The sequence below is a fragment of the Chryseobacterium artocarpi genome, from assembly GCF_001684975.1.
Lineage (GTDB): Bacteria > Bacteroidota > Bacteroidia > Flavobacteriales > Weeksellaceae > Chryseobacterium > Chryseobacterium artocarpi.
Window position 1 is genome coordinate 115343 of sequence record NZ_MAYH01000023.1, and the last position, 230686, is coordinate 346028.

A 230686-nucleotide genomic window follows, 5' to 3' on the forward strand; every position below is an offset into this window, starting at 1 on the left:
CCGGATGCGGTATATGGATATTCATTAACCATATCATTTTTTATCGTAGTATTACTGTCGCCGTTTTTATCCTCATTAGCTGATACCATTGGTAATAAAAAATCCTTTTTACAGTTTTTCTGCTATTTGGGAGCTACATCATGTATGGGGTTAGCAATGTTCACAGGAATGCATAATGTATTTCTCGGGCTTTTATTCAGTATTACGGCGAGTGTCGGATTCTGGGGAAGCTTGGTTTTTTATAATTCCTTTCTTCCGGATATTGCAACACCGGACAGACAGGATGCTCTTTCCGCAAGAGGATATGTCTATGGATATCTGGGGTCTGTAGTATTGGTAGTCATTTGTCTGATCCTTATTCAGGTTTTTGCAAAAGGAGCAGCGCAACAATTATTATTTACAAGAATCAGCTTCCTTTTAACAGGAGCATGGTGGTTCGGTTTTTCACAATATACTTTCAAACACCTTCCTCAGTTTGGAGATGTTAAAGATAAACTTCCTAAAGATCTAGTATTATTAAATTACAAGAACATCTTTAAAAAGCATGAAGAGCAGGGAGGATTCTTTGAAGTGTTAAAAGACAACATGAGCTTTTACAAAGACATTGCTAAAGAAAGCTTCCATGAGCTTTTTAAAGTGGGAGGAGAGCTTTTCAAGGATAGAAATCTGAAATTCTTTCTGTCGAGTTTCTTCTTTTATAGTGTCGGGATGCAGACAATCTTCCTTATGGCAACATTGTTTGGAAAAAGTGAGATTAATTTAGCTCAGGATAAACTAATCGGAACCCTTTTGGTCATCCAGATTGAAGCAATTATCGGAGCTGTAATCTTCTCAAGGCTATCAAAAAGAATAGGAAACAGAAACGTAATTTCTATTGCTATTTTCCTATGGATTGTGGCATGTATCTGGGCTTATTTCTTAAACAAAGAAAACCCTACTGTAGAATATCAGTTCTATGGAGTAGCAGCAGTAGTAGGATTAGTAATGGGAGGTCTTCAGGCAATGTCAAGGTCTACCTACTCGAAATTACTTCCGGAAAATTCAATGGAAAATACTACTTATTTCAGCTTCTATGATGTATTGGAGAAAATTGCCATCATCATTGGTACATTTATCTTTGCAACATTAATTGAGCATTTTAATAATATGCGTATTGCAGCTTTGTCCATGACATTATTCTTTGGCGCAGGGTTGGTTCTAATCCGATTCCTGAAAGTTAAAATGAGAAAGGACAGAGAAACATTATAAAGATTAAAAGACGTTATTTTTAACGTCTTTTTTTATTTTTTAACTTAATATTAATTCTTGCTCTTAAATACGGCTCATGGTAATTTAACATTGAAATTTTCGGAATTTGGCACTTTTATCGTATTTTTATATAGTAATTGAGTGAAGTAAAACCAAAAAACTGATAATTCGGTCCGGGTTTTGCTTATATTCAGCGGAATAATTTTTAACTTTGCAAAAAGATTTATTGTCAATATGACCAACCCTTTATTTTATGCAAAAATAATCCTGTTTGGAGAATATGGAATGATTGAGGATTCCCAGGGGCTTGTAGTACCTTACAGCTTCTATAAAGGAACTTTAAAATTCTCAGATCTGAGTTCTGAATTTGAACTTAATTCCAACAGGCATCTGCAGAAATATTCAGACTTTCTTACAACGCTTGATCTTTCTGATGATTTTACTTTAGATATTGAAAGCTTCAAGAGTGATATTTCAAACGGACTTTTCTTCGATTCTAATATTCCCCAAGGATATGGAGTAGGAAGTTCGGGAGCATTAGTAGCTGCTATTTTTGAAAAATATTCGATCAGCAAATTGAATCCTGAAAATATTTCCAAAGAAAATCTTAAAAAATTAAAGGCAGTTTTCGGTGAAATGGAAAGCTATTTTCATGGAAAAAGTTCAGGTATGGATCCATTGATCTGCTACATGAACCTTCCGATTCTTATTGAAAATAAAGAAAATCTTGACAGAGTATCAATTCCTGACGGAGAAGAAGGTAAAGGAGCTATTTTCCTGATTGATTCCGGAATTACAGGTGAAACAGGTCCAATGATTCAGATTTTCTTTGAAAAAATGAAGACAGAAGGTTTTCGTAAAACATTGAAAGAAGAATTTATCCGTTACAATAACGCATGTATAGAAGCTTTCCTGAAAAAAGACATGAATCCTTTCTTCAGAAATCTTAAAAAGCTTTCTCATTGGGCATATGAACACTTCCGTCCTATGATTCCAGAAAGTATTTTCAATATCTGGAAAAAAGGATTGGATTCCAATGCATATTACCTGAAACTCTGCGGAAGCGGTGGTGGAGGCTATATTTTAGGCTTTACCCAAGACTATGAAAAAGCAGAAAAAATGCTTGATGGCTTCCAAAAAGAAGTGATTTACAGATTTTAAATAGATTGGAATGAATTCTGAAAAAGAAACTTTCCAATCTAAAAATTATATTTCAAAATCTTTATTCTATAGATTTTCTCAATTCGTGGGCTTTTTACTTGGAGCACGTTTTTTTGTCGCTGCCTTATTAACATTTGCCCTTTACGTTTCTACTTTTTTTCTGTTTAATCAGGAAGAATCTTTTAGAAATTTCGTCTTTGATTTTAAAGTACACGGTATTATTTTTTGTACCGTTCTTACCATTTTAGCAGGCGGAATAATCAATCAATTCTACGATCTCGAAAAAGATCATGTGGTAAAACCATTCAGAACCAGAATTCAAAGCTTTATTAAGCAGAAATATTTTTTATATGCTTACCTTGGGCTTAGTGCTATTTCTTTGAGTGTAGCTTGGATGATTTCCCACAATGTATTTATTTTTTTTGTTGTATATCAGTTTTTTATGTGGTTTTACAGCCACAAATTAAGCAGGGTATTAATACTGAATAATCTCACATTCGTAAGTCTTACCCTGTATCCGTTTTTCGGGATGATGGTATATTATGAAACCTTTTCCAAGAAAGTTTTCCTTATGGCTGTTTTTCTTTTCCTTATTCTTTTATGTATTGATATTGTAAAAGATATGCTTACAAGAAGTGTAGATAAAGCATTCGGTTATACTACGATTCCAAACTATTTTAAAAGTAGAAATACAAAAATTATTCTTATATCCTTACTTTTGGTAACCATGGCTGTTTCCATGAAGATTATTACAAAAACAGGTGTGACGGGCTTTATGGCTTATTACTTTGCTGGTGGGTTATTTATTATGATTCTTTGTATTTATCTTTTTTTAAATTCCAGCCGGAAAAGTAGCTTTCTCACATTGAACATATTACGTTTTTGGGTTTTCGTGGGAATTATTGCAATGCTTTTAAACGGAATTGAACATAAATTATAAAAAAATTCTTTAAATAAACTAAGGTTATTATTACCTTTGCGTAATTAAATTTAATAAATAGGAATGCCCATTTTTAATGATACTAAAGTTGCATTTGCAGACAAGTCTGATGCACAATTGAGAAAGGCTTACTGGATGTTTAAAATGATTGAACAGCCTGCACTTACAAGCCTTGGAACATCCGTTCTTAATTTTACAGTACACAACAACTTTCCATTCGTTACCGGAATTGTAAAAAACACCCTGTTTGAACAGTTTTGTGGCGGTGAAACACGTGAAGAAAGTATGAAGGTTGTAAAACAGCTTTTCAAAAGAGGAGTTGGAAGTATTTTCGATTATTCTATTGAAGGAAAAGAAGACGAAGAAACTTTTGATGCAGTTTGTAAGGAAATTAAAGATATTGTAAGATTCTCAGTAGGAAATCCGGCAATTCCATTTATTGTATTTAAGCCTACGGCATTCGGAAGAATTGATCTTTATGAAGCCGTTGGAAAAGGAGCAGAGCTTACTACAAGTCAGAAAGAAGAATGGGAGAGAGTAGTAAGAAGATTTGATGAGGTGTGTGCTCTTTGTCATGAAAATGATAAAAAAGTGATGGTGGATGCTGAAGAAACGTGGATGCAGGATTCAGCAGATCAGCTTTGCGAAGAAATGATGGAGAAATATAACCAGGAAAAGCCGATTGTTTGGAATACAATCCAAATGTACAGAACGGGAAGACTGGAATATATGGAAGCGCACCTTCAGAGAGCAAGAGAGAAAAATTATTTCATTGGATATAAGATCGTACGTGGAGCTTATATGGAGAAAGAAAGAGCGAGAGCAGCAGAAAAAGGATATGCAGATCCAATTCAGCCAAGTAAAGAAGCTTCAGATAAGAATTATAATGCAGGAATTGATTTTGTAATGAATCATCTGGATAAAGTATCAGCATTCTTTGGAACACACAATGAAATTTCTTCCGAATTGATTATGGATAAAATGAAATCCAAATCATTGGAAAGCGGAAATCCTCACGTTTATTTTGGGCAGCTTTACGGGATGAGTGATAATATAACCTTCTATTTATCCGACAAAGGTTATAATGTGGCTAAATACCTTCCATATGGACCTGTAAAAGATGTTGTGCCATATCTTACGAGAAGAGCTCAGGAAAATACCTCTGTAGCCGGACAAACGGGAAGAGAACTTGGATTGATCAAAAAGGAACTTGAAAGAAGAAAAAGCAGCAGATAAGCTTTTGAATATATAAAAAAGACCCGCAAATTTTGCGGGTCTTTTTATTTAAGTTAATTAAATGGGTATATAGTATTATTTTTTTTATTTAAATTCATGATAATTAATGTATTTAACTATAGTATTAATTATTTGTTAAAATATTTAAATATTTATTGTTAATTTTATTTAAAATTTTTATATTTGATATAATTATTAAAATAGATAAAAATCGTATTTATATAAAATTTCCGGATACTATTATGGGGGGTCTTTAAAGAGGCTAAAATGTATCGGAAAAATTCATATTTAAATTTAAAAAACAATAAAGCAAATAGCTTTAGTTTTCTTCTTCAAATATTTTTTAGCCTGACTATTTTCTTTAGTCAGGTTTTTTATGGCTCAAAACTTTCGAATTTTCCGTTTTCGTAGAACAAAACAATACGTTTTATTTTATTTGTTTGATTTCCAATAGCTTGACTTATTATTTCTTCGGGAGAAATTTCTAATCGCTGAGAATCGGATATTTTTTCTGCGGCTTTACCGGAGGATGGTATAAAGGATTCTCCAGCACTTGTTTGAGGAAGCTCTATTTCCGCCTCAACAGCTCCAAATTCCTCGTCATTGTTCATCATGGTGAAAAGGTCGGGGAGAGGAGTTGTTCTTACCGTATCTCCTTCAGTTTGCTCTTCAGAAATTTCAGGAACAGGCAATTCAGATTTCAGCATTTCACCTTCTCCGGTAACTAACCAATCCCAAAGAAGATCCGGGAATCGGGATTTAATTTTTATGATAAATTCCAGAGAAGGTTTATTTCTTCCGGACATAATATGTGAAATCGAAGAACGTTGTACATCGATTTCATCTGCAAACTCAGATGGAGTAAGATTGGAATACTCTATAACTTTTGAAATTCTTTCGTTTAAACTCATAAAAATAAGCCTTTAATTATGTTACAAATGTAAAACATATAATTTACAAAAGCAAATTACAGATGTAAATAAAATAATTATTTATAAATATACAATTGTAAATAGTTTATAATACACTATAAAACAATAGTTTATATAATATTTACATTTGTTTTTTAATATTGTAATCTATAAATTTAAAAGTACACTTGTGCTAGATTACTTTTATTTTTGATCAATAAATAGAGTTTAATACCTAAATTTTGGATATATAAAAACTTATTAGACATCATTTTTTCTAAATAAATTACTTTACAATGTTAATCCACGGATAATAGAGATAAATAAGCTTCAAATTTATAAATACCTTTATTTATTTCATAAAATCAGTGCTTTACAGGTTAAAACAAATGTAAATTACTTATGTAAACAGCCTAATAAATGTCTTTTTTACAATTGTTTGAAGGTAAATTTCTTTTATAGTTCAAATTAATTTTTTAATTAAATCTTTTTGTCTTCACGAATCTAAATTTGAACTAAAAATTGATGTTGATTTTAATTTTTTTCAATATTTACATTTGTATATCTAAACGAATAAACAACTTTCCCACATTTTGTTTGTTTAAAAAAAATATGCATAATTGGCTTAAAATAGGGAATAATAGACTTCAAGTATAGTTATAATTAATATTTAGATAAATTTCATAACTAATTGATTTTGTATTGCTTAAATATATTGTTTTGAATTATTCGCAATCCACAATTTTATCCACAGACAAAGTGTCTGTATGGCTTGTTTAACAATGTTACATATGTTATAATGTTATAGAATACTAAAATACCTTATGATAACTTTTGTAAATTACATTTCTAAATCGTAAAAAGTGAGCAAAAATTAATTTTCAGACCCGTTTACATATGTTAATTTAGTTTTTATGCATTAAAATGGTTAATTTTGATTCTTGTAAACTATACTTCGAACAATGAACTTTGAACATATTTATTCTCCAAGCCCTGATTTCCCAAATCGCTATATTTCCCCTGAAAAATTATTTTCATACTTACAGACAAATCTCAGCGATTATGTTCAGGAGATCGGAAAATCGTTTTTAGATAAACCTATTTATCAGTTAAGCATCGGAACCGGAAATATTCATGTACTCGCTTGGTCGCAAATGCATGGTAATGAATCTAACGCTACTCATGCTATGTTAGATCTTTTGACGAGTCTTGATAAAGCTCCTGAAATGAAAGAAGATTTATTCAGTAAGATCAGATTAGATTTTATCTTTATGTTAAATCCTGACGGTTCTGAAAGATGGACGAGACTGAATGCTGCAGATATTGATCTAAACCGTGATTTTCATAATGAGGCTAGTACAGAGATTAAATTTCTAAAAAAAGCAGCTGCTTCCAAGAAGTATGATTATGCACTAAACCTTCATGAGCAAAGAACTATTTTTACGACTGACGGTATTCACCCGGCAACTCTTTCTTTTCTGGCTCCTTCTGAAAATGTAGAACGTACAGTAACAGAGAACAGGAAAAAATGTATGGCAGTAATTGGTAGTGTTTATAATCATTTAAAAGAAATGATTCCTAATCAGATTGGGAGATATTCTGATGAATTCTATCCAACTTCGACCGGAGATAACTTTATAAAAGCAGGAATGCCTACCATATTATTTGAAGGAGGTCATTTCGTAGATGACTATACAAGAAAAGGTACCCGAAAATATTATACTATCGCTTTATATTATGCATTAAAGGCAATCAGTGAACTTAATTCTGATACTACAGGTTGGGAAACTTATCTTGAAATTCCGGAAAATCAGGAAACACATTATGATATTATATATAGGAATGTAAAACTGAATACAGATCATGAATGTATTTTAGACATTGCTGTTCAGTATAGAGAGATGAAGGAAGAAGGGCAGGAGGATATTTCCTTTGTTCCTTTTGTAATGGAAGCCGGAGATGTGAAGAAGAGAAAAGGCTGGTTGGAAATAGATTGTACAGGAAAGAAATTTGTTTCAACTAATAAATATCCAAAGCTGGATGCAGTAGTGGATTTTAAAATAGAAGATTAAAAGTTTCGGCAATCCAAAGGATTGCCGAACTTGTTATTAAAATAGAGATATGAACATGTAAAGAGACTAGGAATTCTCTCTATGATATTTTATGTTTAGATTGTTCAAAGTACACGTCTATTTTAGATAAAGGATCTTCGTAATTTATTTTGAGTAGCAAATAGGCTTTATCCCGTTCGTTTCATAAAAATTTCATTCAATGATTTTAGCTAAAACTTATAAAAATAAACCTCTGGAAAAGCTCCGGAGGTTTTATGATAATAATATGTTTAGATTCTTTCAGAATGACAAAATGAACATTTGTTTTCAGATAAAGTATCTACATAATTAGTAAAATCAACAAAAGATAAGGGCATGAAATTTTAGTTCACCACTTTAATTCCGCTTGCAAGGAATCTGATCTCTTCTTTCGGCTGTGTAATAGCATCAATTTCAGATTGAGGTTTCTTAGCATCTTCTGCATAATGTTTTTGCTCATCCACAGAAATTACTTTTCTTTCTGCATTTCCTTCCAATACTACATTTTTACCTTTTAAAGCAGTTGGAACGAAGAAAGCATAATCCTTCATCTTTACGAAAAACTGCGAATTATCTTCAGTTTGGATTGTTAACCAGCAACCTTTTTTCTCACAAACATCAGTTACTTTCCCTTTGATTGCTACATTTTCCAGCTTTTTATTTTCTTTTTTAAGCTTCTTTCCTAATTTTTCTACAGAAATTGCTTTAGATTCAGTATTGGAAGCAACTCCTGCTCCGTAAGCATCCCCTACAAGGGCATTTCCTACCGGTGGACCTACTTTTTTTTGAGATGTTTCCTGTGCAAAAGCAAGAGTAGAAGCACTTACAGCCGCCGCAAATAATATCGCTTTGAATTTCATTGTTAATATTTTTCCCAAAAATAGTAATTAAAATCGAATCATAAACTGATAAATATTGATAAAAAATAGGATGATCAGTAAAATTTTAATAAAATTCAAAATGAATGAGAGTTTTGTTTATATTTGACGCCTATACTTGACTATGCAAAAAAAACTGAAACTATGGGATGCCATTATGCTTGTAATGGGGTCTATGATCGGAAGCGGAATCTTTATCGTAAGTGCCGATATGATGCGGAATATGGGCTCCGGCTTCTGGATGATTGTTGTATGGATCATAACAGGTGTAATGACGGTAGCCGCGGCAATAAGTTACGGTGAACTGTCTGCACTGTTCCCAAAAGCAGGCGGACAATATACTTATCTGAAAGAGATTTTTGGAAAAAGAATGGGCTTTTTGTATGGCTGGGGATTATTTACAGTGATACAAACTGGAACAATTGCTGCTGTAGCAATGGCTTTTGGTAAATTTACGGCGTATCTTATTCCTTCTCTTAATGATGCTACACCTATCATTCAAAGTGGTGAGTTTAAAATTACATGGATACAAATTTTAGCAATTGCAGTAATACTTGTACTTACCTATATCAATACACGAGGAGTACAAAGTGGTAAAATACTTCAGAATATATTTACAGGATCAAAAATCATAGCATTAATAGGGCTTATTGCATTAGGCTTTATATTGGTTGATTTTTCTCATTTAGCTGAAAATTTCAGCTGGGGAACAGATGCTTTTAGCAATCTTAAAAAAGATATCAGTGGAAATTTCTTAAAAGAAGGTTGGGAGCCTATTGGGGGAATGACTTTATTGGGAGGTATCGCGGCGGCTATGGTTGGGTCTGTTTTTAGTTCTGTGGCATGGGAAAGTGTAACATTTGTGTCTGGGGAAATAGAAAACCCTAAGAAAACTGTAGTAAAATCAATGATTTATGGTACTTCAGCTGTAATGATTCTTTATATCGCGGTAAATTTTGTCTACTTAAATGCATTGGATAGGGATTTGATTGCATTTGCAGCTAATGACAGAGTAGCAGTAGCAGCATCACAAAATATTTTTGGAAGTGCAGGAACTATTATTATTGCCTTGTTGGTTATGATTTCTACTTTTGGATGTGATAATGGATTGATCTTAGCCGGTGCCAGGGTTTTCCAGACTATGGCAAAAGATGGAATGTTCTTTCAGTCGGCGGTGAAGAATAATAAAAATGAAGTGCCGGAAAATGCATTATGGATGCAGGGTGTCTGGGCTTCTCTATTATGTTTGAGCGGGCAGTACGGAAACTTACTGGATATGATTTCCTTTGTGATCGTTCTGTTTTATATGATTACGGTCTTTGGGGTGATTTATCTGAGAATAAAGCAGCCAGCATTGGAAAGACCTTACAAAACATGGTTATATCCGGTTACTCCAATCATTTATTTGATAATAGGAACCTGTTTTTGTATTCTTCTTTTAATATATAAACAACAATATACATGGCCAGGGTTTCTATTAGTTCTTCTTGGGCTTCCGGTGTATTATTTTATTAATCGGAAAAAGGCAAATAGCTAAGTAAAATAATGAATATAATATAGATAATAGATTCAGGGCTTTCAATTCAGTTTGAAGGTCCTTCTTTTTGAATAATATTTTAATTTATTATGGCAATTATTTAGTGAAAATGTGTATTTTGGTATTTCGTTTTTAAGGAAACGGAACCATGAAGTAAAAACAATAAGTTATGGATACACCAAATTACAGAATGCCCTTCGTACCGTCTACACTAATGACAGAAGGAGGCAGTATCGATACCTGCGATATGGGAGAAAGTATAGCCCATAATATTATGCTGCTGATCACTACTAAAAAAGGAGAGAACAGATACGATGAAAACTATGGAAATGATGTTTGGAACCTGGAGTTTGATAACGGAGTGACAAGCGCCATTTGGGAAAGCGTTTTTATCAAAAGCCTTAGAAGGCAGATCCAGGAATATGAACCGAGGATTGTACAGCCGCAGATAGATGCCAATATACAATTTGTAGAACACAGCTACGATACTAAAGAACACACCGAAATCAAAAAGAAAGTAAGAATTGCCATCAATGCCAAGATGGAGGAAACAGGAGAACGTTTCAGTTTTTCAACGGAACTTTTCCTAAGCCCGATGTCTATTGATTAACATTTCTAACAGCGAAAAAAAATTATGAATTTAGATCAGAATATTTATTCTAAAGAATCAGTAAAAGCAAGAATGCTTCAGAATGCAACTAAAGTTTGGGGACTGAAAAGCCCGCAGTCTTTAGATCCGTTTGTCAAATTATTAATTGACGCATTCAGTACAGAAGTTTTCAAAGCAAATAACGAAATACAGACAGTAAATGCCCGAATTTTCGAAAAACTGGCAAAACTGTTGACTCCTTCTATTTATACACATCCTATTCCGGCACATTCCGTGGCTTTTACACAACCTTATGAATCTTCTGAGGTATTGCTGGAACATACGGAATTTTTCTTCCGTAAGCAGATGACTTCTACAATTAAATCGGAGTCTGATAAGCAATTGAATATTCCTTTTACACCTGTAGGAAATGTAAGAATCAATAAGGTGCATACTTCCATTATGTTTGTAGGAAATACCTGTTATAGTATTGATGACCGTTTCAATAAAATTCCTATTGCAAGATTTCAGGGAAAGCCTGAAGATTATAGAAAAGTGACTGTAGGAGTGGATGTAAGCAAATATGTAAGTGAGAATTTTCCTAAATATTTAAGTATATTTTGCTCCAATCCTGCATTTGAACATCTGGATTTTGTGTATAAGTTATTGCCTTATATTACAGTGTCAAGTAATGGAAATCCCTTATTTGTAAGAGAAGGGTTAAGTTATCTTACAGAAAACCAGCCCGATGGATATGAGCAAATGTTTAAAGAACAATCCATCCGAAATAAAGTGATCGAAGATATAAAAAGTATTTATCGTCATAAGTTCATTGAGATTACCGGAATTTCCAATAGTCTTTTCTCAGAACCGGGGCAGCTTCCGCAGAATCTTGAATTCCTTGCTTCAAAAGAAGAAGTAACAAAATATATTGATAATAAGCGTTATCTATGGCTTACTTTTGAATTCCCGCCACAATTCTCTGCAGAAATTCTGGATAACTTCTCATTCGTGCTAAATGCTTTCCCAATCTACAACAGAGGCTGGAAGAAAACAGAATACAGTCTTGATATTATGGGAAATAATATTCCTTTGGTAACAGATGAAGGAGAACATTTCTTATATGTAGATGAGGTTCAGGATGGAGACGGAAGAAAATATACCGAGATCCCTTTTACCCCGGCTGATGATCTTAAAAAAGGATTATACACGGTAAGAAAAGGAGGAATGGAACGTTTCACCAGCAGAAATGCCGTAGATATGATCGCAAACGTTCTTGAGCTTACAAGAGATGAAATTGCTGCATTTTCACTTTTAAACAGAGATAATGTAAAAGGCGTTCTGAGTGAAATGTCTGACAAGATGAAATCTATGGTACAGAAAGTAAATAATGCCAAAAGAAATATCAGACAAGAACTGAACTATGTGATCATGGAACCTGTTGAAAAAACAGACCACACTTATGCTTCTTTTTGGGTTACCCATTGTACTTTTGCTAATCATATGCGTCCTGGAACAGAACTTTCCAACCAGTTGAAATCTCAGACCGTAGTATTGCTTTCCGAAACATTGGGTGGTGCTGAAGAACAAAAAGGAACAGATAGCATTCAGGCTTATAAATATGCACTGACTACAAGAGATAAGATTATTTCCCTTGAAGACGTGAAAAACTACTGCCGAATGATTCTGAAAGATGAATTAAGGGAAGTAAGAGTAAGAAGAGGAACCATGATTAGCAATAAACCTAAAGAAGGTTTTGTAAGAACTGTTGAAGTAGAAATTGTTCCGCAGAATTACTCTTTCTATGGAAGAGCATATTGGGAAAATATGGCAAATATTCTTAGAAATCAGATTATTGCCAAAGCAATAGATGGTATAGAATACCTTGTGAAAGTAACTAACGAAGACGTTGAGTTTCAGGATATGTAAAATTTAAATCATCATATAAAATGTCGTAGAAATACGGCATTTTTTTATCACAAATATCTTATAATTAAAATTCAAAGATCTGTAAGTAACAATCAGAATAAAATAAATTCAATAGAAACGGGCTTCAGCCCGTTTTTTTATAGACACATATCCACCGGCTTTAGCCAAAACTTATTGCATCATCTCACATTATAATCTTCTTAAATATTTCCCAAATCCTTACAATTCGGAAAGAAATCCAAACCTGCCATAAAAGAATTTATAAACAAATTTATGCTCCTGATAATAAAAAAAATTCCATAAAATTCCGTAATTTTGCACGTTGTGATTTTCAGGCAAAGTCACTCCAAATTATGAGCAAATCAACAGAATATATAGAAGTTTACGGAGCACGTGAACACAACCTGAAAAATATTAATGTTAAAATTCCGCGCAATGAGCTGGTAGTAATTACCGGGCTTTCAGGAAGTGGAAAATCGTCCCTTGCCTTTGATACTATTTTTGCAGAAGGTCAGCGTCGTTATATAGAAACATTCTCTGCTTATGCACGTCAGTTTTTGGGCGGGCTGGAACGTCCTGATGTAGATAAAATTGAAGGACTTTCACCAGTTATTGCCATCGAGCAGAAAACAACTAATAAAAACCCTCGTTCCACAGTAGGAACTGTTACAGAACTCTATGACTTTTTACGTCTTCTGTATGCAAGAGTTTCAGATGCTTACTCTTTGTCTACAGGGCAGAAGCTGGTGAGCTATACAGAAGATCAGATTCTGGATACCATTAAAGAAAACTACAAAGGAGAGAAGATCATGTTATTGGCTCCTGTTGTACGTTCCAGAAAAGGACATTACCACGAGCTTTTCGTACAGATGGCAAAAAAAGGATATGGACAGGCAAGAATTGATGGTGAATTGCAGGATATTGAATATGATTTAAAGCTTGACCGTTACAAAACCCACGATATTGATATTGTCATCGATCGTTGGATAATCGGAGAAAGCGCTTCAGAAGGCAGAATGGAAAAATCTCTCCGTACAGCAATGGACATGGGAGAAGGAATTATCGGAATCCAGAAGCTGGGAAGTACAGATATTGAATATTTCTCCAAAAATCTGATGGATGCCGAAACAGGACATTCATTGGCATTACCGGAGCCAAATACATTTTCATTCAACTCTCCAAAAGGAAGCTGCCCGGACTGTAAAGGTTTGGGAACAATTAAAAAGATCAATACAGATTATTTTGTAGATAATCCTAAGCTATCCATCAACCAAGGCGGATTATTACCGCTGGAAGACATTAAGTCTAATAAATGGATTCTTGCACAGATCAAAAACATCCTTGAGATCTTCGGGCTGGGAATGACAACTCCGTTACAGGATATTCCTGAAGAAGCTTTGGACTATATTTACAATGGATGTCACAAGGAATTCAATAAAGACCTGAAATATGCAGGAATTACCAAGAAAATAAAGATCAGTTTCGATGGTTTGATTGCTTTCATGGAAGAAATGATTGATGAAAAAGAATCCTATGAAGCGGTTTTACTGGAAAGACACTTTACAACTGAAGAAACCTGCCCGGAATGTCATGGAACACGTCTTCAGCCATCAAGTTTAAGTTTTAAAATCGACGGTAAAAATATTGCTGAGGTTAATGGTTTAAGTTTATCAGACTTAAAAGAATGGTTAGCTGACGTTAAAGATAAATTTTCAGAAAAAAATAAAATAATTGCTCATGAGATCTTAAAGGAAATCGAAACAAGACTTCAGTTCTTACTGGATGTAGGTTTAGATTATTTAAGCTTGAGCAGAAGTTCTAAAACCCTTTCAGGAGGAGAATCTCAAAGAATTCGTCTTGCCACACAGATCGGGTCTCAGCTTGTGAATGTATTGTACATCTTGGATGAGCCAAGTATCGGACTTCACCAAAGAGATAATGAAAGACTGATTCATTCCCTGAAAAACCTTAGAGACATTGGTAACTCTGTTTTAGTGGTAGAGCATGATAAAGATATGATTCTGGAAGCTGATGAGGTTCTGGATATCGGTCCAAGAGCCGGAAAGTTCGGTGGAGAAATTCTTTGGCAGGGAAAACCAAAAGATCTTTTAAAAGCAGATACCATTACCGCACAATATATCAACGGGAAAAGAAAAATTGAAGTTCCGGCAGAAAGAAGAGCAGGAAGCGGTAAAAATATTCTGTTAAAAGGAGCTACAGGAAATAATCTGAAAAACGTAACGCTTGATATCCCATTAGGAAAACTGGTTGTGGTAACCGGAATTTCAGGAAGCGGAAAATCTTCACTGATTAACGGAACACTTTACCCAATCCTTAACAAGCATTTTTATAGAGCAGTTCAGGAGCCTTTACCCTATAAAAAGATTGAAGGACTTGATAATATTGATAAAATTGTAGACGTTGACCAGACACCGATCGGAAGAACACCGCGTTCAAATCCTGCAACATATACCGGAATGTTTACAGATATCAGAAACCTTTTTGCAGAATTGCCGGAAAGTAAAATCCGTGGTTACAAGCCGGGAAGATTTTCTTTCAACGTAAAAGGCGGAAGATGTGAAACCTGTCAGGGTGGAGGATTGAAAGTTATTGAAATGAATTTCCTTCCTGATGTATACGTTCACTGCGAAACATGTAACGGAAAACGTTTCAACAGAGAAACACTGGAGGTTCGCTACAAAGGAAAATCTATCTCCGACGTATTGGATATGACCATTGATGAAGCAGTAGAGTTCTTCCAGCCGATTCCTAAGATTTTTGCAAAAGTAAAAACATTACAGGACGTAGGGTTGGGATATATTACACTCGGGCAACAGTCAACTACTCTTTCAGGAGGTGAAGCACAACGTATCAAACTGGCAACAGAACTGGCAAAAAGACAAACCGGGAATACCTTATATATTCTGGACGAGCCTACCACCGGATTACACTTTGAAGATGTTAAAATTCTGATGGATGCAATTAATAAATTGGTAGAACTTGGAAATTCGTTCATCATTATTGAACATAATATGGATGTAATTAAACTTGCAGACCACATCATAGACGTAGGACCAGAAGGAGGAAAACATGGTGGACAGATTGTAGCTCAGGGAACTCCCGAAGAAATTGTGAAATCTAAGAAGAGCTTGACAGGGAAATTCCTGAAGAGAGAATTAGAATAAAATAGATTAATCTAAGTATACAAAAGAATTTGCGAAAGCAGATTCTTTTTTTATTTTTACCACTACCAAATCTAAATGTTAATCATGAGAAAATATACAATTCTGGCGCTGTTTCCGCTTCTTTTATCATGTAAAAAAGAAAAACCAGTATCTACAACACCTGTTGAAGCAAAAACTCAGAAAACAGATAGTATTAAAGTTAATGAAGTAGAATATCAATTAGATAAAAATACAGTATTTGGAGTGTATCAATTGACGGATAAAGATATCGCTATCTGTATGCCGGTTCAGTTTGGCTATGTTGATCTGCCGTTATCCAAAAAATATGAAAATTTCCTTGCTAAAGACTCTCTTCCGTGGATATATGGTAAAGATATGAAGGATTATAAATACTACGATACTTTGTCTGTAGATCGATTAATTTATAATAAAAGGTTTGAGGATGTCTTTAAAAAAGAAATGAAAGAAAGCTATTTCGTCTATGGAACACAATCTTTTCAGGAGTGTAAAATTAAAAAGGTAGTTTTTCAGTCTACAGAATGTGGTAATGATTATATAGCCTATATTCTCAATGTTGATAAAAATCAAATTGGACATCCGCTAATTGCTTCAGAAAAAGAAATTCCCTTGAAATATGATAATGATTATAAAGAAATCAATAAAACTATAAAAAAATCTGCCGCTAAAGAAAGTACAGAAAATAATTACGGATTTGGAAACTATACTCCTTTGGTTTACGGAAATTATAAAAACCTTTATTTCACCTATTACGACGATTTTAAATGGTATAATAAAAAATCCGGATCCAATTGCCAATTTCCTGAAAGAGCAATCTTTGAATTAGATTCCAAAGGAAAAGCAAAGATGTTGTGGAGTTCTGAAATGGATCTTCTTGGGTTGCCTTGTCTTTAGTCTGTAAAACCTTTGATGATGAGTTTTTTGGACAAATAATCATCAAGAAACGTTAAGAATAGCTTATCTAGCTTAAAATGTTTAAGTTGCGTGTTTTAAATGTGTTTTTATTTTGTATTATAGATTAAAATTCTATAAAAAATATAGGTAAAACTGTAATAATTTAATAACAAATTCATGTTAGTTTTGTCAAACCATAAAATTAAAACTATATGAAAAATTTAAAGAAACTGACTAAAGTAGATTTGAAGTCAGTGTACGGAGGGCAGCCAAAACAATATTGTACGTATTGCGAATGGGCGGACAAAGTATTTTGCAGCGAAATTCCAATCGTTCAGTGTCCATAAAAAATTAAGACCGCTTTTATAAGCGGTCTTTCTATTGATGGGTACTTTGTATAAAGCTTTTCATTTCAGTTTTAAGATCTCTGGAACTTTTAATAGAATCAAAAATGATATTGTCAATTTTCCATTTTTTATCCATATTAATCAGTTCTATTTTATCCTTCCATATTACCTTTGGATTTGCCATATCATATTCAAATTGAACAAGAGCCTCTGCAGTCTTTCCTTTAACAGTAATAGATTCTATTTTATAATTGGTATAACCCTCGTATAAACTTGAAAAAATGGCGCCTTCAAATATCAAAGGCTTTTCATCAGGATGATCACTGTTCTTTACTTTTTCGATATCCGTTTTTGAGGCATTTATTGCACCTTCCAAAATGCTTTTTAAGTCTTTAGAAAATAAATCCTCAGAAATAGGCTCGTTATAAATGGCTTCATTAGACTTGCCATACTTTTTATAAAGTTCATCTACCTGCATTCCGATGGCTGTATTATCGGAGGTAGCTGATGAGGTAGTATTTTTTTTGCATGAGATAAAAAAGATTAGAATGCTTATGTATAGAAATAATTGCTTCTTCATGAAAAATATTTTAAGGAAATGTTCAAATCCTGTACCAATAAAACATGAAGTTGTTGAAAATGGAGAATTTAATGAAGATTAAAAGAGATAAGCTGAAGCAATCATAAAAATCAATACATTTGATTAGATAAAAAAATGATGGATCCTATACTTAACGTTGTTTTTCGTTCCCTTTGCGTTTATCTTTTTATGGTAATTGCAATTCGTTTGTTTGGTAAGAATCAACTTTCCCAGCTGAATGCAGGAGATGTGGTTTTGCTATTATTAATTTCCAATGCGGTACAGAACGCTATGGTAGGTTCTAATACTTCGCTTGAAGGAGGTATAGTTGCGGCATTGGTTTTGTTTGTTGCTAATTTTATTCTTAAAAGATTTATGTTTTCCAGTCGTTCCTTTGAAACATTGATGGAAGATGATCCTGTAGTTCTGATCAAAGACGGTATTGCGGACCAGGCAGCACTGAACAGGGTGAAGATTACACAAAGCGAATTGGAAGAGGCAATCAGAGAGCATGGTATAGAAAATATTAAAAATGTTAAGCTATCCGTTTTGGAAGTTGATGGAAATATCAGTGTGGTTTCAGAAGATGAAAAAAGTAAGCAGACCCATTATTCAAGAATTAAAAGAAAATATAAAAGAAAATATCACTAATCATAATGAATTACGAATTAAGAGAAATGCTTCCCAATGACGAAGCGAGAGTCTTGGAAATCTTTAAGCAGGGAGTAGATGGCGGAATCGCTACTTTAGAAACAGAAGTACCTACCGTTGAAGCTTGGAATATGCAGTATTTCAACGATTGTCGTTGGGTATTGGAAAATGAAAATAACGAAGTGGTGGGATGGTGTGCCTTAAAACCCGTGAGTAAAAGAGAGTGCTTTAAAGGAGTTGCAGAAGTAAGCATTTATTTTGATAACGAATATCAAGGTAGGGGATTGGGTTCAGTATTGCTTAAAAAGCTGATTTTGGATAGCGAAGACCACGGATTCTGGACATTGCAGACCAATATCTTCTCCGAAAATGAAATGGCAATAAAGTCTCATCAGAAAAATGGCTTCAGAGTGGTAGGCGTTCGTAAGAAAATAGGAAAACTCAACGGAGTGTGGAAAGACTTGATCATGATGGAAAAAAGAAGTGAAATCATACAATAAAATAACTCTAACCTTTAAACCTTTAATCTCAAAGCATGAATTCTAGTATTGGCACCAACCTTGATATATTTATAATCAATTCTGAAAAGTGAAATAATGAAAAATATATTTAAAATTACAGGTGCTCTTATAGTAGCAGTGATGTTAACCTCTTGTGTTGTTCATGATAACGGTCATAGAGTAAAAAAAGTACCACCGGGACAAGCTAAAAAAATATATGGCGGAAGTGCAAAAGATTATGCTCCGGGACAAGTGAAAAAAAGAAACGGGTATTAAAAAAATATAAAAAATAGAAATTCATTAATTAATTTTTTCATTGAAGCTATTTTGGTATTAACCTTGATATATTTCGCTACTAAGTTTGAAAAAGTGAAAATAATGAAAAGTATGTTTAAGATTATGGGAGCAGGTGTAGTAGTGTTCATGCTGGCATCTTGTGTAGTACATGAACCTCACGGAAGAAGAATGCCTCCCGGTCATGCGAAAAGAGTATATGGTGGTAGCGCAAGATATTATGCGCCTGGTCATACTAAAACGGTTTATATTTATGAAGATCGTGGTCATCACCACAGAGGGCGTGGTCATAGACACCACAGATAATAAAAAAGCACTGAATATTTCAGTGCTTTTACTTTTTTTGTCATTATAGCCTTGACTTTTTCGGATTTAGCAGGGTATCAAAAATCAATACTTCCTGTCCGAATTTATTTTCAATATGCTCTGCAATATTTTTCAGCTCACTTTCAAGAAAATCATTTCTTAGATCATCATTATCAAATATTAGGAGAAGGTTATAATTCTTTCCTTCATCAATATAATCACTATGAACTTCCGAAAGGATATATTGGTTTACATCCATCAGATTTTCGGTCATTAAAACCAATGTTTCGTCAATATAATTTTCCCATTCTTCCAGATTATTTTTTGTGCAGTGGAAAGTTATACTTAATACGCTCATATTTTAAGAATTTTTAAGATTTTGTGGATAAATTCTAGGGCAAAAATCGGCATTTTTTTCGTAAATTAGCCCGTTAATAAAAATTCAAAATAAATAATTTTCAGACTTCCAGCTAAGGGTCTGACTATCATTATAATAAAATTTGTTTATGCAAAAAGAAGGAGAAAGACTGATTCCTATCAACATTGTTGATGAAATGAAGTCGTCTTATATCGATTATTCGATGTCGGTTATCGTTTCAAGAGCGCTACCAGACGTAAGAGACGGCTTGAAACCCGTTCATAGAAGAGTACTTTACGGTATGTATGGACTAGGGGTTTTTTCGAATAGAAAATATTTAAAATCTGCGAGAATTGTTGGGGACGTTTTGGGTAAATATCACCCGCACGGAGACTCTTCTGTATACGATGCGATGGTGAGAATGGCTCAGGACTGGAGCTTACGTTACCCTCAGGTAGACGGACAGGGTAACTTTGGTTCTATGGATGGTGACCCGCCTGCAGCAATGCGTTATACCGAAGCAAGACTGAAAAAGATCTCTGATGAGGTTCTTTCTGACCTTGACAAAGAAACGGTTGACTTCCAGAATAACTTCGACGACAGTTTGCAGGAGCCAACAGTAATGCCAACGAAAATCCCTAACCTTTTGGTAAACGGTGCTTCAGGTATTGCGGTAGGTATGGCAACGAATATGGCGCCACATAACCTATCAGAATCAGTAGATGCAATTTGTGCTTATATTGATAATAAAGATGTTACCATTGATGAATTAATGCAGCACATCATTGCTCCGGATTTCCCTACAGGAGGTATTATCTACGGATATGACGGAGTGAGAGACGCTTTCCACACAGGAAGAGGAAGAGTAGTGCTTAGAGCAAAAGTTAACTTTGAAGAAATCGGAAACAGAAATGCAATTATTGTAACAGAAGTTCCTTATCAGGTTAACAAAGCTGAAATGATCGCCAGAACAGCAGAGCTTGTTAAAGACGAGAAAATTCCAGGTATCCACGAGATCAGAGATGAATCAGACAGAAAAGGACTTCGTGTTGTTTACGAATTGAAAAACGATGCTATTCCAAATGTTGTACTGAACCTATTATATAAATATACAGCACTTCAGACTTCTTTCAGCGTTAATAATATTGCGTTGGTACACGGAAGACCTGAACAGCTGAACCTAAAAGATATCATTCATCACTTTGTAGAGCACAGACATGAGGTAATCGTAAGAAGAACTCAGTTTGAGCTTAAAAAAGCAAAAGAAAGAGCGCATATCCTTGAAGGTTTCATGAAAGTAATCGGAACTCAGGATTCATTAGATAAAGCTATTTCAATTATCCGTCACAGTGCGAACCCTCAGGCTGCTAAAGAAGGCTTGATCGAAGCATTCGAACTTTCAGAAATTCAGGCTCAGGCGATTCTTGATCTAAGATTAGCTCGTTTAACAGGAATGGAACTTGATAAGATCCGTGACGAGTACGATGCAATCATGAAAGAAATTGCTAATTTGGAAGATATTCTTGCGAACGAGCCAAGAAGATTCCAGATCATCAAAGATGAATTGATCGAAGTTAAAGAAAAATATGGTGACGAAAGAAGAACTGAAATTGATTATTCAGGAGGAGAAATGTCTATTGAAGATATTATTCCGAATGAATCTGTAGTTCTTACAATTTCTCACGCAGGATATATTAAGAGAACTTCACTTTCAGAATACAAAATCCAAAGTAGAGGTGGTGTAGGTAATAAAGCTGCAACTACAAGAGATTCAGACTTCCTTGAATATATTGTATCAGCAACAAACCACCAGTACATGTTGTTCTTTACAGAAAAAGGAAGATGTTATTGGCTAAGAGTATTTGAAATTCCAGAAGGCTCAAAAACAGCAAAAGGAAGAGCAGTACAAAATCTTATCAACATTGAACCGGACGATAAAATCAAAGCATATATCAGAACCAACAACCTTAAGGATTCTGAGTATGTGAACCAGATGAGTGTAGTAATGGTAACTAAAAACGGTACCATCAAGAAAACATCATTGGAAGCCTATTCAAGACCAAGAGTAAATGGGGTAAATGCTATTGAGATCAGAGATAATGACCAGTTATTGGGTGCTTACCTTACTAATGGTACTTCTCAGATCATGATCGCTACTAAAAATGGTAAGTGTATCCGTTTCCCTGAGGAAAAAGTAAGAGAAGTAGGTAGAGGCTCTATCGGAGTACGTGGTATTGCAATGGAAGACAATGATGAGGCTATTGGTATGATTGTTGTGAATGATGTAGAGAACGAAACAGTACTTGTAGTATCTGAAAAAGGATACGGTAAGAGAACTGCAGTAGAAGATTACAGAATTACGAACAGAGGAGGAAAAGGAGTTATCACCCTAAACATTACCGAGAAAACAGGAAATCTGATTGCTATTCAAAACGTAACAGACGAAGATGGATTGATGATTATCAATAAATCTGGTGTTGCTATCAGAATGGGAATGGATGAAATGAGAGTGATGGGTAGAAATACACAAGGGGTAAAACTAATCAATCTTAAGAAAAATGACGAAATTGCAGCCATTGCAAAAGTAGAAATGGATAAAGATGTAGAAGAAGATTCTGAAGAGATGGAAGGTCTTGAAGGGGCTGAAGAAACTGAAGGAGAAGTTCAGGAAGGAATGGAATCACTGTTTGATAACCTTGAAAATGATGATACGACACCTCAGACTGAGGGAAATGAGAATTCTGATTCTGAAGAATAAATTGTACAATTAATATAAAATAGTTATTATGAAGAAACTAATTTTAGGTATAGCTATCGTAGCATCTGCTTTTGTTTTCGGACAGAAAGATGCAAATGCTTTGAATGCTCAACTTCAAGCTGCTAACAAGGCTGCTATGGATGCATATAATGCAAAAAATTATGCCGTTGCAGCTCCTAAGTTTGTAGAAGTTTACGACTTATTGAAAACTGCTGGACAAGACAATAAAATATATATGTATTATGCAGGATTGAGCCACGCGTTAGCTAATAACAGTGACGAATCTATTAAAATATATACAGACCTTGTTAATTCAGGATTCACAGGAGTAGAAACTACCTATACTGCAAAAGAGAAAAAAAGCGGACAAGTGGTGAACCTGGATAAGGCTACGTGGGAATTGATGAAGAAAAACCCTGATTATTCAGACTTCAAAACTGAGCAGTCTAAAAGTGTAGAACCAGATTTATATGAAACATTAACTTCATTACTTCTTAACGCGAAAAAAGGAAATGAAGCTCTTGTAATCATTGAAAAAGGATTAGCTAAATTCCCTAACAATGCTAAGCTTAAAGAAGCTCAGACAAATGCTTTTCTTCAATCAGGAAATACAGATAAATTCGTTAATGGTTTAAAAGAGCAGTTAGCAAAAAATCCTAACGATGCTACAAACTGGTATAACCTTGGAGTAATGCAGTCTAAAACTCCTGCTACTGTTGCAGAGGCTTTAGAATCATTCAAGAAAGCAGTAGAGCTTAAACCTGATTTTGCAGATGCTTATCAGAACTTAGTATATACTACTATCGGTGATGATGCTAAAATTGTAGCAGAAATCAATGCTTTGAGAAAAGACAAGCCGGATGATGCTTCTAAACTAATCGATGCAAGAAGAGAAAGATTCAACAAAGCTTTGCCATTTGCAGAAAGCTGGTATAAAGTAGCACCAAAAAATATCGATGCAGTTACTACATTAAAAGAAATTTATATCGTAACTAAAAACATGGATAAAGTTAAAGAAATGAAAGCTAAAGAAGCTGAGCTAAGCGCAGCAGCACCAGCAAAATAATCATTTTATAACTCAATAATAAAAAGCCGAAACATTTCTGTTTCGGCTTTTGTTTTAGAAAAAATATATTGTTTTTTACAACTTATTCCTAAAGATTTTCTTTTTAAGACTCATCATTAAAAATATCTCTTATTTCTAGAAATGAACCCTAAATTTCACCCTTAAAAATTCTCTGTAATTCCGTATCTTTGAGAAAAATTTTAACAAAATGATCGAGTGGAAAACCGTTAAGGAATACGATGATATTACCTATAAAAAATGTAATGGTGTAGCAAGAATCGCCTTCAACAGACCGGAAGTACGTAATGCTTTCAGACCTAAAACAACCTCAGAATTATATGATGCTTTTTATGACGCCTCTGAAGACCCTTCAATAGGTGTTGTTTTACTTTCAGGAGAAGGACCAAGCCCAAAAGACGGAGGCTGGGCTTTCTGTAGTGGAGGAGATCAAAAAGCCAGAGGTCACCAAGGATATGTAGGTGAAGACGGAAGACACCGTTTAAACATTTTGGAAGTACAACGTTTAATTCGTTTTATGCCAAAAGTGGTAATTGCGGTAGTTCCTGGATGGGCTGTAGGTGGCGGACACTCTCTTCATGTAGTATGTGACCTTACTTTAGCAAGTGAAGAACACGCAATTTTCAAGCAGACAGATGCCGATGTTACCAGCTTTGACGGTGGTTACGGATCTGCTTACCTGGCAAAAATGGTAGGGCAGAAAAAAGCACGTGAAATCTTCTTTTTAGGTAGAAACTATTCCGCTAAGGAAGCTTTCGAAATGGGAATGGTAAACAAAGTAGTTCCACATGCAGAATTAGAAGATACTGCGTATGAGTGGGCACAGGAAATCCTTGGGAAATCACCAATGTCTATCAGAATGTTGAAATTTGCAATGAACCTTACAGACGACGGAATGGTTGGTCAGCAGGTATTTGCAGGAGAAGCAACCCGTCTTGCTTATATGACAGAAGAAGCTCAGGAAGGAAGAAATGCATTCTTAGAAAAGAGAAAACCAAACTTCGGAGACGATAAATGGATATCATAACGTTTGCGATGAGTAATAAATAATGAGCAAGATTTTTCATTACTTATTACCCATTTCTTATTACTTATAAATTTATGACAGATTGGATAAAAGCCGCGAGGCTCAGAACTTTACCGCTTTCCTTAAGCGGAATTATTATGGGAGCTTTCATTGCAAAATGGAGACTTTACAGAGAAGGAGGAATCTGGGATTGGAAAATTTTTGCTCTGGCACTTTTGGTAACGCTTTTATATCAGATTCTATCAAATTATGCCAACGATTATGGTGATGGAGTAAAAGGAACCGATGCAAAGAGAATCAATGAAGCTGAGGCAAGAGCTGTTGCATCAGGTAAAATTACAGCAAAACAAATGAAAAATGCTGTGATTCTGTTTTCGGCATTATCTTTCATTGCTACCGTTGCTTTATTGTATGTTGCTTTCATTCCTGAATATATGAACGAGTTTTATATTTTCATCGGATTGGGAGTAGCAAGTATTTTAGCAGCAATCGGATATACAGTAGGGAAGAAGCCTTATGGATATATGGGATTGGGAGATATTTTTGTATTCATTTTCTTTGGATTGGTTTCCGTATGTGGAAGTTATTTCCTGTTTACAAAAACATTCAGTTGGGATATGTTATTGCCGGGAACTGCAGTAGGGATGATGAGTATGGCGGTTTTGAACCTGAACAATATGAGAGATATTGAAAGTGATAAACTATCAGGAAAAAACAGTTTTGCATTAAGAATCGGATTCAAAAATGCAATGATCTACGAAATGATCCTTTTACAGCTTCCATTAGTATTGATCCTTATCTTTTTAGGAGTAAATGGTTTTATACAGCAGCAAAATTACTATGTTTTTCTGGTGATGATTCTGTTGTTCCCATTATCAAAATTGAGAAGAAATATCATGTCGGTTAAAGAACCGAAAGAATTAGACCAATATTTGAAGCAGGTTGGGATTATGACGTTTGTAATGGCTATTCTTACAGCAGCCGGACTTAATTTATTTAACTAAATCTAAAATAATATATCATGAGTTCCAATATCTACGTTGAAGCGCAAATGCTTATCAGAAAACCGATTGAAGATGTTTTTGAAGCATTCATCAATCCTGAAGTAACTACTAATTTCTGGTTTACAAAATCTACCGGAAAATTAGAAGAAGGTAAAACGGTAACCTGGGAATGGGAGATGTATGGCGTGAAAAACGTAGTGAACGTTCATCAGATTATCCCGAACCAGCTGATTAAAACAGAATGGGGAGAACCTTCAGTAAACGTAGACTACGAGTTTAAAACCATGGAAAATGGAACTCTTGTTGTCATTAAGAGCTATGGGTTCACTCAAACAGGTGAAGAGCTGCTTAGAGAGGTTAATGATAATACAGGCGGTTTTACAACCGTTTTAGACGGTTGCAAGGCTTATCTTGAACATGGGATTAATCTGAGACTTATTGAAGATAAATTTCCATCAAAATAGTTAAAGTAAATAAACAACGCTTTGCGTTTTAAAAAACACAGATGGCACGAATGCTTTCACGAATATTACTAACCTTATGGTGTTATTTGTGAAATTATTTGAGTCATTTGTGTTTAATAATAATTGAAATTAAATTTACAATGAAAATACAATTCTTAGGGCAAAATTGTTTCCTGTTCACGTACAAGGACAAAACAATTTTAAGTGACCCTTTCTACAACTACAAAAAAGCGGAATCAGGTTTTGATATTACCGCGCAAAAAATCGATTACATCCTGCTGACCCATGCTCATGGAGATCATATTGCAGATGTAGCGGAAGTTTTACAGCATTATCCGGAAGCTACCGTGATTGGAGTGCCGGAAGTATGCGGATACTTTACACAGGCTAAAAATACAGACGATGTGAACTTAGGAGGATCGGCAAAAATCGATGATCTTAAAATTTCAATGGTTCCGGCTCACCACACAAGCTCTTTCCCGGATGGAAGCTATGGAGGCGTTCCTGTAGGATATATTTTCAGACTTCCTGAAGGTAAAAACGTTTATTTAGCTGGAGATACAGGAGTAATGGCAGATATGGAATTATTTCCAAGATTATACGGAAATATTGATCTTTCTATCCTTCCAATCGGAAGCCACTACACAATGTGCCCAAGAAAAGCATCTTTCGCAGCAGCAGAATTATTAAAAACTCCAAAAGTAATCGGATGTCACTTTGATACTTTCCCTGCCATTGAAATCAATCATGAAAGTGCATTAAAGCATTTCGCAGATAAAAATGTAGAACTTGTTTTACCAAAATTGGGAGAGACGTTCGAATTTTAATCAATAATAAGAAAGAGGGAAACTGAAAATTAGAAAAATGAAAATGATGCTTAAGGTATTAAAAACAAAAAAAGATAATTATCAAATTACCTCTCTTCTCACTTTAAACCAAAAAAAAATGGCAAGCTACCTAAATCACACCGCTACGACCGATTACCTTTGCTGCGTTCCCACCCTGGAGGATTCTCAGGAGCTGGTTGTTTAGGACTTGCCGTTGCAAAGGTAGGAAATATTTGTAAACTTCAAAACTTTATTAAAGGAAATTTGTCGAAAAAATGCAGTCGTAGAGCTAAACAGCTGACATTTAGGGGAATAATTTTTCAACTTTTTTCTAAAAAATTTAACATGACGAAAAGTCCATCAACACTAGGAATTATACTTTTTATCGCTACAATGATCGTTTTCTTTGTAGTGTACACTTTTTTTTCAGGAATCAATTATTTTGATATTTCACTGAAAGCCAATGCTTTTGTGCTTCCGATCTTATATGCGGGCGCCGCATTCTGGTCAGTAAAATCATATTGGAACAACCATAGAGTGGTAACTTTTAAAGAAGCATTCAAAAGAGCATTCGTTCCAATGTTCATCGGAGGAATTCTTTCGATTTTCAGTATTTATTCATTTTTAAACTTTGTAGATACAGATGCTAAAAAGCTTTTGAACTATCAATATGTTCAGAGACAGAAGTCAGAATTGGATACAGAATATACTTCGGCAAGAAAAATTTTGAAGCATCAAAAAGACATTGATGAGCTGGATCAGAAGTATAACGAAAGGATTCAGAGCTTTACTCCGGAGGCTGTAAAAGGAAAAGATATGCTTACTGCGAGTCATTTTTCAGGATATTTTGCAGCAATTCTTATATTTTACGTAGTTTTGTCGGTGTTTTTCGGAGCGTTCTTCAGAACAAGAAGTATCTATCAACCCGAAGAAACAAACGAAGCCTAATTTTTATTAAAATTAAATGAATTTATCTATAGTTATTCCGTTACTGAATGAAGAAGACTCTCTGGAAGAGCTTTTTTCAAGAATTGATAAAGTCTGCCAAACCAGCAACTTATCTTATGAAATCTGGTTTGTAGACGATGGAAGTACGGATTTGTCGTGGAGTATTATTGAGAACTTAAAAGTACAGTATCCTCAGATCCACGCTATTAAATTTTCCCGAAATTATGGGAAATCTCAGGCACTTCACGCTGCTTTTGCAAGAACAAACGGAGATGTTGTTATTACAATGGATGCCGATTTACAGGACTTCCCGGAAGAAATTCCTGAACTGTACAATATGGTAATCCATGACAATTACGATATCGTTTCCGGATGGAAAAAGAAGCGTTTTGATAATGTAATGACGAAAAATATTCCGTCAAAACTATTCAATGCAGCAGCTAGAAAAGTTTCAGGGGTTTATCTTCATGACTTCAATTGCGGTCTTAAAGCATACAAAAAGCAGGTAGTAAAATCTGTAGATGTATACGGAGATATGCACAGATATATTCCGGTGTTAGCTGCCAACGCAGGTTTCAGAAGAATTACTGAGAAAGAAGTACAGCATCAGGCAAGACCTTACGGTACATCAAAATTCGGAACAGAAAGATTTGTAAGAGGTTTCTTAGACTTGGTAACACTTTGGTTTGTAAGTCGTTTTGGAGGAAGACCAATGCATTTCTTCGGAGCGGTAGGGACCTTAATGTTTATCTTTGGTTTCCTTTCTGCACTTTGGCTGGGAATTTCAAAACTGATTGATGTAGCAAGAGGAATCTATGGTCATCTGATCACTAATAATCCTTGGTTTTATATTGCTTTAACGATGATGATCATGGGAACATTATTATTTGTAGCAGGATTCCTGGGAGAAATGATTATCAGAACAAATCGTGAACATAAGAACTATAATATTGATGAAGTAATATAATTAATCTTTTATCAATTTAAAATCAACAATAGAATCCCTTGGAAAGTAAATGCTTTTCGAGGGATTTTTTTATGAATAAAACTTAGTAAAAAAGAATAAAAGAGAAAAACAAAGTCATATCTGATAAGCAAAAAATTGAAAATTATCAGGTATTTTATTGTCAAAAGACAAAGATTTTTAGAAATTTTAATCCTATTTTTGTTAAAAGATATTATTGAAAGCCCTGAAAACTTTCAGTAATGCGGATCATAATGATCATCAATAGAATATTTGAAATTAAATATGAAAAAAGTACTATACACATTAATGTTGGTTGCAGTAGTTTCCTGTGGAAAAGTTTCTCCAAAAGGAAATATTGAAAAGAAAGATGTGGATGTTTCAGAATTTGTAAACCTGGATCTGAACGGTAAATTCCGTGTATTTTATGCCAGAGGACCAAAGAATTTTGTGGAAATAGAAACGTATCCAAACGTAGCCAATAACCTTGATGTAGATGTAAAGGATAAAACACTTTCCATCAAAGAGAAAAGAGGTACAAAAGGAGTAGACTTCTATAATATAACGATTTATTCAAAATATAATCTTGAAAAGGTAGCGGTTTCGGATTCTGTGGAAGTCAATATTTCAAGCGAAATCAAAACGGATAATTTCAGATTGAATATGAAAAATAATGCAAGTTTCATGGGATCTGTCAATACAAGAAGGGCAGAAGTGGAAATGCATAACAGAAGCCGTGCTAACTTTTTAGGATTAACGAAAGATGCAGTGATCAAAATTTCAGATACAGCAAGTTTAATTGCTCCATACTGGAAAATTACCAATCTGAATATTGATTCCAAAAACGGAAATTATGCAGAAGTAAATGTGAAAGACTCCTTAAAAGGAAATATTCAGAATACTGCAAAATTTATCTATTATAATGATCCAATAAGAGCCTTTAAAGTAGAAAAAACAACGAAGGTAGAAAACAAAAAACTGGAATAGAATGTTAGAAGATGAGAGTTGGAAGCTGGAAGTTATTCTATTTTACCAAACTTCATTTTCTCTTTTAAATTAAAGAAAGAGGCATATTAAAGCAGTACAATTTAAACTAGGAACTTTACAAACTATAAAAAAGAACAACATACAAATATGAATACATTAGAAAAAGCGAAACTTTGGTTAAGTGATACATTCGATGCAGAAACGAGAAATGCTGTACAGGCGTTAATCGACAGTAATTCTCCTGATTTAGAGGATTCTTTCTACAGAGAACTGGAATTCGGAACAGGAGGAATGCGTGGGATTATGGGAGTAGGAACGAACCGCTTAAATAAATATACTTTAGGACAGGCTACTCAGGGATTGGCTAATTATATGCTGGAGCAGTTCAAAGGAGAGGAGATCAAAGTGGCAATCGCTTATGATGTTCGTCACAATTCTAAAGAATTTGGAAAACTCGTAGCAGATGTTTTAACAGCAAACGGAATCAAAGTATTGCTTTTTAAAGATCACAGACCAACACCTGAACTTTCTTTCACAGTTCGTGATAAAAAATGTAATGGAGGAATCGTATTAACTGCTTCTCACAACCCACCGGAGTACAATGGTTACAAAGTATATTGGAACGATGGAGCACAAATTGTACCTCCAAATGATGAAGCCATCATCAAAGAAGTATATTCTGTAAAATTTGACGAAATTAAATTCAACGGAAATGATGATCTGATCGAATGGATCGGAGAAGAGCAGGATGATGTGTATATCGATGCTTGTATTGAAAACTCTACGTATCAGAACGTTGGAAAAGAAAACTTAAATATTGTTTTCACATCTATTCACGGAACTACATATACTACTATTCCAAAAGCTTTAGCAAAAGCAGGATTTAAAAAAGTAGATCTTGTAAAAGAACAAATGATCCCTAGCGGAAACTTCCCTACAGTAGAATCTCCAAACCCGGAAGAGCCTGCTGCACTGGAAATGGCAATGGATCTTGCAAAAATTACGAATGCAGACATCGTTATCGGAACAGACCCGGATGGTGACAGACTTGGAATTGCCGTAAGAAATCTTGAAGGTGAAATTCAATTATTAAACGGAAACCAAACCAATACAATCCTTACTTATTACATTCTGAATGAATGGAGAAAACAGGGAAGAATTACAGGGAAAGAATTCATTGGCTCTACGATTGTAACTTCTGATATTTTCTATGACATTGCACAGAAATTCGGTGTAGAATGCAAAGTAGGTCTTACAGGATTCAAATGGATTGGAAAAATGATCCGTGAAGCTGAAGGAACTCAGAAATTTGTGTGTGGTGGTGAAGAAAGTTTCGGTTTCATGACCGGAGATTTCGTTCGTGATAAAGATTCTTGTGGAAGTATCCTTGTTGCATGTGAAATTGCTGCATGGTGTAAAGCAAACGGAAAAACAATGTATCAGTACATGATAGAGATCTATAAAGACCTTGGAATGTATTATGAAGGATTGGTAAACGTTGTAAGAAAAGGAAAAGAAGGAGCTGAAGAAATTCAGAATATGATGAAAAACTTCCGTGAGAACCCTCCAAAAGAATTGGCAGGTTCATTAGTGGAAGAAGTAAAAGACTTTAAAGAACAGACAAGCCTTACAGTTTCTACAGGTGAGAAAAAAGTAATGAACGATATTCCTAAGTCTAACGTATTGATTTATTATACGCAGGACGGAACTAAAGTTTGTGTAAGACCTTCAGGAACAGAACCAAAAATTAAATTCTATGTTTCAGTAAAAGAAGTAATCAATTCTGAAGCAGATTTTAAAGATAAATTGAAATCATTGGAAGCAAAAATCGGAGCTGTTAAAACAGACTTAAAGTTGGATTAATCTTTGATAAAGCTTACATGATAAAAAAAATTGTAGCAGTTTGCCTACTGTCTGTAGCTGTAGTTTCCTGTAAAAAGGAAACTGCCGTTTCAGATATAAAGTCGGGAAGTGATTCAATTGCTAAAAACGATACCAGGGAAAATGAGTACAAACCTATTGATACAGCATGTACCAAAGACCATCAGCCTGCGGATTATATTGCTGCTCTTCAATGGTACCGTACTAAAATAGACAAAGAGATTGCGGAAAACAGCCCGGAACAGAACAATAAAGTGTATGAAGATTATGTGAAAATCAGAGAAAAATACACTGATTGTTTTAATGTTTCACAAAGTGAGATCTTAGACCAATATGTAGAGTATCATACCGGGGAACCAGATACTTATAATTTGCCGGATAATGTAAAGAAAATGGCTGCCGAATTGAGCAAAGTAGGACTAGAATTCCGTGTGATGGGTGAAGGGCTTACCGAAATTCATTCATTACCCGGATATTATGAATCCGTTTTTAAAAATAAGGTAACTCCAGATTATGATGCCTATATCTCGCAGATGGCAAAAGATAATAAGGAAAATTATGCCGTAAATGGAGGGCTTTTGATTACCTGGGAAGAACTGGGAGACCGATTGATTGAATGGGAGAATTTTATAAATAAATATCCTAAAAGCCCATTGATTAAAACAGCAAAAGAAAATTATCGCAATTATCTGCTGGATTATCTCTTGGGAATGGATAGCAGCCGGATTTATGACAGTGAAGAAGGAAAAATATATGATGATATAAAGGAAGAATACAACCGAATCATCAAAAAGTATCCGAATTCTCAAACCGCAAAAAAAACTAAAGAACTAATAGCCGCTTATGATTCCCATGTACCCGTGGATCAAATAGGTGAGAAAATCAATTTAAGAAGATAATATATTAGTAAATTTTAAATAAGAATAAAGTGAAAGTTTCAAAATTAGCAGCGAACCTGATCGGTTCTGAAATTGTAAAAATTGGTAACGAAGTAAATGATCTAAAAGCAAAAGGAGCAGAAATTGCCAATCTTACTATTGGTGACCTGAATTCTAATATCTATCCTATACCAGCATTGCTGAAGGAAGAAATTCAGAAAGCCTATCAGAATAATCTGACAAACTATCCACCTGCCAACGGACTTTTATCTTTAAGAAAAGAAGTTTCCAAAGATTTAAAAACAAGATGGAACCTTGATTATTCACCAAACGATATCCTGATTACTGCAGGTTCAAGACCCTTGATCTATGCAGTGTACAAAACTATTGTAGATGAAGGGGATAAAATTGTATATCCTACACCATCTTGGAATAACAACCACTATGCTTATCTTACTTCTGCTAATGCTGTAGAGGTAAAAACCAAGCCTGAAACAAACTTCCTTCCAACAGCAGACGATTTAAGACCTCATTTGGACGGAGCCGTTCTATTAGCGCTTTGTTCACCATTGAACCCAACAGGAACAATGTTTACTAGAGAGCAGCTTTCAGAAATCTGTGAATTGGTAATCGCAGAAAATAAGAAAAGAGGAGCAGACGAAAAACCGTTATACTTAATGTATGACCAAATCTATTCTAACCTTACTTTTGGTGCAGAACACGTAGATCCGGTTTCTCTTTTCCCTGAAATGAAAGAATACACCGTGTATATCGATGGTATTTCAAAATGCCTTGCTGCTACAGGAGTACGTGTAGGATGGGGATTCGGTCCTGCTCACATCATTGATAAAATGAAAGCTCTTCTTACCCACGTAGGCGCTTGGGCACCAAAACCAGAACAGGAAGCAACTGCAAAATTCTATGAGAACCCTGAAAATGTAAACGTATTCGTAGAAGACTTCAAAGGAAAACTTGAAGAAAGCTTAAAAGTACTTCACGGCGGAGTTCAGGATTTAAAAGTAAAAGGTCTTTCCGTAGATAGCATTGAGCCGATGGGAGCGCTTTATCTTACCATCAAACTTGATTATATCGGGAAAACAAAACCAGATGGAGCTGTTATTGAAAACTCTTCAGACTTAGTATTCTACTTAATCAATGAAGCGGGCGTGGCTTTAGTACCATTCTCAGCATTTGGTGAGGATAAGTCTGAACCTTGGTTCCGTGCTTCAGTAGGAGGATTAGCTGTTGATGAAATCAAAGTAATGCTTCCGAAGCTTGAAAACGCTTTAAACAATCTGAAGTAATCAACTTCATTAATTTATAAATATACCAGTGTACCAAATTCTCCAATGTTTTAAGTTGGTTAATATTGTGACACTGGTATATTGTTTTCATGATTAATTATATAAGTTAAATTCAGTTTAATATTTAAAAAAATTAAATAAATATTAAAATCAAATAAACACTTTGTAGAAAAGTCAGCGAGAGATTATCTTTGAACCCTTATAAATAAAGAATAAACAGGGCTGAAAATATAATAATGAGAAAACTGAGATTTCTGTTGCTGCCAATATCTGTATTGGTATATTCACAAGAAGCTGATACATTGAAAATAAAAGAGTTCTCAAATCAGTCTGAGTCAATTAAGGTACAAACTTATACCTTAAAAGACGGGTCCGTAAGAACTTACCCAAAGCCCAAACTTTTAGACTTTGTTACCAAACTACCACGCAACTTTATTAATAGCAATAAAGATTTCGTTGCAAAAGATCATGCTTATTACTTAGGTGGTGCTGTTGCTTCTACTTTGATTCTCTTACCTTTTGATCAAAAATTAATTGATAACTCCAGAGAACTTGGCGAAAGATGGGGAATGGATAAAGATAACAATTATACCAAAGTAGGAGGCGTATTTAAAATTCCAAAAGATATCGGATCTACCTTATATCTCATCGGAAACGGTTCTACTTTAGTATTACTTGGAATTGGTTTCGGAACTTATGGTTTAATTAAAAATGATTACAGAGCACAGGCTACTGCAAGCGGATTAATGGAAAGTTTAATTCTTTCCGGAGTTTTTACTCAAACTATCAAGAGAATTACAGGAAGAGAAAGCCCGTTCATCGCGGAAGAATACGGACATAAAGGAGGAGCATGGAATCCTTTTCCAAGTTTTTCAGCATTTGGCAAGAATACATCCAATTACGATGCAATGCCGTCTGGGCATTTAACAACCTTCGTGGCTGGGCTTACCGTTATTGCCGACAATTATCCCGATGCAGTTTGGATAAAACCAGTGGGATATACCTTAGCCGGAGCTTTATGTTTTCAAATGATGCAAAGTAAAGTCCATTGGGCTTCAGACTATCCTTTAGCTCTATTAATGGGATATTTCATTGGAAAAACAATCTCAAAAAGCAGATATACTTCCTCCGAAGGCATTATCGGAAAGACAAAATACAAATTTGATCTTATGGCATCCCGCCAATGGGAATATAATATGATAGGAGTAAAACTATCTTTTTAAATCGACTCATTTATTTTTAAAAATCTATACCCAATTTCCACTTTTTCATTGAAAATGTGGGAATTTTTCTTTTTGGAAGATTAAAAATGATAGCATTTGCCACAAGAGTTGAGAATAATACCACAATTTATGGAACAAACTAAAATAGTTTTCACTACTTTTGATCTGAATATAGACTGTTATTCCCTTATTTTACGATAAAAGAATAGCAGACTTGGAATTAAAAAGACTTAATTAATATTTTTATTAAATGAAAATAATCGCTGTCATCCCTGCGCGCTATCAGGCAAGCCGTTTTCCCGGGAAACTTATGCAGATTTTAGGAGAAAAAACAGTTATTACCACTACTTATCAGAATGTATTGGAAACCAATTTGTTTGATGAAGTTTTTGTGGCTACAGACTCTGAAATTATCTTTGATGAGATTGTAAATAACGGTGGTAAAGCCGTTATGACAGGGCAGCACGAAACAGGAAGTGACCGTATTGCAGAAGCCGTACAGAATATCGATTGTGATATCGTGATCAATGTTCAGGGGGATGAACCTTTCCTTAAACTGGAACCTTTACAACAGTTAATTGAAGTCTTTAAGAATGATGATCAACAGGAGATTTCATTAGCTTCTTTAAAAATAAAATTATCTGAAAAAGAAGAAATAGAAAACCCAAATAATGTAAAAGTAATCACGGATAATAACAGTTTTGCATTATATTTCAGCCGTTCTGCAATTCCTTTTCATAGAGAGATTTCTTATAATGTAGACTATTTTAAACATATCGGAGTATATGCATTCAGAAAAGAAGCGTTACTCCAGTTCTCAAAACTGGAAATGAAACCCCTTGAAATCTCTGAAAAAATAGAATGTATCCGTTATCTGGAGTACGGAATGAAGATCAAAATGATAGAAACCAATTTCGTGGGAGTAGGAATTGATACCCCGGCAGATCTGGAAAAAGCAAGAACATTGATTTAATTGAGATCGTGCGAATTTGCAATTTTAACCTTTTGCCTTCGGTTCGCTTTCTCTGCCTTTTTGCATTTTATCCCAAATCCCCTTATATTTGAATTTATAAATAAAATTAATGAAGAAGTTACTGTTAGTATTTGGACTGGTATTTTCACACTTAACATTTGCCCAGACCGCAAAGGAAATCATAGACAAAAACATTGAATTATCCGGAGGGTTAACGAACTGGAAGCTTTTAAACTCAGTGTTGTTACAGGGAAAAGTAGTGTTGGGAATCAAAGATGAATACCCTATAAAAATTTATCAGCAGCGTCCAAACCTTACCAAAACAATCATTACAACCGGAGGAAAAGAAACAGCCATTGAAGGTTTTGACGGAAACAAAGGGTACGCAATGAACTATGCAGCCAATAAACTTCAGGAATACCCTGAATATGTACCGGAAAGTTTTGATAACGACTTCATCGATTGGGAAAACAAAGGTTTTGAAGCCAAATACCTTGGAAAAGAAAAAGTAGGTGAAATCTACTGTCATAAAGTAGAACTTACCAAAAATGTAAATAAGAATATGTACTATTTTGATACAAAATCTTTTATGCTTTTAAAAGAAGTGAAAAAAGATGAGACAGTAATATATTCTGATTATAAGAAAGTAGGAAACCTTATTATGCCATTCAGAATAGAATCTTCAAGTTCTAAGAAAGATGGAGATTATGTAATGCTGTTCAATAAAATTGATGTTAATAAAGTTTTCCCTTCCAATATTTTTAAGTTTTAAATCAATAGCAGTCTGACTGCATAAATTTATAAGAAATGAAAAATATTTTTTTAATGCTGTTTGCATTTGTTGCTATTTTGCAAAGCTGCACCAATCAAAAAAGTGAAATTTCTAAAGCTAAAACCAAAGAACTTATGGGAAAAACAATATACGATTTCAAAGTAGAAAGCCTTGATGGTAAGGAGATCAACTTTGCAGATTTTAAAGGAAAGAAAATCCTTATTGTAAATACTGCATCAGAGTGCGGATTTACCCCTCAGTATGCAGATCTGGAGAAATTATATGAAGAATATAAAGATAAATTGGTGATCGTAGGTTTCCCAGCAAACAACTTTGGAGGACAGGAACCGGGAACCAATGCTGAAATCGGAACTTTCTGCCAGAAAAATTATGGAGTAACATTCCCGATGGCGGCAAAAGTTTCGGTAAAAGGAGATGATACTGCACCAATCTTTAAATATCTAACAGAAAAAGACCTGAATGGTGTAAAAAACTCAACCATCCTATGGAATTTCACCAAATTCCTTATCGATGAAAATGGAAAGCTTATTGATTCATATGTAAGTACTACAAAACCAACAAGTGAGTCGATTACGAAACATTTAAAGTAAATAACAGAAAATTTTATAGAAGCGGATGAATTGTCATCCGCTTTTTTTATGGTTTTAGATTAAAAAATACTGAATCAGTCCCGAAAATTGGGGATAATATTGTTTGTATTTATGGAATTTAGGTTAAAAAATTAAGCATCAATTACCTTTTCCGCAAAGCAGAAAATATTTCCCAGCTTGATACTCGAATAGCCATTGCTTTTAATTTTAGATGAATTGATCATTGCTTTTGCTAAAATATCTGTAGGTAAAGGTTTTTGACTTTCCAACAATCCAAATTTATTGGCAAACTTAATAATTCTGCTGCCTAAAACTTCACCTGTTCTTTCAGAGTCTTTCCGTTCAAGCATTCCTGGTTTGAAAATGGTAATTTTGTTGAAATGTAACTGTTTTACAGCTTCTTCCAATTCACCTTTCATTTTAGAATAGAAAATTTTGGAGGTAGGATTTGCTCCGTAGGCAGAAACCAAAACATAATCTTCCACATCATTTTCCCTTGCAGCTTTGGCAAAATCATACTGATAATCAAAATCTACCTTTTTTTGTGCTTCCTTACTTCCCGCATCCTTTAAAGTAGTTCCCAAACAGGAAAAAGCAACATCTCCTTTCACCATTTGCTTCCATTCTTCAGGTTTTTCGAAATTAACCACATGAACCTTAAGTTTTTCATTATGAATATCTACAGGTTTTCTTACAAAAATATCTACTTCCTCAAAATCTTTATCATTGAGCAATTGATTGACTAAATCTTTCCCTGTAGCGCCTGTAGCACCGATTACTAAAGCTTTCATAATAATGTAGTTTGATGTGATGATATTTCTTTCTTAAATTTACTAAATTTGATTCAAAGTTTAGCATTTTATGGGATTAAAACAACCACATAAAATCCGGGTTTCTTTTAATGATATTGAAGACGGAGAAACAGCAGAAGAAAAATTTTTTTATAATGGGGAACATTTTAATGGTTATCTTGTGTTTGATTATCATTCCGACGGAACTGTTATGTATGAAGAAGAAATCAGGGATGGTGTTGTCATGGGATGGGTGAATGAATACTATAATAACGGAAATATAAAAAGAGAGACAATCTGCATGTATAGCATACAGAATACCATTATGTTTAGAACATATGACGAAGATGGCAAAGAAACAAACTTTGGTCTGTTGATCTCATTGCAAACTTATGAACAATATCTTTCAGAATACCATCTCTTAGATTAAAGGTAACAATTGTATTACTAATTACCCATTATTTATAAACTTATGGATGCCAACGAAATATTAGAATATTGTCTTGCTAAAAAAGCAGTTACGGAAAGTTTTCCTTTTGATAACGAAACGCTTGTATTAAAAGTAGATACTAAAATGTTTCTGCTAATGAGGCTTGAAAGACAACCTTTGTCCATCAATGTAAAAACAGATCCGGAATGGAGTGCTGAGCTTCGGGAACAATATCCACAGATTACAGGAGCTTATCACATGAATAAAACCCATTGGAATTCCGTATCTGTAGATGGTTTGAAAAGAGAACTTATCTTTAAATTGATTGATCATTCTTATGATTTGGTATTTAAATCTTTAACCAAAAAAGTTCAGAATACAATCAATAATTCTTAAGGTATTGGTTTTATGTGCTGAATGTAATTAATTTAAGGTACGAATTTTGTTATCAAATATCTGTGAAATATTAAATTGATATTAATTAAAATAAGAACAAATGAGAAATCACCTTTTATTATTCATGGCAGCTGGAGCGTTGACGTTATCAAGCTGTAATAAACAGGAAAAAAAAGATCAGCCAACCACACCTGAAACTACTGAAAATGTAAAATCTGAAAACATCAAAATAGAATTTACAGGAACAGAGACTTTTACAATTAAAAATCCAAAGCTTAAAGTAAGTTTATATGGAGTGAGCGAAGGTTTACAGGATACACCTGCAACATTAATTACAGAAAAAGAAGTTGAAGGAAAAGCAATTCCTTTTACGATTGAACTTCCGGTACCTGCTGATGCAGAAAGCAAAATTACTCCTAAACCTACAAATGGCGTTAAGTATTATATCGCTACAGAATGGGATTCTGATGGAAACGGGAAAGCCAATGAAAAAGGAGATATCTTTATTGATCACGATAAGGAATTCCCTAATGTGAAAATAAATGGTGAAACACCACAGAAAATTTATGTAAAAACATTGAAATAAATAAAAAATAAACGGCTATTCAATAATGAATAGCCGTTTCTATCTTAGAAAACAAATTCTTCTGTTAGTCTTTTATCTTCATCAAGTCTTTCAATAAGCTTTTCCAGCCCTTCAAACTTGATTTCATCATGAAGAAAATCTCTGAACTTTACGGTTATTCTTTGATCGTAAATATCATCATTAAAATTAAGAATATATACTTCAACCGTCAATTTTTCTCCATTTACTGTAGGGTTTGTTCCTATACTCAGCATTCCTTTATATTGCTGTCCTTTTACTTCAACTTCTACAATATAAGCCCCTTTTTTAGGTAAAAGCTTAATAGATTCCGTATCAATATTAGCCGTTGGGTAACCAATTGTTCTTCCTATCTTCTTGCCATGAACTACCGTCCCGGAAACAGGGTAGGAGTATCCCAGCATCTCATTGGCTTCTTTAATATTCCCTGTTAAAAGTGCATTACGAACCTTTGTAGAACTGATATTGTTTTCATGAATATTAATCGCTTCCATTTGTTCTACCTCAAAATCAAGCTCTTTGGACAATTTTTGAAGAAGTTCAAAGTTTCCGCTTTTATTTTTCCCGAAAGAATGATCATATCCTATAATAAGGTATTTCACATTAAGTTTGTCAATTAAAATCTGACGTACAAATTCTTCTCCGGTTAAATTCCTGAATTCTTCATCAAATTCTTTTAGGAATAAATTATCAATACCATATTTATCAATCAATTGTTGCTTTTCTTCTATGGTATTCAGAAGCTTTAAATCCTCATTAGGATTGAAAACAAATCTTGGATGTGGCCAAAAAGTAAGCATAGCAGTTTCCAGATTGTTAGCTGCTCCTACATTAATAAGTTCATCAATAATACTTTTATGACCCAGATGTACTCCGTCAAACATACCTAAAGACAATGCTAGAGGCTTTTGAGAGGAATAATCTTTAAAATTTTTAAAAACTTTCAAAACGGAAAAATTTTGACTGCAAATATAGATATAATGTAACAATCTATCAATATAACAACGGATCAATATTTTTTACTGTTAAATACTGTTGTGAGATTGGTAAATGACAGCTTTTGCAAATTTATAAAAAGTATGATAAAAATCTTTTTTTTACCAATTGCGGGTTTATGAAGAATCACTATATTTGCACCAAGAAAAAATTTAGCAATGGCAAACCAAATTAAAGGTAAAATTTCTCAAATTATTGGTCCGGTAATCGACGTTGTCTTCACAGATGTGGAAGCAGTTCCTGCAATCTATGACGCGTTAGAAATTACAAAAGAAAACGGTGAAAAAGTAGTTTTAGAGGTAGAACAACATATTGGCGAAGATACAGTAAGATGTATTGCAATGGACGCTACTGACGGTCTTAAGAGAGGTCAAGATGTAATCGGGTACGGAAATCCTATTACTATGCCAATCGGTGAGGCTGTAAACGGAAGACTATTCAACGTAGTTGGTGATGCTATCGACGGACTTCAAGATATTTCTAAGGAAGGTGGTGTTCCAATTCACAGACCAGCTCCAAAATTTGATCAATTATCAACTTCAGCAGAAGTTTTATTTACAGGTATTAAAGTAATCGACTTAGTTGAGCCTTACGCAAAAGGAGGTAAAATTGGATTGTTCGGTGGTGCCGGTGTAGGTAAAACAGTATTGATCCAGGAGTTGATTAACAATATTGCAAAAGGACACGGAGGTCTTTCTGTATTCGCCGGAGTAGGTGAAAGAACGAGAGAAGGAAATGACCTTTTGAGAGAGATGCTTGAATCAGGAATTATCAAGTATGGTGATGATTTCATGCACTCTATGGAAAACGGAGGTTGGGATCTTTCTAAAGTAGACTTAGAAGCTATGAAAGATTCTAAAGCAGCATTCGTATTCGGACAGATGAACGAGCCGCCAGGTGCAAGAGCAAGAGTAGCACTTTCTGGTCTTACTTTAGCTGAGTACTATAGAGATGGTGGAGAAAGCGGACAAGGTAGAGACGTACTTTTCTTCGTAGATAACATCTTCCGTTTTACACAGGCTGGTTCTGAGGTATCTGCACTTCTTGGTCGTATGCCATCAGCGGTAGGTTACCAACCAACACTAGCTTCTGAAATGGGTGCGATGCAGGAAAGAATTACTTCAACTAAAAACGGTTCAATTACTTCAGTACAAGCGGTATACGTACCTGCGGATGACTTAACTGACCCGGCTCCTGCAACTACGTTTGCTCACTTAGATGCAACTACAGTACTAGACAGAAAGATTGCTTCATTAGGTATTTACCCAGCGGTAGATCCATTGGCTTCTACTTCAAGAATCCTTTCTCCAGAAGTTATCGGTCACGATCACTATAACTGTGCTCAAAGAGTAAAAGAAATTCTTCAAAGATATAAATCACTTCAGGATATCATCGCGATTCTTGGTATGGAAGAACTTTCTGAAGAAGATAAATCAGTTGTTTACCGTGCAAGAAAAGTTCAGAGATTCTTATCTCAGCCTTTCCACGTAGCAGAACAGTTTACAGGTATTCCAGGATCATTAGTAGATATCAAAGATACTATCAAAGGATTCAACATGATTATGGATGGTGAATTAGATCACTTACCAGAAGCTGCTTTCAACTTGAAAGGAACAATCGAGGAAGCTATCGAAGCAGGACAAAAAATGTTAGCTGAAAACGCTTAATAAATTAGACATAAGATTCTTAGACGTGAGATGAGAGACAATAATGTTTGTCAAAATCTTTTAATCTTTCAATCTTTTAATCTTTTAATCTAAATTAAAATGAATATAAAAATTTTAACACCAGAATACGTAGTTTTTGAAGGGGAGGTTAACTCTGTATTATTGCCTGGAAAAAATGGTGAATTTCACATCATGAAAAACCACGCAGGAATCGTTTCTTCATTAATCGGTGGTAAGGTAAAATTATTTACTAATTCAGTAGATGAAGCTTATGCTAAAAACCTTACTAAAGAAAATGATAAAGACTCTGTTTTTTCTTATTCTATCAAAAGCGGTGTTGTAGAATTTAATCATAACAAAGGAATTATCCTTTGCGAATAATTAAATGAAAAGCTAAATATATTTTCAAAAAAGTGTAACTTTGGTTACACTTTTTTTATTTCATTTTGTGTAAAAATCTGATTCTATGAAGAAAAGTATAATCATATTCTTTACAATGCTGGGAATTGCACTCTTCAATGCCCAGAATTTTAAGACCAAAAGAGGAATTATTAATTTAGACGGAATTCCGGTTGCGAAAATTTCAAATAAGTCCAATGAATATACTTTTATGGACTTAAAGGAAACACCTCTGTATACAATCAAATTTGTTGATAAAAGCGTAGTGGATTCCGTTAGGGACAGCTATATTCAGATCAATAGAGTTTATAACAGGGATAAAACCATTGAAGTAGATTATATCTCACCATCTGCTTTTTCCGGGGAAGAAAAATCAGCAGTTTATACATCCATAAAAGGATTTAAAATCATTGATAATATGGGAATCAATGTGAAAAATCTTGATGACCTATTTTTAAATGTACCTAAAAGAAAGCTTGATAATAAGACAAAAGATGCTTATACTGTCAGAAAAAAGATAGATAAGCTCAATCTTGAGGTGAATAAAGTTGGAGAAATCCTTAGTAATGGTGTTCCCGTTGGATATTTTACCAATTTACCAGTCAGTTTTGGCTCCGATGATAAAATCATGGAAAAAAGCTTTATAGATATTGAGATCTATGATGCCAAAAGTAAATATATAGGAAGATATATTACAACTACAAAACAACTGAAAACGGCTGGTGGAAAATCATTTACGCTCTATAAAGAAATGTCAGGAAGGGCATCTATTCTAAAATATCCAACCTATAAGGCAATTGCAGAAAGGATAGCAATTATGGATCCGAATTTCATTAAAATACAGGAAAAAGTATCTGTGGGACCTGTTTCACAAGATAAACCTAATTGAATCTGCTAAAAATATATTAAATAAAACCTCGAAATTACTTTTCGAGGTTTTTATTTTATCCACTTAATTTTTTATAATCAAACCTTATTTTATTCGTGCATTCGTGGCTGATCATTTTTGCAATGAATACACGAATTTTTCTTTGTTTGCTATATTAAAATATTATATAATTATTTATGCAATTTTAATTTAGATTTCATTGGAGTTATTTTATCTTAAAATTCTATCAATTTGAAAATCCCTGAGAAAAAACGGATTAATTTTATAAACTCAAAATTACTCCATTTTCCTTCAATTGTTGCATAGGTTTTGAGAACCAAAACAATTCAAAATCTTCAAAATTTTCCTCAAACTGAACTTTAAGTTGTTGAGCCGTAGGCTTTTTCTGGCTTTCTATAGAGTTTTCCTCTAATATATTCATTAGCCATTCTGCTTTATCTTGTTCCATTTCAACCTTTACAATATTGGTTTTTAAGTGGAATGTAAGAAGCGTGTATGTACCAGAATATTTCTTTTTATTTTTTATGCGATTCTCAGCGATTACGTTTTTCGTTAAAAAGACAACTTTGGAGTTTCCTTTAAATTTAAAATCTTCATCTTCCAGTAGACTGTCGTGAATATAGTCGGGATGAATTGTTGTTCTTGGAATTTTAAAATCAAACCACTCTTGAAGGGGAAGTTCAAAATTAATTCCGTGCATATAATTGAATAAAGATTTTTTTAGACCTGAACTAAATTTATCATGATTGATCCCAGTTTTGTCTGTAAAGTCAATATCATTATTAGCAAATAAAATTTCCTGCTTGATTGGAGTAACTCCAAATTCTTCCGGGTTCAACCCAACAGGTGAGTGGGCAGTCATAGCAAACTGATGCCAAAACCCACTTTGTAAAATTCCCATTTCAAATAATTGACGAATCATTTCCATAGAATCAATCGTTTCCTGAATGGTTTGTGTTGGATAGCCATACATCAGATAAGCATGGATCATAATTCCGGCTTCTGTAAAATTTCTCGTTACTTTTGCAACTTGTTCCACAGAAATTCCTTTATCAATTAATTTTAATAAACGATCACTTGCTACTTCCAATCCACCGGAAACTGCGACACAACCTGAAAGTTTTAATAAATAACATAAATCACGGGTGAAGCTTTTTTCAAAACGGATATTGGTCCACCAGGTAACCACAAGTTTTCTTCGAAGAATTTCAAGAGCAACTTCCCTCATTAAAGCAGGTGGTGCAGCTTCATCTACAAAATGAAAACCGGTTTCCCCAGTAGTTTGAATAAGTTCTTCCATTCTGTCTACCAGAATTTTGGCAGAGATAGGTTCGTAGATTTTAATGTAATCTAAAGAAATATCACAGAACGTACATTTTCCCCAATAGCATCCATGAGCCATCGTTAGTTTATTCCATCTTCCGTCACTCCATAAGCTGTGCATAGGATTGGCAATTTCAATTACTGAAATATATTGGTCCAGTTTTAAATCTGTATAGTCTGGAGTTCCTATATCTGCCTGCTTAAAATCGTGTCTTTTTGAATTGTTATTATAAACAACTTTTTGATTTTCAAGTAAAAAAGTTCTTTTGTACTGAGGTTCTTCGTTTGGTTCAGGATGAAGAATATTCTCACATAAAAGTTCAAGAGGAAGTTCGCCATCATCTAATGTTATAAAGTCAAAAAACTCAAATACTCTTTGATCTTTGATTTCTCTTAATTCTGTATTTGGAAAACCTCCACCCATTGCAATTTTAATGTTTGGGAAATTTTTCTTTATAAACTGCGCACTTCTGAAAGCAGAATATAAGTTTCCAGGAAATGGTATTGAAAAACAAACCAATTTAGGTTGTACAACCTCTAGTTTTTCACGAAGGATATTTAAGGTAAAATCATCAATAAATGTTTGCTGATCGGATAACTTTAAATATAGCTCATCAAAGGAATTCGCACTTTTTCCTAAACGTTCTGCATATCTGCTGAAACCAAAATCAGTATCAATATTTTCAACAATATAATCTGAAATGTCCTCCAGATATAAGGTCGCCAAATGTTTTGCTTTATCCTGCAAACCCATATTTCCAAAAGCAAATTCCATATCATCCAATTGGTTGAAACGGGAAGCTTCAGGAAGGAAGTTCATACTGCAGATCTGTCTTGCCAGCGTTGGAGTTTTCCCTTGTAAAAAAGGAATAACCTGATCAATGGTTTTTAAATACTCTTCTCTTAATGCATAAATTCTCTGAGAATTTTCAGAAGCATTCTGAATATCAATTTCTTTACTGAAAACCTTTTGTAGCCCACTTTTTGAAAATAATTCCAAAATAACATCTATTCCCAAATCCATCTGATAGCAGGAAATATTTTTAGTATTTAAAAATCCTTTAATATAAGCAGTTGCCGGATAAGGAGTGTTAAGTTGGGTAAAAGGCGGGGTAATAAGAAGGAGGTCTTTCAACAGAAATTTTTTGCAAAGTTATTCCAAAGTTTTTTTAGAAAAAAATTTTTTACTCTGATTATAGACAGGTCTGAATGTTGTTATCTTCACTTACTTTTTTTCTTGTATAATTTTTCCCGCGGATCTCACGGATTTCGCAGATAAAATGCAGTCAATTTATCGTGAAAGATTTAGAATGATAGAAGAGATTTTTTTAGATGCAAAATTTTTAATAAGAGATAGCTATATTTTTAAGGGGGTAAAGATGGAATCAATTTCATTTATTCTTTTTAAGCGAATGTATTATGCATATAGCTTCTTCAGCGATAAAGTCGTTCTTCTTTGCTTTCTAAATAAAGCGTTATAATCATTACTTTGTGTTCAAAATTATTTAAATACCAGATCAGTAGGGTTATTATTGATGAAATTAAGAAAAGAGCTTTCCTCAAAATAGCCATTCTCATCTAGAATTTCAGGGTTTAAAACTTCGGCTTCATTGGTTCCATCCAAAGTTATATTTTCAATCATTCTTCCTGCTTTTGCTTCTATTGTATTATGAAGGCTTATTAAGTATTTTGAATGAATACTACTTTCGGTAACAGTATAATGTCCATTCTCAGCAATAAGTGATGTTGTAATACTTCCATTAATATAAGTTTGATGATCATTACCTGATGCACCAAACAGAACTTCACAAGTCAGATTTCCTGAACAGTACAATGAACCATTAACAATAATATTTTTTGCTTCTATATTTCCAATAATAATAAGTACAAGATATTCATCAATAAAGAGATTTCCAGAGAGAGCAATATCTTTATTTATTAGGATAATTTTATATCCTTCACCATCTTCAGTTACTAAATTAAGCGAGGTTGAGTCTTCATTTTCTATAAGAATAATAACGGGAACTTCATCTTCATCCGTAGTCAAAGATGCTGCTTTTATTTTTTCTACAGTTTCCAGATCCAGCATTTTAAGAAACTCTGAAAGATCTTCTTCGTCTAAAGAATGATCAGCAAACAAAGTTCCTTCCAATGTCTCATAAACAGTAGAGTAAAAATTTTCTGATTGATTTATAAGGTGTTGATATAATTGCTCTTTAGTAATTTGTTGTATCTCTTTCATGAAAATTATACTGTTTTTTCGAATTTCACTTATACATTACAATATATGAAGATAAATCCTGTTATACGCAATAGTGAATAACTGAAGAAATGGAAAATAAAAAATCCCCTGAAAATCTACATTCTTCGGGGGACTATTTTTTTACTTATTGTAAAGTACTTAAGCATGTGTGATGTTTTTTCTGTCTGAAATTACATTTAGAGTTACTCCTAGTAAAATAAGAGTTATTCCTATTAGTAAATTGGTAGTGAATTGTTCATGAAACATTAATACACTTACCATGACAGCAACTACAGGTTCCAGAGCTCCTAAAATAGCGACCGGAGTAGAACCGATATACTTAATGGCATATACCAGGCACAAACTGGAAATTACCGTAGTAAGAAATGCAAAAATAAGAAAGTTAACAAAGATGGTTGTTGAAGGGATAGCAAATGATTGATGTCCTATAACAGATTTGGTCATAAAAAACAAAGAGGTAAAAAGCATAGAGTAAAAGGTAAGCTTAAATCCTGAAACTTTTAAATTCGATTTATTGACGATCACAATATATAGCGCATAGAACAGTGAACTTAGCATTACAATTCCCAATCCTTTAAAATTGATTTCAAAACCATTTCCCTTAAGACATAAAACAATTACCCCTGCAAAAGCAAGAAATAGTGAAACGACAGATAGTTTAGTAAGCCTCTCTTTATAAAAGAAAAACATGATCAAAGCTACAATCACCGGATAGATGAACAGAACTGTAGAAGCAATTCCTGGGGTAAGAAAATCATAGCCTATAAACAGAAACTCTGAGGAAAGGGCATAGCACACTCCAAGAATAGCAAGAATTAAAGCTTCTTTTTTATTAATTCTAAATTTTTGCTTAGAATAGATGAGATATCCACCCACCATTAAAGCAGAAAAGAAAAACCTGTAAAACAGTGTAATATCCATTGAAAAATGAGCCTGCTTGATTGGCAGAATAAAAATAGGAATCAACCCGTATGAAACTGCTGACAAAACGCCCAATAAATAACCCTTAAGTTTCATTTGCTCTTTATAGTTTATAGTTTTTAAAATAAAAAACCACTGAATCAATCAGTGGTTTTTTTATGTTGTTTAAAGATTAGATCGGTTTAAAACTTAATCCCTGTTCCTGCAGTAATATTTGTTCCTGCTCTTTATAGTAACCACTTACTAATTTATCGTGAATCGCTTCAAATGCGGCAAGAGTTTCATTAATCTCTGCATCAGTATGAGACGCGGTTGGAATTAATCTTAAAAGAATCATTCCCTTCGGAATTACCGGATATACTACAACTGAAGTAAAGATTCCATAATTTTCTCTAAGGTCTTTTACTAAAAGAGTAGCTTCTACAGGAGTTCCCTGCATCATTACAGGAGTTACACAAGTGTTGGTGTCTCCAATATTGAATCCTCTTTCTTTTAATCCGTTCTGTAGTTTACCTACATTTTCCCAAAGTTTAGCTTTAATCTCAGGTCTTGATCTCAATAGCTCTAATCTTTTCAATCCTCCGATTACCATTGGCATCGTAAGAGATTTTGCAAAGATTTGTGATCTTAAGTTAAATTTCAGGTATCTGATAATTTCTTTGTCACCCGCAAGGAATGCCCCGAAACCAGCCATTGACTTAGCGAAAGTAGAAAAGTATACATCAATCTGATCATTACAATCCTGCTCTTCACCAACTCCAGCACCTGTTTTACCCAGTGTTCCGAAGCCGTGAGCATCATCTACTAAAAGTCTGAACTGATATTTTGATTTAAGTTCGCAAATCTCCTTGATCTTCCCTTGTTGTCCTCTCATTCCGAAAACCCCTTCGGTAATTACAAGAATACCACCTCCTGTTTCTTCAGCTACTTTCGTTGCTCTCTGAAGGTTTTTTTCAAGACTCGCCATATCGTTGTGCTTGTAGGTAAATCTTTTACCTGAATGAAGTCTTACTCCATCCACGATGCAGGCATGAGAATCCATATCATAAACAATTACATCATTTCTGCTTACCAAAGCATCAATGGTAGAAACCATTCCCTGGTAACCGAAGTTCAATAAATATGCTGATTCTTTTTGTACGAAGTCTGCCAATTCTCTTTCCAACTGAAGGTGCTGATCTGTTTCTCCAGACATTGCTCTTGCTCCCATTGGATAGAACATTCCGTATTCTGCAGCCGCCTTTGCATCTGCTTCTATTACTTCAGGATGATTGCATAATCCTAAATAATCATTGGCACTCCAGAAAATTACTTCTCTACCCTGAAATTGCATCCTCGGACCGATAGGTCCTTCTAGTCTTGGGAAAATAAAATAACCTTCTCCATAATCTGCAAATTGTCCAAGAGGTCCTGGATTTTCTTTTATTCTTTCAAAAATATCCAACATTGTATCGTAATTTTTAAGTAAAAAAGCCTTTTTTGTAGAACACGCAAAAGGCTTTATTTATATCGTGATTTTATTTATTCTTATTTAATAAACTCTGTTTTGAAAACTTCGTCATAGTTGTGAACACAGTTGTTAACAAAACCTTGTTCAGCCATCCACTTGTCACTGTACACTTTGGTGATGTACCTGGAACCGTGATCCGGGTATATTAAAACAACCACATCATTTTCTGTTAATTCATGAGATTGTACGTATTGCATTAATCCCTGAGTTACAGCTCCTGTCGTATAACCTCCCATAATAGCTTCTTTTAAAGCGATCTCACGGGTTCTGTAGGCAGCCATTTCATCATTTACCCTTACAAATTCATCCACCTTGTCGAAAAGCAGGGCAGAAGGAATTAAATTTTTCCCCATTCCTTCAATCTGATAAGGATGTACATCTTCTTTGTGTATCTCACCTGTCTCGTGATAGCTTTTTAATATAGATCCGTCTGCATCCACCCCGATAATCTTAATATCCGGGTTCTTCTCCTTCAAAAACTTTGCTGAACCAGACAATGTTCCTCCTGTTCCGGTGCACGCAAAAAGGTGAGTGATCTTACCTTCTGTCTGTTCCCAGATTTCAGGACCTGTAGTCTGATAGTGGGCATCAATATTCAGTTCATTAAAGTACTGATTGATGTAAATAGAATTGGGAGTTTCCAAAGCGATTCTTTTCGCTACTTCATAATAAGATCTTGGATCATCCGCCGGTACATTGGCAGGACATATATAAACAGTAGCTCCTAATGCTTTAAGATAAGCAATTTTCTCAGGTTTTGTCTTGTCGCTTACTGCGAGAATACATTTATATCCCTTAATGATACATACCATTGCAATAGAAAACCCAGTGTTTCCGGAAGTTGTTTCTACAACCACGGAATCTTCTTTCAATAAGCCTTTTTTCTCTGCGTTCTCTATAATATGAAGTGCGATTCGGTCTTTGGTGGAATGTCCAGGATTATATGATTCTAACTTGGCATAAACGGTTGCTGGAATATCTTTTGTCACAGTATTTAGCTTCACCATAGGAGTATGTCCTATTAGGCCAAGAATATTATCGTAAACATTACTCATTATTTGTTATTTTCAATAAAAATCTGACTGCAAAAATACAAAAAAATAAATAATTACTAAACTTTTGTTTGATTTCTAGGGCATCGTTTCGTAAAAAAATATTTTTCTGTTTACAGTTTTAGCACGAGTATAATCGCAAATTTTGCGCCAAGTTTTTAAAATTTGTTAAAAACAATATAAAATAATATAAAAGCCTTATTTTCGCATAATTGATTTAATACTATGAAAAATTGGACTTTTAGGCAATGGAACACCGTTTTAGGATGGGTGATTTTCGTCATTGCGTTTTTCACGTACTTGTCCACAATAGAACCCAATTTCAGTTTTTGGGATTGTGGTGAGTACATTTCTTCTGCAGTAAAACTTGAAGTAACGCACGCTCCCGGAGCGGCTTTATTCCAGATAGTGGGTGCCGTGGCAGCCATTTTTGCATTAGGGAAAGGCGAAAATTACTCCATCGTAATCAACGCGATGTCTGCATTGTTCAGTGCGCTGACTATTTTATTTTTGTTTTGGACGATTACTCATTTCGTGAGAAGGATGCTAAACAAAGATTTTGATGAAATTACGAAACATCAGGAAATTTCTATTTTATTTGCCGGAGCGGTGGGAGCACTTTGCTTCACTTTCTCAGATACATTCTGGTTCTCGGCTGTAGAAGGAGAGGTTTACTCTATGGCTTCTATGTTTATCGCGCTTTTGGTCTGGTTGATCACAAAGTGGGAAAATGAGTATAAAGCGGCAGACAATGAAAGATGGATTATCCTTATTTTCTTCATTTTAGGACTTTCTGTTGGGGTACACATGATGTGTATGCTGGCGATTCCTGCAGTATGTCTTGTATATTATGCAAGAAATTATAAGTTTACCTGGAAAAACTTTATCTGGGCAAACCTTACTACTCTTGGGATTTTGATTATTGTTTTCAAAATTATTTTCCCTCTTATTATGACAATGTTCGGAAGATTGGAAATTTTCTTCGTGAACGGTCTTGATCTTCCATTCCATTCAGGAACAATTGCAGCATTTATTTTAATGGTTGCGATCTGCTATTTCCTGCTTAAATATGCGAGAAAAGCAAAAAGAAACATTTATCAGACGGTTGCTTTATCGGTAGTTTTCATGATGATCGGATTCTCTTGCTGGATGGTTATTCCAATCAGAGCAAATGCTAATCCGCCAATGAACCTTAATGATCCTGATACTGCAATTGGAATGCTGGATTATTATAACAGAGAGCAATATGGTGACTGGCCAACGATGTATGGACAGAACTATACAGCTTTCCTTGATGCAAACGGAATTGAAAAAAATGAAGACGGAAGTTTTAAAACAAAAAAGACTGGTGAAATCTATGAAAAAGATGAAAAAACCGGAACTTACAGAAAGACAGGTGACCGTTTCAATTATGTATTCAATAAGTCTCAGGTAAGCCTTATGCCTAGAATGTTTAATGAGGATAAAGATGTAATGGCAAACTATATTTCCATGTACGGAGCTCCTGATTTTACATTCAATTATGCGAATGAAGATGTGGCAGATAATCCTCAGGCTAAGCAGATTTTCGATGAATTAAGGACAAAATATGAAGATAAATCGATTACTGCAGCAGATTATTTAAAGGTAAAACCTTACAACCTTATTAATGTTCAGAAGCCTTCATTACTTCAGAATATGGATTATTTTATTTCTTTCCAGAATGGTTATTACTTTGTAAGATACCTGATGTGGAACTTCGTAGGACGACAGAATGATCTTGAAGGAAACATGGAGATTACTAAAGGAAACTGGATTTCCGGAATTCCTTTTATTGATAGTGTAAATGTAGGAAATCAGGATAAGATGCCTGCGAAATTTAAAAATGAAAGTACAGTTGCATTCTTCTTCTTACCTTTAATCTTAGGGTTAATCGGATTCTTTTTCCAATTAAACAGAGACTTTGGAAGATTCTATGCACTATTATCATTATTCATTTTAACAAGTGTCGGAATTATTTTCTATACAGGAGTAAAACCTTTTGAACCAAGAGAAAGAGATTATGCAATGGTAGGTTCATTCTATGCCTTTGCAATCTGGATCGGATTGGGAGCGGGAGCTATTTTATGGTTCTTCCAATCTAAAATCAAATCTAACGGTGCCAATGTTGCACTTGGAGCAGTTTTATTAGGAGTTCCTTTTATGATGGGCTTCCAGAACTATAATGTTCACGACAGAAGTGAGAGATATACTGCATACGATTACGCATATTCAGTATTAAAATCATTACCGAAAAACGATATCTTATTCGTGTACGGTGATAACGATACTTATCCGGTTTGGGCTATCCAGGAAACGGAAAGGTTCAGAGATGATGTGAAAGTAGTCAACTTTACTCTTGCTTCAACACCTTGGAACCTTGATCAGATCAAAAGAAAAACATATAATGCAGCAGGAATCCCAAGTCAGTTGACTCATGAAGATTATAGAGATGGTGTAAATGATCAGATCTACATGATGAAGAAAGAAGACTGGGAAGGAGTTTTCTCTATGTTGAAAGAACAGGGAGTTCCGGATACAGAGTTCCAGGCTTTCAGAAAGTATCTTACACAGGATTCTTTAACATTGAAACAGGCAATCGAATTTATTAAATTCAAATCTCCTGAAAAAGATCAGTTATTGAAAATGTACTTCGGAGAAGAGAAATACGAGAAGTACAACATCCTTCCGGTAAACAAATTCATTCTTCCAGTAAACAAGGAAAATGCATTAAAAGCAGGAATCATTAACCAGGCAGATCTTCCAAACGTAGCAAATCAGATCATGATTACTTACAAAGGAAATACACTTTATAAAAACAACCTGATCTTGATGGATCTATTGGCAAACTTCGATTGGAAGCGTCCGATTAACTTCTCATCAGGAGGAATTTATGACAGTGAAAATATTTTCTTCCTTAATGATTATCTTCAGTTTGACGGATTCAGTTATAGATTAATCCCAATTCAGACACCACCATCAGAAGACGGAGATATGGGTAGAGTAGATCCAAATGCACTTTACAATGTAGTGAAAAACTTCAGATGGGGGAACTTCAAGAATCTGAACACTCATTTTGATGAAACGGCTACTTCTAATATCATCAGCTACAGAATGTCAGCAAGCAGAGCAGCATCAGCACTTGCACTAAGCGGACAGAAAGCGAAAGCATTAGAAATTCTGGATCTTGCCGCAAAAGAAATTCCAGCTGAGAAATATAACGATCCACGTTCATTAAGCTCAATTGTAACAGGATATATTATCGCAGGACAGGAGCAGAAAGGATTACAATTGGCAGAAGTACTTAAGAAAGGAATCTTTGACGAATATGATTATTATATGAGTCTTTCAAAATCTGATCAAAGCTATTTGAGAAGACAAATGAGAACAAAACCAATGGAATATTCTTTAGTAGTAGCAGCGGTTACGGATGCCTACAATAAGATCGGACAAAAAGAAAAAGGGTATGCTTACCTTGTGAAATCCATTGAGCCGATTGATAAAAAATTCAATGCTTTTATAAAAGAACTTCAGTTGATGGGAAGAGAAAAAGCAATGAAGGAATCTGATGATGTACAAAAGATCACACCATTCTATCAATATTTATTTGACGTAATGGAGCCTTATGATTCTACTTATTCGAAAGAAAAAGAAAATCAGATCACTTCAGCAATGATGAAGGCAACACAATAAAATACTTTAAAAAACGGAACTTCGGTTCCGTTTTTTTTGTTATTGGGAATCCTGAATTTTAAGATTATATTTGTGAAACTAAAAATGCATAATGGCTGAAACACAAAATAGCAAGCTTCCTATCTATGCCGTAATTGTTACGGTTGTTTTTAAACTTCTTTTTTTATTGACGCATTATATTCAGGAGGATGCTTTCATTACCTGGAGAGTTGCTCAGAATCTATTAGATTATGGAGTAATCGGTTTCAATGGAGATACCAAAATTTCAGCATCTACTACTCATTTGTACGTTTTTGTGTCTTATATTTTCAATTTGATTTTCGGAAAGGAATACTTTATTGAACCCCTTCTGATCTTCAATTCTATTCTTTTTACGATAGGAACTTTATTTTTATCTCATTTACTTCTTAAAAATCCTTGGCAAAAAGTCATTTTTATATTCTTAATCGGTATTGTACCGCCGGCAATTAAGATTTCAATTCTTGGAATGGAATACGGAATCCTGTTTTTTCTGGAGATGTCTCTATTATATTACGGATTCAATAAAGGGAAAAAATGGGTCTTGACACTTCTTCCGATCCTGATCATGTTCACAAGAATCGATACTGTTATATTCCTTGGAATTGTATTTCTTGTTGATGTGTTTTGGAATAAAAAAATCAGATGGAATTATGTTTTTGGTGGAATTTTAGGAGTATTATCTACTGTTGCCTTTAACTGGTTTTACTTTGGTGAGATTGTTAATAATACCATTACAGCAAAAAAACTTCTTTATGAACAGCAATCTACTTTTGCCCAAAATGTAGATTATTTTCTGGTAAGTTTTGGTAACTTCTGGGGAATGCTGAAAGTACCCGGAAACTTCAATCCGATTACAATTATTGTCCTTATTTTTGAATTACTTTGTTTTATTTACCTGATCAGACAACGAGAAAAAAGAAACTATTTCCTTTGGATGATTTTCATTTTCGGATGGACAAAACAAATTATTTTTCTTTCTCAAAAAAGTTTATTTGATTGGTATTATTGGGTTCCGCAGCTCTTACTTTTCGTTCCCGTTCTTATTTTTGTATTGGAGCAAAAAGAAAAAAGAAATCTGTGGCTTTCATTACTTGTCGTATTCTATATTGCTCCTATGTTGGCTTTCCAGACCATTCATGCTATTGCTACCGGAAATGGAGAATGGAACTACCGAAGAACCATCGGAATATTTTTAAATCAGTATGAAAAAGATAAAAAACAATGGATTTTACTGGAACCTGCAGGCTATGTTCCTTATTTTTCAGGACTAAAAACCATTGATGAAGTTGGATTGGTTGACAAGCAGATTCAGGAGGAAATTAAAAAGGATAAAACCAATTACTGGATCAATACTGTAAAAGACAGGAAGCCAAAATATCTGCTTTCTTACCAGAATTTATATGAAAGCAAAAATGCAGACTATTATCAAACCCATTATAAATTATTAAAAGAATTCAGAGTAAAAGATCACCTGAAAAGTGATAATAAAATACTTGAAAAAATCTATAATCTAAAACCTTCCGGAACAGACTATAACTTATACATCAGAGTAGATTAAAAATATAACTTTGAAATGTAGACTCCTGCAACCCACTATCTAAAACCTAAAACCTAACTTATGAAATATTGTGCTTTTCTCCGCGGTGTCAATGTAAAAGGAACTAATATGAAAATGGCAGATGTTTGTCAGGTTTTCAAAGATAGCGGAATGAAAGATGTGGTTTCCATACTTGCCTCTGGAAATATAGTATTTTCATCTGATAAAAATGCCGATGAATTAAAAATAATTCTGGAAAAAGCTATGTCAGAACACTTTTCTTACGAAGCTTTTTTATTCATAAAATCTCAATTAGAAACAGAAAAGTTCTGGAATAGTATTCCATTTGAAAAGAATGATGATCTTCATATTTATGGTTTTGTTGGAATGGCTGGTGTAGAAAATGTTTTAATGGAGGAGTTTGAAAAAGCTGCCCAAACTGAAAATGAAAAAGCTGAAATCATTAATGATATGTTTTACTGGCAGGTCCCGAAAGGCAACACATTAGATTCTACCTTTGGAAAAGTCTTAGGCAAGAAGAGTCTTAAAGATCAGATGACCAGCAGGAATGTCAATACATTTGAAAAGATTTTGAAAAAGATGACGTAGATCCTAGTTACAACACATACAGAATTTGAGAAACCTGTATTATTAACAGAATAAAAGATATCATGTAATTCAATAGGAACGGGCTTTAGCCCGTTCTTTTTTATTAAAAATCCATTGGCTTTAGCCAAAATTTTGAACAATTGTTATCTTAATAGAGGAAATAAAATGAACCGCTCTCATGTCTAATATAATATTGCTTTGTTGGAAGCAAAGATTTTCAGGCAAGTATTATGCTCAGATTTTTAAGCCACAAATGATTTATTCGTGCATTAGTGGCTAATCTAAAAACAGTGTTCAATTTTATCATAGATAAAATCCTTACGTCTTAAAGCTGCTAATGTTTAATATAAATTGCTCCTTTGCGATACCCAATAGACACAGAAAAAACTCAGCAAAGTTGAAAATGTAATCAAATCTTCATCAAAAATAATAATTAAATCAAAATGGCATCATTATGTTTCTTAAACCCTAAACTAGAAACCAAATAATTTCCATTTCTAAAACTTTCTCAGTATTTTTACTGAACTTTTTAATTACAACAAAATGATTCAGTATTTAGATAATATTCAGCACAAAGATTCAAAGAACTTTTTCCTTATTGCAGGACCTTGTATTATTGAAGGAGAAGATATGGCATTGAGAATTGCTGAGAAAGTGATTAACATTACAGATAAGTATAATATTCCATATATTTTCAAAGGAAGTTTCAAAAAGGCAAATAGAAGCCGTGTAGATTCTTTTACAACAATTGGAGAAGAGAAATCTCTTGAGATCCTTAAAAAAGTAGGAGAGACGTTCAACATTCCTACCACTACAGATATTCATGAAAATGAGCACGCGGCTTTGGCTGCTCAATATGTTGATGTTCTACAGATTCCTGCGTTTCTTGTACGTCAGACAGACTTATTGGTAGCTGCGGCAAAAACAGGAAAATGTGTGACTTTGAAAAAAGGACAGTTCCTTTCTCCGGAAGCTATGAAGTTTGCTGTTCAGAAAGTTACGGATTCTGATAATCAGAAAGTGGCAATCATTGAAAGAGGAAATTCTTTCGGATATACAGATTTGATCGTAGATTACAGAGGAATTCCTACCATGAGAGAATATGCTCCGGTAATTTTAGATGTTACCCATTCTTTACAGCAGCCTAACCAAAGTTCAGGAGTTACAGGTGGAAGACCAGACCTTATTGAAACTGTGGCTAAAGCAGGTATCGCTGTAGGAGCAGACGGAATTTTCATTGAAACACATCCAACTCCGGAAACAGCTCTATCTGATGGAGCTAATATGTTAAGGCTGGATTTATTAGAAGATTTATTACAAAAATTAACAAGAATTAGAGAATCGATTTTGTAATTGTTAAAAAAACATTAATTTTAGAAATTCTAAAATATTTCTTTTGAAAAAACTAGTTTTACCGCTAAGCCTTATGGTCCCGATGCTTATTTTCTCTCAACAAAGAAAAAAAGATACGGCGACCACTAAAGTGAACGATATAGAGGAAATTGTATTCCAGAAAAAAACAACAGGAAGAACCAATGACCTTACCAATATAAAAATTTCTGCAAAAGAAGCTAAAGCTGTAGCTTCTATCAGTGGAGGAATCGAAGGATTACTTAAAACATTACCTTCCGTAAACTCCAATACGGAGCTTTCTTCCCAATATATGGTTCGTGGTGGAAACTATGACGAAAACCTTATCTACATCAATGATATAGAGATTTACAGACCTTTCCTGATCAGAAATTCTCAGCAGGAAGGGATGAGTATCATTAATCCGGATATGGTTTCAACTGTTAATTTCTCAGCAGGAGGATTTGAAGCTAAATATGGTGATAAAATGTCTTCTGCTCTAAATATTTATTATAGAGAACCGGAAAAATTCGAAGTCTCAGGAGAAGCAAGTTTGATTGGTGGTAGATTAACAACTGGATTGGCATCAAAAAATAAAAAATTCACGGCTTTATTCTCAGGAAGGTACAGAAATACGAATCTTGTTCTTAATACCTTGAAGGAAGACACCAATTTTAATCCTAGCTATTGGGATTTTCAGTCGTACCTGAACTATCATGTGAATGATAAGCTTTCCATGTCGTTCATTGGATATTATTCCAAGAATGATTATGAAATGATTCCTAAAGAAAAAAAGGTTGAGTTCGGAAGTCAGTTGCAGCCAATGTCTGTTGATATAAACTATTGGGGAAAGGAGAATGACCAATATAAAAATATGATGGGAACTTTCTCTTTGAACTATAAACCTTCAGATCAATGGAAGTTTACAATGGATGCTTTTGCCTATCAGAATAGAGAGAGAGAATATTATACAATTCAATCTGCCTATCAATTACAGGTAATTGATCCTATTACTCAACAGCCGGTTTCATCCTACGATGGAGGCAGCCAGATAGATCATGCAAGAAATGATTTATTTGTAAGAACTTACGGAACACAGTTCAGAGCGAAGTTTTCTCCTAGTGTGAACAGTGACATTGAAGTTGGATTTAAATATGAAAAAGAAAATCTAAAGGATCTTACCAATGAATGGAGAGTGGTAGACTCTGCAGGATACAGTCTTCCAAGACCTGAAGTTATTGATCCAAGAACAAATCCTACATCAGGAAACCTTCGTTTATTCTATTATATTGCAGGGAAAAACAATATTGAACCTACAAGATTATCAGCTTATGCACAATATTCCCATAAGTTCTATTGGGGAGCAAGCAAAATGTTTGTTAATGCAGGGGTAAGAGTTTCAAACTGGAGTTTCAATAAAGAAACAATTTTCTCACCAAGATTCCAGGTGGCGCTAAAACCGGATTGGGATTCCGATATGTTGTTCAAACTTTCCGGTGGAATTTACTATCAGGCACCATTCTATAAAGAAATTAAGGACCTGAATGGAGATTTCAATTCCAATATAAAATCACAGCGTTCCATGCAGTTAATTCTTGCTAACGACTATGAATTTTATATGTATGACAGACCATTCAAGCTTACAACAGAGCTTTATTACAAAAAAATGGATAATCTGATTCCATACTACATGGATAATGTAAGGGTTCGTTACTCAGGGCAAAACAATGCTAAAGGATATGCTTACGGGATTGATACAAGATTATTTGGAGAATTTGTTCCGGGAGTAGATTCTTGGTTGTCTGCAAGTTATGCAAGAGTGTATGAAAATATTGACGGCAAAGGAAACATTCCAAGATCTACGGATCAAAGATTGAGAGTTGCTATGTTCTATCAGGATTATATGCCACAATTTCCTTCTATGAGAGTAAACCTTACGTTAACTTATGCTATGGGATTACCAACAGGTTCACCAGTGTTATTCAATGACAATGGACAGCCTGACTTTAATGCAGCATACAATTATCAAAAAACACTTACCTCCTATAAAAGGGTAGATATAGGATTATCAAAAGTATTTATAGACCCAAAGGATAAGAATAAAAGATCCGGTTTCTGGGGAAATTTTCAGGAGCTGACTTTAGGTGTTCAGGTTTTCAATGCATTTAACATTAATAATGCAGTGGCAAACCAATGGATTACAGATTATAATTCAAACAATATTTATCCTGTTCCGGTATATCTTACAGGGCGTTTCTTTAACGTTAAGTTAGAATTTAAACTATAGAGACAGAAGTTCCAAGTTAAATTTTTCTGACAGTATTTTTAAATCTATTGAATCAGTAAAAATTAATCCAAGAATAAAGATCAAAGCTTTCGGATTTTTCCGGAAGCTTTTTTATTTTCCTGAATTTTATAACAACATTACAAAATTTTATAACAATGGTATCCCGGATATTTTTAACTTTGTCCTATCAATGAAAAAGATTCTTGCCATATTATTCTCTATTTTCTACTTCGGATTCTCTTCCGGAGCAGCATTTAGCGTTCATTATTGTATGCAGGAATTTGTTTCTGTAAGTCAGAAAGTTGATGATATTTGTGGTAAATGTGGCGTTAAAGATAAAAAAGGATGCTGCAAAACAGAGATTAAACTTGTAAAAGTAGATGATTCCCAAAAGTCTGATTTGCTTAAAATCGATTTTTTAAGTCAGATTTCAGAAATTCCGGTGAAACATCAGTTTGTTTTTACAGATAAATCATTCTCTGCAACAAAGTTTACTCAGATTCAGATCAACGGACCTCCGGATTACAAACCGGTACCTATCTATATCAATCATTGTAATTTTAGAATTTAGAATCCGTCCGTCGTTTCCGGTGTTAAACAACATTGTGAAAGATGACATGCCTTGACGCATTACCTGTGCGTTACATTATTCTTTATTAAAAAATTAATTCTAAAATTTAAAACAATGAAAAAGTATATCATTACAGCAGCACTATCTTTATTTTCAATTGCTTCACTTTCAGCACAATCTAAAAAAGATGCTCAGGTTTCAAAGCTATATCAGAACTATATTGCAATCAAATCAGCTTTAGCCTCTGATGATGCAGACAAAACTTCAAAAGCTGCTACAGAATTTATTAAAACAGCTTCTACAATTGATTATAAGCTAGTTTCAGAAGGAAATCTTAATATTCTTAGAAAAGATGCTTCCGTTATTTCTGAAGCAAGAACTGTTGCTGCTCAAAGAGAGACATTCCTCAATCTTTCAGACAATATGATTGCTCTTACAAAAGAGTTCAAACTTTCTGAAAAACCGGTATATGTACAATATTGCCCGATGGCTGACGGTAGTTGGTTAAGTGATGAAAAACAGATCATGAATCCATACTACGGAAAATCTATGCTTTCATGCGGAAGTGTAAAGTCAGAAATTAAGTAATATATTGTATTAATCATTAAAACAATAAGTTGCGCGATTTACTTTATATTTGAATTTAAGTCGCGTAGCTTTTTAAAAGTTCGAAATATTATGAAAAAACTAATAATGTTTCTGGTGCTTTTATTCTCTGTTTTTACTTTCGCACAAACTACAAAATCCTATTATACATGTCCTATGCACCCTGAGGTCTTATCTTCAAAACCTGGAGACTGCCCGAAATGCAAGATGACATTGGTAAAGAAAACTGTTGTTGCAAGACCGGCTGTAAAGCCCGTACCTAAAATAGAACCAAAAGCAAAACCGGTAGAAACTAAAGTCAATAAAGCTAAAATTGAGGAAGTTAAGAAACCAATTTCAGTTAAAAGAGCTGAGAAAGCTCAGAGTGATAAACCAGCTTTAAAATCTGAAAATAAATCTCAATCTCAGATCTCCTATACTTGTCCCATGCATCCGGAAGTTGTTTCTGATAAACCAGGAAAGTGCCCAAAATGTGGAATGGAGCTGGTTGAAAAAGAAGATCATAAACACGCCATCGTTGAGAATCCAAAAGAGGAAAAATCAGTTTTAAAAAGAAATTCAGAAAACGGGAAGGTTACTTTTGGAGGGAAAACCGTTCGTTATGACCTATACGTAAAAGATACTATCGTCAATTTTACAGGAAAAAATAGGAGAGCACTTGCTATCAACGGTAAACTTCAGGCTCCGACCTTATATTTTACAGAAGGAGATACGGCAGAAATTTATCTGCATAATATGTTAAAGGAAAATACTGGGCTTCACTGGCATGGAGTAATTTTACCTAATGAACATGACGGAGTTCCATATCTTACAACAAAACCCGTAAAACCAGGAGAAACACATTTATATAAGTTTAAAATCTCTCAAAACGGAACCTACTGGTACCATTCACATGAAGCATTGCAGGAACAGATAGGAATGAACGGAATTTTGGTATTTAAAAAGAGAGATGGAGAACCCAAAACCGAATATAATGCAGAAATTCCTGTATTATTAGGAGACTGGAGTGATGATGATCCAATGCAGATTGCACGTAGGCTTCACATGGCAAATACAGATTGGTACGCCGTGAAGAAAAATGCGGTTCAGAGTTATTGGGAAGCTATTAAGTCCGGAAATTTCGGAACAAAAGCTTTAAACGAATGGAAAAGGATGGAAGCTATGGATGTAAGTGACGTATATTATGATAAATTTTTAATCAACGGAGTTCCAAGTTCTGACTATTCCAATTTGAAAGCTGGTGATAAAGTAAGATTAAGAGTTGCCAATGGAGGTTCATCCACTTATTTCTGGCTGAATTATGGTGGCGGCAAAATAAAAGTTGTGGGAAATGACGGAAATGATGTAGTTCCTGTAGAAGTAGACCGCCTGATTGTAGGAGTTTCGGAAACCTATGATATTGAAGTAACCATTCCTGAGAATAAGAGTTTTGAATTCCGTGCTACCTCGGAAGACAGGATAGGGCACGCTTCACTTTGGCTGGGTTCCGGTGAGAAAATAGAGGCTCCCAATTTACCAAGATTAATGCTTTTTGAAGGAATGAAAATGATGAACGGAATGATGGAAATGAGCGGAAATATGAAGCCAATGACGATGACAATGGGAAATCAGATGATGGACATGAATGAAGTAATGTATCCGGAAATTCCTGAAAGTCAAAGAAAAACGACTGCAAAGCATATCAAGGAGATGATGGGCGTGAAAACGAAAGAAGAGAAAGAAGATCATTCTCAACATACAGGAATGGATATGAAGGAAGAAAAAACCATCAAAAGACTGTCTTACAATATTTTAAAATCTCCCGAAAAAACAATTCTTCCAACAGATAGCGTTCGAAATATGAAGTTTACATTGGAAGGAAATATGAATCATTATCTGTGGACACTGGACAATAAAACGGTCACAGAAACAGATAAGATTTTGATTAAAAAAGGAGAAATTTTAAGAATCAAATTGTATAATAACTCTATGATGCGTCACCCGATGCACCTTCATGGACATGATTTCAGATTGATTAATTCAAAAGGAGAGTATTCACCACTGAAAAATGTAGTAGATATTATGCCGATGGAGACTGTTACGATTGAATTTGCTGCGAATCAGGATGGAGATTGGTTTTTCCATTGTCATATTCTGTATCACATGATGGCGGGAATGGGTAGAATCTTCAGTTATGAAAATTCAAAACCGAATCCACAGCTTCCCAACAGAAAATTAGCTTGGAAGAACTTTTTGAAAGACAATAAGATGGTAAGTTCAATGGCAATGTTGGATGTGGCAAGCAATAAGATCCATGCAGAAACTATGACGATGTTCGGACCAAGATGGGCAAACTTAAATGAATTTCATACCAATTGGAACTTTGACCATTTTGAAGGAAGTGTAAAAGCAGGACGATTTTTAGGTAAATTCCAATGGGCACTTCCATACGCGGGATTCAGATTCCAGAAAAATCATGAGATCATGGAAAGACAGATGGCTGAAGATATGGGAATGGATTTTCATGGTAAGAAAACATGGTTTGGACAGCAAAAAGCTTCCAAAAGCAAGTATTCATTCATTATTGGTATGCAATACGTATTGCCAATGTTAATTACCGCAGATGCCAGTGTAGACCATAACGGGAAAGTATTGTTGGAGCTGAGCAGAGAAGATATCCCGATTTCCAGAAGATGGAGAGGAAACTTCAGTGTTAATTCTGACGGTGAATTTTCTACAGGCTTGAGATATATCGTTCAGAAATGGTTGTCTCTTTCCGGAAACTATGATAATGAAATGGGCTGGGGAGCCGGTGTTACCTTGACCTATTAATTTATAACTCTATTATTTTATAAAATCAGTCAGAAACAATGAAAAATATAATAACCGTACTATTAGTTGGAGCTACATTATATTCATGTACTAAACCCGAAAATAAAGTCTCTGAAAGGAAGACAACGGAACCGGAAATTAAAAACGTAGACAAAACCGAGCCCGCCGTTGCTTCAAATCAAAGTCAAGAAGTAAAAGAACGTTCAGAAGAAAATAAACAGGAAACCGTTGAACTCTCAGCCTTTCCGATACAGCAAGTAATCAAAGGCTATCTTCCTTTGAAAAATGCTTTGACTCAGGATGATGCTGAAAAAGCGTCCAATGCCGCTAAGACTTTGTTTTCTATATTAAAGAGAATAGATGTTAGCAAGATCAATGTAAAAAACACTTCCGAAGTACGTGATATTTTGGAAAGCGCAACAGAAAATGCAGAACATATTGGGGATAATGCTAATGATATAGAACATCAGAGAGAGCATTTACTTTCTTTGAGTAATGATATTACAGATTTAATAGGAGAAGTAGGAACCGGTGGATTAAAATTATATCAGGATTTCTGTCCTATGTACAATAATGGAAAAGGAGGAACTTGGATTAGTGAGACAAAAGAAATTGTCAATCCTTATGAAGGATCAAAAATGCTCAACTGTGGATCTGTAAAAAAAGTTTTGTAGACAGATGAGCATCCTTATTAAAAGAATACTGTTCATCTTCTTCCTTATTTTTTTAATAATTCAGGTGATTCAGCCTGTTCGTAATATTGATTATGGGCAGGTATCTTCATCTGACCTTTCAAAGGTTTATAAGGTTCCTAAAAATGTAGAATCTATTTTGAAAACCTCATGCTACGATTGCCATAGTAACTCAACTGAGTATCCTGTTTATGCCTATATCCAACCATTAAGTTTTTTTCTTGAGAATCATATCAAAGAAGGAAAAAAAGAATTGAACTTTAGTGAATGGGGGCTTTACAGCAAGAGGAAACAGTCTAATAAATTAGAAGCTGTTGAAAATCAGATAAAGCAAGGTAAAATGCCATTTTCTTCATACCTTTATCTTCATCACGATGCAAAACTGTCTGATGAAAAGATTAAAGAAGTTGTGAATTGGATAGAATCAACCAGAGCGGAAAGCAAAAAATAAACAAATAAAGACAGTCAGTCTATAGCCGGAAATTATTTCCGGCTATTTTTTATAGTTCAAGTTCAATAATTTTCCTTGCCATTTTTTGATTGATACTTTCAGGAATTAAACTCATCATAAAATTACGGAAGGAATTCCCATGTTCCCATTGTGAAATCTTTCCAATAGTACGGCTTGTATTAACAATATAATCTACCTTTTTTCTCCTGATTTTCTGAAATTCCTTGAATACTGCATTAAAATCTTTATTTCTTTCTAATAAACGACCAATGATATAAGCGTCTTCAATAGCCTGGCATGCACCTTGTCCCATATTGGGTGTAGTTGCATGAGCTGCATCACCAATCAGACAAAGATTTTCAGAATACCATTGAGGAATAGGAGTAAGGTCAGAAATATCATTACAGATAATATTTTCTTTTTCGGTTGCTTCTATAAGATTTAAAGCCAAAGAATCAAAATCTTTAAAAATTTCATTAATTTCCAAATATCTATCGAAGCTTTTCTCATTAATACAGGCATACCAATATACTTTTTTCTCAGAAATCTTTACAAATCCAAAGCGCTTTCCTTTTCCCCAAAGCTCAAAAGCCTCATGATGATACTTTTCCGGTAGTTCAAAATCCACGAGACCACGCCAACACTTTTGCCCGGAACTTCGTATGCTTCCTGTTTTTAAAATCTGATTTCGCACTTGAGATTTAATGCCATCAGCTCCAAAGACTATTTTACTTTCCAGCTGAGCCCCATTTTCAAAATTGAGAATATAGTTTTCCTTTTTTTCTATTTTCTTTAAAGAATGATTGAGTTCAATGGATTTCGAATGCAGATTTTCAGCAAGAATTCGTTGTAATTCTGCTCTGTGAATAGCGACATTACAGGATTTATATTTGTTTTCCAACTCAAGGATTTCCGTTTTTGAAAATGCTTTTAAAGATTCGTTGGATAGAGTGATTTTGTGAATTTTATTTCCTGAATTCTCAATTTTCTTCTTTAAACCCAGTTTGTCAAAAACCTGCATAGCATTCACAGCCATCATGATTCCAGCGCCTACGGGTTTTATTTCTGAAGCAGATTCATAGATGGTAAAATCATATTCATTTTGCTGAAGCACATTTCCCAGGGTGAGTCCGCCAATTCCGGCTCCGATGATTGATATTGCTTTCATTGTTTAGTTTGTAAAGTGATTTTCAGGAAAAATTTTTTGCCACGAATTCACGAATAAAATTTCCGCACGTTATAGTAACTTTATAGTTTAATTTATTTTCGTAGAAATTTCGATGTTCTTATGTGATGAAATCATTTTTTAACAACATAGGAACATAGGGTTTGTGGTAAATAAAAATTATTCGCGCATTAGTGGCAATTTATAGATCCAGAATCTTTGTAATTTTCCAGCCTTAAGATTATAAAGTCAAAATATAACTTTCCGATACTTTTTTGAAGCCATATCTATTAAAAAACTGATGCGCTCCATGATTATTCACTCCGCTTTCCAGGAGAATAAAGCTTATATTCCAGTTTTTAGATTCCTCAATCGCTTTCTCTAAAAGTTTACTTCCCAGAGACTGTCCTCTCACAGATTGATCTAAGAGCATGTCTTCCAAAATTGCATATTTTTTAAAAGGACTGTTAATCACATTAAAAACCATCATACCTACAATTTCACTGTTTTCATTTTCAGCAATTAGAATATTAAGTTTAGAACTTCCATCAGAATTGAAATCGGTCAGTAATTGTTCTGTTAAAATAACATTCAGGTCAGGATTCCAATGGTGTGTATCCAGCGCTCTGCCAGACATCATTTCACCATGAGAAATATAGGAATCTGTTTTATGGGTAATAAAAAAATCTACGAGCTCTTTAACTCGGGCTTTATCCGTGAGCCACTTTGTAGTATATTTCATGATTGTTTTGGGTTTATTTTAATTTCTTTAATTCTTCCAGTAATTGATTCTGTTTGTTGATAAACTGATCCAGGCTATCTGTTTTTAAAGGATGTCCCTTTTGATATTTTTCAATTTCAGGAAGTGTTTTTCTGATTTTAAAGGCTGTATATAAGCTATTCATATCAGCATTGTTTTGATTTATCCGAGCAATAAGCATATTTACACTCGAGATTTTTACACTGTATTGGTCTTTACTGAACTGAACATCCTTCTCAATTTGCTTTTTGGTCAAAGAGTCTGTGATTGATCTTGCAGCATTTTCTGCTTCCCGGTAAAAAGATTCAGACTTATTGATTATTTCTTCATACGTATTTATAACTTTTCTTGATTCTTTTTGAGTATTGAAAATTTTTTCATCAAGTACTTTCAGTTTTTTATCATTCTTAATCAGTTCAGAATAGGTTTTATCAATAAGGTTATCTCCGCGATAGCTTTCAAATGAGCCTGAAACTGAAGATTCTGCATTATCAATAGCATTTTCTACTATGGGTTTATTTTGTTGTCTTATATCTCCACAGGAAAATATTGATACAATAAACACAGAGGCAAAAAATATTTTTTTCATGATAATTGTCGTTTTAATTGATTACAAATTTCGATCAACGGAAGGCAAATCAAAATCCTTATTTTCAAAATTTAAAGTAAAGTTAACGTCGAAAGTATTTCTGGTTGCTTTTATTTCTAGTATATTTTGTTGAATAGAAAAATACGATAATTTATATTTATCCTGAGCACCAGGAAAAATTTCAGAGCTTTGGCTTAAGTGCATGATAGGTTTGTTATGAGGCAGGATGAAAATTTCCTGATCTAAAAAGATAATGTCTGCTGTATTGAAGGCATAGCCACCTGTGTTACGTCGTGGAATATCCTTGAATCTGATGTCTACATTTTTTATCAGCTGATAATTTCTTTTCTTTATATGTTGAAAGAAAGCTTTACGCATATGATTGACATAGGTAATACATCCAATATAAATCAAGATGGTTAATATAAAAGCTCCGACAAAAAGAGAAGACATGTCATCCATAGATACAAAAATAAAAAAACGGAGCCTGAAAACAGACTCCGCCTATAAAATTGTTTGTGCTAAAATTATTTACCTAAATAAGACTTAAGGATCTTACTTCTGGTATTGTGTTTTAGTCTCTTAATTGCTTTTTCTTTGATCTGACGAACTCTCTCTCTTGTAAGATCGAAAGTTTCACCGATTTCTTCTAAAGTCATTGGGTGTTTTCCGTTCAATCCGAAGTATAATCTTACCAAATCAGCCTCTCTTGGAGTTAAAGTATTTAATGCTCTTTCGATTTCAATTTGAAGAGATTCAAGCATTAAGTCTTTATCTGGACTTGGAGATTCTCCTGAACGTAATACATCATAAAGATTAGAATCTTCACCTTCTACTAAAGGTGCATCCATAGACAGGTGTCTACCGGAGTTTTTCATTGATTCTTTAATATCTTCCTCACTCATGTCAAGAACTTCAGCCAATTCTTCCGGAGAAGGTGGTCTTTCGTTTTCCTGCTCAAGGTGAGCATATGCTTTATTAATTTTATTGATGGAACCAATTTTGTTCAACGGAAGTCTTACAATTCTTGATTGCTCAGCTAGCGCCTGTAAAATTGATTGACGGATCCACCATACTGCATAAGAGATAAATTTGAAACCTCTAGTTTCATCGTACCTTTTTGCCGCCTTCATTAATCCTAAGTTACCTTCATTGATCAAATCGGGTAAGGAAAGACCTTGGTTTTGGTATTGCTTAGATACAGAAACTACGAAACGAAGGTTGGCTTTGATTAATTTCTCAAGTGCAGCTCTGTCGCCAGCACGTATTCTTTGTGCCAATTCTACTTCTTCGTCCGCAGTGATCAGTTCCACTTTACCAATTTCCTGCAAATACTTGTCTAATGAAGCAGTTTCCCTGTTGGTAACCTGCTTAGTGATTTTTAATTGTCTCATTTATTTTATCCTCAAAAAAGAGTTACTATATAGTATACGTATGGAAACATAAAAAGGTTACACAAGTTTTACTTTTTTATTAAATATTTGATTCAAAGGTTAATTTAATCAATCGATGATCCTATAATCTTCAAACAAAAAAACGGAACCAAAGTCCCGTTTTTATTTATATCTATTAAGATTTTATTTTTAATTAGAATAGCTCGTTCAATAGCTTAGCCAATCTCAATCCTCCGTACAATAACTGTCTTTCAAGAGTGTCATTGAACTTATATTGATAGTCGTAAGATAATTTTGAATCGTTTGGAGTCTGAGCATAGATTTTATTTGCGATTTTGTGAGAATCATACAACCAGTCTTCTAAAGTCCCGGACTGAATCTGTGCCACTTCTTCTTTAGATTTAATATCCAAAAGTTTAGAATATTCTGTGTAGCTGTATTTTTGAGAATCAACCAATTTTCCATCCCAAACAGAGTGTAAATTTGTTTTATCTCCAAAATAGGTAACATTAATTTTGTTTCCACCTAAATCTTCAGCTCTTCCTACGTGCAATGGCTGTGCAAGATCTCCCATAATATGGATTAAGAAGATCAAAGCAATTTTTCTGTCTTTTTCAGAAGTATTCTTATCCTTGATCTGGCTGGATAATGTGTTTACCTGGGTATAAAGACTTGGTCCCGCCTGCAATTTTAAATTTTGTTCAAAATTTTTAAAATCTGTCTGTGGGTCAATGTTTACATAGTGCCATGATGACGCCTGCTTCCATACTCCTGTTGTATCAGATTTGATAAAGTCTGGCCAGTTTGCCCAATAAGCAAGACGTTCTTTGCCCATTATTTTTTTGATCTCCCTTTTTGCCTTTCTGGAAAGGTGGTTTTCTGCGATGTCTGCAATTACTCTGTGCCCCGTCAATCCCCACGCATAAGAATAAAGTGAAGAGGAAATGAATGCTAAAATCAGAATTTTAGAATAAATACTTTTCATTTTAAATAACAATTTTCAGTCAGCAAAGATACGCTCACTTTCTGAATGAACATGAAATATCTTGAATTTATTCTTCAGAATATGTTAATAAAATTTAATCTAAATAAAGTAGAGAATTATATTATTTTGTAAAATAGATTGTAACGATAGCTAAGATATAAGGCACACTGTATGTTATTCGTTATTTGTTTTAGTATTGATTTTAGTTATTATATTAAATTTATTATTTTAATTAATAAAATTTGTAAAACATTGATTTTTAATACATAAATTTAATTTTTAAACTTGAGTGTTTGGATCGTTTTACCGTATTTTTACGGAATTTACTTGAAACTATTCCTTTTAATGTCAATTAATTAGTATTTTTCGGATAAAATTATTGGGAAAATATTTTTTCAAACTTGCGAGATATATTATCTTTACAAGTCATAATCACAGGAAACACTATGTATGAGAATAATATTGTAGACATGCATTACAATAAGCTGCAGACAGATTTTAAAGCTGAAGCTGTGGCTGTTAACCTTTTAAAATATCACCGGGCTGTAAGCAATATTTTTATTGAGAGAGTCGGGGTAAATGATCGTGCTTATTTAAAGGATATTAAAAGCATTTCGAGTAGCTATTTAGGCTTTGACGAGGAAGTATTCACTATAGAAAGCTATAGAGAAGGTATTTATGATTACCTTCCGGAGGGATTATTCCATCCGCCATCACTTGGAGCTTCCAGAAAAAACGTAGATACAGTTGTCCGGGAAATCCGAAAACAGAAAAGAGTAGAGGATGATGCAAGAAAGTTTTTCCGTCCCTTTGAATTAGAAGTTTTTTTTACGGAAATCAGCGCTTTACTTAAGGAATGCGAATTTGATATTACGAGCAATACGGATGTGTTGCTGGAAACTGTAAGTGAACTCTGGCCACTCATCAATATGCTTGACAGACAGAATGCATATATTTTTATGCATATTTTGCCTTTCTTTCATCAGATCAGAGGGGATAAGAAATGGTTTGAAAGATGTATGACCGCTTTTTTACAAGTGCCTGTGAAGGTAACTTTTTCTCCTAATGTCATTGATGAAATTGAGAAAAACGATGATTCAATGTTATTAGGGAATTCAAGGTTAGGAGTTACATATATTCCGAGTGGAAGACATATGGATGGGCAAAGGAACTGGGTTGTCAATATTGGTCCTATTCCTTATCATGATATGAAAAAGTACATTCCGGGAAGCCCGTTCAGGCAGGTTCTTCAGACGTTGTATGATTATTTTCTTCCGGTAACAGTAGATGTGGAAGAAAATTTTGTAACAGAAAAAGTGGAGTACTCATTCAGCCTTGAGGATGATGAAAGAAATGCCAGCCGCCTGGGATATTCTACCTTCCTCTAAATTATTTTATTATATTTACAACTACCAACAAAGTATAAATTCGAAAAGAAACAAATGGAAATTTCTTCAGTAAAAGGTATTTTTTTAAGGTATATCTTAATGCCTTTAATCGCAATTATTATGATGTTTATCCTGGGAATTATCAGGAGAAATAAACCTGCGATAAAAATTAAAGTAATTATTGTATACGTACTTCTGTGCAGTTTATGTCTGGCTCTTCCTGGTTTTTTTGGATTTGCCGGAAATCTTTTTAATCCGTATTGGTATCTGATTGCGCAGATTGTTTACCTTATCTTCGGAATTATTCATGTTAACTTATTACACAAATATTTCAGAAAGCATATTGAGTCTGTAGGAATGAGTATTTTATTTGAATCTATACTTTCTTTGACATGTATAGCTTTGGGTGGATTCCTGTTTACACTATTGTTTAACTGGATGAGTAACGGAACAGGGTATGCTGCAATGGCAGCTACAAGTATGCTGATCTTTGTTGTACCAATGGTATTTTACTATTGCTATATTCAGTTTATCAGTATTCCGTTTGATATTTATAAAACATGGAGATATTCTCCTGAGCAGAAACTTCCTGATTTCGAAGGAGCAGATTTTGACAGATTAATGGTTTTAAACGTTGAATTGAGTAAAAATCTTGAGGATTCAAACCGTTTCAGAATCAAAGCAAAAACTCTTCCTACTGGTGTAACTTTCGGAGATTGGTTCTATAGAGTGGTAGATGATTATAACCATAAAAATCCTGGATCTATTATTCATCTTTCAGATGCAGAAAAGGAACCTTACTATTGGATTTTCTACACTAAAAAATCGTTTTTCAGCTTTAGAAAATATATAGATTTCGATCAGGACATTATTACAAACAATATTTCTGAAAATGAAGTGGTTGTCTGTAAAAGAGTCATTCAACATGAAGAGGAGGGAGTCGCAAGAAATTCATAAACAAACACAAAAAATTAAAAAGTATTAAACATGATACAACCTATTAAACATTTTGCAATCAACTGGGTGGATGGGATGAAGGTTTCCCAGAGGCATCTTAATGATCAGGATAATTTCTTAATCGATACTATCAGAGATTCCAATTCACTTGGAATTACTACATATAACTACGGGCTTTTGCCGATTTCTACTGAATTTACAGACCGTACCATTTTTGATGTTCATAATACAGCAACTAATGATGTACAGCTTGTGATCAAAAGATGCAGCGCTGTTACTATGGCTGGGTATCGTATCGAATTGATTGACAGAAGAATCAGTGTGAAGTCTTTAGCTAAATCAATGAATGAGGAGCAGGCAGATGGAGAATATTATATTCTAATCTCTGTAAATCCTTTTGATAAAGTTCCTTTTGGAGATATTGACCCGGAAGAAATCCCTCCGCGCCACCCAAATGCACAGCCCAATCACCATATTGAATTACTTCCTGTAACTTCTTTAAACAGCAGCTACTCAGGAGGAAATTATTTAATTATCGGAAAAGTAGATTTAAAGGCTAATATTGCACAGGTAGACTCTAATTTTATTCCGCCTTGTACTTCTGTTCAGAGCCATCCCGCTTTGGTAGATTATTACAGCAGCTATGCAAAATCTATCGGAAACCTACAGCAATATGCTTTCAAGATCATTCAGAAAGCATCTCATAAAAACCAAAATACAGCTTTAGCACAGAACGTTAAATTTTTGTGTAGTACAATGGTGAATACTTTTGGAGATATGTATTTCCAATTCAGAAATATTACGCCTTATCAACCACCTGTATTTTTAATTGAGTCTTTTGCAAGACTGGCACTTCATTTATACAATTCTACGCAGCTTCTTGTTCCTGCAGAATTAGAGGAAATGTTGAACTATAGCTTAGAATGGAGTGAAATTGCTCCACACACTTTACTCAACCAACTTTCCATTGTTGCTGAAACGAACTATGATCATCACAATTGTGGAGAACCATTACTTTACATCCAGCAAATGCTAAGAAGCTTAGAAATGATATTCTCTAAACTAAGTGAACTGGATTACATTGGTCAGAGAAAAGAAAATATCATTGTTAACGAACAGGAAGTTTCTACCAATACAAACCCTAAGAGAGGCTGGAGTGTATTAGATTAATTCAACCTCTATTAAAATATAAATCCCGAATGAAAATTCGGGATTTTTTTATTGAGATATTATAAAATTATTTTTTATTCAAAAGTTCTAAGGTATGTTCTACGTGTCCGCCACCTTTCCATTCGTCATGTCCCGGAATGATTAAGGTTGCCTGAGAGTATTTGGATTTTAGGGCATTCATGGTTTGTGGCCATTGTTCCACGTTTGCTTCCTTGATATATCCTAAATCTGTTGCAGAAGTACTTTTTACAAGACAGCCACCATCCAGTACTTTATATTTTGGAAACCATACCACTACATTATCTACCGTATGTCCTTCTCCAAGAAAATCAACCACAAATTCTTCACCGCCTATACGATAAGTCTTTCCTGTTTTTATAATATTGTTGGATACGGCTTTACCGTCTTTTTTCAATAATTCATTGGTTTTTGCTGTTGCATAGGTTTTAATCCCTTTTTTGTTAAAGAAGCTTAAATCTCCGGCTCTGTCATCATGAGAATGGGTAGCGAATACTGCAACAACAGGTAAGTTATGACGTTTTTGTATCGTGTCCATGAGACTTTGATATTGAACTTTTTCCCAAGGAACATCAAACAGGACCACTCCTTTCTTTGTGACAAGATAAACAGAGTTGGCAGAATATTCTTTTCCTCCGAATACTCCAAAAGTTTTATAAATATGTAAATTCTTGCTGATGGGTGGTTCTATTACAAAATCTTTTACCTGAGCATTAAACATTGGGGTAAGCATCATCGAAACCATAAAGAACTGAATTCTTTTTTTCATAATTTTTAAAGGTAATAGTTAAAGTTTAGGACTTATAGGAGATGTGATACCTCCACAGAATATTTTGCAAACCTAATCATTTTAAAGCAACACAATCTTTTTAAGACAGAATTTAACCGTTTTTTAACGAATTAAGTTAGCGTTGTAGTGATAATCATAATAATAGATCCAAAGGAATATCAAGTCCTGATTTTACCGTATTCATAGTAACTAAGGTTCTAAAATGCTTAATATTTTCATTACTGTAAAATATTCTGCGGGTCAGAATTTCGTATTCTTTCATAGAGGGAACAAAAATGATCAAAACAAAATCGGATTCACCGGTTACGTAGTAACATTGCTGTACTTCGGGAGCAGAAGTGAATAATGCCTGAGCTTCATCAATAAGATGTATTTTATCTCTTTCCAAAAAGACTTCTACAATAAGGGTCACCGAATGACTAAGCTTTTCTGTATCAATAACAGATACATCGGCTTTTATAACTTCCGTTTCACGCATTCTTTTGATACGTCTCTGAACAGCAGCAGCAGATAAACCAATAGAGTCTCCAATATCACGTTGTGGAGTAAGATTATTTTTCTGTAGTATCTTGAGGATTGAAATATCAAAATGATCCAGTTCATTCATTTTTTTGAAAATTAATAGATTTATGAAACAAAATTGCAAATAATTACTCAAATTTCATTAAAAAGCAAAAGGTATTTGATGCAATTTTGCATTTTAAATACTGTTTGAACTTATGAATATTGTAAAAGGATTTTGTTTAGCTGTTTTGGCAGCGTTATTTTGGGGAATCTCCGGAACCTTTGCCCAGTTTCTCTTTCAGCAACGAGGGATTAATATTGAATGGATGATTACAATGAGGCTGCTTATCTCAGGTTTTTTTCTGCTTTTTTTTGCAAAATTTGGTGAAAAATCAGATCTTTTTGAGATCTGGAAAAATAAAAAGGATGCTGTACAGCTTATTATTTTCAGCATAACAGGGATGTTGGCTGTTCAGTATACTTATTTTGCAGCCATAAAGCATTCCAATGCTGCAACTGCTACAGTTTTGCAGTATGCAGGACCTGTAATTATTGCCATATATCTTGCTTTTAAAAATAAAAGAGTTCCTGTTTTATTGGAAATAATAGCTATTGTTCTGGCGGTATTGGGAACAGTATTACTTGTCACTCATGGAGATATTTCAAGTTTATCAATTTCCGGAGCTGCTTTGTTTTTTGGTTTGGCATCTGCCGTATCTTTGGCTATTTATACACTACAGCCAGTAAAGCTTCTTTCAAAATATAAATCTTCTTTGGTAATTGGATGGGGAATGTTATGTGGTGGTATTGTGTTCAGCTTTGTAAAAGCTCCTTGGCAGGTAGAAGGTACGTGGGATTTACAGGCATTGGGATATACAGCTTTTATTGTTATTTTGGGTACCTTAGTTGCATTTTATGCTTATTTATCAGCGGTGAAGATTATTGGTGGGCAGAAAACAAGCCTTCTTGCTTCCATGGAACCTCTTTCAGCAACCATCTTAGCTGTGTTGTGGCTTAATGTTTCTTATTCTCCTGTAGATTGGGTGGGGAGCCTTTTTATTATATCAACTGTTTTTTTACTGAGTATAAAAACAAAAAAGGTAAAACCTATAGAAGAGCATTGAAATTAATATATAAAGAAATAAAAAACAGTGAAAATCACTGTTTTTTATTTCTTTACCAGTATTTTTTCAGTGGCTTTTTTACTTAGAATTTCCTTTTCCCCACCAATCTCTATAGTCATTGATTTGTCAAAACTTTCAATTTTAGTAATCTTTACTTTGGTATTAAGAAGAAGTTTTCTTTCATTCAAATAACTTAAAAAAGCATCGTCAGAAAGAGTAACAGAAGCAAAAACAACGGTTTCTCCCACTTCGCAGCTACTTAATTTCTGTAAATCCTGAGCAATAATATTTCCATCCTTATCAGGAATAGGCTCTCCGTGAGGATCAAATTTAGGATAATCAAGAATTTCGTCCATTTTATCAAAGAAAACCTGAGAATGAACGTGCTCAAGCTGTTCCGCAATTTCATGAACATTTTCCCAGCCGAAATTCATTTTTTTAACCAGAAACATTTCGGTAAGTCTATGTTTACGAACAACTAATGCCGCTTCGCGTCTTCCGTTTTCTGTGACAATCAGCGGTTTATAAGTCTCATAGATGACCCATTTTTTTTCCGCGAATTTTTTCATCATATTATTAACGCTAGGCATTTTTACATTTAAAAATTTGCTGAGTTCGTTAATCGTAACCTTTCCTTCATTGTCAACTAAGTGAAACAAAGCTTTCAGGTAATTTTCTTCTGTTAGGGTTGTTTTCAAAATGTTAGATGATTTTCTATACAAATCTAACAAAATAATATGGAAAGTTTACTCTTGTTATTTTAACTTTTTTTAATTTTACTCTATGAAATTTTCATTCAAAAACGACTATTCTGAGGGTTGTCACCCGAATATTTTACAAGCACTTTTACAATATAATCTTGATCAGCAGGCTGGCTATGGAGATGACGAGTATTCTTTAAAAGCTAAAGAGCTAATAAAGGCAAGAATCAATAAGAAAGATTCTGATGTTTATCTTGTTTCCGGAGGCACACAGGCAAATCTAATTGTGATTTCTTCTATTCTAAAACCTTATCAATGTGCTATTTCAGCATCCACAGGACATATTCTGAATAATGAAACAGGAGCGATTGAAGCAACCGGACATAAGATTTTAAGTATTGAAACCGAAGATGGAAAATTAAAACCATCAGACATTATTCCTGTATTGGAAAGTCATAAAAATGTACCACATCAGGTAATGCCGAAGTTGGTTTATATTTCTAATTCTACAGAATTGGGAACGATTTATAAAGCAAAAGAGCTGGAAGAACTTTCAGAATTCTGTAAACAAAACCGTCTGTATCTATTTATGGATGGGGCAAGGTTGGGGCATGGGCTTACTTCTGAAATCAGTGATCTTACATTGGAAAGGATAGCAGAGCTTACCGATGTATTTTATCTTGGAGGTACGAAAAACGGGGCTTTGATAGGAGAGGCAGTTGTTATTAATAATCCTGATCTTCAGGAAGATTTTGGATTCAATATCAAACAGAAAGGAGCTTTATTGGCAAAAGGAAGATTGCTGGGAATTCAGTTTATGGAATTGATGAAAAATGATCTGTATTTTGATTTGGCAAAACATGCGAATCAGCAGGCAATGAAGATTAAAAATACTTTGAAGGAAAAGGGAGTCAAATTTCTTTCAGATACTTACACCAACCAGATTTTCCCGATTCTAAGCAATGAGCTTATTCAAGTTTTATCAGAAAGTTTTGAATTTTATGTTTGGAAAAAAATAGATGAAGAATTTTCTGCCATTCGTCTTATTACTTCCTGGAGTACTGGAGATGAAGCTGTAGATCGTTTTAGTGAAATTATTAGAAAAAAATTATAAAATAATATGAAATATATTTTTCCCGCAATTTATTCAACGCTTTGTCCTACTGCTTTATCTATACTTATTGCTGAAAAATATGGGCTGAAAAATGTTCAATGTAAGCTTTTAGTGAGAGGAGTGGGCGATACTTATAGAATAGAGTCGGAAGAGAGAAATTTTATATTTCGTATTTATCGTTCTTCTCATCGAAGTTTTGGTCATATTAAAGAGGAAGTAAGGCTATTATTGGCATTAAAAGAAGCTAATGTCTCTGTGTCATATCCAATTGCAGATTTATCAGGAGATATTATTCTAGAATTGGAAGCAATCGAAGGAATAAGGCACGGTGTCTTGTTTTCTTTTGCTGAAGGTCGTGTTGCCAAATTCATGAATGATAAACAACTTCATGCTTTGGGAAATGAAATGGCTCGCTTTCATAATGTTTCTTCTCATTTTAAAGTAGAATATGAACGGTGGAATTTTGATTTTCAAACCACTGTTTTTAAGCCTTTGGAAAGATTAAAGTCGGTCTTTACAGAAAATCCGGAAGATTACGAATGGCTACAAAATATTGCTGTTGAGATAGAGCAAAAGTTAGCAAAATTTGAAACGTCAGCTTTTTCAAAAGGGTATTGTCATTTTGATTTTCTACCTAAGAATTTTCATTTTGACAATGATTCTGTTACTCTTTTCGATTTTGATTTTATGGGATATGGCTGGCTGGTGAATGATATTATGACTTTTTGGATCTATTTAACATTGGATGTATATGCAGGAAGAATGACTTATGAAGAGTTTCAGAAAGCTTATCAAATTTTTCTGAATGGATATCTTGAATATCGTTCTGTGAGTTCGCAGGAACTTGCTTCTATACCTTATCTTTCAATTGGATTTTGGCTTTTCTATATGAATTTTCATACTACTCATGATCAGTTTCAGGTTTTCAGCCAGCTTCCACACGTGAAATCATTTGTTGGCATTATGCGAAATATTGTAGAAAAATATTGGGAGAAAGAAATTGTTTAATTGAGCTTCAAATTTTTATCTGATGAAATAAATTTCTTGCAGATTAAACAGATTTTGCGAATGTTTAAGCTTTTAATTTTGAAACTTTATAAAAACAAAATGCTGTTCCCAAATATTGAGAACAGCATTTTTATTTAAATAATATACTGATTTATTTTACGGCTTTTGCTACAACTTTACAGTCGGCAGTACTTAATTTTGCCCCATCTTTATAACTGATTTTCTTTTCATCAGCATACTTAGATTGTCCGTCTTCTTCTTTGTGATCTCCAATTCCTTCCGTTAAAGCATTGTCTTTCTGTAGGAAATAAATATCTCTTTTACTTTTCTTGCCTTCAGAAGTGAATTCATAAGTCAGTTTTAAAGTATCCCCGGACTTGAAGCCTGTAATATCACCTTTTGAGCTGTCTTTTTCACTGTTTTTATATATTAATTTTCCTGTAACTGTTCCAAGGTTATCATCAATAGAAGCAAAAACACTGTCTTTTCCTGTAACTCCTACATAACAGTATGATTTTGGACCTAATGTATCTATCACAGGTTCTTCTACCGTAATGGTATCAGCTTCAACTTTAGTAGCAGGAGCTTCCGTCTTTTTATTACAATTGATCAGAAAAGCTGAAACAGTACCTAATAATATTAATTTTTTCATATACTTAATTATTATAACTAAATTTTATACTGCTAAATTAACAATAGTATTTATATATTAAAGTCTTGAACCCTCAGAAAAATGTAAATATGGATAAAATTCCCCATGATCCCTGATCCAAGGTATGCTTATGATAAAGAAAAACAATATGATATTCACAGGCAGATCTGAGAAGATGTAAGCATGACTTATAGAAAGCCTTATCCGCAGTCTCATGAAATCGGATTGCCGCCTGCCTGGTATGGAATCCCAAATATGATAAGTGTGAAGAAGAGAAGAACCCCACAAATCCATGGATGCCGGAACTTTTTGCTATAAAGGAAAGGATTGAGAAAGAGTTTGGTTATCAGTTTAATGGAGTTTTATTAAATCTTTACAGGAATCATAATGATTCCGTAGCATGGATCATACAACAGCATGCTACGGGAAAAAAGAATATTAATACATTTTTTACAAATTTTGATATTTTTTTAATCAATTACTCTGACGATTATCTCTCCTAAGTTCTCGTTCGACCTCATCAATTTCCGGTAATGGAAGCAGGAAACTATCATTTATATATTTTAAAATATTTTTATCTGTTTTATCATTTAGTTTTCTAATAAATAGATTATTGGAAGATTTTAGAATTTCGATGAAATTATCAACATATTGCTCTTTATTAAAGAAAGTTTTTTCGATGACTGCTCTTTTGTCATCATTCACAATAATGTCATTAAAGTCTGTATTGAGTAGAACTGTCTGGAAAAAAGATTCGGACGGTAAAAGAGTATGTAAATAATAATCTTCAAAATCCATTACCCTCTTATTATTCGTAAGGAAAACACAGGTTTCTCTTGTAAAAATAAACCATTTTCCACCAATATGAGGGATAACGCCCTTCATAAACTCTCTTCTATATATTAATGAAGAGATTTTGTGGGTCAGCTCTGTAAAGTGATTTTGTATTCTTTGAAGTGTATCTGGTCTGTAAAACTTCTGATCATAATAAAAAATATAATTTCTTCCATTATTAACAGTTAGAAATTTACGTATAGTATTTTGTGATTTGAGGGGGGAATCTTCACCACTTAGATTGATAAAATACTCCCAGTCATTACTAACATTCAAAAGATATTCCATTGCATTAAGTTCAGCCTGAATCATACTAAAGCCCTCGGCTATAATATTCATGCTTTCCAAAATATATACATTGGGAAAGTGTATTAAATATAATTGTATTTCTTCCGTAAATTCTGCTTTTGCATTTCGGTCAATATGGATGAGATAAAATTGATCCCTGGTATAAATTTTCTGAAACATTTCTTTAAATACATCAGGTTTATGATGAATCATAATAAAATAAGCAATCCTTACCTGCGAAGCAGAATGCAGATCTAAAGTTTGAGAATAAGTTCGAGGTGTAGGAAGTGAAGTTTGCATGGGAGTGAAATTTAAAATCATCCGCACAGGCAAACAATTCAGTTTATTTGCGTAAGCTACGAATATATTTTTGATAATCAATTGATTAAATTAGCTGTGGTCCAGTTATTTTATTGTACATTTGCAAAGCATTTATAAAACAGGTTTCTGCCTTTGCTATTCTGTAATAGTTTAAACTCACAATTTTTTCTTTTAGTCTTTGCTTTTTCAGCCGCCCAATTATCGATCGGGTTTCTAATATGAAATGCTATATGAATTTTTTCATCTTAGAATGATATGTTATTGCTGGCTTATCAATAATAATTATTTGATTTATATTAAGTTAAGCAAGTGAAAGTAATGAGGGAAGAAGTTCTTTACTTGTCCTACCGTACAACAATTCAAATTCTGAAAAGTGAATTTGCTTACAAAATATCGGGAAATCTGAAAATTATGATGAGTTTTAAAAGTTTAAATTTAATTAATCCAATTATCCGTGCTGTTACAGAATCGGGATATTCCAAACCAACTGAAATACAGTATTCGGCTATACCACATATTCTTGCCGGGAAAGATATTATAGGATGTGCTCAGACAGGGACTGGTAAAACGGCAGCCTTTGTAATGCCTATCCTGCAGCTGTTAAAAAAATATACTCCTGAACATAAAGAAATAAGAACATTAATACTTACGCCGACTCGTGAGGCAGCAATACGGATTGAAGAGAATTTTGATGTTTACAGCAAATACTTACCTTTATCACAGCTTTCTATTTATGGAGGAGTTTTAGCAGGAGGTCAGCTTGCCGCCCTTAGAAAAAGAGTAGATATTCTTGTGGCTACACCTGACAGATTGCTGGATTTGGACAATACAAGACATATTGATCTTTCTAAAATAGAAATACTTGTTTTTGATGAAGCAGACAGAATATTGAATATGAGATTTGTCAATGATGTCAAAAAAATTTTAAAACTAATTCCTCAGAAAAGACAGACATTGTTTTTTTCTGCTACATTGCCTAAAAGTGTGAAGAAATTTGCAGAATCAATTCTGAATAACCCTATAGAGATTACTATCACTTCTTTATCTTCAACGTTACAAACGATGAAAGAACCCGTTTATTTTGAGAAAAATAGAGATAAGACAGGTTTACTAATTGATTTATTACAAAATGAAAATATAAGGCGTTCACTAATTTTTAGCCGTACTAAACATACTGCCAATAACTTTGTACAGGAATTGTAAGGGTAGGAATTTTTACCGTATCAATTCATTAATACAAATCTTACACGGCAAGACAGTATGAAATTCATGCTCTTCCTCATGCAGTAAACTAAGAGTTTCCTAATATTCCGGAAATTTTTATGTCCACCGGATCAGTAGGACAGCAATGAAAGGTATTGCTATTTCATTTTGTGATACAGATGAAAGGTCAGATCATTTTATAAATAAAATCTGTAGCGTTTACAGAAAAATAATAAATAATTTTTTTTAATAATAATTACAATGCAACAAGGCACAGTAAAATTTTTCAATGAAGCGAAAGGCTTCGGATTTATTTCTCCTATAGATGGGAGTAAGGATATATTTGTACATTCATCAGGATTAAGCACAAGCGCAATCCGTGAAAATGATAAAGTCGTTTTTGATGTACAAAAGAGTGATAAAGGGTTAAATGCGGTGAATGTAAAATTGGCGTAATTAATCTCTAATTATCTGTTTGAAATAGATATTATTTTCAATTTCAGTATTATATTTTTTATTTTTTTACAATTCAAAGTCCAGTAACCTTTGGAGTTTGAGTATATTGTTTGAAAGAACATTAGTGTAAGTTTAATTACTTTTTATTTTCATAATGTTCATTTACCTCTCACATACTGTGAGAGGTTTTTCAAGAAATGATTCTCATCAGCTTACATACTAAGACATTCAATCATGATTATTATTAACAATTTTATTGAATATCCGTATTTAGAAGAAAGAAACTGGTGGCTTAGAAATTGACCTATATGACGAATAAGAATGGAAAGGTATAAGAAGGAAGTTCGATAAGAATATAGGAAAGTTTGAATTTTTTTCTAAGAATGTGTGGAAGGAGAAGCAGAGTATGAAGAGAGGGAGGGGATTTGAAGGTAGATTATAAATACGCTTACTATCATAGTCTATCGATTTTAATTGAAATAAAAATACCCTAAATCTATTATTTTGAGAGGGTGGAAGTTTGTGTTGATAAGATTACAAATGTATCTTTGCAAAAATTAAGAAAACACATCTCTATGTCCCAACCGTAATACTGTAATCCTTGATTATAACTACTATATTTTTTATTACAATAAAGAAAATTTCTGGCATAAATCTCAAAATTTTATTAGAAAAGCAAATATATCAGGGAAAATTTAATTAGTCAAATGACATTTATTTTGTTTTTTATCATTATTTAGATAATTATTTATGAACTTTTACTTTTACCCCAATAGAATATTTTCTTTTTTCTTTTTGATATTCTTTTCATATTCATTTGCACAAGTAGGGAATAAAATAAGTTTTATTGACAGTATGCAGTTAAAAGAATATGCAAGATTGCAGGATATTGGGGACTATAAAAGTATTATTTTAAATGAACAAAAGCTCATTAAAGAATCAGAAGAACTGGATTATACTAAGGGAATAATTACAGGCTACTTAAATATAGTAAATTCATTATTTGTACTCAACAACAATAAGGAAAGTTTGCATTTTCTTGATATTGCAAAGCAAAAATTAGAAAAAGATCAAGATCCGGTATTGAATGCAAGATTATATTTTTTCTATGCTAGAAATTATTCAGTATTAGGTTTATATGAGCAATCAAATAAAAATCTTAATAAAGCACTGCAGTTTTCTGCTAATATGTCTAATATAGAGGAAAGAAAAAAACGAGAGTATCTTATTTATACCTGGAAAAGAAAGAATTTTATGCAATTGCAATTAACAGATTCTGTTTTTAAAATGGAACGTAAAAGCCTTGCGTTAGGTGCTGAAATTGAACTGTATGTAGCAATTGCAGAGAGAAATTTAGATAGTAAAAAAATAGATTCAACAGAGTATTACCTTAATAAAGCATTACAATTATATAAAAAAAGTACAGCAAGACAACAAGCCGTTGTTTTAAGAACTTTTGGGAAAATGTATGTAGAAAGAAAGGATAATAAAAAGGCATTGGATTATTTTTTTCGGTCATTAGAACTTTCTCAGAAATTAGGTTTGAAAAAAGTATCGTTAGAAACCTATAAAGAAATATATGAGACTTATAAGTCTATGGACGAAGTAGATCATGAAAAGGAGTTTCTTGAGAAATATACTGTTTTAAATGATAGTCTAAATAAAGCCGAAAAAAGTATTTTAAATAGTACGATAGAAAAATGTCTAAAGGAGAAGGAAAAAGATGAAAAGAAGAAATTTCACTATATAACGATCGCTATTATTTTAATTGTTATTACAATAGGTATTATATTATTTAGTATTTATAAAAAAAATAACAGATACAAAGACATTTTAATTGATAAAAAAAATAAAGATATCGATGTTCTTGAAAAAAAATTAGATACGAGTTACGAAGAAGTTATACAGCTTGCAATAAATGGAGATAATCTATTCATGGTAAAATTTAAAGAAATTTATCCTGATTTTTATAATAGCCTAATTAAATGTTATCCAGATCTTAATGCTGGTGATTTAAAGTTCTGTGCTTTAGTGAGACTGAATTTTTCCAATAAAGAGATCGCCCAATATGGTAATATGTCTGTACGTACTGTTGAATCAAAGAAATATAGACTGCGAAAAAAAATAGGTCTTCCTGCAAACACTGACTTCAATAAATGGATAAGTGATCAATAGTTTTATTAAGATACACTTTAGAATAATTTAGTAAAAGACAAATTATACTATGAAGTGTATTAGTCAGAATATTGGGGCTTGGGTTTATAATCTAAGCCCTTATTCATAATAAAATAAAAGCAAATTTAAGCTTTCGTATTCTATATTTTTTATTCTTAACAGCGCGGTGATTTCTGAAACACCTCCAAGTCAAATATTACTGTAATTTGTCTTACTACACAGTTTTTCCAAAATAATAAGCTTCTTTTATCCCACATCTCTTGTGGTAATCTTCTATTACCAGATTTCTTTTTTTTCATTTTCCAAATTAGAATTATGCTCAACCTTGAGAATATTTCCTTTCGATTTCCTAAGCAACTCTTTTAAAAATGAAGGTAAAATTATATTATTTTAATAATTTCAAAAGTCATAGTATTGTCATTTTTTTTATTGATTATAATAGGTGAAAATCAAAATGAGTTTTTACATTATATTGTTAATAAGAGAAAATCGATATTTTTTTTGCACTGCATTTACACTTTAGGCGGTTTGTATGTTTTTGATTTTCAGTGTTTTTTAATTTTGCAGTGTAAGTGCAGTGTGTATATTTTTAGATGAAGATATTACCTTTGTGCCAAGATTTAAAATGTTCATTTTCTTTAAACTTTATAAAGAATTCAGACAATGCAAAGCTTATTTAAAATTCACTAAAATGGAAAAAAAACTCTTTCTTAAAGAGCTTCACCGGGAGCTCTTCAAGTATGCCACTGCTTACTTTACCGATTTTATAAAGATTAGAATATTAGTTCCAGCTTCTTTACCTTCTATGAAATAGATAAGTTAATATCTGATTTAGTTCCTACCCTAAATTATTCCATAGTTTATTATCTTATTTAAAATGGTTGTTAGATATATTCTTGCACATTTCAAATAAAAATACCAGAACCCATCTGACAGAAAGCGAGTTTTTTCTTCTCGACCTTTTAAAAACAACGAAGACCTTAAGTAGAGTGTTTCTGGTACGAAAAAAAACTTACTGTAATTCTAAACACTGTTTTACGAAGATTCTAATTACACAAATGATTCAAGATGAATTGCAGTATACACACTATATGTAGTGTAAAACATCAATACATTAATAATAAATATACTCACTAATGAAGAAAAGTTTAATTATGACGATTACTGTATTTACAACAGTAGCTGTAAAGTCACAGGTAGCAATTGGGAAACAGGCTGTTTCTAACAGCTCAGTATCGATAGAGTTTGCCAGTGATGAGAACAGGGGATTGATCTTACCCTACGTAGAAAATAAAAGCAATATCCTTCAGGAAGGTACTATTATTTACGATACAACAGATTATAAAGTAAAATATCTGAAAAATAGCGGACAATGGGTGAATCTTAGTGAAGATGACGGAACAATAGCTACCATTGGTACTGTAAGCTTATCTGTTCAAGGGACCGATAAAACAGAAAATACAACGGCTAAAACAACCATTGGAACACCTGGTGCTACAAATGGGATTTTTGTATTGGAAGCTTTAGATAAAGCTATGATTCTTCCAAAAGTCACAAGCCCGCATCTTAATATTATAGATCCGGCTCCCGGGATGATGGTATATGATACTGTAAAAAAACAGCTTGCTGTTTATAACGGAAAAATGTGGTCTTTCTGGAAACCATAAATACTGAATAATCTCAAAATTTTATAATAAAAACGATGAAAAATAAGAATTTATTTCTTTTTATATTACTCACCTGGGGTAATATAATGATTTTTGCCCAAGACTGTAGTATCAATGCTGGAGGAAATGCAACGATTTGTGGTACCTCATATACATTACAGGGGAGTGTTGAAGGGAGCGGAAATAGTACTCCTACCTGGACGTTGATATCAAAACCAGCAGGAGCACCCAATCCTGTAATCAATGGAGCGAATACCTACACACCCAACGTGACTGGGATGACTTCGCCGGGAAACTATGTTTTTGAAATTTCTCAATCTTGTACAACAGGAACAGTAACATCACAAGTAACTATAACTGCTCCGGGAGAGGTATCTACTTTTACGGCAGGACCAGATATCACAAATGTATCGGCTTTAACGGGTACTGCCACTTTAGCAGGAGTTATCCCACCCGGCTACACCGCATCCTGGACCTATTATAGTATTATTAATTATGAAAATTATGGCATTATTACAACGCGGAATGCTACAATGTCAAATAATACAACAGCAAATCCTTCCCTTATTTTAACAAAGAAGGCAAATCATGATACTGATCCTGCTTATCGTGCCGTATTAAGGATTACTTCGATCAATAATCCAAACTGTTGGTACGAAGATGATGCTGTTGTCAGATTCATTCCAAATCCACAAATAAGTATTCCAGTGATGAATGATTTTTGCTATCAGTCAGCAAGCAATGATCGTTATATATATTTAGAGGGCACTTCGCCAGTATTTTCAACGACATCACCAGGCTCTTCAGGTAATCCTGCATTTGGAACTACTGTAAGTTTAAATGTAATCAGTCAGCCTGCGGGAGGTAATATTTCTTTTTCATCATTACTTGAAGGAGCAATATATTTCAATGGGGTAAATGCGATAGGAACTTATATATTTACAGTAACAGTCACCAATGCGAATGGAACTTATACAACCCCTCAGATTTCGTATACATATAATGGTATATCACCTAAAAATGTAGATTTCCTTGATTCTTCGTACCCAGAACAGATGGCGGTGTACAGTTCAGGGGGAAGTGCCGGTGCTGTATACTGCAATTATGTAGGAAAAACAACGCCTATCAACGTCTATTTTAAGATTGATCCTGCAGATCCTGCATCTGTTATAACAAATATTAGCAATATAAGGACTACACCACCGGGAGGAGCCCCTATTCTAACTTTAAATGGAGCAGGGACAATGAATAGGAATATAGTAGCAACCCCGCCTGCTGGAGGATGGCAGGTAGGAACGTATGTAATTAGTATAAATACCCAAAATGGGACTTGTAATACAACACAAGCCTATTATATTCATATTTCTGACGGTAATCGCTCAGATGTATCAGTACCCAATACGACAACATGTTATCCTGGATCAGGTGTAGTAACAGCAACAATACCACTGCCAGAGGTATACAAAGGGGTCGTTAACAGTAGTTATTTTCAGGATTTTAATGGTCGATATGATTTCACCCTTGTTTCTAAGCCTGCCGGAGCGGCAAACCCTACGTACGAAGCTGGTAATTTAAGAACACTTACCAATACCTCAACTGTAATAAGTAATCTGGATACGCAGGGGGAATACATTTTTAAAATAAAAGCAGTACCAGGTCCAGGAACCGATCCTCGTTTCTTAGAAAAAGAATATGAATGCTCAGGAGCAGCTCTTGAAAGTACATTTTCCATATTTGTGTCAAAACAGATTAATTCTAATGCCGGAAGTGATAAAGCTGTTTCTTGTAACACCACAGTGTCATTGGCGGGTAATGATCCGGGAGTAACAAGCACTGGACAGTGGGAACTTATATCAAAACCTGCTGGGGCCACAGATCCGATTATTGTAAATCCATCATTGTATAATACTGCTGTAACGGGCTTGTCTGTATTTGGAGCTTATAAATTTTCTTGGAAAGTTACTACCGGAACATGTACAAGCATGGACGAAGTAGTTATTACTTTTAACCAATGTACAGCCTGTTATAAACCAGGTGCTATGGCTACAACAGGAAACCCTGCCTTAAATACGAACTTTGGTATTACATCATTAGGAAGAGCGGGTGCTGGTCATGCTGATAATTGGCCAATGATTAGAAAAGGGGGATGGATAGCTCTTGAATCCAAGACCAAAGGATTTGTTCCCAATAGGGTCGATTTTAATACTTCTGGAAATCCGGTAGGAATACCTGTTGCTAATTTTATTGAGGGAATGTTGGTATATGATATGACCAATAAATGTATGAAGATGTACACGCTTAAGGAAGGAGATACCTCTATGGCTTGGCACTGTATTTCTACACAAGCTTGTCCGGACTAAGGAATATATTAACCCAACGCAATTAGTAATAGGCTTTCAGTAGGAAACTTATATTTACTGTCTTCTCATTACTGACTTCTATATAGATAATATAAAATGGAAAATTTAAAAGAGATCCATATTGGAGATTTGTTGTATAAAAGAGTAAAAGAAGAAAACATAGAGATAAATCGGATATGTAAATTTCTTAAGGCAACAGAAAAAGAGATTCTAGAAATGTATACAGCGAAAACATTAGACACAGATATTCTTTTAAGATGGTGTAAGTTGCTTGAATATGATTTTTTTAGGCTCTATTCCAGCCATTTGATTTTGTATGCTCCGGTGGCGAGGGTAAATAATAAAAATGATAAAAAGCAGATGCCTCAGTTTAGAAAAAGCTTATATACAAAGGAGATTATTAATTATATAGTAGAACTTATAGATACTGAGAAGAAAACCACTTTAGAAATCATAAATGAATATAGAATTCCTAAAACTACTTTAAGCAAATGGATCATAAAATACAAAAAGTAGTCTGCCAACCCGACTATAAAAGAATTTATAGTGATTTTATAGCAGTAAAATGCCCGGAAAAGAAGGAAATTGTAGCATGTTTTTTATCTAAAGATATCCTTTCGTTATCTGATATTCTAAAAATTAACAATTTGTTATTTGATAAGAATTCTGCTGAAAATCAAAAGCATAAGTCCTATGATGAAAAAGCAATTTTGGAGATGCTGGAATATCAACAAAAACACAGATTAAATAATACCCAATTAGCAAATCATTTTAAATTAAGCAGAAATTCCGTAGCAAAATGGAAGCGTATGTTTTTAAAATAAAATAATTTGCATTTTACAGTAAAAAGTAGTTCTGTTATTACTTTTTTCTAAGTTTTTAGAGAGTATATTCAAATTTTGAATATACTCTTTTTGGTTGAATACCTTGATGAGATAATGCTCTGGATATACTTACAAACAATTGTTCAGGGATTGGTTTTGATTATAAAAATTTAAGGAACTAAAGAGGTCGGTGTAATCCCGAATTGCTTTTTGAAAGCAAATGAAAAATGGGAGAGGTTTTCAAATCCTACTTCATAGCAAACATCCAATGGTCTTTTTTTCTTTTCAGTAATCTGATAATAGGCAAGTTCCAAGCGTTTATGAGTCAACCACCTTTGTGGAGTCATGGTGAAAGCCTTTTTGAAATCCCGCTTAAAGGTGGTAAGGCTTCTGCCCGTGAGGTAACCAAATTTTTCCAGCGGGAGATTGAACATAAAATTCTTTTCCATATAGTCGACAAGATTGATTTTTCCGGGTTCTTCAAAATTAGCAAGCACATGATCGATTTCCTGGTTCAGGGTTCTCAGAATACTGATAGCTTCGGTAATTTTAATGGAAGCAATATCCACAGGGATATCCTTCATGTCAAAATAGGGAATAAGCGATGCCAGACAACTTTCCAGCAGAGGGTGATTATTGAAACAAAAAATTTTAGGTGAATTTTTGGGTTGAGGATTTATATCCTTGTCTGCATAAAAATTCCTTAATGTTTCCAACGATAAATGCATGACCACAGTTTTGTGGGGTTCACCGTCTTTAGGATAATTAATAATAGTAGCCAGCTGATTTCTGGGAATCAGAAAAATATCCCCCTTTCCAAATATATAGGTAGCATCTGCCTGTACAATCTTGGTTTCTCCTGAAAGAAACCAGACCAGCATATGCTCATCAAACATAATGTCCGACTTGAAAAACTTGTCTTCGTAGCTTGAAAGCTTTATATCGTCGGTAATGTATCGGGCTTGGTATTCCATGATTTTTGCTTTTTTAAGAAGGAAATCAATAACGTAAAGATAAGAAATAGCATCATTTACTTTGTTTAAAAGTTCATAGGTAATGGAAGAGAAGCAAAATAGCTATCTTGCCTCTCTTTTATGATTGTCATTAGTTCTAAATAGATTGTCCGCCATCCACCAGAAAATTGGCTCCGGTTAGAAAACCTGCATTTTCATTTGTTAAATAATGGATCATATCAGCCACTTCTTCTGCTTTTCCCATTCTTCCCATCGGAATGCTTTGTATCAGATGATTTTCCAATTCTTCATTTAAACCGATTTTATCCATGATTTCTGTCGCTATGGGACCTGGACTTACAGCGTTAATGCGTATTTTTCTCGAAGCCAGTTCAAGTGCCGCTATTTTTACGACTGCATTGATGGCAGCTTTACTGGCGGCATATATAGAAGCACTTTGTGGCGAAATGGTTGCAGAAGTAGAAGAAAGCATAATGACAGAAGCACCATCATTAAGTAACGGAATAAAGCGACTCAATGTAAAAAAGGCTCCTTTAAAATTCACATTCATGATTTCATCAAATAAACTTTCCGTTGTCTGCTCAATGGTGGAAAATTTTGTAATACCGGCGTTGATAAGCAAGATATCAACCTTTCCAAATTGTTGTTTTACCTGACTGACCAGATTTTCTATATCATTTAATTTCGACTGGTCAGCCATCATTGCTGTTGCATTCAATTCATCAGTAGCTTTCTCAATAGCTTCTTTCCGTCTTCCGGTGATGATAATGTGGGCACCGTTTTCTTTTAGTTTCTTGGCTGTGGCATAGCCAATACCGCTGTTGCCACCGGTAATAACGGCTATTTTACCTTTTAAATTTTTCATTTTTTTGCTTTTTAGGACTGAGTTAGATAAAACATTCGGAGAATAATCAGTATTTACGGATTGAAGCGGATATCCGTCATCTCTTCGGTCAGCTTCCATAGTTTCTTGGCATTGTTTTCATCCAGTGAATAGGGATTTACTCCTTTCTGGTTGGTACTATCTAATGAAAGTACTGCGATATCCCCATCCTCACAGTAGACTCCACCAATTTGTTCAAGTAAAGAACTGGTAGCGCACCAAACTGTTGTAGCAGCTCCTTGTGGGACGGTTTTTAAGGATGCCGCTATTTCAGGTAACATATTGCCATCAGCATCCACGAAACCCATTTTTTGAAATAGTTCCAGTGGAGCTTCCCTGCCTAATTCTGTTCCGCCAATAGAACCGGGATGTACCGCATAGCTTCTGATATGGGAAGATTGTCCTCGCACATCCAGTTCCATCGAAAAAAGATTGACAGCTGTCTTGGATTGTCCATAACCCTGTAAAGTTTCATATTCTCTATGCAGGAAATTAGGATCATCAAAATTAAAAGACGCAAAATGATGACCGTGGGAAGAAACATTAATAACCCGTGCTCCATTGGCTTTTTTTAATGCAGTCCATAATCTGGCTGTGAGTTGAAACAGGGCCAAATAGTTGGTCGCCAGCTGGGATTCTATACCCCGTTCATCTCTGCGGAGGGGTACCCACATAATGCCTGCATTGTTGATCAATAAATGTAAAGGTCTTTCTGATGCTATAAAATTTTCTGCAAAAGCATCAATAGAGGCGGGAGACATTAAATCCATTTCAGCAATTTCAACATTGGCAATTCCTCCCAGATTTTTCTTTGCCTTTTCAATATCACGTGCGGGTACGATTACTGTAGCTCCTGCTGCGGCGAGAACTTTTGTGGTTTCCAGTCCAATTCCAGTATTGCCACCTGTGACAATAGCTACTTTTCCGGTAAGATCAATGTTTTGAATGACATCATGAGTTGTTGATTTTGCATTAAAGCCTGAACCGATTGGTTGTTGTTGAGCTCCCTGATAATTATTCTTTTCCATTTTGAATACGTTTAATTGTTATTACTGAGACAAAATTAGGGAAGCTTAACCTGCTCTGCTTTGTTCAAAAGGTCTAATTAACTTTGTTCAAAAGGGCAGGTGATTTTATAATAATTATTGCAAATGTCTAAAAATCGAACAGTTTAAAACTAAACATGCATATTTAGATTTAAATCATAAGATGAACAAAACAGTTTCTGAATACCAGCAGTTCATTTTTCTTTGTTTTGGTTAGATAATCCTCATTCCGGCAACGTAAGTATATCTGTTTAGAAGCAACTTTGCATTCATAGTAATACAAGTAAAAAATGGAAAATAGACAGAAAGAAAAAGTTTGTTTCATTATAGGATCTTCAAGAGGATTTGGAAAAATATGGACAGAAGTCGCCTTGAAACGATGAGACAAAGTGTTTGCTACAGCACATAATATCAATAGTATTGCAGTCTTAAAAGAAAGGTACTGCGATCAGGTTTTGGTTCTTGAAGCGGATGTAACCAACGCCTTACAAGTGCAAAACGCTATGAATAAGGGCAATGAATATTTTGGAAGATTGGATGTCGTGTTTAATAATGCCGGATATTCTTTGGTAGGAACAATCCAGGGCAGCACCGATGAGGTAAAAACCATGTACGAAACCAAGGCTTATAATACTGAATTTAGCAGTACCGAATCGCTAAAAATAGCTTATTTCGCTATAGTTTCTTTTGTTACCGCACGATTTAATGTTGTATGCTAGGTAATAAAAAAACTCACATTTTGCGAGTTTTTTTATATACGTGGGGCTAATCTTTCATTAAGATACAAAAAAACAATAGTTATGAAAGGAACATTAACAGCTGCATACATTAAGCGCCCAAAGAAGCATACTGGGTGTGATATTCTTTATTTTCATAATACCAATTAATTCTTTTAAAACACATGCTTTAGCTAAATTCATTTGAAATAATCATGTATATATGTTTATTGTAAAATTTACTGTAATCAAATACAAATAATTTCGTATTTTGGTTTGCTTGTTAAAATAATAATTTAAAGTACTTAAAATTATTTAAAATATTAGCTTTAATGCTTTGATTGTCATTTTTTAATAATCAAAAATGAAAAGTCTCTAATTGTTGATATAGTATATGAAAAAGTATCCAATTCCTGTGAATGAAGAAGAGAGAATTAAGAAACTGGAGTATTTTGATCTTTTAAATCTTGAAAAAGATCCCCAGTTAGACATCTTTGCAGAAACAGCATGCTTGGTGACAGACTGTCCTGCATCGCTTATTGCTATGATGGAAAGCGAAACCCAGACCATCCAAAGCTGTGTGGGACTTGCCCTTGATTTTGTAGACAGAAAAAGCACAGTATGCCAATATTCTATTGCAAGTGGGGATATTCTAATTATCAATGATACGCTATTAGATGAAAGATCATCTGATAATCCACTTATTCTGGCTGGTGGGATCCGGTTTTATGCAGGAATACCTCTTATTGATGATGAAGGATTCGTATTAGGAACCATCTGTGTTATCGATTATAAACCTAAAACAATCACAGACGAGCAGATTTCAACCCTAAAAAAAATAGGAGAGGCAATCACAAAAGTCCTGATGGGAAAAAGGAAAAATATTGAGGCTGAGTATTTTCAACAAACTTTTACCATCTCCAATAACCTGATCTGTGTTCTGGATAAAAATTTTTTACTGAAAGAAATTAATCCGGCTTTTGAAAATGCCTTTCAAATGGAAAAGGGTAAGATTCTTAACCAGAATTTTATGGATCTGATAGGAAATCATAATTCTCAACTCCAATTACTGTCCAAAAACCTTTCCAATACGGATGAAGAAGTAACATTTACTACATCAACAAACATAGATAATACCCAAACTATCATTATTGAATGGTATTTAAAACTCAATCAAAATCATTCAGAGATCTTTTGTTTCGGAATTAATATCACCCATCGCATTGAAGAAAAACTTAAACTGGAAAGTTCTGAACGTCGCTTCAGAAGCTTTTTCGAAAATGCCATAGGTTTGATGAGTATGCATGATATGAGAGGAAATATCATTGCAGTCAACGAAAAAGGTAGGGAAACCTTGCAATATTCTGCTGAAGAGGTAGAAAGATTGAACCTAAAGGACCTTGTTCCTCAAAAAAATTGGACTCTCCTTGAGCAATATCTCGAAAGAATCAACAAAAATCAGGAAGATTTCGGAACCATGATCCTGAAAACAAAAGGAGGTGAAGAAATGATCTGGATGTATCACAATCTTGTGGAGATCAATAAAGAAGGGAACCCTTATGTTGTGAGTACTGCACTGAATGTTACTGAAAGAATAACTTTGGAAAAAGATCTTGTTCATACAAAAAAGATGCTGGAGCAAACAAGTGCTGTTGCCCAGGTGGGAGGATGGGAGGTCAACCTGAAAAACAACACCGTTTTTTGGTCACAGTCTACCAGGGAAATTCATAAAATAGATAGAAATTTCCAGCCTGATTTTGAAAATGCACTGGGTTTTTACAGTGAAAAAAGCCGTGAAAAGCTGGAAGGTTTATTTGAAAAGGCTGTAAAAGAAGGTGTTCCTTACGATGAAGAATTACAGCTTATACAAAATGACGGCGTGATGATTTGGGTAAGGGTAAAAGGCATACCGGAATTTGAAGACGGCGTATGCACAAGGGTTTACGGAATTATTCAGAATATTGATACCTTCAAAAAAATCTATCTGGAACTGGCCAAAAAAGAGGCTATGCTGCAGTCTTTTGTAAAATATGTACCTTCTACGGTAGCCATGTTTGATAAAGATCTTAATTATCTTTCTGTAAGCAGAAGCTGGAAAGATGAGTTTCAGATGAACGACATCAGGCTTATTGGTGAAAATATATTTAAGATTTCACCTAATGTACCGGATGAAAGAATAAAAATATATCAGGATGCACTGGCAGGAAAGGCCTACAAAAATGAAGACATGGCCATCGAAGTTCCGGGTAAAGGAATTATTCAGCATTACAGCGTAGAGGTTACACCATGGTATCTTTCCAGTAATATCATAGGCGGGATTATTGTTTCTGCACAGAATATTACAGCCTCTGTGAAAATCAATAAAGAACTGAAAAATGCCAAGAAAATGGCAGATATTGCGAGCAAGGCAAAATCTGAATTCTTAGCCAATATGAGCCATGAAATTCGGACTCCTCTAAATGGTGTTATCGGTTTCTCTGATCTTCTTTTGAAAACTCCATTGAATGATATACAGACTCAATACCTCAATTATATCAATGAATCAGGAGAGAATTTATTGAATATCATCAACGATATCCTTGATTTTTCTAAGGTAGAATCTGGAAAAATGGATCTTCTCATTGAGAAATCTAATATTTATGACATGGTAAGTCAGGTGATCAATGTCATCCTTTACCAGTCGCAGAAAAAAAATATAGAATTACTGTTGAATATAGAACAGGGGCTTCCTGAAACCATTTGGCTGGATGAATCAAGGTTGAAACAGATTTTAATAAACCTCCTTGGAAATGCAGTGAAATTTACAGAACAGGGAGAAATAGAACTTAAAGTAGAACAACTGAATCTGGACGGTAAGAATATCAAATTAAGATTTTCCGTAAGAGATACGGGAATTGGTATTCCAAAGGAAAAACAACAGCATATTTTCAATGCCTTTACCCAGGAAAACAGTTCTATTAGCAAACGATATGGAGGAACAGGTCTCGGATTGACCATTTCCAATAATATCCTGAAATATATGGGAAGCAGCCTGTCATTGACGAGCGAACTACAGAAAGGATCTGTTTTCTATTTTGACATAGAGGTTCCTTATGAAACTTCTGAGAACCATAAGGATGAAGACCTGAAAATAAATAACGTCCTTATTGTAGATGATAATGAAGCGAACAGGATTATTATTCAGCACATGCTTGCCTATAAAAATATAGACTCAAAGCTTGCCGCCAATGGAATGGAAGCGCTACAGATACTGCTTGCAGGAGAACGTTTTGATGTCATTCTGATGGATTATCATATGCCTGTTATTTCCGGGCTGGAAACGATAGAAAAAATCAAAGAGCTGTTCAACAAACAAAATGAATCTTCTCCTCTGATTATTCTTCACACGTCTTCTGAGGAACACGATGTTATTAATTCTTTCCGCCAGGAAAACGATTCATATTTCCTGCTGAAGCCTATCAAGTCTGAAGAACTCTATAAAACATTAAGAAGAACGGTAAAAAATACTGACAAGGAGATAACCGCTATCACACAACCGGAAAAGGAAACTTCCATGCTGATGCAGGCACCGAAGGTTTTACTCGTAGATGATAATCCGGTCAATATGGTTCTTAATCATAAAATGCTGCGTTCACTGGTTCCGGATGCACAGCTTACAGAAGCTACGGATGGACTTCAGGCGGTTTTGCAGTGTAAAGAAAAAACATTCAATATCATTTTAATGGATGTTCAGATGCCGGTAATGGATGGTCTTGAAGCTACCAAACAAATCCGCTTACTCCCGGAATATTCCAATGTTCCGATTATTGGGGTAACGGCAGGTAATGTTCTGGGCGAGAAAGAAAAGTGTCTGGATTCCGGGATGAATGACTTCCTGCCTAAACCTTTAAGACAGGCAGATCTGCTGGAGATGCTTAAAAAGTATATCATTAACGAAAACAATAACGCAGCTGAAGATTCTGCCCATAAGGAAAATTATCTTGATATAAATCTACTGAATGAACAAATAGGTGATGACGATGAGGATTTCAGAAAAATATTTTTGAACCTTGTAATAGATCAACTTACTCAGGCGGAAGAAAATATCAGAAAAAGCACAGCAGAAAAAGAAAGTGCTGATCTGAAATTGATTCTTCACAAGCTCAAAGGAACGGCAGGAACAGCAGGATTGGTGAAGCTTTCGGAATGTACTGCCAACTGGGAAAATAAAGCAGATCCTGACATGGATTTTGTTTCCATGGAAGAAGAAATTATCCACGAGATAACAACAGGATTACAATTAATTAAAAATCTAATACAATAAAAAACTAAAATTATGCTGATTCTAATCGCCGAAGACGACGAACTGATTCTAAAAACGATTGAACATAAATTATTAAAAGAAGGACACGAGGTGATCCTGACCCGAAACGGGAAAGACGCTATCGAAACCCTTAAAACCAAAGAGGTAGACCTGGCCATCACAGATATTATGATGCCGTTTGCCTCAGGAATTGAAATACTTTCAGCCATTCAAAGCATGGGTAAGCAGATACCGGTAATCATGCTTTCCAGTATGGGGCAGGAAGAAGTAGTACTGAATGCTTTTGACCTCGGAGCAGCCGATTTTATTGTGAAGCCATTCAGCCCCAATGAATTGATATTAAGAATAAAAAGATTTTCTTCAAAATAAACTAAAGCCATGTTTCTCACCACTTCTGTACATTTTCTTTTTCTAGTTTTCCTGGGAATGCTATCCTTAGTACTGTTACTGATTATCGGTGTACTTATTTATGGCTTTTATCAGTACAGAGAATCTGTTCAGATCTTCAGATGGTCTGAAGTGATCAATAAAAAAATCTCGGAAGTGATTGTGTACGATGAGGAAGAAATGTCTGCGGATACTAGCTTTTCAGCGGCTTCCGGCAATCCTTTATTCAGAAACCTATTCCTTCAGAAACTGGCAGAATCTGAGAAAAAATTTTCCGGGGCAGCACAAAATAAACTTAAAGACCTATTTCAGGAGTATGGTCTTCAGGAAGAAGCATTGAAAAAACTCAATCAAAAGAAAGAACACATCATTGCAGGAGGAATACAGGAGCTTACAGCGATGCAAGTGGAAGAAGCATTGCCAAAAATTTCTACATTTTTAGCCCATCCTTCAGCTCAGGTGTATCAGGAGGCACAGTATGCGATGGTAAATTTTAAAGGATTCGAAGGTCTTCATTTCCTGAACAGTATTTCCTCCAGAATATCAGAATGGCAGCAGCTTCGTCTGCTTATTTCGATCACCCGCATTCCTGAGAACTCAGAGGACAGTATTAAAAGTTGGATGGAAAGTTCTAATGATTCCGTAGTCATTTTTACCCTTAAACTTTTAAGAAAATTCCAGATATTATCTCTGTATCCTGTAGTAACTGATTTATTGGATCATCCTGCTGTTGACGTAAGAGTACAAGCAGTACAAACTTTATTATCATTGGAAAATTCTTCCACCATTGAACATCTTATGGGAATATATTCAGATCAACCGGTTGAAGTGCAGAAAGAGATGCTGAAAGTCATGAAAAAGTCAAAAGACCAATGCAGTACAGATTTTCTGAAAAATCAATTATTGAACAATGGTGATTCAGGGATAAAAGTTCATGCTGCAGAAGCTTTGTGTGCTTTGAACCAACAAAAATACCTGACAGAAGTATCTCAAAAAGAAACCTCTTCTGAAGAACTCATTCAAATTATTAAATACGCATTACAGGAAAAAGTATGTTAGAATTCTCACACATCATCTATGAAGTTGTTATCTGGCTGTTTTTGGTTTACGGAACAGCAGTAACTCTTATCTATGGCTGGATAGGAATTTATGCGCTTGGTGCTGTATTGCGTTATAAAAAAGAAAATACATTTACAGATTACAGCATCATTGCGGCAAATCCCAATGCGCCGGTATTCAGCGTTATTGCTCCGGCATATAATGAAGGAATGACCATTGTGGAAAATGTACGCTCCCTCTTATCCCTTTACTATCATAACCTGGAAATTATCATTGTGAATGACGGAAGTAAGGATGATTCTATTCAGAAGCTGATCGAAGCATACGAACTTGAGTCTGTAGCTTATTTTATTCAGGGAAAAATAGAAACCAATGCGGTAAGAGGAGTTTATAAAAGTAAAAATCCGGCGTTTAAAAAACTGATTGTTGTTGATAAAGAAAATGGAGGAAAGGCAGATGCTTTAAATGTCGGTGTCAATATTTCTTCCGGTGAATATCTGGTCTGCATTGATGTTGACTGTATTCTTGAGCAGGATTCGATTTTAAAACTAGCAAAACCAATGCTGGAACAAACCGACAAAAAGTTCATTGCATGCGGTGGAGTCATTCGTCTGGCTAACAATTGTGTCATCGAAAATGGAAAAATTGTAAGTGTCAATATGCCGAAAACTCTTTTGGGAAGAACACAGGCATTGGAGTATATAAGAGCTTTTGTATTGGGGCGTATGGCATGGTCCAGAGCTTCAGGATTGATTCTCATCTCCGGTGCTTTCGGAGTATTTGACAGAAAAATTGTACTGGCATGCGGCGGTTATGATAAAAACACAGTGGGAGAGGACATGGAGCTGGTGGTAAGAATGAGAAAGTATATGGAGGAAAAAAATGAACCTTATGAAGTACTCACCATTCCGGATCCTCTATGCTGGACTGAAGTTCCCGAATCCAAAGATATTCTCAGAAAACAAAGAAACAGATGGATGCGCGGTACCATGGAAACCCTATGGAAACACCGCAAAATGATGTTCAATCCGAAGTATAAAAAACTGGGAATGATCAGTCTTCCCTATTGGTTCTTTTTCGAATTTCTGGGTCCGCTTATCGAATTTTCAGGATATATTATCTTTATCATCTTTTTAGTTCTGGGAATTATCAACTGGCCGTTCTTTATGGTACTGTTTGCCCTCGTTATTTCAATGGGATTCCTCTATTCTATTTACGCAATACTGGTGGATCTGGTAAGTCATCAGGTGTATACCAAAAGAAAAGACTTTCTTAAATTAATTTTTACAGCTTTTTCCGAGCCTTTTTATTTTCATCCAATTGTGGTAAAAGCAGGGGTTAATGGGTTTATAGATTATTTCAAAAAATCCCACGGCTGGGGCGAAATGACAAGACAGGGTTTTAATCAAAGCACACAACATTTGCCTCTGAAAGAAAGAATATACGCTATACTTCAGGCAGGGCTCAAAAAGTGGGGAATGTTGGCGTTGGTGTTCTTTGCCTTATTTTTAATAGGAGTCATCGCAGAATCATTACGGTATCAATATACCTTTCCTAAATTTGAAACATCAGCCATTATTGGTCATCTTTTCTTTGAAAATATTGTATTTGCACTTCAACTGACATTCTGGGTTGGAATTTTATATCTGATCATTAATTTTATCAAAGAAGGCTGGGCAAGAATCCTGGGAATGCTAACCCTGGTGATTGTAGCAGTTACTCAATATATTTTATTCCTTTATTTTTCTGAAAGCCGTAACGTACTTGGGGCGGACATTTTATACTACAGTAAAGAGGAGATGAAGCAGATTTTGCAGGCAAGTGGAATGCTTAATTTTAAAAACTTTGCTTTACTGGGGATTTTAATAACAGGTTCACTTGTTCCGTTATGGATTGCAGGTAAAACAGCTTTAAAATCAATCTATCCGGCAATAGTACTATTCATTTTTGGTTTGGCAGCATTCTTTATTCCTTCCAATATAATAGGAGGGAAAGCTCTGAGTTCTGAGAGTGAATTTAAGCAAAATGCTTCAAAAAGTAAATGGGCTTATTTCTTTAAATCCAATGAAGACAATTTCATAAGTGATCACCCGGAACTGAATGACCTGCTGAGTGGGAACGATGATTTTACTGCCAATGCAGAAATGATCGATAAAAACTTTCCGTTCTGGAGAAAAGAAAATACCTCGGATTTCCTGGGATCTTATATGAATACATCAGAAAAGGTTCCTAATCTTGTTTTTCTTGTGATGGAAGGTTTCGGACATGCCTACACATCTCCGAAAGGATATATCGGTAATTTTACCCCTTATCTTGATTCTTTATCCAATAAAGGGTTGTATTGGGAAAACAGTTTAAGCTCAGCAGGAAGAACATTTGGAGCATTGCCATCATTAACAGGATCACTTCCTTTCGGAAAGAACGGCTTCCTTGAAATAGAAAAAACACCGGAGAATTTCAACCTTTATAATATTCTGAAGGCGAATGGTTTTGAAACAGGATTTTATTACGGAGGTCATGTATCATTTGACCGCTATCGTGAGTTTCTGAAATATAGTGGGGTAGATCATATTGTAGATGAAGCTTCCTTCAGTAGTCCTTACCGTAAGCTTCCAGCCAACAACGGAGAAAGCTGGGGATATGAAGATCAGGCTGTTTTCAGTAAAATGCTGCAGCAGCAAAAACCACAGAATCAGCCGTATTTCAATATGATACTTACGCTTTCAACACACAATCCTTTTTTAATAAACAATAAGGATTATTATGAAAAGCTGTACAACCAAAGACTTAACTCCGGGATTTTAACTCCGGAACAGAAAAAATGGGCAATTGCTCAAAAAGATCAACTCATCTCGGTATTGAATGCTGATGATGCTATAAAAGGATTTTTTGAAAATTACAGCAAACGTCCGGATTTCAAAAATACCATTTTCGTTATTACAGGAGATCACAGTATGCCTGAAATTACCTTAGAATCTAAAATTGACAGGTTCCATGTGCCCTTATTAATTTATTCACCCTTATTAAAAGAATCAAAACGTTTTCACAAAACAGTAAGTCATTTTGATATTGCGCCTTCTATTTTAGCGTACTACAGAAATAATTATAAAATTACTACCCCTTCTACGGTAACATGGGTTGGGAGAGGTTTCTTAGCAGATTCTGAAATCAGTAATGCGGGAATCCCTATGATGCAAAGTAAAAACCAGCTTATTGATTTTGTCTCTGAGAAGTATTATATTCATGACGGACAGCTTTTCACGCTTAAAGACATGCAGGAAGATGCTTCTAATGATGCTTCAGCCATGAGTAAAATCAACGGCAGGTTCAATCAGTATAAAAGCATGAATGCTCAGTTTTATTCCACGAAAAAACTAATGCCGGATTCAGTAATGATCAATTTTAAGAAAAAAACAAAGTCAAAGTTTTAAAACTTTCGGGTATAGCCTAAAGTAACATCAAACTGATTTCCTTTCTCACCCGGACGGAATTCCTGATTGTAATACATTGTTCCCACGGAAAAAAGATTGACGGAACGATAAGAAAAATTATACTCAGCACCTACTTTAAAGGTTTTAAGCTTGAAAGTTTCATTTCCCAGAAGGTTATTTCGGAATTCTTCCGGGCTTATCCCGGTTCCGATCTGAAAAGCAAAATAGTCCTGAGCTCCTTTAGTATAATAACGAACCGTTCCTGTATAAGAATGGGAAATGTTTTTGCTGTCAGGCGTTATATAAGTACGAAGATTGAACCAGAAATTTTTATAATACTTTCCTACAGCAGCAGTATACATCCAGATATTATTGCTGAAGTGAAGCTGACGGTAGCCTAATTCTGCCTCAAAACTGTGAGGAAGATTGGCATTCAGGGAAACTCCGGTGCGGTATTTCGGAAACAGACCTACATCATCAGAATACCCTCCACCTACATATAGATAGAACATTTTGGAAAGTCTTGGATACGCTTCCAGCTCAATCTGTGTACCGCTTTGTGCAAACTTGTTCGCATAGTTACCACGAAGAATTACAGAACCAATAGGAGTAATCCTTTTGTAGCTTACCCCTACGATATGCCAGTCATTATCAAACTGTTTGTCAAAATGGGAATAATTGTAAATAATTCCAACAGCATTTTTAGAAGACAAATCCTTGATCCTTACTGCAAGAGCCCTTGCTTCTGTGTTTTTGGGATGAATAGATAAAAGAGTTGTTACTGCTTTGTCAGCTTCCTCATAGCTATCCATTCCAAAATATACTTTTGCCTTTAGCAGTAGCAAAGCCTCCGATTTAGAATGATAGGAAAGCCCTTTATCTATAATTTCGATAGCCTTTTTATTCTGATCATTCCAGTATTCCAATGAAGCATACGCCAGAAAATAATCTTCATCCTGAACATCTCTTTTTGCGAGTTCTTCAAACACGGTTCTTGCTGCAGGCAGATCCTTATTCCAGGTATATAGCCTTCCGAGAAAAACTGATATATCGGTATAATTGGGAGCTTTTTCCAATGCCTCTTTTGCCAGTGCAATAGATGTAATATAATCTTTCTGCTCGAAAGCCGTGGTACGGGCTTTAACAAACAATTCATCAGCAGTAAGATTCTGCTGGCTATACATAGTAAGTGGAAAAAGTAATACTAATAAAAAGGTAGGATATCTTTTCATCGAGGTTTATTATTAATGAACTGCATCTAGCATCACAAATATATTGAACTTTTACCTCACTACCCAGAGATTATTCATTAAAAAATATCTTTTTAAGATTATTATTATATAAAAAATAGATAAGAGGTATTTATAATGAAATTTTTTGATAAAAAGTTAGAAATCTATGTTAAAGTAGTTCTTGATCCGCGAATATATTCGCTTTGTAAGCCTAAATACCATTACTAAATCACTGCCTTGATTTTACAATACCTTATAAACCTTTATTTAATAATTTTTTTTAGAGTAAGCCCTGGTTTTATATTATATATAAAACCAGGCATTTTTAATATGGCTCTAGAATAAAATAAATTTAAGGTTATTAATATACTTCTTTTAATATATTAACGATTCTTATGACCTGTCTGTAGAAAGACGGATTTTTTATTTTTCTTATTGTAAATGAACGGATTAAAAATTTAATTAATTCTTGGATATAAAATAAAGTAAATCAAAAGTATATTTATAAACTTTAATAAGTATATTTGTATACTAATTTGATTGATGTGAATTTTGATCTTCTAAAATCAATGGTTGACCTCGTTCAGCAATTTATAGAGCAGAATGAAGGAAAATGTATATATAGCAACGATCTGCAGGGGTTTACAGAATGGCTAAATGTTTCACATAAGAATGATTCTATAGAAGAACCTGATTGGTTCGGAAAAGAATTAGGAAGAAGCTCTGATAGTATCATCAATACTTTATTGATAAGAATGGGGAGGTATGCAAAAATCTACTCCCGGTCAATTGGTAATTCCGTTTTTTCAAGCCAAGATGATTTTATTTATCTGATAAGCCTGAAAACCATGGGAGCTATGACAAAAATGGAGCTCATAAGACATAATGTAACTGAGAAGTCTTCAGGTATGTTGATTATTAACCGTTTAATCCGTAATGGCTGGGCTGAGCAGACTATTTGTTTAAAAGATAAAAGAAAGAAATATATTCAGATAACTGAGAACGGGCTAATTGTACTGGAGCAGCACAGAGAGGAGATCCGTAAAGCTTCAAGAGTGGTAGTGGGAAATCTGAACCCCTCTGAACAAATGCTGCTCATCGCTATACTCTCTAAACTGGATGAATTTCATGATTCTTTTTATCGGTTGCATATGAATTCTAATGATTTGTTGGATGTTGTGTTTAAAAAATTGAATTAATGACACAGATAAAACTATCTGATAAACTATTAAATAAATAACAATGAATACTGGAAACGTAAGAAAGAAAATTGCTGTCATCGGTTCTGGATTTTCCGGGCTTTCTGCTGCTGCATATGCTGCAAAATCTGGAAATGAAGTACATGTATTTGAGAAGCATCAGCAGCCAGGAGGGCGGGCACGACAATTTAAGACAAAAGAAGGATATGTGTTCGATATGGGACCCAGCTGGTACTGGATGCCTGATATTATCGAAAGCTTTTTCAGTGATTTTGGCTATAAAGTGTCTGATTTCTTTAATCTTGTTTCTTTAGACCCTCAGTTTGAAATGGTTTTTTCAGAAGAAAAAATTTCAATTCCTGAAAAAAATGAAGGTATCCGTAAACTATTTGAAAAAATTGAACCCGGAGCAGCTAAAAAATATGACCAATTTATGCGTTCTGCTCAATTCAAGTATGAGGTGGGCATGAAAGACTTTGTAACAAAACCTTGTTATAACTGGCTGGAATTTGCTTCTTTAAAAATAGCTGGAAGTGCACTGAAACTTGATCTTTTAAGTAATTTCAGAAAATACGTTTCAGGTTATTTTACTGATCCCAAACTAAAATCTCTGATGGAATTTCCGGTTATATTTCTTGGTGCTTCCCCGCAACGTATTCCGGCTCTTTACAGTTTGATGAATTACGGAGGTTATGTTTTGGGAACAAAATATCCTATGGGAGGTTTTTATCAGCTTGTTCTTGCAATGAAGGAAGTGGCACAAAGACAAGGGGTAACCTTTCATTTTAATCACGAAGTACAGGGAATCAATACAAAAAATGGAACGATATCTTCCATAACAGTAAATGATGAAACGTATGAATTTGATGCAGTAATCGCCTCATCAGATTATTATCATACGGAAACATTACTCCCAAAATCTCTTAGAAACTACAACAAAGTATATTGGAAAACCAGAACCTTTGCTCCCTCTTGTCTTATTTATTATCTGGGGATCAGGGGAAAAATTGCTCATTTAAAACATCATACCCTGTTCTTTGAAAATAATCTGGACAATCATATAGATTGTATTTATAAAAATAAGAAATGGCCTGCCAAACCTCTTTTTTATACCTGTAGCCCTTCTAAAACAGATCCGGAGGTAGCTCCAGAAGGTTGTGAGAATCTGTTTTTGTTATTACCTCTTGCAACTGGAATACATGATGAGGAATCCATCAGAGAAAAATATTTGATGGAAATGCTTGAAAGAATTGAAAAGCATACCGGTGAAACTGATCTTATTTCCAGAATTGAATATAAAAGAAGCTATTGTGTAAGCGATTTTATTTCCGATTATAATGCTTATGAGGGTAATGCCTACGGATTATCCAATACTTTATCACAGACAGCAGTTTTAAAGCCTAAGATCAAAAACAGAAAGCTCAGGAATCTTTTTTATACTGGGCAGTTAACGGTTCCGGGACCTGGTGTTCCCCCGTCAATAATTTCCGGAAAAATTGTAGCGGGTGAAGTGAGTAAACTAAAAATAAAATAATATGAAAAAACTGTTTGATGAATTGTCTTACGAAGTCAGTAAGTACACTACGCAAAAATACAGTACCAGTTTTTCATTAGGAATACTGGCGTTGAAGCCTTCCATCAGACCTGCAGTTTATGCTGTTTACGGGTATGTTCGTCTGGCGGATGAAATTGTAGATAGCTTTCATGGGTATGATAAAGAAAAGCTTCTGAAGAGATTAAAGACTGAAACTTATGAGGCATTAGAAGATGGCATATCACTCAATCCTATTTTGCATTCATTTCAGGAAATAGTTCGGCAGTATGAGATTGACAGACATCTGATTGATAAGTTTCTGCACAGCATGGAAATGGATCTTCATAAAATTGATTATAATTCCGAATTGTATAAAGAATATATCTATGGATCTGCGGAAGTGGTGGGACTGATGTGCCTGCAGATATTTACAGAAGGCAATAAACAGCAATATGAGAAGCTTAAACCGTTCGCGATGAAGTTGGGATCTGCTTTTCAAAAAGTTAATTTCTTACGGGATCTGAAGGATGATTATCAGATTTTAGGAAGGACCTACTTTCCATCTCTGAATATGTCAGTCTTTGATAATACAGTGAAAACCCGGATTGAAAAGGAGATTGATGAAGAATTCAAAGAAGCATTGCAGGGGATTAAAAAACTGCCGGGCTCATCCATTTTCGGAGTCTATCTTGCTTACAGGTATTACCTTTCCCTTTTTGAAAAAATAAAGAAAACAAGTTCACAAAATATGCTTCAGCAAAGAATAAGAATTGCCAATTCGCAAAAGCTGCTGGTTGCATTCAAAAGCTATATCCGTTACAAATCTGCTTATTTCTAACAGTAAATTCCGGGTTAAAAATGATTTTGTGTAATGTTTAACGATCAATAAAAATAAATGATGTACAGATTATACAGAGAGCAACAATTGAATTGCAGTATTGAAACAGCATGGGATTTTTTTTCATCTCCTCATAATTTATCGGAAATAACTCCTGAGAGTATGGGGTTTATAGTACTTTCCGATGTAAAGAATAAGCCTATTTTTAAAGGAATGGAAATAGATTACACAGTCTCTCCTTTGCTTGGAATTCCGTTGAAATGGAAGACCATTATAAGCCAGGTAAAAGATTATGAAAGTTTTACGGACCTTCAGAAAGAAGGTCCATACAAGTATTGGAATCATTTTCATGAATTTATTCCTAATGAAAATGGAGTACTCATGAAAGATACGGTAGACTATGAACTTCCGCTAGGGATTTTAGGAAAAATAGCCCATCAGCTGTTTGTAAAAGAAAAGCTTAAAAGCATTTTTGATTTCAGATACAGGGTTTTAAATAATCTTTTTAATAATAAGCATAATTAAAATGAATGTTTTGATCGTTTTAGGTGTATTTATTTCCATGGAAGGGGCTACGTGGCTGATCCACCGGTATATTATGCACGGCTTTCTGTGGATTCTGCACCGGGACCATCATGATCATAGCCACAACGGGAAACTTGAAAGAAATGATTGGTTCTTTTTCATTTTTGCAACTCCGGCTATTGCTTTATTATATCTGGGAGTACAACAGAATTTTAGTTATTGGTTTTTTACCGGTCTTGGAATAAGCCTTTACGGAATGTCCTATTTTTTTGTACACGATATTTTTATCCATCAGAGGGTAAAGATTTTTACCCAAACAAAGAATCCGTATTTACTTGCCATCAGACGTGCTCATAAACAACATCACAAACATCTGGGCAAAGAAGATGGGGAATGTTTTGGTTTTTTGTGGGTTCCTGTTAAATATTTTAAAATGTATTTTAATAAAAAATGATGCCTTATACTTACATATTGATTAACTTTTTTACTGTAATCATCTGCTTTTTGGCTTCTTTCGACGGAAGAATACAGTTTAATAGACTTTTTGGGAAATTTCTGCTCTCATCCACTATTGTCGCAATTCCTTTTATTGCCTGGGATATTTGGTTCACGGCTAAAGGAGTCTGGTGGTTTGATCTAAAGTATACCTTAGGATTTAAAATAGCGGGGCTTCCCATAGAGGAGTGGCTGTTTTTTTACTGTATTCCTTTCGCCTGTGTTTTTACTTATTATTGCCTGGAAAAATATTTTACTCTTAGATGGACTGATGGTTTAAACAATCTCATTGTATTTACGTCTTTCATTGTTCTTGGAGTTGTAGGGCTTCTGTACAATGAAAGAATATATACTTTGTTGACGGTAATGGTAACGATAGTTACACTTGGCTACCTGCATTTTATCGCTCAAAAAGAATGGATAGGGAAAGCCAGTTTTGTGTATCTGGTTCTGATGCCCGGCTTTTTTGCAGTGAATGGAATCTTGACGGGCTCTTTAATTCCATCGCCGGTTGTTAATTATAATCCTGGTGACTTTTTAGGAATTAGAATGGGAACAATCCCTTTAGAAGATGCTGTTTATGGCTATAGCCAGTTTTTACTCAATATTTATTTCTTTAAAAAAATAACTGAAAATGAAAAATAGAATAATTCTTACAGTATTATTAAGCTTTTTATTGCTGAACAGTATAATATCCTGTTCCACTATGCCTGAAAAAGCACAGCCTGTCGGACAGTTTGATGTCAATCGGTATTTAGGAACATGGTATGAAATCGCAAGATTCGATTATCGCTTTGAGAAAGACCTTGATAATGCAATGGCTGAGTATAGCCTTAACGCAGATGGAAGTGTAAAGGTAGTCAATAGCGGATATAATTTTAAAAAGAATAAATGGGTTTCTGTCAATGGTACAGCTAAATTCAGAGGAGAGAAAGATATTGCAGCCTTGAAGGTGAGTTTTTTCGGACCTTTCTATGCCGGATATAATGTAGTTGCTCTGAATGATTACAAATATGCACTGGTTGCAGGTAAAAACTTAGATTATCTCTGGATTCTTTCCCGTGAAAAGACTATTCCGGAGAATATAAAACAGGCTTTTATCACCAAAGCCCAGGAAATCGGTTATGATACATCAAAATTAATATGGGTAAAACAGGACAAAAAAAGTCCGTTCGATCAATAATGATATAACTTTAAAAAAGAAAAAATGCTCAAAATACAAGCAGAATCAAAAATACCTACAGATTACGGCATCTTCACGGTATATGCATTTTCAGAAAGAGAAGAAGACTGGAGTCCTCATTTGGTTTGGATTGCAGAGAATACAGATTTTACCAAACCAGTAAATGTACGTTTCCATTCAGAGTGTATTACAGGGGAAGTTTTTCATTCCAAAAAATGTGAATGCGGGCAACAACTGGATGCTGCTATGAAATACATGTCTGAAAAAGGAGGGGTGATTGTTTACCTCCGTCAGGAAGGAAGAAATATTGGAATTATCAACAAACTTAGGGCTTACGGACTTCAGGAAAAAGGATTGGATACCGTTGAAGCCAATTTGAAGCTCGGACTCCTGGCAGATGGAAGAAACTTTGATATAGCTATTGAGATGCTCGATATTTTAAAGATAAAAGAGATAAATTTATTAACTAATAACCCCGACAAGATCAAATCTGTTGAGAACAGTAATATCATTCTCAACAGCAGAATTCCTCTGGAAATTGACTCTAATGAAATGAATCAAAATTATCTCATGAAGAAAAAAGATTATTTTGGTCACCTTTTGGAGAAGATATAAAGTCTTATACATTTGGTATGGATTTGAATATGAGGTGAATAGGTTGATGTACAATAAATAGCTAAATGGTAATTTGATATTTTAAGACAATTTAACATTTTAAATATTCTTTTAGGCATAAACATTGTTTATTTATATACCAATTATTAAAATATTATATTATGAACAATTCAGATTACAACAAAGCGGAAAATGCAGTTAATGAAACAGAAAATTCTTTAAAAAATGCAGCTGATAATGCAAAATGGAAAATCAGTGAATTAGCGGACAAAGCGAAAGATTATATTAATGAAAAAAGAGATAATGATCAGGAAGCTACTCAGGAAGACTGGTTAGATCGAGTGAAATCAAATGTTTCAGATGCATGGGAAGATATTAAAGACAAAGCGGACGATGCATGGGAAAAAACAAAAGATGCCGCTGAAGATGTAAAAGCAGAATGGAGAAAGAAAACCAATTAATGCATTAAGTTAGTTTAATAGTCAATGACCGTTGCCGTAAGGTTCCGGTCATTGTTTGTATTTTTAATGGTTTATTTATATTCTATTTTTCGTTAGTCAGTAGGTTTTCAATACAAGGTAGTAGATGAAAAAATCAAATTTTAGTATAAAATTTTGCGACCTTCCAGTTTTACAATTTCCTGATTAACCATTTTTTTAATCGTTCTGATCACTGTTTCAACCCGTAATCCGGTAAGGTCAGCAATTTGCTGGCGAGTAAGTTCTATAGGAAAACACTGTTGGCAGTCTCCATCATGATAACTTTTCAGATAATCCAATAAGCCTCTAAGACGCTGTATAGGATCTGCTGACGCCATATCACGTACCATTAGACTGTTATAATATAATCTTTGAGATAAGCACATATTCATTTCCAGGGAAAGATCCGGGTGGGCTTTAATCATTTCTATGAAACTATTTTTAGGGATCCTCACCAATTCTGTGGTCTGTAAACTTACGGCATTGGTGGGGTAAGCTTTTTCGATAAAAAGTAGCGGGTCTCCAAAACTTTGATTTTTGCCCAGGATATTATGAATAAATTCTTTCCCGCTTTCAGTATAGGTATTCAGCTTTACTTTCCCGCTGATAATCTGGAAATAGTACTGCGAATTTTCACCTTCTTTGAAAATGAAATCCTTAGGTTTATACATTACGGTTTCACCTCCGAATGAATAAAGAATCTGCAGATCAATATTCATGCAGCTTATTGTTTTTTTCATAGTCTGTTTTTTGAAATTAGAGCCGTTTTTCTTAAAATACTATAACAGTTTCAATCCTTGTGCCATTGATTTTTTTTCATGTAAAATGTGGTATGGAATTATTAAGGATTATCCTTTAAAAATTACTGTTTTTCGAAATATTGTGAGTATTTTTGAAGCTAAAGTATCCGTAACTAATTATTGATTTTAACTTCTATGATTTTAATTGTTGATGACAACCAAAGTAACCTTTATTCACTCCAGAAATTACTTGAATCTAAGGACTTTCAGGTCGAAACGGCCAGTTCCGGTGAAGAGGCTCTTGGTAAAGCGCTGAAAAATGAATATGCCTTAATCATTTTAGATGTTCAGATGCCCGATATGGACGGCTTTGAAGTTGCAGAAACCCTTTCAGATTACAGCAAAACGAAAGATGTACCCATTATATTTTTATCAGCAGTCAATACAGATAAAAAATTTATCACGCAAGGTTATGCTTCCGGTGCTAAAGATTACGTTACCAAACCAGTAGATCCCGAAATACTTTTACTTAAAGTAAAAACGTTCTATAATCTTCAGGAGCAGAACCTTGCGATGAAAAAAACACAGCAGAATCTCGAACTTGAAGTGAAAGGACGACGGGAATCTCAGGTTACCATGAAATCTCAGCTGGATCATTTTCATCTCATGTTAGAATCTCTTCCTCAAATTGCATTTACCCTTAATGAAGACGGAATTGTGGATTTTGTGAATGGTAAATGGCACCAATATTCTGGCAATGAACAAAGTTTCCCTGAAACACATCCTGATGATCGTGATATAAAGGAAGAATTAGAAAGGTGCAGAAAGAAAGGAAAAGCTCTGGAATTAGAAATCAGAATTAAAAATATTGTCTCAGGTAAATACCGTTACCATTTGCTGAGAATAACTCCGGTATACGATGAAAATCATATTAAAAACTGGGTAGGAACATTTACTGATATTGATGATCAGAAAAAAGTAGAAAAGGAAAAAGACGAATTTTTAAGTATTGCAAGCCATGAATTGAAAACTCCTTTAACCAGTATTAAAGCATATGTTCAGCTCTTGGAAAGAAAGCTGAAACTAGATAAAGAAAGTCCGGAAGCAGGATTTGTTACTAAAGTTCAGGGGCAAATTGAAAAACTCAATACCCTAATTACTGATCTATTGGATGTGTCAAAAATTGAAAATGGCAAACTCAAAATTAACAAAAAGCCCGTTAACCTGGAAAGCGTTATCAGTAATGCGGTGGAAACGATATTACAGACCCATGACGAGCAACAGGTTAGAATAGAGCGCCACGGAACAAAACCAGATATTTTAATTCCATTGGATGAGATTCGCATTGAGCAGGTGCTCATTAATTTTCTGACAAATGCTATTAAATATTCCCCTGACAATAATCAGGTAATTGTAACAACATTTGTAGATAAAGAAGCTCAGGAAGTAAGAGTAAATGTAACAGACTTTGGTATTGGAATCCCTGATTTTAAACAGGATGCTGTATTTAAAAAATTCTATAGAGTAGAAGAATCATCATTGCAGTTCCAGGGAATGGGAATCGGATTGTTTATATGTGCTGAGATTATCAAGCAGCATCATGGGAGTGTGGGGGTTTCCAGTATCGTAAACGAAGGCTCTACCTTTTATTTTACTCTACCTTTAAATTAATTTTCATGCCTAAAAAAATTATACGAAATCTTCAGGTTGGGATAGGTCTTTCTCTTCTGATTTTAATAACAAGTTCAGTAGCTTCATACTGGAGTATCCAGAATCAGATGAACCACCGTGAAAGTCTTTCCAAAAGCAGACGTTCAGTGACAGCCGTGAAAGATGTGCTGGTGGCGCTGTTGGATGCAGAAACAGGAAACAGAGGGTATCAGCTTACCGGAAGAGAAGATTTTCTGGAGCCTTATAAGCGCGGTGTAAGAGAATATTCTAAAGCTTTGGTGTTGGCAGAATCATTGGGATTACAGGATAAAAACCAGCAGGAAAGACTGACCGGATTAAAACTCGCAGTCAGTCAGGTGATGGATAATCTGAAAAATCTGGTAGAGAACAGACGAAGAGGGAATGTGATGACTCAGCAGCAGATTACTAGAGGTAAAGCCTATATGGATGAATGTCGCAAAATTGTAAAAGATTTTGTACAATATGAGGAGAATCAGGTTGAAATTAAAAATAAAGATTTAACACGTTCATCAGAAACAACAGTGATTTTTATTGTTTTTTCTGCACTGGCGGCAGTAGTTGTAACTGCATTTTTCTATTTTAAAATGCGCGCGGATCTCATCAGAAGAGATGAGCTTGAGAAGATGCTGAGAGATAAAGATCAGGAAATGACGCGTCGTGTAAGTGCCATTCAAAAAATTGCGAACAGAGTAGCCAATGGTGATTACAGTGAGAAAGCAGTGGATAATTCGGAAGATGATCTTGGGGACCTTGTAGAATCTCTGAATCACATGACTGAATCCCTTAAAATATCTTTTGATAAGATTAATAAGAGCGACTGGCGTCAGAAAGGTCTTGCTTTACTGAATGAATCCCTGGTTGGAAATAAATCAGTACAGGAAGTTTCTGGTAAGGCTTTACATCAGTTGATTGAATATGGAAATTGTATCAACGGTTCATTATATCTTTTTGATGAGGGTATGCTAAAGCTTAATAAAGCATTTGGACTAGAAACCAACATGAAGAAAACTTTTGATCCGGGTGAAGGAATGGTAGGACAGGCTTTTCTGAACGCTAAAACACAGGTATATAACAATCTTCATGAAGACGATTTTGTCGTAACTTTTGCCAGTAGCACTATTAAGATCTACGGAATAATTCTGATACCTATTTTTGCAGATGGGCATGCAATAGGAGTTCTTGAAATGGGATCTACCTCCAATTTTGATGAAGACAGAATCAGCTATTTTGAGGAGTGTTGTGTGAATATAGGAATAGCACTGAATGCTGCCAAGGGAAGAGAAAAAGAGCAGCAGCTTCTGGAAGAGACTCAGGCTCAGTCTGAAGAATTACAGGTACAGCACTCAGAGCTTGAAAATCTCAATACTGAATTGGAAGCCCAGACACAAAAACTTCAGGCATCAGAAGAAGAGTTAAAAGTACAGCAGGAAGAATTAATGCAGGCAAATGCTGAGTTGGAAGAGCGATCACGATTACTGGAAGAAAAAAATCATTTAATTGCAGAACGAAATAATGAAATTCAGAAAAAGGTAGAGGAGCTGGCACTCAGCACAAAATATAAGTCTGAATTCTTAGCCAATATGTCCCACGAATTGAGAACTCCCCTTAATTCAATTCTTCTTTTATCAAGGCTAATGGCAGAAAATCCGGATAAAAACCTTAATGAAGACCAGGTGGAGTCTGCAAGAGTCATTCAAAGTTCAGGAACAAGTTTATTGACCTTAATAGATGAAATTCTTGACCTGGCAAAAATAGAATCCGGTAAAATGACACTGGAATACCAGGAAGTGGTAATTGAAGACGTTGTTAAAGATCTGAAAAGTCTTTTCAGTCCTGTATTTCAAGAGAAAGCACTTCCGTTCAATATTCAGATTGATTCAGACGTACAGAAACTGATAGAAACTGATCGTTTCAAAGTTGACCAGGTCCTAAGAAACCTGTTGTCTAATGCTTTAAAATTCACAACAGAAGGAAGCATTGATTTGCATATCAAAAAACACTCTCAAAAGCCTAAATTTATTGTGTTCTCGGTAAAAGATACCGGCATAGGAATCGCGACAGATAAACAGAAAATTATTTTTGAAGCATTCCAGCAGGCTGATGGATCTACAAAAAGAAAATTTGGAGGTACCGGTCTGGGACTTTCAATAAGCCGTGAAATTGCAAAACTTTTAGGAGGAGAATTAGCACTGAAAAGTGAAATCAATAAAGGCAGTGAATTCAGTTTTACTATTCCTGTATATCCCGTCACTGAAATTACTCATTCTGAAACTGAACAGGATCTGGTCGAGATTATTCGTGAAGATGTTGAAGAAATTCAAAGTATTCTTGATGAAGGGGAAGTTGGTCAGGTCAATACCTTAAAAATACCTGATGATGTGGAGGACGATAGGGATAATATCCAGCAAGGTGATAAAATAATCCTTATTATTGAAGATGATACTAATTTTGCAAAAGCATTACTGAAATACGCTCATTTACAAGATTATAAAGGAATTGTGGTAGTAAGAGGTGATTACGCTCTTTCTGCTGCTCAGCAGTATCATCCTCATGCAATCTTACTGGATGTTCAACTTCCTGTAAAAGATGGATGGGAAGTGATGGATGAACTGAAGTCGAACTCTGAGGTGAAACATATTCCTGTACATATGATGTCTGCCCTTCATGTAAAAAAAGAAAGCCTTATGAAAGGTGCTGTTGATTTTATTAATAAACCGATAGCTCTTGATAAAATGACTGATGTATTCATGAAAATTGAAGAAGCACTACAAAAAGGACCTCAAAAGGTTTTGATTGTTGAGGAAAACGCCAAGCATGCCAATGCATTATCTTATTTTCTAAGTAATTTTAATATTTCCTTATCAGTAGAAGATAATGTAGAAGATAGTGTAAAAGCACTTACTTCAAATCTTGTTGATTGTGTAATCCTCGATGTTGGAGCTGCAAAAGATAATGATTACCATATTATTGAATCTATCAAAAGCTATGAGGGACTTGAAAATCTTCCTATCATTATTTTTACTGAACACCATTTATCAAAAGAAGAAGAACTTAAAATAAAACAGTACGCAGATTCTATTGTGGTAAAAACAGCCCATTCCTATCAGAGAGTTTTAGATGAAGTTGGTCTATTTTTACATCTGGTAGAAGAAAAAAATGAGTCTGCGGAAAATAACAGAGGTAGAATGTTGGGATCTTTAACGGAGGTTCTGAGTGGCAAGAAAATATTGATTACTGATGATGATGTTCGCAATATTTTTTCTTTAACCAAAGCACTGGAAAAATATAAAGTTGAAGTCATTGTGGCTATGGATGGTAAACATGCTCTTGAACAACTTGATAATAATCCTGATATAGACGTTATCCTGATGGATATGATGATGCCGGAAATGGATGGTTATGAAACCATTAAGGTGATAAGAAAAATGCCGGCATTTAAAAAGCTGCCTATTATAGCGATTACTGCCAAATCGATGATTGGAGAGCGTGAAAAATGTATTACCGCAGGAGCTTCTGACTATATCTCAAAACCGGTAGATATTGATCAGTTACTATCGCTCCTTCGCGTTTGGTTGTATGAAAGTTAAACAGATAAAATTCTGATGGATAAGAAAATCTTAATTGTGGATGATGACCCACGCAATATATTTGCATTGAAATTAACCCTTAAAGCAAGGGGATATGCGGTTGAATCCTGTACTATGGCTCAGGATGCTTTAGAAATCCTGAAATCGGGTTCCTCTTATATTGTTCTGATGGACATGATGATGCCCGGAATAGATGGTTACGAGGCTGTAAAAATGATAAGAAATACTCCTGAAATCAAACATGTTCCTGTAATTGCAGTAACTGCGCAGGCAATGCCTGAAGATCGCCAGAAATGCCTGGAAGCAGGAGCCGATGATTACGTATCAAAACCAATTGATGTTGATCTTTTAATAGTAGCAATAGAAAAAATTTCATAGATGCTGGAACCAAGTATCATAAAAGATGAAGAAATAGAATATCTTATCCGGGATGTTTATGATTTGTATGGTTATGACTTTTCTGGTTATAGCAGGGCTTCTTTTAAAAGAAGAGTAAATCGAATATGTCTTTTAGACAGATTTACAAGTTTTGCAGAGCTCAGATATACCATTATCAAGGATGCTGAATATCTGAAACGCTTTGTAGAAGAAGTGACAGTGAATGTTACCGAAATGTTCAGAGACCCCTCTTTTTTTAAAATATTAAGGGAGAAAATACTCCCTCAGTTAGGTACTTATCCCCTGATCAGGATCTGGATCGCAGGCTGCTCAACAGGTGAAGAAGCTTATTCTATAGCAATTCTACTGAAAGAAGCCGGTCTTTACAGTAAGTCTCTGATTTATGGGACTGACCTAAACCCCGCGGTTCTTGAAACTGCAAGAGCAGGTGTTTTTCCTCTACAGCAGATGAAAGTTTATTCGGAAAATTATATGCTTTCTGGTGGGATCAGAGATTTTTCTGATTATTATACTGCCAATTATGACAGCGTAAGATTTGATAAAAGTTTACAGGAAAAACTGATTTTATCAACGCACAATCTTGTATCGGATAGTTCCTTTAATAGCTTTCAACTGATTGTCTGTAGAAATGTACTTATTTACTTTGACAGGGAACTTCAGGAAAGAGTATTCAAACTTTTTGATAACAGCTTAGAGAATTTAGGTTTTCTTGCATTAGGTGCAAAAGAAACACTACGATTTTCTGCTATTGACAAACATTATCATCAGATTGAAGATCAGAAAATCTGGAAAAAAATTGACCATCACTAATATCTTATACTATGAAATCACCAATCAGTACGAGATTAATTTTGATTGGAGGATCAGCGGGAAGCCTTCAGGTAATTATTGAAATGATTAAAAACCTGGATGATAATATTCATATTCCCATTTTGCTGGTCATCCATCGCAAAGCACAGTCCGGAGATATTCTTAGGACGTTACTGCAACAGTTTACCAGAATATCTGTTGTAGAGGTTGAGGATAAAACACAGCTTGAAGACAATACGATATATATTGTTCCTGCCGATTATCACTTATTGTTTGAGAATAATAAAATTATGTCTTTAGACAGTTCTGAGAAAATGAATTATTCGCGTCCTTCCATAGATGTGACATTCAGGTCTGCAGCAGAGATTTACGGTGAAGATGTAATTGGTGTTCTGCTGTCGGGAGCTAATGCTGATGGAGTAGAAGGGTTAAATTATATCAAAAAACATAATGGAAAAGTATGGATTCAGGATCCTGAATCCGCAGAAGTGGAATACATGCCCAGGCATGCTATGGAAGAAATTGATTATGATCTGATTATTAGACCTGATACTTTAGCGAATTATATAAAACAATTATAATATTTAAGAATATAAATAATCATAAACAATATGAGTAAAAAGAAAATTTTAATATTTGATGATGATACGGCGATATTAGAAGTTATTACCATCATATTTGAAGAAAATGGATATGAAGTTAAAATCTCAGAAACATCACATGATATTATTGAGAAAGTAGCAGATTATCAGCCCGATGTTATTCTCATGGATAACTGGATCCCGAAAATAGGAGGTGTAGAAGCTACAAAACTTCTTAAGAGCACGGAAGAATTTAAACATATTCCGGTAATTTATGTCACGGCTAATAATGATATCGTTGCCTTAGCATCAGAAGCACGGGCAGATGACTATGTTTCGAAACCATTTAATTTAGATGATCTTGAAAGAATGGTAGAAAAACATATAAAAGAACAGGTCTGACATCAGTCAGATAGCGATAAAATCTCTCAGATTATGAGAGATTTTTTACTTTTCATAAAGGAAATTTATAATCTGTGTCTTCGTTAATGTGCGCATGTTAACTCCTTGAATTAAAGAAGATAATAGTAAATAAAGATCAGGGTTTTCCAAAATAATGCTTGAAAAAGTCTTGACGAGGATTAATTTTTGTGATACAATATTATGGGCAGCAACATATTCATCGCTAACATTTATTTCGATATTCAAATCTTTCTTTATAACTAAGTTGAAGAATTCAGTGATGAGCTTTTGATCTTTCAATATATCTAATTGTTCGGTTTCCAACGAGTCCATAACACTTATTTTATACTCTTTAAAATCTTTCAAACTTTATGCCGTACACTTATAAAGTTTATTAATGTTCTTTGTTTTATTATTATTGGTATATTTGTATTATAATATAGGGAGAATTTTTTTAAGAATTAAATTATGAATAAAGTGAATATTTTTTGGTTCCGGAGAGATCTCAGGCTGGAAGACAATACAGGGCTTTATCATGCACTTAATACAGGGTTAAAGGTTGTTCCTGTCTTTATTTTCGATACTGATATTTTAAACAGTCTTCAGAATAAAAATGACAGAAGGGTTGACTATATCCATCAGGCGTTACAATACATTCATAAAGAACTTAAGAGGTATGATAGCGGACTTTATGTTTATTATGGGACTCCAATGGAAGCCTTTCAAAAAATAATTAAGGATTTTAACGTAGATAGTGTTTTTTGTAATAGAGATTATGAACCGCAGGCTATAAAAAGGGATTTGTATATAGCTGAGCTTCTTCGGAATCATCATATCAAGATGAAGGATTTTAAAGATCAGGTCATATTTGAAAAAGAAAATATTCTGAAAAATGATCTTTCTCCATATACTGTTTTTACCCCATACTCTAAGAAATGGAAAGAAAATCTGAAAAATATAAAAACGCTTGTCACAAACCGGGATCAGTTTGCTGATTATAATGGTTCTTCGGATATCATTTCGTTAAAAGAAATTGGATTTAAAAAGTCGAATTTTGAATTCGTGAAGCCTGAACTCAATAGCGATATAATAGATTCTTACGGAGATTACCGCGATTTCCCAGCAATGGATCATACCACCCATCTTGGTGCAGCATTGCGCTTTGGAACCATTTCCATTCGAAAATGTGTTCAATATGCTGTTAAACATAATGATACCTGGCTTAATGAACTTATCTGGAGAGAATTTTTTATGCAGATTCTTTATCATTTTCCAAGTGTTGTTCATCATTGTTTTAAAACAAAATATGAGAATATTGACTGGAGAAATAACGAAAAGGAATTTAAGGCATGGTGTGAGGGAAGAACAGGATATCCCATTGTAGATGCTGGAATGAGACAACTTAATGAAACAGGCTTTATGCACAATAGAGTAAGAATGATCACAGCCAGTTTTCTTACTAAACATCTGCTTATTGACTGGCGATGGGGTGAAGCCTATTTTGCTGAAAAATTATTAGACTATGACCTTGCTTCCAATAACGGAAACTGGCAGTGGGCGGCAGGTTGTGGTTGTGATGCAGCACCATATTTCAGGATTTTCAATCCTTACGAACAGACAAAAAAGTTTGATAAGGATCATTATTACATTAGAAAATGGCTTCCCGAAGATTACAATGTAGAACCTATTGTAGAACATTCAAAGGCAAGGGAGAGAGCATTAAAGATCTATAAGGAAGCACTCGCAGAATATTAGTATAACCATTCATTTATAAAATAAATAACATTGACTAAAAAAGGAATTTTATTAATCAATCTTGGATCACCGAGGTCAACTGCTGTAAAAGATGTAAAGGAATATCTGGATGAATTTCTGATGGATGAAAAAGTAATTGATTATCGTTGGATTTTCCGGGCGCTTCTTGTTCAGGGAATAATACTTAAAACTAGACCTGCTAAATCTGCAGAAGCTTATAAAACCGTATGGACAGAAGAAGGCTCTCCACTTATTGTCATCACAAAAAAGGTACAGCAAAAATTGCAGAATCTGGTGGATATCCCTGTTGAAATAGGCATGAGATATGCAGAACCAAGTATTGAAATGGGTATCAGTAATCTTGTTGAAAAAGGTGTCAAACAAATTGTACTTTTTCCTCTTTATCCACATTATGCAATGAGTACCACTGAAACAGTGATTGAAAAAGCAGAAGAAATTAGAAAGCAGAAATTCCCAGATGTAAGAATAAACTATGTACAGCCTTTTTATAACCGAGATTTTTATATAGATTGTCTGGCGGAAAGTATAAGGGAGAAACTTCCCGAAAATTTTGATGCCTTATTATTTTCTTATCATGGTGTTCCCGAGCGACATATTTATAAAACAGACCCTACAAAAACATGTAATATGAATGATTGCTGCTATAAAGATCATCATCCAAGCCATGCATTTTGCTATCGCCACCAGTGTTTTAGTACCACTGAGCAGGTCATCAGAAAATTAGGATTATCAAAAGATAAGGTTATTGTTTCTTTTCAATCCAGATTGGGAAAAGACAAATGGATAGAGCCCTATACAGACCATACGTTAGAAACTATTCCAGGAAAGGGCATTAAAAAAATAGCAGTGGTCTGCCCGGCGTTTGTTTCAGACTGCCTGGAAACTCTTGAGGAAATTTCGGTTGAAGGACAAGCGCAGTTTTTGGATGCTGGGGGTAAAGATTTCAATTACATCCCTTGCCTGAATGATGATGATCGCTGGATTGAAGTGATCCGAACCCTGTGCGAAGAGCAGCTTGAACAATTTTATTTCCTCTAGTTTTGAGTATATTATTACAATATTCTTTAGAAAATTAGGTATTTTTGTAAACTATTTAACGGATATGAATTATACACTTATTAAAGATTATATAGACTTGTTGCAGAAGTTCGAAAATGAAACCCTTGCTTATCCTGAGTTGTATCCGGGAACAGTTGAAGGCTTTAAAGCTTGGATTTCTGATAATGAAAATTCAACCCGAAAAAGTCATTCTGAGGAGCCTTATTGGGAAGGGAAGGAGAATGGAAGAACACCTGAAAGTGCTATAAGTACATTGCTTGTTCATCTAAACCGATATGCTAAGACTTATTCAAAATCTGCCATTCTGGATTCTGAATTTTCTACTCAGGAAGACTTTATTTATCTCATTAATTTAAAAGCGTTTGGTGAAATGACGAAGATGGCTCTTATCAAAAAAAATATTCATGATAAGCCTGTAGGAATGCTCATTATCACCAGACTTTTGCGTCAGGGACTTATTGAACAAACAGATTCTGACCTTGATAAAAGAAGCAAGCTGGTCCGTATTACTGAAAGAGGACAGCAGATCCTGGAAAACCAAATGGAAAAGATTCGACAGGCTACTAATATTGTTGCAGGAAATCTTACTCACACAGAAAAAATGGACCTTATACGTATCCTTAATAAGCTGGATCGTTTTCATTATCCTATTTTTTCACGCAACATTAATTCAGAACAACTTATTAGTACTGTGTATGATGAGTATACTTTTAAAATTTCGTAGAATATTAAAGTTCTAATGAATAAACAGGCTTTTAGCTTAATTAGGAAACACCGATTAGATTGGAAACCAGCATATATCTATGATATTATGTTTATAATAGGACGGATGGATTTTATTTAAAATATTCTATTTAATACTTGAATAATATGAAAAAAACAATTAGATCAAAGATTTTTTATGCCCAGCTGATTCTATGTTTATTTTTTTCCTGTGTAAAAGCAAACGATAGAAAATTTCTAGGGTATTGGATCATGGTGGGAGACCAATATTCTGAAGTAATTGAAATAAAGGAAGTGGGTTCTGTATTATATGTTAAAAATCAAGATGTTGAATTTCCTGCAGAATTGGATAAAGCAAGGGCTACTATAAGTTCAAAGCTCCGTATTGGACCCGACAATATTCCAATCTTAATACAACTGTCAGAAGATCCATACAAAATGACTCTGCATACGGAGCAATATGCTTTAAACTGGGTCAAGATCAGTAGGAACGAAGCGACAAAACAAATGAAAAAAGTCAACCAATATTGTAATCCTGATTTTTTTATAGGGCATTGGCAACGAGTTGATATGGAAGGTAGCCATCAAATTAAAAAAGAAGGTGGTACTTACTATTATGTTACCAATCAATATACCAAGAAAATGACGTATAATGCATTCAATCATATCCTTTACTGTGACCTTGGTGTTGGTATTTTAACATTTCAACGGAGTGGAAATAACGAGATCAAAGCTTTTGGCAGGAATATTTACCGCCGAGTTTCTCCCTAATGATAACGTATAGTTTTTAGACGAGAAATAATTTATTTAGTCAGATAATAATAACAAATTGACTTTAAAATATTTTTTAAGCAGACACCTTTAAAAGTGTCTGCTTAAATTTTTTAATTGCGGGAAGGGAGAACCTTACGATACCACATCTTTTTTAAAAAAATGATCTGGTTAGAGATAGAATAGCTCAAAGTATTTTTAAATTATTAAAAACTATTATCAACAATGCTATAAATTTTTTTTTATACTAAAGAGTTATGATGACAGTTCTTTGAAATCAAGTGAAATGTACACCATTACTAAATCATTACCTTGATTTTTACAAAACCTTGTAAACCTTTATTCAATAACGTTTCTATAAAGTAGGATTAATCATAAAAAATACAAAAGTTTTTCATTTTTAACACTCTCAAACATTCAAACTCCCACGGAATCCTCTCGCAGCATAATAAGAATCTGCGCCATTATGATATAGAAATACAGTATTGTAACGTCTGTCACAGAAAATAGCTCCACCAAGTTCTCGTATGGAAGCAGGTGTTTGTACCCAACTGGACGTTTTTTGATCAAACTTGCCGAGCTGTTGAAGATGGCGATATTGTTCTTCTGTTAAAAGTTCAATGCCCATTTCATTGGCTTTATCCACTGCATTACTTTCCGGTTTATTGGTCTTTCGGGATTCCCATGCAGGGTAATCATAGCATAAGCTGCGGCGTTTTGGACTTTCAGCAGAGCAGTCAAAGAAGAAATATTTGTCTGTCTTTTTATCATAATCTACTACGTCGGGTTCGCCTTCCGATTCTTCCATTTCGTTTAAAGACCACAACTTTTCAGGATTTTCTTGCAATTTTGTTTGAATTTTTTCCCATTTTAGGTCTTTATGACGATTCATATTTTTTTCAAAACGAGCTTTAAGTACTTCCAGGAGGTTCTTGGTTTGTTCAGATGTTAATTGTTTCTTTTTCATATCAAATTTTTGAAGCGGTTGATTAAAAGTATAAAATTATTGAGGATTGATAATTATTTTTCTGTTGGCAGGTCTAAAGTACCAGGAGATTATAACAAGAACAAATAATAGCACCGCAGGTAAGGTTCTTCCGGCAGTATCACCTACAATTAGATGAGAAATAACTGCGCCGGACATCACGAAGAAAAATCCTGCATACGCCCATTCTTTCAATAATAAACGTTTTGGCATCAGTATAGCAATTACGCCAAGAATTTTCCATACTCCAATGATGAACATAAGATATGCCGGATATCCAAGGTTGGTAAAGTTGGTAAGTTCATCTTTATTTTTCATTAGTTGAACGATGGCTGTAGAAACCATGCCTAATGACATCCAAAGTGTAAAGATCCAATAAATGATTCTTTTTCTTTTTTCAGATTGATTTGAAGTTTCCATATTGATTAAGTTTTGTGATTAGTCATTAAGTCCTTTTCCATCAAGAATTTGAGGAATGCATTTTTCAATTCTTGATTCTCTGGTTTTAGATTGTTTTGCGGAAGAAAAATAGAGTAGGTAAGCGCGTTGTCTCCCTTGAGTTAAGCTTTCGAAGGCTTTTTTCAGTTCAAAATTTTCGTTTAATTTTTGTTGAAATTCTTCTGATATTTCGAAATCTTTGGTTTTCTTCATTTTCACTTTTACACCTGATTCTTCAATTTCTACTGCTTCAAACATATAAGCTTTAAGCTCTTTTTCTAAGTCAATAATCTGTTGTACATCCGTAAAGCGAACCTGTCTTGCCGCCTGCACATTTTTACTTTGCTGGATTAAAATATGATCCGGATCTTTCATTAATGCTCCTTTAAAAAACAAAAGGGCACAATATTCTTTAAATCCGTGAATTAAGAATATATTCTTTCCTTCAAAAGTATAGCAGGGGCATCCCCATTTTAAATCTTCTACAAGTTCAGTACTTAAGGCAATTATTCTTAATTTTTCAAATTCTTCTTTCCATTGTGTGGTATTCTCGAAGAAAAAATTAACTTTTGGATTCATGTGTGTTGGTTTTAGGGGTTCGGGATACGAGATGCGGGTTATTGAGTTTTGTGATACAAAGCATAAGATGGTTAAGCAATAAAAATTTTAAGATTTACTATCTAAACCCGAAACACGTACTCCATTAAACATTTCCTGTAAACGATTATGCGCCATATTAATTCCCTGAGCGAATGGCATTTTCAGGTGCTGATCTCTGAAATCTACAGATTTGTAAATGGTTTGAATGGTGATTTTGCTGGTAGTATCCGTTAGCTTTTCAAATTCTAAAAACTCGATCTGTACCGGAAAAGGAGTGTTTTCCATTTGGAAAGTCCTTATAATTCTTTCATTATGAACAATATCGTGAATGGTTCCATTGGCACTGAACATCACTTCTCCCTGAGGATTGGAAGTCTCGAAACGATAGCTTCCGTGTTGTTTGTTTTCAAACTTAGTCACTTTGGTGCCCATCCATTGTTCGAAAAGTTCTGCTTCTGTATAGGCTTTGAAGAGCAATTCTACAGGAAGATCAAATTCTCTGATGATGAAGATTTCCTGTTTTCCATCTTCTGCTTGAATTTTTGTTTTAAGTTCCATATTTTGAGTTTGAGGGTTTTGGTGTTTGGGTGTATGAGAGTGTGTGGCAATCGCTATTATTTAAAGTCTATTATCTATCATCTTTTATCTCTTATTACTCTTTTTTCAAGTTCTGGTACGCTTTCATCACTTCTTCAAGTTTATTGAATTTCTCATCCCACATTTGGCGGAACGGCTCTATAAAATTGGCTATTTCTTTCATTTTATTGGGATTAAGGTGGTAAATAATTTCACGTCCGTTTTGTTCAGATCTCAACAGTTCGCATTCTGTAAGGATCTGAAGATGCTTGGAAACGGTAGGTCTTGCGGTATCGAAATTGGAAGCAATGGCTCCTGCAGTCATGGATTGTGCTGCTACCAACATCAGTATAGATCTTCTGGTAGGGTCTGCGATTGCCTGAAAAACATCTCTTCTTAAATTCATTGTGTAGTTATTTGACTACAAATATATATGTAGTTATTTAGCTACGCAAATTTTTTGAGAAATATTTTTAATAATTATACTAAAAGAGAAAAATCTGCGGAATCTGTGTGATCTGCGGGATAAATTCGTATAAAGCTTGAAAGTTATCTTAATAAATACGAAAAAGAGTAGTCATGAAATTACCTTATCTTTGTAAATCCAATGTTTTCTTTGCATTAATCAATAACTATCATAGATGAAATTTTTACTAGATCTCTTATTTCGTGTTTTACAGCTTTTTACAGAACCTTATTTTTTACTATTTCTTGCGGTAATTATTATTGCTCTGCTGAAAAGAAAAAATAAAGGTAAAAATCTGAGAATAGGAATTTTCACATCGGTAGTTTTAGTGATTATCCTTATAGGAAACGGATTTCTGGGTAAATTGATCTCCGGATATCTACAGAAAAATTATATCAATAGTCCTGAAATAAAGTATTCAACTGATCAGAATCCTATTATTGTAGTACTGGGTGGCGGTATTGTAAATATCGATAATACAGAAAAATTACACACGATGTCTTATTCCAGAATCGTGGAAGCCTACCAATTGTATCATGATTATAGGAAAAATAATAAGTCTTGTAAAATATTGATTTCCGGGAAAGGAAGAGGACACATCAGTGAAGCAGAATTATTCCGTGAGGATTTTAAAAAGATGGGCGTACCGGATTCTGATATTATTAAAGAAGATCAAAGTATGAATACCTATCAGAATGCAAAATTTTCCACCGAGATATTGAAAAAAATGGGTACTTCCAGTCTATATCTGGTGACTTCAGGTTTTCATATGAAGAGATCTGTTGCGTTGTTTCAGACATTTGGATTAAAACCTATTCCGAAAGCATCAGATTTTATTGATACCGAGATCACTGTATTTCCAAATAGTTATAATGCTGCGTTTACGTTTGTTATGCTTAAAGAAGTCGTTGGAATCTGGCAGGTACAATTATATAATAGTTTGGGAATTAATAAATAGGAGCTTTCCATCTGTTATTAACAAAACAGAAGACTAATTTCTTTAATTTTCTTTAAAAATATACATCAAGCATAAGAAGCTCAAAAATCGAGTGTTTTTCAATCCTCAACCTATGCTATCTTGTTGAAAATAAGATAGATTTATGAGTAAAACAGTATTTTAAATATTCAGCGTTGTTTTACATATGAAAAACATTAAATTTATGACCATCAGGGTCTGCAAAGACAAAACCATAATAATTAGTTCCAAAACTTTCTGGTCTTGAAATAAGTGTTCCGCCGGCTTTTCCAATTTCTTCAGCCCATTCATCCGTTTGATTTTTACTTTCTGCATAAAGGGTGAATATTATTTCGTTATTTTTTTGTGCATCTCCGAATTCTACATTTTTCACATTAGTTTCCAGTATATTTTTAAGAAAAAAGTGGATTACAAAATCATTTTCTCCGAAAAAGAAGCTTACTAATTCATTAGAAGAGTGTGGGTTGTTAGGCTTAAATCCAAGTTCTGTATAAAACTTCTGTGTACGTTCCAGATCAGAAACGGCTAGGTTTGCCCAAATCATTTTAGGTTTCATATTTTTATATTTTTGGTTGAATAAAGTTAGTCCCTTTCAATGAATTGAAGCTTGTCATGTGGCAAGATTTTGTATTTTTAGACAATTAGTAGGAGAGTAGTTGGTCTGAAACTGAATCAAAATTATTTTCCGAAAATAAATTTAACATAATATATTAGTTAAATGTATTAATAATGATGACATTAAGAGAAGAGATAGAGCCTAATTTTGATTTGGCAGAGCAAAGATATCCTGAGGTTTTAAGGCTTATTTTGGAATATACCGATTTTTGTGATGAGCATGGAGATGAAGATTCTAAAGAATATCAAAGGCTTGAAAATAAATTATATGAAATGACTGGTAAAGAAATGTCTCAATTCAACCTTTGGGAATGGTGGGAAGGAAATGGAGCAGAGTATTTGTCTTTCGATATCAGTTTACCTGATCCAAAAGTAGTAAAAGATATTACAAAGGATGAACTTGCAGAAATTGTAAAAAGAATGAGTACTTTTGAAGCTCCGGACTTGAATGATAAGTCATTTAAAGGTATGTTTTACAGCTATATATGCTTTGGCAGTGATTATTTTCCTCAATTTTTGAAGCTCAATTTTAAAAGTTATGATATTAAACTGTTCCAGGCTCATCAGGATAAAGATGGTAACTATTATGAATACAGTCCGGAAGAAATAACGGATGCCTTATGGAATGGAAAACTAATCCATAAAAATAAATAATTCACACTATGAATCAGAATATTATACATAAAATCAATGCTTTAGGAGGAATCACAGATGCTGTAAATGCTGAGAAAAGCTTTACTGAAAACTGGCAGAGTATCATTTTTAATCATCATTTATATGATAAAGATTGGGATGTTTATGGAATTGATCAGTTTTATGAGGAAAATAAAGAATTGTATCACAGTAATCAGGAAAAATTTTATGAGAATCTTCTGGAGCATTATTTTTCAGATCATGAGCTGCCGTATGGACAGTATTTTGTAAGAAGCTGGAATTTTACGCCATTTAAAGAAAACTCAGAAGATCAAGAAGAATTTGATGGACTGATTGATGAGAATTACGTACAGGAAGTTGTAGGAATTTCTCAGCCGGATTTTCTTTGTATATTTTATTCTTACGGATATCCGGATCATTTTTTTATCTGTACAAATGATCCGGATCAATCTAATCCGAAGGTTTACAGTACAGATCATGAAGTATATTTTGATGAGCTTGAAAATGAAGGAAGCTTTGAAGAGTTTCTGGATCGGTTTATGACCAAAGAAGAGTTCCGAGAAACTGTTGTAGGATATTTGGCTGAGAAATTTGGTAAATAAGGGATTTTGGAGTGGTTAATACTCTATTCTGTTTTAATATTATTTTTCCTATAATTTATATTATGTTAAATTGAATATAACAGCCCATTTGATCTCAATGACTAAAAGAGTCATATTTAATTATTTATAGTCTATTTTATGATTTAATTCTATAGGATTATTCTCTTGTAAAATATCACTTTGCATTTCCTTACTTTTTACAGAAATATCCATTTTATTACCATTCGGGTCAGTAAATGTAATCGTTTTCCCTATTTTTGAATTTATATCATATGGGTCATTAAAATATGATTTAGCAAGTGTTTCATATTTTTTCCAATCAATTTTTATAGTTTTTTGTCTTACATCAAATAGATCTCCTCCTTTTTTTATCTGTACTAAATTGAATGAATAATCATTGTTTGTGTCTTGAAGTGATATTATTAAGCCTGGTAAACCATTGAAAATGTATGGTCCATCACTAAAAGGTAGCTCAGTTGTAAACCATGCAATCCAATTTCTCCCACCGTAATTTGTTTCCGCTTTTTGAGATTTATATTTTCCAATTGTTTTTTGTTCAGAAGTAATTTTCCAATTTAACTTTTCATCTATTGGAAGAAGATAATCTGTTTTTAAATAGGTTATTATTTTTTCTATTTTGTTTTGACTCAAATCTTTCTTTACATAAAATTGGTTTTCAACACCCATTTTATACATTCCGTTTCCATTATTTAATTTTATCGAATCGGATTTCTTATCCTGTGATTCTCTAAATATTGAACTATTATTTTTATAGTCTAGAATCATAGTACCCGAATTAATGTCATCGGGTTTTTCAGAGTTCAATTTATATTTGGTGTCATAAATGAAACTAAATTTTTGAGAGAAGCAAAATGAAGAAATTCCAAGCAAGATTAATATATATTTCATTTGAGAAGTTTGTTTGTTACTAATATAAAATTTATTTTGATGATTTTTTGAATATTCACCTTAATCTTGTTCGAATTTAAGATGCCCTTAATGTAAAATATATAGTACACTCTCCTATTAAAGATTATTGATTTCCTATAATATTAATTAAGTTCAAGCTCATCAAAATCCTTTATTTCAGATAGTTTCATAAGTTTGTTGAGTTTGATTGTTTCCCATGTATCCTTGTACTTAACTTCATAATTATCTCCATCATCATTTTTATTTAAATTATCTTTTGTGAGCTTCTTCTTTGTCAGAAAATTAATACTCACTTCATATTGTGGTACTGGACCATTGCTTGAATAAGAATCATAACCAATAAGTTCCATATCTCCATTTTGATACCTAAAAGTATATCCCCAGTTTCCATATCTTCCGTGTCCATAATTGATGTGTAAGCTTCCTTTTTCAATACTTACATTTAATTCGGGGGCAAAATAGGCACCGCCATCCTCATTTTCGGAGGAAAAGCAATTGTAGTTTTTGGAAGCCAGTTCATAATAATTTCCTTTATTCAAAAGAACAATAATCCCTCTTCGGTTCCGATCTAACGCACCACGATCTTCGTCTTGTATAATTTTATTTTTGTCTGTTCCTTTAATAATTAGTACTACGTCTTCAAGTCCGTCTTTATTCAGATCTCCCTTAATTTCATCCCAGCCTTCCGCTGAAATTCCTCCTCCATATTTATTAATTACATAGCCTTCCGGGATAAAATCATTTGGATTTTTCTTTCCTTCAATACTTTGAGATGATTGGTTTACAGAAGTTTTGCTTGGTTGTGTTTTTTGATTTTCTGTATTTTTGCTTTCAGTTGATTTTTGTTTTTCGTTTTTACAGGATTGTAGTGCAAAAGCAACTGTTAGAAATATAAATATTTTTTTCATGGAGGTTTATAACTTTGAATGAAGCTAAATTAGAATCAGGAACATTATTTACTGACGAATATAAATAAATTTTACAATTTTATAAAACTTGATTTAATTTCTTGAAAGTTTAAAAATCAATCTATTTCTTAATAATTTTAGTGAAAATTGTATTACTTTTTAACATATAATTTCCAGACGGATATTCAGAAAGGTCAATACGGTTATTTCCTTTGTTTAAAGATATTGTTTTAATGATTTTACCTGTAATGTCATATAAATAAACATTTTCGCTAGCTGTTGACTCAATATTAATCACGCCTGTTGTTGGATTTGGATAAGCCTGAGCCTTGATTTGTTTTGACGTTTCTACAGTTGATAAACTGCCATTGCAACTCGCATTATAAGAGTCTCCAATAATAGTAAAACCTTTGTTAATCAATTGAGCTCTAGCCATAATAGCTTGTGATGTAGAATAATTGAGTCCTGTTGCATATATATTTCCTCCTGTTATTGTTGACGTTGCCCATGTAGGATTATTGATGAGAGCAATCAGGAATTTATTATAATTGATACACGACAACCCCGAATCTTTAAATCCAAAAGAGATAAAGTTTGCATCAAAATTTTGAAGCTGAATATTCCATGTAGAAATATCTTGGTCAAAATGCGAAGCACCATTAAACATATTAAAACCAGTGCTATTAATAACTTTACTCACATTCCAATTTCCTATGGGTTGATTGAATGCTACTGCATTTTCAAACATATATTCAAAAGATGTTGATTTACCGGTATTCCAATTATTAAGTGGTTGATTAAAGGATGTTGCATTAGAAAATGTATAACGAAAATTAGTAACATTGGCAGTATTCCATGAATTCAACGGTTGGTTGAAAGCCACAGCATCTTTGAACATAGCAGAGAATGTGATTCCGGAAGTTGTATTCCATCCAGAAATATTTTGATTAAAAGTTGATGCAAAAGAGAACATCCCACTAAAATCTTTTACCTTCGCTGTATTCCAGGTTCCAATATTTTGATTAAATAATGTTGCTCTGTTAAACATACCATTCATATTAGTAATTGTACTTGTATTCCAATTAGAAAATGAATTATTGCCAATTAAAGATGAACAATTATAAAACATTTGTGATAAATTGTTTATTTGTGTCAGATTAGGCGCATCTGTAGCGGTTACATTAAGGTTTGGACAGCCTGCAAATCCCTGATTGAATTGCTGAAGCCAAGTGGTTTCTCCCCATTGACTGATCTCGACGAGTTCAGGATTGGCATTAGGATCAATATAATTTGTACTGGCTCTAAATCCATAAAATAGTCCGCTCCCATTTGATACTTTTAATTTGTAAACTGCCTGGATAGGATTTGTATGCAAAGACGGACCAAAAGATATGATCGTTGGAGTATTGCTATTAGAAGTGATCGAACTTAGGACTCCATTATGCTGAGGATATCCTACTTCTTCCCAGCTAATGGTATAATCTGTGCCGGTACCGCCAAAAGAGATCGAATTATCAATAGTTCCATTGATGTTAGGTTTCCACAATGTAATAAATTCACTTTGCGCATAAGAAATAAAAAATAGAAAAAAGAAAATGGTTACTAGTTGTTTTTTCTGCATAATTTGAAATAATAATTTAAAGGTTAAAATTTGGTTTGATAAGGTTGTAACTTCCCGGAGTTCTGTATCTTATCTCTAATGTAAAGATATAGCTGCACAGCGACAGAACGTGTCGTATTATAATTTTAAGAGTAATTTTTTTTAATTTTTTTTCATGAGGTTTTAATCAACTGCAAAAGAAATCCGCTATTATTATAACAATAACAGCGGATCAAGTGTTGATATTTAAGTTTCAGAATATTAGATAGTTACCTTTACCCCGACGGAAATATTAATTCCAGGAAGCGGACTCAAAAATTTTAATTGTGAATTTTGAAGCCTTGCCTCTGAATTCAAAAGATTATTTCCTACAATATAGTATTCCATTTCTCCAAAATTAAATGTGCTATCCTTGTATGAAACACGGGCGTTCAATAAAGAAAATGCAGGCATCGGAAGTTCAGGATTAATATTTTTCCCTAAGTATTTTTGCTTTAAATAATGATCCAGAGCTACATTAATGCTTAGTTTTTGTAATGTTCCGGTAAGACTGAAACCAAAACGGCTGGTAGGCATATTAGGCATATAATCTCCATCGCTCCATTTTCTTATTGAGCTGTCGGCGGTGCTGATATTTCTTACAAGGTCATAATAACCTCCTATCTCCCACTTCCCTAGCTTATTCAAATCTATTTTATAAGCTGCTTCTGCTTCTATACCATTGATTTCGGTATCATCAGAGCGCCATTCTTTTACCAAATAAATTTCTCTGGAAATTCCTGTATGAGCAAGGTAAATGTAGTTTTTATAGGTAGTATGATACCAATTGGCAGATAATCTGAGGTTTTTCAAATTGATTCCGCCACCAATTTCCAATGTTTTTGCGGTTTCTTTTTCCAGGCTGTCATCTCCGTTTTCTTCTGTAAGTATGGCAAAGTGGTTGTTACCTGCATAAAGTTCATTGACTTCCGGCGCTCTTTCAGAGTAATTATACTGCACTTTCAGAAATCCTTTTTTTAATATATTCCATTGACCTGCAGCATGAAACTGATTGAGTGTGAAATTTCTATCACTCAATTGCCCACCAGATAAACCACGGCTTCGGATGTATTCTTTGTCTGTACCATCAGCTCTTCGCTGAACATGATCGTTTCGGTATCCTAAATCAAATTCAATAAATTTAAAATCAAGATGCTGCATGGTGAATACTCCAGTTTCACGACTGATTGTATTGGGTAAATATCTTTGATTTCCTTCACCTTTCATATCTCGGTACTGAACTTCAAGCCCTGTGGTACCTGTAAGGAACTTTAGTTTTTTTTGATTGATTTCCAGGCGTCCATTATGTTGATTAACGCTAAACTCATTAGCCCGATGACGTTCAAGAAGTTCCGCATTTTTAGAAAATACTCCCATATAATTAAGTTTTATACTGGAAATTGGAAAGTTGTTGAATGTATAACCTGTTTCAAGCATTGCTTTATGAGAAAGGCTTCTTATGTTGATAGGCAGATATTCAATCTTGGGTTGAGGAGCTGCATGAGAATTCCCCGGTATTTTGTAAATAGCATATCCAGGCACTCCAAAGTATGAATAAGAATTTTGATAGGCTCCTCCTGCATAAAATGATTTTCCGATATAACTTGTGCCTACATAAAATGAATTACTTTCCGAGTGACTGTTAGGAATAGTTCCGTCTTTAGTCTCAACATAATCTTTGATGCTGTTTACCTCACTTCTATAACGGTCTTTTATTGGATCTTGTCCGGAAATATATTTGTCATTTTTAGGATTAGGATAATATTTACCGTCTGAAGGGTTATAATAGGTAGCATTGAAGGTATAAAGATCCCCTTCCGAAAGACCATACTCTTCCATGTGGTCCAAAGCAAACTGACTGATGTATGGGAAAAGACTGGTATTAAGGACATTTCTTGAATTTACATCTATCTGGCAAAGCGATTGTAAAATACTATTGAATCCAACTAATTGAGGATCAAAACATCTGCTGTCTTTAGATTTTCCCGGAATTCTGACGATTTCTTGTTTCTGATTAGCTGCTCCAACCGTCCATACCCAGTTTTTAGAAATGACACCTTTGGCTGAAAGTGCCTGCCTTTGCCCACTGTTACTTCCGCCTTCAAGAACTGCCCTAAGATTTAAATTTTTTGAAGGCAGCTGCTTGGGTACATAATCTGTTTCAATATCAATAGCTCCTCCAATGGCCTTTCCTCCAAATAGAACTGCAGCTGAGTTTTTATAAATATTGATACTCTGTACACTGTTCATTTCTATATCGGTGTTGAAATCAGGGCTTATCCCTGAAAGATCATTGACAGACATTCCGTTTTCCAGAACTTTTACTCTATTTCCACTTAAGCTTCTGATCACCGGAGTTCCGGAATTAGGACCATAGCCGGAATTTTGAATTCCAGGAATTTTACTTAAAGTTTCCCCTAATGTATTAGACTGAATAAAATCCAGTGTTTTTCTGGAAACGTTAATCAGATTATGATTTAGCTTTCCTTTTACCTCTACAGATTCAATGTCTTTAACAGCTTTCTTTTCAGGGGTTACTTTTTGTGCTTTTAGAAGAGAAGGACAATACATAAGTGAGCTCCCCATCAAAAAAAAGATTGTCTTTTTCATGTGCATATACTTTAATTATTCAGCAAAACTAAATAATTAAATCCATTAATGCAATAAAGTTGCATTAATGGATTCTAAGGTGATTCTTTTTAAAATGGAGTATGTAGAGGTAAGATCTTAATTTACTGTTATATATCCATTATTTTATTTTTGAAATTAAAAAGCATCCTGAATTGGATGCTTTTCTTATTGAATCAAGGTATATAGAAAATGTTATTCTTATATTTAAGATTATTATACAATAAATAAAGATGCAATAGCCTGTGCATCGCTTCCTGTTAAAATTTCATCATAGGCTGCCGATCCTGCAGCTGCTCCGAATGCGTTTCCTGTATTGTAACCTGCCTGATTTACATTATCTTCACCTGCATAAACAGGATTGGTTGCGGAAGGCATATTTCCTCCGTTGGCAAGCTCAATCCAACCTTTATTAGCTCTCATTCTTCTTACCTGAGAGGCATGTCTTGCTTCCACAGAGTGAATCTGTAATGCCGCTTGTAGTACCACTTTATTTGACATAACATTTCCAGCTTGTCCTTTATAAGCTCTTACTCCCGTATCTTCAAAAGCCTGAGCAAGAATAAGAAACTGATTATAGTCTGTAAAAGGAGTGAAATTACCATTGGCTGTAAAATCAAAGGTAGGCTTAGTACCAGGTGTTGAACCTAATGAAGTAAGGGTGCTTTTCAAAAAGTTTACATGTGCAGATTCATGCTTTGAGATTTGCATAAAAACAGCTCTGTCTGCATTAGGGATTAATCCTGCTGTAGATAATCCTATAGCATAGTATTCATTCTCAAGATATTCTAATACCAAAGCAAGTTGCAAAGCATCTGTTAAAGTACTTTTAAGGGCAGCTCCTGTAATGGGCTTACCTGTTGTTTCCGCTTGTACAGGAGTAGACATTAGAGTTCCTAAACCAAGTGGAACTGCTGCTACAGCTGCTTTTTTTCCGAATAATGAAATATTCGTAATTGTTTCTAATCTTGAAGCTTCCGTTGTAAAAAACTTATCATGGGAAAGCTTATCTAATAATTTAAGGATGTTCATAATACAAGTTTTTGAAAATGAATAATTAATTAATACCTCTTTCTTTCCATGTAAAGCGGGTTTTTATAAACCCTCCTGCTGCCATTACGATGTCCTTTGGCTCTTTAGCAAGGTCCAGACCATTCGCATCTATCACATCATCTCCGGAAAAGTCAGTGGAGCCTGGATTTATGAGATTTCTGATAGCAGAAGCATGTCTTGCCTCCACAGAAACTATTTTTCCTGCAATGACAAGATAAGCGGCATTGGTAATATATTTTCCGGCTCCGTTGTAAGCTGCTACTCCGGTGTCTTCTAATGCTTTCGCTGTTGCTAACACAGAATTTCTATCACTAAAGTTGACATTTGGGTATTGAAATTCAAGCTTAGGAAGAACATTTTGAGTAGCACCTGTGATTGCAGCTTTGAAAAAGTCTCTGTGAATAACTTCATGATGATAAAGGTCTGTGAAAACCTCTTTTTCAATACTTGAAATTCCAGTGTAGAAATTATTGACCACTTTAGTATAGAAGTCTGCTTCCAGTTGTTCAAGAGCATAGGCATAATTTAATACTCCTACATCTCCTGATCCAAGATCAAATATTTGACCGTCGTTTATCATCTGAAAATCATCATCATCATTACATCCTATCATCGTAAGTCCGGCAATTGCCAGCCCAACTCCACTTAATTTCAGAAAGTTTCTTCTGCTTGTATCCAGAGTTGCTCTCTGATTAGAAACATGAATTGTATTTTTCATAATATTATTTTTTTAAAGTGTTTGATTTAATGCTAAAATGAAAAAAACAGCATACATAAAATGCTGTTTTAGGATATAATTTTTTCTACGGCATCAAAACAGTATCAATTACATGAATCACTCCGTTTGATTGATTTACATCAGCTATGGTTACTTTTGCACTGTTCCCTTTAGCATCTTTTATGTAAAGATCTTTTCCTTTAGTCCAGAAAGTAAGATTCTCTCCCTGTACTGTTTTCATCATACTTTTTCCATTTCCTGCTTTTACAGCTGCCCAAATTTCTTTAGCACTGTATTTTCCAGATAAAACGTGATAGGTTAATATGCTTGTAAGCATTGCTTTATTTTCTGGCTTTACCAGATTTTCTACGGTACCTTTAGGGAGCTTTGCAAAGGCTGCATCTGTAGGTGCCAATACTGTAAAAGGACCATTGCCTTCCAGAGTTTCTACAAGCCCGGCAGCTTTTACAGCGGCAACAAGTGTTTTATGATCCTTGGAGTTTACAGCGTTTTCAATAATGTTCTTAGACGGATACATAGCAGCACCTCCTACCATTACTGTTTTTTCTTTCACCATTTGTGCAGTTACCTTCCCACTAAAAGCAAATGATAAAGCTACCATTGCTAAAACTGTGATTTTTGATTGTGTGTTCATTGTACTGAATTTTTTTAATGAGTTATTGTTAATTTGTGTTTTAATACCATTTACGAGGTTGGTTTTAATTTAGATTTAAAAAAAAAAGAAATTTTATTCAATTTGTTGTAAATCAATGGCTTATTTTCATAATTGATGTGAGGTTGAGATATTGTAGAGTCAATATAAAGTCTTTTCTGGTTGATTTTGTATCACCATCGACAATATGTCTCACATGGAAATTAAATATTCCATTATAGCAATTGTTTTTGAAAGTAATTTTTTACATTAAACATTTTTTCAAATATTTAATCATTATCACTTGCTAAATAAAATATAATTTATATTTTGTTGTGAATATGTTTTATTTTATTACATTTGGGTAGAAAAATAACAACTATTAAAACAACCTATTCTGAAGAAGAACTTATCGTTTTACTAAAAGAAAAAAACGAAAATGGTTTTCATTATCTGTATGACCACTACTCTGGTGCGTTGTATGGAGTCATTCTTCGAGTTGTTCAGTCTAAAGAATATGCTGAAGAAGTAATTCAGGATATTTTTGTTAAGATTTGGAATTCTATTCATCAGTATGATGCCTCTAAAGGCAGGTTTTATACCTGGATGATTAATATTGCCCGAAATACCGCAATAGATTATTTGAAGTCTAAAGGATTTCAGAACAATCTTAAAAACCAACCTCTTCCCGATTTCGTATATAATACTACAGAACTTTCCACAGTCAATAATTCAGCTGATTATATTGGATTTAATGATGTGCTTGAAAGTTTGGAGGACGATAAACAAGAACTTATTAATCTTTCTTATTATCAAGGATATACCCAGCACGAAATATCTGAAAAACTAAAGATACCGCTTGGGACAGTAAAGACAAAGATGCGGAATGCACTCATGAAATTAAAGGATTTGCTAAAAGATTATCAATAAATTGAACACTAAAGAATACATATCATCCGGAATTATAGAATCTTATATTCTAGGTCATGCTTCTCCCGAGGAAGCAGGCATTTTGGAGTGTGTGATAAAAAATAATGCTGAAGTAAAAGAAACTTTTGAAGAAGCTCAAAAAACGATGGAAAAGCTTGCTACGGCTCAGGCTGTAACACCTCCAAGCGATTTGAAAGCTAAAATCTGGAATAAAATCCAGAAAGAACAATCTTCTGAAGAAGGAATTCCTGTGAATTCTATAGAAGAAGCACCGGTTGCAAAACCATTGGACGCAAATGTTGAAATTAAGAGAAACAATAACTGGAAAACATTAGGTATTGCTGCTTCTGTTTTATTTCTACTAAGTATTGCAGGAAATCTGTTTTGGCTTAATAAACAATCTGAAAATCAAAAAGAAATTGCACGAATGAATTCTGAGAAGCAGTCTCAGAATGTTGCAATGCAGAAAATGAATCAAAAAATGACTATGTTTTCCAATCCTGATATGCAAATGGTAATGCTGAAAGGAGTTGAAAAACATCAGGATGCTAAAGCAATGGTATTCTGGGATAAAAAGACAAAAGAAGTTTACCTTAATGCAGAGAATCTTCCTAAGGCTCCGGAAGGCATGCAGTACCAGCTTTGGGCAATTGCAGACGGGAAACCGGTAAATGCAGGAATGTATTCAGAAGATAAAGACAGTTTGATTGCATTAGCCAATATTTCAAAAGCACAGGCTTTTGCAATTACACTTGAAAAAGAAGGTGGAAGCTCAGTTCCTACGATGGAGAATATGTTTGTAATGGGAGAAATCTAGATTATAGAATTTAAATACCTTTATTTTTTCAAAATAATATACATCAAAAAAAGCATCCAACGGGATGCTTTTTTTGATGTATTTAAAATAATTAGACAGAATATTCCAAAGAAGCTTCTTTAGCAGCAGCTACCATTGCAATTAAAGCTTTCTCGGTTTCATCCCAATGTCTGGTTTTTAATCCACAATCAGGATTTACCCAAAGCTGGTGAGCAGGAATTACATCCTGAGCTTTTTTAAGCAGCTTAATCATTTCTTCTTTGGACGGAACTCTTGGTGAGTGAATATCGTAAACACCAGGACCGATTTCATTTGGATATTTAAAGTCTGCAAAAGCATTTAAAAGTTCCATTTGTGAACGTGAGCATTCTATGGTAATCACATCAGCATCCATATCTGCAATATTTTTGATAATATCGTTAAATTCAGAATAGCACATATGAGTATGAATCTGAGTAGCATCTTCCACTCCGCTTGCTGAGATTCTGAAAGCTTCCACAGCCCATTTCAGGTAGTTTTGCCAATCAGATTTTCTTAAAGGAAGCCCTTCACGTATTGCTGGTTCATCAATCTGAATAATTCTGATTCCTGCTTTTTCAAGATCATTTACTTCATCACGAATTGCCAGAGCGATCTGCTTACAGGTTTCTGAGCGTGGCTGATCATCACGTACAAAAGACCATTGTAAAATTGTAACAGGTCCTGTTAACATTCCTTTTACCCATTGATTAGTCTGTGATTGAGCATATTGTGACCAATACACTGTCATTGGATCAGGTCTGAAAACATCTCCAAAGATGATCGGAGGCTTCACGCAACGGCTTCCATAGCTTTGTACCCAGCCATTTTTAGTAAATGTAAATCCTTCCAATTGCTCTCCGAAATATTCAACCATATCATTGCGTTCAAATTCCCCATGAACGAGAACGTCTATTCCTATTTCTTCTTGCCAACGGATTGTTCGCTGGGTTTCTTTTTTTAATAAAGCATCATATTCTCCAGCAGTTAATTCCCCCTTTTTAAATTTTGCTCTCCAGTTTCTTACCTCCGAAGTTTGAGGAAAAGATCCAATGGTTGTGGTAGGGAACAATGGTAATTGTAATACTTTCTGTTGCTCCTCTCTACGAACCGGGAATGTATTTTTTCGTTGTGAATCCCTTTCAGTGATTGCTTCTGCTCTTTGTTTCACAATTTCATTATGAATCAATGACGATGTTTTTCTGCTGGCAATCGATTTTATATTCTCCTCAAAATCGGTAAGAACAGTTGAGTTTTCTGTATTCGATGCCAATTCTTTAAGATCTACAACCTCTTTTACTTTCTGCTTAGCAAAGGCTAACCAGTTTTTAATCTCCGGATCAAGATTTGTTTCAAATTCCAAATCACATGGCGAATGAAGAAGAGATGAAGATGGAGCAATAAAAACCCTTTCAATTCCTAGTTTTTCGATCGTTTTTTTAATGAAAGACAAAGATTTTTCATAATCATTTTTCCAGATATTTCTTCCATCTACAACCCCAAGAGATAATCCCACATTGTCAGGAATAGATTCAAGTACTTCGTCTAACTGTTCAGGATTTCTTACCAGATCAATGTGTAAAATATCTGTAGGAAGTGAAGCAGCAAGCGATGCATTATTTTTTAATCCTTCAAAATAAGTGGTGATGATGAACTTCAATTTTGGAAATTGTTTTCTAAGTTCAGAATAAACCTTTAGATACGCTTCTTTTGCATTATCTGTTATATCTAAAGCTAAAAACGGTTCATCAAACTGAATCCATTCTGCACCCTGAGTCTGAAGTTTTGATAGTATTTCTATGTAGACAGGAAGTATGTTTGGAACAAGATCCAATTTATCGAATCCTTCTTCTTTTTCCTTTCCTAAAAGCAAATAAGAAACAAGTCCGATAATTACAGGTTTTGCATTGATTCCAGCTTGTTTAGCACCTGCAAATTCATTGAAAATTTTATCAGAAGTAAGCTTAAATTGTTGATTTTTGTAGAATTCCGGAACGATATAATGATAATTGGTATCAAACCATTTTGTCATTTCCATAGCTGTAATATCCAATCCGTCTTTTTGGTAGCCTCTTGCCATGGCGAAATAAAGGTCTAGTTCAGAATTGTTCTTTTTAAGAGCAACTTCATGGTAACGTGTTGGAATGGCTCCAACAATCAAACTCATGTCTAAGACCTGATCATAATAAGAAAAATCATTGCATGGGATAAGATCAATTCCTGCTTCTTTCTGAATATTCCAGTTTTGATTACAGATGTTTCTTCCTACTGTAAGAAGCTCTTCCAAAACAATTTTACCTGCCCAATATTGTTCGCAGGCTTTTTTAAGTTCTCTTTTGCTACCAATACGCGGATAGCCCAGAATGTGTGTTTGCATTTTTAATACTTTTAATTAAACTTATTGTTAAAAAAAGTCCTTTGAATGCTTCGTAATGCTTTTACAGTTTAGAAATTTTGAATATAAATGATATAATAGCCTGGCGATTTCATTTTATATGAAACTGCATAACAATATATCATCTGTGTGACTCAAAGCTTCAGACCGCGAAAGCATTGTCAATTCAGTAAAGGCAGGTCTCCTGACTTGTAACAGCTTCTGTCATCCTTCCCGTTTTCACAGTGGATATATAAGGACAGAAGCTTTTGGTATGTTACTTACAGTTGCGCGACAGCTCGTGATTTGCACACGATTCCCTATTAATTTACCTTAAGTAAAACCTTTTCTGTTTGATGAAGATATGTAAAGAACTGTACTCTTATCAAATGATTACTTTGATAGAAGATTTTAATTTTGTGTAAAATTAGTAATACAGAATTTATTATCAATTAATAGTTGTTTATTAAGTAAATAAAGCTTTAATAATTGTTTTAAACAGAATAAAAATCTTTAAATTTGATGAATTTTAAACCATAAAAGAAAAATATTCTGTGGAACAGCTCGATGATAAAGACCTGAAGCTTCTGAGATTGCTTCAAACCAATGCAAAATTGACAGTAAAAGAACTTGCGAAGGAAATTAATCTTTCTCCTTCTCCTGTTTTTGAACGTGTAAAAAGACTTGAACAGGAAGGCTATATTAAGAATTATGCGGCTGTTTTGGATGCTGAAAAACTTAATCGCGGATTCACGGTTTTCTGTCAGATTAAATTAAAAATTCATGACAGATCTGTAGGCTATGATTTTGTAAAAGAAATTCTGGAGATTGAAGAAGTTGCAGAATGTTATAATATCTCCGGGGATTTTGATTTTCTTCTGAAGGTTCAGGTTCGGGATATGAAACACTATCAGGATTTTGTTTTTAATAAACTAGGATCTGTAGATTCTATTGGCAGTACTCATAGTACATTTGTAATGGCAGAAGTGAAAAATAATCATGGATTAACGATATAATGAATATTTTTCTACATAATAAAACCGCTCTTTTCAGAGCGGTTATACTTTTTTAAGTGCTTGTTCGTTTTATCTTAGCAAGTAGATCCACATTCAAGTAACTTGATGTGAATTACACCGTTGACAACGCACTGAGTTTGACATAATGCATTACCAACAATAGTACCTACACCGCCAACAACGCCACCAACAACACCGCCTACGCCTCCTACAGCTCCGCCGATTACTCCACCTAGGCCGCCAACAACGCCACCAATTACACCTCCAAGACCTCCTAATAATCCTCCGATTGGATCAAGTAGTCCGTCTCCTGAAATAGTTTTTAGTTCGTTTCTGTCTAGTTTTTTGAAATTTTTCATGATTAAGATTTTATATGATTAATACTTCACAAATATATGACAAATAATTATATGTTCATATTGTTTCGAATAAAATAAATAAACAATTTTACTATTTAATATTTCGTTAATATAATTGGTAATTAATGAAAATATCATTTTTTAATTATATTTAATTGATTTACTAAAAGTTAAAAAATATATTTCCAATTATGAATTGTAGAGTTATTTTTTCAACAAGAAGTGAAGTTTTTTTATACTTAATATTTCAAACTTTAAAAAAGGGTATTTTTGATCTTAAAAGGAGTGATTTTATTGATTTTTGATGACTTGAGGTCGTCCATTTTTTAAGAATCAGGCAAGAAGAAGTTAAATTTCTTCTAATTTTATGGTAAAACAGCTTCCTTATCATTGAATAACGACATCAAATTTTGTATTTTTGCCTACACACTTGTATCAATGTCAATTTTTTCAAATAATATACGCTCCTTAAGAGCCAAGAGAAAGCTTTCTCAACAAAATGTAGCTGATGATCTGACGATCTCCCGAGTGAGATACTCCAAATATGAAAACGGAATTTCAGAACCACCTATTGAGCTGCTTATAAAAATCGCTAAATATTTCCATGTAAGTATAGATCTTTTACTCTCTGTGGACTTACAAAAATATTCTATGGATGATATGATGAAGTTACCTGATAACAGAATTGTTCTTCCGGTAGCAGTAGATGATCTGGGTAATGATACCATTGAAATTATCCCACAAAAAGCATCTATGGGGTACCTTGAGGGATATAGCGATGTAGAGTATATTGAAGGTCTTCAACGAATTGCCCTACCCTTCTTAACTAATGGTAAATACAGAGCTTTTCCTGCTGATGGAGATTCTATGCCTCCTTTTAGAAACGGATCTTACATAGTAGGAAAATATGTGGAAGGAATTGATGACCTTAAACCTGGGAAAACTTATGTTTTTATCACTCTTAATGATGGAATTACTTACAAACGTTTTAAAGAACATAAAGGGAATGCTATCTGTGTAAGTGCTGACAATTCATTCTATGAACCTTATGATATTCCATTTGAAGATATTGTTGAAATCTGGCAGTATGCTTCTGGTATTTTCCCTGAGGATTTTGAACCTGGAGATTATGAAAGCTATAATTTTAAGGAGATGTTCCGTGAATTGAGACAGGATATTAAAGAACTGGATAAAAAAGTTTCCGGTCGTCGCAGAAAATCATCGTAAATATATAGAACTAGAATAGATTCTTATAAAAATAAACAGGCTCTCTAAAATTATTAGGGAGCCTGTTCTCAAACCAGTTAAAAATGTAAAATATGATATGAAAAATACTGTTTAAAAAGAGGTTTTTTAATGTTTGTGATGTTTGAAGTTAATTAGATGTGCTGTAATGAGCCCTGCTGCTCCTAGATAGATCAACGGGATATGAATTTCAAATATAAAGTCTGCCAGTATTGAAACTGCAATTAGACCAATTGATCCCCAAAATAATACATTCAGCCAAGTATTTTTTACTTGTTTTGTAATTCTAAAAACAACTATGGTCCCAATAATAAGAAAACCTAGATCTATATATGGGTTATGTGATATTCCCAGAGGAACTACCAGTAATAAAGGGAAAACAATACAATGAATCAGACATAATACAGCAGTCGATATTCCTATTGCATCAAGAAGTTTTGATTTCATATGGATTAGGATTTAATTTTCTTGTTGTAACTTTGTTGCAAATGTAAATATAAAAATCAAATAACGCAACTTTGTTGCATTAAAAAATGAAACAAGTCAGAAATACTCACGCAAAAACTGAAATTTTAAACCTTATCAATAGCTCTGAGGTAGCTTTAAGCCATTCTGATATTCAAAAGAAGTTGGGAGACTTATGTAATAGAGTTACGATTTATAGAGTTTTAGAAAGGCTTGAAAATGAGGGTGCTATTCACAGAATTGTAAATGTGGATGGTGTAGTAAACTTTGCTAAATGTATTGGTAAATGTACTCATGAACAACACTTCCACAATCATGTTCACTTTAATTGCAAAAAATGTAATTCCGTGACATGCATTGAAAATGTTATTCCTGAAATCAGTTTGCCGGAGAACTTTATTGCGGAGGAATATAATTTTATTATCAGTGGAATCTGTCCTAAATGTAGTAATGCTTAAGATTTTAATGTAAAATATAATTGCCACGAATGCACTAATAAAATAATCTGTGCATTCGTGGCAAAAAAATAAAGTATATAAATTGTCTACTATAAAGGAGAAATATATACTTCTATTTTGGTTCCGTCATAGTTGAAAGTTCCGTCAGGGTTGATTTTTCCAAGGACCCATTTCATATCTACGGGAACAGACCAGGTAGAACCTAATGCAAATCCGTTCACAGATCTGATCTCGTTTCCATTTCCTGTTGTAATCGCTGAATGAAACCATGTTTTGTCTATAAGTCTATAGAACCCAATAGCTTTTCCTTTGGGGATTGGAGCATATCCGTCCCATTTTTCTCCACGGGGATAATTGAATTTATTTAACCATTTTTGTCCGGATGATCCTGCAAGTTCATCAGGGCTGATGCTGGCTCCTCTCATATAAAGAGCGTATGCAACAACATCATGGCATACCCCGGTATTGTACTTTGAAATATTTTCTGCCCCTGAAAGAACGGCATGTGCAACCGGAGCTCTTTCAGATAGGGATAACTGAGCCTTCCTTGCTCCTTCTGGTGTTACTGACATATTGATAATATTTTGTTTGGTGAATGGTAAAGATAGTCTTTTTTAAATAAATTAAAAATACATATTGAAAATGAGATATTTATGGTGTTTTTATTCAATGGATAGTATTAAACTGTCAGCTTAATTTTATACTTCCAGTTGAAAGAGCCCCATTGTAGCATTGTGATAATGGTCGGGAAGCCCTTCCGTATCAGTCATTTTTTTCTCACCCAGATAAGAAAACCCACATTTAACGTAATAATCGATCAGTCTTTGATTTCCTGCTGTAGTATCCATTCTTACATATAGTTTATGATTTTCCTTTGCAAATTTCTTTGCCCATTCTACGATCTGTTCTACAAATTTTTGTCCGCGAAAGTTTGGATTGGTAGCAATTCTGTGAATGTATATTGCCGGATCTGTATTTTGTTTCCCCCAAACCTGCTGATCTTCATAGGTAATGCTCCAGACGCATGCTACTTCTTCATCCACGACAATTTTAAAATGGCGGTTTTCTTCAATTTCTGATTCAATCATACTTTTTTCAAATTCAGGCCATTGTACACCAGATACAGTTTTCTTAAAATCGGAAGCCATTTTATATAAACCAAGGACCGCTTCAATATCCTTTAAAGATGTGTTCACTATCATTATTCCTGTTATAATTACAAAAATACTGAAAATTGAACAGGTAGCTTTTGTTATTGTTATTCAGAATGGGTATAAATACGGCTCTATTACTCATGTTGCGTTGGGTAACGTAAATAAAAATACTAATTTTATCGCCCGATTAAAGATAAAGACACACTATGCCGACTGATGCTTCTCATAAGCTGATTCCGATGACTACCTTTGTGCTGGAATATTACGCCCACGAAGGATATGCTGATCTTCAAACATTGAGTTTGATGAATAACTATGCCAATTTTTTAAAACAGATTTTAGTTCTTGGGATGTTTGTTCCTGTAGATTCTCAGGGAAATGTATTGAAAGAACCTAAGAATTATACATCATGGAAATCACTTGAACATAATGATGGAGAAAGAACCAATATGGCTGGTTTTGAAGAATATGGTGAGTATCAGAAAGCGGAACGCAAATGTTTATTTGAAGGTTTTAGAGTAGATTATAATGGATATTCTAAAGTAAGAATTGTAGCTTCTTATGACCCATCTATTGAACTATCATTTAATAAGAGTGATCTGATGCCTACAGGATTCAATGATGTGGAATCACTGACTGTTTTTGATGATATTTTTTTAACGTCTAATGCCTTGAAATTAATAGGAATAAAGGACAGAAAATAAATATTTTGTTACCTAAAGAAATGCATGCTTATTTTCCAAGAAATGAAAATATCTGCTTCCCATAAAAAATCCCTTTACTGCAATAAGTAAAGGGATTTCAATTTTAATATAAATAATTTTATCGGACACATTCACCTGAGCGGCATAAGTAACCTGAAGGACATAATCCATTGATGCACGGACCTGCAACATCTGGATAACATTTTTCATCTGCACGGCAATGAGAGTTTGGAGGGCACAGACTGATAAGGTTTCCAATACAGATTCCCACAGGAAGTGGCAGATTCAGCTCTATACCAATTTCGCCGACAATGTTCTTTAATGTTTTTCTTTTTAATTTTTTCATGGTTTTAGTTTTAATCAGTTGTTGTTTTGATAAGTGTTCGCATTGGGTTTTAGCCTGTGAACAGATCAAAGATAATCATACTGGCAGATGAATCATTCAGTACTTTTACTTAATTTCAGATTATTCTAAAACATCTATGATAAAAATGATTTGAATATGGTAACCAGACTCATAATAATAACCACTACTCCAACAACGACAAACATTTTCTTTGTTGGTAATTTCGTAGTCAGCATTGCTGAAAAGGGAGCTGTAAAAACACCACCAAGCAGCAGCCCTAAAACAATATTCCAATGATGAATTCCTATGGTAAAGATGAATGTAATAGCACTTGTGACAGTCAACAGAAATTTTGCTACCGTTGAGCTACCGACCACGTAACGGGGAATTCTTCCTTCTTTAATGAGTGTTCCGGTTACTAAAGGTCCCCATCCGCCTCCCGCAAAGGAATCTATGAAACCTCCCACGAATCCTAACACTCTGAGATTGGTTCTTTTCTTTGTTTTACTACGGTTTTTATTTTTATCCTTAAAGGCATTTTTCAAAATATTTAATCCCAAATATAAAGTATAACAGGCAATGATTGGCTTCACAATATGAGCATAATGCTCGCCATAATGAGATAAGGTTAAAGCTCCAATGATTGATCCTGCGATTGCCAGTGGAAATAGTACCCAAACCATTTTTTTATTGACGTTCCCTAGTTTATAATGACTGAAACCCCCTGCTGCAGTTGTAAATGATTCTGCAGAATGAATGCTTGCACTCACTACAGGCGGTGGAACGTTCAGTAATAATAGAATGGTAGTACAGATCACGCCATATCCCATTCCCATTGATCCGGCTACGATTTCAGCAACAAAACCTGCAAAGAGCATCCAGTAAAAAATGTGACCGTCTTTATTAAGAAAATTCTGAATATCATCAGCCAGATTGAATTGATAAATTACCAATCCAAATACTCCGAAAAAAAGCATTATTCCTATGATAGCGAGATAGATATTCGCTTTTCTCTGAGCCGTTTTGGTAATATGGATCAGTTTTTCAATTTCCAGATCGTCTTTTTTTGCAGGAACTGTTCCTTCAGACAGATATTGCGTAGTGATTTTGTTGAGTTCTGTTACTTTATGATTAAAATCTCCCTGTAGCTGATTGCGTATATTTTGCATATTATCCAGTACAATATCCATTTCGTCAGGAATCATTTCTGTGAATGTTTCTCTGAGTCTTTTTGCGATAGTTGGAGATTTCCCATTGGTTGAGATAGCTATTTTAAGGCTTCCTTTTTTGACAATTGAACCTAAATAGAAATCACACAGATCAGGTTTGTCTGCAATATTAACCAATACATTTTTTTGCTGTGCCTGTTCACGAATCTGCTCAGCAAGAACAATATCATTTACCGCAATAATGGCAAGATCTGAATTATCAAAATCATTGATATGATAGGGTCTTTCATGCAATATGATATTAGGAAACCGATTCTGTAAAGCAATAACTTCGGGAATAATTTCCTTTGCAACTAATGTTATAGACGTTTCAGGCGAATTTCCGAGTACAGATTCCAGCTTTTCGAGGGCAATTTTTCCGCCTCCGATGATCAATAATGATAATTTTTCAAGCTTTAAAAATACAGGATATAAGGAATTACTCATTTTGATTACAGTTTTAAGTCATATGTAAATGCGAGATAATACAAACCTCCGATCTCAGGACCTGCCGCGTATTGAAAATAACGTCTGTTCAGCAAGTTCGTTGCTCCGATTTTTACATTGGCATGAATTTCTGGAAGTTTCCACGTAGCCTGAGCATCTATGGTATAATAAGCGGGAATATTCCCTGATGCTAAAGGACTTTCCCACATAAAACTGTTCTGCCATCTTGCCACAAGCGTAAATCCAATATTTTTGATGATCTCTCTGTTTCCTACACTTACATTGACCATCCATTTTGGAGTGTTGAATGCTGTAATAAACAGATCTGATGAATTATTGGATGCAAGATCATTATAAGATACGTTGGCATTTACGTTGTAATTTCCGGTAATGTTATAACGGATGCCTAATGAGGTTCCATAGCTTTTATAAGTGGTGTTGCTATTGGTGTAGACTCTGTAACGATCCTGTTTGCTTCGGTCAAGCATGGCAAGAACAGCAGTATTGCTTCCGATCTGACTGTTTTTAGGAACAGCGACTTCTACCTGTCCCAAAAATCCTTCATAGATATTGTAATAAAAATCCCAGTCAAGAACGAGTTTATTATTAAAGAACACAGATTTATAGCCTACTTCAAATGAATTGATCTTTTCCGGTTGCAGTTTTTGAAGATTAGCAACAGCTAAGAGATGTTTATTATCCTGAGCAGCCTGGTTTTGGCTCTTTCCATAGTCTATATCTGCATTTACGGCAGAAGTAAATTTATCAATAGAAGCCAAAGTATAAGAATTTTCCAGATAGCCTAATCCGTCATTTACTTTTGAAAGACCTCCTACTCGTCGTACATTTCCGTTATTAACGAAGGAAAGTGCTTCAAATAAGGATGGAAATCGGTATCCATTTTGAAAAGATGCTCTGAAATTATGTTGATTGACAGGGGAATATACAATACTTATTCTTGGGTTTAATTTAGCTTCAAACTCCGGATTTCTATCTATACGTAAAGCAGCATTAAGCTTTAATTTATCATCAAAGAATACTTTTGTAATCTGTGCAAAGGCTCCATACTTCTGATAAATAACGTCTTTCCCGAATGTTCCATCGGATAAAGGAATATTTCTTTCAGTGACAGGTCTGTCAAAATCTACAAAATTATTTCCATCCGGAGTTATGCTGTACAAACGGTAATCTATTCCTGCAAGAAGATTGAATATTTTTACAAATCGGGTAAAATCATAAGTTAATTCACTCTGATAAAATCTTGATTTCTGTTCAAGCTTTGCACCGCCTGTTGCCGGAGCGCCAACAATTCCTGCGTTTACGGAGTCCCAGTTATTGATTCCGATGATGGTATTTTTCAACTGTTCAAAGGCTGTGGTTCCGGGTACTGCTCTATTTTTGTCTGCTACTTGTCTTGCCAGACTGAAAGCTTCATTAAGGTTTACTCCTGCATTTAAATTATTCTGAAGTGATGTCTGAAATATATTTTTCCAGTTGTTATTTGAAAGATTGGTAAGATCTAAGTTATCTGCTAAAGGTTTTAAGTTATAGGAATCACCAGTATTTTCAATAGAAACATAAGCTCTGAAAGTAAGTTCTTTACCTGTAAGTTCTACTTTATGATTCTGAACGGTGGCATTCTGGAGACGGATTTTATTTCCTCTCTGAAAAGTTCCGTCCAATAATCCATATCGGTAGACATAAGATGCTTTCCACTGATCTCCAAAGCGGTAATATAATCCTGCATCAAATTTTATGTTCTTTACCTCCGGGCTTACCAGATCTTTTTCCAGATATCCTGTTCTCGAAACATTGAAAGTGGTTGGTTTGCCATTATAGTCAACCTTTACGGCTACCCTGTTGTTTCTTTCGTCGCCATATTTATTCCATAGATCTTCGGCGGGATTATTTGTCAGAGAAAAATTGGGATTGGCTGTAACCAGAGAACCCGGGTTCTGATCTGTATGATTGTTTGAAATCCAGTCTGTTCCGGTAAAGTAAGAAGCATTGACTTTAATGGCAAGGTTATTATTGAGTGCTTTGGCAAATCGGATAGCACTTTCTCCCAGAGAACTTATTTTATGATTAAAATTATCTACATGATTGACACCGCCACGAAAGTAAACACTTAATCCCTGTGAAGTAAACGGATCTTTTGTTTGAAGGCTGGCAAGCCCGTTAATAGCATTCATTCCATACAAAGCTGAAGCAGCTCCGGGAGTGACTTCCATAGATTGAATATCGAGTTCTGTAGGACCAATCGCATTGCCAAGAGGCACGCCCAAAGTGGCAGACTGCACGTCTACTCCATCTACCAGCTGCATAAATCTGAAGTTATTCGGAGAATTAAAACCTCTTGAATTGGGGATTTTCAACGTAAGACTGGAAGTAAGAAGCTGTAAGCCTTTTACATTTTCCAAAGTTTCATAAAAAGAGGCAGCAGGACTTTCTCGGATCGTTTTAATATCAATTTTTTCGATGGCTATCGGAGATCTTAATATCTTTTCAGGAGTTCTTGATGCTGAAATAACAACTGCGTCAATGATTGTATTCTGAGGATTAAGCCCGATGGTTATTTTATTGGATGATGAAAGCACTTCAACGGTTTGGCTGCTAAAACCGTCTTTATTAATAACCAATCGAAAAGGAATGGTAACTCTTGTTCTGATCTTAAAATTTCCGGATTCATCTGTAAATGCATTGTCTTCTGAATTTTCTATCTGTACTTTTACGGAATCAAGACCTTTACGGGTTCCTGTATTTTTTATTGTTCCACTTAATTCAATAAGCTGCTGCTGTGCTTCTGCCAGGTTAAAAAATAGAAATGTGAATGCAATAATACCAGCTTTAGGCAGAAAATTTCCATGTTTTTTGTTTTTCATTTTTTCTTCATTTTTAGGTTAAGAATGAAGCTGTCTGAACTTTTACATTGATTATTTTTAACTAAAAAGGCACAAGAATCTTAAACACTTAAGTTTTTTTAAGAGTTAAATTTCATGAATAAGAAGTACACTTAAGTATTTTGAAAGTCTTTTATTTTAAACTTACTTATTTGAGCTAAAGTGTTTAAAAATGAAAGCTTTTGTGCCTTTTGTGGTTGTACAAAGTTCAGACAACTTTGTTTGTATTGTTATTTGAGAATCAACAACACATGCACATTCGTCTACCTGAAAGAAGAGGTTGATTGTTTTTGTTTTTAGTCAGATCATATTGAAAATTAGTCATATATTCAATTTAAGGTTTGTAAGTAACGGTATGAAAAATCACCAAATGTTTCTTCTGTAAGCTTTTGTTTTGTATAAATGCTAAACAACTCATCTAAAGTGGTAAGAATTTCTTCTTCACCAATATTTTCTTTAAACTTTGTATTCAGTCTCAGCCCCAATCGATCTCCACCGATGTGTAGGTTGTATTTGCCGTAAGCGGTTCCTACAAATCCGATTTCTGCATTGGGAGAACGTCCGCAGCCATTAGGACAACCTGTCATTCTGATGGTAATATCATCTTCTAAAAGACCATGTTTTTCAAGAATAGGCTCTATTTTGGTGACTAAAGACGGTAAATATCGCTGCGCTTCTGCTAGTGCCAGAGAACAAGTGTTTAAAGCAACACAGGCAACGGAATTTTTACGCAAAGCACTTGCATTTTCTGTATATTTTGAAATGCCATATTCCTGTAAAAGGTTTTCTACTAATACTTTATCCTGATCATTGATATCTGAAATAATCAGATTTTGATTACAGGTAAATCTGAAATTAACCTTTGTGGTCTGCGCAATTTTTAATAATCCTGATTTTAAAGGATAATCTTCTGTATCCAGTACTCTTCCATGTTCTACAAAGACTGTATAAAACCATTTTCCTTCATGATTCTGCGTCCAGCCATAGCGGTCTTTTCTTTGTTCAAACTTAAATTCTCTTGCCGGTTCAAAACTGAATCCGGTTCTTTTTTCCACTTCAGCCCTGTACTGATCTATTCCCAGTTTATCAATAGTATATTTTAACCTTGAAAGTTTTCTGTCACTTCTGTTCCCAAAGTCACGTTGCACGGTGATAATTTCGTACACAGCCTTTAAAGCCTTTTCTTCTGAATCTACAAATCCAAGTACGGAAGCAAGACGTGCATAAGTAGCTTCATTTCCGTGTGTAGCACCTAAGCCTCCACCTGCTGCAATGTTATAGCCTACAATCTCATTGTTTTCAATAATGGCGATAAGCGCTATATCATTAATGAATACATCTACATCATTATTAGGAGGAACAGCAATCCCGATTTTTAATTTTCTGGGAAGATATCTATCCTGATACAAAGGATCTTCTTCTGTTTTTCTGTCAATAATAAGTTCATCATCAATCCAGACATCATAATAAGACTTTGTTTTCGGAAGACACATTTCACTGATTTTACCAGCCAGTTCATACGTCTGCTGATGTAAAGGCGATTCTGAAGGGTTTGCAGTACAGGTTACATTTCTGTTGACATCACCACACGCCGCAATGGAATCAAGATGATTGATATTAAAGCTTTGAATGGTAGGTCTTAAATGTGATTTTAAAATACCATGCAGTTGAAGCGTTTGTCTTGTTGTTATTTTGATGGTTCCTGTGGAGTGGTCTTTAGCAATATCATTCACACCAATCCATTGATCTGAGGTCAGAAAGCCACCGGGAAGCCTAAGTCTGATCATATAGGAATACAGCCATTCCAGTTTTTTTGCCACACGCTCTTCCCTTCTATCTCTGTCGTCCTGCTGGTACATTCCGTGGAATTTGATCAGCGTTTGGTCATCTTCTCTTATCGCGCCAGTAAAGTCATCGGCAAGACTTTCTTTTAATGTTCCTCTGAGCCCGTTACTTTGGGTTTTGATTCTTTCTACCGGTGAAAGATTATCTTTATTGCTCATAATTGTTTTCTTTTAATAATTGAGATTCCTTTAATAAACGTCTTTAGCATATCTTCCGCTAAGCTCCATCTCTTCCAGATAATGAAGTGCTTCTTCTTTGCTGCGTTTTCCCTGTTGCTGAATAATATTCAAAAGTGTGTCTTCCACATCCTTGCTCATAGGATCTTTTGTGCCACATACATACACTGATGCTCCCCCTTCAAGCCAGTAAAAAACTTCCTGTGCTTTTTGTTCAAGCTTATGCTGTACATATATTTTTTCTGCGGTGTCTCTGGAAAAAGCGAGGTCCAAATGAGTAAGGCTTCCGGTTTTAAGGAAATCCTGAATTTCAGATTGATAAATGAAATCTGAGACAAAATTCCTTTCTCCGAAAAACAGCCAGTTTTTCCCTTCCCCTCCTACCGCATCACGTTCCCAAAGGAATGATCTGAAAGGTGCAATTCCTGTTCCCGGTCCTATCATAATAATATCTTTATCCGGTTCAGGAAGTTTAAAGTGTCCGGCATCCTGAATATAGAACTCAACGTCTTCTCCTTCATTAAATTCACTTAAAAATCCACTGCATAATCCTTTGTGTTTTTCATGGTCAATAAAGAACTCAGATTTGGCAACAGTGATATGTATTTCATTTTCGCCATGGGCTTCCGGTGATGAAGATATAGAGTACAGACGGGGTGCCTGACCTGTTAATATCTGAATCACTTCTTCAAATTCCTCTGCATTTTTTACAGGATAAATTCTTAGAAGATCAAGAAGACTCAAACGAACTTCGGGAATAGAATGTCCTGTTATTTTTGCATATTGAGCTACGACAGATTTAAGCAAGTAGCTAATATTTAAATGCTTGTGTAAAAGCTCTTCAACAGTATCTGTTATTTTTGGAGTTGAAATTTGTTTATTAGGATCAATTCCTGTTAACGTAATAATCTCCTCAACAATTGTTTTTGAATTGAAAGGAAGAACTCCTAATGCTGCACCAGGTTGATATACTAATGCTTCTTCAGTTTCTATTTCAATATGATAAGTCTCCTTTTCAGAAGTAATATCATTGAGATTAAGGATTGCGGATATTTTTCCCTGATACTTTTTTCTTCCCGTTGAAACCTTTTGCACAGTTGCATTTTTACTGCTGATTCCTGAAGTTTTATTAACAGCTTCTGATATGTGTTCAATCCAGTTCTGAGCGTCTTGTTCGTAATCAATATCACATTTTTTTAATGGGATAATGCGTTGTCCGCCAAGGTTTTCAAAGCGCGAATCCACATCTTCACCTGTCTTACAGAAGAGAGGATAGCTGCTGTCTCCCAATGCCAGAACTCCAAATTTCAGATTGCTGAGATTGATTTCATTCTCGTAGATATAATCATAGAATTTCTTGGCAAGAACCGGAGGATCGCCTTCTCCCTGGGTACTGATGACCACAAAAAAGAATTCTTCTTTGCTAAGGTCTTTGGCTTTGTATTGAGACAGGTCGGTTAATTTCACCTGAATTCCTTTTTTCTTAATGATTCCTGCTAATGAGGTAGCAAGTTTCTTACTGTTTCCGGTTTCTGTGCCATAAGCAAGGGTGATTTTCTTTACCGCATTTTGTATTGAATGATCAATTTGTTGTGGAGGTAAAGCCGCTGTTAATGTGGTTCCTCCCGCAAGTCCTGCAAGATAACCACTTGCCCAGATGGCTTCATCCCGGGATAAGTCTACAGATATTTGTTTTAATACATTGAGTTTCGTTTCAGACAGCATATTCAAAGAAATTTTGATTGTTTGGGATTACACTTCCATTCTCTACCGATTTGAAATAAAGACCTTCCTTTCCGGTATTTTCCAGCCACGAAAATTCTTCATGGAGATTTACTATTTTTCCTACAATTACCAGCGATGGTGAAGCGAATACTTTATCACCAAAAGTAGTGTTGAAGTCATCAAATGATGAAGTATAGACCTTCTGATAAGGTGTTGTAGCCTGTTCAATGACTGCAATTTTTTTATCGTCGGAAATTTCAAGCTGCCTGAATTTCTCTACAAGGCTGGTAAGATTTCCTTTAGACATATAGAAAACAAGGGTATCACTGGTTGTGGCAAGTTCTTTCCAATATTCTTCATTAAGGATGTCTGATTTGTAATATGTCAGAAAACGCACAGATGTTGAATATCCTCTTGCCGTCAAAGGCATCCCTGCAAATGCTGCTGCTCCCAGCGCTGCTGTAATTCCCGGAATGATTTCGTAGGGAATGTAGTTTTGTTTTAAAGCCTGCAATTCATCCAGAATATTGGAGAAGATGGAAACATCACCTCCTTTAAGTCTTACGATCGTTTTATTCTGACGGGCATACTCCACCATTAGGGTATTGATATGAGATTGGGGAGTAGATGCGTTTTTACTGCATTCTTTACCTACATAGATTATTTCTGTACCTTCATTAGCGTACATTTCCAGAATTTCAGGGCTTACAAGACGATCACATAAGATGACGTCTGCTTTTGCAATGGCATTTACAGCTTTTACAGTGATAAGTTCAGGGTTGCCGGGTCCTGCACCGATAAGGTAAACCTTTGGTGATTTTATATTTGTTTTCATTGAAGTCGGTTAATTAAGGTGTTAGAAGAGTCCTTCTACAGACAGATACCTTTCTCCGGTATCGTAATTGATGGTAAGGATTTTAGCTTTAGATTGTATTTCCGGTAAATGTTTTGCGATGGCTGCCAAAGCTGCTCCTGTAGAAACTCCTACAAAAAGACCTTCTTTTTTGGCTGCATTGATGGCATATTCGTAAGCTTCATCTTTACCTACTGTAATAACTCCGTCAAGTAATGTTAAATCTAAAATAGATGGTACAAATCCTGCTCCAAGTCCCTGTAAAGGATGTGGTGCCGGGCTTCCTCCGCTTAATACAGGAGATAATTCCGGTTCTACGGCAATTACTTTTACGTTGGGATATTTTTCTTTTACGGTTTTTGCAATTCCGGTGATATGTCCTCCGGTTCCTACTCCGGTAATGATATAATCCAGCCCATCAGGGAAGTCTTGTAAAATTTCCTGAGCGGTTGTTTCTGTATGTACTTTTACGTTTGCAGGATTATCAAACTGTCTTGGAATCCATGACTTTGGGGTTTCTTCTGCCAGTTCATTTGCTTTTTCAATGGCACCTTTCATTCCTTTTTCTCTTGGCGTCAGTACGAATTCAGCTCCGTAAGCTTCCATGATCTTGCGGCGTTCGATACTCATGCTTTCAGGCATTACGAGAATAAGCTTATATCCTTTTACAGCAGCTACCAGGGCAAGTCCTATTCCTGTATTTCCGCTTGTAGGCTCTATAATTGTACTGTCTTTGCTTAATAATCCTTTGGCTTCGGCATCTTCTATCATTGCTAATGCAATTCTGTCCTTAATACTACCTCCAGGGTTGCTTTTTTCCAGTTTGATCCAGACTTCGTGATCTGTATTGAAAAGATTATTAATTTTTACGACGGGTGTATTCCCTATCGTTTCTAATGCGTTCTGAAATTTCATATCAATATAATTTTTATTTTTTTGCTTTCTATATTACAAAGGTTAAAGATTCCGGTAAAGAGCTGTTATCCTTTATTTTTATTTCACTTTTATGATAGACCAGAGAATTGGGTGGTACATCCTGAGTGATCCATACATTTCCTCCGATAATACTTTCTCTGCCTATGGTTGTATTTCCTCCTAAAATTGTTGCTCCTGAATAGATAATGACATGATCTTCAATATTAGGATGTCTTTTTTGGTTGGCTTTTTCTTTAGAAACATTTAAGGCTCCGAGAGTTACTCCCTGATAAATTTTAACATGATTTCCTATAATGGTGGTTTCGCCAATGACAATTCCTGTTCCGTGATCTATGAAAAAAGATTCTCCAATCACTGCTCCCGGATGAATATCAATTCCTGTTTTGCTGTGGGCATATTCTGAAATGACACGTGGTAATATTTTCACTTCCTGGCGCCATAACTGATGCGAAATACGATAAACATAAGTTGCAAAGAAACCTGGATAAGCAAGATATACTTCTTCAAGAGAATCTGCTGCAGGATCGAATTCCAGAATAGATTTTGCGTCTAAAACAAGCTTGTCATACAATTCAGGGAGCGTCTCAAAGAACTGTTTAACATGTGTTTCTGCATTTTCTTTGTCCGCTGTGATAATCGTGATCAGATCCAAAAGTGTTTTTTGTAAATCTTCAAATCTGCTTTTCAGCTGCTCTTCACTATTGTCATTCTGAGGAAGGAAAAGTACTTCGTACAAATCTTTCACCCATTTTTTTGTCTTTATCTTATCAAAGAATCCATGAATATTATTTTGTTTCGTCTGATGAATTCTTGCAATTAAATTAATTGGAATAGCCATTTTTCTATTGAATTATACAGGCTGCAACGGTAGAATTTGAGGTTTCATCCACTAAAATTGCTGATCCTGTTGTTTTATTACTTATAAAACTATCATAGACCAAAGGTTGTGCCGTTCGAAGGGTAACTTTCACAATTTCATTAAGTTTGATTTCGCTTTCAATATGTTCATGCTGAAGCGTATTGACATTGATTTTATAATCCACTTCCTTCACAATAGCTTTTACAACTCTGCTGTTTTGCTGAAGCAGGTATTTGTTGCCTGGCTGTAATGGTTTTTGATCCAGCCAGCATAAAAGTATTTCAAGATCTTTTTCTACCGCCGGAAGTTCTTCTGTTGTAGCAAAAATGTCTCCTCTGCTGATATCCAGATCGTGTGTAATATGAATAACCGCCGGCTGTCCTTCCACTACTTCTTCTTTTTCGATTCCGTTTATTTCAATCTTAGAGATTTCACTTGTTAACCCTGCCGGAAGAATGTGTACAGAATCTCCTTTTTTGAATTTTCCGCTTAATATCTGCCCTGCATAACCTCTGTAATCATGCAATTCTTCAGTCTGAGGACGAATCACATACTGTACCTGAAAACGGTTTCCTTTATTTTGTTCTTCGTTCAATGTTACCTGTTCCAGATATTCTAAAAGTGATTTTCCTTCATACCATTCAGTTCTGGATGAGATGGAAACGATGTTATCTCCTTTTAATGCGGAAATCGGGAAATAGCTTACGTCATTTAAGTCCAGATTTTCTGCAATTTTTGAATAGTCTGCTTTAATGGTTTCAAAAACATCTTCTGAATAATCCACCATATCCATTTTATTAATTGCAACAGCTACTTTTTTCAGTTTTAAAAGAGATGCAATAATGGAATGTCTTCTGGTTTGTTCAATAACACCTTTACGAGCGTCAATAAGAATGACCATCAGATCGGAATTGGATGCCCCGGTGATCATATTACGGGTATATTGTACATGTCCCGGAGCATCGGCAATGATAAATTTCCTTTTGGGTGTTGAGAAATAGCGGTAGGCAACATCAATGGTTATTCCCTGCTCTCTTTCTGCTCTCAGCCCATCAGTTAAAAGGGCTAAGTCTACACCGTCTTCATTTTTGTTTTTAGAATGTTTCTCTAGTACTTCCAGCTGATCCTGTAAAATACTTTTGCTATCGTAAAGCAGTCTTCCGATAAGGGTACTTTTCCCATCATCTACGCTTCCTGCTGTTATAAATCTTAATATATCCATCTGTTTTTGTTTATGAGTAATGAATAATGAGCAATGAGTAATAGTTAATATTATAATTAAAAGCTATAAAATCAATTGTTTATCTAAAAATAACCGCCTTTTTTACGGTCTTCCATAGCTGCTTCTGTTACTCTGTCATCGATTCTTGTTTCCCCACGTTCTGAAATTCTTGTTGCTACAATCTCTTCAATAACGGCATCAATGGTTTCTGCATAAGATTCTACAGCGGCAGTGCATGTCATATCACCTACAGTTCGGTAACGAATTTTCTTTGTGGTAATAATATCTTCAGGCTCTAAGAATACATGCTCTGAATTGGCAAGCCATTGTCCGTTAAAATCTACAACTTCCCTTTCGTGCGAGAAATAGATAGAGGGTAAGGCTATTTTTTCTCTGCGGATATAGTTCCAGATGTCAAGCTCAGTCCAGTTACTGATTGGGAAAACTCTTACATTTTCTCCTTTGTGAATCTTTCCATTAAAGATATTCCACAGCTCCGGGCGCTGAAGTTTCGGATCCCATTGCCCGAATTCATCACGAACAGAGAATATTCTTTCTTTGGCGCGGGCTTTTTCTTCATCTCTTCTGGCTCCTCCTATGCATGCATCAAATTCAAATTCTTCAATTGTATCTAATAAAGTATAGGTTTGCAGCCAGTTTCTGCTTGGGAATTTACCTTTTGCTTCAGTGAGTTTTTTACTTTTGATCGTATCTTCTACTTTTCTTGCCACTAAATCTATTCCCAGCTGCTCAACCAGTTGATCCCGGAACTCAAGGACTTCGGGAAAATTATGTCCTGTGTCTACATGAACGAATTTGAAAGGAATCTTCCCGTGAAAGAATGCCTTTCTTGCCAGGTGAGCCAGTACAATACTGTCTTTTCCACCACTGAATAATAAAGCGGGACGCTCAAACTGTCCGGCAACTTCTCTTAATATGTAAATAGATTCGGCTTCCAGCTGATCTAAATAGTTTAATTGTTGTATTGACATTTTTATCTTTTTTATTGATGAATATGCAGACCGCACTCTTTTTTATTAGCATCTTCCCACCACCAGCGTCCTGCCCTGAAATCTTCTCCTTCCTGAATAGCTCTTGTACATGGTTCACATCCAATGCTTACAAAACCTTTTTTATGGAGATAGTTGTAAGGTAAATGATTGTCTTTTACATAGTCTGTCACCTGTTCAGTGCTCCAGTGAAGAATCGGATGAAACTTAATGATCTTATTATCTTCATCCCATTCCAATGCAGGCATATTTTGTCTGTTGGGAGAATGTTCGGCTCTTAAACCTGTGATCCAAACTTTATATCCTTGTAATGCTTTTTTCAATGGATGTACCTTACGGATTGTACAGCATGCTTTTCTTTGATCCACAGATTGATAAAATGAATTGGGACCGTTTTGGGATACAAAATTTCTCAGTTCTTCTGTGTCCGGATAATAGGCTTTAATCTCCTTTTTAAAGAAGGCTTTTGTAGAAGCCCACGTTTCATAGGTTTGTTCAAAAAGTCTTCCGGTGTCCAACGTAAAAATATCAACCTCTAAGTTTTTTATCAGATGAGTGATTACCTGATCCTCATAGCTGAAGCTGGTAGAAAAAACCACTTCATTCGGAAATCTTTCTATCAGTCTTTGCAAAAAATCGGCTTGAGAAGACTCTCCTGCAAGCTCTTCCTGAAGTTTTTCGAATTCAATTTTCAGACTATTTTCCATTTTCATTTGAAATTTGTTGTTGCAAATATATATAAAATTCTATAACTCCTATCAAAATAGTAGAATTTAAATGAAAAAAAATTTAATCTTTATTGATAAACTTAGTCAGAGTTGCCTCCATCATGCTTTTTCTGGTCTTTTCACGCACGATCATTAATTCTTTTCTGAGATAGCATACTGCTTCATCTACACAATCATCACATGCTTCATAGAAGTTTAAAGAAACGCATGGCGTAAGCGCAATGGGACCATCAAAAATGCGATAAATGTCTGCTAAAGATACATCATCAGGAGATTTTAACAGGTAATACCCTCCTACTTTACCTTGTTTGCTGTTAACAAGTTTAGCTCTTTTAAGTTCCAGAAGGATCTGCTCTAAGAATTTTTTGGGAATATTTTCGTCCTGTGCAATGACTGAAGTGGGCAGATAGCCTTGATTGTAATTTCTTGCTAACCTGACCATGGCTTTTAGTGCGTATTTGCAACGTTTGGACATCATAATTTATGCAAGGTATGACAAATTATCTTATAAATGAAATGTTTTCCGCTTAATGCTGAATTTCTCATGTAATCGCAAAAGCCCATAAAAGTCTTTTAACACTTAAGTTGATTTTAAGTTACAAGCAAACTACAGAGAAGTTCTCTTAAGTTAAAAAAATCAAAGATTTCTATGTTAATCTGCTAAATCCGTTAAATCTGCGAGCAAGAAATCACGCGTAAACATCTGTAGGTCAGTGGTTAGGGATTAAGTTGCAAAAGTTTATTTTAAGTGAAAAACTGGATGCAGATCTGCTTGCCATAAATTATTCGTAAATATCTGTGGTTAATATAGATGTTATAATACAAAATAAGCTAATTCTCTGCCTTCTTCAATTAGATTTTCATTTCTGTTAAATCCGCATTTAAGAAGTACCTTTTGAGAACCGATATTATCAAGATCTGTTATGGCAACAATTTCTTTCTTTTCATCTATTGAAAGGCAATAATCAACAACTGCTTTACATATTTGAGTCCCGATTCCTTTTCCCCAATAGTTTTCTCCGAGAATATATCCAATTTCTGTTTGATTAGGATTATGGTGGAAAACTCTGGCAAGACATATTCCAACAAAATTATCATTCTGAGCATCAAATATTCCCCATCGGCTGAATGGTCCTTCTTTATAATCTGATAATGCTTTCTCGAACATTGCTTTAAACTCTTCAGGAGATTTGTAAGGCAGATGACGAGTAACATTTTCATTTTTAAATAGATCTAAAAATAAATTGAGGTCCTGAGAAGTAAACTCCCGTATGATAATGGTATCATTTTTAAAATACATAAGAATAATTTGCATTTGAAATTGATGAATAAAATTACGTAAATAAACTCACAATTGTCGATAAAACCTGATAATATTCGTAATAAAGCAAAAATGGGCTTAAATTTTTAAGCCCATCTTTTATTCAACAAGTGAATAACTAACATATCAATACTAAATTATTTCATTAAATGCATGTTTTGATCCTATTTTTTAATGAACTTTTGGGAAGATTTCCCTAAAGAAGTTTCAATATCAATTAAATAAGTTCCGCTTAGGAAGTTTTTAACATCAACCTTATCACCAATAACTTTAGCATTCATTTTTCTTCCAAACATGTCGTAAACAGAAATTGATTTAATTTTTCCTTTTGTTTTAATATTTAATACATCAGAAACTGGATTTGGATAGATGGATGTTTCTGAGTTTGTTGTATCAACGTCTGAAGTGGATAATGATGATAATGCACAAGGGGTTGTAATATTGCCATTTGGTTGTGTATTATATCCAAATTCAGTTACAGAATAACCTGAACCATTGGTTTCAACAATCAATTTGAAATAACCGTTAATATTGTAGCCTTCGAATTGGTTTCTAAAACCAACATAAGCGGTTTTGCCAGACCAGTTAGTGTATGTAGGTGTGTACACATCAAGTTGTCCGGGAGTACCAGTTGGATAACCTATATTATTTGCATTAGTTATAGTGGTACAAGCCGGAATTAAACTAATATTTCTTGTTCCTGTTTCACATACTAATCCTTTCCAATAGGTTTCCAATTTTAATTGATTTGCTCCATAGTACCAAGCGCCATACCCTGCATCATCACTAAGCTCCGGGTTAATGATAAAATATTTCCAAGTTGCTCCGGAGTTAGTTGTTACTGTTGTTACAGTTGGGTTGGCATAACTTTCCAGAGGAGTTCCTGTAACTATTTTATAGGGATCTTTGTAAGAAAAAGTTAATGCCAAAGCTGTAGTTGACCCTAATGAAGCTACACCTCCTGTTATAGCCGGATTTCGGAATGTAATTGATGAGTTCAAGACCTGGCTTTTAGAATGACTGGTTGCCGCACCATTTATGGTAAGTGTAGCAGTAGTAGGGCTTGTAACTGTTATAGCTGCTGTTAGTCCTGTTGGTAATGAAGACGTGAAATGTGTTCCTGCAGTAAGAACTGTTCCATTGGGTACGGCAAATGTTGCTCCGTTTAGCGTAATTGTTGATTTAGGGGCAGATGCTACTGTTCCATCTAATGACACGGCTCCACTATTGTTTAAGTTTTCTGTAAATGTACTGTTGCTAAGGGTTAACTTAGGAGGAGTATTGGCAACTCCGGTTGCAATTAAGTTGGCAGGCTGCCATAAATTTATTCGCGAAGGATGGTTTAATGCTGCCAGCATTCTGTCAACTTGTCCATTGGTAAACATTTTATAACAGCCGGAAGAACCATTGTATCCCATATAGTTTTCAACGTTTACTTTTTGTCCAAGACAGTTGTTTCCAGTTGTACATCCTAATCCGGAAGAAGCATTTTCTACAGGGGTGTCAGCAACTCCATCACCATCATTACTTGGGTTTGCAGTTGAACATGGAATATTAAACGTGTGTTGAAGATTTAACCAATGTCCAAATTCGTGAGTAAATGTATCAGAAAACTCGTTTGAAGCCACTGTTCCTGAAGCATTAAATATATAACGTCCATTATAAACAACTCTGGCTGTATTTACTGAAGCCATGTATGAATCCGGATACCAGGCAACTCCCGATTGATATAAATCCTTATCAGCATAGAGATCATTTTGTATATACACATTCATATACTTTGCATTATCCCATGCATCTGCGCCAATTTCTGCATCATATCCACCTCCATTGCCATATCCGCCTTTGAAAGGATGAAAAATCACTCCGCTTGTTGCTTTTCCTGTTGGATCAATTTTAGCTAATCGAAATTCAATATTTAATGTTCCTCTGATGGATTGGAAGTCAGGATCTACAGTATTTGAATCAGTGTTGATTCCATTGAAATTTAAATTGATCTGTTGCAGTAAGTCAACTACTTTTTGGTGATTTACTTTTACATTACTTTGAGATTCTCCATACACATGAAAAACCACAGGGATGATGTAGGTTGGATTGTTGATCTTATTATCTAGTGAATTTTTGTTTGATCCCCTTTTTTTTATGAAATCTTTGGTGTATTTCTCAAAATTTTCATATTCAGCCTTAGATTTTGGGTGCAGTTCAAAATGTTTTTTCATCATTTCATCTGCCTTACACTCATGAGGTCTGGTTTCTTGAGCAAAACCTATTATTGGAAATAGGGAAACAAGTAGTAATTTAAATTTTTTCATGATTTTTGGATTTGTTTGTTAATAAATTGTTTTGGGTTTAATTTTGTGTGTTATGTGATGTTTTTTTAACTAAATCTTTCAGGGTTGAATATCTTTATCTCAACCGTTGGCTTTTGGTCATTGGCAAGCTCAGAAACTGTCTTTCCGAAAATAGGTCCTAGACTTAAGCCCATCATTCCGCCGCCGCCTGCAATAATCAGATTTTTTAGTTTGGAAGACTGTCCCAGATAAGGAAGTCCATCTGGTGCACAAGGTCTGTAGCCGAACCATATTTCCGATTCTTTAGGTAATTTTACCTGGAAATCAGGCATATATTTAGGAATAGAATTTACGATCCCCTCTACTCTTTTCATATTTACTTTATCATGGTGAGAAGCCAGCTCCATAGTTCCCCCAAAACGGATGTGCCCATTCATTGGGGTTACCGCTACTCTTGCTTCCAGTAATAATGCTGCATGCTCCAATCTGTTGACTGGATTTTCAGGAGTATGCATGAATGAATAACCTTTCCCTGGCATCAGTTGAATTTTAATCCCTGCTTTTTGAGCCAATTCAGGTAAAAATGAACCTCCGGTCATAATGAAACGATCAGCAGAGAATTTTTTACCATTAGCTATTAATGCTTTAATAGCATTCCCCGCAATTTCGTAACCTGTTACTTTATGTTGTGTATGGAAGACTACCCCATTACTTTTAAGGTAAGCGATCATTTGTTTCATCAGTTTCATGGGGTTCATATGACCATCACATTTGTAATTGATACCTCCGATAACATCCAGCTGAATATTGGGTTCCAGTTCCTGAATTCCTTTTTTATCCAAAATGTCAACAGGAAGTCCCAGACTGATGGCTTTATGGGCTAGCTCTGTTTCTTCTTCTGCCACTTTTTCGGTTTTATAAAGCATTAGAATTCCGTTTTGATTCAATTCAAAATTAAATTCTTCTTTTCTAGCAATTTCATTGTAAAGGCTGCTACTTGCGAGATTGAGATCCCTGATTGCTGCTGCAGAACGGTCTACATGGTTCTGATTGGAATGTTTCAGAAATTTTAATCCCCATGATAGTAATTGAGTACTGAGTGATGGTTTTACATAGAACGGACTTTTACTGTCGAACATCCATCGAATTCCCTGTGCAATAACTCCGGGAGCAGCCAAAGGGGTAAAATGGCTTGGTACAATCATTCCTGCATTGCCGTAAGAGCAATTATTATCAAGATCATTTTGTTCCAGAATTTCTACCTGCCAACCTTTCTCCAAAAGATAATATGCTGAACTTAACCCTGCGATTCCGGCACCTATAATCAGTGCTTTGCCTTTATTTTGTGTCATAACTCGTTGTAAATTTTACATTACCTGAAATCCTTGCCAGTAAGGATCTTCATCATCAATAATAATCTGGTTGTAGCCGGTAATTCTCGCCCAGCCTTCTACTGAAGGGATAATAGCCGGTTTTCCATCAACAGTTGCTGTTCCTTCAATTCTTCCGATAAACTGGGAACCGATATAGCTTTCATGGATAAATTCTTCCCCTTCTTTTAACTTGCCTTTTGCATACCACTGAGCCATTCTTGCCGAAGTTCCTGTACCACAAGGTGAACGGTCTAAAGCATTCTCGCCTACTAATACAGCGTTCCTTCCGCTTGCCTTGGGATCTGAAGGATTACCTGTCCACTGGATATGACTTAATCCGGAAATATGCTCATTTTCAGGATGGATGAACTGGTATTTTTCATTAAGCAGTTTTCTGATGATTTTCCCATAATGGATAAGCTGGCTAGCCGAGAAATCTGAAATATCTCTAAAGTTTTCCTGTGGATCAATGATGGCGTAAAAGTTCCCACCATAAGCAACATCAGCCTTTATCAATCCCAGATCTGGGCATTCCACTTCAAGATTTTCAGCATAAAGGAAAGACTTTACGTTGGTCAGTTTTACAGATTTCACTTTTTTTCCTTCCTGGATATAATCTATGAGAATAAGTCCCGCTGGTGTTTCTAATCGTAATTTTCCAGGGATTTTAGGAACAACGAGTCCTTCTTCTATAGCAATGGTAATTGTTCCGATTGTTCCGTGCCCACACATGGGAAGACAACCACTGGTTTCAATATATAGAACACCAATATCATTTGCTTCATCAATCGGTGGATAGAGAATACTTCCGCTCATCATATCATGTCCTCGGGGTTCAAACATTAATCCTTTTCTGATCCAATCATATTCTTTCATGAAGTGAAGCCTGCGCTCCATCATAGAATTTCCTTTCAAAATAGGTCCTCCACCGGCAACAAGACGTACCGGACATCCACAGGTATGGGAGTCTATGCAAAAAAATGTTCTGTTCATACGGTTTCTAGTTTTAATGATCCTGTATTTACCTGTCCCTCTACAATTCTGCTGATTTGTAATGGATTTTCATTCTTCAGTTCTTCTGGTAAGAATTCATCTGACCAGTTTTGAAAAGAAATGGGACGCACAAATCGTTTAACGGCATCCGGTCCTACGGAAGTAAAGCGGGAATCTGTAGTTGCAGGAAATGGTCCTCCGTGCTGCATAGCGTAAACAACCTCTACTCCGGTGGGCATTCCGTTGAATAAAAGCCTTCCGCATTTATCTTTCAAAAGATTAATCAGTTCAGCATTTTTGCGTACATCATCCGAAGTTGCTGCTACAGTAATAGTTAATTGTCCTTTGAGATTTTGAGCGATCCGGATAAGTTCTTCCTGATTTTCACAGATAACAATGATTCCAAAAGGTCCGAAGACTTCTTCACTTAGCACTGGGTTATTGAGGAAACTTTGAGCATTAGTTTTTATAATAGTGACACTTGCTTTCCCTTCTTCAGTTTCTGTTGTGACAATGATTTCAGTATCAGGCTGTTTTACGGTGTTTGATTTATGCTTTTCAAAACTTTCATATATGCCATTATTAAGCATCTTAGCAGGTTTAATTTCCTGAATTTCATTTCTCACAGCAGCGATAAAGCGATCCAGAGACTGACCCTTAATAGAAATAAATACTCCCGGATTGGTGCAGAACTGACCTACTCCTAATGTTAATGAACTGATATATTCTTTAGCTAATGCTTCTGCTTTATTCTCAATTAAATGTTGAAGCGCAAATATCGGGTTGATGCTTCCCATTTCTGCAAATACAGGAATAGGGTTTTCACGATGATGGGCAATATCAAACAAAGCTTTCCCACCATTGAAAGAACCGGTAAATGCTACTGCCTGAATATCTTTGTGCTGTGTTAAATAAGCCCCAATTTCATAGGATGTTCCCGTAATATGGCTGAAAATACCTTCGGGCCATCCGAATTCTTTTACAGCATTTGTTATAGCATCAGCCATCATCTGAGAGGTTTGAGGATGTGCAGGATGTGCTTTTACAATAACAGGACAGCCTGCTCCTATGGCACTTGCCGTATCACCTCCTGCTGTGGAAAAAGCAAAAGGAAAGTTACTGGCTCCGAAAACGACCACAGGTCCTATACCTATATTATATTTTCTGAGATCTCCTTTTTGTTTCTCAGGTTGGGCAAGATCAATTCTGGGATCACTATAAATTCCTGAAGCTACTGCCTTTGCGTAACTTCTCCATTGCCCTATTGTTCTGGCTTTTTCACCAACAAGTCTAGCCAGAGGTAGTGATGTCTCAACATGGGCGATCTGGGTAAGTTCTTCTCCTAAAGCTTCAATCTGATCGGCAACAGCATTCATCAATGCAGCTCTTTCTTTTATTGTTGTATTCTTTAGGAATTGGTATGCTCGGGAAGCCATTTGAATTCTTAACTCAATATTTTCTTTTGATGTTTCTTCAATCATAGCTTTTGTTTTTGGTATTAATTTAATATTGGGCGATTCTTTCTGCCTTCTTCAATAATTTTATTGACTTTTTCAGCTTCTTCTCCCTGAAGTTCAAGACGTGGAGCTCTTACATAAGGATTGCTGATTCCTTCGGCGGTAGCAGCCAGCTTGATATATTGGATAAGCTTTGGATGAATATCTAATTCTAATAATGGCATAAACCATCTGTAAAGGGCAACCGCTTTATCATATTCACCTGTTTTGGCATAGTTGTACATAGCCATTGTTTCATTTGGAAAGGCATCTACCAACCCTGCTACCAAGCCATCAGCTCCAAGCATCAGGGTTTCAAGGCAGATGGTGTCTACTCCGCCAAGAATTTTAATCCTTTTTCCGAAACGGTTGATCATTCTGGTTACATTGGCAAGATCTCTTGTAGATTCTTTAACAGCTTGAATAGTTGGATATTCAATAAGTTCGTCAAACATTTCCAGCGTTACATAAATTCCGTAATCAACAGGGTTATTATAGATAAGGATAGGAAGGTCTGTAGCAGTAGCAACCGCTTTAAAATATTCTACAACTTCACGGCTGTCAGCTTTGTAACGCATTGGTGGAAGAAGCATTAATCCGTCAGCTCCTAGTTCTTTTGCTTTTTGGGCAAAGTTTACTGCATTTTTAGTAGTATTTTCAGAAAGGTTAAGGATAACCGGAATTCTGCCCTGTGTAATTTTTTTTGCGTATTGAAGAAGTTCAAATTTTTCTTCAGTTTCCAAAGCACTGGCTTCTCCTAATGTTCCGGCAAGGATAATTCCGTGAACTCCGGCTTTAATCTGGGCTTCTGTATTAATCGCAAACATTTCAAAATCAATCTTTCCTTCTTTCGTAAAAGGAGTTAATACAGCAGGATAAATTCCTTCCCAGTTTAGTTTTGTACTCATATCAAATAATATTTATTCAAAACTAAGTGAATTTCAAAACGGTAAATGTTAATATTTTAATGAGTTCTGACCGTATTTTAACATGTAGTTATTCGTGGTCAAAAGTAGCTTCTTTATAATGCTTCAGATATTCTTTGGGAGAGTATTTCATAATGGATTTAAAAACCCGGTTGAAATTGGTTAAACTATTGAACCCACTGTTAAAAGCAACAGAAGAAATACTGTACATGTTGCTGGAGGTTAATAATCTGCAGGCTCTTTGTACTCTCAATTCATTCAGATATTGAATATAGGTAATCCTTGTGCGTTTTTTAAAGGATCTGCAAAATGCCTGAGGCGTCATACAGGCTTCTTTGGCAATAGCATCAAGGGTAAGTTTATGCTGGGTGAAATTCTTCTTAATATAGGATTGGGCATCTATAATTCGCTGGTCGTTGTCTGAAATATGATTAGGCAGATTCTTTTCCGAAGATAAAGGAATATGAATGTGCCTGTTTTGCATGAGGTGGTTTAAAATCTTTATAAAATCTATGATCTGTTCTACCCCCTGCGTCTTTTGCAAGGCTGACATGCTTTCTCCTACACTTGCTTTTAATTTTGAAGCAACCTGGAATCCTACTTTTGAATGTTCGATGAAGTTTTTGAGCTCTTCAAATTCCGGTAAATCAAAAAAAGCGGATATTTTTTTATCAGGATCAAAAAAAATAGAGATAGCGTGAACTTTTTGTTTTTCATTTTCAGCAAAATCCCCTTTAAAAACGTGCGATTGGTTGGCACCAAGATAGAAAATATCTCCTGGTTCAAAAGCGAAAAGGTTTTGTTCTATGGCTAAAGTACCACGTCCTTTAAGAATCCACATAATCTGTGTTTCAGTATGCCGATGAAAATAAGGATAGAAATTAGGCATAATATCTTCCTGAATACGGATACTTTTATTGGTGTCGGCTGGAACTGAAAACTGAAGACTCTTCATACAATCAATACTTTATAGAATTAAAAGAATAGAAAGGTTAAAATATTGCCGAATTTAAGTAAAATATGAACATTAAGTATCATATTAAAATCCAAACTTTACATCTCTATAATTTTAATGAATAAAGTGCTTCAAATAGTACAAAATCGTAACTTTAAACCTTTAAAATAAAAAATAATCATAATATATGTTTTCAGCACAAACCTATCAGGACAGACGATCTCTATTACAAACTAATGTAGCTGGCGGAGTCTTATTATTTTTAGGAAATATAGAAAATCCGGTAAATTTTGAGCATAATCCTTATTATTTCCGTCAGGATAGTAATTTCCTGTATTATTTCGGAATTCAGGAGCCTAGAATTGCAGCCATTATTGATATTGATGAGAATAAAACCATTGTTTTCGGAGATGAATTAAGTATTGATGATATTGTCTGGATGGGCAGACAGGAAACATTGAAAGAAAAATGTCTTAAATCCGGTGTACAGGAAACTTTGCCTTACGCTGAGCTTCCAAAGTATTTGTCAAAAGTACAGACTTCCGGTAGAAAAGTGCATTATCTTCCTCCTTATCAGTCTTCCAATAAAATCCTATTATCTGATGTTTTAGAAATTAAAATAACAGCATTACAACCTTCAGCAGAAATGATCAAAGCAATCGTAAAGCAGCGTTCTGTAAAAGAATCTCAGGAGATTGTACAAATTGAACAGGCGGTAAATGTATCCAATGAAATGCACTTATTGGCAATGCGTATGGCAAGACCAGGCGTTAAAGAATATGAAGTGGCAAATGCTATTCAATACCTTGCAGCAAATAAAGAATGCCAGATGTCTTATCCTCCGATTGTTACGATAAATGGTGGCATCCTTCACAATCATTATCGCCTTAATACACTGAAGGAAGGCGATCTTTTCCTGAATGATTCAGGTGCTGAAACAGCAATGGGATATGCAGGTGACTTAACAAGAACCTTTCCTGTGAGTAAAACCTTTACCACCAAACAAAAAGAGATGTATGAAGTGGTTCTGAATGCTTTTAATAGTGCGCAAAGTCTTTTGAAACCCGGAGTTCGTTTTAAAGATATTCACCTGAAGGCTTCCCTGCATCTTGTAGAAGGTCTTATTGATCTTGGATTGATGAAAGGAAACCCTGAAGATGCTGTGAAAAATCATGCTCATACCCTATTCTTTCAATGTGGTTTGGGGCATATGATGGGATTGGATGTTCATGATATGGAAGACCTTGGTGAGCAATATATAGGCTATACTGAAGATGAACCAAAGGACACGAAAACATTCGGGCTTAAATCTTTACGCTTAGGAAAGTCTTTGGAGTCAGGATTTGTAGTGACGGTGGAACCAGGTATTTATATGATTCCTGAACTGATTGATATCTGGCAGGCTGAAAATAAAAACGCAGAATTTATTAATTATGATAAAGTAAATGAATACCGAGACTTCGGCGGCGTTCGTGTAGAAGATGATTTCCTGATTACGGATGATGGGTATAGACTGCTTGGAAACGGACTGATCAAAACAGTTGAAGAAATAGAAAATTACAGAGCTGAACATTTAGCTTAATTCAAATATCATATATGAAGAAGATAAAAAAACTAACAATCATTGCATTTTACTTCCTGAGTCTGTCACCATTGGCTGCACAAAAGATGCAATGGACACCGGATGGGAATGCTTATTATTCATTTACTAAAAAAGGGGTTGAAGTCGTAGATGTACTACATCCTGGAAAGGAACAGACTTTTTTAGATAAGAATGAATTGATTCCTTCCGGAAGTTCCACGCCTTTAGAGGTACAGAATTTTAAAGTTTCTCCTGATGGGAAAAGCTTGTTATTGTACACTAACAGCAAGAAAGTATGGCGGGATAATACCCGTGGAGATTACTGGATCTTTGATAAAAACAGTAAAAAACTTACACAGCTTGGAAAAAGCTTACCGGCATCGTCATTAATGTTTGCCAAGTTTTCACCGGATGGGAAAAAAGTGGCTTATGTATCAAAGCATAATATTTATATCGAAGATCTTTCAAACAATCAGCTTACTAAAATTACTGATGATGGTACAGACAGAATGATCAACGGAACTTTCGATTGGGTATATGAAGAAGAATTCGGAACACGTGATGGTTTCAGATGGTCTCCGGATGGAAGGAAAATTGCTTATTGGAAACTTGATGCACGTGATACCAAAAACTTCCTGATGATCAATAATACTGATAGTCTGTATTCATTTACCATCCCTGTAGAATATCCAAAAGCAGGAGAAAATCCTTCAGGATGTAGCATATGGTTCTATGATCTGTCAGCTAAAACGACAAAAAAAGCTGATATATCAGGTGATGAAGTACAACATTATATTCCGAGAATGGAATGGGTACAGGATTCTAAATCTATTATTCTTCAACAATTAAACAGAAAGCAGAACCAAAGTAAAATTATTATTGCTGATGCCGGTTCAGGAGCCAGTAAAACCATTCATACAGAAACAGATCCTGCATGGATTGATATAAAAACCCGATGGAATGACAATGATCCGACGGGCTGGGACTGGATTGAGAATGGTAAAGAATTCCTATGGCTTTCTGAAAAAGACGGCTGGAGACATATCTATAAAATAGACATGAATGGAAAGGAAACATTGATTACAAAAGATGCTTTTGATGTTATAAAACCGGAATTTTTTGATGTTCCAAACAAACAGATCTACTTTTTGGCTTCTCCCGATAATGCAACACAAAAATATCTGTATAAAGTAAGTATGAAAGGAGGAAAAGCACAAAGAGTAACGCCTGGTGCTTATACAGGATCCAATCAATATACAATCTCGCCTAACGGAAAAATTGCAGTGTTTAATAACAGTAATGTCAATGGACAATCTATTGGAGCGGTTGTGTCTCTTCCGGAACATAAAGAGCTTGTAGCTGCAAAGAATGTAACAAAAGTAAATCCTGAAACATCCAAAACAGAATTTTTCCAAATTACAACGGAAGACGGAATTACCCTTGACGGATGGGTTGTAAAGCCGAAAAACTTTGATCCTTCTAAAAAATATCCAATTGTTTTTATGGTATACGGAGAACCTGCATTACAGACTGTAACGGATGATTATTATTCAAGCTGGAGTCTATACGCTGGTGATATGGCTCAGGATGGATATGTGTACGTATCTCTTGAAAACCGTGGCACACCTGCTCCAAAAGGGCGTGAATGGAGAAAATCTATTTATCGTAAAATTGGTAAGCTCAATATCCGTGATCAGGCAATGGGAGCCAAAGCTTTATTTGCAAAATGGTCTTATATAGATACTTCCAGAGTTGCGGTATGGGGTTGGAGCGGCGGAGGCTCTTCCACGCTAAACCTTTTAGGACAATATCCGGATATTTATCAGACAGGAATTGCTATTGCTCCTGTAGCCAACCAGTTGTTCTACGATAATATTTATCAGGAAAGATACATGGGGCTTCCACAGGAAAACAGAGAAGATTTTGTAAATGGTTCTCCATTGGCTTATGCTAAAAATCTAAAAGGAAATCTTTTATTGATACATGGAACAGGTGATGATAACGTTCATTATCAAAATACAGAAGTATATATCAATGAATTGGTAAAATACAACAAACAATTTCAGCTGATGTCCTACCCAAACAGAACTCACTCTATAAATGAAGGTGAAGGAACCTCTCTTCACCTTTCCACTCTATTTACCAAATATTTGAAAGAACATTGTCCTCCGGGAGGAAGATAAATAAATAATGAAAGTCTCACGTAATGTGGGGCTTTTTTTGTAGAATTATTTTCTTTTAAATATAACTGTCAAGGTGATAAGAAAAGGCTCTTTCTTATATTGATCAGTATCCTTCATTACAATTTTCATGGTTGTTTTATCCAGTTGTACGATTTCAAACTTTCTCTCATAATTACCTCCATCGAATAAAGACAAGGTTTTATCATCAGAATCTAATGAATATGAAAAATAAAGTTGCCCACCATCGATAATAGAACCATCCGAATTAAACTGCATGATGTCTTTACTGCTATATTTTGAATGCGTTTGAACCGTTCGTTTTCCGTTCGCTTCAATACCTTCTGCTGATGAAAGAAAAGGCTGCCATTTTCCGACAATCATTTTTTTATTAGATTGCTGAAAAGAAATATTGAATGACATTACAGCCAAACAAAAAATAGCAGAAAACAGGATTATGTTAAACGATTTCATTACATTTTGACTTTTAGAAAATAAAGAGCTGGTTTTCAAATGTAGTGACAATCTGTTTAATTATTGAGAATTTATTTTTTATAATTATTAATTTTGATTTCTTCATTTATAAAAGAATTTAATTTGAAACTCCCATTCTCCTATTACTCTAATCAAGACGTTCTTTTTCTGGCTAAAGACCTTCTGGGGAAAGTTCTTTTTACCAAAATTAATGGAAATATTACTGCAGGAATTATTGTAGAAACAGAAGCCTATTTTGGAATACAGGACAAAGCTTCCCATGCTTACGGAGGAAGACGTACAGACAGAACTGAAACTTTGTACAGCCATGGCGGGATATCTTACGTTTATTTATGCTATGGAATTCATAATCTTTTCAATGTGGTGACTTCCGTGGAAAATGACCCTCACGCCGTTCTGATCAGAGCAATAGAACCTTTAATAGGAAAAGAAATCATGGAATCCAGACGAAATATGCCCGCTTCCAAAGCTGCAATCTCTTCCGGTCCCGGTTCTGCTGCAAAAGCTTTAGGAATTGATCGTACTTTCAACCAAAAAGACCTTTCCGGAGCCGAAATCTGGATTGAAAATCAAAATACTCAATATTCCTCAGATGAAATAGAATCCGGACCGCGTGTAGGTGTTGCTTACGCAGGTGAAGATGCGTTACTTCCCTGGAGATTTTGGGTGAAAGGAAATAAATATGTGAGCAAATATAAGCCTTAAAGTTTTTTCCTGATAAAAGATAATAGTTGTAAATGCCAGTATTTGTTCAGCTATATCAATAGGACTGGGCTTTAGCCAAAACCTTTTATATAATATTAAAGATCAATAAACGGTTTATATGTCCTCCCAATCGGAAGTTTTTTTCCTTTAATCTGAACAAAAGTTGCTGATTTCACCTCCATTTTAGATCTGGAAATAATATACGATTTATGAATACGTGTGAATAAAGCCGAACTCAGGCTCTCCTCTATCCTACTTATGGGCATTTTAAAGGTAAAAGTCTCCGTTTTTGTATGAATATTGATGTACTCCCTAAGACTTTCGATATAAAAAACATCCTGCAAAATGATTTTAACCTGTTTTTTGCCACTATTGATGAAAATATAATCACGCTCAGCCATTTCCAGCAAAGCATCTTCAGCATCCATCAAATACTTGAATTTTCCGATAGATGTTACAAATCTGTCGTAAGGAATAGGCTTCAGAAGATAGTCGACGATGTCTAAGTCATAGCCTTCAATCGCATATTGATGATAAGCAGTAGTAACAATCACCAATGGAGGATTCTTCAAAGTTCTTAAAAACTCAAAACCTTTTACAACAGGAAGATGAAGGTCTAAAAAGATCAGATCTACTTCATGAATATTCAAAAGATTACTTGCATAAACTGCATCTGCACACTTTCCCACAAGGTGAAGTTCCGGATCTCTGGAAATAAAAGTTTCCAGAATTTCAGCGGCAATCGGTTCATCTTCTACAATAATGCAGTTGTACTTTTTAGGTGTTGGATGAGTCATTGAAATTTATAGTTAATTGAACAATATATCTGTCACTTTTATTTTCTACAACAAGATCATGCGTGGGATAAAGAAGTTCAAGCTGCCTCCTGATATTCTTAAGCCCAATCTTGGTGGAATGCTCAAGAATTCTCTCTTCCTTTGAATTTTCAACAAAATAAGAAAGAATACCATCTTTCAGCTTGATTTTAATATTGATAAAAGAATCTCCTAAACTTTCGGAAATACCATGTTTAAAAGTATTTTCAACAAACTGAATCAATATAAGCGGTGAAATTTCCTGAGACGGATTGTCAATGCTTTCCTGCAAATTGATACTAAGATGATGATAACGGATGTTCTGTATCTGTACAAAATCTTTAATATTGTCGATATCTTTTTCTATGGAAATCGTTTTCTCAGCAGCTTCATAAATATTATATCGCATCACTTTTGAAAGCTGTAAAATAACATCCGGAGTTTCATCAGCCTTTTTGAGTGCCATTCCGTAAATATTATTTAATGTATTGAATAGAAAATGAGGATTGATCTGAGCCTTTAGCATGGTAAGTTCCTGATCCAGCTTTTCTGACTTTAACTGTGAGATCTGATTTTTCAGAATATTCTTTTGCCGGGTAATTTCAACGCCGAAAATAAGACCTACCATAAAAATAAGATCCATAAAAGAATTGAAAGCTACATAACCATTAATAAACCCGGAATTCTCTATTCCATCCAAGGTTTCTTCAACACCGTAGATATAAGGATATATTATTAAATGAGTTAAAAAGCGATGTCCTAAAACAGAAACAATAATAATGAAAATGTAAAGTAAATATTTGAAAATATTTTTAACAGATACCTTTTCATACACATACAATAAAGAATAGGCAAGCGGAATTTTAACCAAAAGATATCCCAGCTCCAAAATAAGTGTATTCCAAAGTCTTAACTGCCATGTGAAATCCGGAAACCGATATCTGGACCAATAAAATTCAAGGTAAGCTTCCAGGATATAATAAAAAATCCAGAAAAGCAGATGAATACGAAGTTTTGATTGGTAATCCGGTTTCAAACTATTACTTTTTTAAACTGTAAAATAATAAGATTCAATGAAATATAAAAATATAAAATCTATCAAATCATTTTAGCGATCTATAAATGGCGATTTCTTTTTAAACTCATCTCAGGAAACATGAGGTTGAGAAAGCAAAATATCAACAAAAAATTGAATTCTATACCATTACTCCCGCCTCCTACTACAAACCATCCGTTCTGCAAGTGAACAAAATAAATCCCAAGAATAAAGATGATTATATTACAAACCGCTACAGGCTTTATATATTGATCTATCCAAAGTAACGGAACAGAAATCAGATGGGTAAGCTTTACAGCCCAGGCAAGATAAAGTCCGATGGGAGCAAATCCTATGGTATTCAGATATTTGATTCCAAAATTATTCACGTCTCCACTGAAAATAGAGATGAAACTATGCATCAGCAAGATCACAGATAATGCAAATCTGAGGAAAAAGTTCTTTTTCATAACGCCAAGGTATAAAGTAAAGGAAATAGTCGTTGTGTATTGTATATCAATTACTTTTAACGGTATATGAAAGTTTCCTGATTTTATTACATAAAAAAAGAACAGTAAAATGAATTACTGCTCTTTAAAATATTGTAAGGATTTTGATCTTAATTCTGACTTAAGCTTTTCTTTAAAAATTCTTCAAGTTCCTTTTCATGAAGGTTTTTGGCAATGATCGTTCCTTCTCCGTCTATGATTACGTTAAAAGGCAGTTCATCAATTTCATAAGCTTTTGCTACCGGACTTTTCCAGAATTTCAGGTCGCTGATCTGTATCCAGTTGATACTAAATCTGTCTATAGCTTTCTGCCAGCTTTCCTTGTTTTTATCCAAAGAAACACCAAGAATTTCAAATTTGTTATTCTTTACCTGTTCTGCATAAGTTTCATACAGCTTTTTCAACTCCGGTTGTTCCCCCACACAAGGAGCACACCATGTTGCCCAGAAATCGATAAGGACGAGCTTTCCTTTTAATTCAGAAAGTGAAAATGAAGTTCCATCCGCTTTAGACATTGTAATTTCAGGGGCTTTTTTTCCTACCTCAATCTTATTTTGTGCGAAAATATTTCCTGAAAAAATGATTAAAAATAATATTGTAATTCCGGTTCTCATATTAATCATTTGTTGGGTAATCTTTATCCAGCCAATCCGTTTTGATATTCTTTGGAAGATTTAAAAGTTTGGCATTTTTAAAGCCCATTTCCATTAATAAATTGAATGCCGGACGAATATTCGGGCACTTTACAAAAGGACAGCAACCACAATAGATGACAACTTCCCTATTTTTAGGAATATCTTTAAGGTAGTTTCTCAATTTTTCCAGATTTTCAGGCTCGTGAGTTGGTCCGATATCTACAGAACCTTTGATAATAGCTTCAGGACCTACGGAAATAATCAATAAATCCTTGGTTTTGTTCTTTACAATTCTTGATGCCAACAATGCCGGATCCATCAACTGGCTTTCTTTCCATGGATCCTGTGTTTGCTGTGCCTGCCCAAAAAAGGAGCAAACAAAGCATACCATGATAAACAAATACTTCATACTTCTATTTTTCACAAATATATAAATGATTTATTGAACCGTAAAAGGCTGTATGAGCCTATTTTGGAATGATTTTTAACAAAGATAAAATTTCAAATGATTTCCATTTTTGTATTTTAGCCTTAAAAATGAGTCATAATCTATGATTTAAGATAATTTAAAAGCATTTCTTCCTTATGAAAATCAATCTTCCCGACCATTGGTCAAACTTTATAAAAATTTTCACAAAAAAACATAAAGAAACTATCATTTATGATGTGATACGTGTTTTTCGGAATGAAGAAGAGATTCAGGAACGTTATGACACCTATGAATTTGAAGACTATCTACCGGAATATATTCCTATTGCAGATGATTCTGGTGGGCAGGTTGCCGTAATATCAAAAAATAATAAGGATACAAAGGTTTATTTAACTTCTTACGGGGTATTACAGGAAGAATATCTTGAAGTTTTAGACCGTGATTTGCTACATTGGATGCAGCGTAAATTTCCTTTTGAAAGTAAAAAGAATGAATTGTCTGAGACTGATATTGAAAAACGTAAAAATGAAAATACGCTTTTGCTAGAGCGGATATCTTCCTTTACGGATATTAGAGAATTCTTAAAAAAAACTATTGCTATTGAAGGAATTGCATTGCCGGAATATTACGCACCTATTGAACATATTTACTATTTTCAGGATGGTTATCATTATAACTCAGTAGAAAATAAAAACCTTACAAGTGATAAACCCGGAGATTTTAAATCAAATTGGATTGTGTTAGCAACCAATTATTTTGATGATCCTTTTTTTATAGATTTAAATGAGGCTGAACAAATGTTTCCTGTGTATTTTGCTTATCATGGACAAGGAGATTGGGAGCCCATAAAAATTGCTGATAGCCTTAAAATATTTCAGGAAATACTGGAAGATGTTCAAAATATGAGATATGATAAGACAGCATTAATCAATTATTTTGATGAAAATATAGATGTTGAAAATCTTTTTTGGAAGGATGTTTATCTTACGATCGAAGATGAAAGTGTTTTAGATTGGGAAGAGATAAAGCAGGAATCTTTTGACTCAATTGGCTCAAAAGTAAACTTATACATCACAGATGTAGGACCGAATAAAATGAAAGTGATTGCACTGCTGAAAAAAGAATTTGATATTTCCGGATCGGAAGCCCTAGAATTGAGTAAATCCCCTCGGATATTATTCACAACTGGATATAGTAAATGGTTACAGAAGACATCCAAAGAACTTGAAGATCTTGGAGCTCAGGTAGAATTTGAAATACTGGATTAAAATATCTGCATTTTTTGTTTAAATTACTTATTTAATATTTCCTGATGTGTTTTCTTATGTGGAGTACAAATATTTTATACTTTTATATAAAGTATTGTGAATAAAAAAACACCTTTATCATGGAAGAAAAATTCCAGCCAGATGCTATTATTATAGGAACCGGATTGGCAGGGCTTACTGCTGCAATGGAAATTACCAATGTCGGTAAAAAAGTGTTGTTACTGGATCAGGAAACTGAACAGAATATCGGCGGGCAGGCATTTTGGTCTTTTGGTGGGCTGTTTCTGATCAATTCTCCCCAACAACGGAGAATGGGTATTAAAGACTCTTATGAACTCGCATTGCAGGATTGGAAAGGTACAGCAGGTTTCGACCGTGAAGAAGATTATTGGCCCCGAAAATGGGCAGAAGCCTATCTGAAATTTGCAGCAGGAGAAAAATACGAATATATTTCTAAATTGGGAATCAAGCTGATGTTTATGGTTGGCTGGGCAGAGCGTGGCGACGGTTCAGCAAATGGTCACGGAAATTCTGTACCTCGTTTTCATGTAAGCTGGGGAACCGGAACCGGTGTGGTAAAACCTTTTGTGGAAAAGGCATATCAGGCAAGAGAAAAAGGTTTATTACAAATGAAATTCAGGCATAGAGTAACTGAATTAATCACAGAAAATGGTAAAATAAAAGGTCTTAAAGGAGATGTTCTTGAAAATGATACTAAAGACAGAGGTGTTGCCACCAATCGTAATATTATCTCTCAGTTTGAATACTCTGCGCCTCACATTATTATTGCATCAGGTGGAATTGGTGCCAATCATGAATTGGTAAGAAAAAACTGGCCCGAAAGGTTGGGCAAAGCACCCGAAAATATGGTTTGTGGCGTTCCTGATTACGTAGACGGAAAAATGATAGGAATCGCTGAAAATGCAGGAGCAGACATCATCAATCGAGATCGCATGTGGCATTATACTGAAGGTATTCAAAACTGGAACCCGATCTGGTCTAATCATGGGATTAGAATACTTCCCGGACCGTCTTCCTTGTGGTTTGATGCAAAAGGTAATCGCCTTCCCGCTCCTTTCCTTCCAGGATTTGATACGTTGGGAACTTTAAAATACATACAGGATACGGGATATTCTTATTCCTGGTTTATTCTTACTCAAAAAATCATTAAAAAAGAATTTGCACTCTCAGGATCAGAACAGAATCCGGATATTACCAATAAAGATTATGCGCTTTTTCTGAAAAGAATCTTTGGTAAAAAAGCTCCAGGTCCTGTAGAAGCTTTTAAGGAACATGGAAAAGACTTTATTGTTTCGGATAATCTAAAAGATCTTGTAGAAAAAATGAATTTGCTGTCTGGTGATCATCTGCTGAATTACGAAAAGATAAAATCTCAAATTGAAGACAGAGACAGAGAATTGGACAACAAGTTTTCAAAAGACACTCAAGTCAATTATATCAGAAGTACAAGAAGTTATTTAGGTGATAAACTTGGAAGAGTTGCCGCTCCACATAAAATATTATCTCCGGAAAACGGACCTTTAATCGCGGTACGTCTTAATATTTTAACCAGAAAAACATTAGGCGGAATAAAAACAAATCTTGACGGACAGGTTTTAAGAGGAGACGAAACAGTGATAGAGGGGTTATATGCAGCAGGCGAAGTTGCTGGCTTTGGCGGTGGCGGAATGCATGGCTATCGAGCATTAGAAGGAACATTTCTAGGAGGTTGTATCTTCTCCGGAATGAAAGCTGGAAAATATATTGCAGGATTAAAAAAAGAAAACACAAACATATAATTTTTGTTGATGAATAATTATTATGACAACAAAGTAGTCTGAATTACAGGCGCGTCATCAGGAATCGGAGAAGCTTTGGTAAGAGAGTTAGTAAAGACCAGTAATGCTAAAATTATTCTTTCTTCAAGAAATGAAGAACAACTATATGAAGTAGCGGAAAGTGCAGGACTTACCGTAAATCAATATGCTGTGATCCCCTTAGATTTGAAAAATTATAAAGATATGCCTGCCCTAGCTGAGAAGGCAATAGAAAAGTTTGGGAAAGTTGATATTCTTATTAACAATGCAGGACTATCTCAGCGTTCATTGGCTATGGAAACGGATATAGAAGTCGATAAACGCCTCATGGATATTGATTTTATAGGAACTGTTGCATTAACAAAAGCCGTTGTTCCTTATATGATTAAAAATAATGGCGGACAGATTGCTGTCGTTTCAAGTTTAATGGGAGTTTTCGGAGCACCGATGCGTAGTGGTTATGCTGCTGCAAAACATGCTCTTCATGGCTTTTTTGATGCTTTGCGCGCAGAATTATTTAACCAGAATATTTTAATAACGATTATCTGCCCAGGATTTATACAAACCAATGTGTCTATAAATGCTGTTGTGGGCGATGGTTCCACACAAGGGACTATGGATGATGCCACAAATAAAGGAATGCCTGTAGATATTTTCGCCAGAAAAATGCTGTCTGCTATTGAAAAAAAGAAATATCAAAAAGCTATTGGCGGGAAAGAAGTATTAGGGGTTTACCTGAAAAGATTTTTCCCTTCACTATTGGCAAAAATTGTCCGAAAAGCAAAAGTGGTCTGAATAATACATTTTAATTATTCTAAATACCAAATTTTCTAGACTCTGAACCTTTTTTTCTTTCATCAGTAAAATGTATCCGTTTTCAGGTAAAATGTCTACCTGCTTTGAAAATTGCTGACTGTACATTTGTATCATAAAATAAATACAATAATTAATCACTAAAAACAATTATTATGATTCAGTCAGTAACATTTAAAACCCTTAATTGGAACGTAGCAGCAGATTTATATTTACCTCCAAACTTTGATGAAAACAAAAAATATGCAGCCATTATCAGTGCTCACCCAATAGGAAGTTGTAAAGAACAAACCTCTGGAAACGTGTATGGAAAGGCTTTAGCGGACGCAGGTTTTGTCGTATTGGCATTTGATGCATCCTTTCAGGGAGCAAGTGGCGGAGATATCCGTTTCATAGAAGATCCTACGCTAAGAGTGGAAGATTTCCGTTACGCCTGTGATTACCTTGTAACGCTTCCTTATGTAGATGAAAAACGTATTGGAGTTTTGGGCATCTGTGGTGTTGGTGGCTATGCTATTAATGCAGCAATGACAGAACGTCGTATCAAAGCTGTAGGAAGTGTAACAGGAGCCAATTATGGTAGACTTTGGAGAGAAGCTTTTGGAAACTGGAGTCCTATCGGAACTTTAGAAAAAATTGCGGAACAGCGTACTGCTGAGGCAAGAGGTGCAGAACTTCAGATCAATCCTTTTTTACCTCCTTCCGTGGAAGCTGCAACAGCTGCAGGTATTAAAGATATTGATGTATTGGAAGCTACAGAATATTACAAAACACCAAGAGGAGAAAAGCCAAACGGAGCAACCAGTTATCTGTATTCGAGAAGTAGCGCAGCCATGGGTTGGGATGCTTTTTATCTTGCAGAAGTTTTATTAACTCAGCCTTTAATGATAGTAATCGGTGATAAACCTGGTGGTTTCGGGGCATACAGAGACGGACTGGAAATTATGAGAAGAGCCAGATCAGAGAAAAAGGAACTGGTAATTGCAGAAGGATGGTCACACTATGAATTGTATGATCAGCCGGAACCTGTTAAAATAGCATTAGATCGATTGATTCCTTTTTATCAAGAAAATTTATAGTAGTCAATACGAAAAAGCATTGTTCAAATAATGAACAATGCTTTTTTTGTTATATTCTTAAAAGCTTTTTACCAGCCCAATTCCTACAGTTTTATTCTGATAAAAAGGCATAACCATGGTAGATGATAATAGTTTTTTTTCTTTATTTTTTCCACGCAGCATAGTATCAATCTTAGGAAAAAGCCAATAAGCAAGTTCTGTGGAAAGAATTCCAAAACCTGCACCTGCTGCAACATCCCCCAGCCAGTGTTTATCATTTAACATTCGATACACACCAGTAAAAATAGCGAAAGGATATCCTGAAAGACTTAACCAAAAATTGGTATCCTTATATTCTCTGAACATAAACTGTGCAGAAGAAAATGCTGTTGCAGAATGACCGGACGGAAATGATAAGGTATTGGATCGATCAGGTCTTTCCTCTTTTACAAGATATTTCAACGGCATGGTAAAAGCTGCAGAAATTAATTGAGAGGAAACATAAATAATGGTACGGTCTCTAAGGTTATGCTTTCCTTTTATGCCCATCGCATTCAGCCCGTATACCATTACAGCAGGAGCATATTGGGTATAGTTATCCAGATTAACAGGTGCTGGCTTATGCTCATTAATCTCCGTTCGGGTGGAAAGATTGAGCTGTTTTAGATTATTCATAGTTAAACCAGCCACGCCATACGCAATTAAAGTTCCGGGAATAATAAGACTTTTATAATTAAGTTTATTCTTTACAATACTATCCTGTAAAGGAGCCTGTATCGTGGTACTATCATTGATGCTCTGTGCATTGATGCTACAATAAAAAGAATTGAAAGCAATAATATAAATGAGTGTTTTTTGAAGAAATTTTACCATTGTAATAAAGAAGAAATTTTAAAATGATTAAGAAGACGTTTCAAGATATTTTCTTTGAGAAATAAAAATCATTATTACCATTAATAAAAGAGATACTAGGGATGCGTTCATTGGTCCTAAATCAAGACCTCCTTTTGTCAGAGGTTTCGTTAAAAGGTCACCAAATGTTGCTCCAAACGGACGAGTGAATACAAAGGCGATCCAAAACAAAAGAACATGATTAATCTTGGTAAAATAATGAAGTAAGACAACAATTAGAATGATTACTCCGGTAATACATGCTCCTGTCATATAACCCAATCCTAAATTATCACTCAGGAAATCCCCGAAAGCTGTCCCAAGACTATTGGAAAATAATATGGCTCCCCAATAATAGAATTCTTTATTTCTCTCAAAAATGGGATAAACTTCAAGATTGCCGTATCTTTTATTCCATAGAAAAAGTGAAATTAACAGTCCAGAAAGAAGAATTAAACTACCCATTAAATATCCTGTATGTAATGTCCGGTCTATGAAATCAGAAATTTCCGTTCCTAGGGTTGTTGTTCCGATAATAACGAGCCAATAGACTGGTGGACTATATTTTTTAAGAGAAAGTTGTACCGATAATATAAGAATAAAGAATGCTAATGTGATAAAAATTCCTTTTGTATAGCCCAGATTTAAGGTCATAGAAATAAAATCACCCAGAGTTTCTCCTAATGTAGTTGCTACAATTTTCATGAGCCAGAAAAGTATGCTGACTGCTGCTACTTTGTTTGCCGTTCTCATTGCATTTATTCTTGTATTAAGTTGAAATCGATTTTGTTAGAAAATGTTTAGGGACAAAATTTTCAAATAATAACCTGTTCTTAAATAATATATTGATTATGTTGTTTTAAATTTTGTAAGCACATTATCTTTATAACAATAGAATTCGTGAGTTGTCTTTTTTCCAAATGCATATACTTTTTCAATATGCACTTCATCATAATGTTCCATCAGATTATGGTATTTTTCTTTCAGGTCTCCGGATAATTCTTCTGGACGTATACTTTTTTCAATCTCTATTCCCTCATGTGCTTTATATTCCAATACCAGACGGGTATCTTTCCAGGATACTGTATAAATATTTTTCTTTGCAGTGGATGAACTATTGAAAGCAATTTGATCCTGTTGAATAATTTTACCTGAAGTACTTGTCATTAAAGTGATTCCCGATATAACCATGGCTCCATATCCTATTTTTCTGAATAGATTTTCGCTAAGATGTGGAAGGATATATTTTACAGTATAAGAAGAAACGATAGCAGCGATGGCAATTGCAATTCCCAGCCATAATGCTGTATTAGAATATAATCCCAGTGAAATATAAATGATCAGTTTTATAAGATGAAGAAATACTTCATTAGCAGCACGGGTAGCAACAATTTCTTCTTTTTTCAGTCCGAATTTCAAATAAAAACGATTAAAAAGAAGCCCTACTGCTCCTGTAATTCCTGAGATGAAACCTGCCATAAAGCCGATGAGTGCCAACGCTGATTTGGGATATTCTTTTTCTGTTTCTTCCGCCTTATTTTTAGAAACAAATAATTGAGGAAGATTGGCAATCAGAAAAATGGCTACAACCAATTGCAGATAATTCGGATTCACATATTTAATCAGAAAAGCACCTAATAATACAGCCGGAATAGAGAATGGAACAAACCATAAGAATATTTTCCAGTTGATATGTTGTTTAAATACAGCAATTCTTGAAGCCGAACTGGTAAAAGTACCAATCGTAAGAGAAAAAGGAACCAATGATGTTGGCAACAGCAGATTCAAAATAGGAATCAGGATAAGGCTTGCCCCACCGCCACAAATAGCACTGATCCAGAATGCAAGTATTGTTCCTGCGAACAAAAAGACAATTTTTAAAATCATTTCCAAATAGAATTTACACTTCAGTATGTAAATATTTTCACTACAAAGGTGCAAACTGATTTAGAAGAAATTTTGAATTTTGCTCTTGGAGATGTTAAAGGAATTATAAATTAATAGAAAAAATATGTTGTCCATTTTCAAACCTGTAATGGATTGTCCAATGATGAAACTTGCAGATTTCCTGAATGATAGAGAGCCCTAGTCCACTTCCGTTATTATTGGCAGACAACTTTGAAAATCGTTTGAATAAAAGGTCTGCATTAAGTTCTTTATCTCCGGAATTCGAAATTTCAAAAACAGAACTTGTGAGTCGAATAGAAATTAAACCTCCCTGAGAAGTATGTCTAATAGCATTGATGATGAGATTATTAATCATGACCTCTATGAGACTGCTGTTACCATTTATCCTAATATTACTTGCTATTTCCTGTTCTAATTTTATATCTTTCTGTTCAAAGTGTTCCTGCAGAATAGCAATAATTTGATACAATATTTCATCCATCACAATCACTTCAGAGCTATCAAACTGATGATTCTCTATTTTAGCCAATAACAGAAGGTTTTTATTGATTCTGGAACTTCTTGTAAGAGCTTTATTAATATCTTCTACAATCAGATATTGTTTTTCCGTAAGATCTTGATCCTGTAGAAGTAAGTCCAGCTTATTTTTAAGAATTGCAAGTGGAGTTTGAAGCTCATGAGAAGCATTTTCGGTAAATTCCTTTTGGGTTTTATAGACTGAAATATTGCGTTCTATAAGTTTGTGAAGAGATTGATTTAATTCTTCAAATTCTGTAATATCGGAAACTGGAAATTTAATTTTATCTTGACTATTGAGATTAAATGTTTTTAAACGGTTCAATGTATCCCTGAATGGCTTCCAGATAGATGCAGATAGCCTTCTATTCAGATACAAAAGCCCTATAACAATCATGATGAAGAAAAAAACAGTGATCATTGCTATTATTCCAATAGTCTCATGAGATTCCTCTATATTGGTTTCTATGGTAAACAAATAAGGATTTCCCTGAATATAAATTACTTTCTTAAGACATCGATATCTTTCTTTCTTATTTTCAGAGGTAAATAAAAGAGCCTTTTCGTTAATATAAACACTATCTTTCCTGACTTGATCAGGGGAAATCTTTTCAATATTCGTTTCAGGCTGAATATGATTCCATAATTGAAGACTTTCTTCCAGCTGTTTTCCGGATAATTTTAACTGATTAAATTCATAAGCTGTTTTCTCTACAATAATCTGATTATGCTCATCCAGTTCACTTTGCCAGATATTGTCCACCACAAAATAATATACAGGAATACTGATGGTGAGTATAACAAGTACATAAATAATAAAAGGTTTTGTAGTCTTATTTAAAAGTGGCTTCAAGATGATTAAAGTTTTATATTCAAGGTTTAATACAGATTTAAATTATTCAATTGCTTCCCACCTATATCCCGTTCCATACACAGTTTTTAAGTAATGCTCTGATCCTGCATCATAAAGCTTTTTCTTAAGATTTTTTACATGGGCATAAACAAAATCATGATTATCAAGCATATCGGCAAAGTCTCCGGAAAGATGTTCTGCTAAGGTACTTTTAGAAATCACTTTGTTTTTGTTTCCGATAAAATAAATCAGAAGATCAAACTCTTTCTTTGTTAAAAAAATAGGTTCATTATTTACAGCAACAGACTTTGCCAGAAGATCAATCTGGAGCTCGTTTTGCTTAATCACATTAGAACTGCTGAACTGCTTTCTCCTGATAATGGAATATACTCTCGCCATAAGTTCAGAAAGATGAAAAGGTTTGGTAAGATAATCATCTGCTCCTAGTTTTAATCCTTCAATCTTGTCATCCAGTGCATTTTTTGCTGAAATGATAATGACACCATCCTGTTTTTGCTGTTTTTTCAGCTCTTCTAAAATCTTAAGTCCATTTCCATCAGGAAGCATGATATCTAATAAAATACAATCATAGTCAAAAGTTTCTATCTTGTTCATAGCTTCATTGAATGTTCCGGCATTTTCGCAGAGATAATCTTCTCCGGATAAATATTCGGAAATACTTTTTGCAAGTTCAGCTTCGTCTTCAACGATTAGAATTTTCATGGGATAAATCTATAACTAAATTCTGAAGAAATTCTGAACTTAGAATAATAATATTACTAAAATATAGGAAGGATTTAGCTGAATAATGAAAAATATTCAACAGCGAAATAAAATTGACAAATATGTTTACTTTATATAAGTACAATCTGTTTTGTACTCTAACTCGAACAAATTATTGAACAAATAATTAATAATATTGATTCTTAATTGAAAAATTCACAAGATGTTTTAAGACGTTTTTTATAAGATATTTCATAAATTTACACTGCTGTATCCCATTTGAACAGTATTAAAAATCTTTCCGGTGAAAATTCACAACAAAAAAAAGTACCTAAGTTTTCTAAAATTTAAAAGAGATTTCCAGAAATACGGACTGGAAAAAGCGCGCAGTTATGAGCTTATTCTCCATTGGCTGAACAACAGATTAAGCAGAAACCAGTTTCTTGTACTGTCTGGAATTTTGGTGGGTTGTACAGCAGGGCTTGCCGGAGTAATCTTAAAAACATTGGTACATAACATTCATTATTTTATTACCAATAAGGTTCACTTTGAATACCAGATTTTATTTTATATTGTTTTTCCTTTTTTAGGAATTGTATTAACTACGATGATTGTTCTTACCTTATTTAAAGGACAAGATCGAAAAGGGATTGGTGCTATTCTTTATGAAATTGCCCAGAATTCAAGTATTGTTGCTTCTGTAAAAATGTATTCCCAGGTGATTCAGAGTGCTGTTACTGTTGGATTGGGAGGTTCTGCCGGATTGGAAAGTCCGATTGCGGTTACAGGTGCAGCAATAGGATCAAATTATGCACAAACCTACAGATTAAACTATAAAGAACGTACATTATTACTTGCTGCCGGAGCTACTGCCGGAATTGCATCAGCTTTCAATGCTCCTATTGCCGGGATTATGTTTGCTTTTGAAATTCTGCTTACCGGAGTCGTTTTTACAGATTTTATTCCTTTGGTGGTAGCTGCTGTCTGTGGAAGTCTTTTGTCAAGGATTCTGCTTCAGGAAGATGTGCTTTTCAGATTTTATACCAGAGATGCTTTTAATTATAAAAATGTTCCCTACTATTTAATCTTAGGAATTGTAACAGGTTTATATGCAAGATATTTTGTAATTATTTCTCAAAAAGTAGAGCATTTTATTAAGGGGCTTCAGCTTTCAAGAATGCGTAAAGCGATGTTTGGAGGTGCTGTTCTGTCACTTCTGTGTGTCTTGTTTCCGCCTTTATTCGGAGAGGGATATGAAACAGTAAAGGCTTTTACCAACGGAGATACTCATTCTATCATTGAAAATAGTTTTTTCAGGTATTTCGAAATTGGAGAATGGACAATCATTATATTTCTGGTCCTGATATTATTATTAAAGGCATTTGCAACTTCTTTTACGATATTCAGTGGTGGAAATGGAGGAAACTTTGCGCCATCTCTTTTTGCTGGTGGAACTCTAGGGTATTTATTTGCTTTGGTTTGTCAGCATATAGGATTTGAAGATGTTCCGGTAACCAATCTTGTACTGGTAGGAATGGCTGGTGCCATGAGCGGTGTTTTATATGCTCCACTTACAGCTATATTTCTGATTGCTGAATCCAGTTTTGGATATGATCTGTTTATTCCGTTAATGATCGTTTCCGTAATGTCTTATCTTATTGCAAAATGGTTCTCTCCTATCTCTCCTGAATTGAAATCCCTTGCAGATGAAGGAAAAATATTTACCAATAAACATGATAAAAACCTTCTTTTTGCTTTAAGAACAGAAGACTTTATTGATAAATACTCACAAACAATTCCTGAAAATGCTTCTGTTTCAGAGCTTTTTGAACTCGTGAAAAACGGAAATAAAAATATTTTTGCAATTGTAGATGAAAACCGCAAACTGAAAGGAGTTTTAACCTTGGATGATATCAGACCCTATCTTTTTAATAAAGAATTTGATGCTTCTCAATCGGTAATCAATATAATGAAGGCTCCTCCGGCGGCACTTCACCCTGATAACAGACCTTTGGATATTCTTCAAACCTTTGATGACACGGGAGTCTGGAATCTTCCTGTTGTGAATGAGAACAATGATTTTATTGGGTTTATTTCGAAGTCATCTATCTTGATGAGCTATAGACAGTTGCTGAAAGAATATTCGGATTAAAGAGATAATTTGAAGACCGAGTAGTAACTTAACTGTTAAAAAATATCTTTTTGTGGTTTTAAAAAAATCCGTTCAATATTAAATTGAACGGATTTTTTAATCTAATAACGATAATTGGAAATTAATACTGACTTGCTTTGTTCAGCAAATCAATATCTTCCTGATCTAAAATAAGTTTAGGTGCATTGAAAAGGGTTTCAAGCTGTGAAGAACTTGTAGCACTTACAATAGGAGCTGTAATCAATGGATTTGACAGCAACCAAGCCAAAGCTACTGTTCCCTGATTGCTATGATACTTTTCACTTACCTGATCCAATGCCTGTAAAACTTCTAAACCTTTAGGATTTAAATATTTTCTTACTCCTTCTCCTCTGGCACTTTTTGTGAGATCTTCTTCAGTACGGTATTTTCCGGTAAGAAAACCTGCAGCCAAAGACCAATACGGGAATACGCTTAGATCAAACTGTTCCACCAAAGGAGCATAGTTTTTCTCAAAGCCTTCTCTTTCCAATAAGTTATAATGTGGCTGTAATGCAACATATTTGGGAAGATTATGCTTTTCTGAAGCTTCAAATGATGCTTTCAGACGTTCAGGAGAAAGATTTGATGCTGCGATATAGCGTACTTTCCCGGCTTTGATGATTTCATCATATGCAGAAAGTGTCTCTTCTACCGGAGTTGTTTGATCGTCAAAATGGGTGTAATAAAGATCAATATGATCTGTCTGAAGTCTTTGAAGAGATTCATCTACTGATTTCAGGATATGTTTTTTGCTGATATCATAGCCGTGTTCCTTCGTTTCAGAACCCACTTTAGTTGCTAATACGATATCTTTGCGGTTATTGCGGCTTTTCATCCATTTTCCAATGATCTCTTCAGATTGTCCGCCTTTTCCATTTACCCACCATGAATAAGTATCTGCCGTATCTATAAAATTGAATCCGGCATCTGTAAACTTATCCAGAATATCAAATGATTCCTTTTCATCCAATGTCCATCCAAAAACATTTCCACCAAAATTGATAGGTGCAACTTCTAAGTCGGTATTTTTGATTTTTCTTTTTTCCATAAATTAATTTTACTTACTGACCTCTAAGGTAAGGAATATTGGTTGTTTACAGTATTTAAAATACCCATTGAGGTTATAGTTATAATAAATAAAAATGTAGTATTCATATGGCTTTGTATACGTATGAGGTATAAAAAAGCAAGACTAAAAAGTCTTGCTATAAATATGAATATTATTAAAATTAGTTCTGCTTTTCAGGAGAGTCTAATTCTTCTCCAAATCGATAACTTGCAAATCTGCCTGTTTCTTTAGGATTTACAAGATCCATTTCTGAATTTCCCCATGGCCAGCCTCCAAATTGGGTTCTTCGATATTCTGCATAAGAATCCTCCAGTTCTCGTTCCGTATTCATTACAAATGGACCTCTTGCTGCGACAGGTTCTCCTATAGGTTCTCCTTCTAAAATAATTATTTGAGCAGCACCGCTTCCATTTTTAATTCTGATTTCTTCTCCTCCATCCAGCTCAGCGAATAATCCTTTTTCCATGGTATATTCATCCAGATTTAGGATAGAATTTCCATCATAGAAAAACAAATAACGATTCATTGTAGAATTTACAGCTGGAAGAACAAATTCTGTTTCAGGATCCATTTCTAAAAGTGCAATCCCAACATGATGATTAGGATCTTTTGCCCATGAATTCTCAAGTGGGTCAATAGATTTCACCCCATTGTACTCTCCTAAAATTACTTTGATTTTTACATTTCCTCCATTTTCATTCTTGATATTGGATTCCGGAATTTTCTCTTTCCAAAGCATTTTATAATCTGGTTCTGTCATTTTACTTTTTGATGGTAAATTCATCCAAATTTGAAAGAGTTCTAAAGGATTGGGTGCATCATCGTTTACAAGTGGAAACATTTCCCCGTGCAAAACACCGGATCCTGCACTCATCATCTGTACATCACCTTGTCCGTAACGACCTTTTGATCCTTTTGAATCGAAATGATCAACATAGCCTTTAGAAACAATGGTTACAATCTCAAAGCCACGATGTGGATGGTGTGGAAAACCAGGAATTTCCTCTCCGTGGTACATTCTCCAATCAGCATCCCTATTGAAATCATTACCAATTGATCTTCCTTCTAATGATGCGTCTGGTCCCATATTACCATTAGCCTGCGGATAATTATCTTTGTGATAAACTCCGATAATAAACGGATCACTAATAGGCATGCCGCCTACTATTCTCGATAGATTTTTAACTTTCATTGTGTAAGTGTTTTTTATTATTACTATTTGTGTTGTTTACACACTCTAATTGCTCAAATTCGAGACCAATTTATCCCGTGTCAGCTTCTGAAAATCATTGTTAATGATTTCTTAAAGTTACTTATAGTATTAATCATAGTTTGAGAGGAACTCAGGTTTTTGATGAAAAATTAAGCACTAAACAATATGCCAAACTGGCTGAAATAAAGGCTGGAATGCTGACATTTTGATTATAATTTACCTGTGGATATCTTGGATTATCATTGCTTGGTCAGCTTAAATATCATTTTACTACAAAAAATGCACGAATAAAACTATTCGTGCATTGGTAGTGTTATAAAATAATTATCTTTTATACAATTGTAACTTACTGTTTAGCATAAGGAATCTCAAGGGTGTTGAGCATCAGCTTATATTCCTGCAATTGAAGATTGATCGTTTGTAAACCTTGCCTGAAGAATGTTGATGTATTAAAAAGCTGATGGTAATACTCTATTCCTTCCAATATATTCTTCTTGAAGGTATTCCATTTTTTAGTTTGTGAGGTCGTGATTTGTATTGAAGGGTCTTTAATCTCTTTTTTCAGATAATCAACATACATCTTTAATTCATTAATGAACATATTGGGACGCTCATTATCCGAAAGAATATTAATATTTCCATAAATATGTTTTACCATTTCTGAAAGGGAAACTTCTTTATCAAAAAAGGCAATATTGGGTCCCGGACAAATGACAACGCCTTGTTTCTCACCTTTAATTTCAATTCCTTGCTCCATGTATGCAGAATTCACCAATCCTACACATAAACATGCTTTATCTGTAATTTCTGATTTTCTCTTTTCAAATTCTTCTACAGAAATAGTTTCTTTTTGTGAGTTCAGTTCATTCAGTTTAATATCCTGATATTTTTTTGAGGCTGTACAAGTTCCTTCCGGTGAATATTCTTTACTTAATGCCAATAGTTTTTTCGGACATGAGCTTCCGTATCTTCCATGGGCTGCTTTCTGTTGTTTTAATAGTTCATTAGATGTTCCTTTTATGGTATTGAATGGAACGCCAAGCGGTGAGATCTTACTCAGGTAAAAATCCTGTTCTTTAGATTGTAAAAGAAGTTTTCTGGTTTCATGGTCAACAGAAGTTGCTTCAGGTACCAATAAAAAGGGAGACCCCCAGCCAATACTATCTACATTATAAGTTGCCAATAGGAAATCATGCTCCTCGGAGGTGCCTACTCCACCCTGTACAGTGATTTTCATTTCTAAAGGTTGAGAAACAGTGAACCTTTCTTTTTGTTCTAAAGCTTTGATCATCAATGAATGTGCAGACTGGATAAGATCATCTTTTTTCTGTCTGAATTCTTCCATAATTGGTCCTAAAAGCATTCCTTCGGTAGCAAAGGCATGTCCACCACAGTTCAGCCCGGATTCTATTCGGTATTCTGATACCCAAAGTCCTTTTTTCGCAAGAAAATTTCCCTGAATCATTGCGGAACGGAAATCACTTACTTTAAGAATAATTTTCTTTTTTAATACGCCGTTTTCATCCGGAAAAAAATCATCAAATTCTTCCATATAGCTGTACAAACGGGGATTCATTCCAGCCGAAAGAACCATAGAAGAAGATAATTTACTATTGGCAAAACCACGAAGTGAAGCATGCGCATCATTATACATAACAGGAAGCTGTTCATTCTTTTTATAGTTGTCTTTATCAACTTTTGTCATGATATTGACATCAATACTTCCTGGAGCTAAGTTGGTTTCAATAAAATTCTTAATGCTTTCTCCCCAACTGTCCTTTTGAGAAATAAGTTGTTGCAGATTGTTTTTAAGGTCTGAAGTATTAGGCAGCATTGCCATAAAGTCTTTCAAAGCCTCTTTATTCTTACTGATTTCCTGTTTGAAAGATTCAAACTTTTCGTTCACGATATCATCTACCATGTCCAGATAAGCAGTAATTCTTTTAGCTCTGTAATCTTCTGTTTTGGTTGAAATTCCTAAATAAGTAAGATTAAACTTTTGATTATAAAAGTTCTTCATTTTTTCCAGAATCTCATCATCAATGATAGAAATCACAGAAGAAATTCCATATTGTGCAACGCGGATCGGGCTGTCTATAGTATAAGCCAATCCCATTACCGGAATATGGAAATTGTGTAACGGTTTAGTTGTCATTATGTTTCAATAAAAGTTATTTATTTAATGCAACTAAAAATTCTTTCAACTAATTCACTGCTTAAAAGTATTGTTTTTTTAATTAATTATGCAGCAAATAATATATGGATTATTGAAAATATGTTAAAAGTCATTTTATTGATATGTTGAAATACATGAAGGCACAAAGCTTTTAAATAATAGATGTCTGTTTTTGCCACGAATGCCCGAATGTTTTAATATGACAGCCTTATTTTTATATCTAGGTCTTATAAATTTAACGCTCAAGCTTTTCATTTTGTAAGAGTCTCAGTTTTGCTTCTGAAATAAAACCATTCATTCATCCGTGCCGATGACAAATCACCATTAAAAAAGGTTTCATTTACTATAACAGTAAACAAAACCTTTTTCCTTTAAAAACTATTGATATAAGTGATTATTCCGCTTTATTTTTTAACATCATCAGAAGACTGTAAGCTCCTTTCTGTACAATCTTTTTATCTTTTAAGAAATCAGCTTTCAGGATTTCTGTAAACTGATCATCTGAAATACCCGTTACCACAGGAATCATTTTATATTTTGATTTTCCAAGGTCTTCAAAAACATAATTCTTATTTTCAAAAGCTACAACCGCGTCATTGGGAAGTCCTTGCGTATATCTGCTGCTGATATTCACTTCTGCGTTGATGTACATTCCTTTTACAAATTCTGTATTTGTAGTGGATAGTTTGGCTATAGCTGTTGCCGAACCACCATTTTCAATACTTGGAACAAGGCTTACAATTTTAGCATTCGATTTAAGATCTGGATTCTGATTGTTATAAACGAGGATTTCCTGTCCTACTTTTACGTCATTGACATCGTTTTCAAACACTTTTAATTCCAAAAGTAATCCCGTAGGATTGATCAGCTCAAATAAAGTATCTGCAGGATTGATGTATTGTCCGTTATTTACCAGGATTTTGCTTACAAAACCACTGAAAGGAGCATAAATATTGATTTTACTTCTGATATTCCCTGTACTTAAACCTTTTGCACTAATACCAATGATTCGAAGTTTTTCTTCAAGACCTTTCAAAGTGGCATTTAATGTTGAATAATCAGCCTGTGCAGTTTGTAATGTCTTATCACTGCTTGCTTTACTAGTGTTAAGGTCTTTCTGTCTGTTAAAGTTCAGTCTCGCTGCTTCCAATTGTGCTTTGGTTACCAGATAATCTTGCTGTAACTGGATGAATTGCGGATCTTCTACCACGGCAAGTACCTGTCCTTTACTGAAATGGCTACCATTAATCACATTGATCGATTTGATATGCCCGCCCATAATGCTTGAAACGGAACTGATATGAGATGGAGAAATTTCAGCTTTTCCATTAAGGCGTACAAGTTTTTCCATATTCCTGTCTTGGATAGTTGTTGTGGTAATTCCAACCGATTTCATCTGCTGATCTGAAAGCTGAACGGTATCTTCACCACCCTTTGCGAATTTTGTGTTTTCGTAGACCGTTTTTTCCTCCTCTTTTTTGCCCGAACATGAAGATAAAGCAAATACTAAGGCTAAACTGTATATTGATATTATTTTGAATTGCATTATGCTGTTATTTTGAAATTAAGAAGTTAAGTTCTGCTCCAATCTGATTGAGTCTTTCAAGACTATCGATATAATCTGCTTTGGTTTTTACGGCTTGATTGACCAGGATTACCCAGTTTAGATAATCAATTTCTCCTACGTCCATCTGCTTTTGTGCAGTTTTTAAAATAGTTTCAGATTTTGGAAGCTGTTTCTGTTCATAATTTTCAATGATTTTTTGCTGATTTATGTAGTTGTTCAATTGTTGCTTTAATCTGTTTTTAAGCTCAATTTCCTTTCTTTGGAATTGATTTTCAGTAATGGCAATCTTTGCTTCTGCTGCCTTTGCCAATGCTTTCTGCCCTTTAGTAAACAATGGTATTCCCACACCTACCTGAACTGAATTAAAACGGTTATTGTTAATATTCTTCATGCTTTGGTTGGCATAACCTATAAGAAGTTCAGGAAGCAATCTGCTTTTTTCAAGCTGTACTTCCGCCTCACCTACTTTGATTTGCTGCTGTAAATACTGAAGTTCAGGATGTTGCTTTACCATTTCCTCAGAAACCTGAAGCCCAATATTAATGATAGGTTGATCTGCAATGGGTTGATAAGACTTTTCAGACTGAAGAAGTAACTGAAGCTGTAGTTTGGCAATATTCAGATCGTTTTCAAGAGAATTCAACTGTACTTTAATTTGTTCTTTCTGAATCTCTGCTGTAGATTCTTCTAAAATATTGGCTTCTCCTTTCTTTAATCTTAGTCCGGCTTTATCAGCAAAATTGTTGTATAACTGGCTGATATATTCCAAAACTTTTTTCTTTTCCTGAAGTACTAAAATTCTATAGAAAACATCTGTAACTTCTTTGGTCAGCTGTGTTTTTGTAAGATTCTGATTGATCACACTTGCATTCCATTCAGCATTCAGCATCTGTTTTCTTTTGGTATAAACGGTTGGAAAGCTGAACCTTTGGGAAATCCCGAATGAATTGTCTGTTTCCTCTCCCTGAATCTGTCCGAATGCTCCGGTAACTTCCAGCTGAGGGAGATCCAGATAACTGGCTTTTAATTTTTCCTGATAATCAGAGATTAATTTTGTGCTTTTAAGTGTTCCGTTTTGTTGGTAAGCTTTTTCAAGTGCTTCTTCAAAAGTAATGTTTTCCTGAGCCTGAAAGCTTCCGAAAGAAATCAATAATAAGACAACAGACAATTTTTTATAGTTTATTTTTTTAGAGAATTTCATTTTATCTTTATTAATATGTTCAAATAAGACGTAAAGGATTGGAAGAACAAACAGTGTTAAAAGGGTGGCAAGCATCAATCCCCCGATTACTACTGTTGCCAGAGGTCTTTGTACTTCTGCTCCGGCACCGTTACTTATCGCCATTGGAAGGAATCCTAGTGATGCTACAAAAGCAGTCATCAAAACCGGACGAAGCCTGATTCTTGTCCCCATCAGTACAATTCTGCTGGTGTTATTTATTCCGTTCTTTTTCAATCGGTTAAATTCTGATATTAAAACAATTCCATTAAGTACAGCGACCCCAAATAAGGCAATGAATCCAACTCCGGCACTGATACTGAAAGGCATACCTCTTAACGCAAGAAAATACACACCTCCGATGGCTGATAAAGGAATTGCAGTATAGATCAGCAAACTATGTTTTACAGAACCGAAAGCAAAAAATAAGAGTAAGAAAATCATGACCAATGAAATAGGAACTGCAACTCCAAGTCTTGCTTTTGCTTCATTTAAGTTTTCAAAAGTTCCTCCATAAGAAATAGTGTACCCTGGGGAGAATGTAAGATTTTTACCAACTTTCTGCTGAAGTTCTTCCACCACAGTCTGTACATCTTTTCCTCTTGCATTAAAGCCGATGATAATCCTTCTTTTGGTATCTTCCCTTTGGATCTGATTCGGGCTGTCTTTTAGTTCTACTTTTGCAAGCTGAGATAAAGGTATTTGCTCCCCTGAAGCCGTAGGAACCAATAAATTCTGAATACTTGTAATGTCTTTTTTATGTTCATTATCCATACGGACAACAATGTCAAACTTTTTCTCACCTTCATATAATGCTCCTGCCGTTTGTCCTGCAAATGCCATGTTGATGACCCTATTGATTTCTGCAACCGAAATATTATATCTGGATAACTCGGAACGGTTATAATCAATGACCACCTGTGGGGCTCCTTCAACAGGTTCTATATAAAGGTCTTGGGCTCCTTTTACTGTATTGATAATGCTTCCGAGCTTTTTGGCATAGGTTGTAAGACTATCAAGGTCTTCACCATAGATTTTACAAACGATATCCTGTCTTGCTCCGGTCATCAGTTCATTAAAACGCATTTGTACAGGAAACTGGAAACTGGTTGTTAATCCAGGAATTACGCTCAATGCTTTGCTCATTTTTTCAGAAAGTTCCGGGAAAGAGGTTGCAGATGTCCATTCTTTTTTAGGTTTTAAAACAATAATCATATCTCCTGCGTCCATCGGCATTGGTTCTGTAGGAATCTCTGCACTACCGATCTTAACAACGATCTTCTGTACTTCCGGAAACTGTTTTAAAAGAATACTGGAGGCTTGTGTCGTTACTTTTTTCGTTTCATTAATGTTACTTCCCTGAAGAATTCTCATTTCAACGGCAAAATCACCTTCTTCCAAAGACGGAATAAATTCTCCTCCCATTCTTGAAAGAGTGAAAACAGCACCGGCAAAAAGTACCAGAACACCAATAATAATTGTTTTTCTGAACTTTAAAGCTTTCATCAGAAACTTTTGATGTCCAAATTCTATTTTAGACATTACTCTATCAGAAATATTGTCTTTTTCTTTTTTCTTTCTGCTTAAAACCAATGAACTCATCATAGGAATATAAGTAAGGGAAAGAATAAATGCTCCTATTAACGCAAAGGCAACAGTCTGAGCCATAGGTTTAAACATTTTCCCTTCAATTCCCTGAAGTGTAAAAATCGGAAGGTATACAATCAGGATAATAATCTGTCCGAAAACAGCACTGTTAACCATTTTAGTAGCAGAACTGGAAACCTGATCATCCATTTCCTTTTTGCTGAGCATATTGTCTTTTCCAAAATGTTTTTTATGTGCCAGCTGATGCAGAACGGCTTCCACAATAATAACGGCACCATCTACAATAAGCCCGAAATCTAATGCTCCAAGACTCATCAGGTTTCCTCCTACTCCAAAGATATTCATCATGATAATGGCAAAAAGCATTGCCAAAGGAATGACTGATGCTACCAATAATCCTGCTCTGAAATTTCCAAGGAATAAAACAAGAATGAAAACTACGATTAAAGCACCTTCCATCAAGTTGGTTTTCACGGTGCTGATGGTATTATTAACCATTTTCGCACGATCAAGGAAAGGTTCAATCACAACTCCTTCCGGTAAAGATTCCTGTATTTTTTCAAGCCTTTGCTTGATGTTACCAATGACTACATTAGCATTTTCACCTTTAAGCATTAATACAATGGCTCCGGATACTTCTCCCGTGTCGTTATAGGTCATGGCTCCATATCTTGTAGCATATCCGATCTTCACATCAGCTACATCTTTTATATGAACAGGAATTCCTTCTTTTGTTTCCGCAACCTGAATGCTTCCTATATCTTCCTTTGTTCCTAAAAGCCCTTCACTTCTGATAAAAAGTACAGTTTCTTTTTTTTCGATATAGGCACCTCCTGTATTTTGGTTGTTGTTCTCCAAAGCTGTAAAAACATCATTGATATTGATATTAAATGCCTGAAGTTTATTAGGATTAATAGCAATTTCGTACTGTTTCAGCTTGCCACCGAAGCTGCTGACATCTGCTACTCCTTTGGTTCCTAATAACTGGCGTCTCACCACCCAATCCTGAATAGTTCTAAGTTCCGTTTCATCATACACATTTTCATAACCTTTCTTGGCTCTTACCACATATTGGAAAATTTCACCCAATCCCGTAGAAATAGGTCCCAGCTCAGGCTTTCCGATTCCTTCCGGAATATTATTCTGAACAAGCTGCAGCCGCTCCTGAACTTGCTGACGTGCCCAATACACATCAGTATCATCATTAAAAACTACAGTTACCAATGAAAGCCCAAATCTTGAAAGGCTTCGGAGTTCTGTAATTCCACTGATGTTACTGGTTGCCTGCTCAATGGGAAATGTTACGAGACGCTCGATATCTGCAGCACCATACGATGGCGCAGTAGTAATAATCTGAACCTGATTGTTGGTGATATCAGGCTGAGCATCAATAGGAAGTTTGGTTGTTTCATATACTCCGAATAGGACTAAACCTATGGTGAACAGAGCAATGATGAGTTTATTCTTTACAGAAAACTCAATAATTTTGTTTAACATGAAAAAATTATTAATTGAGAACTTGTAGCATGTATAAAAACTTCCAGAATTTGTTCTGAACTATAAAATCTTTAAACACTTAAGAAATTTTAAGTGAAAGTTATAAGCTCATAAAGCACACTTTATTTTATGAAAATATTAGTGAACTCATGTCGGAACAGCATTCAGTATGCTACAGGTTGTATTGATAAATAATAGGAATTGACAGCTTTAGACAAAAGTTTAAAGCATTGATTTTCAATTTTAAATCAATTAAGAAAGCCGCGGAGGCTGGAAAATATTGGAAAGGTAAAGGTTTGAGAAGTCCTTTTCCTGATAAATACTGTTTTTCTGAGGAATTTTAAATTCCTTGGGTTTCTGGATTTTAAATGTAAGTTCTGGAAGCTGTGCATGAACGGTCAATACAATCGGAGGATTGATAAAAGGTAGTTTTTGATCAGCATCCCAGTCGGCATCTTTTTTATGGTTGTCATAGTGTTCCATGACGAATTCCGAAAGATTTCCGTGATATTCCATATAATGTTCCACAAACATAGGCACCTTGAGTACTTCCCCCGCATTGGTGGTAGCCAGCACATACATCATCGAACATAATATGGAGAACCATTTTAACATTACTGCAAATATAGGGCTTAAATTTTTTCTGAGGAAAATGTAGAAGATTAATTTTTGTTTAATAAAGAGGTTTTCAGTTGGTTTTAAAACATGAACTTTATTTAAAATTTATATTTTGAGTTTTAACGTTTTAAAAAGCATTAAGATCTTAAATCAACGTTATTTAAAGATGAATTTCACTTAATGATTTGTAGTTATAATATTTTACTTAAAGCTTTGATTTAAGTCTACTCAATGTTTCCTGCGAAATATTAAGATAAGATGCAACCATTTTATTGGAAAGCCTTCGTACAATAATTGGGTTCTCTTCCAATAACTGACGATATTTTTCCAATGCATCCTGAACAAGGAAAGACATAAGACGTTTGGTATTGGTAACATAGGCTATTTCAAGGTAAATCCTGTAAAACTTTTCCCATTTCGGAACAATATCAAGGAGGTGATAAAAGTCTTTATGGGTAATATAGAAAACTTCGGTATCTTCTACTGCCTGTATGAATTCTTCAGAAGGTTCGGAAGTGATAAAACTAACTAATGCAGTCGCAAACTGGTTTTCAAAAGCAAAATACCTTGTAGAATCCTGCCCTTCTTCATTGATAAAGAATATCCTGAGGCATCCGCTTGCTACAAAAAATGTTTTCTGGCTGGATTGTCCGGTGGTAAGAAGTAATTCGTTCTTTTTTAATCTGATCGGTTTAAAATAAGACAAAATGGTAGCCAGTTCTTCTTCTGTTACCGAGATTTTTTCTTTGATATATAGAGCCAACTGTTCTTCCATGAATATAGATCAATCATTGGCAAATGTAGTAATAAATGCTTTACTCATCGTCGTTTTACTAATCTCGACAACATATTTCACAAAATCTTTTTTTATCAGACTCTGGAAAATAATGATCCAATGGTTTCTGTGTATTTGAAGATCACGACAATAAAATAATGATATATTCCTTTTCACGGAGTATTTATTCCCTATGAGGGACTTTATATTAGGTTTCTGGCTGGTAAGTTTGCAAATGCTGATTATTTAGAATTATTCTTAATAATAAAAATAACTCAATAAAAATAATAGTACGTGTTCGTTGAAAGCTGGAAAATAAGCAAGGCATATTTTGTTGATTAAAAGATAAACAGATTTAATTTTTATTTACAAATGCCTTCTTATCACTTATCCAGCTTTCTTTTACTTAATGATTTACAGCAAAACAATGGAACAACAGAGACAGTTTATTTTAAATGAAAAAATGTACAAGGTAATGTGGCAAATGTCATGGCCTGCGGTAATTGCAATGGTTCTGTATGGATTAAATAATTTTCTTGATGGGATTTTTGTGGGACACCTTATCAGTAATACGGCTTTAGCTGCAGTGGGAATTGCTTATCCATTGGCTCAGTTTGCACAGGGGTTCGGTACGTTGATAGGTACTGGTGTGGGTTCTGCAGTCAGTATATGGATTGGATCCAATGATAAAGAGAAGCTTAAACGTTCAATGGGGACAGTTAACTTTCTTACCTTGTTGTTTTCGATTGTCATTACAATTCCCTGCTATATTTTCGCTAAGGAACTGGTTTATATGATGGGAGGAAGAGGTGAAATTCTCAATTTAGGGGTAGATTATTTCAGGGCGACCATTTTAGGAAGCTTTTTCTGGATTCACGGTTTAGCTCTTAATATGCTGATTCGTGCAGAAGGCAGAATGAAAACAGCTGCATGGATGATAGCTGTAGGTTTGATAGTAGATGTAGCATTAAAACCACTATTTATCAAAACTTTTGGCTGGGGAGTAAGCGGAGCGGCATGGGCAACTAATATTTCCATGATTATTTATACAATTCTGGGTATATGGTACTATGCCTCTGGAAAAGCCTCCTTCAAAACTTACTTTTGGTCTTTAAAATGGGATCAATCTATTATTAAAGAAACGATGTCTTTAGGAATGCCTGGCTTTATTATGATGATAATGATCGTAGTTCAGAATATTGTGGTGTTCAATGTTCTTGCTAAGTATGGAAAAGATGCTGATATAACTTTTTTTACAGCAGTAAATAGGTTTTATATCTTATTAAATACTCCGCTTTGGGGATTGATGAGAGCCCTTCAACCTGTCTCAGGAATGAATTTTGGAGCCGAAAAATATGAAAGAAGTATCAGAGCTTATCGTCTTTTTTCTTTTACAGGACTGATGATTCTGCTTCCTTTTTGGTTTTTAGTGATGTATTTCCCTTCTGAAGTCTTATCTGTTATGATCCCTAATGTGACATTTAATGCAGCACAACTCATGGATTTCAGAATTTATATGAGTGTTTTACCTACTTTGCCTTTTATTTTTATGGCTGTAGTTTGGTTCCCTTCCATAGAAAATGCGAAACCAGCTACCATTATAAGTATCGTAAGACAGGTTGTGCTTTATATTCCTGCTCTTTTAATTATTCCTATGATCTATGGAATCCGAAGTATTTACGTTGTAAGTGCTGCGATAGAATGGCTGATATTTGCTACTGTAATGTATGTGGTTTGGCTAAATTTCAAAATGCTAAGAAAAACTAAAATATGTTATTGATTGACTATTTTTAATTAAAATAAATAATTTTTAAAAAAAATACACATATGATGCTTTGCATAATATAATTTTTGCTTATATTTGTGGATCGAAATAATTTTTTTTCATCATTTGTGTTTTTTTAAGGTCTCCATCACTGGGGACCTTTTTGCTTTTATATAGGTTATTATTGAAGATTCAATGTCTATCTGAAAAAATAACAAAATGAGAATTATATACTGACAGAAATTATAGAAGTACTTTTAAGTAAGGATGTTTCGGTCTTTCAAAATATCAATAAATCCCCTTTTCTGAATTAATATTAATATTTTTAATAAAATCTGAGGGTCTTACCTGCATTACAGACAAAAAACTTCTGGTGTATGCCTGTACACTTTTATATCCTATTTCATACGATGTTTCCGAAATCGTTAAATGTCCTGAACTCAACAATTCAAGACTTTTAATAATACGAAGCATCTGTTGATACTTACTTATTGTCAATCCTGTTTCCTTCTTAAAGATACGTTCCAAGGTACGGAAAGATAATATTGCCATATCTCCAAGATCTTCCAGCCTGATTTCTTTATTATAGTGATCATGAAGATATTCAATGACTTTGGCTAATCGTTTATCCTTTGGAAGACAAAGATGAAGTTTTAGGGAATGCTCTACGAAATGAGGAAGTTCGTTGAAAAGTGCTTTTAAAAATAGAGTTTCATTACGGTTTTCCTTGAGTTGTTTAGACCATTTTTCAGCATATTTTATCATTTCCCTTAGAACAGGAGGAACAGAAAACACATTCACCTCATCATAAAAAGGATTCTTTTTGTCTGTATCGGCAAACATGATCATCAGTTTGATCTTCTCAGAGTGAGTATTGGTTTTATGAATAATACCTGACGGAATCCATACAGCGTGATTTTGCGGAAGAAGATAAATCTTTTCTTCAATTGTAATATATTGGAAGCCACTTTCTACATACACTAGCTGCCCTTTTTGATGAGAATGAAGCACATCATCATGGATCCAGTCTTCTTCAAACCAAACAAAATAAGGTTTATTTAGTTCATTTATTTTGATACTGTCATTCGAATTCATGTCGTTTTAGGTTAAAACTTTGGCAAAATTAAACAAAATTACTGTCTTAATTTTGTACAAAAGTTTTTAATATGATGAAGAATGAAATAAGGAAGAATGCTTCTTATGTTTTATTAGTTTTAAATGTATTGGTGGTGATTCTGATCTCAAGTAATCTCCGCTCACCTATTGTTGCCGTATCTCCGGTACTTGGTGACGTAAGAGATGCTTTGAAACTGGATAATTTTCAGGTGAGTCTTCTTACTTCTATCCCACTTTTTATGTTTGCGGTGTGTTCTGTTTTAGTAAGCAGGTTTTCGAACAAACTGGGAATTAGTAAATTATTGATGTATTCATTGATTATTCTAAGTTTCGGATTGTTTTTAAGAATTACAGGATCTCTTTGGTTACTATTCATTGGTTCTGTATTTATTGGTTTGGGAATATGTATCGGAAATGTAGTGACTCCTGGTTATGTTAAAAATAATTTCCCAAAACAGATTGGCTTGATGACAGGTATTTTTGCTGTTTCCATGAATCTTACGGCTGCTTTGGCATCAGGTTTCAGCGTGAGAATTGGAGAATGGACAGGTTTCGGATGGCGTGGCTCTCTGGGAATATGGCTGGTAATTGCGGCTTTAGGATTTCTTGTGTTGATTTTAGAAATGATTTTTAATAAAAAGAATTCTGATCAGCCAAAGCCTGCCTTGGGTACTTCCGATTTCAATATGTTTAAGTCTTCTCAGGCTTGGAATATTAGTATTTTTATGGGATTACAGTCATTATTTTATTATTGTATGGTTGCGTGGCTGCCTTCATTTCTTACAGATTATAATATGCCGGGTGAAAGTGCAGGATGGGTTCTTTTTGTGATTCAAATTACAATGATTCCTGTTACATTTTGTTGCCCGATTATTGCCAGTAAAATGAAAGATCAAAGAATAATGATCCTTTTCATCTGTGCTTTGATGTTTACAAGCACCATGATGTTTGTGTTTTTAAAATCCCAATGGATCTATGTAAATGCTGTTGTAATCGGAATTTCAAATGGATTGTCTTTCAGTTTATCAATTTTGTTTTTTTCAACAAGAACAAAAAGCAGCATCAATGCAGTGAAAATTTCAGGAATGGCGCAATCTGTGGGATATCTTATTGCTGCATTCGGACCTCCGGTATTTGGAAAGCTTCATGATTGGGACATTTCCTGGAATACGTCCTTTTATTTCTTAAGTATTGCTGTGCTTATTATGCTTTATTTTGGAATGAAGGCTGCAAGAAATAAATATGTAGAAGATTAATATTACTTGTTTAAAAAAACATACAAAAAGAGGCTATTTCTGTTTGAAAAGCCTCTTTTTTATTGAAAAATCGATGTTGGTGTATTGATATAATGAAAATGAATGCAATACAAATCTTATATAAGGTTTAGATTATAGTAAAATATTTAATCTTTAAACTGATCTAAAACTTCAAGAATATTCTGATAAACAAAATTGAGCTCTTCCGTAGATATGCAATATGGAGGAACCAGATACAGTACATTTCCTAATGGACGCATAATGATTCCCCTCTGTAGAAATTCATTATAGAGTTTCTTTCCAATCTCATTGAAATAGGATGTGCCATGTCCGGTTTTAAAATCAAAAGCTAAAATAGTCCCGATCTGACGGGCATTTTCAACCTGAGGATGTACTGAAAGAGTTTGTATAAAACCAGAATGCTGTTGAGTGATCTGCTGAATATTCATTTGAGTTTCTTCTTTAAGTAATAATTCCATACTTGCCAGTCCTGCTGTACAAGCTAAAGGGTTAGCTGTAAATGAATGCCCGTGAAATAATGTTTTATGCTGATCATCAGACCAGAAAGCATCAAATATTTCTTTTGAACAGGTAGTAATTCCCATAGGCATGGTTCCGCCAGTTAATCCTTTAGAAAAACACATGATATCCGGCTGTTCTGAAAGATAATTTGCAGCAAAAAGCTTTCCTGTTCTTCCAAATCCTGTAAAAACCTCATCCTGAATCATCAGTACCTTCTGTTCTCTACAAAACTTCATCAGACTGTTTAAATCTTCAGCATTGTACATTAGCATTCCTGCTGCTCCTTGAACTAAGGGCTCATAAATAAAGCATGCCACCTCATCAGCAAGTTCTTTAATCTGAATCTTTAAGTCTTCAATATTTTCGGAATTGGGTGTATCAATGAAAACAACTTCAAAGAGCATGCTTTCGAAAGGTTTAGTCCAAAAACTTTTCTCACTTACAGACATTGCTCCGAAAGTATCTCCGTGATAAGCATTCCTGAACGCAAGTATTTTAGTTTTCTTCTTTTCTTGATTATGAGCAAACTGAATACACATTTTCAAAGCAACTTCCACTGCCGTCGAACCATTATCAGAGTAAAAAGCTTTTTTCTGGTTGGAAGGCAGGAGTTTCAAAAGATTTTCTGCAAGCTGTACCGCGGGTTCATGCGTAAATCCGGCAAAAATTACTTGTTCCAGAGTATTAAGCTGCTCAAATATTCTTTGAGCAATATAAGGATGAGAATGTCCATGAAGGGTTACCCACCACGAGGAAACCACATCCATATACTTTTTTCCTTCTTCATCATAAAGATAAATACCTTTTCCTTTTGTAATAGGAATGATGTTATTGGCTGTCTTCATCTGGGTATAAGGGTGCCAATTGATGGCTTTATCTCTTTCCTGTAGGCTGTTTGTTGTTATACTCATATTTTAATGTGAAAATTAATAGTGAATGATGGAGATGGATAATTTAGTTGAATATGTTGTGATAAATGTTGGATTGATCGCAAAGACGCGAAAGTTTATTATAGATTGCGATTATTTAAGGCGCAAGGATTTTATCGATGATAAAATTGAATACCTTAGATTAGCCACTAATGCACGAATAATTTATTAGTGTATTAGTGGCTTAAGGATCAACGTAATGTTTGCTGAAAACCTTGGGTTTTCTTGTGCCTTAAAATAAAACATTTGTGTCTTTGCGTTTTCCAACTTGTATTCAATTAATACAGTTTATAACAATTCAATAACAAATTTTATAACAAATGCTATAATACCAACAATCCAACTCATATTCATAATTTACTAGCAACAAGTTTCTTTTTTCATCATAGGTTTCAGTCCTAATGTTTCCAGCATCTGCATATCTTCAGATACACCAGGGTTCGGAGTCACCAATAAAGTTTCTCTTTCGCCTGTGAAAATAGAGTTGGCTCCTGCCATGAAGCACCAAGCCTGTTCTGTCTCAGACATTTCTATACGTCCTGCGCTTAGTCTTACCATAGAGGCTGGCATTACAATTCTTGCGGTAGCAATCATTCTTACCATTTCCCAGGTGTCTACTTTTTCGTTATTTTCCAAAGGCGTTCCTTCTACTCTAGCCAGGGCATTAATTGGAACAGATTCCGGATGTTTAGGCATTGTAGCCAATGTTAAAATCATGGAGATTCTGTCTCTGTGAGTTTCTCCAAGTCCGATGATTCCTCCTGAGCATACTGTGATTCCAGCTTTACGAACATTATTAATTGTATTGATTCTGTTATCAAAAGTTCTTGTTGATATAATTTCCTCATAGTACTGTTCAGAAGTATCAAGATTATGGTTGTAAGCATATAATCCCGCTTCCTGAAGTCTTACAGCCTGTTCTTCCGTAAGCATTCCTAAGGTACAGCATACTTCTAAGCCTAATTCATTTACACCTTTCACCATATCAATTACTCTGTCAAAATCACGATTATTACGTACTTCTCGCCATGCAGCAGCCATACAAAAACGAGATGAACCACTGTCTTTTGCTTTTTGAGCATAGGCAATTACAGTTTCAGTAGGAAGTAGAGCCTGTACTTTGATATTGGTATGGTAACGAGCTGCCTGCCCACAATAGGAGCAATCTTCAGGGCAACCTCCTGTTTTGATAGATAGTAAAGTTGAAATCTGTACTTCGGAAGGATCATGCCATTCTCTGTGAACGGTTGCTGCTTTATAGATCAGTTCCATTAAAGGTAAATGATATATTTTTTCGATTTCTTCTTTAGTCCAGTCGTGTCTGATTGTTGTATCCATTATCATAGTTTTGTTATTTTTAATTGTTTCGCTGTAGTTGTGATATTTTTTTTATCAGGAATAACCTCTGGTATTCTGATAATTTTTGTTTCTTTTTTAATGTAATTACAGATTACTCTTTCTGTATCTTCAGGGAATTCTCCGTTAAGGATCAGATATTCCAGTTTTATATTCCTTTGTTCCAATGCCATAATGGAAAGTAAAGTATGATTGATACATCCCAAATAGTTTCTCACAACAAGTGCTGCGGGAAGTTTCAGTTTTTCAATCAGGTCAATCATAAATATATCATCCGACAGAGGAACCATAAGTCCGCCCGCTCCTTCTATAATTAGAGAATTCTGAGTATCCGGTAAGTGAAAATCATCCAAGCTTATCTGGATATTTTCAGCCTTCGCAGACTGATGTGGAGATGCCGCCAATTGAAGACGATAGGTTTCAGGGTGGCATAAGGTATTATCTGTCCAGCTCTCAATTTTGTTACTATCCGTATAGTGAAGATCTCCTGATTGTACAGGTTTCCAATAATCTGTTTTGAAATGTTCAACTAAAATTGCCGAACAAACGGTTTTTCCAATTTCAGTTCCTATTCCTGTTATAAATAATTTCATGTTTTTGGGATTCGGGATTCGGGTTACGGGTTTTGAATCTTTTTGTTTTTAAATAAACTCTTTAATAATTTCTGTCAGTCTTATAATTTCTTTTTCTGTATTAAAGCTGTGAAGACATATCCGGAGTCTTTCTGTTCCTTCTTTTACCGTCGGGCTATGTATAGCATACGTTTGAAAACCATTTTCCCATAAAGATTTCTGTAGCGTTTTCAGTTTTTGATTATCAGGAATTATAATAGCTTGAATAGGGCTTGATTCCGAAGAAGGAGATTCCAGCTTCTGATTCCTGAATATTCTGATATTGTCTTTAAGTCTCATGGAAAGTTCATGATGATCTTCTAAAAACTCATATCCTGTTTTTATGCTCATCCATTGAATATCCTGTGCAGAAGTTGAGTAAATAAAAGGTGATGCAAAATTGATCAGGTAAGATTTTATAATATCACTGCATAGAATAGCTGCTCCGTGAGCTCCAAATGCTTTACCATAAGTTATTACAGCAGCAGTAATTTCGCTTTCTAAACCGTATTTTTCAACTAATCCGTTTCCAAAAACACCTAATGCATGAGCTTCATCTATCAATAGATCTGCATTATATTGCCTAGCCAGTTTTACAATTTCCTGAATTGGTGCGAAATCCCCTTCCATAGAATAAAGACTCTCTATAGCAATGTAACAATGTCCTTCCTGTCTTTGTAATATTTTCTCCAGATCATTCAAATCATTATGCTTGAATTTTAATTTCTTAGCATTAGACATTTTACAGGCGTCATGTACGGAACGATGGATTTGTTCATCCACGATGATCGTGTCATGACGACTGGGAATTGTTGAAAATAAAGCCAGATTAGCACTATATCCGGATGGAAAAAGCAATGCAGAAGAAAATTTGTGCTTTTTTGCAATGAATTCTTCTGTAGAAATTACCAGATTACTGTTACCGCTGATAAGCCTTGAGCCTGTACTTCCGGAAAGGAATTGAGGAGTATCATTTATTTTTTTTAATAAAATACCCTGGAGTTCCTTGTTTCTTGTTAACCCGAGATAATCGTTGGAATAAAAGTCGATACCTTCAGTTGGACTCTTTAAAGTTCTTAATGTACCTTCCTTCTCTCTTTTGTAAAGTGCTTCCTCAAAACGACTGATGTTTTTAAGCATAATCAAGCTGTCCTACTTCTTCTGTAATGGCATTGATCCATTGTTCATGCAATACCTTTTCAATTGACAATATATTTTCAGCGTGAAGCTTCCAGTCTGTAGAAAATTCATTTAACTGATGAATCATTTCCTCAAGATGTCCTTCCTCTTCCAAAATAATAGACTTTACCATAATCCTTGAAGATTCTTCGGTAAGAACCTGTTGATAGACCGGATAAAGCTCATCAGCACGAACTTCTATGGCGTAGGTTACAAAAAGATAGGCTGCGTATTTAATGTCTTCTTTATTTAATTTAAAAGCATCCTGCAAATATCGACAGGCTTTAATATCAAGAGAATGAAGATACTGTCGGGTAGCTATGGAAGCGAGAAGCTCTGTATCTTCATACGTTTTACAAAGTTCCGGATCTATTTTTCCAATCTGTTTTTTAAGATAATAAGCATGACGATGTTCTTCAGCAGCGTGTTTTAGCTGGATTTGTGATACCAAAATCGGATGTTCGCACTTGGAGATCTTTCTGGCTCCGGCATTTTCCATGAATGAAAGCGTATTCAGCCACTTAGCATGAGTGCCGCCGTCCTGTACAATTCTTTTAAGCAGACGATGAAATTCCATAGATTTTTATTTTGATGTCAAAAGTAGTATATTGCCGGATGGTTCTATGGTGCCAGTTTTTATATTATGGATAGTCCGGTTAAGATTCCTTATGAAAGTTTTATTAAAATAGATAGAAAATCAGAGACTTCTATTTATCTGCAAATTGCCAATCAGTTAGTAAATGCTATTCAAAGAGGATATTTACCTTTTGGAACAAAGCTTCCCGGTACCAGGGCTTTCAGTGAGATACTGGATGTTCACCGTAATACTGCTGTTGCGGTCTATGATGAATTGTCTGCACAAGGCTGGGTGGAAAGTTTCCCCAATAAAGGAACCTTTGTGATCGGGAAAGATCAGGAAAAACCAATAAAAGTAAAAGATTTTGAAGAAAATAATCTTCAGAACTATCCTAAAACGACAGGATTTTCTTTTAAAACATCCAATATTCTTGATAATCCTTTTGAACATTCAGACTGTGAATATGTTTTTAATGACGGAGTTCCGGATATAAGGCTTACTCAGGTCGGGCAGCATTCCAGATATTATAGTTCTATCCTTAAAAGAAAATCTACTCAAAAAGCACTAGGACATTATAATCATGATGGAAGCGAGTTTTTTAAAGAACATTTATCTCAATACCTGAATCTTTCCCGAGGGTTACCGATTTCTAAAAATAATCTTCTCATTACCCGAAGTACGGAAATGAGTATTTATATTGTTTCCGAAATTCTACTTTCAGCTGGAGATACAGTTTTGGTAGGTGATCTCAGTTATTTCTCTGTGAATATGATTTTTCAGAAAGCAGGAGTTAATATTGTGACGTTACCGATAGATCAGGACGGAATTATTGTAGAAAATGTAAGAGAAATATGCAGGAGACAAAAGATAAGAATGCTTTATCTTACTCCTCACCATCACTATCCTACTACTGTTGCCTTAAGTGCACAAAGAAGACTGGAACTTCTGGAACTGGCGAATGAATACGGCTTCGTAATTCTTGAAGACGATTATGATTATGAATTTCATTACGATAAAAGCCCAATTCTTCCTCTTGCCAGCGCAGATACAAACGGAATGGTAATCTATATTGGTTCTTTTGGGAAATCTCTGGCTCCCGGTTTCAGAACAGGCTTTATTGTTGCTCCCGAAAATCTTATGGTGGAAATGCGGAAACACCTTGGAATCATAGACAGACAAGGAGATATTCTGATGGAAAGAACCTTGGGGGAAATGATTGAGGAGGGTGAGATCAATCGTTATCTAAAGAAATCTTTAAAAGTATATCAGGAAAGGCGTGATTATTTCTGTGATCTGCTGAAAGAAAATCTGGGAAATCATATCAACTTTGAAAAGCCTTCCGGAGGTCTTGCCATTTGGTTGGAATGGCATTCTCCTTTGAATCTGATGCAGCTAAGTAGGAAATGTGCTGAAGACAATCTGTTTATTCCTAAAACGTTATTATATCAGAACAAAGGGCTCACTGCAATGAGGCTTGGCTTTGGAAATTTAAATTTTGACGAAATGGAAAAAAGCGTCGATATTTTTTCGAAAAATTCAAATAAATTCTTCTAGCTTCTCTTTTTGGAGATTTTTTTGAATATGATTTTTACACTTTTTTAGTTTTTTTTACTTTTTTAATATTACATTTTCATTAATTCTAGGGATCAACAATTCTACTTTTGTCCCATTTTGAGACTGTTAAAAATTAAGCCGCATCGTAGTTTTTTCCATAAGATCTGCGCTTTCTCTACTAAGGATTTTATAGCAGATTCACATTCATTTGAAATATGTGACAAAAATCATTGTGATATTTTACCAAATATTATTCTATATTCGTCTCATTATTTTTAATCATTCTAAATAAAATGAAACGACAATATGCGCTTTCAGTCATTATATTGGCTGCCGTTACCGCACATACTTCTGCACAGAGCAAGCAGGATAGTATTACAAGCACAAAAGATATCAATGAAATTGTTCTGGTATCTTCACGTTCTCCAAAACAAATCAGTGATATTCCGGGAACGGTTTGGATCATTGGGGAAAAAGAACTTCAGACACAAATAAAAGGCGGTGCCGGGCTGAAAGAAGTATTGGGAAATATGATTCCGGGGTTTGATTTTGGGAATCAGGGAAGAACGAATTATGCTCAGAATATGAGAGGCAGAAATGTCTTGGTGATGCTCAACGGAGTTTCACTCAACAGTACAAGAGCTTCCAGCAGACAGTTTGATGCCATAGATCCTTTTAACATCGAAAGAATTGAAGTGTTATCCGGAGCTTCCGCTATTTATGGTGGAGATTCTACTGGTGGTATCATCAATATCATTACTAAAAAACCTACTTCTGATAAACTAGAATTTGAGACTTCTGTAGGACTTAAAACAGGTTTTCATAAAGGAGACTTGGATAAAAGAATTGCCCAATCTGTTCAAGGTGGTAATGATGCCGTCAAGTTTAGGCTTGGAGCCGCTTTTACGCAGAATGAAGGTGCATTTGATGCCAAAGGAGATCAAATTATTACAGATGTAAAACAGGCAGATTTTCAGTATAACAGATCTATTGATCTTTTGGGTGGTTTAAGCGTAAAATTAAGCCCTGATCAGGATTTGAATCTGGATCTTCAGTACTACAATTCAAAAGTAAGAAATAAAAAATGGCTTTCCTTTGGTCCTGGATTTACAGGGTTTACAACAAAAAACCCTGATCTGATCAATGTTCTGGACGGTTCAGACTCTGATGTCGTTCCTCGTACAGAGCGTTTCATGGCAAATTTGCAATACAGTCTTCGTAATATACTGGGCGGACATAATTTATTACTTCAGGGGTATGGAAGAAGAGAAGAAGTAGATTTCGGAGCTTCGTTTGCTGAAGTTCCTAAACCTCCAGCAGGTGTTGTTCTTCCGGTATTTCTTTCTTCAGCAAGAGGAAATACGGATGTTTATGGAGCAAAAGCTGTATTGTCAAAGAAATGGAATGCTTTCAATTTCACTTACGGAACAGACATTGATTTTGAAAACTTTAAAGGAGATCAGGCAATATTTAATCCACAAAAAAGTAGTGAGTCAGGAGGTTTGATTAATAAAACTGATGCTTTTGTGGGAAGATATCCTGATACTAAAATATTTACTCTGGCTGGTTTTATTCAGGCTGACTGGAACATCACAAAGCAACTTACCCTTTCCGGAGGAATCAGACAGCAGTTCATTAATGTGAAGCTGGATGATTTTGTGGGATTTAAAGAGCAGGTATACATGCATTTCGGGTATGGAAACTCTGCAGATGTAGTGAAAGGGGGTAAAAACAATTATGACGTAACTCTTCTGAACGGAAGTTTATTATACAAAATTACCCCTTCATCACAAACCTGGTTCAGCTTTTCACAAGGGTTTGCCATACCGGATGCAGCCAAATCTTATGGTTTTGGAAAGTATCAGCTGAATAACAACCGATGGAACCTTTTAAACAGTATGAATATCGCAGAACAACCTTTAAGCGGAATAAAAACTGATCAATTTGAACTTGGTTTCAGACATAATAGAGGTGCTGAGCCTGGATTTTATGCACAAGGATCAGTATTCTATGCTCTGTCCAGCAAAACACTGAAAATTGACAATGCTGCTTTTACGGTTTCTCTTCTTGATCAAAAATTGAGAAATTTTGGTTTTGAAGGAGCACTGGGATATCGTTTTGCCCAAGGTTTAGAACTGGGAGGAAATATTTTATTAATGGAATCTGAGACAAAAACATTAGATAAAGGATGGCAGAATCAATCTGTTTATACTACCAATCCTTCTAAGTTTATGACTTTTGCAGGATGGAATGCTAAAAGGTTTTCACTGAGATTACAAATGCAAAATTCCATGAATTATACAGATCTTGCCGATATGAAGATTAATGGCTATACCCTATTTGATTTTATGGGAGACATTAAACTGAATAAAGGAACGATTAATTTCGGAATTCAGAATATCTTTAATAAGCAATATACTACGATTTGGGGACAGCGTTCTGTATTTTTCTACGGAGCACCTCAGAAAGCTTTTGCTTATCAGGGTCGCGGAACAACGTTTTCTGTAGGCTACACGATTAACTATTAAACTCTTATAAGATTTACTGGTATATTTTAATCTCATAATATAAGTTTTTTTTAACACAACAATTTTATTTATAAGTATTTGCCCATTAAATATTTGATTTTAAGGAGCATTAAAATATATCAGTAATCTACATTCAAAACTGATTCTTAAGGAGTAAAAAGAACACATACAAATCATATCTATGAACACCGTTATTACCGAGCAGATTGTTGCGGGGAAGGATCATCTTTTCCAAAATCTCGAAAATTTATTCTGTGATATAAACATTCACGAATACCAGGCAGCAATGCAAAAGACTCAGCAGAGCGTCATTGCATTTCTTGAAGAAACACACAAGCCCTTTAGTGGAGTTTCACCAAAAGACTTACGTAAACAATTCGAATATATAGATCTTAACGCCCCTCCGATAAGTTATGAAGAGCTTTTCGAAGAAGTAAATGATTTATATACACAACACGCCATTGCTTTTCATCATCCTAAATATGTGGCACATCTCAATTGTCCGGTAGTTATCCCGGCGGTTGCAGCGGAGGCAATGATAAGCTCTATCAATTCTTCTTTAGACACCTGGGATCAGAGTGCGGGAGGTACTTTGATGGAACAGAAACTTATTGAATGGACTTGTAGGGAAATAGGCTTTGATAAAGATTCAGACGGAATTTTTACCAGTGGAGGTTCTCAGAGTAATATGATGGGAATGCTGCTGGCAAGAGATCATTTTTCTATTAAGTACCTTAATCATAATATAAAAAAAGACGGACTTCCCAAAGAAGCGCACCGTTTCAGGATCTTTGTATCGGAAGCAGCGCATTTCAGTATTCAGAAGAGTGCTTCTATGCTGGGACTTGGCGAGCAGGCTGTCATTAAAATCAAAACAGACCGTTCTTTCAGAATGAACAGTGTATTGCTGGAAGATGCTGTAAGAAAGGAAATTGAAAACGGAAATATTCCTATTGCTGTTGTGGCAACAGCAGGAACCACAGATTTCGGGAATGTAGATCCGCTGATCAATATTTCAGGGATTGCCAAAAAGTACAATCTGTGGTTTCATGTAGATGCAGCCTATGGATGTGCTCTGCTTTTAACAGAAAGATACCGTCATCTGATCAATGGAATTGAAGCCGCAGATTCTGTAACGATAGATTATCATAAAGGATTTTTCCAGCCAGTGAGCAGCAGTGGCTTTTTAGTAAAAGACAAAAACTATTTCAGGCTGATTACCCATTATGCGGATTATCTGAATCCTAAAGATCATGATGAAAATGAAATTCCGAATCAGGTAAATAAATCTATACAGACAACAAGACGTTTCGATGCACTGAAACTTTGGTTTACCTTGAGAATTATTGGAAAAAAAGGGCTGGGAAGTTATGTTGACAGAATTATTCTGACTGCCCGTGAAGCTGCTGAAGTTCTGGAAAGTGATCCTTATTTTGAACTCTTGAATTCTTCTGATATTTCAGCACTGGTTTTCCGTTATTCGGCAGATCCATTTAAAACATTTGACCTGAACAGGATCAATACTTATATCAAATCACAACTTTACAAACAGGGAAATGCCCTTACAGCAGGAACTAAGGTAAACGGACAGTTTTATCTGAAGTTTACCATCCTTAATCCTTTAACGACTATTGAAGACATTAAATCTATCCTTAACATTATTAAAAAATACGGAAATGAATACATTGAACTCAACTAATATCCCGGAATACGCAGAAAAGATAAACTATACAGCACTTATCAACTGCTACATGAAAGAATTTACAAACTGGAGCCGATATTTAGGGATCCCTAAATACGATGAAGGAATTGCTAAATATCTCCAGAAAACACCTACAGATCTTCATATCAGAATAGATTTTGCGTCTATAGGGTGTGACGTATATGTTCCTGTGGCTTATTTTTCAGAAAGCGGAAGACATCTTTTTGATTTTCCTGTATTGATGAGAATTTTAGAGACTGATGAAGTTTCAGAACTTGATGTTTATGGTTTTATGACTCTTACCGCTGAATATGCTAAAGGAATTCATCCTGGTATTGAAGCTTCTACCGTACTGGAAAGATTAAGCAACAGTATTGATAACCTTTCGGAATATCTGTATCATTCTATCCACAGTAAACAGGCGATCAATGATCTGGAAATGTCTTTCATTGAAGCTGAACAGTCTCTTATTTTAGGGCATATTCTTCATCCGGTCCCAAAATCTAAACAAGGATTCAAAGGAGAGGACCTTTTGAAATATTCACCAGAAACTTCGGGAAGATTCCAGTTGTTTTATTTCCTTGTAAATCCTGAAAATTTTATCGAAAAAAATGCAGATGGTGAGCTTGTAAGTAAAGAACTTGCCGAGAAAATATATCCGACTCTGGATAGTGAACATAAAAAACTTTGGGACCAGCATCCTGAGTATCATATTCTTCCAATGCACCCTTGGGAAGCAGATTATCTCTTGAGTCAGGAAAATGTACAGATCATGCAGGAACAAGGTGTTATTTTTGCTTTGGGACATTATGGTGAGTACTTCACTCCTACTTCTTCTGTAAGAACGGTATACAATGAGGATAATAAATGGATGTTCAAGTTTTCTTTGCATGTTAAAATCACCAATTCTGAGAGAATCAATCTGTATCCGGAACTTCACCGTGGCTATGATATCAGCAGACTTCTGAAAACGGATTGGGGAAAAAACTTACAGAATGATTTCCCTGAAATTGACTTTATGGTAGATCCTGCTTTTATGGCGGTTACTTTCAATGGAAAAGTGATCAATGGGTTCAATATCAGCATCAGAAGAAATCCGTTCCAAGGAGAAAACAAGAATAGAAATGTAACTCTTCTGGCTGCTTTATGTCAGGATGGAATTTTAGGCAAACCTTCAAGATTACAGAATATCATCACGACTACTGCTGAAAAACTGGATCAGCCTGTTGAAAAAATAGCTTTGGAATGGTTCAAGCAGTATCTTCACCTTTGTGTAAGACCTATTGTAAGAATTCTGAATACTTACGGACTTGCGTGTGAGTTCCATCAGCAAAATGTAATGATAGAACTTGATAAAAAAGGATTTCCGGCGAAGATTTATTTTAGGGATAATCAAGGGTTCTTTTTCAGAGAAGGAAGAAAGGATCTTGTTTCCACTGCACTTCCGGGAATTGCAGATGAAAGTCAGTCTATAATTGATGAAGAATCTTTAGCTCCAAAGTATACTTATTATTTGGTCACAAACAATATTTTAGGAGTTGTAAATGCTTTAGGATGTAATCAATTGGCAGATGAAAAGAAACTGATCAACCTGGTTTATAAAGCTTTCAAAGAACTTGAAAATGAAGACGAAACGGGATTAGTAGATTATATTACCAATAAAAGAAACTGGTATACCAAAGGAAACCTCATCACCAGCTTACAAAACATCAATGAAGCAGATGAATCTCTTGAATATCCTGCTGTTTTCCTTGATACGCCTAACCCACTGACTAAATATTTCTACAGCCATAAATTAATCAAACCAACTACTACAGAAACAGTATACTCACGTCATTTCGAAGACGAAAATATCACAATCAGCATCAGACCTTTCGATATTGATAATGATTTTGAAATGATCCATGAATGGTTCAATAGGGAGCACGCCAAGCCTTATTGGAAAATGGATGGTCCTAAAAGAGAGCTGGAATTGTGGTTCAGAACAATTCTTCCAAGCGACGAACAGCATAGTTTTATTGGAGAAATCAATGGTGTTCCACAATTTAGCTTTGAACCTTATTGGCCAATGCGTGATATTGTAGGGGCTTATTATGACTCTCTTCCTACTGATTACGGAACGCATTTCTTTGTTGCTGAAACGCGTAAAGATAAAAAGTATTCCTTCCAGTCTTTCCAGGTAGCACTGGATTATATATTCTCACTTCCGGAGGTTGGGAAATGTATCGGTGAAGCTTCTGTAGAAGCAGTTCCTACTGATAGATTGATCACAAAATTAGGGTATACAAGAGAAGGTGTTATCACCATGCCCCATAAAACAGCTTACCTTACTTTCTGCACTCGTGAAAATTATTGGGAAAAATGCCCGGAAAGTAAACTAGAAGCAAATAACGCTTAATCCTATTATCAAAAAAGCTTTCGGCTCAGCTCAATGATGAGTCGAAGTTTTTATTTTAACCTATAAAAATAGAAACATTGGAAAATAATAAAACATATGATATTATCGGGATCGGAATAGGTCCTTTCAATCTTGGGCTAGCCGCTCTTCTTGAACCTGTGGAAACGGTTTCTGCTTTATTTCTTGACCAGGCAGACGGCTTCGACTGGCATCCAGGGTTGATGCTGGATAATGCAACATTACAGGTTCCTTTCATGGCAGATCTGGTAACGATGGCAGACCCGAAAAGTAAATACAGCTTTCTTAATTTTTTAAAAGAAACAGATCGTCTGTACAAGTTTTACATCAGGGAAGATTTTTTCATTTTAAGAAAAGAATATAACTTGTATTGTCAATGGGCAGCCAATCAGCTGAACAGCTGTCAGTTTGGAAAAAAAGTAGAGAATATTACATTTAATGAAGCTGAAAAGGTATTCGTTATTGATGTTTTAGATCTTAAAAACAATGATGTCATCAAATATTCTGCAAAGAAAATTGTATTGGGTACAGGAACACAGCCTAGTTTGCCCGTATTTATGGAAGGTAAAAATTTCCCGAACGTTATCCATACCTCAGAATATCTTAAGCATAAAAAACAAATTCAGAATGCAGATTCAGTGTCAATTATCGGTTCCGGACAAAGTGCTGCTGAAATATTTCAGGATCTTTTACCTGAAACAGAAGATGGTCCTTTCATGAGCTGGTTTACAAGACCTGATCGTTTCTTCCCAATGGAATACTCCAAGTTGACACTTGAACTTACTTCTCCGGAATATGTAGATCATTTCTATAATATGCCGCCTTCACAGCGTAAAACAATTCTTGCCAAGCAGCCACCGTTGTATAAAGGAATTAATTTTGAACTGATCAATGATATTTTTGATACTTTATATGGAATGAGTGTAGGTAATAAACCTCTAAATGTAGCTCTGAAACCCAGCTGTCAACTTGATAATATTTCTCCCGAAGGTAATTCTTACGCGTTAAATTTCACACACGTACAGGATAATGCTACTTTTACTCATATCTCAGATTATGTTATTCTTGCAACAGGATACAAATATAAGGAACCAAAATTTCTACATGGAATAGAAAACCTTATCCAAAGAACTGAAGACGGATTATTTGATGTGAGCCGTTATTACACAATAGATCAGGCAGAAAATATTTTTGTTCAGAATGCTGAACTTCATACCCATGGCTTTGTGACTCCGGATCTGGGAATGGGCGCTTACAGAAATGCTTTGATTATTAATGCTATTGCCGGTAAAGAGGTTTATAAAGTGGAAAAAAGAATCGCTTTTCAGGAGTTTAATACAGAAAAGAAATGGACCGCAAAACATTCATCCTAGAAGGTGATATAAAAAAGGTCATGTGGGAAACTTCATGGCCTGCCGTTGCGGCAATTGTTCTTTATGGAATTAATAATTTCCTGGATGCAATCTTCGTAGGATATCTGATCAATACACAGGCTTTAGCCGCAGTAGGGCTTGCCTATCCCCTTTCTCAGATTGTTTTGGGTTTTGGAAGACTTGCAGGAACCGGAGCCGGAGCCGCCGTTAGCATCTGGATTGGAGAAAATAATAGAGATAAGCTATACCGATTGTTTGGAAGCTTCAATATATTATGTATATGCTTTTCAATTTTATGTACAGTACCCGCTTATATATACGCTCATGAACTGATGGCGATGATGGGCGCAAAAGGAAACTTACAGATGATAGCTGTAGAATATTTCAGAGTGACGCTTATTGGAACTATTTTCTGGATCTACGGGCTTGCACTGAATATGCTTGTACGGGCTGAAGGAAAAATGAAGACAGCAGCAATGATGATTACTGTAGGACTTATTATTGATATTATTCTAAAACCTGTTTTTATTTCTGTCTTCGGATGGGGCGTTGCAGGAGCAGCATGGGCAACCAATTGCGGTATGCTGATCTATTCTCTTCTGGGATTCTATTATTATGCAAAAGGAAAAAGTTCATTTAAAACCAATTGGAAATCAATTTCTTATGATAAAGAAATTGGCAAAAGAATTTTAAAACTTGGGCTTCCGGAGATGATCCTTTCCGTGATGGGAGTGGTTCAGAGTATTATTATTTTCAATGCAATTGCTGCTTACGGAACTGAAAAAGATATTTCTTTCTTTACAATACTGAACCGTTTTTTTCTTTTCCTACTGACTCCTTTATTTGGATTGATGAGAGGGTTACAGCCAGTTGTTGGAATTAATTTTGGAGCAGGACAATTTAACAGAGCCGGAAAGTTCTTAAAAACTTATATTCTTGCCGGTGTAGCAATATTGTCACCATTTTTCCTTGTAGCTTTAATTTTTCCTGAGGAGTTGATTGGGGTAATGCTTCCAGGTTATATTGTAGAATACCATCAGATTATAGATTTCAGATTGTTTTTTTCTGTATTGCCGTTACTTCCCGTTACCGTACTGGCACTTTCCTATTATCCGGCGGTTAACCAAAGTAAAAAAGCCAGTTTTTTGGTTTTTCTCCGTCAGGTTATACTTTATATTCCTTTGATGCTGATTTTACCCCATTATTTTGGTATTAAAAGTATTTATTGGGGCAGCGCACTCATAGAGCTCGTGGTAGGAATTATCACTCTGGTTTTACTTAAAAACTATAAAATACAATTAAAGCCAATCCGGATTGATTCAATATAAAAATAATAAAACAGCCTTATACAATGAATGTAAAGCTGTTTTTATTTAATATAACTGAGAAAGATTTATTGATTAAAAAATTTATTAAACAAAGTCAGCTGCTCAGAAAGTGATCTGCTCCAGTATTTATCATCATGAATTCCCAAGGATTCTATATAAAGATGCTGGATCTTAAGGTCTGTGAGCTTTTTGTGAAAATTTCTGTTCATTCCGATCATCTGCACATCCTCAGTTCCGCAATCAAAAATATAATTCTGTCCGGCATCTGCCATTAGTTTCAACTTATTGTCAGTGAGGAAAACGGGATTCATTGTTAATAGTGGACCAAGTACCTTATCTACCATATATTTATTATATCCCTGCCCGAATGAATTGAAATCCAGAGCACCACAGGAACTTCCTACAATACCATAGGTTTTATTATAAGTAACCCCGATATTTGTTGCTCCATAGCCTCCCATACTCCATCCCAGAATACCTCGGAATCTTTTCTCCGCTTTCACAGGATAGTTCTTTTCTACGAATTCTACAAGTTCTTTTCCAATAAAAGTCTGATATTGTGAATCTTTCACTATCGGACTGTCTACATACCACGAACTGTAGTTTCCATCAGGTAAAACATAGATGGTTTGATACTCCTGAGCTTTCTGTACCAGATCCGGAATATCCTGTTTAATAATCCTCTTCGGATTTCCACTGAAGCCATGAAGAATATATACCGATGGATAAGTGGTTTTAGATTGAATGTCAGGGGTAATAATAATGGTTTTGATCTTTTTATTCATTTTTGGGCTGAAAACTTCCTGATGAATAATCTTTTGTGCTGATAACTGAATACATGCCGTCAGTAAAAATACAATGTTGATGAGCTTCTTCATGTTGAAAATATTTAATTAATGATAATCACAGGTCTCTAAATGACAAAACACATAGCGTACCAATGACCTTTTACAGAACAAAATTGAGATAGAAAAAAGAAAAAAGCCTCAACATATGTTGAAGCTTTTGTTAATTTATTTTTGATATGATCAGATCATTCAATAATTAATATCTCCAAAGCATTAAACCTGCCTGATAGCCTGTTCCCAGCGTCCATATGAGAATGTAATCTCCTTTTTTCAAGCGCTTTACTTCTTTTTGATATTTGTCTAAAGCTAAAAACGGACTGGAAGCTCCGGTATACCCTAATTCTTTAGAATAAAAAGGAATTTTTTCTTCCGGCAACTGAAAGTATTCACGAATAATATTGATGTTTTTTATAGAAAACTGTGAAAATAAGAATAATTCAATCTGCTCAAGACTTATCTGATTGCGCTGTAAAAAATGAGTAATATTATCCAGTGCAAAATTGACACTTCCCATTCCATCAAAAATTCGGTCCCATGTTGTCAGATCACCAGGACGATGTCCTGAATTTCCTTTAGGCGGATACAACACAGTATTACAAAAACTACTGTCTGTATGATACAATACATCTATTAATCCTGAGGTAGCATCTCCATCATTCTCTACGATGAAGGCAAACGCTGAATCTGAAAGACAAAAAGCTGTCGTCGGGTTATCAGGGTCTAATATCGTCGAAAATTTTTCAGCAAAAATAACTAAAGCTTTTGTTCCTTTGCCAGATCCTTTTAAGTATTTTGATACCAGATCCAATGCTATAAATCCTCCAATACAATTGGCATTAATATCATAACATAATGTATCCGGCTTTCCTTTCAATGCATAATGGATCTGGATAGCATCACAAGGTATATGATGTTCAGGAGAATTGCTAACAAAAACAATAATATCTATATCAAGAATGGAAATATTACTTTCATTAAGAACTCCTCTTCCTGCTTCTATTGCCATGGAAAGTGTTGTTTCAAGAGAATTTTCCGGAACAATAAAACGGTCTTCCCTCCCTAAAGCATTTTGGATTTTTTGCATTGAAATTTCCTGAAGTTCAAAACGCTCAATAACAGCAGCATTATTTTCTACAAACTCAGGATGATAGAAATACGTGTGATGTAGTTTCATGATTGGTTATTTTTGTTAATTATATCTCTAATTTGTGATATAATACAAAGCTAACACTAAAAAATAATATATCCCAGTAATATGAAATATATCATTAATGTCTGATAATTAAAAATATATGATAAAATTTAATCAGGAATTATCTCCATGAATGTCTTTTTTTATCCGGCTAAGTTGTGTAGGTGTAATTCCCAGGTAAGAAGCTATATGAAGTTGTTTCAGTCTGTTATATAAAGAGGGGGGTTCCAGTAATTGCAAATACCGTTGTTTGGCTGTCTCATATTTCAGGGAGACTTCCAGAGGTTCTTTTTTTACTACCCAGTTTTTCTCCAGATAATATAAATGAAAAAGAGCCAGATCATAATGTTTTTCTAATAATTCACGGTAGGCTTTTGCGGGATATTGTATTAAAATACTGTCTTCCAGTGCAATGATATTGAAATCGCTGGGTTCATTTTTAATAATAGCTGCTGTGGAAGCTACAAAACTGTTTTCTTCGAAGAAGATTTTATAAATAGGATCACCCTGTTCATCAATTGTATAATATCCTACCAGCCCCGATTGTAAGAAATAATAATATCTTGCCCTATTTCCTGCTTCCAAAATAAGGTCATTTTTCCCGAATCTTTTTTCTGTACAAATATCCAAAAGGGCTTGAATAGTACGATCAGATAAAGGATAATATTGATTGATTTGTTCTAAAAAATCCGAGGTGTTCACGCAGCCGTAAGTTATTTCTGATCCAATACTTTTTTCATCATCAGATCGGTTTGTTCTTCATCTCCAAGTCTGAAAATGTGCTTATCAAATTCAACAAATCCATTTTTCCTGTAAAAATTTAATGCTCTTAAATTTTCTTCCCAAACTCCCAGCCACAGATATGATTTATTAAGGTGTTGAGCGGTTTCTAAAGCTTTGTCATAAAGAAGCTGCCCCACTTTTTTACCATGGTGGCTTTGTTTAACGTAGATACGTTCAATTTCAAGACCGGCTTCATCCTGTATTTCTGTTTGGGCACTTCCGGCGTTTACTTTAAGATAGCCCACAGGGTTGTCTTCTTCCCAGGCAACAAAAAAATGAGATTCTTTATTATTAAGTTCTGCTTTCAGTTTTTCCGCATTGAAGCTTTCCTCGAGATATCTTTTCATAGCCTCTTCAGAATTATCTTTTGCGAAAGTTTCTGTAAAAGTCTGAATGCCGAGACTTTGTACGGTTTCCCAATCTTCATTTGAAGCTTTATTGATGATAATTGATGCCATGATAATATGTTATGAGAATAATATTTTCTTAAATGCTTCAGAAGCAAGATGTACTTGTACGCTCCAATCTTCTGCAGCATCACTTCCCGCGTCATCAGAAATATATTTTAAACATAAGAACGGGATGTTTTCCTGCTGAGCAATAAGTGCCAATGGATAAGCTTCCATATCTACAATATTATAATCCGTTTCAGAATGGTTCATCTCAAAACTGTCACCACTTCCGCAGATTCCTTCTTTTAGTGTATCCATTTTAAGACCATATTCTAAAATAGGAGGAACTCCGGATAATGGGGTTTCATAGAGTTTAAAACCAAGTCCTCTTACATCCATATCTCTCTGAATAAATTTCGTACAGCAAACCACTTCTCCTTTATGGAAACCTTTACTTCCTGCTGATCCTAAATTGACAATCAGTTTGGGTTTTCTGGCATGGATTTCTTTCGTTAGTTCTATTGCAGCATTTACTTTTCCGATACCTGTTATTAATTTATTCTTTTCGTCAAATACTGTTCCTGCTTCTGAATCCAATGCAAAAACGAAAAGCGTATCTGCAATCGGATAATGAAGTTCATTATTAATTTTTATCATTGAGAAAATAGATTTTATACAGCTACTGAAGCTGCCTTACAAAGATACGAGAGTTTTATTGTAATTTGGAAGTATTATGAGAATGTACTTTTTCTTTTCTTGCATTAAGAATAATTAAAGCTACATATCCAATGATAAAAACAGACAAAGGAAGTTTAAATACCAAATAATCAAAAAGTTCAATTGGTATTTGAATCATTTTGAAAATAATTGGAGACAACATCATAAAGAAACTTAAAATCGTCATTAGAACTAGATTTTTCAATTTTGTCAGATTAATTAAAATACCTGAAATTCCTATAATAGCAAAAAGCTGATCAATAGTTCCAAAATCAAAAAGGGTAAACAAAAGCCAGAAGATAAATGGTATTCCTATCATTTGCCCCATTAATATAATAAGCAAATAAGATATAATTGAAATGATTCTTAAGAAGTTAATTATCTTCATGCTCCATAATCATAGCTAAATTCACTAATTTTTATTTAAGTTTAAATCAGTAAAATCGATTTTTTGAGTAAATATATTAAAATCCCCAAAGCAATAGAGAATTGTTTTGGGGATTAAAGATTTATTTTCTTAGATGCTACAGCCATCAGCATCACAGGAAGCACCATTGTCTCCCGAAAGATCTTTAAAAGGACTTACGGTCTCTTTATAAGTTTGCTGAAGAGCATTTTCAAATACTTCTACAGGTTGAGCTCCTGATACTGCATATTTTCCATTCAAAACGAAGAAAGGAACTCCGGTAACACCATTATTTCTTGCCTCAAGGATGTCCTGATTTATTTCATAATCCATTTCATCAGAAGTGACAGCCTGTCTTGCCTCCTCTGCATCAATTCCCATATTTTCTGCTAGAGAGATCAATACTTCAGGATCACCTACATTTTTACCGTCTATAAAATGAGCAATGAATAAAGCTTCTTCCATTTCATTAGACTTATTATGCTTTTTAGCTAAATGAAGAAGTTTGTGAGCACTAAATGTATTTACAATTAATGCTTTCTCAAAGTCAAAATTGATACCCGCACCTTTTCCCATCTGAGCTACCTGAGCAAGCATTTGCTTAGCCTGAGGTTCCGGTACTCCTTTTTTCTCTTCAAAATACTGTATGGTAGTCTGAGGCTTATTGGCATCCAATGTTGGATCCAGCTGAAAACTCTTCCACTCTACTTCCACCTGATCTTTGAACGGAAGTTTCTCTAACGCCTGTTCAAAATTATTTTTTCCGATATAACAAAACGGACACATCACGTCCGACCATATTTCTATTTTCATTGTATTTATTTTTAAATCAAATTGATAATACAAAGATACGTATTTTATTTAATGTAACAAAAAATGTTACAGTTTAATTGTGACAGGTCGAAATCTGCTGATTTCTCTTTTCAAAAATACTTCTCATCAGTATCATCAAAAATGCCAGAATTCCGAAAACAAATCCTATCCATGGCGTATACTCCACTCCTTTTGTGATGATAATCCACCCTCCGATTGTAGTACCCAATGTTACTCCAAGATTTCCAAAAGACGTGGCTAAACTGTTGGCAAATTCCAGAGCGTTGGGTGCAGAAGAAATCATGTAGGAAGAAGCATTAAGAAAACTTGGCGAATAGAGAAATCCCCAAACTCCAATCACGCCTACAGTTGCCCATAAATTTCCGTCTGATAAATACAATAATATTGGAATCAAAAGGGTTCCGGAGAGAAAGAATGCCATCGTTCGCGTTACATTTTTATTAAGCATTTTCCCAGCAATCCAATTTGCTATAATACCTATCACTCCAAATAAAAGCAGCATATAGCTTATCATAGAAGGGTTCATACCTTTGCCTTTTCCAAGATATTCTGCAAAATAGCTGTAAGTGGAAAACCATGCCGTTATCATAAAGAAATTGGCTAATGTACTCAGTATAAATGAAGGCTGTGCAAGAATCTTAATCTGACTTCCATAAGATTTTTTTTCTTTAACTGGCATTGCAGGAAGGAGAAAATAAATGGTGATTAAAGCAATACAACTTACCACAGATTGTATTATAAATGAGTATTCCCAGGACCATAAACCGGCAATCCATGTTGCAAAAGGAACTGTAGTTACCATAGCGATTGCTACTCCATTGAAAACAATACTCATCAAACCATTTTTTCTGCTTTCATCTGCTCCGGAAATAGCTACAGACAATGCTGTTGCAATATAAACAGGCTGAAGAAATGCAGGAAGTATCCTTACGATCATCAATAGCCAAAAAGGAGGTGAAAATGATGAAATAATCCCTGTAAGCAGAAACATGAATACAGCAATGGTCATTATTTTTTTACGGTCAATTCCAGAGGTGAGAAGCGTCATAAAAGGTCCTGTGAGTGCTATAACAAGAGCAAAAGCACTCAACAGGTAACCTGCTTTATCAATACTTATTTTATAATGCTCAGCAATCTGTGGTAAAATTCCAATGACCCCAAATTCTGTGGTAATCACTGCTATAAATCCCAGACAGCCTATGTACGCATATTTTTTCATACCTGTTGCTCTTTAACTATTTTAAAATTGTGATGAGCAAATACAGCCATTTCATCAATTACAAGTTGTACTTCTTCCAATATTTCCCCCATATGCATAAAGCCGTGAACCATATCTTTATAGAAAATGGTTTTAAGTGAAACGCCTGCATTATTCATATTCTCAGCAAGTTGCCTTCCATCGTCCAACAAAGGATCATGTTCAGCAAATATCATAAGTGTTGGTGGAGTTTCTTTAAAGTCTTTTATTCTCACCGGAATGGCAAGAGGATGATCAAGTTCTTCTTTTGGCAGATACCAGTTCCAGGCTTCAATACCTCCTTGTTTATTTAGGACAGGACCGTTTTCATAAGTTTTCCAGGTTTCTGTATTGAGTTGATTATCAGCAGCAGGATAAATAAGTACCTGGAATTTTAAATATTCTCCAATCTGAGTAGAAACAGCAGTAGATAAAGCAGCACCCGCACTGTCTCCAATAATTCCGATCTGGGTTTCATCTATATCTAAAGCTTCAGCGTTCTCTATTACCCATCGTACAGCATCAATACTGTCATTAAGCCCTGCAGGAAAAGGATGTTCCGGGGCAAGACGATAATCTAAAAAAATAACCACTGACCCTGTTGAATTAGCCAATTTACGGACAACTGCATCATGTGTTTCAAAGCTTCCTGCAATAAACCATCCACCGTGAATATAAACAATAGCAGATGATTTCTGATCTGTTTTCCCTTTTGGACGATATATTCTGATTGGAATCTGATGATTCTCCTTTGAAATATTCAATTCTTCAATGATAGCAACAGGTTCTTTCTTGCCACTCAATTGAAGAGACATTGTTTCAAGATATTTACGGGTTGCATCTAGCGGATTTTGTACATTGAATGGCTGTATTTTTTCTAATTGGTCTACAATCTGATTTATTTTTGATGTTAACTGCATTTTATTTAAATTTAAGTGAATATTATAGCTGAGAACGTAAGCGCTATTGTTCTTTAGCTGTACTATTTTTTGTTTTACAGGGCAAAATTAAATCTCAAACCTTACATTTGCATTGTATACGACGAATTGTGCGGTACTAACAAATTTGTAAGTAATGGGTAAAATAAAAGAAAATTCAACCAATAATATCAACCGACAGTACATTCACGAATGTGATTTGACCTATGCCGTTTGTAAAATTGGTGGAAGATGGAAACTCTTGATTCTGGATAAGTT

208 protein-coding genes, 1 other RNA gene and 1 riboswitch (2 of these 210 cut by a window edge) are annotated in these 230686 nt (G+C 34.7%); of the genes, 111 read left to right on the top strand and 98 right to left on the bottom strand.

All coding sequences use genetic code 11. The features are described 5' to 3' along the window. From BBI01_RS08500 to BBI01_RS08515, 4 genes are all read left to right on the top strand, one after another. Window positions 1–1248, top strand: partial view of an MFS transporter gene (locus BBI01_RS08500; RefSeq protein ID WP_065394259.1) — the 3' portion only. The gene continues 243 nt to the left of window position 1, outside the view; 1248 of the gene's 1491 nt are visible here — the last part of the coding sequence; its start codon lies off the left edge, out of view; the stop codon is at window positions 1246–1248. A 234-nt stretch (window positions 1249–1482) separates the two neighbouring features. Beyond that, the gene (locus tag BBI01_RS08505; protein ID WP_065394260.1) at window positions 1483–2409 is read left to right on the top strand and encodes a mevalonate kinase family protein; all 927 of its coding nucleotides are present in this window, start codon (window positions 1483–1485) and stop codon (window positions 2407–2409) included. Between the two features lie 10 nt (window positions 2410–2419). Beyond that, the gene (locus tag BBI01_RS08510) at window positions 2420–3349 is read left to right on the top strand and encodes a UbiA family prenyltransferase (RefSeq protein ID WP_065394261.1); all 930 of its coding nucleotides are present in this window, start codon (window positions 2420–2422) and stop codon (window positions 3347–3349) included. 63 nt (window positions 3350–3412) lie between these two features. Next, a complete protein-coding gene (locus BBI01_RS08515) occupies window positions 3413–4585 on the top strand; it encodes a proline dehydrogenase family protein (protein WP_065394262.1) in 1173 nt (390 codons plus the stop codon). Between the two features lie 374 nt (window positions 4586–4959). Here the strand turns inward: BBI01_RS08515 and BBI01_RS08520 are convergent, their stop codons facing one another. Beyond that, the gene (locus tag BBI01_RS08520; protein WP_065394263.1) at window positions 4960–5496 is read right to left on the bottom strand and encodes a helix-turn-helix domain-containing protein; all 537 of its coding nucleotides are present in this window, start codon (window positions 5494–5496) and stop codon (window positions 4960–4962) included. Between the two features lie 962 nt (window positions 5497–6458). On the opposite strand from BBI01_RS08520, the gene BBI01_RS08525 reads away from it, so the two are divergent. After that, window positions 6459–7568 (top strand): M14 family zinc carboxypeptidase, encoded by a 1110-nt coding sequence (locus tag BBI01_RS08525; RefSeq protein ID WP_065394264.1) that lies wholly within the window; start codon window positions 6459–6461, stop codon window positions 7566–7568. A gap of 362 nt (window positions 7569–7930) precedes the next feature. On the opposite strand, the gene BBI01_RS08530 is transcribed toward BBI01_RS08525, so the two are convergent. Then, on the bottom strand, window positions 7931–8446 hold the full coding sequence (locus tag BBI01_RS08530; protein WP_065394265.1) for a DUF4920 domain-containing protein: 516 nt from the start codon (window positions 8444–8446) through the stop codon (window positions 7931–7933). A gap of 142 nt (window positions 8447–8588) precedes the next feature. Here BBI01_RS08530 and BBI01_RS08535 point away from each other — a divergent pair, with 142 nt between their 5' ends. The 6 genes from BBI01_RS08535 (at window position 8589) to BBI01_RS22370 (ending at window position 16963) form a co-directional block, all read left to right on the top strand. Beyond that, entirely contained in the window at window positions 8589–10001 is a 1413-nt protein-coding gene (locus BBI01_RS08535) for an APC family permease (protein ID WP_065394266.1), read from the top strand. Between the two features lie 169 nt (window positions 10002–10170). Next, window positions 10171–10611 (top strand): GPW/gp25 family protein, encoded by a 441-nt coding sequence (locus tag BBI01_RS08540; RefSeq protein ID WP_065394267.1) that lies wholly within the window; start codon window positions 10171–10173, stop codon window positions 10609–10611. 24 nt (window positions 10612–10635) lie between these two features. Then, window positions 10636–12519: a type VI secretion system baseplate subunit TssF gene (locus BBI01_RS08545; RefSeq protein WP_065394268.1), complete on the top strand. Its 1884-nt coding sequence runs from the start codon at window positions 10636–10638 to the stop codon at window positions 12517–12519. A gap of 353 nt (window positions 12520–12872) precedes the next feature. Further along, the gene (uvrA, locus tag BBI01_RS08550; RefSeq protein ID WP_065394269.1) at window positions 12873–15704 is read left to right on the top strand and encodes an excinuclease ABC subunit UvrA; all 2832 of its coding nucleotides are present in this window, start codon (window positions 12873–12875) and stop codon (window positions 15702–15704) included. A gap of 84 nt (window positions 15705–15788) precedes the next feature. Beyond that, entirely contained in the window at window positions 15789–16616 is an 828-nt protein-coding gene (locus BBI01_RS08555; protein WP_065394270.1) for a hypothetical protein, read from the top strand. Window positions 16617–16828: 212 nt separating this feature from the next. Continuing rightward, window positions 16829–16963, top strand: coding sequence for a bacteriocin-like protein (locus BBI01_RS22370; RefSeq protein WP_076550267.1), 135 nt, complete (start codon window positions 16829–16831; stop codon window positions 16961–16963). 31 nt (window positions 16964–16994) lie between these two features. Here the strand turns inward: BBI01_RS22370 and BBI01_RS08560 are convergent, their stop codons facing one another. Further along, the gene (locus BBI01_RS08560; protein WP_065394271.1) at window positions 16995–17543 is read right to left on the bottom strand and encodes a hypothetical protein; all 549 of its coding nucleotides are present in this window, start codon (window positions 17541–17543) and stop codon (window positions 16995–16997) included. Between the two features lie 138 nt (window positions 17544–17681). On the opposite strand from BBI01_RS08560, the gene BBI01_RS08565 reads away from it, so the two are divergent. From BBI01_RS08565 to BBI01_RS22505, 4 genes are all read left to right on the top strand, one after another. Further along, on the top strand, window positions 17682–18194 hold the full coding sequence (locus BBI01_RS08565; protein ID WP_065394802.1) for a DUF421 domain-containing protein: 513 nt from the start codon (window positions 17682–17684) through the stop codon (window positions 18192–18194). A gap of 5 nt (window positions 18195–18199) precedes the next feature. Continuing rightward, on the top strand, window positions 18200–18694 hold the full coding sequence (locus BBI01_RS08570) for a GNAT family N-acetyltransferase (protein WP_083190058.1): 495 nt from the start codon (window positions 18200–18202) through the stop codon (window positions 18692–18694). A gap of 96 nt (window positions 18695–18790) precedes the next feature. Further along, entirely contained in the window at window positions 18791–18970 is a 180-nt protein-coding gene (locus BBI01_RS08575) for a quinol oxidase subunit 4 (protein ID WP_065394273.1), read from the top strand. Between the two features lie 102 nt (window positions 18971–19072). Further along, complete coding sequence (locus BBI01_RS22505; protein WP_065394803.1) at window positions 19073–19294, top strand: hypothetical protein; 222 nt, start codon at window positions 19073–19075, stop codon at window positions 19292–19294. A gap of 43 nt (window positions 19295–19337) precedes the next feature. Here the strand turns inward: BBI01_RS22505 and BBI01_RS08585 are convergent, their stop codons facing one another. Further along, a complete protein-coding gene (locus BBI01_RS08585; RefSeq protein WP_065394274.1) occupies window positions 19338–19652 on the bottom strand; it encodes a DUF4286 family protein in 315 nt (104 codons plus the stop codon). Window positions 19653–19800: 148 nt separating this feature from the next. On the opposite strand from BBI01_RS08585, the gene gyrA reads away from it, so the two are divergent. The 6 genes from gyrA (at window position 19801) to BBI01_RS08615 (ending at window position 26816) form a co-directional block, all read left to right on the top strand. After that, on the top strand, window positions 19801–22410 hold the full coding sequence (gene gyrA / locus BBI01_RS08590) for a DNA gyrase subunit A (protein WP_065394275.1): 2610 nt from the start codon (window positions 19801–19803) through the stop codon (window positions 22408–22410). Window positions 22411–22438: 28 nt separating this feature from the next. After that, on the top strand, window positions 22439–23476 hold the full coding sequence (locus tag BBI01_RS08595) for a tetratricopeptide repeat protein (RefSeq protein ID WP_065394276.1): 1038 nt from the start codon (window positions 22439–22441) through the stop codon (window positions 23474–23476). 208 nt (window positions 23477–23684) lie between these two features. Continuing rightward, window positions 23685–24521, top strand: coding sequence for a 1,4-dihydroxy-2-naphthoyl-CoA synthase (locus tag BBI01_RS08600; RefSeq protein WP_065394277.1), 837 nt, complete (start codon window positions 23685–23687; stop codon window positions 24519–24521). 74 nt (window positions 24522–24595) lie between these two features. Continuing rightward, the gene (gene menA, locus BBI01_RS08605; RefSeq protein WP_065394278.1) at window positions 24596–25525 is read left to right on the top strand and encodes a 1,4-dihydroxy-2-naphthoate octaprenyltransferase; all 930 of its coding nucleotides are present in this window, start codon (window positions 24596–24598) and stop codon (window positions 25523–25525) included. Window positions 25526–25542: 17 nt separating this feature from the next. Further along, complete coding sequence (locus BBI01_RS08610; RefSeq protein WP_065394279.1) at window positions 25543–25989, top strand: SRPBCC family protein; 447 nt, start codon at window positions 25543–25545, stop codon at window positions 25987–25989. A 140-nt stretch (window positions 25990–26129) separates the two neighbouring features. After that, on the top strand, window positions 26130–26816 hold the full coding sequence (locus BBI01_RS08615) for a metal-dependent hydrolase (protein ID WP_065394280.1): 687 nt from the start codon (window positions 26130–26132) through the stop codon (window positions 26814–26816). A 116-nt stretch (window positions 26817–26932) separates the two neighbouring features. Here BBI01_RS08615 and ffs read toward each other — a convergent pair. Continuing rightward, window positions 26933–27030, bottom strand: an RNA gene (ffs, locus tag BBI01_RS08620) — signal recognition particle sRNA small type. A 131-nt stretch (window positions 27031–27161) separates the two neighbouring features. Between ffs and BBI01_RS08625 the strand changes: the two genes are divergently transcribed. The 10 genes from BBI01_RS08625 (at window position 27162) to BBI01_RS08670 (ending at window position 37357) form a co-directional block, all read left to right on the top strand. Further along, window positions 27162–27764 (top strand): DUF4199 domain-containing protein, encoded by a 603-nt coding sequence (locus BBI01_RS08625; RefSeq protein ID WP_065394804.1) that lies wholly within the window; start codon window positions 27162–27164, stop codon window positions 27762–27764. A gap of 16 nt (window positions 27765–27780) precedes the next feature. Continuing rightward, complete coding sequence (locus tag BBI01_RS08630; RefSeq protein ID WP_065394281.1) at window positions 27781–28731, top strand: glycosyltransferase family 2 protein; 951 nt, start codon at window positions 27781–27783, stop codon at window positions 28729–28731. A 282-nt stretch (window positions 28732–29013) separates the two neighbouring features. Then, entirely contained in the window at window positions 29014–29715 is a 702-nt protein-coding gene (locus BBI01_RS08635; RefSeq protein ID WP_065394282.1) for a GIN domain-containing protein, read from the top strand. Between the two features lie 147 nt (window positions 29716–29862). Next, complete coding sequence (locus BBI01_RS08640; RefSeq protein ID WP_065394283.1) at window positions 29863–31578, top strand: phospho-sugar mutase; 1716 nt, start codon at window positions 29863–29865, stop codon at window positions 31576–31578. 17 nt (window positions 31579–31595) lie between these two features. Further along, the gene (locus tag BBI01_RS08645; RefSeq protein ID WP_065394284.1) at window positions 31596–32495 is read left to right on the top strand and encodes a hypothetical protein; all 900 of its coding nucleotides are present in this window, start codon (window positions 31596–31598) and stop codon (window positions 32493–32495) included. A 29-nt stretch (window positions 32496–32524) separates the two neighbouring features. Beyond that, complete coding sequence (locus BBI01_RS08650; RefSeq protein WP_065394285.1) at window positions 32525–33778, top strand: pyridoxal phosphate-dependent aminotransferase; 1254 nt, start codon at window positions 32525–32527, stop codon at window positions 33776–33778. A gap of 236 nt (window positions 33779–34014) precedes the next feature. Further along, window positions 34015–35001, top strand: coding sequence for a phosphatase PAP2 family protein (locus tag BBI01_RS08655; protein WP_065394286.1), 987 nt, complete (start codon window positions 34015–34017; stop codon window positions 34999–35001). 250 nt (window positions 35002–35251) lie between these two features. Continuing rightward, the gene (kdsB, locus tag BBI01_RS08660; RefSeq protein ID WP_065394287.1) at window positions 35252–35974 is read left to right on the top strand and encodes a 3-deoxy-manno-octulosonate cytidylyltransferase; all 723 of its coding nucleotides are present in this window, start codon (window positions 35252–35254) and stop codon (window positions 35972–35974) included. Window positions 35975–36083: 109 nt separating this feature from the next. Further along, window positions 36084–36746: a histidine kinase gene (locus BBI01_RS08665; protein ID WP_065394288.1), complete on the top strand. Its 663-nt coding sequence runs from the start codon at window positions 36084–36086 to the stop codon at window positions 36744–36746. A gap of 35 nt (window positions 36747–36781) precedes the next feature. Next, on the top strand, window positions 36782–37357 hold the full coding sequence (locus tag BBI01_RS08670) for a glutathione peroxidase (protein ID WP_065394289.1): 576 nt from the start codon (window positions 36782–36784) through the stop codon (window positions 37355–37357). A gap of 131 nt (window positions 37358–37488) precedes the next feature. Here the strand turns inward: BBI01_RS08670 and BBI01_RS08675 are convergent, their stop codons facing one another. Beyond that, a complete protein-coding gene (locus BBI01_RS08675; protein WP_065394290.1) occupies window positions 37489–38148 on the bottom strand; it encodes an NAD(P)H-binding protein in 660 nt (219 codons plus the stop codon). A 70-nt stretch (window positions 38149–38218) separates the two neighbouring features. Here BBI01_RS08675 and BBI01_RS08680 point away from each other — a divergent pair, with 70 nt between their 5' ends. From BBI01_RS08680 to BBI01_RS08690, 3 genes are all read left to right on the top strand, one after another. Further along, window positions 38219–38578 (top strand): toxin-antitoxin system YwqK family antitoxin, encoded by a 360-nt coding sequence (locus BBI01_RS08680; RefSeq protein WP_065394291.1) that lies wholly within the window; start codon window positions 38219–38221, stop codon window positions 38576–38578. A gap of 42 nt (window positions 38579–38620) precedes the next feature. After that, the gene (locus BBI01_RS08685; RefSeq protein WP_065394292.1) at window positions 38621–38974 is read left to right on the top strand and encodes an MmcQ/YjbR family DNA-binding protein; all 354 of its coding nucleotides are present in this window, start codon (window positions 38621–38623) and stop codon (window positions 38972–38974) included. A 100-nt stretch (window positions 38975–39074) separates the two neighbouring features. After that, window positions 39075–39560: a hypothetical protein gene (locus BBI01_RS08690; protein WP_123862117.1), complete on the top strand. Its 486-nt coding sequence runs from the start codon at window positions 39075–39077 to the stop codon at window positions 39558–39560. A 44-nt stretch (window positions 39561–39604) separates the two neighbouring features. Here the strand turns inward: BBI01_RS08690 and BBI01_RS08695 are convergent, their stop codons facing one another. Continuing rightward, the gene (locus BBI01_RS08695) at window positions 39605–40525 is read right to left on the bottom strand and encodes a bifunctional riboflavin kinase/FAD synthetase (RefSeq protein ID WP_065394294.1); all 921 of its coding nucleotides are present in this window, start codon (window positions 40523–40525) and stop codon (window positions 39605–39607) included. A 207-nt stretch (window positions 40526–40732) separates the two neighbouring features. Between BBI01_RS08695 and atpD the strand changes: the two genes are divergently transcribed. The 3 genes from atpD to BBI01_RS08710 all read left to right on the top strand — a co-directional run bounded on the left by atpD (window position 40733) and on the right by BBI01_RS08710 (window position 43529). Beyond that, window positions 40733–42241 carry a F0F1 ATP synthase subunit beta gene (gene atpD, locus BBI01_RS08700; protein WP_065394295.1) on the top strand — a complete coding sequence of 503 codons (1509 nt, stop codon included), beginning with the start codon at window positions 40733–40735 and terminating at the stop codon, window positions 42239–42241. Between the two features lie 99 nt (window positions 42242–42340). Continuing rightward, a complete protein-coding gene (locus tag BBI01_RS08705) occupies window positions 42341–42622 on the top strand; it encodes a FoF1 ATP synthase subunit delta/epsilon (protein ID WP_047095802.1) in 282 nt (93 codons plus the stop codon). An 85-nt stretch (window positions 42623–42707) separates the two neighbouring features. Continuing rightward, entirely contained in the window at window positions 42708–43529 is an 822-nt protein-coding gene (locus tag BBI01_RS08710; protein WP_065394296.1) for a hypothetical protein, read from the top strand. A 262-nt stretch (window positions 43530–43791) separates the two neighbouring features. On the opposite strand, the gene BBI01_RS08715 is transcribed toward BBI01_RS08710, so the two are convergent. The 5 genes from BBI01_RS08715 to BBI01_RS08740 form a co-directional block, all read right to left on the bottom strand. Continuing rightward, a complete protein-coding gene (locus BBI01_RS08715) occupies window positions 43792–45987 on the bottom strand; it encodes a B12-binding domain-containing radical SAM protein (RefSeq protein ID WP_065394297.1) in 2196 nt (731 codons plus the stop codon). Between the two features lie 366 nt (window positions 45988–46353). Continuing rightward, entirely contained in the window at window positions 46354–47094 is a 741-nt protein-coding gene (locus BBI01_RS08725) for a hypothetical protein (protein WP_065394299.1), read from the bottom strand. 159 nt (window positions 47095–47253) lie between these two features. Then, a complete protein-coding gene (locus BBI01_RS08730; RefSeq protein WP_065394300.1) occupies window positions 47254–48132 on the bottom strand; it encodes an EamA family transporter in 879 nt (292 codons plus the stop codon). A gap of 76 nt (window positions 48133–48208) precedes the next feature. Further along, entirely contained in the window at window positions 48209–49480 is a 1272-nt protein-coding gene (locus BBI01_RS08735; RefSeq protein WP_185114352.1) for an aminotransferase class I/II-fold pyridoxal phosphate-dependent enzyme, read from the bottom strand. A gap of 83 nt (window positions 49481–49563) precedes the next feature. After that, window positions 49564–50601 (bottom strand): PLP-dependent cysteine synthase family protein, encoded by a 1038-nt coding sequence (locus BBI01_RS08740; protein ID WP_065394302.1) that lies wholly within the window; start codon window positions 50599–50601, stop codon window positions 49564–49566. Window positions 50602–50823: 222 nt separating this feature from the next. Between BBI01_RS08740 and BBI01_RS08745 the strand changes: the two genes are divergently transcribed. From BBI01_RS08745 to BBI01_RS08790, 10 genes are all read left to right on the top strand, one after another. Beyond that, the gene (locus tag BBI01_RS08745; RefSeq protein WP_065394303.1) at window positions 50824–54309 is read left to right on the top strand and encodes a glycosyltransferase family 117 protein; all 3486 of its coding nucleotides are present in this window, start codon (window positions 50824–50826) and stop codon (window positions 54307–54309) included. Window positions 54310–54400: 91 nt separating this feature from the next. After that, complete coding sequence (locus BBI01_RS08750) at window positions 54401–55888, top strand: DUF8728 domain-containing protein (protein ID WP_065394304.1); 1488 nt, start codon at window positions 54401–54403, stop codon at window positions 55886–55888. Between the two features lie 60 nt (window positions 55889–55948). Then, window positions 55949–56476 (top strand): DUF1697 domain-containing protein, encoded by a 528-nt coding sequence (locus BBI01_RS08755; protein WP_065394305.1) that lies wholly within the window; start codon window positions 55949–55951, stop codon window positions 56474–56476. Between the two features lie 543 nt (window positions 56477–57019). Next, window positions 57020–57829 carry a 3-deoxy-8-phosphooctulonate synthase gene (gene kdsA / locus BBI01_RS08760; protein WP_047095820.1) on the top strand — a complete coding sequence of 270 codons (810 nt, stop codon included), beginning with the start codon at window positions 57020–57022 and terminating at the stop codon, window positions 57827–57829. A 43-nt stretch (window positions 57830–57872) separates the two neighbouring features. Continuing rightward, window positions 57873–60113 carry a TonB-dependent receptor plug domain-containing protein gene (locus tag BBI01_RS08765; RefSeq protein WP_065394306.1) on the top strand — a complete coding sequence of 747 codons (2241 nt, stop codon included), beginning with the start codon at window positions 57873–57875 and terminating at the stop codon, window positions 60111–60113. Window positions 60114–60303: 190 nt separating this feature from the next. Continuing rightward, on the top strand, window positions 60304–60684 hold the full coding sequence (locus BBI01_RS08770) for an HYC_CC_PP family protein (protein WP_065394307.1): 381 nt from the start codon (window positions 60304–60306) through the stop codon (window positions 60682–60684). Between the two features lie 114 nt (window positions 60685–60798). Then, complete coding sequence (locus BBI01_RS08775; protein WP_065394308.1) at window positions 60799–61272, top strand: DUF3347 domain-containing protein; 474 nt, start codon at window positions 60799–60801, stop codon at window positions 61270–61272. 105 nt (window positions 61273–61377) lie between these two features. After that, window positions 61378–64101 carry a multicopper oxidase domain-containing protein gene (locus tag BBI01_RS08780; RefSeq protein WP_083190060.1) on the top strand — a complete coding sequence of 908 codons (2724 nt, stop codon included), beginning with the start codon at window positions 61378–61380 and terminating at the stop codon, window positions 64099–64101. A gap of 38 nt (window positions 64102–64139) precedes the next feature. Further along, window positions 64140–64775: a DUF3347 domain-containing protein gene (locus tag BBI01_RS08785; protein WP_065394309.1), complete on the top strand. Its 636-nt coding sequence runs from the start codon at window positions 64140–64142 to the stop codon at window positions 64773–64775. Between the two features lie 4 nt (window positions 64776–64779). Continuing rightward, window positions 64780–65244, top strand: a complete 465-nt coding sequence (locus BBI01_RS08790; protein WP_065394310.1) for a heme-binding domain-containing protein — start codon at window positions 64780–64782, stop codon at window positions 65242–65244. Between the two features lie 49 nt (window positions 65245–65293). Here the strand turns inward: BBI01_RS08790 and BBI01_RS08795 are convergent, their stop codons facing one another. The 6 genes from BBI01_RS08795 to BBI01_RS08820 all read right to left on the bottom strand — a co-directional run bounded on the left by BBI01_RS08795 (window position 65294) and on the right by BBI01_RS08820 (window position 70137). Beyond that, the gene (locus BBI01_RS08795; RefSeq protein WP_065394311.1) at window positions 65294–66412 is read right to left on the bottom strand and encodes an FAD-dependent monooxygenase; all 1119 of its coding nucleotides are present in this window, start codon (window positions 66410–66412) and stop codon (window positions 65294–65296) included. Between the two features lie 238 nt (window positions 66413–66650). Continuing rightward, window positions 66651–67151, bottom strand: coding sequence for a GNAT family N-acetyltransferase (locus tag BBI01_RS08800; protein WP_065394312.1), 501 nt, complete (start codon window positions 67149–67151; stop codon window positions 66651–66653). Between the two features lie 13 nt (window positions 67152–67164). Next, window positions 67165–67758: a hypothetical protein gene (locus BBI01_RS08805; RefSeq protein WP_065394313.1), complete on the bottom strand. Its 594-nt coding sequence runs from the start codon at window positions 67756–67758 to the stop codon at window positions 67165–67167. 21 nt (window positions 67759–67779) lie between these two features. Continuing rightward, on the bottom strand, window positions 67780–68220 hold the full coding sequence (locus tag BBI01_RS08810; RefSeq protein ID WP_065394314.1) for a hypothetical protein: 441 nt from the start codon (window positions 68218–68220) through the stop codon (window positions 67780–67782). 65 nt (window positions 68221–68285) lie between these two features. Then, the gene (locus tag BBI01_RS08815; protein ID WP_002979276.1) at window positions 68286–69152 is read right to left on the bottom strand and encodes a sigma-70 family RNA polymerase sigma factor; all 867 of its coding nucleotides are present in this window, start codon (window positions 69150–69152) and stop codon (window positions 68286–68288) included. Between the two features lie 193 nt (window positions 69153–69345). Then, window positions 69346–70137, bottom strand: a complete 792-nt coding sequence (locus BBI01_RS08820; protein WP_065394315.1) for a S1/P1 nuclease — start codon at window positions 70135–70137, stop codon at window positions 69346–69348. A gap of 446 nt (window positions 70138–70583) precedes the next feature. Between BBI01_RS08820 and BBI01_RS08825 the strand changes: the two genes are divergently transcribed. From BBI01_RS08825 to BBI01_RS08835, 3 genes are read left to right on the top strand one after another with little or no spacing between them, the layout of a single operon-like run. Further along, complete coding sequence (locus BBI01_RS08825) at window positions 70584–71525, top strand: type VI secretion system baseplate subunit TssG (RefSeq protein ID WP_065394316.1); 942 nt, start codon at window positions 70584–70586, stop codon at window positions 71523–71525. A gap of 54 nt (window positions 71526–71579) precedes the next feature. Further along, the gene (locus BBI01_RS08830) at window positions 71580–72482 is read left to right on the top strand and encodes a TssN family type VI secretion system protein (RefSeq protein WP_065394317.1); all 903 of its coding nucleotides are present in this window, start codon (window positions 71580–71582) and stop codon (window positions 72480–72482) included. 30 nt (window positions 72483–72512) lie between these two features. Next, on the top strand, window positions 72513–73652 hold the full coding sequence (locus tag BBI01_RS08835; RefSeq protein ID WP_065394318.1) for a hypothetical protein: 1140 nt from the start codon (window positions 72513–72515) through the stop codon (window positions 73650–73652). Window positions 73653–73719: 67 nt separating this feature from the next. Here BBI01_RS08835 and blaIND read toward each other — a convergent pair whose 3' ends face one another. Further along, the gene (gene blaIND, locus BBI01_RS08840; protein ID WP_065394319.1) at window positions 73720–74439 is read right to left on the bottom strand and encodes an IND family subclass B1 metallo-beta-lactamase; all 720 of its coding nucleotides are present in this window, start codon (window positions 74437–74439) and stop codon (window positions 73720–73722) included. Between the two features lie 154 nt (window positions 74440–74593). Beyond that, window positions 74594–75067 (bottom strand): Lrp/AsnC family transcriptional regulator, encoded by a 474-nt coding sequence (locus tag BBI01_RS08845; RefSeq protein WP_065394320.1) that lies wholly within the window; start codon window positions 75065–75067, stop codon window positions 74594–74596. Window positions 75068–75179: 112 nt separating this feature from the next. Here BBI01_RS08845 and BBI01_RS08850 point away from each other — a divergent pair, with 112 nt between their 5' ends. Beyond that, window positions 75180–76088 (top strand): DMT family transporter, encoded by a 909-nt coding sequence (locus BBI01_RS08850; protein ID WP_065394321.1) that lies wholly within the window; start codon window positions 75180–75182, stop codon window positions 76086–76088. Window positions 76089–76132: 44 nt separating this feature from the next. On the opposite strand, the gene BBI01_RS08855 is transcribed toward BBI01_RS08850, so the two are convergent. Beyond that, window positions 76133–76786, bottom strand: a complete 654-nt coding sequence (locus BBI01_RS08855; RefSeq protein WP_065394322.1) for a metal-dependent transcriptional regulator — start codon at window positions 76784–76786, stop codon at window positions 76133–76135. 85 nt (window positions 76787–76871) lie between these two features. On the opposite strand from BBI01_RS08855, the gene BBI01_RS08860 reads away from it, so the two are divergent. Next, on the top strand, window positions 76872–77903 hold the full coding sequence (locus tag BBI01_RS08860; protein WP_065394323.1) for a threonine aldolase family protein: 1032 nt from the start codon (window positions 76872–76874) through the stop codon (window positions 77901–77903). Window positions 77904–77909: 6 nt separating this feature from the next. Then, entirely contained in the window at window positions 77910–78911 is a 1002-nt protein-coding gene (locus BBI01_RS08865) for a phosphotransferase enzyme family protein (protein ID WP_065394324.1), read from the top strand. Between the two features lie 151 nt (window positions 78912–79062). Here BBI01_RS08865 and BBI01_RS08870 read toward each other — a convergent pair whose 3' ends face one another. Then, entirely contained in the window at window positions 79063–79563 is a 501-nt protein-coding gene (locus tag BBI01_RS08870; RefSeq protein WP_065394325.1) for a hypothetical protein, read from the bottom strand. A 296-nt stretch (window positions 79564–79859) separates the two neighbouring features. Here BBI01_RS08870 and BBI01_RS23060 point away from each other — a divergent pair, with 296 nt between their 5' ends. Next, window positions 79860–80066, top strand: a complete 207-nt coding sequence (locus tag BBI01_RS23060; RefSeq protein ID WP_065394326.1) for a hypothetical protein — start codon at window positions 79860–79862, stop codon at window positions 80064–80066. Here BBI01_RS23060 and BBI01_RS08880 read toward each other — a convergent pair. After that, the gene (locus tag BBI01_RS08880) at window positions 80038–80985 is read right to left on the bottom strand and encodes a beta-1,6-N-acetylglucosaminyltransferase (RefSeq protein WP_065394327.1); all 948 of its coding nucleotides are present in this window, start codon (window positions 80983–80985) and stop codon (window positions 80038–80040) included. The two genes, BBI01_RS23060 and BBI01_RS08880, sit on opposite strands and share 29 nt — an antisense overlap. 432 nt (window positions 80986–81417) lie before the next feature. On the opposite strand from BBI01_RS08880, the gene BBI01_RS08885 reads away from it, so the two are divergent. The 7 genes from BBI01_RS08885 to BBI01_RS08920 all read left to right on the top strand — a co-directional run bounded on the left by BBI01_RS08885 (window position 81418) and on the right by BBI01_RS08920 (window position 89691). Beyond that, window positions 81418–82209, top strand: coding sequence for a DEAD/DEAH box helicase (locus BBI01_RS08885; RefSeq protein WP_228393964.1), 792 nt, complete (start codon window positions 81418–81420; stop codon window positions 82207–82209). A 261-nt stretch (window positions 82210–82470) separates the two neighbouring features. Then, window positions 82471–82665 carry a cold-shock protein gene (locus BBI01_RS08890; protein ID WP_065394328.1) on the top strand — a complete coding sequence of 65 codons (195 nt, stop codon included), beginning with the start codon at window positions 82471–82473 and terminating at the stop codon, window positions 82663–82665. Between the two features lie 855 nt (window positions 82666–83520). After that, the gene (locus tag BBI01_RS08895; protein WP_065394329.1) at window positions 83521–84840 is read left to right on the top strand and encodes a helix-turn-helix transcriptional regulator; all 1320 of its coding nucleotides are present in this window, start codon (window positions 83521–83523) and stop codon (window positions 84838–84840) included. A 1136-nt stretch (window positions 84841–85976) separates the two neighbouring features. Beyond that, window positions 85977–86507 (top strand): phage tail-like protein, encoded by a 531-nt coding sequence (locus BBI01_RS08905; RefSeq protein WP_065394331.1) that lies wholly within the window; start codon window positions 85977–85979, stop codon window positions 86505–86507. Between the two features lie 35 nt (window positions 86508–86542). Next, a complete protein-coding gene (locus BBI01_RS08910; protein ID WP_123862119.1) occupies window positions 86543–88867 on the top strand; it encodes a hypothetical protein in 2325 nt (774 codons plus the stop codon). Window positions 88868–88963: 96 nt separating this feature from the next. Continuing rightward, the gene (locus BBI01_RS08915; protein ID WP_065394333.1) at window positions 88964–89383 is read left to right on the top strand and encodes a transposase; all 420 of its coding nucleotides are present in this window, start codon (window positions 88964–88966) and stop codon (window positions 89381–89383) included. Then, window positions 89359–89691, top strand: coding sequence for a transposase (locus BBI01_RS08920; RefSeq protein ID WP_065394334.1), 333 nt, complete (start codon window positions 89359–89361; stop codon window positions 89689–89691). Before BBI01_RS08915 ends, BBI01_RS08920 begins: the two co-directional genes overlap by 25 nt. Before the next feature lie 170 nt (window positions 89692–89861). On the opposite strand, the gene BBI01_RS08925 is transcribed toward BBI01_RS08920, so the two are convergent. From BBI01_RS08925 to BBI01_RS08935, 3 genes are all read right to left on the bottom strand, one after another. After that, on the bottom strand, window positions 89862–90665 hold the full coding sequence (locus BBI01_RS08925) for an AraC family transcriptional regulator (protein WP_065394335.1): 804 nt from the start codon (window positions 90663–90665) through the stop codon (window positions 89862–89864). 136 nt (window positions 90666–90801) lie between these two features. Continuing rightward, window positions 90802–91530, bottom strand: a complete 729-nt coding sequence (locus BBI01_RS08930) for an SDR family NAD(P)-dependent oxidoreductase (protein WP_065394806.1) — start codon at window positions 91528–91530, stop codon at window positions 90802–90804. Window positions 91531–91583: 53 nt separating this feature from the next. Next, window positions 91584–92576 (bottom strand): SDR family NAD(P)-dependent oxidoreductase, encoded by a 993-nt coding sequence (locus BBI01_RS08935; protein ID WP_065394336.1) that lies wholly within the window; start codon window positions 92574–92576, stop codon window positions 91584–91586. 407 nt (window positions 92577–92983) lie between these two features. Between BBI01_RS08935 and BBI01_RS08940 the strand changes: the two genes are divergently transcribed. The 5 genes from BBI01_RS08940 to BBI01_RS08960 all read left to right on the top strand — a co-directional run bounded on the left by BBI01_RS08940 (window position 92984) and on the right by BBI01_RS08960 (window position 102490). Then, window positions 92984–93313 (top strand): SDR family oxidoreductase, encoded by a 330-nt coding sequence (locus BBI01_RS08940; RefSeq protein WP_228393965.1) that lies wholly within the window; start codon window positions 92984–92986, stop codon window positions 93311–93313. A gap of 391 nt (window positions 93314–93704) precedes the next feature. Next, window positions 93705–97613 carry a response regulator gene (locus BBI01_RS08945; RefSeq protein ID WP_065394337.1) on the top strand — a complete coding sequence of 1303 codons (3909 nt, stop codon included), beginning with the start codon at window positions 93705–93707 and terminating at the stop codon, window positions 97611–97613. Between the two features lie 12 nt (window positions 97614–97625). Next, window positions 97626–97982: a response regulator transcription factor gene (locus tag BBI01_RS08950; protein ID WP_065394338.1), complete on the top strand. Its 357-nt coding sequence runs from the start codon at window positions 97626–97628 to the stop codon at window positions 97980–97982. A 9-nt stretch (window positions 97983–97991) separates the two neighbouring features. Then, window positions 97992–99059, top strand: a complete 1068-nt coding sequence (locus tag BBI01_RS08955; protein WP_065394339.1) for a HEAT repeat domain-containing protein — start codon at window positions 97992–97994, stop codon at window positions 99057–99059. Then, window positions 99053–102490 carry a sulfatase-like hydrolase/transferase gene (locus tag BBI01_RS08960; RefSeq protein WP_065394340.1) on the top strand — a complete coding sequence of 1146 codons (3438 nt, stop codon included), beginning with the start codon at window positions 99053–99055 and terminating at the stop codon, window positions 102488–102490. The genes BBI01_RS08955 and BBI01_RS08960 overlap by 7 nt, the downstream gene beginning before the upstream one ends. On the opposite strand, the gene BBI01_RS08965 is transcribed toward BBI01_RS08960, so the two are convergent. Continuing rightward, window positions 102487–103722, bottom strand: coding sequence for a YaiO family outer membrane beta-barrel protein (locus BBI01_RS08965; RefSeq protein WP_065394341.1), 1236 nt, complete (start codon window positions 103720–103722; stop codon window positions 102487–102489). The two genes, BBI01_RS08960 and BBI01_RS08965, sit on opposite strands and share 4 nt — an antisense overlap. 569 nt (window positions 103723–104291) lie before the next feature. Between BBI01_RS08965 and BBI01_RS08970 the strand changes: the two genes are divergently transcribed. The 9 genes from BBI01_RS08970 (at window position 104292) to BBI01_RS09010 (ending at window position 110572) form a co-directional block, all read left to right on the top strand. Further along, complete coding sequence (locus BBI01_RS08970) at window positions 104292–104921, top strand: MarR family winged helix-turn-helix transcriptional regulator (RefSeq protein ID WP_228393966.1); 630 nt, start codon at window positions 104292–104294, stop codon at window positions 104919–104921. A gap of 43 nt (window positions 104922–104964) precedes the next feature. After that, window positions 104965–106455 (top strand): bifunctional phytoene desaturase/3,4-desaturase, encoded by a 1491-nt coding sequence (gene crtID, locus BBI01_RS08975; RefSeq protein WP_065394342.1) that lies wholly within the window; start codon window positions 104965–104967, stop codon window positions 106453–106455. Window position 106456: 1 nt separating this feature from the next. Further along, window positions 106457–107293, top strand: a complete 837-nt coding sequence (locus BBI01_RS08980) for a phytoene/squalene synthase family protein (RefSeq protein WP_065394343.1) — start codon at window positions 106457–106459, stop codon at window positions 107291–107293. 57 nt (window positions 107294–107350) lie between these two features. Then, a complete protein-coding gene (locus BBI01_RS08985; protein ID WP_065394344.1) occupies window positions 107351–107818 on the top strand; it encodes an SRPBCC family protein in 468 nt (155 codons plus the stop codon). Window position 107819: 1 nt separating this feature from the next. Continuing rightward, window positions 107820–108272: a sterol desaturase family protein gene (locus tag BBI01_RS08990; RefSeq protein ID WP_065394345.1), complete on the top strand. Its 453-nt coding sequence runs from the start codon at window positions 107820–107822 to the stop codon at window positions 108270–108272. Next, complete coding sequence (locus tag BBI01_RS08995) at window positions 108269–108958, top strand: lycopene cyclase domain-containing protein (protein WP_065394346.1); 690 nt, start codon at window positions 108269–108271, stop codon at window positions 108956–108958. The genes BBI01_RS08990 and BBI01_RS08995 overlap by 4 nt, the downstream gene beginning before the upstream one ends. Beyond that, window positions 108948–109496, top strand: a complete 549-nt coding sequence (locus BBI01_RS09000) for a lipocalin family protein (RefSeq protein WP_065394347.1) — start codon at window positions 108948–108950, stop codon at window positions 109494–109496. Before BBI01_RS08995 ends, BBI01_RS09000 begins: the two co-directional genes overlap by 11 nt. Before the next feature lie 24 nt (window positions 109497–109520). Beyond that, window positions 109521–110111, top strand: coding sequence for a GTP cyclohydrolase II (gene ribA, locus BBI01_RS09005; protein ID WP_065394348.1), 591 nt, complete (start codon window positions 109521–109523; stop codon window positions 110109–110111). Between the two features lie 161 nt (window positions 110112–110272). Then, on the top strand, window positions 110273–110572 hold the full coding sequence (locus tag BBI01_RS09010; protein ID WP_083190062.1) for a hypothetical protein: 300 nt from the start codon (window positions 110273–110275) through the stop codon (window positions 110570–110572). Window positions 110573–110712: 140 nt separating this feature from the next. Here the strand turns inward: BBI01_RS09010 and BBI01_RS09015 are convergent, their stop codons facing one another. Then, a complete protein-coding gene (locus BBI01_RS09015; protein ID WP_228393967.1) occupies window positions 110713–111330 on the bottom strand; it encodes a Crp/Fnr family transcriptional regulator in 618 nt (205 codons plus the stop codon). A gap of 195 nt (window positions 111331–111525) precedes the next feature. On the opposite strand from BBI01_RS09015, the gene BBI01_RS09025 reads away from it, so the two are divergent. The 10 genes from BBI01_RS09025 (at window position 111526) to BBI01_RS09075 (ending at window position 123130) form a co-directional block, all read left to right on the top strand. Continuing rightward, a complete protein-coding gene (locus BBI01_RS09025) occupies window positions 111526–113001 on the top strand; it encodes a hybrid sensor histidine kinase/response regulator (RefSeq protein WP_065394809.1) in 1476 nt (491 codons plus the stop codon). 5 nt (window positions 113002–113006) lie between these two features. Next, window positions 113007–116609: a response regulator gene (locus BBI01_RS09030; RefSeq protein ID WP_065394351.1), complete on the top strand. Its 3603-nt coding sequence runs from the start codon at window positions 113007–113009 to the stop codon at window positions 116607–116609. A gap of 15 nt (window positions 116610–116624) precedes the next feature. Further along, window positions 116625–116987, top strand: a complete 363-nt coding sequence (locus tag BBI01_RS09035; RefSeq protein WP_065394352.1) for a response regulator — start codon at window positions 116625–116627, stop codon at window positions 116985–116987. After that, window positions 116988–117818 carry a CheR family methyltransferase gene (locus BBI01_RS09040; RefSeq protein WP_065394353.1) on the top strand — a complete coding sequence of 277 codons (831 nt, stop codon included), beginning with the start codon at window positions 116988–116990 and terminating at the stop codon, window positions 117816–117818. A gap of 11 nt (window positions 117819–117829) precedes the next feature. After that, the gene (locus BBI01_RS09045; protein WP_065394354.1) at window positions 117830–118399 is read left to right on the top strand and encodes a chemotaxis protein CheB; all 570 of its coding nucleotides are present in this window, start codon (window positions 117830–117832) and stop codon (window positions 118397–118399) included. A 30-nt stretch (window positions 118400–118429) separates the two neighbouring features. Next, window positions 118430–118801: a response regulator gene (locus BBI01_RS09050; protein WP_065394355.1), complete on the top strand. Its 372-nt coding sequence runs from the start codon at window positions 118430–118432 to the stop codon at window positions 118799–118801. A 468-nt stretch (window positions 118802–119269) separates the two neighbouring features. Next, window positions 119270–120556, top strand: a complete 1287-nt coding sequence (locus BBI01_RS09060) for a cryptochrome/photolyase family protein (RefSeq protein ID WP_065394357.1) — start codon at window positions 119270–119272, stop codon at window positions 120554–120556. Between the two features lie 30 nt (window positions 120557–120586). Continuing rightward, window positions 120587–121615 carry a ferrochelatase gene (hemH, locus tag BBI01_RS09065; RefSeq protein ID WP_065394358.1) on the top strand — a complete coding sequence of 343 codons (1029 nt, stop codon included), beginning with the start codon at window positions 120587–120589 and terminating at the stop codon, window positions 121613–121615. A 64-nt stretch (window positions 121616–121679) separates the two neighbouring features. Further along, on the top strand, window positions 121680–122360 hold the full coding sequence (locus tag BBI01_RS09070) for a MarR family winged helix-turn-helix transcriptional regulator (RefSeq protein WP_065394359.1): 681 nt from the start codon (window positions 121680–121682) through the stop codon (window positions 122358–122360). A 146-nt stretch (window positions 122361–122506) separates the two neighbouring features. Beyond that, complete coding sequence (locus tag BBI01_RS09075) at window positions 122507–123130, top strand: hypothetical protein (RefSeq protein ID WP_065394360.1); 624 nt, start codon at window positions 122507–122509, stop codon at window positions 123128–123130. A 409-nt stretch (window positions 123131–123539) separates the two neighbouring features. On the opposite strand, the gene BBI01_RS09080 is transcribed toward BBI01_RS09075, so the two are convergent. The 5 genes from BBI01_RS09080 to BBI01_RS09100 form a co-directional block, all read right to left on the bottom strand. Next, window positions 123540–124097, bottom strand: coding sequence for a DUF4256 domain-containing protein (locus BBI01_RS09080; protein ID WP_065394361.1), 558 nt, complete (start codon window positions 124095–124097; stop codon window positions 123540–123542). Window positions 124098–124133: 36 nt separating this feature from the next. Further along, entirely contained in the window at window positions 124134–124535 is a 402-nt protein-coding gene (locus tag BBI01_RS09085; protein WP_065394362.1) for a DoxX family protein, read from the bottom strand. A gap of 18 nt (window positions 124536–124553) precedes the next feature. Next, complete coding sequence (locus BBI01_RS09090) at window positions 124554–125132, bottom strand: YdeI/OmpD-associated family protein (protein WP_065394363.1); 579 nt, start codon at window positions 125130–125132, stop codon at window positions 124554–124556. A gap of 87 nt (window positions 125133–125219) precedes the next feature. Then, complete coding sequence (locus tag BBI01_RS09095; protein ID WP_065394364.1) at window positions 125220–125711, bottom strand: SRPBCC family protein; 492 nt, start codon at window positions 125709–125711, stop codon at window positions 125220–125222. A 94-nt stretch (window positions 125712–125805) separates the two neighbouring features. Next, window positions 125806–126135 carry an ArsR/SmtB family transcription factor gene (locus tag BBI01_RS09100; RefSeq protein ID WP_065394365.1) on the bottom strand — a complete coding sequence of 110 codons (330 nt, stop codon included), beginning with the start codon at window positions 126133–126135 and terminating at the stop codon, window positions 125806–125808. Between the two features lie 235 nt (window positions 126136–126370). Here BBI01_RS09100 and BBI01_RS09105 point away from each other — a divergent pair, with 235 nt between their 5' ends. Continuing rightward, the gene (locus BBI01_RS09105; protein WP_065394366.1) at window positions 126371–127153 is read left to right on the top strand and encodes a YdcF family protein; all 783 of its coding nucleotides are present in this window, start codon (window positions 126371–126373) and stop codon (window positions 127151–127153) included. A 178-nt stretch (window positions 127154–127331) separates the two neighbouring features. On the opposite strand, the gene BBI01_RS09110 is transcribed toward BBI01_RS09105, so the two are convergent. Then, on the bottom strand, window positions 127332–127727 hold the full coding sequence (locus BBI01_RS09110) for a VOC family protein (protein WP_065394367.1): 396 nt from the start codon (window positions 127725–127727) through the stop codon (window positions 127332–127334). Between the two features lie 173 nt (window positions 127728–127900). Here BBI01_RS09110 and BBI01_RS09115 point away from each other — a divergent pair, with 173 nt between their 5' ends. Both BBI01_RS09115 and BBI01_RS09120 read left to right on the top strand, forming a co-directional pair. Continuing rightward, complete coding sequence (locus BBI01_RS09115; RefSeq protein WP_228393968.1) at window positions 127901–128440, top strand: hypothetical protein; 540 nt, start codon at window positions 127901–127903, stop codon at window positions 128438–128440. A gap of 8 nt (window positions 128441–128448) precedes the next feature. Further along, a complete protein-coding gene (locus tag BBI01_RS09120) occupies window positions 128449–129042 on the top strand; it encodes a hypothetical protein (protein ID WP_065394368.1) in 594 nt (197 codons plus the stop codon). 120 nt (window positions 129043–129162) lie between these two features. Here BBI01_RS09120 and BBI01_RS09125 read toward each other — a convergent pair whose 3' ends face one another. The 7 genes from BBI01_RS09125 to BBI01_RS09155 form a co-directional block, all read right to left on the bottom strand. Next, window positions 129163–129951, bottom strand: coding sequence for a GLPGLI family protein (locus BBI01_RS09125; RefSeq protein WP_065394369.1), 789 nt, complete (start codon window positions 129949–129951; stop codon window positions 129163–129165). 143 nt (window positions 129952–130094) lie between these two features. After that, entirely contained in the window at window positions 130095–130880 is a 786-nt protein-coding gene (locus BBI01_RS09130; RefSeq protein ID WP_065394370.1) for a hypothetical protein, read from the bottom strand. Between the two features lie 121 nt (window positions 130881–131001). Then, window positions 131002–132501 (bottom strand): BspA family leucine-rich repeat surface protein, encoded by a 1500-nt coding sequence (locus BBI01_RS09135; protein ID WP_065394371.1) that lies wholly within the window; start codon window positions 132499–132501, stop codon window positions 131002–131004. A gap of 240 nt (window positions 132502–132741) precedes the next feature. After that, a complete protein-coding gene (locus BBI01_RS09140) occupies window positions 132742–135129 on the bottom strand; it encodes a TonB-dependent receptor (RefSeq protein ID WP_065394372.1) in 2388 nt (795 codons plus the stop codon). A 234-nt stretch (window positions 135130–135363) separates the two neighbouring features. Continuing rightward, entirely contained in the window at window positions 135364–136179 is an 816-nt protein-coding gene (locus tag BBI01_RS09145) for a ferritin-like domain-containing protein (protein WP_065394373.1), read from the bottom strand. A 25-nt stretch (window positions 136180–136204) separates the two neighbouring features. Further along, a complete protein-coding gene (locus tag BBI01_RS09150; protein ID WP_065394374.1) occupies window positions 136205–136918 on the bottom strand; it encodes a ferritin-like domain-containing protein in 714 nt (237 codons plus the stop codon). 85 nt (window positions 136919–137003) lie between these two features. After that, window positions 137004–137573 (bottom strand): fasciclin domain-containing protein, encoded by a 570-nt coding sequence (locus BBI01_RS09155; RefSeq protein ID WP_065394375.1) that lies wholly within the window; start codon window positions 137571–137573, stop codon window positions 137004–137006. A 357-nt stretch (window positions 137574–137930) separates the two neighbouring features. On the opposite strand from BBI01_RS09155, the gene BBI01_RS09160 reads away from it, so the two are divergent. Continuing rightward, on the top strand, window positions 137931–138500 hold the full coding sequence (locus BBI01_RS09160) for an RNA polymerase sigma factor (protein ID WP_228393969.1): 570 nt from the start codon (window positions 137931–137933) through the stop codon (window positions 138498–138500). Between the two features lies 1 nt (window position 138501). After that, window positions 138502–139317, top strand: coding sequence for an anti-sigma factor (locus BBI01_RS09165; protein ID WP_065394376.1), 816 nt, complete (start codon window positions 138502–138504; stop codon window positions 139315–139317). Window positions 139318–139408: 91 nt separating this feature from the next. On the opposite strand, the gene metE is transcribed toward BBI01_RS09165, so the two are convergent. Further along, the gene (gene metE / locus BBI01_RS09170) at window positions 139409–141712 is read right to left on the bottom strand and encodes a 5-methyltetrahydropteroyltriglutamate--homocysteine S-methyltransferase (protein ID WP_065394377.1); all 2304 of its coding nucleotides are present in this window, start codon (window positions 141710–141712) and stop codon (window positions 139409–139411) included. A gap of 175 nt (window positions 141713–141887) precedes the next feature. After that, a riboswitch (cobalamin riboswitch) is annotated at window positions 141888–142072 on the bottom strand. A 191-nt stretch (window positions 142073–142263) separates the two neighbouring features. Here metE and BBI01_RS09175 point away from each other — a divergent pair. Next, window positions 142264–142725 (top strand): Lrp/AsnC family transcriptional regulator, encoded by a 462-nt coding sequence (locus BBI01_RS09175; protein WP_065394378.1) that lies wholly within the window; start codon window positions 142264–142266, stop codon window positions 142723–142725. Between the two features lie 74 nt (window positions 142726–142799). Here the strand turns inward: BBI01_RS09175 and BBI01_RS09180 are convergent, their stop codons facing one another. Beyond that, the gene (locus tag BBI01_RS09180; protein ID WP_065394379.1) at window positions 142800–143084 is read right to left on the bottom strand and encodes a bacteriocin-like protein; all 285 of its coding nucleotides are present in this window, start codon (window positions 143082–143084) and stop codon (window positions 142800–142802) included. A 438-nt stretch (window positions 143085–143522) separates the two neighbouring features. Between BBI01_RS09180 and BBI01_RS09185 the strand changes: the two genes are divergently transcribed. Then, a complete protein-coding gene (locus tag BBI01_RS09185; RefSeq protein ID WP_065394380.1) occupies window positions 143523–144311 on the top strand; it encodes an XRE family transcriptional regulator in 789 nt (262 codons plus the stop codon). Window positions 144312–144437: 126 nt separating this feature from the next. Here the strand turns inward: BBI01_RS09185 and BBI01_RS09190 are convergent, their stop codons facing one another. Then, window positions 144438–144776, bottom strand: a complete 339-nt coding sequence (locus BBI01_RS09190; protein WP_065394381.1) for a MerC domain-containing protein — start codon at window positions 144774–144776, stop codon at window positions 144438–144440. Between the two features lie 86 nt (window positions 144777–144862). Between BBI01_RS09190 and BBI01_RS09195 the strand changes: the two genes are divergently transcribed. Continuing rightward, window positions 144863–145252: a Fur family transcriptional regulator gene (locus BBI01_RS09195; protein WP_065394382.1), complete on the top strand. Its 390-nt coding sequence runs from the start codon at window positions 144863–144865 to the stop codon at window positions 145250–145252. A gap of 89 nt (window positions 145253–145341) precedes the next feature. Here the strand turns inward: BBI01_RS09195 and BBI01_RS09200 are convergent, their stop codons facing one another. Further along, window positions 145342–145824 (bottom strand): hypothetical protein, encoded by a 483-nt coding sequence (locus BBI01_RS09200; protein ID WP_065394383.1) that lies wholly within the window; start codon window positions 145822–145824, stop codon window positions 145342–145344. A gap of 126 nt (window positions 145825–145950) precedes the next feature. Beyond that, window positions 145951–146454, bottom strand: a complete 504-nt coding sequence (locus tag BBI01_RS09205) for a GNAT family N-acetyltransferase (protein WP_065394384.1) — start codon at window positions 146452–146454, stop codon at window positions 145951–145953. Window positions 146455–146612: 158 nt separating this feature from the next. Between BBI01_RS09205 and BBI01_RS09210 the strand changes: the two genes are divergently transcribed. Next, entirely contained in the window at window positions 146613–147110 is a 498-nt protein-coding gene (locus tag BBI01_RS09210) for a hypothetical protein (RefSeq protein WP_065394385.1), read from the top strand. Window positions 147111–147228: 118 nt separating this feature from the next. Here the strand turns inward: BBI01_RS09210 and BBI01_RS22515 are convergent, their stop codons facing one another. The 19 genes from BBI01_RS22515 to BBI01_RS09305 all read right to left on the bottom strand — a co-directional run bounded on the left by BBI01_RS22515 (window position 147229) and on the right by BBI01_RS09305 (window position 170720). Continuing rightward, window positions 147229–147456 (bottom strand): hypothetical protein, encoded by a 228-nt coding sequence (locus BBI01_RS22515; protein WP_123862121.1) that lies wholly within the window; start codon window positions 147454–147456, stop codon window positions 147229–147231. Window positions 147457–147590: 134 nt separating this feature from the next. Then, window positions 147591–149111: a TSUP family transporter gene (locus tag BBI01_RS09220; protein WP_065394387.1), complete on the bottom strand. Its 1521-nt coding sequence runs from the start codon at window positions 149109–149111 to the stop codon at window positions 147591–147593. Between the two features lie 5 nt (window positions 149112–149116). Continuing rightward, the gene (locus BBI01_RS09225; protein WP_065394388.1) at window positions 149117–151993 is read right to left on the bottom strand and encodes a TonB-dependent receptor; all 2877 of its coding nucleotides are present in this window, start codon (window positions 151991–151993) and stop codon (window positions 149117–149119) included. 347 nt (window positions 151994–152340) lie between these two features. Next, complete coding sequence (locus tag BBI01_RS09230) at window positions 152341–154014, bottom strand: NADPH-dependent assimilatory sulfite reductase hemoprotein subunit (protein ID WP_065394389.1); 1674 nt, start codon at window positions 154012–154014, stop codon at window positions 152341–152343. 30 nt (window positions 154015–154044) lie between these two features. Further along, entirely contained in the window at window positions 154045–155757 is a 1713-nt protein-coding gene (locus BBI01_RS09235) for a diflavin oxidoreductase (protein WP_065394390.1), read from the bottom strand. Next, window positions 155747–156592, bottom strand: coding sequence for a uroporphyrinogen-III C-methyltransferase (gene cobA, locus BBI01_RS09240; RefSeq protein ID WP_065394391.1), 846 nt, complete (start codon window positions 156590–156592; stop codon window positions 155747–155749). The genes BBI01_RS09235 and cobA overlap by 11 nt, the downstream gene beginning before the upstream one ends. Window positions 156593–156613: 21 nt before the next feature. Then, window positions 156614–157525: a cysteine synthase A gene (cysK, locus tag BBI01_RS09245; RefSeq protein WP_065394392.1), complete on the bottom strand. Its 912-nt coding sequence runs from the start codon at window positions 157523–157525 to the stop codon at window positions 156614–156616. Between the two features lie 28 nt (window positions 157526–157553). Next, window positions 157554–158384: a serine O-acetyltransferase EpsC gene (gene epsC / locus BBI01_RS09250; RefSeq protein WP_065394393.1), complete on the bottom strand. Its 831-nt coding sequence runs from the start codon at window positions 158382–158384 to the stop codon at window positions 157554–157556. Window positions 158385–158388: 4 nt separating this feature from the next. Further along, entirely contained in the window at window positions 158389–159627 is a 1239-nt protein-coding gene (locus BBI01_RS09255; RefSeq protein ID WP_065394394.1) for a sulfate adenylyltransferase subunit 1, read from the bottom strand. An 83-nt stretch (window positions 159628–159710) separates the two neighbouring features. Then, the gene (cysD, locus tag BBI01_RS09260) at window positions 159711–160619 is read right to left on the bottom strand and encodes a sulfate adenylyltransferase subunit CysD (protein ID WP_065394395.1); all 909 of its coding nucleotides are present in this window, start codon (window positions 160617–160619) and stop codon (window positions 159711–159713) included. Between the two features lie 11 nt (window positions 160620–160630). Continuing rightward, window positions 160631–161344 carry a phosphoadenylyl-sulfate reductase gene (locus BBI01_RS09265; protein WP_065394812.1) on the bottom strand — a complete coding sequence of 238 codons (714 nt, stop codon included), beginning with the start codon at window positions 161342–161344 and terminating at the stop codon, window positions 160631–160633. An 82-nt stretch (window positions 161345–161426) separates the two neighbouring features. Further along, complete coding sequence (locus BBI01_RS09270; RefSeq protein ID WP_065394396.1) at window positions 161427–161843, bottom strand: RrF2 family transcriptional regulator; 417 nt, start codon at window positions 161841–161843, stop codon at window positions 161427–161429. Between the two features lie 336 nt (window positions 161844–162179). Beyond that, window positions 162180–162665: a GNAT family N-acetyltransferase gene (locus BBI01_RS09275; protein ID WP_065394813.1), complete on the bottom strand. Its 486-nt coding sequence runs from the start codon at window positions 162663–162665 to the stop codon at window positions 162180–162182. A 185-nt stretch (window positions 162666–162850) separates the two neighbouring features. Continuing rightward, window positions 162851–164998 (bottom strand): M43 family zinc metalloprotease, encoded by a 2148-nt coding sequence (locus BBI01_RS09280; RefSeq protein ID WP_065394397.1) that lies wholly within the window; start codon window positions 164996–164998, stop codon window positions 162851–162853. A 65-nt stretch (window positions 164999–165063) separates the two neighbouring features. Then, the gene (locus BBI01_RS09285; protein ID WP_065394398.1) at window positions 165064–166329 is read right to left on the bottom strand and encodes an NAD(P)/FAD-dependent oxidoreductase; all 1266 of its coding nucleotides are present in this window, start codon (window positions 166327–166329) and stop codon (window positions 165064–165066) included. Window positions 166330–166344: 15 nt separating this feature from the next. Continuing rightward, entirely contained in the window at window positions 166345–167343 is a 999-nt protein-coding gene (locus BBI01_RS09290; protein WP_065394399.1) for a 4-hydroxyproline epimerase, read from the bottom strand. Beyond that, window positions 167340–168824 carry an aldehyde dehydrogenase (NADP(+)) gene (locus BBI01_RS09295; RefSeq protein ID WP_065394400.1) on the bottom strand — a complete coding sequence of 495 codons (1485 nt, stop codon included), beginning with the start codon at window positions 168822–168824 and terminating at the stop codon, window positions 167340–167342. The genes BBI01_RS09290 and BBI01_RS09295 overlap by 4 nt, the downstream gene beginning before the upstream one ends. Before the next feature lie 17 nt (window positions 168825–168841). Further along, window positions 168842–169747: a dihydrodipicolinate synthase family protein gene (locus BBI01_RS09300; RefSeq protein WP_065394401.1), complete on the bottom strand. Its 906-nt coding sequence runs from the start codon at window positions 169745–169747 to the stop codon at window positions 168842–168844. Between the two features lie 88 nt (window positions 169748–169835). After that, window positions 169836–170720: an AraC family transcriptional regulator gene (locus BBI01_RS09305; RefSeq protein ID WP_065394402.1), complete on the bottom strand. Its 885-nt coding sequence runs from the start codon at window positions 170718–170720 to the stop codon at window positions 169836–169838. Between the two features lie 187 nt (window positions 170721–170907). Here BBI01_RS09305 and BBI01_RS09310 point away from each other — a divergent pair, with 187 nt between their 5' ends. Continuing rightward, the gene (locus tag BBI01_RS09310) at window positions 170908–172302 is read left to right on the top strand and encodes an aminopeptidase P family protein (RefSeq protein WP_065394403.1); all 1395 of its coding nucleotides are present in this window, start codon (window positions 170908–170910) and stop codon (window positions 172300–172302) included. 14 nt (window positions 172303–172316) lie between these two features. Continuing rightward, on the top strand, window positions 172317–174485 hold the full coding sequence (locus tag BBI01_RS09315; protein WP_065394404.1) for a S9 family peptidase: 2169 nt from the start codon (window positions 172317–172319) through the stop codon (window positions 174483–174485). A 45-nt stretch (window positions 174486–174530) separates the two neighbouring features. Here BBI01_RS09315 and BBI01_RS09320 read toward each other — a convergent pair whose 3' ends face one another. Next, a complete protein-coding gene (locus BBI01_RS09320) occupies window positions 174531–174866 on the bottom strand; it encodes a lipocalin family protein (protein WP_123862122.1) in 336 nt (111 codons plus the stop codon). A gap of 213 nt (window positions 174867–175079) precedes the next feature. Here BBI01_RS09320 and BBI01_RS09325 point away from each other — a divergent pair, with 213 nt between their 5' ends. Further along, a complete protein-coding gene (locus BBI01_RS09325; protein WP_065394814.1) occupies window positions 175080–175682 on the top strand; it encodes a DNA-3-methyladenine glycosylase in 603 nt (200 codons plus the stop codon). Window positions 175683–175777: 95 nt separating this feature from the next. Here the strand turns inward: BBI01_RS09325 and BBI01_RS09330 are convergent, their stop codons facing one another. The 5 genes from BBI01_RS09330 to BBI01_RS09350 form a co-directional block, all read right to left on the bottom strand. Further along, entirely contained in the window at window positions 175778–176479 is a 702-nt protein-coding gene (locus tag BBI01_RS09330) for a LytR/AlgR family response regulator transcription factor (RefSeq protein WP_065394406.1), read from the bottom strand. Further along, window positions 176460–177533, bottom strand: a complete 1074-nt coding sequence (locus BBI01_RS09335; RefSeq protein ID WP_065394407.1) for a sensor histidine kinase — start codon at window positions 177531–177533, stop codon at window positions 176460–176462. The genes BBI01_RS09330 and BBI01_RS09335 overlap by 20 nt, the downstream gene beginning before the upstream one ends. Window positions 177534–177613: 80 nt before the next feature. Beyond that, window positions 177614–178003 carry a DoxX family protein gene (locus BBI01_RS09340; protein ID WP_065394408.1) on the bottom strand — a complete coding sequence of 130 codons (390 nt, stop codon included), beginning with the start codon at window positions 178001–178003 and terminating at the stop codon, window positions 177614–177616. A gap of 149 nt (window positions 178004–178152) precedes the next feature. Continuing rightward, window positions 178153–178656: a TlpA family protein disulfide reductase gene (locus BBI01_RS09345; RefSeq protein WP_228393970.1), complete on the bottom strand. Its 504-nt coding sequence runs from the start codon at window positions 178654–178656 to the stop codon at window positions 178153–178155. 1 nt (window position 178657) lies between these two features. Further along, on the bottom strand, window positions 178658–179086 hold the full coding sequence (locus BBI01_RS09350; RefSeq protein WP_065394410.1) for a rhodanese-like domain-containing protein: 429 nt from the start codon (window positions 179084–179086) through the stop codon (window positions 178658–178660). Window positions 179087–179262: 176 nt separating this feature from the next. On the opposite strand from BBI01_RS09350, the gene BBI01_RS09355 reads away from it, so the two are divergent. The 4 genes from BBI01_RS09355 to BBI01_RS09370 all read left to right on the top strand — a co-directional run bounded on the left by BBI01_RS09355 (window position 179263) and on the right by BBI01_RS09370 (window position 184084). Beyond that, window positions 179263–180375, top strand: coding sequence for an SMI1/KNR4 family protein (locus BBI01_RS09355; RefSeq protein ID WP_065394411.1), 1113 nt, complete (start codon window positions 179263–179265; stop codon window positions 180373–180375). A 119-nt stretch (window positions 180376–180494) separates the two neighbouring features. Beyond that, window positions 180495–182174, top strand: a complete 1680-nt coding sequence (locus BBI01_RS09360) for an FAD-binding dehydrogenase (protein ID WP_065394412.1) — start codon at window positions 180495–180497, stop codon at window positions 182172–182174. A 42-nt stretch (window positions 182175–182216) separates the two neighbouring features. Beyond that, a complete protein-coding gene (locus BBI01_RS09365; protein ID WP_228393988.1) occupies window positions 182217–182987 on the top strand; it encodes an SDR family oxidoreductase in 771 nt (256 codons plus the stop codon). 173 nt (window positions 182988–183160) lie between these two features. After that, entirely contained in the window at window positions 183161–184084 is a 924-nt protein-coding gene (locus tag BBI01_RS09370; RefSeq protein WP_228393971.1) for an alpha/beta hydrolase, read from the top strand. Window positions 184085–184141: 57 nt separating this feature from the next. Here the strand turns inward: BBI01_RS09370 and BBI01_RS09375 are convergent, their stop codons facing one another. From BBI01_RS09375 to BBI01_RS09395, 5 genes are all read right to left on the bottom strand, one after another. Beyond that, window positions 184142–184936 (bottom strand): phosphatase PAP2 family protein, encoded by a 795-nt coding sequence (locus BBI01_RS09375; protein ID WP_065394413.1) that lies wholly within the window; start codon window positions 184934–184936, stop codon window positions 184142–184144. Window positions 184937–184963: 27 nt separating this feature from the next. Then, a complete protein-coding gene (locus BBI01_RS09380; protein ID WP_065394414.1) occupies window positions 184964–185707 on the bottom strand; it encodes a COG4705 family protein in 744 nt (247 codons plus the stop codon). A gap of 96 nt (window positions 185708–185803) precedes the next feature. Then, window positions 185804–186841, bottom strand: coding sequence for a sulfite exporter TauE/SafE family protein (locus tag BBI01_RS09385; RefSeq protein ID WP_065394415.1), 1038 nt, complete (start codon window positions 186839–186841; stop codon window positions 185804–185806). A gap of 103 nt (window positions 186842–186944) precedes the next feature. Continuing rightward, window positions 186945–188231 carry a sensor histidine kinase gene (locus BBI01_RS09390; RefSeq protein ID WP_065394416.1) on the bottom strand — a complete coding sequence of 429 codons (1287 nt, stop codon included), beginning with the start codon at window positions 188229–188231 and terminating at the stop codon, window positions 186945–186947. A 42-nt stretch (window positions 188232–188273) separates the two neighbouring features. After that, window positions 188274–188954 (bottom strand): response regulator transcription factor, encoded by a 681-nt coding sequence (locus tag BBI01_RS09395; protein ID WP_065394417.1) that lies wholly within the window; start codon window positions 188952–188954, stop codon window positions 188274–188276. Between the two features lie 304 nt (window positions 188955–189258). On the opposite strand from BBI01_RS09395, the gene BBI01_RS09400 reads away from it, so the two are divergent. Then, a complete protein-coding gene (locus tag BBI01_RS09400; protein WP_065394418.1) occupies window positions 189259–191106 on the top strand; it encodes a chloride channel protein in 1848 nt (615 codons plus the stop codon). A 121-nt stretch (window positions 191107–191227) separates the two neighbouring features. Here the strand turns inward: BBI01_RS09400 and BBI01_RS09405 are convergent, their stop codons facing one another. The 7 genes from BBI01_RS09405 to BBI01_RS09435 all read right to left on the bottom strand — a co-directional run bounded on the left by BBI01_RS09405 (window position 191228) and on the right by BBI01_RS09435 (window position 202869). Next, complete coding sequence (locus BBI01_RS09405; protein ID WP_065394419.1) at window positions 191228–192175, bottom strand: aldo/keto reductase; 948 nt, start codon at window positions 192173–192175, stop codon at window positions 191228–191230. Between the two features lie 181 nt (window positions 192176–192356). Next, window positions 192357–193388 (bottom strand): pirin family protein, encoded by a 1032-nt coding sequence (locus tag BBI01_RS09410; RefSeq protein WP_065394420.1) that lies wholly within the window; start codon window positions 193386–193388, stop codon window positions 192357–192359. Window positions 193389–193755: 367 nt separating this feature from the next. Next, window positions 193756–195564: a hypothetical protein gene (locus BBI01_RS09415; protein WP_065394421.1), complete on the bottom strand. Its 1809-nt coding sequence runs from the start codon at window positions 195562–195564 to the stop codon at window positions 193756–193758. A 415-nt stretch (window positions 195565–195979) separates the two neighbouring features. Continuing rightward, a complete protein-coding gene (locus tag BBI01_RS09420; RefSeq protein WP_065394422.1) occupies window positions 195980–197131 on the bottom strand; it encodes an efflux RND transporter periplasmic adaptor subunit in 1152 nt (383 codons plus the stop codon). A gap of 7 nt (window positions 197132–197138) precedes the next feature. Next, window positions 197139–201476, bottom strand: coding sequence for a CusA/CzcA family heavy metal efflux RND transporter (locus BBI01_RS09425; protein ID WP_065394423.1), 4338 nt, complete (start codon window positions 201474–201476; stop codon window positions 197139–197141). A 252-nt stretch (window positions 201477–201728) separates the two neighbouring features. Further along, window positions 201729–202091, bottom strand: coding sequence for a hypothetical protein (locus BBI01_RS09430; RefSeq protein ID WP_123862123.1), 363 nt, complete (start codon window positions 202089–202091; stop codon window positions 201729–201731). A gap of 208 nt (window positions 202092–202299) precedes the next feature. Beyond that, window positions 202300–202869, bottom strand: coding sequence for a Crp/Fnr family transcriptional regulator (locus BBI01_RS09435; protein WP_065394425.1), 570 nt, complete (start codon window positions 202867–202869; stop codon window positions 202300–202302). A gap of 427 nt (window positions 202870–203296) precedes the next feature. Between BBI01_RS09435 and BBI01_RS09440 the strand changes: the two genes are divergently transcribed. Continuing rightward, window positions 203297–204649, top strand: coding sequence for an MATE family efflux transporter (locus BBI01_RS09440; protein ID WP_065394816.1), 1353 nt, complete (start codon window positions 203297–203299; stop codon window positions 204647–204649). Window positions 204650–204922: 273 nt separating this feature from the next. Here the strand turns inward: BBI01_RS09440 and BBI01_RS09445 are convergent, their stop codons facing one another. After that, a complete protein-coding gene (locus BBI01_RS09445) occupies window positions 204923–205729 on the bottom strand; it encodes a helix-turn-helix domain-containing protein (RefSeq protein WP_065394426.1) in 807 nt (268 codons plus the stop codon). Between the two features lie 71 nt (window positions 205730–205800). On the opposite strand from BBI01_RS09445, the gene BBI01_RS09450 reads away from it, so the two are divergent. Then, window positions 205801–207006, top strand: coding sequence for a CynX/NimT family MFS transporter (locus BBI01_RS09450; RefSeq protein ID WP_228393972.1), 1206 nt, complete (start codon window positions 205801–205803; stop codon window positions 207004–207006). A gap of 146 nt (window positions 207007–207152) precedes the next feature. Here BBI01_RS09450 and bioA read toward each other — a convergent pair whose 3' ends face one another. The 5 genes from bioA to BBI01_RS09475 form a co-directional block, all read right to left on the bottom strand. Beyond that, a complete protein-coding gene (gene bioA / locus BBI01_RS09455) occupies window positions 207153–208439 on the bottom strand; it encodes an adenosylmethionine--8-amino-7-oxononanoate transaminase (RefSeq protein WP_065394428.1) in 1287 nt (428 codons plus the stop codon). 378 nt (window positions 208440–208817) lie between these two features. Then, entirely contained in the window at window positions 208818–209801 is a 984-nt protein-coding gene (gene bioB, locus BBI01_RS09460; RefSeq protein ID WP_185114349.1) for a biotin synthase BioB, read from the bottom strand. Continuing rightward, window positions 209798–210406: a dethiobiotin synthase gene (gene bioD, locus BBI01_RS09465; protein ID WP_065394430.1), complete on the bottom strand. Its 609-nt coding sequence runs from the start codon at window positions 210404–210406 to the stop codon at window positions 209798–209800. The genes bioB and bioD overlap by 4 nt, the downstream gene beginning before the upstream one ends. A 48-nt stretch (window positions 210407–210454) precedes the next feature. Then, on the bottom strand, window positions 210455–211564 hold the full coding sequence (locus BBI01_RS09470; protein ID WP_065394431.1) for an aminotransferase class I/II-fold pyridoxal phosphate-dependent enzyme: 1110 nt from the start codon (window positions 211562–211564) through the stop codon (window positions 210455–210457). Further along, window positions 211557–212180: a hypothetical protein gene (locus BBI01_RS09475; RefSeq protein WP_065394432.1), complete on the bottom strand. Its 624-nt coding sequence runs from the start codon at window positions 212178–212180 to the stop codon at window positions 211557–211559. The genes BBI01_RS09470 and BBI01_RS09475 overlap by 8 nt, the downstream gene beginning before the upstream one ends. Window positions 212181–212246: 66 nt before the next feature. Between BBI01_RS09475 and pdxR the strand changes: the two genes are divergently transcribed. The 6 genes from pdxR (at window position 212247) to BBI01_RS09505 (ending at window position 223081) form a co-directional block, all read left to right on the top strand. Then, window positions 212247–213734 carry a MocR-like pyridoxine biosynthesis transcription factor PdxR gene (pdxR, locus tag BBI01_RS09480; protein WP_065394433.1) on the top strand — a complete coding sequence of 496 codons (1488 nt, stop codon included), beginning with the start codon at window positions 212247–212249 and terminating at the stop codon, window positions 213732–213734. A gap of 293 nt (window positions 213735–214027) precedes the next feature. After that, window positions 214028–216262 (top strand): TonB-dependent receptor, encoded by a 2235-nt coding sequence (locus tag BBI01_RS09485; RefSeq protein ID WP_065394434.1) that lies wholly within the window; start codon window positions 214028–214030, stop codon window positions 216260–216262. A gap of 181 nt (window positions 216263–216443) precedes the next feature. Beyond that, window positions 216444–217961: a pyridoxal phosphate-dependent decarboxylase family protein gene (locus BBI01_RS09490; protein WP_065394435.1), complete on the top strand. Its 1518-nt coding sequence runs from the start codon at window positions 216444–216446 to the stop codon at window positions 217959–217961. After that, entirely contained in the window at window positions 217939–220362 is a 2424-nt protein-coding gene (locus tag BBI01_RS09495; RefSeq protein ID WP_065394817.1) for a GNAT family N-acetyltransferase, read from the top strand. Before BBI01_RS09490 ends, BBI01_RS09495 begins: the two co-directional genes overlap by 23 nt. Window positions 220363–220439: 77 nt before the next feature. After that, window positions 220440–221753 (top strand): lysine N(6)-hydroxylase/L-ornithine N(5)-oxygenase family protein, encoded by a 1314-nt coding sequence (locus tag BBI01_RS09500; RefSeq protein WP_065394436.1) that lies wholly within the window; start codon window positions 220440–220442, stop codon window positions 221751–221753. Continuing rightward, window positions 221729–223081: an MATE family efflux transporter gene (locus tag BBI01_RS09505; protein ID WP_065394437.1), complete on the top strand. Its 1353-nt coding sequence runs from the start codon at window positions 221729–221731 to the stop codon at window positions 223079–223081. Before BBI01_RS09500 ends, BBI01_RS09505 begins: the two co-directional genes overlap by 25 nt. A 65-nt stretch (window positions 223082–223146) precedes the next feature. On the opposite strand, the gene BBI01_RS09510 is transcribed toward BBI01_RS09505, so the two are convergent. The 9 genes from BBI01_RS09510 to BBI01_RS09550 form a co-directional block, all read right to left on the bottom strand. Next, window positions 223147–223959: an alpha/beta hydrolase gene (locus tag BBI01_RS09510; RefSeq protein WP_065394438.1), complete on the bottom strand. Its 813-nt coding sequence runs from the start codon at window positions 223957–223959 to the stop codon at window positions 223147–223149. A gap of 166 nt (window positions 223960–224125) precedes the next feature. Then, window positions 224126–225103 carry a 3-oxoacyl-ACP synthase III family protein gene (locus BBI01_RS09515; RefSeq protein ID WP_065394439.1) on the bottom strand — a complete coding sequence of 326 codons (978 nt, stop codon included), beginning with the start codon at window positions 225101–225103 and terminating at the stop codon, window positions 224126–224128. 132 nt (window positions 225104–225235) lie between these two features. Then, window positions 225236–225823, bottom strand: a complete 588-nt coding sequence (locus tag BBI01_RS09520) for a Crp/Fnr family transcriptional regulator (RefSeq protein ID WP_065394440.1) — start codon at window positions 225821–225823, stop codon at window positions 225236–225238. Between the two features lie 11 nt (window positions 225824–225834). Further along, complete coding sequence (locus tag BBI01_RS09525) at window positions 225835–226362, bottom strand: GNAT family N-acetyltransferase (protein ID WP_065394441.1); 528 nt, start codon at window positions 226360–226362, stop codon at window positions 225835–225837. Window positions 226363–226371: 9 nt separating this feature from the next. Next, window positions 226372–226953: a 5'-methylthioadenosine/S-adenosylhomocysteine nucleosidase family protein gene (locus BBI01_RS09530; protein WP_065394442.1), complete on the bottom strand. Its 582-nt coding sequence runs from the start codon at window positions 226951–226953 to the stop codon at window positions 226372–226374. A 55-nt stretch (window positions 226954–227008) separates the two neighbouring features. Next, window positions 227009–227401, bottom strand: a complete 393-nt coding sequence (locus BBI01_RS09535; protein WP_228393973.1) for a hypothetical protein — start codon at window positions 227399–227401, stop codon at window positions 227009–227011. 129 nt (window positions 227402–227530) lie between these two features. Beyond that, on the bottom strand, window positions 227531–228232 hold the full coding sequence (locus BBI01_RS09540; protein ID WP_065394444.1) for a DsbA family oxidoreductase: 702 nt from the start codon (window positions 228230–228232) through the stop codon (window positions 227531–227533). 73 nt (window positions 228233–228305) lie between these two features. Then, on the bottom strand, window positions 228306–229472 hold the full coding sequence (locus tag BBI01_RS09545; RefSeq protein ID WP_065394445.1) for an MFS transporter: 1167 nt from the start codon (window positions 229470–229472) through the stop codon (window positions 228306–228308). Continuing rightward, a complete protein-coding gene (locus BBI01_RS09550) occupies window positions 229469–230410 on the bottom strand; it encodes an alpha/beta hydrolase (RefSeq protein ID WP_065394446.1) in 942 nt (313 codons plus the stop codon). Before BBI01_RS09550 ends, BBI01_RS09545 begins: the two co-directional genes overlap by 4 nt. A gap of 154 nt (window positions 230411–230564) precedes the next feature. On the opposite strand from BBI01_RS09550, the gene BBI01_RS09555 reads away from it, so the two are divergent. Beyond that, window positions 230565–230686: the beginning of a winged helix-turn-helix transcriptional regulator gene (locus tag BBI01_RS09555; protein WP_065394447.1), read on the top strand. The gene runs 253 nt beyond the window's last position; only the first 122 of its 375 coding nucleotides appear in the window; its start codon is at window positions 230565–230567; the stop codon falls past the right edge of the window.

Coding starts and splice junctions, on each gene's coding strand:
- BBI01_RS08505 (WP_065394260.1), top strand. CDS start 1,483: ATGACCAACCCTTTATTTTATGCAAAAATAATCCTGTTTGGAGAATAT.
- BBI01_RS08510 (WP_065394261.1), top strand. CDS start 2,420: ATGAATTCTGAAAAAGAAACTTTCCAATCTAAAAATTATATTTCAAAA.
- BBI01_RS08515 (WP_065394262.1), top strand. CDS start 3,413: ATGCCCATTTTTAATGATACTAAAGTTGCATTTGCAGACAAGTCTGAT.
- BBI01_RS08520 (WP_065394263.1), bottom strand. CDS start 5,496: ATGAGTTTAAACGAAAGAATTTCAAAAGTTATAGAGTATTCCAATCTT.
- BBI01_RS08525 (WP_065394264.1), top strand. CDS start 6,459: ATGAACTTTGAACATATTTATTCTCCAAGCCCTGATTTCCCAAATCGC.
- BBI01_RS08530 (WP_065394265.1), bottom strand. CDS start 8,446: ATGAAATTCAAAGCGATATTATTTGCGGCGGCTGTAAGTGCTTCTACT.
- BBI01_RS08535 (WP_065394266.1), top strand. CDS start 8,589: ATGCAAAAAAAACTGAAACTATGGGATGCCATTATGCTTGTAATGGGG.
- BBI01_RS08540 (WP_065394267.1), top strand. CDS start 10,171: ATGGATACACCAAATTACAGAATGCCCTTCGTACCGTCTACACTAATG.
- BBI01_RS08545 (WP_065394268.1), top strand. CDS start 10,636: ATGAATTTAGATCAGAATATTTATTCTAAAGAATCAGTAAAAGCAAGA.
- uvrA (WP_065394269.1), top strand. CDS start 12,873: ATGAGCAAATCAACAGAATATATAGAAGTTTACGGAGCACGTGAACAC.
- BBI01_RS08555 (WP_065394270.1), top strand. CDS start 15,789: ATGAGAAAATATACAATTCTGGCGCTGTTTCCGCTTCTTTTATCATGT.
- BBI01_RS22370 (WP_076550267.1), top strand. CDS start 16,829: ATGAAAAATTTAAAGAAACTGACTAAAGTAGATTTGAAGTCAGTGTAC.
- BBI01_RS08560 (WP_065394271.1), bottom strand. CDS start 17,543: ATGAAGAAGCAATTATTTCTATACATAAGCATTCTAATCTTTTTTATC.
- BBI01_RS08565 (WP_065394802.1), top strand. CDS start 17,682: ATGGATCCTATACTTAACGTTGTTTTTCGTTCCCTTTGCGTTTATCTT.
- BBI01_RS08570 (WP_083190058.1), top strand. CDS start 18,200: ATGAATTACGAATTAAGAGAAATGCTTCCCAATGACGAAGCGAGAGTC.
- BBI01_RS08575 (WP_065394273.1), top strand. CDS start 18,791: ATGAAAAATATATTTAAAATTACAGGTGCTCTTATAGTAGCAGTGATG.
- BBI01_RS22505 (WP_065394803.1), top strand. CDS start 19,073: ATGAAAAGTATGTTTAAGATTATGGGAGCAGGTGTAGTAGTGTTCATG.
- BBI01_RS08585 (WP_065394274.1), bottom strand. CDS start 19,652: ATGAGCGTATTAAGTATAACTTTCCACTGCACAAAAAATAATCTGGAA.
- gyrA (WP_065394275.1), top strand. CDS start 19,801: ATGCAAAAAGAAGGAGAAAGACTGATTCCTATCAACATTGTTGATGAA.
- BBI01_RS08595 (WP_065394276.1), top strand. CDS start 22,439: ATGAAGAAACTAATTTTAGGTATAGCTATCGTAGCATCTGCTTTTGTT.
- BBI01_RS08600 (WP_065394277.1), top strand. CDS start 23,685: ATGATCGAGTGGAAAACCGTTAAGGAATACGATGATATTACCTATAAA.
- menA (WP_065394278.1), top strand. CDS start 24,596: ATGACAGATTGGATAAAAGCCGCGAGGCTCAGAACTTTACCGCTTTCC.
- BBI01_RS08610 (WP_065394279.1), top strand. CDS start 25,543: ATGAGTTCCAATATCTACGTTGAAGCGCAAATGCTTATCAGAAAACCG.
- BBI01_RS08615 (WP_065394280.1), top strand. CDS start 26,130: ATGAAAATACAATTCTTAGGGCAAAATTGTTTCCTGTTCACGTACAAG.
- BBI01_RS08625 (WP_065394804.1), top strand. CDS start 27,162: ATGACGAAAAGTCCATCAACACTAGGAATTATACTTTTTATCGCTACA.
- BBI01_RS08630 (WP_065394281.1), top strand. CDS start 27,781: ATGAATTTATCTATAGTTATTCCGTTACTGAATGAAGAAGACTCTCTG.
- BBI01_RS08635 (WP_065394282.1), top strand. CDS start 29,014: ATGAAAAAAGTACTATACACATTAATGTTGGTTGCAGTAGTTTCCTGT.
- BBI01_RS08640 (WP_065394283.1), top strand. CDS start 29,863: ATGAATACATTAGAAAAAGCGAAACTTTGGTTAAGTGATACATTCGAT.
- BBI01_RS08645 (WP_065394284.1), top strand. CDS start 31,596: ATGATAAAAAAAATTGTAGCAGTTTGCCTACTGTCTGTAGCTGTAGTT.
- BBI01_RS08655 (WP_065394286.1), top strand. CDS start 34,015: ATGAGAAAACTGAGATTTCTGTTGCTGCCAATATCTGTATTGGTATAT.
- kdsB (WP_065394287.1), top strand. CDS start 35,252: ATGAAAATAATCGCTGTCATCCCTGCGCGCTATCAGGCAAGCCGTTTT.
- BBI01_RS08665 (WP_065394288.1), top strand. CDS start 36,084: ATGAAGAAGTTACTGTTAGTATTTGGACTGGTATTTTCACACTTAACA.
- BBI01_RS08670 (WP_065394289.1), top strand. CDS start 36,782: ATGAAAAATATTTTTTTAATGCTGTTTGCATTTGTTGCTATTTTGCAA.
- BBI01_RS08675 (WP_065394290.1), bottom strand. CDS start 38,148: ATGAAAGCTTTAGTAATCGGTGCTACAGGCGCTACAGGGAAAGATTTA.
- BBI01_RS08680 (WP_065394291.1), top strand. CDS start 38,219: ATGGGATTAAAACAACCACATAAAATCCGGGTTTCTTTTAATGATATT.
- BBI01_RS08685 (WP_065394292.1), top strand. CDS start 38,621: ATGGATGCCAACGAAATATTAGAATATTGTCTTGCTAAAAAAGCAGTT.
- BBI01_RS08690 (WP_123862117.1), top strand. CDS start 39,075: ATGAGAAATCACCTTTTATTATTCATGGCAGCTGGAGCGTTGACGTTA.
- atpD (WP_065394295.1), top strand. CDS start 40,733: ATGGCAAACCAAATTAAAGGTAAAATTTCTCAAATTATTGGTCCGGTA.
- BBI01_RS08705 (WP_047095802.1), top strand. CDS start 42,341: ATGAATATAAAAATTTTAACACCAGAATACGTAGTTTTTGAAGGGGAG.
- BBI01_RS08710 (WP_065394296.1), top strand. CDS start 42,708: ATGAAGAAAAGTATAATCATATTCTTTACAATGCTGGGAATTGCACTC.
- BBI01_RS08725 (WP_065394299.1), bottom strand. CDS start 47,094: ATGAAAGAGATACAACAAATTACTAAAGAGCAATTATATCAACACCTT.
- BBI01_RS08730 (WP_065394300.1), bottom strand. CDS start 48,132: ATGAAACTTAAGGGTTATTTATTGGGCGTTTTGTCAGCAGTTTCATAC.
- BBI01_RS08740 (WP_065394302.1), bottom strand. CDS start 50,601: ATGAGTAATGTTTACGATAATATTCTTGGCCTAATAGGACATACTCCT.
- BBI01_RS08745 (WP_065394303.1), top strand. CDS start 50,824: ATGAAAAATTGGACTTTTAGGCAATGGAACACCGTTTTAGGATGGGTG.
- BBI01_RS08750 (WP_065394304.1), top strand. CDS start 54,401: ATGGCTGAAACACAAAATAGCAAGCTTCCTATCTATGCCGTAATTGTT.
- BBI01_RS08755 (WP_065394305.1), top strand. CDS start 55,949: ATGAAATATTGTGCTTTTCTCCGCGGTGTCAATGTAAAAGGAACTAAT.
- kdsA (WP_047095820.1), top strand. CDS start 57,020: ATGATTCAGTATTTAGATAATATTCAGCACAAAGATTCAAAGAACTTT.
- BBI01_RS08770 (WP_065394307.1), top strand. CDS start 60,304: ATGAAAAAGATTCTTGCCATATTATTCTCTATTTTCTACTTCGGATTC.
- BBI01_RS08775 (WP_065394308.1), top strand. CDS start 60,799: ATGAAAAAGTATATCATTACAGCAGCACTATCTTTATTTTCAATTGCT.
- BBI01_RS08780 (WP_083190060.1), top strand. CDS start 61,378: ATGTTTCTGGTGCTTTTATTCTCTGTTTTTACTTTCGCACAAACTACA.
- BBI01_RS08785 (WP_065394309.1), top strand. CDS start 64,140: ATGAAAAATATAATAACCGTACTATTAGTTGGAGCTACATTATATTCA.
- BBI01_RS08790 (WP_065394310.1), top strand. CDS start 64,780: ATGAGCATCCTTATTAAAAGAATACTGTTCATCTTCTTCCTTATTTTT.
- BBI01_RS08795 (WP_065394311.1), bottom strand. CDS start 66,412: ATGAAAGCAATATCAATCATCGGAGCCGGAATTGGCGGACTCACCCTG.
- BBI01_RS08800 (WP_065394312.1), bottom strand. CDS start 67,151: ATGAAATATACTACAAAGTGGCTCACGGATAAAGCCCGAGTTAAAGAG.
- BBI01_RS08805 (WP_065394313.1), bottom strand. CDS start 67,758: ATGAAAAAAATATTTTTTGCCTCTGTGTTTATTGTATCAATATTTTCC.
- BBI01_RS08810 (WP_065394314.1), bottom strand. CDS start 68,220: ATGGATGACATGTCTTCTCTTTTTGTCGGAGCTTTTATATTAACCATC.
- BBI01_RS08815 (WP_002979276.1), bottom strand. CDS start 69,152: ATGAGACAATTAAAAATCACTAAGCAGGTTACCAACAGGGAAACTGCT.
- BBI01_RS08820 (WP_065394315.1), bottom strand. CDS start 70,137: ATGAAAAGTATTTATTCTAAAATTCTGATTTTAGCATTCATTTCCTCT.
- BBI01_RS08825 (WP_065394316.1), top strand. CDS start 70,584: ATGTATGAGAATAATATTGTAGACATGCATTACAATAAGCTGCAGACA.
- BBI01_RS08830 (WP_065394317.1), top strand. CDS start 71,580: ATGGAAATTTCTTCAGTAAAAGGTATTTTTTTAAGGTATATCTTAATG.
- BBI01_RS08835 (WP_065394318.1), top strand. CDS start 72,513: ATGATACAACCTATTAAACATTTTGCAATCAACTGGGTGGATGGGATG.
- blaIND (WP_065394319.1), bottom strand. CDS start 74,439: ATGAAAAAAAGAATTCAGTTCTTTATGGTTTCGATGATGCTTACCCCA.
- BBI01_RS08845 (WP_065394320.1), bottom strand. CDS start 75,067: ATGAATGAACTGGATCATTTTGATATTTCAATCCTCAAGATACTACAG.
- BBI01_RS08850 (WP_065394321.1), top strand. CDS start 75,180: ATGAATATTGTAAAAGGATTTTGTTTAGCTGTTTTGGCAGCGTTATTT.
- BBI01_RS08860 (WP_065394323.1), top strand. CDS start 76,872: ATGAAATTTTCATTCAAAAACGACTATTCTGAGGGTTGTCACCCGAAT.
- BBI01_RS08865 (WP_065394324.1), top strand. CDS start 77,910: ATGAAATATATTTTTCCCGCAATTTATTCAACGCTTTGTCCTACTGCT.
- BBI01_RS08870 (WP_065394325.1), bottom strand. CDS start 79,563: ATGAAAAAATTAATATTATTAGGTACTGTTTCAGCTTTTCTGATCAAT.
- BBI01_RS23060 (WP_065394326.1), top strand. CDS start 79,860: ATGCCGGAACTTTTTGCTATAAAGGAAAGGATTGAGAAAGAGTTTGGT.
- BBI01_RS08880 (WP_065394327.1), bottom strand. CDS start 80,985: ATGCAAACTTCACTTCCTACACCTCGAACTTATTCTCAAACTTTAGAT.
- BBI01_RS08885 (WP_228393964.1), top strand. CDS start 81,418: ATGATGAGTTTTAAAAGTTTAAATTTAATTAATCCAATTATCCGTGCT.
- BBI01_RS08890 (WP_065394328.1), top strand. CDS start 82,471: ATGCAACAAGGCACAGTAAAATTTTTCAATGAAGCGAAAGGCTTCGGA.
- BBI01_RS08895 (WP_065394329.1), top strand. CDS start 83,521: ATGCAGTTAAAAGAATATGCAAGATTGCAGGATATTGGGGACTATAAA.
- BBI01_RS08905 (WP_065394331.1), top strand. CDS start 85,977: ATGAAGAAAAGTTTAATTATGACGATTACTGTATTTACAACAGTAGCT.
- BBI01_RS08910 (WP_123862119.1), top strand. CDS start 86,543: ATGAAAAATAAGAATTTATTTCTTTTTATATTACTCACCTGGGGTAAT.
- BBI01_RS08915 (WP_065394333.1), top strand. CDS start 88,964: ATGGAAAATTTAAAAGAGATCCATATTGGAGATTTGTTGTATAAAAGA.
- BBI01_RS08920 (WP_065394334.1), top strand. CDS start 89,359: ATGGATCATAAAATACAAAAAGTAGTCTGCCAACCCGACTATAAAAGA.
- BBI01_RS08925 (WP_065394335.1), bottom strand. CDS start 90,665: ATGGAATACCAAGCCCGATACATTACCGACGATATAAAGCTTTCAAGC.
- BBI01_RS08930 (WP_065394806.1), bottom strand. CDS start 91,530: ATGAAAAATTTAAAAGGTAAAATAGCCGTTATTACCGGTGGCAACAGC.
- BBI01_RS08935 (WP_065394336.1), bottom strand. CDS start 92,576: ATGGAAAAGAATAATTATCAGGGAGCTCAACAACAACCAATCGGTTCA.
- BBI01_RS08945 (WP_065394337.1), top strand. CDS start 93,705: ATGAAAAAGTATCCAATTCCTGTGAATGAAGAAGAGAGAATTAAGAAA.
- BBI01_RS08950 (WP_065394338.1), top strand. CDS start 97,626: ATGCTGATTCTAATCGCCGAAGACGACGAACTGATTCTAAAAACGATT.
- BBI01_RS08955 (WP_065394339.1), top strand. CDS start 97,992: ATGTTTCTCACCACTTCTGTACATTTTCTTTTTCTAGTTTTCCTGGGA.
- BBI01_RS08960 (WP_065394340.1), top strand. CDS start 99,053: ATGTTAGAATTCTCACACATCATCTATGAAGTTGTTATCTGGCTGTTT.
- BBI01_RS08965 (WP_065394341.1), bottom strand. CDS start 103,722: ATGAAAAGATATCCTACCTTTTTATTAGTATTACTTTTTCCACTTACT.
- BBI01_RS08970 (WP_228393966.1), top strand. CDS start 104,292: ATGGTTGACCTCGTTCAGCAATTTATAGAGCAGAATGAAGGAAAATGT.
- crtID (WP_065394342.1), top strand. CDS start 104,965: ATGAATACTGGAAACGTAAGAAAGAAAATTGCTGTCATCGGTTCTGGA.
- BBI01_RS08980 (WP_065394343.1), top strand. CDS start 106,457: ATGAAAAAACTGTTTGATGAATTGTCTTACGAAGTCAGTAAGTACACT.
- BBI01_RS08985 (WP_065394344.1), top strand. CDS start 107,351: ATGATGTACAGATTATACAGAGAGCAACAATTGAATTGCAGTATTGAA.
- BBI01_RS08990 (WP_065394345.1), top strand. CDS start 107,820: ATGAATGTTTTGATCGTTTTAGGTGTATTTATTTCCATGGAAGGGGCT.
- BBI01_RS08995 (WP_065394346.1), top strand. CDS start 108,269: ATGATGCCTTATACTTACATATTGATTAACTTTTTTACTGTAATCATC.
- BBI01_RS09000 (WP_065394347.1), top strand. CDS start 108,948: ATGAAAAATAGAATAATTCTTACAGTATTATTAAGCTTTTTATTGCTG.
- ribA (WP_065394348.1), top strand. CDS start 109,521: ATGCTCAAAATACAAGCAGAATCAAAAATACCTACAGATTACGGCATC.
- BBI01_RS09010 (WP_083190062.1), top strand. CDS start 110,273: ATGAACAATTCAGATTACAACAAAGCGGAAAATGCAGTTAATGAAACA.
- BBI01_RS09015 (WP_228393967.1), bottom strand. CDS start 111,330: ATGAAAAAAACAATAAGCTGCATGAATATTGATCTGCAGATTCTTTAT.
- BBI01_RS09025 (WP_065394809.1), top strand. CDS start 111,526: ATGATTTTAATTGTTGATGACAACCAAAGTAACCTTTATTCACTCCAG.
- BBI01_RS09030 (WP_065394351.1), top strand. CDS start 113,007: ATGCCTAAAAAAATTATACGAAATCTTCAGGTTGGGATAGGTCTTTCT.
- BBI01_RS09035 (WP_065394352.1), top strand. CDS start 116,625: ATGGATAAGAAAATCTTAATTGTGGATGATGACCCACGCAATATATTT.
- BBI01_RS09040 (WP_065394353.1), top strand. CDS start 116,988: ATGCTGGAACCAAGTATCATAAAAGATGAAGAAATAGAATATCTTATC.
- BBI01_RS09045 (WP_065394354.1), top strand. CDS start 117,830: ATGAAATCACCAATCAGTACGAGATTAATTTTGATTGGAGGATCAGCG.
- BBI01_RS09050 (WP_065394355.1), top strand. CDS start 118,430: ATGAGTAAAAAGAAAATTTTAATATTTGATGATGATACGGCGATATTA.
- BBI01_RS09060 (WP_065394357.1), top strand. CDS start 119,270: ATGAATAAAGTGAATATTTTTTGGTTCCGGAGAGATCTCAGGCTGGAA.
- BBI01_RS09070 (WP_065394359.1), top strand. CDS start 121,680: ATGAATTATACACTTATTAAAGATTATATAGACTTGTTGCAGAAGTTC.
- BBI01_RS09075 (WP_065394360.1), top strand. CDS start 122,507: ATGAAAAAAACAATTAGATCAAAGATTTTTTATGCCCAGCTGATTCTA.
- BBI01_RS09080 (WP_065394361.1), bottom strand. CDS start 124,097: ATGAAAAAGAAACAATTAACATCTGAACAAACCAAGAACCTCCTGGAA.
- BBI01_RS09085 (WP_065394362.1), bottom strand. CDS start 124,535: ATGGAAACTTCAAATCAATCTGAAAAAAGAAAAAGAATCATTTATTGG.
- BBI01_RS09090 (WP_065394363.1), bottom strand. CDS start 125,132: ATGAATCCAAAAGTTAATTTTTTCTTCGAGAATACCACACAATGGAAA.
- BBI01_RS09095 (WP_065394364.1), bottom strand. CDS start 125,711: ATGGAACTTAAAACAAAAATTCAAGCAGAAGATGGAAAACAGGAAATC.
- BBI01_RS09100 (WP_065394365.1), bottom strand. CDS start 126,135: ATGAATTTAAGAAGAGATGTTTTTCAGGCAATCGCAGACCCTACCAGA.
- BBI01_RS09105 (WP_065394366.1), top strand. CDS start 126,371: ATGAAATTTTTACTAGATCTCTTATTTCGTGTTTTACAGCTTTTTACA.
- BBI01_RS09110 (WP_065394367.1), bottom strand. CDS start 127,727: ATGAAACCTAAAATGATTTGGGCAAACCTAGCCGTTTCTGATCTGGAA.
- BBI01_RS09115 (WP_228393968.1), top strand. CDS start 127,901: ATGATGACATTAAGAGAAGAGATAGAGCCTAATTTTGATTTGGCAGAG.
- BBI01_RS09120 (WP_065394368.1), top strand. CDS start 128,449: ATGAATCAGAATATTATACATAAAATCAATGCTTTAGGAGGAATCACA.
- BBI01_RS09125 (WP_065394369.1), bottom strand. CDS start 129,951: ATGAAATATATATTAATCTTGCTTGGAATTTCTTCATTTTGCTTCTCT.
- BBI01_RS09130 (WP_065394370.1), bottom strand. CDS start 130,880: ATGAAAAAAATATTTATATTTCTAACAGTTGCTTTTGCACTACAATCC.
- BBI01_RS09135 (WP_065394371.1), bottom strand. CDS start 132,501: ATGCAGAAAAAACAACTAGTAACCATTTTCTTTTTTCTATTTTTTATT.
- BBI01_RS09140 (WP_065394372.1), bottom strand. CDS start 135,129: ATGAAAAAGACAATCTTTTTTTTGATGGGGAGCTCACTTATGTATTGT.
- BBI01_RS09145 (WP_065394373.1), bottom strand. CDS start 136,179: ATGAACATCCTTAAATTATTAGATAAGCTTTCCCATGATAAGTTTTTT.
- BBI01_RS09150 (WP_065394374.1), bottom strand. CDS start 136,918: ATGAAAAATACAATTCATGTTTCTAATCAGAGAGCAACTCTGGATACA.
- BBI01_RS09155 (WP_065394375.1), bottom strand. CDS start 137,573: ATGAACACACAATCAAAAATCACAGTTTTAGCAATGGTAGCTTTATCA.
- metE (WP_065394377.1), bottom strand. CDS start 141,712: ATGCAAACACACATTCTGGGCTATCCGCGTATTGGTAGCAAAAGAGAA.
- BBI01_RS09180 (WP_065394379.1), bottom strand. CDS start 143,084: ATGAAAAATTTCAAAAAACTAGACAGAAACGAACTAAAAACTATTTCA.
- BBI01_RS09185 (WP_065394380.1), top strand. CDS start 143,523: ATGTCAATTTTTTCAAATAATATACGCTCCTTAAGAGCCAAGAGAAAG.
- BBI01_RS09190 (WP_065394381.1), bottom strand. CDS start 144,776: ATGAAATCAAAACTTCTTGATGCAATAGGAATATCGACTGCTGTATTA.
- BBI01_RS09195 (WP_065394382.1), top strand. CDS start 144,863: ATGAAACAAGTCAGAAATACTCACGCAAAAACTGAAATTTTAAACCTT.
- BBI01_RS09200 (WP_065394383.1), bottom strand. CDS start 145,824: ATGTCAGTAACACCAGAAGGAGCAAGGAAGGCTCAGTTATCCCTATCT.
- BBI01_RS09205 (WP_065394384.1), bottom strand. CDS start 146,454: ATGATAGTGAACACATCTTTAAAGGATATTGAAGCGGTCCTTGGTTTA.
- BBI01_RS09210 (WP_065394385.1), top strand. CDS start 146,613: ATGCCGACTGATGCTTCTCATAAGCTGATTCCGATGACTACCTTTGTG.
- BBI01_RS22515 (WP_123862121.1), bottom strand. CDS start 147,456: ATGAAAAAATTAAAAAGAAAAACATTAAAGAACATTGTCGGCGAAATT.
- BBI01_RS09220 (WP_065394387.1), bottom strand. CDS start 149,111: ATGAGTAATTCCTTATATCCTGTATTTTTAAAGCTTGAAAAATTATCA.
- BBI01_RS09225 (WP_065394388.1), bottom strand. CDS start 151,993: ATGAAAAACAAAAAACATGGAAATTTTCTGCCTAAAGCTGGTATTATT.
- BBI01_RS09230 (WP_065394389.1), bottom strand. CDS start 154,014: ATGAGCAATAAAGATAATCTTTCACCGGTAGAAAGAATCAAAACCCAA.
- BBI01_RS09235 (WP_065394390.1), bottom strand. CDS start 155,757: ATGCTGTCTGAAACGAAACTCAATGTATTAAAACAAATATCTGTAGAC.
- cobA (WP_065394391.1), bottom strand. CDS start 156,592: ATGAAAACAAATATAAAATCACCAAAGGTTTACCTTATCGGTGCAGGA.
- cysK (WP_065394392.1), bottom strand. CDS start 157,525: ATGAAATTTCAGAACGCATTAGAAACGATAGGGAATACACCCGTCGTA.
- epsC (WP_065394393.1), bottom strand. CDS start 158,384: ATGGCTATTCCAATTAATTTAATTGCAAGAATTCATCAGACGAAACAA.
- BBI01_RS09255 (WP_065394394.1), bottom strand. CDS start 159,627: ATGGATATATTAAGATTTATAACAGCAGGAAGCGTAGATGATGGGAAA.
- cysD (WP_065394395.1), bottom strand. CDS start 160,619: ATGTCAATACAACAATTAAACTATTTAGATCAGCTGGAAGCCGAATCT.
- BBI01_RS09265 (WP_065394812.1), bottom strand. CDS start 161,344: ATGGAAAATAGTCTGAAAATTGAATTCGAAAAACTTCAGGAAGAGCTT.
- BBI01_RS09270 (WP_065394396.1), bottom strand. CDS start 161,843: ATGATGTCCAAACGTTGCAAATACGCACTAAAAGCCATGGTCAGGTTA.
- BBI01_RS09275 (WP_065394813.1), bottom strand. CDS start 162,665: ATGTATTTTAAAAATGATACCATTATCATACGGGAGTTTACTTCTCAG.
- BBI01_RS09280 (WP_065394397.1), bottom strand. CDS start 164,998: ATGAAAAAATTTAAATTACTACTTGTTTCCCTATTTCCAATAATAGGT.
- BBI01_RS09285 (WP_065394398.1), bottom strand. CDS start 166,329: ATGACACAAAATAAAGGCAAAGCACTGATTATAGGTGCCGGAATCGCA.
- BBI01_RS09290 (WP_065394399.1), bottom strand. CDS start 167,343: ATGAACAGAACATTTTTTTGCATAGACTCCCATACCTGTGGATGTCCG.
- BBI01_RS09295 (WP_065394400.1), bottom strand. CDS start 168,824: ATGATTGAAGAAACATCAAAAGAAAATATTGAGTTAAGAATTCAAATG.
- BBI01_RS09300 (WP_065394401.1), bottom strand. CDS start 169,747: ATGAGTACAAAACTAAACTGGGAAGGAATTTATCCTGCTGTATTAACT.
- BBI01_RS09305 (WP_065394402.1), bottom strand. CDS start 170,720: ATGAAGAGTCTTCAGTTTTCAGTTCCAGCCGACACCAATAAAAGTATC.
- BBI01_RS09310 (WP_065394403.1), top strand. CDS start 170,908: ATGTTTTCAGCACAAACCTATCAGGACAGACGATCTCTATTACAAACT.
- BBI01_RS09315 (WP_065394404.1), top strand. CDS start 172,317: ATGAAGAAGATAAAAAAACTAACAATCATTGCATTTTACTTCCTGAGT.
- BBI01_RS09320 (WP_123862122.1), bottom strand. CDS start 174,866: ATGATTGTCGGAAAATGGCAGCCTTTTCTTTCATCAGCAGAAGGTATT.
- BBI01_RS09330 (WP_065394406.1), bottom strand. CDS start 176,479: ATGACTCATCCAACACCTAAAAAGTACAACTGCATTATTGTAGAAGAT.
- BBI01_RS09340 (WP_065394408.1), bottom strand. CDS start 178,003: ATGAAAAAGAACTTTTTCCTCAGATTTGCATTATCTGTGATCTTGCTG.
- BBI01_RS09345 (WP_228393970.1), bottom strand. CDS start 178,656: ATGAGAACCGGAATTACAATATTATTTTTAATCATTTTTTCAGGAAAT.
- BBI01_RS09350 (WP_065394410.1), bottom strand. CDS start 179,086: ATGAAGTATTTGTTTATCATGGTATGCTTTGTTTGCTCCTTTTTTGGG.
- BBI01_RS09355 (WP_065394411.1), top strand. CDS start 179,263: ATGAAAATCAATCTTCCCGACCATTGGTCAAACTTTATAAAAATTTTC.
- BBI01_RS09360 (WP_065394412.1), top strand. CDS start 180,495: ATGGAAGAAAAATTCCAGCCAGATGCTATTATTATAGGAACCGGATTG.
- BBI01_RS09370 (WP_228393971.1), top strand. CDS start 183,161: ATGATTCAGTCAGTAACATTTAAAACCCTTAATTGGAACGTAGCAGCA.
- BBI01_RS09375 (WP_065394413.1), bottom strand. CDS start 184,936: ATGGTAAAATTTCTTCAAAAAACACTCATTTATATTATTGCTTTCAAT.
- BBI01_RS09380 (WP_065394414.1), bottom strand. CDS start 185,707: ATGAGAACGGCAAACAAAGTAGCAGCAGTCAGCATACTTTTCTGGCTC.
- BBI01_RS09385 (WP_065394415.1), bottom strand. CDS start 186,841: ATGATTTTAAAAATTGTCTTTTTGTTCGCAGGAACAATACTTGCATTC.
- BBI01_RS09395 (WP_065394417.1), bottom strand. CDS start 188,954: ATGAAAATTCTAATCGTTGAAGACGAAGCTGAACTTGCAAAAAGTATT.
- BBI01_RS09405 (WP_065394419.1), bottom strand. CDS start 192,175: ATGGAAAAAAGAAAAATCAAAAATACCGACTTAGAAGTTGCACCTATC.
- BBI01_RS09410 (WP_065394420.1), bottom strand. CDS start 193,388: ATGAAAGTTAAAAATCTATCGAGAATAGTAGGCGGCATGCCTATTAGT.
- BBI01_RS09415 (WP_065394421.1), bottom strand. CDS start 195,564: ATGACAACTAAACCGTTACACAATTTCCATATTCCGGTAATGGGATTG.
- BBI01_RS09420 (WP_065394422.1), bottom strand. CDS start 197,131: ATGCAATTCAAAATAATATCAATATACAGTTTAGCCTTAGTATTTGCT.
- BBI01_RS09425 (WP_065394423.1), bottom strand. CDS start 201,476: ATGTTAAACAAAATTATTGAGTTTTCTGTAAAGAATAAACTCATCATT.
- BBI01_RS09430 (WP_123862123.1), bottom strand. CDS start 202,091: ATGTTAAAATGGTTCTCCATATTATGTTCGATGATGTATGTGCTGGCT.
- BBI01_RS09435 (WP_065394425.1), bottom strand. CDS start 202,869: ATGGAAGAACAGTTGGCTCTATATATCAAAGAAAAAATCTCGGTAACA.
- BBI01_RS09440 (WP_065394816.1), top strand. CDS start 203,297: ATGGAACAACAGAGACAGTTTATTTTAAATGAAAAAATGTACAAGGTA.
- BBI01_RS09445 (WP_065394426.1), bottom strand. CDS start 205,729: ATGAATTCGAATGACAGTATCAAAATAAATGAACTAAATAAACCTTAT.
- BBI01_RS09450 (WP_228393972.1), top strand. CDS start 205,801: ATGATGAAGAATGAAATAAGGAAGAATGCTTCTTATGTTTTATTAGTT.
- bioA (WP_065394428.1), bottom strand. CDS start 208,439: ATGAGTATAACAACAAACAGCCTACAGGAAAGAGATAAAGCCATCAAT.
- bioB (WP_185114349.1), bottom strand. CDS start 209,801: ATGATAATGGATACAACAATCAGACACGACTGGACTAAAGAAGAAATC.
- bioD (WP_065394430.1), bottom strand. CDS start 210,406: ATGAAATTATTTATAACAGGAATAGGAACTGAAATTGGAAAAACCGTT.
- BBI01_RS09470 (WP_065394431.1), bottom strand. CDS start 211,564: ATGCTTAAAAACATCAGTCGTTTTGAGGAAGCACTTTACAAAAGAGAG.
- BBI01_RS09475 (WP_065394432.1), bottom strand. CDS start 212,180: ATGGAATTTCATCGTCTGCTTAAAAGAATTGTACAGGACGGCGGCACT.
- pdxR (WP_065394433.1), top strand. CDS start 212,247: ATGGATAGTCCGGTTAAGATTCCTTATGAAAGTTTTATTAAAATAGAT.
- BBI01_RS09485 (WP_065394434.1), top strand. CDS start 214,028: ATGAAACGACAATATGCGCTTTCAGTCATTATATTGGCTGCCGTTACC.
- BBI01_RS09490 (WP_065394435.1), top strand. CDS start 216,444: ATGAACACCGTTATTACCGAGCAGATTGTTGCGGGGAAGGATCATCTT.
- BBI01_RS09495 (WP_065394817.1), top strand. CDS start 217,939: ATGAATACATTGAACTCAACTAATATCCCGGAATACGCAGAAAAGATA.
- BBI01_RS09505 (WP_065394437.1), top strand. CDS start 221,729: ATGGACCGCAAAACATTCATCCTAGAAGGTGATATAAAAAAGGTCATG.
- BBI01_RS09510 (WP_065394438.1), bottom strand. CDS start 223,959: ATGAAGAAGCTCATCAACATTGTATTTTTACTGACGGCATGTATTCAG.
- BBI01_RS09515 (WP_065394439.1), bottom strand. CDS start 225,103: ATGAAACTACATCACACGTATTTCTATCATCCTGAGTTTGTAGAAAAT.
- BBI01_RS09525 (WP_065394441.1), bottom strand. CDS start 226,362: ATGGCATCAATTATCATCAATAAAGCTTCAAATGAAGATTGGGAAACC.
- BBI01_RS09530 (WP_065394442.1), bottom strand. CDS start 226,953: ATGATAAAAATTAATAATGAACTTCATTATCCGATTGCAGATACGCTT.
- BBI01_RS09535 (WP_228393973.1), bottom strand. CDS start 227,401: ATGAAGATAATTAACTTCTTAAGAATCATTTCAATTATATCTTATTTG.
- BBI01_RS09540 (WP_065394444.1), bottom strand. CDS start 228,232: ATGAAAATAGAAATATGGTCGGACGTGATGTGTCCGTTTTGTTATATC.
- BBI01_RS09545 (WP_065394445.1), bottom strand. CDS start 229,472: ATGAAAAAATATGCGTACATAGGCTGTCTGGGATTTATAGCAGTGATT.
- BBI01_RS09550 (WP_065394446.1), bottom strand. CDS start 230,410: ATGCAGTTAACATCAAAAATAAATCAGATTGTAGACCAATTAGAAAAA.